205 protein-coding genes, 1 tRNA gene, 1 pseudogene and 3 riboswitches (2 of these 210 only partly in view) are annotated in these 230,008 nt (G+C 74.4%); of the genes and pseudogenes, 136 read left to right on the forward strand and 71 right to left on the reverse strand.

Annotated elements, in window-relative coordinates; genetic code table 11:
• From MT994_RS08415 to MT994_RS08615, 41 genes are all read left to right on the forward strand, one after another.
• Window positions 1-479 carry the 3' portion of a S8 family serine peptidase gene (locus MT994_RS08415; RefSeq protein WP_354805889.1) on the forward strand. 1,309 nt of this gene lie to the left of the window's left edge, so 479 of the gene's 1,788 nt are visible here — the last part of the coding sequence; its start codon lies beyond the left edge, outside the window; the stop codon is at window positions 477-479.
• A gap of 11 nt (window positions 480-490) precedes the next feature.
• Window positions 491-3,061, forward strand: a complete 2,571-nt coding sequence (locus MT994_RS08420; RefSeq protein ID WP_354805890.1) for a CHAT domain-containing protein — start codon at window positions 491-493, stop codon at window positions 3,059-3,061.
• 268 nt (window positions 3,062-3,329) lie between these two features.
• Complete coding sequence (gene rplJ, locus MT994_RS08425) at window positions 3,330-3,860, forward strand: 50S ribosomal protein L10 (RefSeq protein ID WP_021483443.1); 531 nt, start codon at window positions 3,330-3,332, stop codon at window positions 3,858-3,860.
• Window positions 3,861-3,974: 114 nt separating this feature from the next.
• A complete protein-coding gene (rplL, locus tag MT994_RS08430; RefSeq protein ID WP_021483444.1) occupies window positions 3,975-4,364 on the forward strand; it encodes a 50S ribosomal protein L7/L12 in 390 nt (129 codons plus the stop codon).
• 547 nt (window positions 4,365-4,911) lie between these two features.
• Window positions 4,912-8,424, forward strand: coding sequence for a DNA-directed RNA polymerase subunit beta (gene rpoB / locus MT994_RS08435; RefSeq protein ID WP_021479867.1), 3,513 nt, complete (start codon window positions 4,912-4,914; stop codon window positions 8,422-8,424).
• A 116-nt stretch (window positions 8,425-8,540) separates the two neighbouring features.
• Window positions 8,541-12,422, forward strand: coding sequence for a DNA-directed RNA polymerase subunit beta' (locus MT994_RS08440; protein ID WP_021479868.1), 3,882 nt, complete (start codon window positions 8,541-8,543; stop codon window positions 12,420-12,422).
• Window positions 12,423-12,878: 456 nt separating this feature from the next.
• A complete protein-coding gene (rpsL, locus tag MT994_RS08445; RefSeq protein WP_021479869.1) occupies window positions 12,879-13,253 on the forward strand; it encodes a 30S ribosomal protein S12 in 375 nt (124 codons plus the stop codon).
• Window positions 13,253-13,723, forward strand: a complete 471-nt coding sequence (rpsG, locus tag MT994_RS08450; protein WP_021479870.1) for a 30S ribosomal protein S7 — start codon at window positions 13,253-13,255, stop codon at window positions 13,721-13,723. Before rpsL ends, rpsG begins: the two co-directional genes overlap by 1 nt.
• A gap of 120 nt (window positions 13,724-13,843) precedes the next feature.
• Window positions 13,844-15,946 (forward strand): elongation factor G, encoded by a 2,103-nt coding sequence (gene fusA / locus MT994_RS08455; RefSeq protein ID WP_021479871.1) that lies wholly within the window; start codon window positions 13,844-13,846, stop codon window positions 15,944-15,946.
• A 127-nt stretch (window positions 15,947-16,073) separates the two neighbouring features.
• Window positions 16,074-17,270, forward strand: a complete 1,197-nt coding sequence (gene tuf / locus MT994_RS08460) for an elongation factor Tu (RefSeq protein WP_021479872.1) — start codon at window positions 16,074-16,076, stop codon at window positions 17,268-17,270.
• Between the two features lie 479 nt (window positions 17,271-17,749).
• Window positions 17,750-18,058 (forward strand): 30S ribosomal protein S10, encoded by a 309-nt coding sequence (rpsJ, locus tag MT994_RS08465; RefSeq protein WP_012867945.1) that lies wholly within the window; start codon window positions 17,750-17,752, stop codon window positions 18,056-18,058.
• Between the two features lie 14 nt (window positions 18,059-18,072).
• The gene (gene rplC, locus MT994_RS08470; protein ID WP_021479874.1) at window positions 18,073-18,735 is read left to right on the forward strand and encodes a 50S ribosomal protein L3; all 663 of its coding nucleotides are present in this window, start codon (window positions 18,073-18,075) and stop codon (window positions 18,733-18,735) included.
• Window positions 18,736-18,740: 5 nt separating this feature from the next.
• Window positions 18,741-19,445 (forward strand): 50S ribosomal protein L4, encoded by a 705-nt coding sequence (gene rplD, locus MT994_RS08475; RefSeq protein WP_021479875.1) that lies wholly within the window; start codon window positions 18,741-18,743, stop codon window positions 19,443-19,445.
• Complete coding sequence (gene rplW / locus MT994_RS08480) at window positions 19,442-19,732, forward strand: 50S ribosomal protein L23 (protein WP_021479876.1); 291 nt, start codon at window positions 19,442-19,444, stop codon at window positions 19,730-19,732. Before rplD ends, rplW begins: the two co-directional genes overlap by 4 nt.
• A 31-nt stretch (window positions 19,733-19,763) precedes the next feature.
• On the forward strand, window positions 19,764-20,600 hold the full coding sequence (rplB, locus tag MT994_RS08485; RefSeq protein ID WP_354805892.1) for a 50S ribosomal protein L2: 837 nt from the start codon (window positions 19,764-19,766) through the stop codon (window positions 20,598-20,600).
• Between the two features lie 15 nt (window positions 20,601-20,615).
• Window positions 20,616-20,897, forward strand: coding sequence for a 30S ribosomal protein S19 (rpsS, locus tag MT994_RS08490; RefSeq protein ID WP_021479878.1), 282 nt, complete (start codon window positions 20,616-20,618; stop codon window positions 20,895-20,897).
• 58 nt (window positions 20,898-20,955) lie between these two features.
• On the forward strand, window positions 20,956-21,327 hold the full coding sequence (gene rplV, locus MT994_RS08495) for a 50S ribosomal protein L22 (RefSeq protein ID WP_021479879.1): 372 nt from the start codon (window positions 20,956-20,958) through the stop codon (window positions 21,325-21,327).
• Window positions 21,327-22,172: a 30S ribosomal protein S3 gene (rpsC, locus tag MT994_RS08500; protein ID WP_034654910.1), complete on the forward strand. Its 846-nt coding sequence runs from the start codon at window positions 21,327-21,329 to the stop codon at window positions 22,170-22,172. Before rplV ends, rpsC begins: the two co-directional genes overlap by 1 nt.
• Before the next feature lie 3 nt (window positions 22,173-22,175).
• Window positions 22,176-22,595 carry a 50S ribosomal protein L16 gene (gene rplP / locus MT994_RS08505; RefSeq protein ID WP_021480428.1) on the forward strand — a complete coding sequence of 140 codons (420 nt, stop codon included), beginning with the start codon at window positions 22,176-22,178 and terminating at the stop codon, window positions 22,593-22,595.
• Window positions 22,595-22,831 carry a 50S ribosomal protein L29 gene (gene rpmC, locus MT994_RS08510; RefSeq protein ID WP_021480429.1) on the forward strand — a complete coding sequence of 79 codons (237 nt, stop codon included), beginning with the start codon at window positions 22,595-22,597 and terminating at the stop codon, window positions 22,829-22,831. The genes rplP and rpmC overlap by 1 nt, the downstream gene beginning before the upstream one ends.
• Before the next feature lie 11 nt (window positions 22,832-22,842).
• The gene (gene rpsQ, locus MT994_RS08515) at window positions 22,843-23,133 is read left to right on the forward strand and encodes a 30S ribosomal protein S17 (RefSeq protein ID WP_021480430.1); all 291 of its coding nucleotides are present in this window, start codon (window positions 22,843-22,845) and stop codon (window positions 23,131-23,133) included.
• Window positions 23,134-23,339: 206 nt separating this feature from the next.
• On the forward strand, window positions 23,340-23,708 hold the full coding sequence (rplN, locus tag MT994_RS08520) for a 50S ribosomal protein L14 (RefSeq protein ID WP_021480431.1): 369 nt from the start codon (window positions 23,340-23,342) through the stop codon (window positions 23,706-23,708).
• Between the two features lie 2 nt (window positions 23,709-23,710).
• The gene (gene rplX / locus MT994_RS08525; RefSeq protein WP_021480432.1) at window positions 23,711-24,052 is read left to right on the forward strand and encodes a 50S ribosomal protein L24; all 342 of its coding nucleotides are present in this window, start codon (window positions 23,711-23,713) and stop codon (window positions 24,050-24,052) included.
• Window positions 24,052-24,621 (forward strand): 50S ribosomal protein L5, encoded by a 570-nt coding sequence (rplE, locus tag MT994_RS08530; protein WP_021480433.1) that lies wholly within the window; start codon window positions 24,052-24,054, stop codon window positions 24,619-24,621. Before rplX ends, rplE begins: the two co-directional genes overlap by 1 nt.
• Window position 24,622: 1 nt before the next feature.
• Window positions 24,623-24,808: a type Z 30S ribosomal protein S14 gene (locus MT994_RS08535; protein ID WP_021480434.1), complete on the forward strand. Its 186-nt coding sequence runs from the start codon at window positions 24,623-24,625 to the stop codon at window positions 24,806-24,808.
• Between the two features lie 81 nt (window positions 24,809-24,889).
• Window positions 24,890-25,288 carry a 30S ribosomal protein S8 gene (gene rpsH, locus MT994_RS08540; RefSeq protein ID WP_021480435.1) on the forward strand — a complete coding sequence of 133 codons (399 nt, stop codon included), beginning with the start codon at window positions 24,890-24,892 and terminating at the stop codon, window positions 25,286-25,288.
• Window positions 25,289-25,307: 19 nt separating this feature from the next.
• Window positions 25,308-25,844 carry a 50S ribosomal protein L6 gene (rplF, locus tag MT994_RS08545; RefSeq protein WP_021480436.1) on the forward strand — a complete coding sequence of 179 codons (537 nt, stop codon included), beginning with the start codon at window positions 25,308-25,310 and terminating at the stop codon, window positions 25,842-25,844.
• A 2-nt stretch (window positions 25,845-25,846) separates the two neighbouring features.
• The gene (rplR, locus tag MT994_RS08550) at window positions 25,847-26,218 is read left to right on the forward strand and encodes a 50S ribosomal protein L18 (protein WP_021480437.1); all 372 of its coding nucleotides are present in this window, start codon (window positions 25,847-25,849) and stop codon (window positions 26,216-26,218) included.
• A gap of 40 nt (window positions 26,219-26,258) precedes the next feature.
• Window positions 26,259-26,915: a 30S ribosomal protein S5 gene (rpsE, locus tag MT994_RS08555; protein WP_021480438.1), complete on the forward strand. Its 657-nt coding sequence runs from the start codon at window positions 26,259-26,261 to the stop codon at window positions 26,913-26,915.
• On the forward strand, window positions 26,915-27,097 hold the full coding sequence (gene rpmD / locus MT994_RS08560) for a 50S ribosomal protein L30 (RefSeq protein WP_021480439.1): 183 nt from the start codon (window positions 26,915-26,917) through the stop codon (window positions 27,095-27,097). Before rpsE ends, rpmD begins: the two co-directional genes overlap by 1 nt.
• 2 nt (window positions 27,098-27,099) lie before the next feature.
• A complete protein-coding gene (gene rplO, locus MT994_RS08565; RefSeq protein ID WP_074808895.1) occupies window positions 27,100-27,654 on the forward strand; it encodes a 50S ribosomal protein L15 in 555 nt (184 codons plus the stop codon).
• Between the two features lie 309 nt (window positions 27,655-27,963).
• Window positions 27,964-29,262 carry a preprotein translocase subunit SecY gene (gene secY, locus MT994_RS08570; protein WP_194522169.1) on the forward strand — a complete coding sequence of 433 codons (1,299 nt, stop codon included), beginning with the start codon at window positions 27,964-27,966 and terminating at the stop codon, window positions 29,260-29,262.
• Window positions 29,263-29,312: 50 nt separating this feature from the next.
• A complete protein-coding gene (locus MT994_RS08575; protein ID WP_031315308.1) occupies window positions 29,313-29,870 on the forward strand; it encodes an adenylate kinase in 558 nt (185 codons plus the stop codon).
• 40 nt (window positions 29,871-29,910) lie between these two features.
• Window positions 29,911-30,747: a type I methionyl aminopeptidase gene (gene map / locus MT994_RS08580; RefSeq protein WP_043651996.1), complete on the forward strand. Its 837-nt coding sequence runs from the start codon at window positions 29,911-29,913 to the stop codon at window positions 30,745-30,747.
• Between the two features lie 302 nt (window positions 30,748-31,049).
• Complete coding sequence (infA, locus tag MT994_RS08585) at window positions 31,050-31,271, forward strand: translation initiation factor IF-1 (RefSeq protein ID WP_012867920.1); 222 nt, start codon at window positions 31,050-31,052, stop codon at window positions 31,269-31,271.
• Between the two features lie 96 nt (window positions 31,272-31,367).
• Entirely contained in the window at window positions 31,368-31,481 is a 114-nt protein-coding gene (gene rpmJ / locus MT994_RS08590) for a 50S ribosomal protein L36 (RefSeq protein WP_009740505.1), read from the forward strand.
• A gap of 237 nt (window positions 31,482-31,718) precedes the next feature.
• Window positions 31,719-32,093 (forward strand): 30S ribosomal protein S13, encoded by a 375-nt coding sequence (rpsM, locus tag MT994_RS08595; RefSeq protein WP_021479758.1) that lies wholly within the window; start codon window positions 31,719-31,721, stop codon window positions 32,091-32,093.
• 113 nt (window positions 32,094-32,206) lie between these two features.
• Entirely contained in the window at window positions 32,207-32,611 is a 405-nt protein-coding gene (rpsK, locus tag MT994_RS08600) for a 30S ribosomal protein S11 (protein WP_021479759.1), read from the forward strand.
• A 217-nt stretch (window positions 32,612-32,828) separates the two neighbouring features.
• Complete coding sequence (locus MT994_RS08605) at window positions 32,829-33,848, forward strand: DNA-directed RNA polymerase subunit alpha (RefSeq protein ID WP_021479760.1); 1,020 nt, start codon at window positions 32,829-32,831, stop codon at window positions 33,846-33,848.
• A gap of 74 nt (window positions 33,849-33,922) precedes the next feature.
• Window positions 33,923-34,480: a 50S ribosomal protein L17 gene (gene rplQ, locus MT994_RS08610; RefSeq protein WP_021479761.1), complete on the forward strand. Its 558-nt coding sequence runs from the start codon at window positions 33,923-33,925 to the stop codon at window positions 34,478-34,480.
• Between the two features lie 155 nt (window positions 34,481-34,635).
• Window positions 34,636-35,511, forward strand: a complete 876-nt coding sequence (locus MT994_RS08615) for an alpha/beta hydrolase (RefSeq protein ID WP_354805895.1) — start codon at window positions 34,636-34,638, stop codon at window positions 35,509-35,511.
• Window positions 35,512-35,515: 4 nt separating this feature from the next.
• On the opposite strand, the gene MT994_RS08620 is transcribed toward MT994_RS08615, so the two are convergent.
• Window positions 35,516-36,286, reverse strand: a complete 771-nt coding sequence (locus MT994_RS08620; protein WP_354805897.1) for an ROK family protein — start codon at window positions 36,284-36,286, stop codon at window positions 35,516-35,518.
• An 89-nt stretch (window positions 36,287-36,375) separates the two neighbouring features.
• On the opposite strand from MT994_RS08620, the gene truA reads away from it, so the two are divergent.
• A complete protein-coding gene (gene truA / locus MT994_RS08625) occupies window positions 36,376-37,296 on the forward strand; it encodes a tRNA pseudouridine(38-40) synthase TruA (protein WP_354806124.1) in 921 nt (306 codons plus the stop codon).
• 46 nt (window positions 37,297-37,342) lie between these two features.
• Here the strand turns inward: truA and MT994_RS08630 are convergent, their stop codons facing one another.
• Window positions 37,343-37,744 (reverse strand): DUF5709 domain-containing protein, encoded by a 402-nt coding sequence (locus tag MT994_RS08630; protein WP_043652004.1) that lies wholly within the window; start codon window positions 37,742-37,744, stop codon window positions 37,343-37,345.
• Window positions 37,745-37,886: 142 nt separating this feature from the next.
• On the opposite strand from MT994_RS08630, the gene MT994_RS08635 reads away from it, so the two are divergent.
• The 8 genes from MT994_RS08635 to MT994_RS08670 all read left to right on the forward strand — a co-directional run bounded on the left by MT994_RS08635 (window position 37,887) and on the right by MT994_RS08670 (window position 45,789).
• Window positions 37,887-38,528 (forward strand): DUF937 domain-containing protein, encoded by a 642-nt coding sequence (locus MT994_RS08635; RefSeq protein ID WP_354805899.1) that lies wholly within the window; start codon window positions 37,887-37,889, stop codon window positions 38,526-38,528.
• A gap of 189 nt (window positions 38,529-38,717) precedes the next feature.
• The gene (locus tag MT994_RS08640; RefSeq protein WP_074808910.1) at window positions 38,718-40,412 is read left to right on the forward strand and encodes an ATP-binding cassette domain-containing protein; all 1,695 of its coding nucleotides are present in this window, start codon (window positions 38,718-38,720) and stop codon (window positions 40,410-40,412) included.
• A 20-nt stretch (window positions 40,413-40,432) separates the two neighbouring features.
• Window positions 40,433-41,353, forward strand: a complete 921-nt coding sequence (locus MT994_RS08645) for a rhodanese-related sulfurtransferase (RefSeq protein ID WP_021479848.1) — start codon at window positions 40,433-40,435, stop codon at window positions 41,351-41,353.
• Window positions 41,354-41,523: 170 nt separating this feature from the next.
• Window positions 41,524-41,967, forward strand: coding sequence for a 50S ribosomal protein L13 (gene rplM, locus MT994_RS08650; RefSeq protein ID WP_021479847.1), 444 nt, complete (start codon window positions 41,524-41,526; stop codon window positions 41,965-41,967).
• Between the two features lie 45 nt (window positions 41,968-42,012).
• A complete protein-coding gene (gene rpsI / locus MT994_RS08655; protein ID WP_021479846.1) occupies window positions 42,013-42,501 on the forward strand; it encodes a 30S ribosomal protein S9 in 489 nt (162 codons plus the stop codon).
• 149 nt (window positions 42,502-42,650) lie between these two features.
• Window positions 42,651-44,012, forward strand: a complete 1,362-nt coding sequence (glmM, locus tag MT994_RS08660) for a phosphoglucosamine mutase (protein WP_144680630.1) — start codon at window positions 42,651-42,653, stop codon at window positions 44,010-44,012.
• 41 nt (window positions 44,013-44,053) lie between these two features.
• Window positions 44,054-44,653, forward strand: a complete 600-nt coding sequence (locus tag MT994_RS08665; RefSeq protein ID WP_354805902.1) for a peptide deformylase — start codon at window positions 44,054-44,056, stop codon at window positions 44,651-44,653.
• A 266-nt stretch (window positions 44,654-44,919) separates the two neighbouring features.
• Window positions 44,920-45,789, forward strand: coding sequence for a DedA family protein (locus MT994_RS08670; RefSeq protein ID WP_354805904.1), 870 nt, complete (start codon window positions 44,920-44,922; stop codon window positions 45,787-45,789).
• Window positions 45,790-45,818: 29 nt separating this feature from the next.
• Here the strand turns inward: MT994_RS08670 and coaA are convergent, their stop codons facing one another.
• Together coaA and MT994_RS08680 are read right to left on the reverse strand one after the other, a co-directional pair.
• The gene (gene coaA, locus MT994_RS08675) at window positions 45,819-46,808 is read right to left on the reverse strand and encodes a type I pantothenate kinase (RefSeq protein WP_044144243.1); all 990 of its coding nucleotides are present in this window, start codon (window positions 46,806-46,808) and stop codon (window positions 45,819-45,821) included.
• A gap of 94 nt (window positions 46,809-46,902) precedes the next feature.
• Window positions 46,903-47,799, reverse strand: a complete 897-nt coding sequence (locus tag MT994_RS08680; protein WP_354805905.1) for a DUF72 domain-containing protein — start codon at window positions 47,797-47,799, stop codon at window positions 46,903-46,905.
• A gap of 187 nt (window positions 47,800-47,986) precedes the next feature.
• Here MT994_RS08680 and glmS point away from each other — a divergent pair, with 187 nt between their 5' ends.
• The 3 genes from glmS to MT994_RS08695 all read left to right on the forward strand — a co-directional run bounded on the left by glmS (window position 47,987) and on the right by MT994_RS08695 (window position 51,499).
• Window positions 47,987-49,864, forward strand: coding sequence for a glutamine--fructose-6-phosphate transaminase (isomerizing) (gene glmS, locus MT994_RS08685; RefSeq protein WP_061268657.1), 1,878 nt, complete (start codon window positions 47,987-47,989; stop codon window positions 49,862-49,864).
• A 125-nt stretch (window positions 49,865-49,989) separates the two neighbouring features.
• Entirely contained in the window at window positions 49,990-50,340 is a 351-nt protein-coding gene (locus tag MT994_RS08690) for a holo-ACP synthase (protein WP_021482029.1), read from the forward strand.
• Window positions 50,341-50,623: 283 nt separating this feature from the next.
• A complete protein-coding gene (locus MT994_RS08695; RefSeq protein ID WP_354805907.1) occupies window positions 50,624-51,499 on the forward strand; it encodes a hypothetical protein in 876 nt (291 codons plus the stop codon).
• A 54-nt stretch (window positions 51,500-51,553) separates the two neighbouring features.
• Here MT994_RS08695 and MT994_RS08700 read toward each other — a convergent pair whose 3' ends face one another.
• Window positions 51,554-52,603, reverse strand: coding sequence for a TIGR03560 family F420-dependent LLM class oxidoreductase (locus MT994_RS08700; protein WP_163184469.1), 1,050 nt, complete (start codon window positions 52,601-52,603; stop codon window positions 51,554-51,556).
• Window positions 52,604-52,750: 147 nt separating this feature from the next.
• On the opposite strand from MT994_RS08700, the gene MT994_RS08705 reads away from it, so the two are divergent.
• The 7 genes from MT994_RS08705 to MT994_RS08735 all read left to right on the forward strand — a co-directional run bounded on the left by MT994_RS08705 (window position 52,751) and on the right by MT994_RS08735 (window position 59,820).
• A complete protein-coding gene (locus MT994_RS08705) occupies window positions 52,751-54,559 on the forward strand; it encodes an NAD(P)H-hydrate epimerase (protein WP_354805908.1) in 1,809 nt (602 codons plus the stop codon).
• Between the two features lie 135 nt (window positions 54,560-54,694).
• Window positions 54,695-55,603: a pseudouridine synthase gene (locus MT994_RS08710; RefSeq protein ID WP_043660468.1), complete on the forward strand. Its 909-nt coding sequence runs from the start codon at window positions 54,695-54,697 to the stop codon at window positions 55,601-55,603.
• Window positions 55,604-55,808: 205 nt separating this feature from the next.
• Window positions 55,809-57,053, forward strand: a complete 1,245-nt coding sequence (gene alr, locus MT994_RS08715) for an alanine racemase (RefSeq protein WP_228485393.1) — start codon at window positions 55,809-55,811, stop codon at window positions 57,051-57,053.
• A 77-nt stretch (window positions 57,054-57,130) separates the two neighbouring features.
• Window positions 57,131-57,628 (forward strand): tRNA (adenosine(37)-N6)-threonylcarbamoyltransferase complex ATPase subunit type 1 TsaE, encoded by a 498-nt coding sequence (gene tsaE, locus MT994_RS08720; protein ID WP_354806125.1) that lies wholly within the window; start codon window positions 57,131-57,133, stop codon window positions 57,626-57,628.
• Window positions 57,629-57,674: 46 nt separating this feature from the next.
• Window positions 57,675-58,394, forward strand: coding sequence for a tRNA (adenosine(37)-N6)-threonylcarbamoyltransferase complex dimerization subunit type 1 TsaB (gene tsaB / locus MT994_RS08725; protein WP_043660420.1), 720 nt, complete (start codon window positions 57,675-57,677; stop codon window positions 58,392-58,394).
• Complete coding sequence (rimI, locus tag MT994_RS08730) at window positions 58,391-58,930, forward strand: ribosomal protein S18-alanine N-acetyltransferase (protein ID WP_163184472.1); 540 nt, start codon at window positions 58,391-58,393, stop codon at window positions 58,928-58,930. Before tsaB ends, rimI begins: the two co-directional genes overlap by 4 nt.
• A complete protein-coding gene (locus tag MT994_RS08735) occupies window positions 58,927-59,820 on the forward strand; it encodes a sulfurtransferase (protein WP_354805910.1) in 894 nt (297 codons plus the stop codon). Before rimI ends, MT994_RS08735 begins: the two co-directional genes overlap by 4 nt.
• A 103-nt stretch (window positions 59,821-59,923) precedes the next feature.
• Here the strand turns inward: MT994_RS08735 and MT994_RS08740 are convergent, their stop codons facing one another.
• Complete coding sequence (locus MT994_RS08740) at window positions 59,924-60,571, reverse strand: malonic semialdehyde reductase (protein ID WP_168944699.1); 648 nt, start codon at window positions 60,569-60,571, stop codon at window positions 59,924-59,926.
• Window positions 60,572-60,672: 101 nt separating this feature from the next.
• On the opposite strand from MT994_RS08740, the gene tsaD reads away from it, so the two are divergent.
• On the forward strand, window positions 60,673-61,740 hold the full coding sequence (tsaD, locus tag MT994_RS08745; RefSeq protein ID WP_076405092.1) for a tRNA (adenosine(37)-N6)-threonylcarbamoyltransferase complex transferase subunit TsaD: 1,068 nt from the start codon (window positions 60,673-60,675) through the stop codon (window positions 61,738-61,740).
• Window positions 61,741-61,753: 13 nt separating this feature from the next.
• On the opposite strand, the gene MT994_RS08750 is transcribed toward tsaD, so the two are convergent.
• Together MT994_RS08750 and MT994_RS08755 are read right to left on the reverse strand one after the other, a co-directional pair.
• Complete coding sequence (locus tag MT994_RS08750) at window positions 61,754-62,911, reverse strand: glutamate--cysteine ligase (RefSeq protein WP_021482303.1); 1,158 nt, start codon at window positions 62,909-62,911, stop codon at window positions 61,754-61,756.
• Window positions 62,908-64,185: an SAM-dependent methyltransferase gene (locus tag MT994_RS08755; RefSeq protein ID WP_354805912.1), complete on the reverse strand. Its 1,278-nt coding sequence runs from the start codon at window positions 64,183-64,185 to the stop codon at window positions 62,908-62,910. Before MT994_RS08755 ends, MT994_RS08750 begins: the two co-directional genes overlap by 4 nt.
• 238 nt (window positions 64,186-64,423) lie before the next feature.
• Here MT994_RS08755 and groES point away from each other — a divergent pair, with 238 nt between their 5' ends.
• Window positions 64,424-64,720, forward strand: coding sequence for a co-chaperone GroES (gene groES, locus MT994_RS08760; RefSeq protein WP_021482870.1), 297 nt, complete (start codon window positions 64,424-64,426; stop codon window positions 64,718-64,720).
• 191 nt (window positions 64,721-64,911) lie between these two features.
• On the opposite strand, the gene MT994_RS08765 is transcribed toward groES, so the two are convergent.
• Window positions 64,912-65,202: a WhiB family transcriptional regulator gene (locus MT994_RS08765; RefSeq protein ID WP_031316449.1), complete on the reverse strand. Its 291-nt coding sequence runs from the start codon at window positions 65,200-65,202 to the stop codon at window positions 64,912-64,914.
• A gap of 257 nt (window positions 65,203-65,459) precedes the next feature.
• Between MT994_RS08765 and MT994_RS08770 the strand changes: the two genes are divergently transcribed.
• Both MT994_RS08770 and guaB read left to right on the forward strand, forming a co-directional pair.
• Window positions 65,460-66,593, forward strand: a complete 1,134-nt coding sequence (locus MT994_RS08770) for a MerR family transcriptional regulator (protein ID WP_354805913.1) — start codon at window positions 65,460-65,462, stop codon at window positions 66,591-66,593.
• Window positions 66,594-66,731: 138 nt separating this feature from the next.
• Entirely contained in the window at window positions 66,732-68,261 is a 1,530-nt protein-coding gene (gene guaB, locus MT994_RS08775; protein WP_021479849.1) for an IMP dehydrogenase, read from the forward strand.
• Window positions 68,262-68,352: 91 nt separating this feature from the next.
• Here guaB and MT994_RS08780 read toward each other — a convergent pair whose 3' ends face one another.
• Entirely contained in the window at window positions 68,353-69,966 is a 1,614-nt protein-coding gene (locus MT994_RS08780; protein WP_114553186.1) for an FAD-dependent oxidoreductase, read from the reverse strand.
• Between the two features lie 357 nt (window positions 69,967-70,323).
• On the opposite strand from MT994_RS08780, the gene MT994_RS08785 reads away from it, so the two are divergent.
• Window positions 70,324-70,962, forward strand: a complete 639-nt coding sequence (locus MT994_RS08785) for a Rid family hydrolase (protein WP_031316315.1) — start codon at window positions 70,324-70,326, stop codon at window positions 70,960-70,962.
• Window positions 70,963-71,055: 93 nt separating this feature from the next.
• Here the strand turns inward: MT994_RS08785 and MT994_RS08790 are convergent, their stop codons facing one another.
• Window positions 71,056-72,591: a UDP-N-acetylglucosamine 1-carboxyvinyltransferase gene (locus MT994_RS08790; protein WP_021482704.1), complete on the reverse strand. Its 1,536-nt coding sequence runs from the start codon at window positions 72,589-72,591 to the stop codon at window positions 71,056-71,058.
• A gap of 137 nt (window positions 72,592-72,728) precedes the next feature.
• Window positions 72,729-73,430, reverse strand: a complete 702-nt coding sequence (locus tag MT994_RS08795; protein WP_144680615.1) for an exonuclease domain-containing protein — start codon at window positions 73,428-73,430, stop codon at window positions 72,729-72,731.
• Between the two features lie 149 nt (window positions 73,431-73,579).
• Here MT994_RS08795 and MT994_RS08800 point away from each other — a divergent pair, with 149 nt between their 5' ends.
• Genes MT994_RS08800 through MT994_RS08815 form a run of 4 tightly spaced genes read left to right on the forward strand, consistent with a single transcriptional unit; the run spans window position 73,580 to window position 78,042 of the window.
• Window positions 73,580-74,704, forward strand: coding sequence for a GuaB3 family IMP dehydrogenase-related protein (locus tag MT994_RS08800; RefSeq protein ID WP_034653983.1), 1,125 nt, complete (start codon window positions 73,580-73,582; stop codon window positions 74,702-74,704).
• 7 nt (window positions 74,705-74,711) lie between these two features.
• The gene (locus MT994_RS08805; protein ID WP_354805914.1) at window positions 74,712-75,350 is read left to right on the forward strand and encodes a GNAT family N-acetyltransferase; all 639 of its coding nucleotides are present in this window, start codon (window positions 74,712-74,714) and stop codon (window positions 75,348-75,350) included.
• Entirely contained in the window at window positions 75,347-76,402 is a 1,056-nt protein-coding gene (locus tag MT994_RS08810; protein WP_354805915.1) for a GNAT family N-acetyltransferase, read from the forward strand. The genes MT994_RS08805 and MT994_RS08810 overlap by 4 nt, the downstream gene beginning before the upstream one ends.
• Window positions 76,399-78,042, forward strand: coding sequence for a succinic semialdehyde dehydrogenase (locus MT994_RS08815; RefSeq protein WP_354805917.1), 1,644 nt, complete (start codon window positions 76,399-76,401; stop codon window positions 78,040-78,042). The genes MT994_RS08810 and MT994_RS08815 overlap by 4 nt, the downstream gene beginning before the upstream one ends.
• A 10-nt stretch (window positions 78,043-78,052) precedes the next feature.
• On the opposite strand, the gene MT994_RS08820 is transcribed toward MT994_RS08815, so the two are convergent.
• From MT994_RS08820 to MT994_RS08840, 5 genes are all read right to left on the reverse strand, one after another.
• Window positions 78,053-78,739 (reverse strand): ElyC/SanA/YdcF family protein, encoded by a 687-nt coding sequence (locus tag MT994_RS08820; protein ID WP_354805918.1) that lies wholly within the window; start codon window positions 78,737-78,739, stop codon window positions 78,053-78,055.
• 169 nt (window positions 78,740-78,908) lie between these two features.
• Window positions 78,909-79,970: a DUF4031 domain-containing protein gene (locus tag MT994_RS08825; RefSeq protein WP_354805920.1), complete on the reverse strand. Its 1,062-nt coding sequence runs from the start codon at window positions 79,968-79,970 to the stop codon at window positions 78,909-78,911.
• A 110-nt stretch (window positions 79,971-80,080) separates the two neighbouring features.
• A complete protein-coding gene (locus MT994_RS08830; RefSeq protein WP_043656335.1) occupies window positions 80,081-81,340 on the reverse strand; it encodes an acetate kinase in 1,260 nt (419 codons plus the stop codon).
• Window positions 81,337-83,526 (reverse strand): phosphate acetyltransferase, encoded by a 2,190-nt coding sequence (pta, locus tag MT994_RS08835; protein ID WP_354805922.1) that lies wholly within the window; start codon window positions 83,524-83,526, stop codon window positions 81,337-81,339. The genes MT994_RS08830 and pta overlap by 4 nt, the downstream gene beginning before the upstream one ends.
• The gene (locus MT994_RS08840) at window positions 83,523-86,024 is read right to left on the reverse strand and encodes a phosphoketolase family protein (protein ID WP_085388382.1); all 2,502 of its coding nucleotides are present in this window, start codon (window positions 86,022-86,024) and stop codon (window positions 83,523-83,525) included. The genes pta and MT994_RS08840 overlap by 4 nt, the downstream gene beginning before the upstream one ends.
• Window positions 86,025-86,284: 260 nt before the next feature.
• Between MT994_RS08840 and MT994_RS08845 the strand changes: the two genes are divergently transcribed.
• Entirely contained in the window at window positions 86,285-87,178 is an 894-nt protein-coding gene (locus MT994_RS08845; protein WP_354805924.1) for an SURF1 family protein, read from the forward strand.
• A gap of 182 nt (window positions 87,179-87,360) precedes the next feature.
• A complete protein-coding gene (locus tag MT994_RS08850; protein WP_034654148.1) occupies window positions 87,361-87,654 on the forward strand; it encodes a hypothetical protein in 294 nt (97 codons plus the stop codon).
• A 143-nt stretch (window positions 87,655-87,797) separates the two neighbouring features.
• Here MT994_RS08850 and MT994_RS08855 read toward each other — a convergent pair whose 3' ends face one another.
• The 3 genes from MT994_RS08855 to MT994_RS08865 are packed head-to-tail and all read right to left on the reverse strand — an operon-like array spanning window position 87,798 to window position 92,388.
• Window positions 87,798-88,835 (reverse strand): GNAT family N-acetyltransferase, encoded by a 1,038-nt coding sequence (locus MT994_RS08855; RefSeq protein ID WP_354805925.1) that lies wholly within the window; start codon window positions 88,833-88,835, stop codon window positions 87,798-87,800.
• A gap of 26 nt (window positions 88,836-88,861) precedes the next feature.
• A complete protein-coding gene (locus MT994_RS08860; RefSeq protein WP_354805926.1) occupies window positions 88,862-90,595 on the reverse strand; it encodes an ABC transporter ATP-binding protein in 1,734 nt (577 codons plus the stop codon).
• Window positions 90,592-92,388 carry an ABC transporter ATP-binding protein gene (locus MT994_RS08865; protein WP_194522193.1) on the reverse strand — a complete coding sequence of 599 codons (1,797 nt, stop codon included), beginning with the start codon at window positions 92,386-92,388 and terminating at the stop codon, window positions 90,592-90,594. The genes MT994_RS08860 and MT994_RS08865 overlap by 4 nt, the downstream gene beginning before the upstream one ends.
• Before the next feature lie 121 nt (window positions 92,389-92,509).
• Between MT994_RS08865 and MT994_RS08870 the strand changes: the two genes are divergently transcribed.
• Together MT994_RS08870 and MT994_RS08875 are read left to right on the forward strand one after the other, a co-directional pair.
• Entirely contained in the window at window positions 92,510-92,956 is a 447-nt protein-coding gene (locus MT994_RS08870) for a DUF3817 domain-containing protein (protein WP_354805928.1), read from the forward strand.
• Window positions 92,953-94,266, forward strand: coding sequence for a ThiF family adenylyltransferase (locus MT994_RS08875; RefSeq protein ID WP_354805929.1), 1,314 nt, complete (start codon window positions 92,953-92,955; stop codon window positions 94,264-94,266). Before MT994_RS08870 ends, MT994_RS08875 begins: the two co-directional genes overlap by 4 nt.
• A gap of 99 nt (window positions 94,267-94,365) precedes the next feature.
• On the opposite strand, the gene MT994_RS08880 is transcribed toward MT994_RS08875, so the two are convergent.
• The 3 genes from MT994_RS08880 to thiO all read right to left on the reverse strand — a co-directional run bounded on the left by MT994_RS08880 (window position 94,366) and on the right by thiO (window position 96,731).
• Window positions 94,366-95,208: a thiazole synthase gene (locus MT994_RS08880; RefSeq protein ID WP_354805930.1), complete on the reverse strand. Its 843-nt coding sequence runs from the start codon at window positions 95,206-95,208 to the stop codon at window positions 94,366-94,368.
• A gap of 9 nt (window positions 95,209-95,217) precedes the next feature.
• A complete protein-coding gene (gene thiS / locus MT994_RS08885; RefSeq protein ID WP_076405108.1) occupies window positions 95,218-95,451 on the reverse strand; it encodes a sulfur carrier protein ThiS in 234 nt (77 codons plus the stop codon).
• 5 nt (window positions 95,452-95,456) lie between these two features.
• On the reverse strand, window positions 95,457-96,731 hold the full coding sequence (thiO, locus tag MT994_RS08890; protein WP_354805931.1) for a glycine oxidase ThiO: 1,275 nt from the start codon (window positions 96,729-96,731) through the stop codon (window positions 95,457-95,459).
• Window positions 96,721-96,823, reverse strand: a riboswitch (TPP riboswitch). Its footprint overlaps the gene before it by 11 nt.
• A gap of 44 nt (window positions 96,824-96,867) precedes the next feature.
• On the opposite strand from thiO, the gene thiE reads away from it, so the two are divergent.
• Window positions 96,868-97,581: a thiamine phosphate synthase gene (thiE, locus tag MT994_RS08895; protein ID WP_354805932.1), complete on the forward strand. Its 714-nt coding sequence runs from the start codon at window positions 96,868-96,870 to the stop codon at window positions 97,579-97,581.
• Window positions 97,582-97,623: 42 nt separating this feature from the next.
• A complete protein-coding gene (gene guaA / locus MT994_RS08900) occupies window positions 97,624-99,237 on the forward strand; it encodes a glutamine-hydrolyzing GMP synthase (protein ID WP_044144565.1) in 1,614 nt (537 codons plus the stop codon).
• 4 nt (window positions 99,238-99,241) lie between these two features.
• Here guaA and MT994_RS08905 read toward each other — a convergent pair whose 3' ends face one another.
• Window positions 99,242-100,402 (reverse strand): glycosyltransferase family 4 protein, encoded by a 1,161-nt coding sequence (locus MT994_RS08905; RefSeq protein ID WP_340698626.1) that lies wholly within the window; start codon window positions 100,400-100,402, stop codon window positions 99,242-99,244.
• Between the two features lie 207 nt (window positions 100,403-100,609).
• Between MT994_RS08905 and MT994_RS08910 the strand changes: the two genes are divergently transcribed.
• Window positions 100,610-101,416, forward strand: coding sequence for a hypothetical protein (locus tag MT994_RS08910; RefSeq protein WP_308820719.1), 807 nt, complete (start codon window positions 100,610-100,612; stop codon window positions 101,414-101,416).
• A 147-nt stretch (window positions 101,417-101,563) separates the two neighbouring features.
• On the opposite strand, the gene MT994_RS08915 is transcribed toward MT994_RS08910, so the two are convergent.
• Together MT994_RS08915 and MT994_RS08920 are read right to left on the reverse strand one after the other, a co-directional pair.
• Entirely contained in the window at window positions 101,564-102,175 is a 612-nt protein-coding gene (locus MT994_RS08915; protein WP_354805934.1) for a hypothetical protein, read from the reverse strand.
• Window positions 102,175-103,947, reverse strand: coding sequence for a PspC domain-containing protein (locus MT994_RS08920; RefSeq protein ID WP_354805935.1), 1,773 nt, complete (start codon window positions 103,945-103,947; stop codon window positions 102,175-102,177). Before MT994_RS08920 ends, MT994_RS08915 begins: the two co-directional genes overlap by 1 nt.
• Before the next feature lie 136 nt (window positions 103,948-104,083).
• Here MT994_RS08920 and MT994_RS08925 point away from each other — a divergent pair, with 136 nt between their 5' ends.
• Window positions 104,084-105,445, forward strand: coding sequence for an ATP-binding protein (locus MT994_RS08925; protein ID WP_061266871.1), 1,362 nt, complete (start codon window positions 104,084-104,086; stop codon window positions 105,443-105,445).
• Window positions 105,442-106,140: a response regulator transcription factor gene (locus MT994_RS08930; RefSeq protein ID WP_021483838.1), complete on the forward strand. Its 699-nt coding sequence runs from the start codon at window positions 105,442-105,444 to the stop codon at window positions 106,138-106,140. The genes MT994_RS08925 and MT994_RS08930 overlap by 4 nt, the downstream gene beginning before the upstream one ends.
• Window positions 106,141-106,156: 16 nt before the next feature.
• Here the strand turns inward: MT994_RS08930 and cobA are convergent, their stop codons facing one another.
• From cobA to MT994_RS08955, 5 genes are read right to left on the reverse strand one after another with little or no spacing between them, the layout of a single operon-like run.
• A complete protein-coding gene (gene cobA, locus MT994_RS08935; RefSeq protein WP_354805937.1) occupies window positions 106,157-107,554 on the reverse strand; it encodes a uroporphyrinogen-III C-methyltransferase in 1,398 nt (465 codons plus the stop codon).
• Window positions 107,555-107,574: 20 nt separating this feature from the next.
• Window positions 107,575-108,957, reverse strand: a complete 1,383-nt coding sequence (locus tag MT994_RS08940; protein WP_354805939.1) for a GTP-binding protein — start codon at window positions 108,955-108,957, stop codon at window positions 107,575-107,577.
• Complete coding sequence (gene cysD / locus MT994_RS08945; RefSeq protein WP_085388368.1) at window positions 108,957-109,952, reverse strand: sulfate adenylyltransferase subunit CysD; 996 nt, start codon at window positions 109,950-109,952, stop codon at window positions 108,957-108,959. The genes MT994_RS08940 and cysD overlap by 1 nt, the downstream gene beginning before the upstream one ends.
• An 8-nt stretch (window positions 109,953-109,960) precedes the next feature.
• Window positions 109,961-110,848, reverse strand: a complete 888-nt coding sequence (locus tag MT994_RS08950; protein WP_354805941.1) for a phosphoadenylyl-sulfate reductase — start codon at window positions 110,846-110,848, stop codon at window positions 109,961-109,963.
• Window positions 110,845-112,614, reverse strand: coding sequence for a nitrite/sulfite reductase (locus tag MT994_RS08955; RefSeq protein ID WP_354805942.1), 1,770 nt, complete (start codon window positions 112,612-112,614; stop codon window positions 110,845-110,847). The genes MT994_RS08950 and MT994_RS08955 overlap by 4 nt, the downstream gene beginning before the upstream one ends.
• Window positions 112,615-113,025: 411 nt before the next feature.
• Here MT994_RS08955 and MT994_RS08960 point away from each other — a divergent pair, with 411 nt between their 5' ends.
• The 4 genes from MT994_RS08960 (at window position 113,026) to MT994_RS08975 (ending at window position 115,374) form a co-directional block, all read left to right on the forward strand.
• Window positions 113,026-113,400, forward strand: a complete 375-nt coding sequence (locus MT994_RS08960) for a hypothetical protein (RefSeq protein WP_354805944.1) — start codon at window positions 113,026-113,028, stop codon at window positions 113,398-113,400.
• Between the two features lie 100 nt (window positions 113,401-113,500).
• Window positions 113,501-114,061 (forward strand): PadR family transcriptional regulator, encoded by a 561-nt coding sequence (locus tag MT994_RS08965; RefSeq protein WP_211931928.1) that lies wholly within the window; start codon window positions 113,501-113,503, stop codon window positions 114,059-114,061.
• On the forward strand, window positions 114,058-114,864 hold the full coding sequence (locus tag MT994_RS08970) for an alpha/beta hydrolase (RefSeq protein WP_354805945.1): 807 nt from the start codon (window positions 114,058-114,060) through the stop codon (window positions 114,862-114,864). Before MT994_RS08965 ends, MT994_RS08970 begins: the two co-directional genes overlap by 4 nt.
• Before the next feature lie 27 nt (window positions 114,865-114,891).
• Window positions 114,892-115,374 (forward strand): DUF456 domain-containing protein, encoded by a 483-nt coding sequence (locus MT994_RS08975; protein WP_076405117.1) that lies wholly within the window; start codon window positions 114,892-114,894, stop codon window positions 115,372-115,374.
• A 17-nt stretch (window positions 115,375-115,391) separates the two neighbouring features.
• On the opposite strand, the gene MT994_RS08980 is transcribed toward MT994_RS08975, so the two are convergent.
• On the reverse strand, window positions 115,392-115,772 hold the full coding sequence (locus MT994_RS08980) for a VOC family protein (protein ID WP_308820710.1): 381 nt from the start codon (window positions 115,770-115,772) through the stop codon (window positions 115,392-115,394).
• A 168-nt stretch (window positions 115,773-115,940) separates the two neighbouring features.
• Here MT994_RS08980 and pcrA point away from each other — a divergent pair, with 168 nt between their 5' ends.
• A complete protein-coding gene (gene pcrA, locus MT994_RS08985; protein WP_354805948.1) occupies window positions 115,941-118,694 on the forward strand; it encodes a DNA helicase PcrA in 2,754 nt (917 codons plus the stop codon).
• A 75-nt stretch (window positions 118,695-118,769) separates the two neighbouring features.
• Here pcrA and MT994_RS08990 read toward each other — a convergent pair whose 3' ends face one another.
• Window positions 118,770-119,483 (reverse strand): DUF6518 family protein, encoded by a 714-nt coding sequence (locus MT994_RS08990; protein WP_354805949.1) that lies wholly within the window; start codon window positions 119,481-119,483, stop codon window positions 118,770-118,772.
• Between the two features lie 106 nt (window positions 119,484-119,589).
• On the opposite strand from MT994_RS08990, the gene MT994_RS08995 reads away from it, so the two are divergent.
• Window positions 119,590-120,507 (forward strand): DUF5996 family protein, encoded by a 918-nt coding sequence (locus MT994_RS08995; protein ID WP_354805950.1) that lies wholly within the window; start codon window positions 119,590-119,592, stop codon window positions 120,505-120,507.
• 49 nt (window positions 120,508-120,556) lie between these two features.
• Here the strand turns inward: MT994_RS08995 and MT994_RS09000 are convergent, their stop codons facing one another.
• Together MT994_RS09000 and MT994_RS09005 are read right to left on the reverse strand one after the other, a co-directional pair.
• Window positions 120,557-121,132 (reverse strand): Clp protease N-terminal domain-containing protein, encoded by a 576-nt coding sequence (locus tag MT994_RS09000; protein ID WP_354805951.1) that lies wholly within the window; start codon window positions 121,130-121,132, stop codon window positions 120,557-120,559.
• 1 nt (window position 121,133) lies between these two features.
• Entirely contained in the window at window positions 121,134-121,355 is a 222-nt protein-coding gene (locus tag MT994_RS09005; protein ID WP_031316040.1) for a helix-turn-helix domain-containing protein, read from the reverse strand.
• Between the two features lie 209 nt (window positions 121,356-121,564).
• Between MT994_RS09005 and sucC the strand changes: the two genes are divergently transcribed.
• From sucC to MT994_RS09020, 3 genes are all read left to right on the forward strand, one after another.
• Entirely contained in the window at window positions 121,565-122,734 is a 1,170-nt protein-coding gene (gene sucC, locus MT994_RS09010) for an ADP-forming succinate--CoA ligase subunit beta (RefSeq protein ID WP_021482339.1), read from the forward strand.
• 37 nt (window positions 122,735-122,771) lie between these two features.
• Window positions 122,772-123,662, forward strand: a complete 891-nt coding sequence (gene sucD, locus MT994_RS09015) for a succinate--CoA ligase subunit alpha (protein ID WP_021482340.1) — start codon at window positions 122,772-122,774, stop codon at window positions 123,660-123,662.
• A gap of 165 nt (window positions 123,663-123,827) precedes the next feature.
• Window positions 123,828-125,078, forward strand: a complete 1,251-nt coding sequence (locus MT994_RS09020) for a DUF6350 family protein (RefSeq protein ID WP_354805953.1) — start codon at window positions 123,828-123,830, stop codon at window positions 125,076-125,078.
• 65 nt (window positions 125,079-125,143) lie between these two features.
• Here the strand turns inward: MT994_RS09020 and MT994_RS09025 are convergent, their stop codons facing one another.
• Both MT994_RS09025 and MT994_RS09030 read right to left on the reverse strand, forming a co-directional pair.
• Window positions 125,144-125,734, reverse strand: a complete 591-nt coding sequence (locus MT994_RS09025; protein WP_354805954.1) for a hypothetical protein — start codon at window positions 125,732-125,734, stop codon at window positions 125,144-125,146.
• Window positions 125,735-125,786: 52 nt separating this feature from the next.
• Window positions 125,787-126,398 (reverse strand): hypothetical protein, encoded by a 612-nt coding sequence (locus MT994_RS09030; protein ID WP_061266880.1) that lies wholly within the window; start codon window positions 126,396-126,398, stop codon window positions 125,787-125,789.
• A gap of 138 nt (window positions 126,399-126,536) precedes the next feature.
• Between MT994_RS09030 and purN the strand changes: the two genes are divergently transcribed.
• Window positions 126,537-127,178, forward strand: a complete 642-nt coding sequence (gene purN / locus MT994_RS09035) for a phosphoribosylglycinamide formyltransferase (protein ID WP_354805955.1) — start codon at window positions 126,537-126,539, stop codon at window positions 127,176-127,178.
• Here the strand turns inward: purN and MT994_RS09040 are convergent.
• Complete coding sequence (locus tag MT994_RS09040) at window positions 127,175-127,795, reverse strand: helix-turn-helix domain-containing protein (RefSeq protein WP_241005612.1); 621 nt, start codon at window positions 127,793-127,795, stop codon at window positions 127,175-127,177. The two genes, purN and MT994_RS09040, sit on opposite strands and share 4 nt — an antisense overlap.
• A gap of 104 nt (window positions 127,796-127,899) precedes the next feature.
• Here MT994_RS09040 and MT994_RS09045 point away from each other — a divergent pair, with 104 nt between their 5' ends.
• Both MT994_RS09045 and purH read left to right on the forward strand, forming a co-directional pair.
• Window positions 127,900-129,282 carry an MFS transporter gene (locus MT994_RS09045; RefSeq protein WP_354805956.1) on the forward strand — a complete coding sequence of 461 codons (1,383 nt, stop codon included), beginning with the start codon at window positions 127,900-127,902 and terminating at the stop codon, window positions 129,280-129,282.
• Window positions 129,283-129,286: 4 nt separating this feature from the next.
• Window positions 129,287-129,375, forward strand: a riboswitch (ZMP/ZTP riboswitch).
• A gap of 60 nt (window positions 129,376-129,435) precedes the next feature.
• Window positions 129,436-131,130, forward strand: a complete 1,695-nt coding sequence (gene purH / locus MT994_RS09050; RefSeq protein WP_354805957.1) for a bifunctional phosphoribosylaminoimidazolecarboxamide formyltransferase/IMP cyclohydrolase — start codon at window positions 129,436-129,438, stop codon at window positions 131,128-131,130.
• Window positions 131,131-131,214: 84 nt separating this feature from the next.
• On the opposite strand, the gene MT994_RS09055 is transcribed toward purH, so the two are convergent.
• Window positions 131,215-132,609 (reverse strand): FAD-dependent oxidoreductase, encoded by a 1,395-nt coding sequence (locus tag MT994_RS09055; protein WP_354805958.1) that lies wholly within the window; start codon window positions 132,607-132,609, stop codon window positions 131,215-131,217.
• A 54-nt stretch (window positions 132,610-132,663) separates the two neighbouring features.
• On the opposite strand from MT994_RS09055, the gene MT994_RS09060 reads away from it, so the two are divergent.
• A complete protein-coding gene (locus MT994_RS09060; RefSeq protein ID WP_061266885.1) occupies window positions 132,664-133,095 on the forward strand; it encodes a DUF3017 domain-containing protein in 432 nt (143 codons plus the stop codon).
• A 157-nt stretch (window positions 133,096-133,252) separates the two neighbouring features.
• Here MT994_RS09060 and MT994_RS09065 read toward each other — a convergent pair whose 3' ends face one another.
• Window positions 133,253-134,323, reverse strand: coding sequence for an aquaporin (locus tag MT994_RS09065; protein ID WP_354805959.1), 1,071 nt, complete (start codon window positions 134,321-134,323; stop codon window positions 133,253-133,255).
• Between the two features lie 373 nt (window positions 134,324-134,696).
• On the opposite strand from MT994_RS09065, the gene MT994_RS09070 reads away from it, so the two are divergent.
• The 5 genes from MT994_RS09070 to MT994_RS09090 all read left to right on the forward strand — a co-directional run bounded on the left by MT994_RS09070 (window position 134,697) and on the right by MT994_RS09090 (window position 147,934).
• Window positions 134,697-135,914 carry an NADP-dependent isocitrate dehydrogenase gene (locus MT994_RS09070; protein ID WP_251177648.1) on the forward strand — a complete coding sequence of 406 codons (1,218 nt, stop codon included), beginning with the start codon at window positions 134,697-134,699 and terminating at the stop codon, window positions 135,912-135,914.
• Window positions 135,915-136,065: 151 nt separating this feature from the next.
• Window positions 136,066-137,052, forward strand: coding sequence for a malate dehydrogenase (locus MT994_RS09075; protein WP_076405127.1), 987 nt, complete (start codon window positions 136,066-136,068; stop codon window positions 137,050-137,052).
• A gap of 174 nt (window positions 137,053-137,226) precedes the next feature.
• Window positions 137,227-140,844, forward strand: coding sequence for an ABC transporter ATP-binding protein (locus tag MT994_RS09080; RefSeq protein WP_354805962.1), 3,618 nt, complete (start codon window positions 137,227-137,229; stop codon window positions 140,842-140,844).
• 278 nt (window positions 140,845-141,122) lie between these two features.
• Window positions 141,123-147,314 carry a pullulanase-type alpha-1,6-glucosidase gene (gene pulA / locus MT994_RS09085; RefSeq protein ID WP_354805963.1) on the forward strand — a complete coding sequence of 2,064 codons (6,192 nt, stop codon included), beginning with the start codon at window positions 141,123-141,125 and terminating at the stop codon, window positions 147,312-147,314.
• Between the two features lie 137 nt (window positions 147,315-147,451).
• Window positions 147,452-147,934 carry a GNAT family N-acetyltransferase gene (locus MT994_RS09090; protein WP_354805965.1) on the forward strand — a complete coding sequence of 161 codons (483 nt, stop codon included), beginning with the start codon at window positions 147,452-147,454 and terminating at the stop codon, window positions 147,932-147,934.
• Window positions 147,935-147,964: 30 nt separating this feature from the next.
• On the opposite strand, the gene purU is transcribed toward MT994_RS09090, so the two are convergent.
• Window positions 147,965-148,879 (reverse strand): formyltetrahydrofolate deformylase, encoded by a 915-nt coding sequence (gene purU, locus MT994_RS09095; protein ID WP_076405130.1) that lies wholly within the window; start codon window positions 148,877-148,879, stop codon window positions 147,965-147,967.
• A 120-nt stretch (window positions 148,880-148,999) separates the two neighbouring features.
• Here purU and MT994_RS09100 point away from each other — a divergent pair, with 120 nt between their 5' ends.
• Window positions 149,000-149,506, forward strand: coding sequence for a GNAT family N-acetyltransferase (locus tag MT994_RS09100; protein ID WP_021481782.1), 507 nt, complete (start codon window positions 149,000-149,002; stop codon window positions 149,504-149,506).
• Between the two features lie 17 nt (window positions 149,507-149,523).
• On the opposite strand, the gene MT994_RS09105 is transcribed toward MT994_RS09100, so the two are convergent.
• Window positions 149,524-150,321, reverse strand: coding sequence for an ATP-binding cassette domain-containing protein (locus tag MT994_RS09105; RefSeq protein WP_194522219.1), 798 nt, complete (start codon window positions 150,319-150,321; stop codon window positions 149,524-149,526).
• Complete coding sequence (locus MT994_RS09110) at window positions 150,318-151,532, reverse strand: ROK family transcriptional regulator (RefSeq protein WP_251177644.1); 1,215 nt, start codon at window positions 151,530-151,532, stop codon at window positions 150,318-150,320. Before MT994_RS09110 ends, MT994_RS09105 begins: the two co-directional genes overlap by 4 nt.
• A gap of 252 nt (window positions 151,533-151,784) precedes the next feature.
• Here MT994_RS09110 and chvE point away from each other — a divergent pair, with 252 nt between their 5' ends.
• The 5 genes from chvE to MT994_RS09135 all read left to right on the forward strand — a co-directional run bounded on the left by chvE (window position 151,785) and on the right by MT994_RS09135 (window position 158,253).
• Window positions 151,785-152,909: a multiple monosaccharide ABC transporter substrate-binding protein gene (gene chvE, locus MT994_RS09115; RefSeq protein WP_021482826.1), complete on the forward strand. Its 1,125-nt coding sequence runs from the start codon at window positions 151,785-151,787 to the stop codon at window positions 152,907-152,909.
• Window positions 152,910-153,037: 128 nt separating this feature from the next.
• A complete protein-coding gene (gene mmsA / locus MT994_RS09120; RefSeq protein WP_021482571.1) occupies window positions 153,038-154,603 on the forward strand; it encodes a multiple monosaccharide ABC transporter ATP-binding protein in 1,566 nt (521 codons plus the stop codon).
• The gene (gene mmsB / locus MT994_RS09125) at window positions 154,600-155,772 is read left to right on the forward strand and encodes a multiple monosaccharide ABC transporter permease (RefSeq protein WP_021482570.1); all 1,173 of its coding nucleotides are present in this window, start codon (window positions 154,600-154,602) and stop codon (window positions 155,770-155,772) included. The genes mmsA and mmsB overlap by 4 nt, the downstream gene beginning before the upstream one ends.
• A 100-nt stretch (window positions 155,773-155,872) precedes the next feature.
• Window positions 155,873-156,005, forward strand: a riboswitch (ZMP/ZTP riboswitch).
• Window positions 156,006-156,085: 80 nt separating this feature from the next.
• The gene (glyA, locus tag MT994_RS09130) at window positions 156,086-157,375 is read left to right on the forward strand and encodes a serine hydroxymethyltransferase (RefSeq protein WP_021482754.1); all 1,290 of its coding nucleotides are present in this window, start codon (window positions 156,086-156,088) and stop codon (window positions 157,373-157,375) included.
• On the forward strand, window positions 157,372-158,253 hold the full coding sequence (locus MT994_RS09135) for a bifunctional methylenetetrahydrofolate dehydrogenase/methenyltetrahydrofolate cyclohydrolase (protein WP_354805969.1): 882 nt from the start codon (window positions 157,372-157,374) through the stop codon (window positions 158,251-158,253). Before glyA ends, MT994_RS09135 begins: the two co-directional genes overlap by 4 nt.
• 99 nt (window positions 158,254-158,352) lie before the next feature.
• On the opposite strand, the gene MT994_RS09140 is transcribed toward MT994_RS09135, so the two are convergent.
• Genes MT994_RS09140 through MT994_RS09150 form a run of 3 tightly spaced genes read right to left on the reverse strand, consistent with a single transcriptional unit; the run spans window position 158,353 to window position 161,110 of the window.
• On the reverse strand, window positions 158,353-159,216 hold the full coding sequence (locus MT994_RS09140) for an ABC transporter ATP-binding protein (RefSeq protein ID WP_354805970.1): 864 nt from the start codon (window positions 159,214-159,216) through the stop codon (window positions 158,353-158,355).
• Window positions 159,213-160,040, reverse strand: a complete 828-nt coding sequence (locus MT994_RS09145; RefSeq protein WP_194522914.1) for an ABC transporter ATP-binding protein — start codon at window positions 160,038-160,040, stop codon at window positions 159,213-159,215. The genes MT994_RS09140 and MT994_RS09145 overlap by 4 nt, the downstream gene beginning before the upstream one ends.
• Complete coding sequence (locus tag MT994_RS09150; RefSeq protein ID WP_354805972.1) at window positions 160,037-161,110, reverse strand: ABC transporter permease; 1,074 nt, start codon at window positions 161,108-161,110, stop codon at window positions 160,037-160,039. The genes MT994_RS09145 and MT994_RS09150 overlap by 4 nt, the downstream gene beginning before the upstream one ends.
• Window positions 161,111-161,175: 65 nt before the next feature.
• Here MT994_RS09150 and MT994_RS09155 point away from each other — a divergent pair, with 65 nt between their 5' ends.
• Together MT994_RS09155 and MT994_RS09160 are read left to right on the forward strand one after the other, a co-directional pair.
• On the forward strand, window positions 161,176-162,504 hold the full coding sequence (locus MT994_RS09155; protein WP_354805974.1) for an MFS transporter: 1,329 nt from the start codon (window positions 161,176-161,178) through the stop codon (window positions 162,502-162,504).
• Between the two features lie 45 nt (window positions 162,505-162,549).
• Window positions 162,550-163,362 (forward strand): exodeoxyribonuclease III, encoded by an 813-nt coding sequence (locus MT994_RS09160; protein WP_354805975.1) that lies wholly within the window; start codon window positions 162,550-162,552, stop codon window positions 163,360-163,362.
• Window positions 163,363-163,372: 10 nt separating this feature from the next.
• Here MT994_RS09160 and galK read toward each other — a convergent pair whose 3' ends face one another.
• The 7 genes and pseudogenes from galK to MT994_RS09195 form a co-directional block, all read right to left on the reverse strand.
• Window positions 163,373-164,590: a galactokinase gene (gene galK / locus MT994_RS09165; RefSeq protein WP_354806127.1), complete on the reverse strand. Its 1,218-nt coding sequence runs from the start codon at window positions 164,588-164,590 to the stop codon at window positions 163,373-163,375.
• Between the two features lie 69 nt (window positions 164,591-164,659).
• Window positions 164,660-165,862, reverse strand: a pseudogene (galT, locus tag MT994_RS09170) (galactose-1-phosphate uridylyltransferase); the annotation flags it as partial.
• A 61-nt stretch (window positions 165,863-165,923) separates the two neighbouring features.
• The gene (locus MT994_RS09175) at window positions 165,924-166,697 is read right to left on the reverse strand and encodes a DeoR/GlpR family DNA-binding transcription regulator (RefSeq protein ID WP_031315539.1); all 774 of its coding nucleotides are present in this window, start codon (window positions 166,695-166,697) and stop codon (window positions 165,924-165,926) included.
• Between the two features lie 92 nt (window positions 166,698-166,789).
• A complete protein-coding gene (locus MT994_RS09180; protein WP_021481351.1) occupies window positions 166,790-168,001 on the reverse strand; it encodes an ABC transporter permease in 1,212 nt (403 codons plus the stop codon).
• Complete coding sequence (locus tag MT994_RS09185; protein ID WP_354805976.1) at window positions 167,998-168,909, reverse strand: ABC transporter ATP-binding protein; 912 nt, start codon at window positions 168,907-168,909, stop codon at window positions 167,998-168,000. The genes MT994_RS09180 and MT994_RS09185 overlap by 4 nt, the downstream gene beginning before the upstream one ends.
• Complete coding sequence (locus MT994_RS09190) at window positions 168,909-169,937, reverse strand: secretion protein HlyD (RefSeq protein ID WP_354805977.1); 1,029 nt, start codon at window positions 169,935-169,937, stop codon at window positions 168,909-168,911. The genes MT994_RS09185 and MT994_RS09190 overlap by 1 nt, the downstream gene beginning before the upstream one ends.
• 423 nt (window positions 169,938-170,360) lie before the next feature.
• Window positions 170,361-171,509, reverse strand: a complete 1,149-nt coding sequence (locus tag MT994_RS09195) for a P-loop NTPase (RefSeq protein ID WP_137280154.1) — start codon at window positions 171,507-171,509, stop codon at window positions 170,361-170,363.
• A 109-nt stretch (window positions 171,510-171,618) separates the two neighbouring features.
• Between MT994_RS09195 and MT994_RS09200 the strand changes: the two genes are divergently transcribed.
• Window positions 171,619-172,416, forward strand: a complete 798-nt coding sequence (locus MT994_RS09200; protein ID WP_194522228.1) for a maleylpyruvate isomerase N-terminal domain-containing protein — start codon at window positions 171,619-171,621, stop codon at window positions 172,414-172,416.
• 10 nt (window positions 172,417-172,426) lie between these two features.
• On the opposite strand, the gene MT994_RS09205 is transcribed toward MT994_RS09200, so the two are convergent.
• Together MT994_RS09205 and MT994_RS09210 are read right to left on the reverse strand one after the other, a co-directional pair.
• Complete coding sequence (locus tag MT994_RS09205) at window positions 172,427-172,936, reverse strand: DUF1003 domain-containing protein (RefSeq protein ID WP_034655412.1); 510 nt, start codon at window positions 172,934-172,936, stop codon at window positions 172,427-172,429.
• Window positions 172,929-174,272: a CBS domain-containing protein gene (locus MT994_RS09210; protein ID WP_051027750.1), complete on the reverse strand. Its 1,344-nt coding sequence runs from the start codon at window positions 174,270-174,272 to the stop codon at window positions 172,929-172,931. The genes MT994_RS09205 and MT994_RS09210 overlap by 8 nt, the downstream gene beginning before the upstream one ends.
• A 144-nt stretch (window positions 174,273-174,416) precedes the next feature.
• Here MT994_RS09210 and MT994_RS09215 point away from each other — a divergent pair, with 144 nt between their 5' ends.
• Window positions 174,417-175,199 (forward strand): general stress protein, encoded by a 783-nt coding sequence (locus tag MT994_RS09215; protein WP_163184521.1) that lies wholly within the window; start codon window positions 174,417-174,419, stop codon window positions 175,197-175,199.
• 280 nt (window positions 175,200-175,479) lie between these two features.
• Here the strand turns inward: MT994_RS09215 and MT994_RS09220 are convergent, their stop codons facing one another.
• Window positions 175,480-177,132, reverse strand: coding sequence for an aminopeptidase P family protein (locus MT994_RS09220; RefSeq protein ID WP_354805979.1), 1,653 nt, complete (start codon window positions 177,130-177,132; stop codon window positions 175,480-175,482).
• Entirely contained in the window at window positions 177,129-178,025 is an 897-nt protein-coding gene (locus tag MT994_RS09225) for an alpha/beta hydrolase (protein WP_354805981.1), read from the reverse strand. Before MT994_RS09225 ends, MT994_RS09220 begins: the two co-directional genes overlap by 4 nt.
• Before the next feature lie 118 nt (window positions 178,026-178,143).
• Here MT994_RS09225 and MT994_RS09230 point away from each other — a divergent pair, with 118 nt between their 5' ends.
• Window positions 178,144-178,983, forward strand: a complete 840-nt coding sequence (locus MT994_RS09230) for a PHP domain-containing protein (RefSeq protein ID WP_076405145.1) — start codon at window positions 178,144-178,146, stop codon at window positions 178,981-178,983.
• Window positions 178,984-178,990: 7 nt separating this feature from the next.
• Window positions 178,991-179,623, forward strand: coding sequence for a MarC family protein (locus MT994_RS09235; protein ID WP_021482981.1), 633 nt, complete (start codon window positions 178,991-178,993; stop codon window positions 179,621-179,623).
• Window positions 179,624-179,707: 84 nt separating this feature from the next.
• On the opposite strand, the gene MT994_RS09240 is transcribed toward MT994_RS09235, so the two are convergent.
• The gene (locus MT994_RS09240; protein WP_354805982.1) at window positions 179,708-181,534 is read right to left on the reverse strand and encodes a glycosyl hydrolase family 18 protein; all 1,827 of its coding nucleotides are present in this window, start codon (window positions 181,532-181,534) and stop codon (window positions 179,708-179,710) included.
• Between the two features lie 138 nt (window positions 181,535-181,672).
• Here MT994_RS09240 and MT994_RS09245 point away from each other — a divergent pair, with 138 nt between their 5' ends.
• Together MT994_RS09245 and MT994_RS09250 are read left to right on the forward strand one after the other, a co-directional pair.
• On the forward strand, window positions 181,673-182,398 hold the full coding sequence (locus tag MT994_RS09245; protein ID WP_354805983.1) for an FCD domain-containing protein: 726 nt from the start codon (window positions 181,673-181,675) through the stop codon (window positions 182,396-182,398).
• Window positions 182,395-183,585, forward strand: a complete 1,191-nt coding sequence (locus MT994_RS09250; protein WP_354805985.1) for an MFS transporter — start codon at window positions 182,395-182,397, stop codon at window positions 183,583-183,585. Before MT994_RS09245 ends, MT994_RS09250 begins: the two co-directional genes overlap by 4 nt.
• 90 nt (window positions 183,586-183,675) lie before the next feature.
• Here the strand turns inward: MT994_RS09250 and MT994_RS09255 are convergent, their stop codons facing one another.
• Entirely contained in the window at window positions 183,676-185,301 is a 1,626-nt protein-coding gene (locus tag MT994_RS09255; protein ID WP_244550463.1) for a DEAD/DEAH box helicase, read from the reverse strand.
• A gap of 283 nt (window positions 185,302-185,584) precedes the next feature.
• Here MT994_RS09255 and MT994_RS09260 point away from each other — a divergent pair, with 283 nt between their 5' ends.
• Window positions 185,585-186,298, forward strand: a complete 714-nt coding sequence (locus MT994_RS09260) for a ferritin-like fold-containing protein (protein ID WP_061266904.1) — start codon at window positions 185,585-185,587, stop codon at window positions 186,296-186,298.
• Window positions 186,299-186,383: 85 nt separating this feature from the next.
• On the opposite strand, the gene MT994_RS09265 is transcribed toward MT994_RS09260, so the two are convergent.
• Both MT994_RS09265 and MT994_RS09270 read right to left on the reverse strand, forming a co-directional pair.
• Window positions 186,384-186,608 carry a DUF3107 domain-containing protein gene (locus MT994_RS09265; protein WP_034654117.1) on the reverse strand — a complete coding sequence of 75 codons (225 nt, stop codon included), beginning with the start codon at window positions 186,606-186,608 and terminating at the stop codon, window positions 186,384-186,386.
• A gap of 94 nt (window positions 186,609-186,702) precedes the next feature.
• Window positions 186,703-187,440: a TetR/AcrR family transcriptional regulator gene (locus MT994_RS09270; RefSeq protein ID WP_086148870.1), complete on the reverse strand. Its 738-nt coding sequence runs from the start codon at window positions 187,438-187,440 to the stop codon at window positions 186,703-186,705.
• A gap of 66 nt (window positions 187,441-187,506) precedes the next feature.
• Between MT994_RS09270 and MT994_RS09275 the strand changes: the two genes are divergently transcribed.
• The 3 genes from MT994_RS09275 to MT994_RS09285 all read left to right on the forward strand — a co-directional run bounded on the left by MT994_RS09275 (window position 187,507) and on the right by MT994_RS09285 (window position 195,576).
• Window positions 187,507-188,472, forward strand: a complete 966-nt coding sequence (locus tag MT994_RS09275; RefSeq protein WP_308820686.1) for a DUF3152 domain-containing protein — start codon at window positions 187,507-187,509, stop codon at window positions 188,470-188,472.
• A 64-nt stretch (window positions 188,473-188,536) separates the two neighbouring features.
• Window positions 188,537-191,992 carry a PD-(D/E)XK nuclease family protein gene (locus MT994_RS09280; protein ID WP_354805987.1) on the forward strand — a complete coding sequence of 1,152 codons (3,456 nt, stop codon included), beginning with the start codon at window positions 188,537-188,539 and terminating at the stop codon, window positions 191,990-191,992.
• Entirely contained in the window at window positions 191,989-195,576 is a 3,588-nt protein-coding gene (locus MT994_RS09285; RefSeq protein WP_354805988.1) for an ATP-dependent DNA helicase, read from the forward strand. Before MT994_RS09280 ends, MT994_RS09285 begins: the two co-directional genes overlap by 4 nt.
• Window positions 195,577-195,588: 12 nt before the next feature.
• Here MT994_RS09285 and MT994_RS09290 read toward each other — a convergent pair whose 3' ends face one another.
• Entirely contained in the window at window positions 195,589-196,509 is a 921-nt protein-coding gene (locus tag MT994_RS09290) for a phosphotransferase (RefSeq protein WP_076405353.1), read from the reverse strand.
• 121 nt (window positions 196,510-196,630) lie between these two features.
• On the opposite strand from MT994_RS09290, the gene nudC reads away from it, so the two are divergent.
• Window positions 196,631-197,758, forward strand: coding sequence for an NAD(+) diphosphatase (gene nudC, locus MT994_RS09295; protein WP_354805990.1), 1,128 nt, complete (start codon window positions 196,631-196,633; stop codon window positions 197,756-197,758).
• A gap of 129 nt (window positions 197,759-197,887) precedes the next feature.
• Here nudC and MT994_RS09300 read toward each other — a convergent pair whose 3' ends face one another.
• Window positions 197,888-198,154: a mycoredoxin gene (locus MT994_RS09300; protein ID WP_354805991.1), complete on the reverse strand. Its 267-nt coding sequence runs from the start codon at window positions 198,152-198,154 to the stop codon at window positions 197,888-197,890.
• Between the two features lie 126 nt (window positions 198,155-198,280).
• On the opposite strand from MT994_RS09300, the gene MT994_RS09305 reads away from it, so the two are divergent.
• The 3 genes from MT994_RS09305 (at window position 198,281) to MT994_RS09315 (ending at window position 201,267) form a co-directional block, all read left to right on the forward strand.
• Complete coding sequence (locus MT994_RS09305) at window positions 198,281-200,335, forward strand: ATP-dependent DNA helicase UvrD2 (RefSeq protein WP_194522237.1); 2,055 nt, start codon at window positions 198,281-198,283, stop codon at window positions 200,333-200,335.
• Window positions 200,336-200,501: 166 nt separating this feature from the next.
• Entirely contained in the window at window positions 200,502-200,657 is a 156-nt protein-coding gene (locus MT994_RS09310; protein ID WP_157464294.1) for a hypothetical protein, read from the forward strand.
• A 250-nt stretch (window positions 200,658-200,907) separates the two neighbouring features.
• A complete protein-coding gene (locus MT994_RS09315) occupies window positions 200,908-201,267 on the forward strand; it encodes a WhiB family transcriptional regulator (RefSeq protein WP_206153811.1) in 360 nt (119 codons plus the stop codon).
• Here MT994_RS09315 and MT994_RS09320 read toward each other — a convergent pair.
• Window positions 201,241-202,341 carry a ThiF family adenylyltransferase gene (locus tag MT994_RS09320; protein ID WP_354805992.1) on the reverse strand — a complete coding sequence of 367 codons (1,101 nt, stop codon included), beginning with the start codon at window positions 202,339-202,341 and terminating at the stop codon, window positions 201,241-201,243. The genes MT994_RS09315 and MT994_RS09320 overlap by 27 nt on opposite strands.
• Window positions 202,342-202,577: 236 nt before the next feature.
• On the opposite strand from MT994_RS09320, the gene MT994_RS09325 reads away from it, so the two are divergent.
• Window positions 202,578-203,177, forward strand: a complete 600-nt coding sequence (locus tag MT994_RS09325) for a YgjP-like metallopeptidase domain-containing protein (RefSeq protein ID WP_232322607.1) — start codon at window positions 202,578-202,580, stop codon at window positions 203,175-203,177.
• A gap of 13 nt (window positions 203,178-203,190) precedes the next feature.
• Here the strand turns inward: MT994_RS09325 and MT994_RS09330 are convergent, their stop codons facing one another.
• Window positions 203,191-204,783 carry a zinc-dependent metalloprotease gene (locus MT994_RS09330; RefSeq protein WP_354805993.1) on the reverse strand — a complete coding sequence of 531 codons (1,593 nt, stop codon included), beginning with the start codon at window positions 204,781-204,783 and terminating at the stop codon, window positions 203,191-203,193.
• A 171-nt stretch (window positions 204,784-204,954) separates the two neighbouring features.
• Here MT994_RS09330 and MT994_RS09335 point away from each other — a divergent pair, with 171 nt between their 5' ends.
• Together MT994_RS09335 and MT994_RS09340 are read left to right on the forward strand one after the other, a co-directional pair.
• The gene (locus MT994_RS09335) at window positions 204,955-205,965 is read left to right on the forward strand and encodes an NAD-dependent epimerase/dehydratase family protein (RefSeq protein WP_228485398.1); all 1,011 of its coding nucleotides are present in this window, start codon (window positions 204,955-204,957) and stop codon (window positions 205,963-205,965) included.
• A 68-nt stretch (window positions 205,966-206,033) separates the two neighbouring features.
• On the forward strand, window positions 206,034-207,143 hold the full coding sequence (locus tag MT994_RS09340; RefSeq protein WP_354805995.1) for a PDZ domain-containing protein: 1,110 nt from the start codon (window positions 206,034-206,036) through the stop codon (window positions 207,141-207,143).
• A gap of 15 nt (window positions 207,144-207,158) precedes the next feature.
• Here MT994_RS09340 and MT994_RS09345 read toward each other — a convergent pair whose 3' ends face one another.
• A complete protein-coding gene (locus MT994_RS09345) occupies window positions 207,159-207,788 on the reverse strand; it encodes a PPA1309 family protein (protein ID WP_354805996.1) in 630 nt (209 codons plus the stop codon).
• Window positions 207,789-207,950: 162 nt separating this feature from the next.
• On the opposite strand from MT994_RS09345, the gene MT994_RS09350 reads away from it, so the two are divergent.
• The 6 genes from MT994_RS09350 (at window position 207,951) to MT994_RS09375 (ending at window position 215,137) form a co-directional block, all read left to right on the forward strand.
• Complete coding sequence (locus MT994_RS09350; RefSeq protein WP_354805997.1) at window positions 207,951-211,010, forward strand: UPF0182 family protein; 3,060 nt, start codon at window positions 207,951-207,953, stop codon at window positions 211,008-211,010.
• A 132-nt stretch (window positions 211,011-211,142) separates the two neighbouring features.
• Entirely contained in the window at window positions 211,143-212,195 is a 1,053-nt protein-coding gene (locus MT994_RS09355) for an aldose 1-epimerase (RefSeq protein ID WP_354805998.1), read from the forward strand.
• Window positions 212,196-212,257: 62 nt separating this feature from the next.
• Window positions 212,258-212,331 (forward strand) — tRNA-Met (locus MT994_RS09360).
• Between the two features lie 199 nt (window positions 212,332-212,530).
• On the forward strand, window positions 212,531-213,409 hold the full coding sequence (locus MT994_RS09365; protein ID WP_076405159.1) for an ABC transporter substrate-binding protein: 879 nt from the start codon (window positions 212,531-212,533) through the stop codon (window positions 213,407-213,409).
• Between the two features lie 7 nt (window positions 213,410-213,416).
• Window positions 213,417-214,346 (forward strand): amino acid ABC transporter permease, encoded by a 930-nt coding sequence (locus tag MT994_RS09370; protein WP_051876628.1) that lies wholly within the window; start codon window positions 213,417-213,419, stop codon window positions 214,344-214,346.
• Window positions 214,343-215,137 carry an amino acid ABC transporter ATP-binding protein gene (locus tag MT994_RS09375; protein WP_354805999.1) on the forward strand — a complete coding sequence of 265 codons (795 nt, stop codon included), beginning with the start codon at window positions 214,343-214,345 and terminating at the stop codon, window positions 215,135-215,137. Before MT994_RS09370 ends, MT994_RS09375 begins: the two co-directional genes overlap by 4 nt.
• 156 nt (window positions 215,138-215,293) lie before the next feature.
• Here MT994_RS09375 and MT994_RS09380 read toward each other — a convergent pair whose 3' ends face one another.
• Window positions 215,294-217,495 carry a protein kinase gene (locus tag MT994_RS09380; RefSeq protein ID WP_354806000.1) on the reverse strand — a complete coding sequence of 734 codons (2,202 nt, stop codon included), beginning with the start codon at window positions 217,493-217,495 and terminating at the stop codon, window positions 215,294-215,296.
• A 95-nt stretch (window positions 217,496-217,590) separates the two neighbouring features.
• On the opposite strand from MT994_RS09380, the gene MT994_RS09385 reads away from it, so the two are divergent.
• The 3 genes from MT994_RS09385 (at window position 217,591) to MT994_RS09395 (ending at window position 220,415) form a co-directional block, all read left to right on the forward strand.
• Entirely contained in the window at window positions 217,591-219,594 is a 2,004-nt protein-coding gene (locus tag MT994_RS09385) for a DUF255 domain-containing protein (protein ID WP_354806001.1), read from the forward strand.
• 66 nt (window positions 219,595-219,660) lie between these two features.
• A complete protein-coding gene (locus tag MT994_RS09390) occupies window positions 219,661-220,137 on the forward strand; it encodes a dsRBD fold-containing protein (RefSeq protein ID WP_194228702.1) in 477 nt (158 codons plus the stop codon).
• Window positions 220,134-220,415, forward strand: a complete 282-nt coding sequence (locus tag MT994_RS09395) for an acylphosphatase (RefSeq protein WP_354806002.1) — start codon at window positions 220,134-220,136, stop codon at window positions 220,413-220,415. The genes MT994_RS09390 and MT994_RS09395 overlap by 4 nt, the downstream gene beginning before the upstream one ends.
• A 30-nt stretch (window positions 220,416-220,445) precedes the next feature.
• Here the strand turns inward: MT994_RS09395 and MT994_RS09400 are convergent, their stop codons facing one another.
• Window positions 220,446-221,567, reverse strand: a complete 1,122-nt coding sequence (locus MT994_RS09400; RefSeq protein WP_354806004.1) for a M15 family metallopeptidase — start codon at window positions 221,565-221,567, stop codon at window positions 220,446-220,448.
• A 193-nt stretch (window positions 221,568-221,760) separates the two neighbouring features.
• Here MT994_RS09400 and MT994_RS09405 point away from each other — a divergent pair, with 193 nt between their 5' ends.
• The gene (locus tag MT994_RS09405; RefSeq protein ID WP_009865588.1) at window positions 221,761-222,891 is read left to right on the forward strand and encodes a DUF2235 domain-containing protein; all 1,131 of its coding nucleotides are present in this window, start codon (window positions 221,761-221,763) and stop codon (window positions 222,889-222,891) included.
• A gap of 34 nt (window positions 222,892-222,925) precedes the next feature.
• Window positions 222,926-223,471: a DsbA family protein gene (locus MT994_RS09410; RefSeq protein WP_043658284.1), complete on the forward strand. Its 546-nt coding sequence runs from the start codon at window positions 222,926-222,928 to the stop codon at window positions 223,469-223,471.
• A gap of 90 nt (window positions 223,472-223,561) precedes the next feature.
• On the opposite strand, the gene nhaA is transcribed toward MT994_RS09410, so the two are convergent.
• Window positions 223,562-224,977, reverse strand: a complete 1,416-nt coding sequence (nhaA, locus tag MT994_RS09415; protein ID WP_354806005.1) for a Na+/H+ antiporter NhaA — start codon at window positions 224,975-224,977, stop codon at window positions 223,562-223,564.
• Between the two features lie 395 nt (window positions 224,978-225,372).
• Between nhaA and MT994_RS09420 the strand changes: the two genes are divergently transcribed.
• The 4 genes from MT994_RS09420 to MT994_RS09435 all read left to right on the forward strand — a co-directional run bounded on the left by MT994_RS09420 (window position 225,373) and on the right by MT994_RS09435 (window position 229,236).
• Window positions 225,373-225,852, forward strand: a complete 480-nt coding sequence (locus tag MT994_RS09420; RefSeq protein ID WP_021482997.1) for a nucleoside deaminase — start codon at window positions 225,373-225,375, stop codon at window positions 225,850-225,852.
• A 59-nt stretch (window positions 225,853-225,911) separates the two neighbouring features.
• On the forward strand, window positions 225,912-227,387 hold the full coding sequence (locus MT994_RS09425; RefSeq protein ID WP_255180755.1) for an NCS2 family permease: 1,476 nt from the start codon (window positions 225,912-225,914) through the stop codon (window positions 227,385-227,387).
• An 83-nt stretch (window positions 227,388-227,470) separates the two neighbouring features.
• Complete coding sequence (gene glp, locus MT994_RS09430) at window positions 227,471-228,790, forward strand: gephyrin-like molybdotransferase Glp (protein ID WP_354806006.1); 1,320 nt, start codon at window positions 227,471-227,473, stop codon at window positions 228,788-228,790.
• On the forward strand, window positions 228,787-229,236 hold the full coding sequence (locus tag MT994_RS09435) for a molybdenum cofactor biosynthesis protein MoaE (RefSeq protein WP_114553936.1): 450 nt from the start codon (window positions 228,787-228,789) through the stop codon (window positions 229,234-229,236). The genes glp and MT994_RS09435 overlap by 4 nt, the downstream gene beginning before the upstream one ends.
• Before the next feature lie 168 nt (window positions 229,237-229,404).
• On the opposite strand, the gene MT994_RS09440 is transcribed toward MT994_RS09435, so the two are convergent.
• The gene (locus tag MT994_RS09440; protein WP_194522251.1) at window positions 229,405-229,677 is read right to left on the reverse strand and encodes a hypothetical protein; all 273 of its coding nucleotides are present in this window, start codon (window positions 229,675-229,677) and stop codon (window positions 229,405-229,407) included.
• A gap of 98 nt (window positions 229,678-229,775) precedes the next feature.
• Window positions 229,776-230,008, reverse strand: the 3' portion of a protein-coding gene (gene moaA, locus MT994_RS09445) for a GTP 3',8-cyclase MoaA (RefSeq protein ID WP_354806007.1). Its footprint extends 874 nt past the window's final position; only the last 233 of its 1,107 coding nucleotides appear in the window; its start codon lies off the right edge, out of view — the gene reads right to left on this strand; it ends in the stop codon at window positions 229,776-229,778.

Consider the following 230,008-nt stretch of genomic DNA (forward strand, 5'->3'; position numbering starts at 1 on the left):
TCAACCGGAAGGCGGAGCCGCCCGTGCCGCTCGAGGGGGTGACGCTGCTCCTCGACGAGCCGCCGGTCCTCACGGTCGGTGCGGAGAACCCCGACGGGACGGTGTCGCTCTTCAGCAACGACGGCCCCTGGATCACGTGCACCCGCCCGGGCGCGGCCCTCGTGTCCACGATCCCGCGCACGATCGACGGCGCCGTCGCGCCGTCGCGCCACGTCCAGGAGCTGTGGGGCCCGGGATACCGCGCGACGATCGACCCCGAGGGGTTCCAGGGCGGGTTCGCGACGTGGAGCGGGACGTCGTTCGCGGCGCCCGTCCTCGCGGGCGAGCTCGCGGCGTCGCTGCTCGAGCGGATCGCCGACGACCCGACGGACCCGGGCGTCCTGCAGCCCGGCCAGGGCGCGCCGGACCGCTGCGCCTGGCTGTGGCCGTCCATTACCCTGGCGACGGGTCTGGTCCCGACCCCGGGTGACGACGCATGAGGTGATGAGCGGTGGTGCGCAGCGGCCGGGAGGTGCTCGAGGCCCGACTGGCTGCTGCGCAGGCCGTGAACGCGCGCGGCCAGCACCGGCGCGCGAGCCGTGCGTTCGCGCAGATCGTCCAGGACGTCGACGCCGCGGGCGAGGACGCGAGCCGGGACGACGCCTACCTGGCCGCGCGCGCCCTGCTGGGGCTCGCGCTCGCCGAGTTCGAGCTGACGGGCGACGTCGACGGCGCCTACGAACGGCTCGCCGAGGTCGAGGCGCGTGGTGCCGCGCTAGCCATGCGCGACCTGGCCCTCGTCGTGCGGTCGCAGCGCGGGCTCCTGCGGCTGCGGACCGGCGACGTCTCCGCCGCGCTGGACGAGCTGGAGACGGCGGCCGAGGTCATCGACGACGCGCGCCCCCTCGACGCGGCCGTCCTGCTGCTCAACCTCGGCTCCCTGCGCCTCGAGCTGGGCGACGCCGAGGGGGCGAGCCGCGACCTCGACGACGCCGTCCACCGGGCCACCGCGCTCGGGGACGAGCTCCTGGTGTCCAAGGCCCGGCACAACCTCGGGTACGCGGAGTACCTGCGCGGCGACCTGCCGGTCGCCCTGCGCGCCATGGACGAGGCCGCGGCGCAGGCGCCGGACCGGCACGCCGCCGTCGGGCTCATCGACCGCGCGCAGGTGCTGCTCGACGCCGGCCTGCTCACGGAGGCGGACGAGGCGCTGAGCGAGGCGCGCGAGCACCTCTCCCGCTACCGCATGCTGCGCGACCTCGCGGAGGTCGAGCTGGTCCGGTCGCGCGTCGTGCTCGGCCTGCGGCGGTACGCCGAGGCGCGGCGCCTCGCCCGCTCGGCGTCGCGCCGGTTCGACCGCCTCAGCAACAGGCCGTGGGTGCTGCGCGCCCGCGTCGCGGAGCTCCAGGCGGCGCTCACGGAGCACCGCGCGACACCCGTGAGCCCGGCGCGCGCCCGTCGGCACGCGACCTGGGCGCTCGACCTCGCGCACGACGGCGAGACCCTGGGCAGCGTCTCGGGTCTCGGGATCACGGTCCCCGCGCGACTCCTCGCCGTCGAGTGGCTCGTGTCCGCGGGCGACGTGCGCGGGGCGCAGGAGGTCCTGCGGGCCGTGCCCCCGCGGCTCGGCCGCGCTCCGCTCCCCGTCCGGCTCCAGCACGAGGCGGTCCTCGCGCAGCTCGCGTTCGTGGCCGGCGACCGGCGCGCCGGCGTCCGCGCCGTGCGGCGCGGCCAGGCGGCGCTCGCGGACCACCGCGCGCGGCTGGGGTCCGTGGACGCGGTGACGGCGTCCGCGGTGCACGGCGTGCGGCTCGGCAACGTCGACGTCGAGGCGGCGCTGCGCACCCGGCGCCCCGGGACGATCTTCGACGCCGTCGAGCGTGGCCGGGCGGCGTTCGCCGGGACGGGCCGCGTGCGCCCGCCCGCGGACCCGGTCCTCGCGGACCTCCTCGCCGCCGCCCGGCGCGAGGTCGAGGCGGCCCGCGCGCTGGGGGCGCCCTCGGACGCGGCCAGCCTCGCGCGCCGGCAGGACCACCTCCAGGCGGCGCGGCGCCTCCAGGACGACGCACGACGGCGCTCCTGGCAGCACGGGGGAGGGGCCGCCGCCCCGGTCCCCGCGTCGGAGCGGCGGCTGCGCGCCACGCTGGCCGATGTCGGGTCCGACGCGGTCGTGGCCGACCTCATGCTGGACGGCGACGACGTGCTCGCCGTCCGCGTCAGCGCCCGGGGTTCTCGGCTCGTGCGCCTCGCGTCGCGCGCAGCGGTCGCCGAGCAGGTGCGCCGTGCGCGCGCGGACTTCGCGGTCCTGTCGAACGTGCTCATCCCGGTCCCCATGCGCGAGGCCGCCGTCGGCTCGCTGTCCCGGACGCTGGCCGCGCTCGACGACGCGCTCGTCGTCCCGCTCGAGGCGGACGGCGACCTCCACGTCGCCGCCCGCGACCTGCTGCTCGCGCTGCCGTGGGCCTCGCTGCCCTCGCGGCGCGGGCTGCGCACGTGGGCGAACTCGTGGGTGGACCTGCGCGACGGCGAGCCGGTGCGTCGGACGGACGAGGCGCTCGTCGTCGCCGGGCCGGGCCTGCGCTTCTCCGGCGCCGAGGCGAAGCTCGTCGCGTCCGTCTGGGAGGGGGCCGAGGCGCTCGCGGGGGAGGAGGCGACGTGCGAGGTCGTCGTCGACGGGCTGCGCACCGCGGGGGTCGTGCACCTCGCCGCGCACGGCACGCACGAGACCGACAACCCGTTGTTCTCGTCGCTGCGGCTCGCCGACGGCCCGCTGTTCGCGCACGAGCTCGACGGCACCGACCTGCACGGTGTGGTCGTCGTGCTGTCGGCGTGCGAGGTGGGGCTCTCGACGCCGCGCATCGGCGGCGAGTCGCTCGGCCTGACGAGCGTCCTGCTGCGGCTCGGCGCCCGCGCGGTGATCGCGAGCGTGGCCCCGCTGCGCGACGACGTCGCGGCGCGCGTCATGCCGTCGCTCCACGCCGAGCTGCGCGACGGCGCCATGCCGGGGACGGCGCTCGCCCGGGCCGTGGCCGACGAGCCCGAGCCGGTACCGCTGGTCTGCTTCGGCCCGCTGGTGCTCTGACGGCACGGGCCGTGGTTTGGAGCACGCGCCGTCGTCCCGTACGATGAGCGTGTACCCAAGACCGCCGGTCGTCCGACGCTGCCCGCAGACTCCGTCTGCAGGACGTGACGGACCGAAGTCCCGCCCACGAGGTGGAGGCCAGCGCAGGTAGCGAATCGACGACGTCCGCCCGGCCCCGCCGCGCGTGCGACTGCGAGCCCCGCGCCTGCGCGGGGCTCTTTCTCGTTCCGGGACGGACGCCGGTGGTACCACCACCGGAAGGATTGCCATGGCGAGGCCGGACAAGGCAGCCGCAGTCGCCGAGATCTCGGACAAGTTCCGCGACTCGAACGCTGCCGTGCTGACCGAGTACCGCGGGCTCACCGTCGCGCAGCTCAAGCAGCTGCGTCGGTCGCTCAGCGGCAACGCAACCTACGCCGTGGTGAAGAACACGCTGACCGCTATCGCGGCCAAGGAGGCCGGTGTCGAGGGACTCGACGCCGACCTGCAGGGCCCGTCGGCAATCGCCTTCGTCACCGGGGACCCGGTCGAGGCTGCCAAGGGTCTGCGTGACTTCGCCAAGGCGAACCCCGCGCTGGTCATCAAGGGCGGTGTCCTCGACGGGCGCCCCCTGACCGCCGCGGAGGTCACGAAGCTCGCGGACCTCGAGTCCCGCGAGGTCCTGCTGGCCAAGGCGGCCGGCGCGATGAAGGCCAAGCTCTTCCAGGCTGCCTACGTCTTCACCGCGAACACCGCCCAGGCCGCCCGCGTCATCGATGCCCTGCGTCAGAAGCAGGAATCGGAGGGCGCTGCCGCCTGATCCCGCGCCCGGGGCACGCCCCGGTCTCGTGATCCACGCAGCGCAAGCACACACCCCGCTTCTGGCAGGCCCGCACCGGGCCGCTGCCGAGCACCGACCGAAAGGAACGCCATCATGGCGAAGCTCAGCACCGACGAGCTCATCGAGCAGTTCAAGGAGCTCACCCTCATCGAGCTCAACGAGTTCGTGAAGGCCTTCGAGGAGACCTTCGAGGTCACCGCCGCCGCACCCGCCGCCGTCGCGGTCGCCGCCCCCGCGGGTGGCTCGGGCGACGCCCCGGCCGAGGAGGAGAAGGACGAGTTCGACGTCATCCTCGAGGCTGCCGGCGACAAGAAGATCCAGGTCATCAAGGAGGTGCGCGCGCTCACGTCCCTCGGCCTGAAGGAGGCCAAGGACCTCGTGGACGGTGCCCCGAAGCCGGTCCTGGAGGGCGCGAACAAGGAGACGGCCGAGAAGGCCAAGGCTGCCCTCGAGGGCGCCGGCGCCACGGTCACCCTCAAGTGATCTCACCGGTCCCGTCCTGACGGGACCGGTCGCACGCCGCACGAGGCCCGCACCCCGCCCGGGGTGCGGGCCTCGTCGTTTCCCGGGGGCGGCGCCGGGCGGCCAGGAGGGCCCGGAGGGCGAGCCCGCGGCGTCGCGCGGCGTCGCGCGGCGTCCTGGGGCGACCGGGATCCGACGGCGTCGGCGCACCGGCTTCACGGAACGGCCACGAGTGTGCCACCATGTGCGGGTCGACGACGCAGGACAGCGAGGTCGACAGCAGCAGGTTCAGGGCCCGCACGGCGGGCCGGAGGACGGGCGACGAGGCTCGTGCGAGTACCGGCGAGGCGCGCAGCGCCCGGGGCCGGACGGGGGAGTGTGCCCCGAGGTTGTGTGGCGACGCCTTCTTGGGGTATGCTCACGCTTTGCGCTGTCCTGTGCCCCCGATCTCATATACCCCCGACCCCCTCGACGACGTACGTGCGCGTCCGCGAGGTGTCGTGGCGGCGGTGATCGTGTCCAGCCCGGCCGGTGCAGCGTTCTTTCGATCTGCAGGGAAGGACCCCTCTTGGCTGCCTCGCGCACCCCTTCTGCTCCGTCCGCCGACGCCATCGCGAACCGCACCGCATCGCGTCGCCTCTCCTTCGCCAAGATCTTCGAGCCGCTCGAGGTCCCCGACCTGCTGGGCCTCCAGACCGAGAGCTTCGACTGGCTGCTCGGCAACGAGGCGTGGCAGGCGCGCGTCGCCGCCGCGGCCGAGGCCGGGCGCCAGGACGTGCCCTCGACGTCGGGTCTCGAGGAGATCTTCGAGGAGATCTCCCCGATCGAGGACTTCGGGTCCTCGATGTCGCTGTCGTTCTCCAACCACCGCTTCGAGCCGCCGAAGTACACGGCCGACGAGTGCAAGGAGAAGGACTTCACGTACGCCGCGCCGCTGTTCGTCACCGCGGAGTTCGTCAACTACAACACCGGTGAGATCAAGAGCCAGACGGTCTTCATGGGCGACTTCCCGCTCATGACCGAGCGCGGCACGTTCATCATCAACGGCACCGAGCGCGTCGTCGTCTCGCAGCTCGTCCGCTCGCCCGGCGTCTACTTCGAGCGCGCCGCCGACAAGACGAGCGACAAGGACATCTTCTCCGCGAAGATCATCCCGTCGCGCGGTGCCTGGCTCGAGTTCGAGATCGACAAGCGCGACGCCGTCGGCGTGCGCGTCGACCGCAAGCGCAAGCAGTCCGTGACCGTGCTGCTCAAGGCGCTCGGCCTCACGGAGTCCGAGATCCGCGAGCAGTTCGCGGACTTCCCGTCGGTGCTCGACACGCTCGAGAAGGACCACGTCCACACGCAGGACGAGGCGCTCGTCGACCTCTACCGCAAGATCCGCCCGGGCGAGCCGCCGACGGTCGAGGCCGGCCGCGCGCTCCTCGAGAACTTCTACTTCAACCCGAAGCGCTACGACCTCGCGAAGGTCGGTCGCTACAAGGCGAACAAGAAGCTCGGCATCGACGCGCCGCTCAGCGACTCCACGCTGTCGGTCTCGGACGTCGTCGCGACGATCAAGTACCTCGCGGCGCTGCACGCGGACCACGCGAGCATCCCGGGCACCCGCAACGGCGAGGCCGTCGAGGTGCGCGTCGAGACGGACGACATCGACCACTTCGGCAACCGCCGCATCCGCGCCGTCGGCGAGCTCATCCAGAACCAGGTCCGCACGGGCCTGTCGCGGATGGAGCGCGTCGTGCGCGAGCGCATGACGACGCAGGACGTCGAGGCGATCACGCCGCAGACGCTCATCAACATCCGCCCGGTCGTGGCGTCCATCCGCGAGTTCTTCGGCACGTCGCAGCTCTCGCAGTTCATGGACCAGAACAACCCGCTCGCGGGCCTGACGCACAAGCGTCGTCTCTCGGCCCTCGGACCGGGTGGTCTGTCGCGCGACCGCGCCGGCATGGAGGTCCGTGACGTCCACCCGTCGCACTACGGCCGCATGTGCCCGATCGAGACCCCTGAGGGTCCGAACATCGGTCTGATCGGCTCGCTCGCGTCGTACGGGCGCATCAACCCGTTCGGCTTCATCGAGACGCCGTACCGCAAGGTGACGGCGGGCAAGGTGACCGACGAGGTCGTCTACCTCACGGCCGACGACGAGGACCGCCACGTCATCGCGCAGGCGAACCAGACGCTCAACGCCGACGGCTCCTTCGCGGACGAGCGCGTGCTCGTGCGCACCAAGGGCGGCGAGGTCGAGATCGTCCCCGGCGCGCAGGTCGACTACATGGACGTCTCGCCGCGCCAGATGGTCTCGGTCGCGACGGCGCTCATCCCGTTCCTCGAGCACGACGACGCGAACCGCGCCCTCATGGGCGCGAACATGCAGCGCCAGGCCGTGCCGCTGGTCCGCTCCGAGGCCCCGCTCGTCGGGACCGGCATGGAGTGGCGCGCGGCCGTCGACGCGGGCGACGTCGTCGTCGCGACGAAGCCCGGTGTCGTCACCGAGGTCTCGGCCGACCTCGTGCTCGTCGCGAACGACGACGGCACGACCGGCAGCTACCGGATCGCGAAGTTCCGCCGCTCGAACCAGGGCACGAGCTACAACCAGCGCGTGCTCGTCGACGAGGGCCAGCGCGTCGAGCCCGGCTCCGTCCTCGCGGACGGCCCGGCGACCGACGAGGGCGAGCTCGCCCTCGGCCGCAACCTCCTCGTGGCGTTCATGTCGTGGGAGGGCCACAACTACGAGGACGCGATCATCCTCAGCCAGCGTCTCGTGCAGGACGACGTGCTCTCCTCGATCCACATCGAGGAGCACGAGGTCGACGCGCGCGACACCAAGCTCGGCCCCGAGGAGATCACGCGGGACATCCCGAACGTCTCCGAGGACGTCCTGGCGGACCTCGACGAGCGCGGCATCATCCGCATCGGTGCCGAGGTCGGCGCGGGCGACGTCCTGGTCGGCAAGGTCACGCCGAAGGGCGAGACCGAGCTGACCCCGGAGGAGCGCCTCCTGCGCGCGATCTTCGGCGAGAAGGCGCGCGAGGTGCGCGACACGTCGCTCAAGGTGCCTCACGGCGAGTCCGGCACGGTCATCGGCGTGCGCGAGTTCAACCGCGAGGACGGCGACGAGCTGCCCGCGGGCGTGAACCAGCTCGTGCGCGTCTACATCGCGCAGCGCCGCAAGATCACGGACGGCGACAAGCTCGCCGGCCGTCACGGCAACAAGGGCGTCATCTCCAAGATCCTGCCCGTCGAGGACATGCCGTTCCTCGAGGACGGGACGCCGGTCGACGTCGTCCTCAACCCGCTGGGCGTCCCCGGTCGTATGAACGTGGGCCAGGTTCTCGAGACGCACCTCGGGTGGGTCGCGAAGCAGGGCTGGGACATCTCGCTCGCCGACGGCAAGGACCTCTCCTGGCGGGAGAACGTCCCGGAGATCGCCGCGACGTCCGAGCCGGGCCGTCCCGTCGCCACCCCGGTGTTCGACGGCGTCCACGAGGACGCGCTCACGGGCCTGCTCTCGACGACCATCCCGAACCGCGACGGCGACCGCATGGTCGGCGCCGACGGCAAGGCGCGCCTCTTCGACGGCCGCTCCGGCGAGCCGTTCCCCGAGGCCGTGTCGGTGGGCTACATGTACATCCTCAAGCTCCACCACCTGGTCGACGACAAGATCCACGCGCGCTCGACCGGCCCGTACTCGATGATCACCCAGCAGCCGCTCGGTGGTAAGGCGCAGTTCGGCGGTCAGCGCTTCGGCGAGATGGAGGTGTGGGCCCTCGAGGCGTACGGCGCGGCCTACACGCTCCAGGAGCTCCTCACGATCAAGTCGGACGACGTGCCCGGTCGCGTCAAGGTCTACGAGGCGATCGTCAAGGGCGAGAACATCCCCGACTCGGGCATCCCGGAGTCCTTCAAGGTCCTCCTCAAGGAGATGCAGTCGCTGTGCCTGAACGTCGAGGTGCTCTCGAGCGACGGCGTGTCCATCGAGATGCGGGAGTCGGACGACGACGTGTACCGCGCAGCCGAAGAGCTCGGCATCGACCTGTCGCGCCGCCCCAACGCGGCGTCCAGCGTCGACGAGATCTGATCTCGGGCAGGTGGGAGCGGGTCACCCCGCTCCCACCGACGACCCCCACACCAACCGTCTTTTTGGCGTCGGGGCCGGCCACGGCCGGTCCCGGCAGGCGAAGGAAGTAGGACAACTTGCTCGACGTCAACGTCTTCGACGAGCTGCGTATCGGCCTGGCCACGGCCGACGACATCCGTGCGTGGTCGCACGGTGAGGTGAAGAAGCCCGAGACCATCAACTACCGCACCCTCAAGCCCGAGAAGGACGGACTCTTCTGCGAGAAGATCTTCGGCCCCACCCGGGACTGGGAGTGCTACTGCGGCAAGTACAAGCGCGTGCGCTTCAAGGGCATCATCTGCGAGCGCTGCGGCGTCGAGGTGACGCGCTCGAAGGTGCGTCGTGAGCGCATGGGCCACATCGAGCTCGCCGCGCCGGTCACGCACATCTGGTTCTTCAAGGGCGTGCCCTCGCGCCTCGGCTACCTGCTCGACCTCGCCCCGAAGGACCTCGAGAAGGTCATCTACTTCGCGGCGTACATGATCACCTCGGTCGACGAGGAGGGTCGCCAGGAGGACCTCCCGAACCTCCAGAACGAGATCGACCTGGAGAAGAAGGAGATCGCGGACGCCCGCGACAACGACATCAACTCCCGCGCCCAGAAGCTCGAGGCCGACCTGGCCGAGCTCGAGGCCGAGGGTGCCAAGGCCGACGCGCGCCGCAAGGTCCGCGACTCGGCCGAGCGCGAGATGGCGCAGATCCGCAAGCGCGCCGACGCCCAGCTCGACCGTCTCGAGCAGGTGTGGGACCGCTTCAAGAACCTCAAGGTCGCCGACCTCGAGGGCGACGAGATGCTGTACCGCGCCCTCCAGGACCGCTACGGCACCTACTTCGAGGGCTCGATGGGCGCCGCGGCGATCCAGAAGCGTCTCCAGGACTTCGACCTGGAGGCGGAGGCCGAGTCCCTGCGCGAGACCATCCGCTCGGGCAAGGGCCAGCGCAAGACGCGTGCCCTCAAGCGACTCAAGGTCGTCAACGCGTTCCTCACCACGACGAACTCGCCCACGGGCATGGTGCTCGACGCCGTCCCGGTCATCCCGCCGGACCTGCGCCCGATGGTGCAGCTCGACGGTGGCCGCTTCGCGACGAGCGACCTCAACGACCTGTACCGCCGCGTGATCAACCGGAACAACCGCCTCAAGCGTCTCCTCGACCTGGGTGCGCCGGAGATCATCGTCAACAACGAGAAGCGGATGCTCCAGGAGGCCGTGGACTCGCTGTTCGACAACGGCCGCCGTGGTCGTCCGGTCACCGGCCCGGGCAACCGCCCGCTCAAGTCCATCTCGGACATGCTCAAGGGCAAGCAGGGTCGTTTCCGTCAGAACCTGCTCGGCAAGCGCGTCGACTACTCGGGCCGTTCGGTCATCGTCGTCGGCCCGCAGCTCAAGCTGCACCAGTGCGGCCTGCCGAAGCAGATGGCGCTCGAGCTGTTCAAGCCGTTCGTCATGAAGCGCCTCGTGGACCTCAACCACGCGCAGAACATCAAGAGCGCGAAGCGCATGGTCGAGCGTGCCCGCCCGGTCGTGTGGGACGTGCTCGAAGAGGTCATCACCGAGCACCCCGTGCTGCTCAACCGTGCACCGACGCTGCACCGCCTGGGCATCCAGGCGTTCGAGCCGCAGCTCGTCGAGGGCAAGGCGATCCACCTGCACCCGCTCGTCTGCGCCGCGTTCAACGCGGACTTCGACGGTGACCAGATGGCCGTCCACCTGCCCCTGAGCGCCGAGGCGCAGGCCGAGGCCCGCATCCTCATGCTCTCGAGCAACAACATCCTCAAGCCGTCGGACGGCCGTCCGGTGACCATGCCCTCGCAGGACATGATCATCGGTCTGTACCACCTGACGAGCGACCGCGAGGGTGCCGAGGGCGAGGGTCGTGCGTTCGGCTCCGTGGCCGAGGCGATCATGGCGTTCGACCAGGGCACCCTGGACCTCAACGCCCGGGTGAAGATCCGCACGACGGACCTCGTCCCGCCGGTCTCCGGCTTCGAGGCTCCCGAGGGCTGGGAGGAGGGTCAGCCGATCCTCTTCGACACCACGCTCGGTCGCGCGCTGTTCAACGAGACGCTCCCCGTCGACTACCCGTACGTGAACTCGGTCGTCGACAAGAAGCGCCTCTCGGCGATCGTCAACGAGCTCGCGGAGCGCTACCCGAAGGTCGAGGTCGCGGCGTCGCTCGACGCGCTGAAGGCCGCCGGCTTCCGCTGGGCGACCCGCTCGGGCGTCACGATCGCGATCTCCGACGTGGCGACGCCCAAGGAGAAGGCCGTCATCCTCGAGCAGCACGAGGAGCGCGCGCTCAAGGTCCAGCAGCAGTACGACCGTGGTCTCATCACGGACGACGAGCGCCGTCAGGAGCTCATCGAGATCTGGACCCAGGCGACGGACAAGGTCGCGTCGGTCATGCGCGAGAACCTCGAGGCGAACGACCGCAACACCGTGTACCGCATGGTCGGTTCGGGTGCGCGTGGTAACTGGATGCAGGTCCGTCAGATCGCCGGTATGCGCGGTCTCGTGGCGAACCCGAAGGGCGAGATCATCCCGCGCCCGATCAAGTCCAACTACCGCGAGGGCCTGTCCGTCCTCGAGTACTTCATCGCGACGCACGGTGCCCGCAAGGGTCTGGCGGACACCGCGCTGCGGACCGCCGACTCGGGCTACCTCACGCGTCGTCTCGTGGACGTGTCGCAGGACGTCATCGTCCGCGAGGAGGACTGCGGCACCGAGCGTGGCCTGACCCTGCCGATCGCCGAGGAGCTCGCGGGCAAGCTCGTGCGCCACCCGAAGGTGGAGACGAGCGTCTACTCGCGCACCCTCGCGGCCGACCTGGTCGACCCCGACGGGAACGTCGTCGGCAAGGCCGGCGACGACGCGGGCGACGTCCTCATCGACGCCGCGGTCACCGCGGGCGTCCGCGAGGCCAAGGTCCGCTCGGTCCTCACGTGCGAGTCGCGCGTCGGGACGTGCGCCAAGTGCTACGGGCGCTCGCTCGCCACGGGCAAGCTCGTCGACATCGGCGAGGCGGTCGGCATCATCGCCGCCCAGTCGATCGGTGAGCCGGGCACGCAGCTGACGATGCGTACCTTCCACACCGGTGGTGTCGCCTCCGCGGACGACATCACGCAGGGTCTGCCGCGTGTCACGGAGCTCTTCGAGGCCCGCACCCCCAAGGGTGAGGCGCCCATCGCGGAGTTCTCGGGCCGCATCGCGATCGACGACTCGGAGCGCTCGCGCCGTCTGGTGCTCACGCCGGACGACGGCTCGGAGGAGATCGCCTACCCGGTGACGAAGCGTGCCCGCCTGCTCGTGCAGGACGGCGACCACGTCAACGTCGGCACGCAGCTCGTCCAGGGTGCGGTGGACCCGAAGAAGGTCCTGCGCATCCTCGGCCCGCGCGCCACGCAGAAGCACCTGGTGGACGAGGTCCAGGAGGTCTACCGCTCGCAGGGCGTGGACATCCACGACAAGCACATCGAGGTCATCGTGCGGCAGATGCTGCGTCGCGTGACCGTGCTCGACTCGGGCGACTCGCACCTCCTGCCGGGCGAGCTCGCCGAGCGCGGCCGCTTCGAGGACGCGAACCGTCGCGCGGTGGCGGAGGGTGGCCAGCCGGCCTCCGGTCGTCCCGAGCTGATGGGCATCACGAAGGCGTCGCTCGCGACGGACTCGTGGCTCTCGGCCGCGTCGTTCCAGGAGACGACGCGCGTGCTCACCGAGGCGTCGATGAGCGGTCGTCGTGACCCGCTCCTCGGCCTCAAGGAGAACGTCATCATCGGTAAGCTCATCCCGGCCGGTACCGGTCTTCCCCGGTACACCAAGGTCCAGGTCGAGCCGACCGAGCAGGCCAAGACGGAGCTCTACCCGAGCTTCGGCTACGACGAGATCGACTTCCCGGCGCTCGGCATGGGCTCTGGCGAGGCGATCCCGCTCGAGGACCTGGACTTCGGCGACTACCGCTGACGTCCCACGACGGGTGCCCGTCGGCTGCCGCGCCTCGTGCGCGGTGGCCGGCGGGCACCCGTCGTCGTCCCTCCTGCGGGACGACGACGAGCCCGGGGGAGCGGCCGTGCTCGCGACCTGCTCCTTTGACTCCTTGCCGGGTGGCAGGTAACCTGGTAAACCGTGCCCGCGCCGTCGGGCCCTCCGTGATGTCCCTGGCGGGACGGTGCGGGCGAGCGATCGTCGCACACCGCCGCGTGGCGGTCTCCGGACGGGCCGATGTGAGTGCCCGGGCACTCCGGATCCCGGTCCTGGTGGCGCGCTCGCGCCCACGGCCCGGAGCCGGACCATCGAGCCGGTGGTAGGTGGCTGCTGCAGCGTCTCTCGCGCTGCGGGTGCCTCGTGCGATCGGCTCCAGCAGCCAGCACGACCACCATCGGGGATAGCCCCGGTAGCTCGAGAAGACACGGAGACGTAGTGCCTACGATCCAGCAGCTCGTCCGCAAGGGGCGGACCTCGAAGGTGGGGAAGTCCAAGACTCCCGCCCTCAAGGGCTCCCCGCAGCGGCGCGGTGTGTGCACGCGCGTGTACACCACCACCCCGAAGAAGCCGAACTCCGCGCTGCGCAAGGTCGCTCGCGTGAAGCTCTCCTCCCAGGTCGAGGTCACGGCCTACATCCCCGGCGTCGGCCACAACCTCCAGGAGCACTCCATCGTGCTCGTGCGCGGCGGTCGTGTGAAGGACCTCCCGGGTGTGCGCTACAAGATCGTGCGCGGCGCGCTCGACACGCAGGGCGTGAAGAACCGCAAGCAGGCCCGCAGCCGCTACGGCGCCAAGAAGGAGAAGAGCTGATGCCTCGCAAGGGCCCGGCCCCGAAGCGGCCGCTCATCGTCGACCCGGTCTACGGGTCTCCCGTCGTCACGCAGCTCATCAACAAGGTGCTGCTCGACGGCAAGAAGTCCACCGCCGAGTCGATCGTCTACGGCGCCCTCGAGGGCGTCCGGGCGAAGACGGACGGCGACCCGGTCGTCGTGCTCAAGCGCGCGCTCGAGAACGTCCGCCCGGCGCTCGAGGTCCGCTCGCGCCGCGTCGGTGGTGCGACCTACCAGGTCCCGGTCGAGGTGCGCCCGGCGCGTGCGACGACCCTCGCGCTGCGCTGGCTCACGGACTACTCGCGCGCCCGTCGCGAGAAGACCATGACGGAGCGCCTCATGAACGAGATCCTCGACGCGAGCAACGGCCTCGGCGCCGCGGTCAAGCGCCGTGAGGACATGCACAAGATGGCGGAGTCCAACAAGGCCTTCGCCCACTACCGCTGGTAGTCCGCACGACGGGCCCCGGGGACCGGAGCGGTCCCCGGGGCCGCCGTCGGCGGGTCGAGGCCGGTCACCCCGGTCCGAGCAGCGCCCCCGACTCAACCCATCTAACGAGGGAAGCAGACCGTGGCACTTGACGTGCTGACCGACCTGAGCAAGGTCCGCAACATCGGCATCATGGCCCACATCGATGCCGGGAAGACCACGACCACCGAGCGCATCCTGTTCTACACGGGTGTGAACTACAAGCTCGGCGAGACGCACGACGGCGCGTCCACGACCGACTGGATGGAGCAGGAGAAGGAGCGCGGCATCACGATCACGTCCGCCGCCGTCTCGTGCTACTGGAACAAGAACCAGATCAACATCATCGACACGCCCGGCCACGTCGACTTCACGGTCGAGGTCGAGCGCTCCCTGCGCGTGCTCGACGGCGCCGTCGCCGTCTTCGACGGCAAGGAAGGTGTCGAGCCGCAGTCGGAGACGGTGTGGCGCCAGGCGGACAAGTACAACGTCCCGCGCATCTGCTTCGTCAACAAGATGGACAAGCTCGGCGCGGACTTCTACTTCACCGTCGACACGATCATCAACCGCCTCAAGGCGAAGCCGCTGGTCATCCAGCTCCCGATCGGGGCCGAGAGCGACTTCACCGGTGTCGTGGACCTGCTCGAGATGAAGGCGCTCGTCTGGCACGGGGAGACCCAGCTCGGCGAGGCGTACGACACCGAGGAGATCCCCGCGGACCTGGTCGAGAAGGCCCAGCAGTACCGCAGCGAGCTCGTCGAGGCCGTCGCTGAGGCCGACGAGGAGCTGCTCGAGAAGTACCTCGGTGGCGAGGAGCTGACGATCGCCGAGCTCAAGGCCGGCATCCGCAAGCTCGTCATCGCGGGCGAGGCGTTCCCGGTCCTGTGCGGCTCCGCGTTCAAGAACAAGGGCGTCCAGCCCATGCTCGACGCGGTCATCGACTACCTGCCGTCGCCCCTCGACGTGCCGGCCATCGACGGTCACGACCCGAAGGACGAGGAGAAGGTCATCCAGCGTCACCCCGACGCCTCGGAGCCGTTCTCCGCGCTCGCCTTCAAGGTCGCGGCGCACCCGTTCTTCGGCAAGCTCACCTACGTGCGCGTGTACTCCGGTCGCGTCGAGCCCGGCCAGCAGGTCGCGAACTCGACCAAGGGCAAGAAGGAGCGCGTCGGCAAGATCTTCCAGATGCACTCCAACAAGGAGAACCCGGTCGACGAGGCGAGCGCCGGTCACATCTACGCGGTCATCGGCCTCAAGGACACCACGACCGGTGACACGCTGAGCGACATGGCGAACCCGGTCATCCTCGAGTCGATGAGCTTCCCCGAGCCCGTCATCGACGTGGCGATCGAGCCGAAGACGAAGGCCGACCAGGAGAAGCTCTCCACGGCGATCCAGAAGCTCGCCGAGGAGGACCCGACCTTCCGCGTCAAGCTGGACGACGAGACCGGCCAGACCGTCATCGGCGGCATGGGCGAGCTCCACCTCGACATCCTCGTCGACCGCATGCGTCGCGAGTTCAAGGTCGAGGCGAACGTCGGCAAGCCGCAGGTCGCGTACCGCGAGACGATCCGCCGCAAGGCCGAGAAGATCGAGTACACGCACAAGAAGCAGACCGGTGGGTCCGGGCAGTTCGCGAAGGTCCAGGTGACCTTCGAGCCGCTCGACACGTCCGAGGGCGAGCTCTACGAGTTCTCCAACGCGGTCACCGGTGGTCGCATCCCGCGCGAGTACATCCCCAGCGTCGACGCCGGCATCCAGTCCGCGATGGAGCTCGGCGTGCTCGCCGGCTTCCCGCTGGTCGGGGTGAAGGCGATCCTGCTCGACGGCGCCTACCACGAGGTCGACTCCTCGGAGATGGCGTTCAAGATCGCCGGCTCGATGGTCCTCAAGGAGGGCGTCAAGCGGGCGGACCCGGTTCTGCTGGAGCCGGTGATGGCGGTCGAGGTGCGTACGCCCGAGGAGTACATGGGCGACGTCATCGGCGACCTGAACTCACGTCGTGGAATGATCCAGTCCATGGAGGACGCGACGGGTGTGAAGGTCGTCCGGGCCCACGTACCGTTGTCAGAGATGTTCGGGTACATCGGTGACCTCCGGTCCAAGACCCAGGGTCGTGCGGTGTACTCGATGCAGTTCGACAACTACGCCGAGGTTCCTCGGAACGTTGCCGAAGAGATCATCAAGAAGACCCGGGGCGAGTGAGTCCCCACAGGTCGAAGACCCGCACAACCATCAACCTGTAGGAAACCGCAACGCCCCGCGGATGTAGGATCTCTCGGTCGACATTCGCAACGTTCGGCACATCTACCCAAGTCCCAGGAGGACCCCAGTGGCTAAGGCCAAGTTCGAGCGGACCAAGCCGCACGTCAACGTCGGCACCATCGGTCACGTCGACCACGGTAAGACGACGCTCACGGCGGCGATCTCGAAGACGCTCGCGGACACGTACCCGGACCTGCCGGCGAACACGCAGCGCAACTTCGACGAGATCGACGCGGCTCCCGAGGAGAAGCAGCGCGGTATCACGATCAACATCGCGCACATCGAGTACGAGACGCCGAAGCGCCACTACGCGCACGTCGACGCCCCGGGTCACGCCGACTACATCAAGAACATGATCACCGGTGCCGCCCAGATGGACGGCGCGATCCTGGTGGTCGCCGCGACCGACGGCCCGATGGCCCAGACGCGCGAGCACGTCCTGCTCGCCCGCCAGGTCGGCGTGCCGTACCTGCTCGTGGCGCTCAACAAGTCCGACATGGTCGACGACGAGGAGATCCTCGAGCTCGTCGAGATGGAGGTGCGCGAGCTCCTCTCCTCGCAGGAGTTCGACGGTGACAACGCGCCGGTCGTGCGCGTCTCCGGTCTCAAGGCGCTCGAGGGCGACCCCGAGTGGACCGCGAAGATCCTCGAGCTCATGGAGGCCGTGGACGAGAACGTGCCCGAGCCGGTCCGCGAGCTCGACAAGCCGTTCCTCATGCCCGTCGAGGACGTCTTCACGATCACCGGTCGTGGCACCGTCGTCACCGGCAAGGTGGAGCGTGGCACGCTCGACCTCAACTCGGACGTCGAGATCGTCGGCATCCGCTCGCCCCAGAAGACCACGGTCACGGGCATCGAGACGTTCCACAAGCAGATGGACCAGGCTCAGGCCGGCGACAACACCGGTCTGCTCCTGCGCGGCATCAAGCGCGAGGACGTCGAGCGCGGCCAGGTCGTCGTGAAGCCGGGCTCGATCACCCCGCACACGCAGTTCGAGGCGCAGGTCTACATCCTGGGCAAGGACGAGGGCGGCCGTCACAACCCGTTCTACTCGAACTACCGTCCGCAGTTCTACTTCCGCACGACGGACGTCACCGGCGTCATCACGCTGCCCGAGGGCACCGAGATGGTCATGCCCGGCGACAACACCGAGATGACGGTCGAGCTGATCCAGCCGATCGCCATGGAGGAGGGCCTCGGCTTCGCCATCCGTGAGGGTGGCCGCACCGTCGGCTCGGGCCGCGTCACCAAGATCCTCAAGTGATCTGACGCTGCCTCCGCAGCACCTCGTCGAAGGCCCGGTCCCGTCCGCGGGGCCGGGCCTTCGGCCTGCGGTCACCGTCACACCGGCGTCGCGTCGTCCCGACTTGGACGACGGCGGCTTCGTGTGGCAGACTGTTCAGGTTGCCTGTTACGGGTGCGCTCTTTCACGTGTCGAACAGTGTGTTGAACCGGTCCTCTCGCCGAGGGCCAGGACCCCGGGACTTCTCCCGGGTCTGCGGGTTGAGCTCTCTGTGTCGCCATGGATCGAGTACCCCGCGGAACACACGTTCCGACAGGCTCGCACAAACGTTGTGGTCCGGTTCGCGGAGCCGTGCGTCAGCACGGAGCCCGGCGGGAGTCCACATATCCAACGGCCCTGCGCCTCTCGGCGTGTGCGCCCAGGTGCGTCGCGACTACGCGACACGCCCGAGCGCGGGGGTCGGACAGCTAGCGGTTCGAGAGAGAGAGTCAGACGACGCCATGGCGGGACAGAAGATCCGCATCCGGCTCAAGTCCTACGACCACGAGGTCATCGACAGCTCGGCGCGCAAGATCGTCGACACGGTGACGCGCGCTGGTGCAACGGTCGTGGGTCCGGTGCCGCTGCCGACGGAGAAGAACGTCTTCTGCGTCATCCGGTCGCCTCACAAGTACAAGGACAGCCGCGAGCACTTCGAGATGCGCACGCACAAGCGGCTGATCGACATCATCGATCCCACGCCGAAGGCGGTCGACTCGCTCATGCGTCTCGACCTGCCGGCTGACGTGAACATCGAGATCAAGCTCTGAGGCTGGAGGACATCATGACTACCCCCCAGCAGAACGCGCGCCCGGTCACCGCGGTGCTCGGCACGAAGCTCGGGATGACGCAGCTCTGGGACGAGGCCGGGCGCCTCGTGCCCGTCACCGTCGTCGCGGTCGGCACGAACGTCGTGACGCAGGTGCGCACGTCGGACGCCGACGGCTACGCCGCCGTGCAGCTCGCCTACGGCCAGATCGACCCGCGCAAGGTCACGAAGCCGCTCAAGGGCCACTTCGAGAAGGCCGGCGTCACGCCGCGTCGTCACGTCGCCGAGGTCCGCACCACCGACGCCACCGAGTACTCGCTCGGCCAGGAGATCACCGCGGAGGCCTTCGAGGCCGGCGCCGTGGTCGACGTCGTGGGCACGACCAAGGGCAAGGGCACCGCCGGTGTCATGAAGCGTCACGGCTTCTCCGGCGTGGGTGCCTCCCACGGCTCGCACCGCAACCACCGCAAGCCCGGCTCGATCGGTGGGGCCTCGACCCCGTCGCGAGTCTTCAAGGGCCTGCGCATGGCCGGTCGGATGGGCAACGTCCGTCAGACCACCCAGAACCTGACCGTCCACGCGGTCGACGCCGAGAAGGGTCTGCTGCTCGTCAAGGGCGCGGTTCCCGGCCCCAAGGGCGGCGTCGTCCTCGTGCGCAGCGCCGCGAAGGGAGCGTGAACCCCATGTCCGCTCTGACCGTTGACGTGCTGGACCCCAAGGGCAAGAAGGCCGGCACCGCCGAGCTCCCCGCCGAGGTGTTCGACGTCGAGCTCAACGTCCCGCTGATCCACCAGGTCGTCGTCGCCCAGCGTGCTGCCGCACGCCAGGGCACCCACGACACCAAGTCCCGCGGCGAGGTCCGCGGTGGTGGTCGCAAGCCGTACAAGCAGAAGGGCACCGGCCGCGCCCGCCAGGGTTCGACCCGTGCGCCGCAGTTCGCCGGCGGTGGCGTCGTCCACGGCCCGACGCCGCGCTCGTACGACCAGCGGACGCCCAAGAAGATGAAGGCCGCCGCGCTCCGCGGTGCCCTCTCGGACCGCGCCCGCAACGGCCGCGTCCACGTGGTGACCGGCTTCGGCGTCGACGGCCTGCCGTCGACCAAGACCGCCGTCACGACGCTCGCCAAGCTCTCCGGGCGCAAGCACGTCCTCGTCGTCACCGAGCGTGGCGACGAGCTGACGATCAAGTCGCTGCGGAACGTCGAGCAGGTCCACCTCCTGGTGGCCGACCAGCTCAACACCTACGACGTGCTCGTCTCCGACGACGTCGTCTTCACGCAGGGCGCGCTCGACGCGTTCCTGACGGGCCCGGCCACGGGTCGCTCCGCGAAGGCCGTCGCCACCTCCACCGAGGCGGACGAGACTGCTGCCGAGGAGGCCGCGAAGTGACCACCGTGACCAAGGACCCCCGTGACGTGATCCTCGCGCCGGTCGTCTCCGAGAAGAGCTACGGCCTGCTCGACGAGGGCAAGTACACGTTCGTCGTCGACCCGCGGGCCAACAAGACCGAGATCAAGATCGCCGTCGAGCAGATCTTCTCGGTCAAGGTCGCCTCGGTGAACACGATCAACCGCAAGGGCAAGACGCGTCGCACGCGTTTCGGCCTGGGCAAGCGCAAGGACACCAAGCGTGCGATCGTCACCCTCCGCGAGGGCACGATCGACATCTTCGGCTGAGCCGACGAGAGCAGATTGAGGACAGATCCCCATGGGAATCCGTAAGTACAAGCCGACGACGCCCGGCCGCCGCGGCTCGAGCGTCGCCGACTTCGCCGAGATCACGCGCTCGCAGCCGGAGAAGTCTCTGGTCCGCCCGCTCTCCAAGAGCGGCGGCCGCAACAGCTCCGGTCGTATCACCACCCGTCACAAGGGTGGTGGCCACAAGCGTGCGTACCGCGTGATCGACTTCCGTCGTCACGACAAGGACGGCGTGCCGGCGAAGGTCGCGCACATCGAGTACGACCCCAACCGCACCGCGCGCATCGCGCTCCTGCACTACGCGGACGGCGAGAAGCGCTACATCGTCGCGCCGGCCAAGCTCAAGCAGGGCGACGTCGTCGAGGCGGGCGCGGGCGCGGACATCAAGCCCGGCAACAACCTGCCGCTGCGCAACATCCCGACCGGTACGGTCATCCACGCCATCGAGCTCAAGCCCGGTGGCGGCGCGAAGATCGCCCGCTCGGCCGGTGCGTCCGTGCAGCTCGTCGCCAAGGACGGGCCGTACGCGCAGCTGCGCATGCCCTCCGGCGAGATCCGCAACGTCGACCTGCGCTGCCGCGCGACGGTCGGCGAGGTCGGCAACGCCGAGCAGTCGAACATCAACTGGGGCAAGGCCGGCCGCATGCGCTGGAAGGGCAAGCGCCCGACCGTCCGCGGTGTCGCCATGAACCCGATCGACCACCCGCACGGTGGTGGTGAGGGCAAGACCTCCGGTGGTCGCCACCCGGTGAGCCCGTGGGGCCAGCCGGAGGGTCGTACCCGCCGTCCCAACAAGCCGAGCGACAAGCTGATCGTGCGTCGTCGCCGTGCCGGCAAGAAGCGCTGATAGGAGCCTGGAGACATGCCTCGTAGCCTGAAGAAGGGCCCCTTCGTCGACGACCACCTGCAGAAGAAGGTGGACGCTCAGAACGAGAAGGGGACCAAGAACGTCATCAAGACCTGGTCCCGTCGGTCGGTCATCACGCCCGACTTCCTCGGTCACACGTTCGCCGTGCACGACGGTCGCAAGCACACGCCGGTGTTCGTCACCGAGTCGATGGTCGGCCACAAGCTCGGCGAGTTCGCTCCCACGCGGACCTTCCGCGGCCACGTGAAGGACGACAAGAAGGGTCGTCGCCGCTGACCCCCGGGTCAGTCTGGTGACGACCTGGACGGTCAAGAGACAAGAAGGCAGGACAGCAATGGAAGCCAAGGCGCAGGCGCGGTTCGTCCGTGTCACGCCCCAGAAGGCCCGGCGCGTCGTGGACCTCATCCGTGGCAAGCAGGCCTCCGAGGCCGTCGCGGTGCTGAAGTTCGCACCGCAGGCGGCGAGCGAGCCCGTCCGCAAGGTCGTGGAGAGCGCCATCGCCAACGCCCGGGTGAAGGCGGATCGCGCGAGCGAAGCGTTCGAGGAGCAGGAGCTCGTCGTGCGTGAGGCGTTCGTCGACGAGGGCCCGACCCTCAAGCGTTTCCGCCCCCGGGCCCAGGGCCGTGCGAACCGCATCCTCAAGCGCACCAGCCACATCACCGTGGTCGTCGCTCCGCGTGAGAACACGAAGGGAAGTGCCCGATAGTGGGACAGAAGGTTCACCCGCACGGGTACCGCCTCGGCATCACCACCGACCACCGGTCGCGCTGGTTCGCCGACAGCACCAAGCCCGGCCAGCGGTACCGCGACTACGTCCGCGAGGACGTCCAGATCCGTAAGCTCATGAGCACGGGTCTCGAGCGCGCCGGCATCTCCAAGGTCGAGATCGAGCGCACCCGTGACCGCGTCCGCGTGGACATCCACACGGCGCGCCCGGGCATCGTCATCGGCCGCCGCGGCGCCGAGGCCGACCGCATCCGCGGCGAGCTCGAGAAGCTCACCGGCAAGCAGGTGCAGCTCAACATCCTCGAGGTGAAGAACGCCGAGACGGACGCGCAGCTCGTCGCGCAGGGCATCGCCGAGCAGCTCGCGAGCCGCGTCTCGTTCCGTCGTGCCATGCGCAAGGGCATCCAGTCCGCGCAGCGCGCCGGCGCGAAGGGCATCCGCGTGCAGGTCTCCGGCCGCCTCGGTGGCGCGGAGATGAGCCGGTCGGAGTTCTACCGCGAGGGTCGTGTGCCGCTGCACACGCTGCGCGCGTACATCGACTACGGCTTCTTCGAGGCCCGCACCACGTTCGGCCGCATCGGCGTGAAGGTGTGGATCTACAAGGGCGACGTCACCGAGAAGGAGTTCGCCGCGCAGCAGGCCACGGCCGCTCCGCGCCAGGGCCGTGGCGGCCCGCGCGGTGAGCGCGGCGGCGACCGTCGTGGTGGCGGCCGTCGTCCCGAGCGTTCGGCCGAGCGGACCCCCGCGTCCGAGTCGCCGGCGGCGCCCGAGCAGGCTGCTCCCGCCGCAGAGGCGAAGGCCCCTGAGACCGGAACGGAGGCCTGAGTCATGCTGATCCCGCGCAGGCTCAAGCACCGCAAGCAGCACCACCCGTCGCGCTCCGGCGCGGCGAAGGGTGGCACCCAGATCTCGTTCGGCGAGTACGGCATCCAGGCTCTCGAGCCGGCGTACGTGACGAACCGCCAGATCGAGGCTGCTCGTATCGCGATGACCCGCCACATCAAGCGTGGCGGCAAGGTCTGGATCAACATCTACCCGGACCGTCCCCTGACCAAGAAGCCTGCCGAGACCCGCATGGGTTCCGGTAAGGGTTCGCCCGAGTGGTGGGTCGCCAATGTCAAGCCCGGCCGGATCGTCTTCGAGCTGGCGGGTGTCCCGGAGGACCTGGCTCGCGAGGCCATGCGCCGCGCGATCCACAAGCTCCCGATGAAGTGCCGTTTCGTGGTGCGCGAGGGTGGTGGCAACTGATGGCAATCGGAACGAAGGGGCTCGCCCCCGTCGACCTCGACGCCATGGACGACGAGACGCTCGTCGCCGAGCTCAAGAAGGTCAAGGAGGAGCTCTTCAACCTCCGCTTCCAGTCGGCCACCGGCCAGCTGGAGAGCCACGGGCGCCTCAAGGCCGTCCGCCGCGACATCGCGCGGATCTACACGATCCTGCGTGAGCGCGAGCTCGGCATCCGAACCGCGCCGAGCGCCGAGTGAGTGAGGCTGGAATGAGCGAGAACGCAACGAACGCGCCCGAGGCGGCCGAGGAGCGCGCGCACCGCAAGACGCGCCGCGGCTACGTCGTGAGCGACAAGATGGACAAGACCGTGGTGGTCGAGGTCGAGGACCGGGTCAAGCACCCGCTCTACGGCAAGGTCATCCGCCGCACGAGCAAGGTCAAGGCGCACGACGAGCAGAACTCTGCCGGCGTGGGCGACCTGGTGCTCATCATGGAGACCCGCCCGCTGTCCGCGACCAAGCGGTGGCGCCTCGCGGAGATCCTCGAGAAGGCCAAGTGATCCACCGGTCGTGACGGGCGGGCCCCGGCTCGCTCGTCACGACCGCTCTCGTGCCGCACCGCGGTGCGGCAACCAGTGAGGACAGGTCGGGCGGGTCCACCGCCCGGTCCTGGCCGGTTCACCCGCGAGGGACCCGGCACTGACAGCTATCCGTTCGGCAAGGCTCGCCCACGGCGAGAACCGGCTCGACGACAGGAGTTCATTACATGATCCAGCAGGAGTCGCGACTTCGTGTCGCCGACAACACGGGTGCCAAGGAGATTCTCTGCATCCGTGTTCTCGGTGGCTCGGGCCGTCGCTACGCCGGAATCGGCGACGTCATCGTCGCAACCGTCAAGGACGCGATCCCGGGCGGCAACGTGAAGAAGGGCGACGTGGTCAAGGCCGTCGTCGTCCGCACCGCCAAGGAGCGCCGTCGTCCGGACGGTTCCTACATCAAGTTCGACGAGAACGCCGCCGTGATCCTCAAGAACGACGGCGAGCCGCGCGGCACGCGCATCTTCGGCCCGGTCGGGCGCGAGCTGCGCGACAAGCGGTTCATGAAGATCATCTCGCTGGCTCCGGAGGTGCTCTGACCATGGCCAAGATCAAGAAGGGCGACCTCGTCGTCGTCATCGCGGGCAAGGACAAGGGCAAGCAGGGGCGCGTCCTCGAGGTGCTCACCGACCGTGACCGCGTCATCGTCGAGGGCGTCCAGCGCGTCACCAAGCACACCAAGGTCGGCCAGTCGCAGCGCGGCACGCGGACCGGTGGGATCGAGACCGTCGAGGCCCCGATCCACATCAGCAACGTGATGGTCGTCGACCCGGAGACCAAGAAGGGCACCCGCGTCGGGTACCGCACCGAAGAGGTCGAGCGTGACGGCCGCAAGCGCACCGTGCGCGTGCGTGTCGCCAAGCGCTCCGGGAAGGACATCTGATGAGCACCGAGATCGTCGCCCCCGAGGTGCCCCGCCTGAAGCAGCGCTACCGCGAGGAGATCGTCGCCGGTCTGCGCGAGGAGTTCGGGCACGAGAACGTCAACCAGGTCGCCCGCGTCACGAAGATCGTCGTGAACATGGGTGTCGGTGACGCCGCCAAGGACTCGAAGCTCATCGAGGGCGCCATCCGCGACCTGTCCGCGATCACCGGCCAGAAGCCGCAGGTGACCAAGGCCCGCAAGTCCATCGCGCAGTTCAAGCTGCGCGAGGGCATGCCGATCGGCGCGCACGTCACGCTGCGCGGCGACCGCATGTGGGAGTTCCTGGACCGCCTGCTGTCGATCGCCCTGCCGCGCATCCGCGACTTCCGCGGCCTGTCGCCCAAGCAGTTCGACGGGAACGGCAACTACACGTTCGGTCTCACGGAGCAGTCGATGTTCCACGAGATCGACCAGGACAAGATCGACCGTGTCCGCGGTATGGACATCACGATCGTGACCACGGCGACGACCGATGACGAGGGCCGCTCCCTGCTGCGCCGTCTCGGCTTCCCCTTCAAGGAGAACTGACATGGCGAAGAAGGCCCTGATCAACAAGGCGGCCGCCAAGCCGAAGTTCGCGGTCCGCGCCTACACCCGGTGCCAGAAGTGCGGTCGCCCGCACTCGGTGTACCGCAAGTTCGGCCTGTGCCGCATCTGCGTGCGCGAGATGGCCCACCGTGGTGAGCTTCCGGGCGTCACCAAGAGCAGCTGGTAACAACTACGTCGTAGGTCCTGGCGGAGCGCGTCGCTCGACGCGCCCCGCCCGGATACCACGTCGAGGAAGGGCTAGAGCCCGATGACGATGACCGACCCGATCGCAGACATGCTGACGCGTCTGCGGAACGCGAACTCGGCTTACCACGAGACGGTGACCATGCCGTACTCGAAGCTGAAGTCGCACATTGCCGAGATCCTCCAGGCCGAGGGCTACATCTCCGGCTGGAGCGTCGAGGACGCGACGGTGGGCAAGAACCTCACCATCCAGCTCAAGTTCGGCCCGAACCGTGAGCGCAGCCTCGCCGGCGTGCGCCGCGTGTCGAAGCCCGGCCTGCGCAAGTACGTCAAGTCCACCGAGCTGCCGAAGGTTCTCGGCGGCCTGGGCGTGGCGATCCTGTCCACGTCCTCCGGTCTGCTCACCGACAAGCAGGCCGCCACGAAGGGCGTGGGCGGCGAAGTCCTCGCCTACGTCTGGTAACCCGGAAAGGAGATACGCCATGTCTCGAATCGGCAAGATCCCCGTTCCGGTTCCCGCCGGAGTGGACGTCACCATCAGCGGCGCGCTCGTGACCGTGAAGGGCCCCAAGGGCTCGCTCGAGCACCACGTGCCCGCCCCCATCCAGGTCGCTCAGGAGGACGGCACCCTCGTGGTGTCGCGCCCGAACGACGAGCGCGAGTCCCGCGCGCTGCACGGCCTGACCCGCACCCTCCTGGCGAACCTCGTCCAGGGCGTGACGCAGGGCTACGAGAAGAAGCTCGAGATCGTCGGCACCGGTTACCGCGTGACGGCCAAGGGCTCGGACCTCGAGTTCGCCCTCGGCTTCAGCCACCCGGTCGTCGTGACCCCGCCCGCGGGCATCACGTTCGCGGTCGAGAGCCCGACGAAGTTCTCGGTCTCCGGCATCGACAAGCAGCAGGTCGGCGAGATCGCAGCGAACATCCGCAAGATCCGCAAGCCCGAGCCGTACAAGGGCAAGGGTGTGCGTTACGCCGGCGAGGTCGTCCGCCGCAAGGCTGGAAAGGCTGGTAAGTAACGATGGCTCTGAAGGTTCTCGGCAAGGGCAAGGCCGTCGCGCGTCAGCGCCGGCACCTGCGCCTGCGCAAGAAGATCAAGGGGACCGCCGGTCGTCCGCGCCTCGTGGTGACGCGTTCCACGCGTCACATCACGGCTCAGGTCGTGGACGACACGATCGGTCAGACGCTCGCGTCGGCCTCGTCGCTCGAGGCGGACCTGCGTGCGCTCGACGGCGACAAGAGCGCCAAGGCCCGCAAGGTCGGCGAGCTCGTCGCCGAGCGTGCGAAGGCCAAGGGCGTCGACTCCGTCGTCTTCGACCGTGGTGGCAACAAGTACCACGGTCGGGTCGCTGCGGTCGCCGACGGCGCTCGCGAGGGCGGTCTGTCCCTGTGACGACGCCGACCATCCCCACACGGAAGCAAAGGATTCTCTGATGGCTGCAGGGCAGCGCAGCAACACCGGCGCCCCCACGGGTGCCGCCAACGAGTCGAGCGACCAGAACGCGCGCGGGGGGCGCCGCGACGACCGTCGCGGTGACCGTCGCGACGGTCGCCGTGGCGACGCAGCCGAGAAGAACGCCTTCGTCGAGCGCGTCGTCACCATCAACCGCGTCTCCAAGGTCGTCAAGGGCGGCCGCCGCTTCAGCTTCACCGCGCTCGTCGTGGTGGGCGACGGCGACGGCACCGTCGGCGTCGGCTACGGCAAGGCGAAGGAGGTGCCCGCGGCGATCGCCAAGGGTGTCGAGGAGGCCAAGAAGAACTTCTTCAAGGTCCCGCGCATCCAGGGCACCATCCCGCACCCCATCCAGGGTGAGGCCGCCGCCGGCGTCGTGTTCCTCCGTCCGGCCGCTCCGGGTACCGGTGTGATCGCCGGTGGTCCGGTGCGCGCCGTGCTGGAGTGCGCGGGCATCCACGACGTGCTGAGCAAGTCGCTCGGCTCGTCCAACGCGATCAACATCGTGCACGCGACCGTCGAGGCCCTGCGCAACCTGGAGCAGCCTGAGGCTGTCGCCGCGCGCCGTGGTCTCCCGCTCGAGGACGTGGCCCCGGCCGCGCTCCTGCGTGCCCGTGCTGCGGGGGTGAACGCCTGATGGCCAGGCTCAAGGTGACCCAGACGAAGTCCGCCATCGGCGGCAAGCAGAACCAGCGCGACACGCTGCGCACTCTGGGCCTCAAGCGGATCGGCGACACCGCCGTGAAGGAGGACCGCCCGGAGATCCGCGGCATGGTCGCGACGGTGGCGCACCTCGTCACCGTTGAGGAGGTCGAGTGACCATGGCTGAGAAGGCCACCAAGGAGACCGCCGAGGCTCCGAAGAAGAAGACCGCTGCGAAGGCGTCTGCTCCGGCGAAGGCCGAGCAGACCCCCGCGCAGACCGAGGGTGCCGGCGGCACGCTCAAGGTCCACCACCTGCGTCCGGCTCCCGGCGCCAAGAAGGCCAAGACCCGCGTGGGTCGTGGTGAGGCGTCGAAGGGTAAGACGGCGGGCCGTGGTACCAAGGGTACGAAGGCTCGTTACCAGGTTCCCGAGCGCTTCGAGGGTGGGCAGATGCCTCTGCACATGCGCCTCCCGAAGCTGCGCGGCTTCAAGAACCCGTTCCGCACCGAGTACCAGGTCGTGAACCTGGACAAGCTCGCGGCGCTGTACCCCGAGGGTGGCCAGGTCACCGTCGAGGACCTCGTCGCGAAGGGCGCGGTCCGCAAGGGCCAGCTCGTCAAGGTGCTCGGCACGGGTGAGATCACCGTCAAGCTCGAGGTCGCGGTCGACGCCCTCTCGGGCGCGGCTCGCGAGAAGATCCTCGCGGCCGGCGGTTCGGTCTCGGAGGACTGACACACCTGGACAGGGCCGGTGGCGTGTACGCGCCGTCGGCCCTGTCCGCGTCTGAGGGCGCCTCCCTGCACGACCCGTGGTCCGTCCGGCAGCGGACCACGGTCTAGACTCTCCGACGGCTGTCTCCCCGCACCCCGGGGTGACCGCCGTCACTCCCAGGTCCACGGCCGGCCCGTCCGGTGATCGGGACCGACTTGCCGTTCGACGCGGCGCTACGGCTAGGGTGCCTCTTGGCGCCCGTGCCGTGCGTCACACCTCGCCGGGCCTCCCGGCGACACGACATCCCGCCTCGGCGGGCCAGGAGGATAGGTGCTCAGCGCATTCGCCCGGGCTTTCCGGACGCCCGACCTGCGGCGCAAGCTGCTGTTCACGATCGCGATCATGGCGATCTTCCGGGTGGGGTCGTTCATCCCCACGCCCGGCGTGGACTACCCCAACGTGCAGCAGTGCATCGCGGAGACCGCCGACGGCAACGACCTGCTCAGCCTGGTCAACCTCTTCAGCGGCGGCGCGCTGCTCCAGCTGTCGATCTTCGCGCTCGGCATCATGCCGTACATCACCGCGAGCATCATCGTCCAGCTGCTGCGCGTCGTGATCCCTCGCTTCGAGGCGCTCCACAAGGAGGGCCAGTCGGGCCAGGCGAAGCTCACGCAGTACACGCGCTACCTGACGATCGCGCTCGCCATCCTCCAGTCGACGACCGTCATCACGACGGCGCGCAACGGCCTGCTCTTCCAGGGCTGCTCCGTCGACGTCATCCCGGACGCCAGCTTCGTCACGATGGCCCTCATGGTCATCACGATGACCGCGGGTACCGGCCTCATCATGTGGCTCGGTGAGCTCATCACGGAGCGCGGCGTCGGCAACGGCATGTCGCTGCTCATCTTCACGTCCATCGCCGCGAGCTTCCCGACCGCCCTGTGGTCGATCGCCGGCGGCGCGAACGGCGCGACGAACTTCATCATCATGATCGCGGTCATCGTGCTCGTCATCGGGCTGGTCGTGTTCGTCGAGCAGTCGCAGCGCCGCGTGCCGGTGCAGTACGCCAAGCGCATGGTCGGTCGCCGCATGTACGGCGGCTCGAGCACCTACATCCCGATCAAGATCAACATGGCGGGCGTCATCCCGGTGATCTTCGCGGCCTCGCTGCTCGCGGTCCCGGGCCTCATCGCGCAGTTCGGCGACCAGAGCGCCGACTGGGTGATCTGGATCAGCACGAACCTGGCCGACCCGTCCGCGCCGCTGCACATCCTGCTGTACGTGGTGATGATCCTGTTCTTCTGCTTCTTCTACACGTCGATCACGTTCAACCCGGACGAGGTCGCGGACAACATGAAGAAGTACGGCGGCTTCATCCCGGGCATCCGCGCCGGCCGGCCCACCGCCGAGTACCTCGACTACGTCATCACCCGCATCACCTCCGCGGGTGCCATCTACCTCGCGCTCGTCGCACTGCTGCCGACGCTGGTCCTCATCGGGCTCGGCGTGAGCACGAACATCCCGTTCGGTGGCTCCTCGATCATCATCGTCGTCGGCGTCGGCCTGGAGACGGTCAAGCAGATCAACTCCCAGCTGCAGCAGCGCCACTACGAAGGGTTCCTCCGTTGAGCAACGCCACCGACGGCCAGTCCGCCGCGCGCCCCGCGCGCCTCGTCATCATGGGCCCGCAGGGCGCGGGCAAGGGGACGCAGGCCGCCCGGCTCGCCGAGCAGCTGTCCATCCCGGCGATCTCGACCGGCGACATCTTCCGGGCGAACATCAAGGGCGGCACGGAGCTCGGCCGCCTCGCGCAGGAGTACACCGCGAAGGGCGACCTCGTCCCCGACTCGGTGACGAACGCGATGGTCCGCGACCGTCTCGCGCAGGACGACGCCGCGCAGGGGTTCATCCTCGACGGCTACCCGCGCAACGCGGCCCAGGTCGTCGAGCTCGACGCGATCCTCGCCGACCTGGGGGTCGCGCTGGACGGCGTCGTGGAGCTCACCGCCGACCGCGACGAGCTGCTCGCGCGCCTCGCGAAGCGCGCGGAGATCGAGGGCCGCGAGGACGACACGGAGGAGGCCATCGCGCGCCGCCTCGACATCTACGCGGAGCAGACGGCGCCGCTCACCTCCGCCTACGCGGACCGCGGCCTGCTGGTGCGCGTCGACGGGATCGGCGACATCGACGAGGTCACCGGCCGCATCGTGTCGGCGCTGACCGCGCTCGTCGGCTGAGCGCCCGCACGTCTTTCCGTCGGTTCTGAGGAGCAGCAGGGTGTTCGGTCGCGAGCGCATCGAGTACAAGACGCACGACCAGGTCCGGTCCATGCGCAGCGCCGGCCTCGTCGTGGCGCGCGCGCTCGGGACGGTGCGCGACGCGGTCCGCCCGGGCATGACGACCGCCGACCTCGACGCGCTCGCCGCCGCGGTCATCGCGGACGCCGGGGCGACGCCGTCGTTCCTCGGGTACGAGGGCTACCCGGCGTCGCTCTGCGTGTCGGTGAACGACGAGGTCGTCCACGGCATCCCCGGGCCGCGCGAGCTGCGCCCGGGGGACGTCGTCTCCGTCGACTGCGGGGCCGTCGTCGACGGCTGGCACGGCGACTCGGCGGTCTCGTTCGTGCTCGGCGAGGGCGACCCCCAGGACGAGGCGCTCGTCGAGGCGACGCGCCGCGCCATGTGGGCCGGGATCGCCGCCCTCGCGACGAGCGAGCGGCTGTGCGACGTCGGGGCCGCCATCGAGGACTCGGTGCGTGTCTCGGGGGAGTCGGACGGCGTGACCTACGGCATCGTCGAGGACTACGTCGGCCACGGGATCGGGTCCGCCATGCACCAGCCCCCGGACGTCCCGAACTACCGCACGCGCGAGAAGGGCCCGCGGCTGCGCCCGGGCATGTGCCTCGCGATCGAGCCGATGCTCACACGGGGCGAGCGGTTCACCGAGGTGTGCGAGGACGACTGGACGGTCGTGACCGACGACGGCACCCGTGCCGCGCACTGGGAGCACAGCGTCGCGATCCTCGACGAGGGCATCTGGGTCCTCACCGCGCCCGACGGCGGCGCCGCGGAGCTCGCGGAGCTCGGCGTCCGCGTCGCACCGCTCGCGGCCTGACCCCGCACCGGCCCGTCGCGGTCTCCTCGCTCCCGTCCGGCAGCGCGCGACGGCACCCGGCGCGACGGGGGAGTGACGCGTCGCACCGCGCGCACGACCCGCCACGGTTTCCCGTCCCTTGCCGGATGCCGTAGGATGGTCCGTCGGGTGTAGTCCGTGCACGTCGTTCATCCGGCCCCCGTCCCTCGGGACCCGGGCGACCGACCACCGCACGCGGCTCCACGCACCTCCCACGATCGGACGACCCTCGGGTCGGGCGTGCGCGGGAGTCCTAGCAGTTCAGACGAGAGTTAGCGGAGGACATGGCAAAGAAGGACGGTGTCATCGAGATCGAGGGCAGCGTGGTCGAGGCCCTGCCGAACGCGATGTTCCGCGTGGAGCTGGCCAACGGGCACAAGGTTCTCGCGCACATCTCGGGCAAGATGCGCCAGCACTACATCCGGATCCTCCCCGAGGACCGGGTCGTGGTCGAGCTGAGCCCGTACGACCTGTCCCGCGGCCGGATCGTCTACCGCTACAAGTAGTCGTCACGCGTCCACCCACTCACCCGCCTCGCACCCGGGACCACCGGGGCCGCTCGTCGGTCGCGCCCGGAGCGGGGCACCACTGAGGGAACGAAGATGAAGGTCAAGCCCAGCGTCAAGAAGATCTGCGACAAGTGCAAGGTGATCCGCCGGCACGGTCGCGTCATGGTGATCTGCGAGAACCTGCGGCACAAGCAGCGCCAGGGCTGAGCCCTCACCTGCGCCACGGGTGACGGTCCTCCGGGACCGCGGTCACCAGGCCGCCCGTCACGACGACGGCCGGCCACCAGCGCACCACCACGAACCTGCTCGGCACCCCGGACGCGAGTCCGGGAGGAGAACGCCACAGGCAGGGGAACCCCCGGCTCGGAGGCCGGGGCCCACGGAGCTCCCCGTGGGAGGGCGGTGCGACAGACCTCCGACGAAGCACGAGGAGCCGAAAGGCACATGGCACGTCTCATCGGCGTCGACCTCCCCCGCGACAAGCGGCTCGAGGTCGCGCTCACCTACATCTACGGCGTCGGCCGTACCCGCGCCCAGCAGACGCTGGCCGCCACCGGCATCAGCCCGGACGCCCGCGTGAAGGACCTCGGCGACGCCGAGCTCGTCGCGCTCCGCGACTACCTCGAGGGCAACTACAAGCTCGAGGGTGACCTCCGTCGTGAGGTGGCCGCCGACATCCGCCGCAAGGTCGAGATCGGCACCTACCAGGGCCTGCGTCACCGCCGCGGCCTGCCTGTGCGCGGCCAGCGCACGAAGACCAACGCGCGTACGCGCAAGGGACCGAAGCGCACCGTGGCCGGCAAGAAGAAGGCCCGCTGAGCCAGTCCGCAGGGCGGGCCCTGCTCGCGCACTGACGCGGACCTCACGGTCCGTCCCGTGCCGGGTGGAGATCCCCGCGGTCAGACCACCTCAGACCAGGAGAGAAGAAGGACATGCCTCCCAAGACTCGCGCCGCCGCTGGGCGCAAGCCTCGTCGCAAGGACAAGAAGAACGTCCCCGCCGGCCAGGCGCACATCAAGAGCACGTTCAACAACACGATCGTGTCGATCACGGACCCGTCGGGCGCCGTGATCGCGTGGGCCTCCGGCGGCGACGTCGGCTTCAAGGGCTCCCGCAAGTCGACCCCCTTCGCCGCCGGCCTCGCGGCCGAGGCCGCTGCCCGCAAGGCGCAGGAGCACGGCATGAAGAAGGTCGACGTCTTCGTCAAGGGCCCGGGCTCGGGTCGCGAGACGGCGATCCGCTCGCTGCAGTCGGCCGGCCTCGAGGTCGGCTCGATCCAGGACGTGACGCCGCAGGCGCACAACGGGTGCCGGCCGCCCAAGCGTCGTCGCGTCTGACCCTCGTCGTCGGCGTGCCGTCGACGGGCCGCCCGGTCACCGACCGGCCGAGCCCGTCGACGGCGCCCGTCACGGGGCAGCCGCCTCCTGACGGGGTCGACGCACCCTTCCCGGCCGGGTGGACAGAGTCCCGGCCGGGGCCGCGTGCCGCAGGCACGCACCTCGCCTTGAACCGTGCAGCGTCATATGGCGGACGCTCACCGAAAGGAAACCACCAGTGCTGATCGCACAGCGCCCCACCTTGACCGAAGAGGTCATCTCGGAGAACCGTTCGCGCTTCTCCATCGAGCCGCTGGAGCCCGGCTTCGGCTACACGCTCGGCAACTCGCTGCGTCGCACGCTGCTGTCGTCCATCCCGGGCGCGGCGGTCACCTCCATCCGCATCGACGGTGTGCTCCACGAGTTCACCACCGTGCCGGGTGTGAAGGAGGACGTGACCGAGGTCATCCTCAACATCAAGAACCTCGTCGTCTCCTCGGAGAACGACGAGCCCGTCGTGATGTACCTGCGCAAGCAGGGTGCTGGTGCGGTCACCGCGGCGGACATCGTCCCGCCCGCGGGTGTGGAGGTCCACAACCCCGAGCTGCACATCGCCACGCTCAACGACAAGGGCAAGCTCGAGATCGAGCTGACCGTCGAGCGCGGCCGTGGCTACGTCTCGGCCTCGCAGAACAAGTCGTTCGACGCCGAGATCGGCCGGATCCCGGTCGACTCGATCTACTCGCCGGTCCTCAAGGTGACCTACAAGGTCGAGGCGACGCGTGTCGAGCAGCGCACGGACTTCGACAAGCTGGTCGTGGACGTCGAGACGAAGCCGGCGATCTCGCCGCGCGACGCGCTCGCGTCGGCCGGCAAGACGCTGGTGGAGCTCTTCGGCCTCGCCCGCGAGCTCAACGTCGAGGCCGAAGGCATCGAGATCGGTCCGTCGCCGACGGACGCGGCCCTGGCCGCGGACCTGGCGCTGCCGATCGAGGAGCTCAACCTCACGATCCGCTCGTACAACTGCCTCAAGCGCGAGGGCATCCACCAGGTGGGCGAGCTCGTCGCACGCAGCGAGGCGGACCTGCTGGACATCCGCAACTTCGGTGCGAAGTCCATCAACGAGGTGAAGGAGAAGCTCGCCGAGCTCGGCCTGTCCCTCAAGGACTCGCCGCTCGACTTCGACCCGTCGGCCGCCGCGTACTACGACGGCGACGACGACGAGGCGACGTTCTCGGACACCGAGCAGCAGTACTGAGCCTGCGGCTCTAGACACCTCAGCGCGTCCGGGTCCGCACCTGCGGCGCGATCACTTCCCAAGGAGCACATCCCATGCCTACCCCCGCCAAGGGCCCCCGGCTCGGCAGCGGACCGGCTCACGAGCGCCTGATGCTCGCGAACCTGTCCACCCAGCTCTTCGAGCACGGCCGCATCACGACCACCGAGACCAAGGCGAAGCGCCTGCGCCCGGTGGCCGAGCGCCTCATCACGTTCGCCAAGCGCGGCGACCTGCACGCGCGCCGTCGCGTCCTGCGCGTCGTCCGCGACAAGTCCGTGGTGCACACGCTGTTCACCGAGATCGCCCCGCAGATGGCGGAGCGTGAGGGTGGCTACACGCGCATCACGAAGGTCGGCACGCGCAAGGGCGACAACGCGCCCCTCGCGGTGATCGAGCTCGTGACCGAGCCCGTCAGCCCGAAGCAGGCCGTCGTCCGCGAGGCGGAGAAGGCTGCCGAGAAGGCGAGCAAGAAGAAGGCCGACAAGCCGTCCAAGAAGGCCGACAAGGTCGAGGACGCGCCCGTCGAGGACGCCGCCGTCGAGGACGCTCCCGCCGAGGACGTCCAGGACGCGCCCGTCGAGGACGCCACGGAGGAGAAGAAGGAGGCCTGAGCCTCCTCTTCCCGCCTGAGCCCTCCGGGGCTCGTCGCGCAGGGCCCGGGACCGTACGGTCCCGGGCCCTGCGGCGTCCCCGGCTCTGGCGAGCCTCCGGCCCTGTCGCGTTCCCCCGGGTCGATCTCGCGTGGAGCAGGGCCTACGGTCGAGACGTGACCCCCACCGACGCGTCGCCCGGGACCGGGACCGGGACGTGGCCGCCCGTCGTCCTCGTGCACGGGTCGCGCACGTCGCGCTCGATGTGGCGCGACCAGCTCGCGGCGCTGCGTCGTGCCGGCGTGCGGGCCGTCGCGGTCGACCTGCCGGGCCACGGGGTGCGGCGCGGCGAGGCGTTCACGCTCGACGGCGCGGTCGAGGCGGTCGCGGCCGGGATCGACGACGTCGGTGGCCGCGCGCTCGTCGTCGGGCTGTCGCTCGGGGGCTACGTCGCGATCGAGACGCGCGCGCGGCACCCGGAGCGCGTCGTGGGGCTCGTCGCCGCCGCGTGCTCGACGCCGCCGTCGACGCGCCTGCGCGGCGGCTGGCTCGTCCTCGCGCGCGGCATCGAGCGGCTCCCGGACGGGGGAGCCGGGCTGAACCAGGCGCTCGTCGACCGGGCGATGACGGCCCAGGCCGCCGCCGACCTCGCGGCCGGCGGGTTCGCCCTCGACGTCATGAGCGCGATCCTGCGCGAGGTGGGGTCGGTCGACCCGGTCCGGGCCCTCGCGGCCGCGGGCTCGCCGGTCTGGCTCGTCAACGGGCGCTGGGACCACTTCCGGCTCGGGGAGCGCGGGTTCCTCGCCGCGGCGCGCGCGGGCGGGGCCCCCGCCCGGCTCGTCGTCGTCCCGGGCGCGCGGCACCTGGTGAGCCTGGACGCGCCCGTGGCGTTCAACCGCGTCCTGCTCGACGCGCACGGCGCCCTCGCCGCGGGCGCGCCGCCGGGCGACGGGGACGAGGGCACGACGGCGGGCCTCCTCGAGCCCGCCGCGGCCGCGTCCAGGCAGCGCACCGCGGACGGGGCGCCGGGCGACGGCACGGCCGGTCGCTGAGGCGTCAGGCCGGCGGGAGGTCCCACGCGCGGGCGCCCCCGACGAGGGCCGCCGAGTTCGGCACCACGACGACGTCGTCGCCGAGCCGGTCGAGGACGCTCGGGGTGATGCGCCGCGAGTTGCCCCCGCCCAGGTAGAGGCGGTCCCACCAGAACACGGGCCGCAGACCCTCGACGACCGCGAGGACCCGGCGCGACCAGAGCCCGTCGCCCAGACGGCGGCGCTCAGGCTCGCCGACGTACTCGTCGTACGTGGTGCCGCGCCGGACCGGGGCGCGCGACCACTCGAGGTGCGGCGCGAGCCGGCCCCCGTGGAACAGCGCCGAGCCGAGCCCCGTCCCCAGCGTCAGCACGAGCTCGAGCCCGGACGCCGCGACGACGCCCGCGCCGTGCACCTCGGCGTCGTTGAGCACGAGCGCCGGGACGCCGAGCCGGCGCTCGACCGCCGCGCGGACGTCGAAGCTCGTCCAGGCCTCGACGAGCGCGGGGTCCACGCGCGACCGGGGCCCGCTGCGCGTCACGTAGTGGGGCGTGTGCACGACGACGCCGCGCCGGATCATCCCGGGCATGCCCACCGTGACGCGGTCGGCGGGAGGCAGCGTGGCCGCGATGCCCGCGACCGTCTCGACGAGGAGGTCGGGCGGGAGGGGGTAGGGCGTGGGGACGCGCACCGCCGCGGCGTGCGCGGTGCCCGACGCGTCGAGCACGTTCGCCTTGATGCCGCCCCCGCCGCAGTCGACGGCGAGGATGCGGACGTCGTGCGGGTCGCCGGTCATGGGCGGCAGCGTAGGCACGGCGGCGCGCGCGGCGCACGGGCGGGCGACTACGGTGAACTCCCGTGACCGCCGTCCCGCCCCCCGCCCTCCTGGACCCCGACGCCCCGCGACCCGACGTGCCGGACGACGTCGTGCGCGTGCGCCTGGACCTCGCCTACCAGGGGACGGCGTTCGCCGGCTGGGCCCGGCAGCCGACGCTGCGCACGGTGCAGGGAACGCTCGAGGACGGGCTCGCGACGATCCTGCGGGGCGCGGCGCCGCGGCTCACGGTGGCGGGGCGCACGGACGCGGGCGTGCACGCGCGGGGGCAGGTCGCGCACGTCGACCTCACGCGGGCGCAGTGGGAGGCGCTGCCCGGCCGGTCCGACCGCGCGCCGGGGGACGCGCTCGTCGCGCGGCTGGGGGGCGTGCTGCCGGGGGACGTCGTCGTGCACCGTGCCGCGCCGGCCCCGGCCGGGTTCGACGCCCGATTCTCCGCGCTGCACCGCGCGTACACGTACCGCGTCGCGGACGACCCGGCGCAGCGCGACCCGCTGCGCCGGGACTGGGTGCTGTGGAGCCGGCGACCGCTCGACGTCGCGGCGATGGACGCCGCCGTGCGGCCCCTGCTCGGGGTGCGGGACTTCGCGGCGTTCTGCAAGCCGCGACCCGGCGCGACGACGATCCGCGAGCTGCAGCACCTGTCGTGGTCGCGCCCGGCGGACGGCCCCGACGCGGGGCTCGTCGTCGCGCACGTCCGCGCGGACGCGTTCTGCCACAACATGGTGCGCGCGCTCGTCGGCGCGTCGCTCGCCGTGGGGGAGAGGCGGCGCGACGTCGGGTGGCCGGCGGAGCTCCTCGCAAGCCGGCGCCGGGACGCGGGGGCGGGCGTCGTGCCGGCGCACGGGCTCGTGCTCGAGGAGGTCACCTACCCGCCCGACGCGGAGCTCGCGGCGCGTGCCGACCGCATCCGCGCCGTGCGGAACGAGGAGGACGTCTGGGAGGACGCGCCGCCCCGCGAGCCGGCCTGAGCCGGCCGCGGGCGGGCGCTCGTCCTCAGGGCTTCCTCAGGGCTTCTCAGGGCTCCTCGACGACGTGGACGGCGGCCTCCTCGGCGCCCGCGGCGCCCCCGGAGATCCCCTCGTCGTCGGCGTACGTGTCGTTCTGGCGCCCGTCGAGGGCGTCGGGGTCCGCGACGAGGCGGCCCGCGCGGGTCTCGTCGGGCCGCTCGGCCGGGTCGCGCTCCCACTCCTCCGGCTCCTCCTCGGCGAGGCGCTGGTCGAGCGTCTCGCCGTGCACCTCTTCCCACGGCGTCTCGCCGAAGTGGTTCGAGCGGGGGCGCTCGGGCGGGGAGTAGCCCTCGTCGAGCACGTCGTCCACGCCGCGGTCGAGGAGCGTCTCCTCGGGCTGGAGCTGGTCGGTGTCGCCCTCGGCGCCCGTCTCCGGGTCGGGGCTCGTGGCGGTGGTGTCTTCGCTCATGCGTCCCACCCTGGCACCTCACGGGGACGGACGCAGCCCCGGACGCGAGTGCCTGCGAGGGCGCCCGGCCGGGACTACGGTGGGGCCGCACCGCGCCCCGGTGCGCACCCGCTGGAGCACCCCTGAACCGGAGGACGACCCCATGGCCGGCATCGACGACATCCTGTCCACCGTCCCGCTCGACCAGCTCGCCGGTCGGCTCGGCGTCGACGAGGCGACGGCGCAGCGCGCGGTGGGCGCGGCGCTGCCCGCGCTGCTGGGCGGGCTGCGCGCCAACGCGCAGGACCCGGCGGGCGCGGCGTCGCTCGGCGAGGCCCTCGCGCAGCACGACCCGGCGCTCGTGGAGGGTGGTGTCGACCTCGACGACGTCGACACCGACGACGGCCGCAAGATCGTCGGGCACGTGTTCGGGCAGAACGAGCAGGCGGTCGTCGCGCAGCTCGCCCGGTCGACGGGCACCGGCAAGGACCTGCTCGCGAAGGTGCTTCCCGCGCTCGCGCCGATCGCGCTGGCCTTCCTCGCGAAGCAGCTCGGCGGCGCCGGGTCGTCGGGCGGCGTCCCGACCGGCACCTCGGGCGGCACGGCGGGCGGCACGGCGGGCGGCACTTCGGGCGGCACCGCGGCGGGGAAGGGCGCGGGCGAGCGGCCGGGCGCGCCGCAGACCGGTGGGGGCGGCCTGGGCGACGTCCTCGGCGGGCTCCTGGGCGGCGGGTCGGGCGCCGGCGGCGGTCTCGGCGACCTCCTGGGCGGGCTGGGCGGCCTCCTCGGGGGCGGCCGGCGCTGAGCCGTCCCGCCATCCCGGCGTCCCGCCACCCGCCATCCCGCCACCCGCCATCCCGCCACCCGGCGTCCCGCGTCCGGCGCCCGCCGGCCGTGGTGCCGGGCGGCGGGTGGCGCCGACCCGGCCGAGGTGCCGGACGCCCGGGTCCGCAAAGCGCGTGACCGCACGGCCGACGTCGGGGACCATGACGGGGTGGGACACCTCGACCTCAGCGACGTCACGTATCACCTGCCCGACGGGCGCACCCTGCTCGACGGCGTCGACCTGCGGGTCGCGGACGGCGCGCGCGTCGCGCTCGTGGGGCCCAACGGCGTCGGGAAGTCGACGCTGCTGCGCATCGTCACCGGTGAGGTCGCCCCGCACGGCGGTGCCGTCGTGCGCAGCGGCGGGCTCGGGGTGATGCGCCAGGACGTCGGCCGCATCGACGACGACCGCACGGTGCGCGACCTGCTCGTCGGGCTCGCGCCGACCGCGGTCCGCGAGGCGGCGCTCGAGCTCGCGGCCGCCGAGCACGACATCATGACGGTCGACGACGAGCCCGCCCAGCTCCGCTACGCCCAGGCCCTCGTGGACTGGGCGGACGTGGGCGGCTACGACGCCGAGGCCGGCTGGGACGAGGTGACCGACGAGGTGCTGTCGGTCCCGTTCGAGAAGGCGCAGTGGCGCGACGTGCGGTCGCTGTCCGGGGGCGAGCAAAAGCGGCTCGCGCTCACGGCCCTGCTCCGCGGGCCGGAGGAGGTCCTGCTGCTCGACGAGCCGGACAACCACCTCGACGTGCCGACGAAGCGCTGGCTCGAGGAGCGGCTCGTCGCGTCGTCCAAGACGGTCCTCTTCGTGTCCCACGACCGCGAGCTGCTGTCGCGTACCGCGACCCAGGTCGCGACGCTCGAGCCGACGCCGGGCGGCGGCACGGTGTGGGTGCACGGCGGCGGCTTCGCGACGTACGCCCAGGCCCGTGCGGACCGGCGCGACCGGCTCGCCGAGCTCGCGCGCCGCTGGGACGAGGAGCACGCCAAGCTCCAGGAGCTCGTGCGGACGCTCAAGACGAAGGCCGCGTTCAACGACGGCCTCGCGAGCCGGTACCAGGCCGCGCGCACGCGCCTGCGCAAGTTCGAGGAGGCGGGGCGTCCCGAGGTGGTCGCGCGCGACCAGAACGTGACCGTGCGGCTCACGGGCGGGCGGACGGCCAAGCGCGCGGTGACGTGCGAGCGGCTCGAGCTCACGGGGCTCATGAAGCCGTTCGACGTCGAGGTGTTCTTCGGCGAGCGCGTCGCGGTGCTCGGCTCGAACGGCTCCGGGAAGTCGCACTTCCTGCGCCTCCTCGCCGCGGGCGGGAGCGACCCCGAGCCGGGCACCGTGCCCGACGACGTGGCCGGCGGCCCGGCGGCGCCCGCTCCCGTGGCGCACACGGGCCGGGCCGTGCTCGGGTCGCGGGTGCGGCCGGGGTGGTTCGCGCAGAATCACGACCACCCGGAGCTGCGGGGGCGCACGCTGCTGGAGATCCTCCACCGCGGCGAGGGGCACCGGGCGGGCATGGGGCGCGAGGGCGCGAGCCGGGCGCTCGACCGGTACGAGCTCGTGGGCCAGGCCGAGCAGCGCTTCGAGACGCTCTCGGGCGGCCAGCAGGCGCGCTTCCAGATCCTGCTCCTCGAGCTCGACGGCGCGACGCTGCTCCTGCTCGACGAGCCGACGGACAACCTCGACCTGCACTCGGCGGAGGCGCTCGAGGCGGGGCTCGCGGCCTTCCAGGGCACCGTGCTCGCGGTGACGCACGACCGGTGGTTCGCGCGCGGCTTCGACCGGTTCCTCGTGTTCCGCGAGGACGGCGAGGTCGTCGAGGCGCCGGAGCCGGTCTGGGACGTCGAACGCGTCCGTCGGGCGCGCTAGCCGTCCCTATCCTGGTGGGCATGGCCGTCCACAAGATCGTGCTCTTCTACGCCTTCACGCCGCTGCGGGACCCGCGTGCCGTGCAGCTCTGGCAGCAGGCGCTGGGGGAGCGGTGGCACCTCACGGGTCGCGTGATCGTGTCGGAGCACGGGATCAACGCGACCCTCGGCGGGACGGTCGAGGACCTCAAGCAGTACGTGAAGACGACGCGCCGGTACCCGGGCTTCGAGGGCGTCGACGTCAAGTGGTCCGACGGCACGGGCCGGGACTTCCCGCGCCTGTCCGTCAAGGTGCGCCCCGAGCTCGTCGCGTTCGGCGTGCCGGACGAGGTCCGGGTCGACGAGCACGGCGTCGTCGGCGGCGGGGAGCGGCTGAGCCCGCAGGCCCTGCACGACCTCGTCGAGGAGCGCGGCGACGACGTCGTGATGCTCGACGGCCGCAACGCGTTCGAGGCGGCCATCGGCCGCTTCCGCGGGGCCGTCGTGCCCGACGTCGCGACCACGCGGGACTTCGTCGCCGAGATCGACTCGGGCCGCTATGACGACCTCAAGGGGCGGCCCGTCGTCACGTACTGCACGGGGGGCGTGCGGTGCGAGGTGCTGTCGGCCCTGCTGCGCGCCCGCGGGTTCGAGGAGGTGTACCAGCTCGACGGCGGCGTCGTGCGCTACGGCGAGGTGTTCGGCTCGCAGGGGCTGTGGGAGGGGTCGCTCTACGTGTTCGACGAGCGCATGCACGTCGAGCTCGGCCCGGGGTCGACGCCGCTCGGCGCGTGCACGGCGTGCGGGGCGCCGACGGCGAAGTACGAGAACTGCGCCGACCCGAGCTGCCGGACCCTGCGCCTGTACTGCCCCGGCTGCGTCCACGAGGCCCGCTCGACGCGCTGCGAGACGTGCGTCCGGGAGCGTCCGGCCGCTTTGACCGGCGGCCTGCCTCGCGGGTAGTCTGGTGAGTCGTTGTGCTCATCTCACGACACCCGTGTCGCTAGCGCGCCCACTCGCTGCCGGCCAAGGAGCGGGTGTCGACCGAGCCCGCCGCGCAACGACCTGCCCTCTCGGCCGCACGCTTCAGCGGTCGAAGAAGACATCCTGAGACAGAAACGAAGGCTACGACCGTGCGTACGTACACCCCGAAGCCCGGCGACGTCCAGCGCGACTGGTACGTCATCGACGCGACCGACGTCGTCCTGGGCCGCCTGGCCACCCACGTGGCCACCCTGCTGCGCGGCAAGCACAAGCCGACCTTCGCTCCGCACGTCGACGGCGGTGACTTCGTCATCGTCATCAACGCCGGCAAGGTCGCCCTGAGCGGCAACAAGCGCGAGCAGAAGATGGCCTACAACCACTCCGGTTACCCGGGTGGTCTGCGTGCCGTCGCCTACGGCGACCTGCTCGACAAGCACCCCGAGCGTGCCGTCGAGAAGGCCGTCCGGGGCATGCTCCCCAAGACGACCCTCGGTCGCGCCCAGTTCGGCAAGCTGAAGGTCTACGCGGGTGCCGAGCACCCGCACGCCGCTCAGCAGCCGAAGCCGTTCGAGATCACCCAGGTCGCGCAGTAATCGCCGCCCAGGCGTAGCGCACAGAGAGACGCGAGGACACCACCCGTGGCCGAGACCACCGTCGACACCGACACCCTGGGCGACGAGACGCCCAGCACCTACACCTCCGAGTCCGCCGCCCCCACGGGCCGCGGCCAGAGCATCACCGCCCCCGGCCAGGCCCTGGGCCGCCGCAAGGAGGCCGTGGCGCGCGTGCGCCTCGTCCCCGGCACCGGCACCTGGAAGGTCAACGGGCGCACGCTCGAGGACTACTTCCCGAACAAGGTCCACCAGCAGCTCGTCAACTCCCCGCTGAAGCTGGTCGACGTCGAGGGTCGCTTCGACGTCGTCGCCCGCATCACTGGCGGCGGCTCCTCGGGCCAGGCCGGCGCGCTGCGCCTGGCGATCGCGCGCGCGCTCAACGCGATCGACGCCGAGCACAACCGCCCCGCGCTGAAGAAGGCCGGCTTCCTCACTCGCGACGCCCGCGTCGTCGAGCGCAAGAAGGCCGGTCTCAAGAAGGCCCGCAAGGCACCGCAGTACTCCAAGCGCTGATCCTGCGCTGTGCGCTCGTCGGCCCCGGTGGACCTCGTCCACCGGGGCCGACGGCGTTTGTGAGGAGCGGTGACCAAGACCCGTCGACGGCGGGCAGCGGCTGACGGTCGTACGGTCGGCGTACGGCCGGTACGAGGGGAAGGACTTCCATGGGACGGCTTTTCGGCACCGACGGGGTGCGCGGTCTCGCGAACGGCAACGTGACGGCGGAGCTCGCGCTGGACCTCGGCGTCGCCGCGGCCCGCGTGCTCGCGAGCGGTCAGGAGGAAGGGCACCGCCCGCGCGCGGTCGTCGGGCGCGACACGCGCGTGTCCGGGGAGTTCCTCGGCGCGGCGCTCATCGCGGGGCTCGCGAGCGCGGGCGTCGACGTGAAGGACGTCGGAGTCCTGCCGACCCCGGCGGTCGCCTACCTGACGAGCACCATGGACGTCGACTTCGGCGTCGTCATCTCGGCGTCGCACAACCCCATGCAGGACAACGGGATCAAGTTCCTCGCGCGCGGCGGCGTGAAGCTCGACGACGCGGTCGAGGACCGCATCGAGAGCCTGCTGGGCCAGGAGTGGGAGCGCCCGACGCACGGCGTCGTCGGCCGCATCTCCCCGGACTCGGGCCGCGCGGGCGGCGCGTACGTCGAGCACCTCATGTCGAGCATCGGCGCCGACGAGGACCACAAGCCGCTGGCCGGGCTGCGGATCGCGGTCGACTGCGCGAACGGCGCGGCGAGCGACGTCGGGCCCGCGGCGCTGCGTGCTGCCGGGGCGGACGTCGTCGTCATCAACGCGAGCCCCGACGGCCGCAACATCAACGCGGCGTGCGGCTCGAACCACCCGGAGCAGCTCCAGGCCGTCGTCGTCGCGTCCGAGGCCGACTTCGGCGTCGCGTTCGACGGCGACGCGGACCGCTGCATCGCGGTCGACCACGGCGGCACCGTCGTCGACGGCGACCAGATCATGGGCGTCCTCGCCCTCGCGCTCAAGGACGAGGGCGCGCTCCCGCACGACACGCTCGTCGTCACGGTGATGAGCAACCTCGGGCTGCTGCTCGCGATGCGCGCGGCGGGGATCAGCACCGTCCAGACGGCGGTCGGCGACCGGTACGTGCTCGAGGAGATGCGCGCCCACGGCTACGGCCTGGGCGGCGAGCAGTCCGGCCACATCGTCATGTCGCGCTACGCGACGACGGGCGACGGCGTGCTCACGGCCCTCCAGCTCGCGGCGCGGGTGCGCGCGACGGGCCAGAAGCTCGCGGACCTCGCGGGCGTCGTGCAGCGGCTCCCGCAGACCCTCCTCAACGTCCCGGGCGTGGACAAGGCGCGCGCGTCGACCGACGAGGCGCTGCTGGCCGCGGTCGCCGGTGCGGAGCGCTCGCTCGGCGAGACGGGGCGGGTGCTCCTGCGGCCGTCGGGCACCGAGCCGCTCGTCCGGGTCATGGTCGAGGCGGCGACGCAGCAGCAGGCCGACGCGGTCGCCGCGCAGCTCGCGGGCGTCGTGCGCGAGCGGCTCGCCCTGTGAGCGCGTCCGGACGGCCGACGGGACGCGAGGCGGGAACGAGCGTGCGGCAGGGGGTCGACGAGGCGCTGCGCGAGCACGTGCTCGCGCTCCTCGCCGCGTACCCGGACGGCGTCCTGCCGATCGTGCAGGCCGGCCACCCCGTGCTGCGCACGCCGGCCGTGCCGTACGCGGGCCAGCTCGGCGACGCGCTGCCGCGCTTCCTCGACGCGATGCGCGTGACCATGCGCGCGGCGCCCGGGGTGGGGCTCGCCGCGCCGCAGGTCGGCATCGGCCTCGCGGTGGCCGTGGTCGAGGACCCGGGGGCACCGGACGTCGACGACGACCGGGAGCGAAGCCTCCTGGAGTACCGGGTGCTCGTGAACCCGCGCTACGAGGTCGTCGGCGAGGAGACGCGCACGTTCTTCGAGGGCTGCCTCTCCGTGCACGGCTGGCAGGCCGAGCGGACGCGCGCCCACGCCGTCCGGCTCACGGGCCAGGACGAGGCCGGCGAGCCGTTCGACGACGTGCTGACCGGGTGGCCCGCGCGCATCGTCCAGCACGAGACGGACCACCTGCGGGGCGAGCTCTACCTCGACGCCGCCGACCTGCGCACGCTGTCCTCGACCCTCGGGGTGGCGCGGCTCCCGGGCGCCGGGAGCTAGCTCACCGGGCGTCCGCGGGCCCCTGGTCCTCACGACGTACGGGCCCGCCGCGGGAAGTCGTCCGTCGGGATGACGACCCTGCCGCGGCTGGCGCGGCAGAATCGTCACGGGCGCGGCGCCGTCGCGCCCGGGGTCCTCAGGGGTGAACCGGGGGTCTCCCTGATGGTCGTCGTCCTCGCGCTCCGTAGGCTTGTCCTGGTGCAGGACGACCGACCTGCCGCCACCGCCCGCCTGGCCTCCCCGCCAGCAGACGAACGAGGACGCCGTTGCCCGACGCCGTGTCGATCTTCCTGGAGAATCTCGAGCACTGGATTCTCGCCCTCGCGGCGTCCGCGTGGATCTATCCCGCCCTGTTCGGCTTCGCGACCATCGACGGGTTCTTCCCGCCGGTCCCCAGCGAGTCGGTCGTCATCACGCTCGCGGTCTCCGCGCACGCGACCGGCGAGCCGAACCTCGTCCTCGTGCTCCTCGTCGCGGCCCTGGGCGCCTGGACCGGGGACCAGATCGCGTTCGCGATCGGTCGCGCCGTCGGCACGGAGCGTCTGCGCATCCTGCGCACGCCCCGCGGGCGGCGCGCCGTGGGATGGGCCGAGCGCGCCCTCGCGCACCGCGGGGCGTCGTTCATCCTCGCGGCGCGCTACATCCCCGTGGGCCGCGTCGCGGTGAACATGACGGCCGGCGCCGTCCGGTACCCGCGGCGTCGGTTCATGGCGTTCTCCGGTATCGCGGCGGTGACGTGGGCCGTCTACTCGGTGCTCATCGGGCTCGTCGCCGCCCGCTGGCTGGGCCACGAGCCGCTGCTCGCGATGGTCGTGGGCATCGTGCTGGGCGTCGGGAGCGGGTTCGTGATCGACCGCGTGCTCATGATGCGCGCGCGGCAGCGCGGCGAGCTGCCGCCGACGGCGCGGGTGCCTGCGGGGGAGGACGCGACCGACCCGGCCGGGACCGCGCCGACGACCGGCGGGACGCCGGCCGCGACCGCGCCCGGCGGGGGCGCGACGGCCGGCGGGAACCCAGCGACCGGGCCGGTGACCGGCGCGCCCGCGCCCGGTCCGCGCACGGCGGACGCCTCCGGGACGGTGCCGCCCGGGCCGTCGGGGGCGACGTCGTCGGGCACGCCGCCCCGCGCGACCTGACCTTCCGCCCGTGGCCTGAGCGGGTCGCCTCAGAGCTTGCGCAGGCGGACGCGCTGGACCGAGTGGTCCGAGCCCTTCGTGAGGACGAGGGTCGCGCGGCCGCGCGTCGGCAGGATGTTCTGCTCGAGGTTCGGCGCGTTGATCGCGTCCCAGATCGACTTCGCTCGCTCCACCGCCTGCTCGTCCGTGAGGTCGGCGTAGCGGCGGAAGTACGACTCGGGGCGCGCGAACGCCGTGCGGCGCAGCGCGAGGAACCGGTCGACGTACCACTGGCGGATGTTGCGCGTGCGGGCGTCCACGTAGATCGAGAAGTCGAAGAAGTCCGACACGGCGACGGTCGACTCGTCGTGCGCGCTCGGACGCGCGGGCTGGAGCACGTTGAGGCCCTCGACGACGAGGACGTCGGGCTTGCGGACGACGGCCTCGGCCCCCGGCACGATGTCGTACGTGAGGTGGTCGTAGACGGGGGCCCGCACCTCGGCGTGCCCCGCCTTGACCTTGGACAGGAACCGGATGAGCGCGCGACGGTCGTAGGACTCGGGGAAGCCCTTGCGGTCCATGAGGCCCCGGCGCGCGAGCTCCGCGTTGGGGTAGAGGAAGCCGTCGGTCGTGATGAGCTCGACGCGCGGGGTCTCCGGCCAGCGGGCCAGCATCTCGCGCAGCACGCGCGCCGTCGTCGACTTCCCGACGGCCACGGAGCCGGCCACGCCGATGACGTACGGCGTGTTGCCGGTCTCCTCGCGCAGGAACGTCGACGTCGCCTCGTGCAGGCCGGACGTCGCGGTGACGTAGAGGTTGAGCAGGCGCGAGAGCGGCCGGTAGACGGCGTCGACCTCGGCGAGGTCGATCGGGTCACCGAGGCCGCGCAGGCGCGCGACGTCGTCGTCGGTCAGCGGCAGCGGCGTCGACTCCGACAGCCGGCTCCACACGGCCCGGTCGAGATCGACGTACGGCGAGGACGACGGCGCGGCCAGGTGGGCCCGCAGGAGGTCGGACGGGTCGTCGGCGGGGGAGGACACCCGCCCGATTCTGCCGGATGCGCGCCCGTGCCGGTGCACGGGGCCGCCCCGCGCCCCGACGAGGGCACCGCGGGGCCGCCCTCCGCGGGTCGTCTCAGCGGGCGTCGTCGGCCCCGCGCGCGGCCTGACGACGGCGCGGCGCCGGCTCGACGGCGGGCCCCGGGCCGGGGAGCGCGAGGTCGGGCAGGCGGGCCATGAGGGCGAGCGCGTCGGCCGGGGCGTGGGCGTCCACGTCGTTGTCGAAGTAGACCTCGACGTCGTGGCCCGCGGCGTGCCAGGCGCGCACGCGCTCGGCCCACGCGTCGAGCACGTGCGGCCGGTAGCCGCTGCGGTAGAGCTCCTGGTCCCCGTGCAGGCGCACGTACACGAGCGGGCTCGTGACCGCCTCGACGAGCGGCCACCGGCCCGCGCCGTCCGACACGGCGAACGCCACGCCGTGCCGGCGCAGGAGGTCGAGCGCCTCCGGCGTGGCGAACGACGCGTGCCGCGGCTCGAGCGCGTGCACGAGCGGGCGGTCCGCATCGGTCTCCGTCCAGGCGGGCGCGCGCAGGCGGTCGTCGTGCTCGTGCGCGAGCCGCGCCGCCTCGCGGGTGGTGCGCGGCAGGAGCGTGAGGAACGCGTCGAGCAGGTCGTGGTCTAAGGCGGTCCGCGCCGGGAGCTGCCACAGGACGGGCCCGAGCCTGCTGCCGAGCGCGAGGACGCCGCTCGCGACGAAGTTGGCGACCGGCGTCCGCACGTCCCGCAGCCGCTTCATGTGGGTGACGAAGCGCGGTCCCTTGACCGCGAACGTGAAGCCCTCGGGGGTCTGGTCGCGCCACGCGACGAACGACGACGGCCGCTGCAACGAGTAGAACGACCCGTTGAGCTCGACGGCGGGGAAGAGCGAGGCGACGTGCTCGAGCTCGCGGCGCTGGGGGAGCCCCGCGGGGTAGAACGGTCCGCGCCAGTCCGCGTACCGCCACCCCGAGAGACCGATCCGGACGGTGGGCACGAGCACCAGCCTCGCGGTGCCGCGAGTCCCACGCCCGGCGAACGCGCCACGGACCGGAACACGACGAGGCCGCGGGCGCGAGGACGGCCCGCGCGCCGCGGGCCCCGATTAGGCAGCGGACCTCACGAAGAACCGCGGGATCACGCGGCCCCGAAGGGGCGCGGGTCCGTGGCTAGACTCGATCACCATGTGCGGAATCGTGGGCTACGTGGGCCCTGGAACCATGGTCGGAGAGGCCTCGGGGCGACCCCTCGACGTCGCTCTCGAAGGACTCGGACGGCTCGAGTACCGCGGCTACGACTCGGCCGGGGTCGCGCTCGTCGCGCCCGGCGTCGACGCCGTCGCGTTCGCGAAGAAGTCGGGCAAGCTCGCGAACCTCGTGCAGGAGATCGAGACGCACCCGCTGCCCGCGGCGACCGCGTCGATCGGGCACACGCGGTGGGCGACGCACGGCGGCCCGACGGACACCAACGCGCACCCCCACCTCGCGGACGACGACCGCCTCGCCGTGATCCACAACGGCATCGTCGAGAACTTCGCGACCCTCAAGGCCGAGCTCCTCGCCGAGGGCGTGACGTTCCGGTCCGAGACCGACACCGAGGTCGCCGCGCAGCTCCTCGCGCGGGCGTACCGCGACACGAAGGACCTCACGCTCGCGATGGGGCAGGTGGCGCGGCGGCTCGAGGGCACCTTCACGCTCCTCGCCGTGCACGCCGACGCCCCCGACACGGTCGTGGGCGCGCGGCACGACTCGCCGCTCGTCGTCGGGCTGGGCGAGGGCGAGAACTTCCTCGGGTCCGACGTCGCGGCGTTCATCTCCCACACCAAGGAGGCGCTCGAGCTCGGGCAGGACCAGATCGTCACGATCACGCCGACGTCGGTCGAGGTGACCGACTTCGACGGCAACCCCGCCGAGGCGAAGCGCTACACGGTCGACTGGGACGCGGCCGCCGCGGAGAAGGGCGGCTTCTCGTCCTTCATGGACAAGGAGATCCACGACCAGCCGCACGCCGTCGCCGACACGCTGCTCGGCCGCACGGACCCGTCGGGCAAGCTCGTGCTCGACGACCTGCGCATCGACGAGGCCGTGCTGCGCTCGGTCGACAAGATCATCGTCGTCGCGTGCGGCACGGCGGCCTACTCGGGCCACGTCGCGAAGTACGCGATCGAGCACTGGTGCCGCATCCCGGTCGAGGTCGAGCTCGCGCACGAGTTCCGCTACCGCGACCCGATCGTCGACGAGAAGACGCTCGTCGTCGCCGTGACGCAGTCCGGCGAGACCATGGACACGCTCATGGCCGTGCGCCACGCGCGCGAGCAGGGCGCGAAGGTCATCTCGATCGTCAACACGCACGGCTCGACGATCCCGCGTGAGTCCGACGCCGTGCTCTACACGCACGCCGGCCCGGAGATCGCGGTCGCCTCGACGAAGGCGTTCCTGTCGCAGATCACCGCCGCGTACCTCCTGGGCCTCTACCTCGCGCAGCTGCGCGGGAACAAGTTCCCCGACGAGATCGCGGCGATCCTCGAGGACCTGCGCGAGATGCCGCGCAAGATCCAGACGGTCATCGAGCGCGGCGAGTACGTGCGCGCGACCGCGCGGTCGATGAAGGACGCCTCGTCCGTGCTGTTCCTCGGGCGCCACGTCGGGTTCCCCGTCGCGCTCGAGGGCGCGCTCAAGCTCAAGGAGCTCGCGTACATCCACGCGGAGGGCTTCGCGGCCGGCGAGCTCAAGCACGGGCCGATCGCGCTGATCGACGAGGGCCAGCCGGTGTTCGTCGTCGTGCCGTCGCCGAAGGGCCGCGAGGGCCTGCACTCCAAGGTCATCTCGAACATCCAGGAGATCCGGGCGCGCGGCGCACGCACGCTCGTCATCGCCGAGGACGGGGACGACGCCGTGCGTCCCTACGCGGACGAGATCTTCTGGATCCCCGAGTCCCCGACGCTGCTCTCGCCGCTGCTGGCCGTCGTGCCGCTGCAGATCTTCGCGATGGCGCTCGCGACGGCGAAGGGCCTCGACGTCGACCAGCCGCGCAACCTCGCGAAGTCGGTCACGGTCGAGTAGCCCTCCCGGCCCCGCCCCCGCCCACGCGCCGACCAGGTGGTCCTGGCTCGTCCGGTCTCCCGGACGAACCAGGACCACCTGCTCGTGGAGGCGGGGAGGCCTGGTCGCCACCGTAGGGTGGACGCATGATCAAGGGCGTGGGGATCGACGTCGTGGACGTCGCGCGGTTCATGGAGACCCTGGAGCGCACGCCCCGGCTCCGCGAGAAGCTGTTCACCGAGGCCGAGCGTGACCTGCCTCCCGCGTCGCTCGCCGCGCGGTTCGCGGCGAAGGAAGCCATCGCCAAGGCGCTGGGTGCCCCCGCGGGCATGCGCTGGCACGACGCGACGGTGCACCGCGTCGTCGGCGGCCCGCCGGAGGTCGAGATCACCGGCACGGTCGCGGCACGTGCGGACGCGCTCGGCATCACGGCCTGGCACCTGAGCATCTCGCACGACGCCGGCATCGCCTCGGCGATGGTCGTCGCAGAGGGCTGACCCCATCCCGCCGAACATGCCGTTGCCGCCCGTCAACGAAGCCGGACGGGCTCCCACCGCATGGTGAACGGCGGCCGTGGGGTCTCGGCGTCGTCCACAGGACGCGACGTCGGGTCGTTGTCCACAGGTCAGTCGCCGGCCCGACGACGACGGGTCCTCGTGCGGTGGGGTGGCACCCGTGCGTCGTGCTCAGATTCCCCCGTCACTGCTCTCCGTCGCCGCGGTCCAGGGCGGTCTCGTCTCCATCGTCCAGTGCCGAGGGCACGGCCTGAGCGACAAGGACGTGGCCGGCCTGACGCGCCGGGCGACCCTCGTGCGCGTGACGCGCGGCGTCTACGACGTCAGTACCGCGCCGCTCGCCGACCGGTCGTGGGACGAGCGCCGAGCCCGGGCCGCGTGGACGGGCCTGCTCGCCTTCGGCGAGGACGCGGTGGCGGTCGGGCCCTGTGCGCTCGTCCTCCACGGCGTCCGTGGGCTGCCGCCGACCCTCCGGCCCGAGGCAGCCGTCCCTCGTGGGCGCAACCGGCTCGACCGCGACGGCATCGCGCTACGGCAGTTCGACGCCGGCATGACGGCCGTCGAGATTCGGGGCAGGCGGGTCGTGACGCTCGACTGGGCGCTCGCGCAGGCTGTCCCCGAGCTCCCGCGCGCGAACGGCCTCGCCGTGCTCGACTCCGCCCTCCACCAGGACCTCATCGACGCGGACGGGCTGCGCCGCGCGCACGAGCACGCGCGCGGGAGACGCGGTGTCGCCAGTCGACACACGCTGTGGGAGATGGCCGACGCGCGGGCCGAGTCACCCCTCGAGTCCTTCGCCCGGCTCGACTGCATCGACGAGGGCGTGCCGCCGCACACGCTGCAGCTTCCCGTCCACGACCACGGCGGGAGGGTCGTCGCACGGGGCGACCTGGCCTGGCGCTACCGCGACGGTCGGTGGCTCGTCGCCGAGCTGGACGGTCAGGATGTCCACAGCACTCCGCATGCGGTGTTCTCAGACCGAACCCGGCAGAACACTCTGGTCGCGACGGGAAGGATCGACGTCCTGCGCTTCACAGGTCGCGACGTCGGGACGATCGGCCGTACTGTCCGGGCGGCTCTGCACAGAAACGGCGGAAGGCCCCCGCCGAGCATGGGGTCGTGGCCCGTCGGGTCGCTCTGACAGGCCACGACCCCATGCTCGGCGGACTGCCCGAGGAGGGGGAAGGGGAGAGAGTCAGCGCTGGAGGGCCGGGATCACCTGGCGCTGGAAGAGCTCGAGCTGGTCGCGGTCGGTCGCGGCGAAGGGGAAGTAGCCGATCGCGTAGCCGAGGCCCTGGGCGCGCAGCGCCGTGAGGGTCTCGACGATCTGCTCCGGCGTCCCGACGAGGGGGCCGTTGCGCCACGACGCGATGCTGTCGTCCGCCTTCTCGGGGAAGTACCGGCGGGCGTGCTCCTCGACGCGGGCGAGGCGGTCCGCGACGTCCTGCTCGGTCTCGCCGATGACGACGTTGTAGTTGGCCGACCGCGTGATCTCCCCGAAGTCGCGGCCCAGGTCGCGGCAGTGCTGCTCGAGCACGGCGGACTTGTGGGCGAAGCCCTCCGGCGACCCGTCGAAGTTCGTGTACTGGGCGTGCTGAGCCGCGATGCGCAGCGTCTTCTTCTCGCCGCCGCCCGCGATCCACAGGGGGATGCTCGGCACGGCACCCTCGCCGTCGACCGCCACGCGCTGCAGCGGCTGCGGGTAGCACAGCGCGCCGTCCACCTGGTAGCGCCGGCCCTCGAACGTGCCCGACGACCCCGTGCGCCACATGCGCGCCATGATCTGCACGCCCTCGTCGAGCGCGCGCAGGCGCTCGCCCGCGCTGGGGAAGCCGTACCCGTAGGCGCGCCACTCGTGCTCGTACCAGCCCGCGCCGATGCCCATCTCGAGGCGGCCGCCCGAGACGTGGTCGACCGTCGCGGCGACCTTCGCGAGGTACGTCGGCTCGCGGTACGCCATGCACGTGCACATCTGGCCGAGGCGCACGCGCTGCGACGCCGCGGCGAACGCCGCCATGAGCGTCCACGCCTCGTGGGTCGCCTCGGTGCTCGGGGTCGGGGTCGTGTGGAAGTGGTCGTAGACCCACACGCCGTCCCACGCGAACTCGCCGCCGGGCAGGGGCTCGCCCGCCGCCGCGTTGTCGGCGTAGTGGAGCAGGGAGAGCATGGTCTTCCAGTGGTCCTCGGGCGCGACGTCGACGAGGTCGTAGCGCCAGCCCTGCGGGATGAAGAGTCCGAATCGCATGCTCGTCACCCTATGCGGGTCCGCGGGGCCCGCAGCGCGCCCGTGGGGACCGTCTCAGCCCTCGGCCGTCCCGGCGGTCGTCGCCCCGGCCAGCTCGGCGCGGGCGCCGCGCAGGCGGCCCCGGCGCCCGGTGGGCAGGATGAGGTCATGATCGAAGCCTGGTCCGTCGCCGACGTCCGCGCCGCCGAGGAGCCCCTGCTCGTCGCGGGCGTCCCGCTCATGGAGCGGGCGTCGTTCGCGCTCGCCACCGTCGTCGCGCGCGACCTCGCCCGACGCCGGTCGGTCGCCCTGCCCGACGGCGGCCGTCGCGACGGGCGCGTCACCGGCGCCCGGGCGGTCCTGCTCGTCGGCTCGGGCAACAACGGCGGGGACACGCTGTACGCGGGCGCGTACCTCGCGCGCCGCGGCGTCGAGGTGCTGGCGGTGCTCACGGGCGAGCACGCGCATGCCGGCGGTCTCGCGGCGCTCCGGGACGCGGGCGGGCGCGTCGAGGTGCTCGTGGGCAGCCCGGACAGCGCGGCGCACGGCGACGGTCACGACGACCGCCACCGCGACCACCTCGACCCGCACGTCGCCGACCGGGTCGCTGGCCAAGCGGCGCGCGCTGACGTCGTGCTCGACGGCCTCGTCGGGATCGGCGCCCGCGGGGCGCTGCGCGGGGTCGCGGCGGACCTCGTGGAGCGCCTGGCCGCGGTGCTCGACGGCGGCCCCGCGCACGGTCCCGACGGCCCCGGTCGGCCGTGGGTCGTCGCGGTGGACGCGCCGAGCGGCATCGGCGTCGACGACGGCACGGTGCCGGGCCCGGTGCTGCGCGCCGACCGCACGGTGACGTTCGGCGCCGCCAAGCCGGGGCTGCTCCTGCCGCCCGCGACGCACCTCGCGGGGCACGGCGCGGTCGTCGACATCGGGCTGCGCCTCGGCGCACCCGTCCCTGACGCACCCGTCCCTGACGCACCCGGCCTCGGCGCACCGGGCCCCGGCGTCGCCGGCCCTGACGCGCCCGCCCCGGACCGGGGGAAGACGACACCGGTCGTGCGTCGGCTCGAGCCGGCGGACGTCGCGGCCCTCTGGTCCGTGCCCGGCGCGACCGACCACAAGTACACGCGCGGCGTCGTCGGCGTCGTGGCGGGCACGCCGACCTTCCCGGGCGCAGCGGTGCTCGTCACGACCGCGGCCGTCCGCACGGGTCCGGGCATGGTGCGCTACGGCGGGCCCGACGACGCCACGCGCGCCGTCCTCGCGGCCCGCCCCGAGGTGGTGCCCGCCGCGGGCCGCGTCCAGTCCTGGGTGCTGGGCCCGGGCGTCCCGGCGGTCCCCGGCCCGGGCGACAACCCGGTCGACGACGGCGGCCAGCACGAGCGCGTGCGGACCGCGCTCGCCGCCGCGACGGCGACCGACGCGACGACCACCGACGCCACGACCACCGACGCGACGACCACCGGCGCGACGCCGGAGCGCGTGCCCGCGGTCGTCGACGCGGGCGCTCTGTCCCTGCTGCCCGAGCGCTGCCCGCCGTCGGTCGTGCTGACCCCGCACGCCGGGGAGCTCGCGACGCTCCTGCGGGCGCGCGGCGACGACGTGGCGCGGACCGACGTCGAGGCCGAGCCGCTGCGCTGGGCGCGCCGCGCGCACGACGCCACCGGCGCGACGGTGCTGCTCAAGGGGTCGGCGACGGTCGTCGTCGGGCCGGAGGGCGCGTGGTCGCAGGCGGACGCGCCTGCGTGGCTCGCGACCGCCGGGGCGGGCGACGTCCTCGCCGGCATCCTCGGCACGCTGCTCGCGGCGCACGCGGAGCGCGTCATGCGGGAGCCGGGCCTCGCCGCGCGGCTTGCTGCGGCGGCCGCCGTCGTGCACGGTCTCGCCGCCGAGCGCGCGAACCCGGGCGGTCCCGTCGCGGCGCTCGACGTCGCGGACGCGGTCCCGGGCGTCGTCGCGGAGCTGCTCGCCGCGCGCTGACCGCGCCCACGGCGTGCCGCACCACGCGCCGACCGCGCCGGTTGCGCCCGCGTGCCGACCGCGCCGCCGCGCACCCCACCGCACCCACGCGCGACCCGCACCGACCGCGGGGACGCCGCCGGTACCGTGGAGGGCGTGGTCCCCCTCCCCGTGCGCGACGGCCTCAACCCGACGCGCCTCGTGCTGCCGCACGACGCCGAGAGCGTCGCGCGGTACCCGCGCACCCTCGACTACGTGCGCCACCGCTTCCCCGACGACGCCGCGCGCCTCGCGGAGAAGGTCGCGGCGGGGGAGGTCGTCGACGGCCGCGGGCGCCCGGTGGACGCACGCACGCCGTACGAGCCGCGCGGGTTCGTGTTCCTCTACCGCGACCCGCCCGTCGAGCCGGACGTGCCGTTCGAGGTCCGCGTGCTGCACCGCGACCGGGACCTGCTGGTCGTCGACAAGCCGCACTTCCTCGCGACCATCCCGCGCGGGGCGTACGTCGCGCGGTCGGTGCTGGTGCGGCTGCGCCGCGACCTCGACCTGCCCGAGCTCAGTCCGGCGCACCGCCTCGACCGCGTGACCGCGGGCGTCCTGCTGCTCACGCTGCGCCCGCAGGTGCGCGGGGCCTACCAGGAGCTCTTCGCGCGGCGCGAGGTGCGCAAGACGTACGAGGCGGTCGCGCCGTGGGACCCGTCGCTCGACCTCCCCGCGACCGTGCGCAGCCGTATCGTCAAGCGCCGCGGCGTCATGCGGGCCGAGGAGGTGGACGGCGAGCCCAACGCGGAGAGCCGCGTCGACGTCGTCGAGACCGACCCGGCGCGCGGGCTCGCGCGGTACCGGCTCGAGCCGCACAGCGGCAGGACGCACCAGCTCCGCCTGCACATGGCGCGGCTCGGCGTGCCGATCGTGCACGACAACTTCTACCCCGAGCCGTACGACGTCTCGCCCGAGGACTACTCGCGCCCGCTCCAGCTCGTGTCGCGGTCGCTCGCGTTCACGGACCCGTTCACGGGCCGCGAGCGCCGCTTCGCGACGGACCGCGCGCTCTCCGCGTGGTGACGCGCGGGTGAGAGAATCGACGACCGTGAGCGACACCCAGCGCACGACCTCTCCCGGCACACCCCCCGGCACACCCGCCGGCACCCCCGGCACCGTCCCGACCGGCGCGCGGGCGGGCTCCCTCGCGGGCCCCGCCCCGACGTCCCGCGCGAGCGGCTCCGACGGCCCGGACCCCCGTGCCTACCCGGCCCGCGCCGTCGTCGACCTGGCGGCGGTCCGTGACAACGTGCGCGCGCTCGCGGACCTCGCGCCGTCGTCCCAGGTGATGGCCGTGGTCAAGGCGGACGCGTACGGGCACGGGCTCCTCGCGAGCGCGCTCGGGGCGCTCGCGGGCGGTGCGACGTGGCTCGGGACGGCGCAGCCGGGCGAGGCGCTCGCGCTGCGGGCGGCGGGCGTCGGCCCGGACCGGGCGCGCGTGCTCACGTGGCTCTACCCGCCGGGCGCGCCGCTGCGCGACCTCGTGGAGGCGGACGTCGACGTGTCGCTCGCCGCGCGCTGGGCCGTGGACGAGGTGGTCGCGGCGGCGCGGGCCGCGGGCCGGACCGCGCGGGTGCACCTCGCGGTCGACACGGGCCTGGGCCGCAACGGGATCATGCCGGCGGACCTGCCGGACGTGCTCGACGCCGTGGCGCGCGCCGAGGCGGAGGGTGCCGTGCGCGTCGTCGGCATGTGGTCGCACCTGGCGTTCGCGGACGAGCCCGGCCACCCGACCGTCGTCGCGCAGGCCGACGTCTTCGACGAGGCCGTGCGCGAGGCCGCGCGGGCGGGCGTCGTGCCGGAGCTGCGCCACCTCGCGAACTCCGCCGCGACGCTCACCGCCCCCCGCACGCACTACGACCTCGTGCGACCGGGCCTGGCCGCGTACGGGATGACGCCCGTGCCGCAGCTCGGGCCGCCGACGCGGTTCGGCCTGCGCCCCGCGATGACGCTCGAGGCGCGCCTCGCGACGGTCAAGCGCGTGCCCGGCGGTCACGGCGTCTCCTACTCGCACCACTACACGACGCCGCAGGACACGACGCTCGGCGTCGTGCCGCTCGGCTACGGCGACGGGATCCCACGCCACGCGTCGGGCGGCGGGCCCGCGGGTGCGCCGGGCGGGCCGGTGCTCGTCGGCGCCCGTCCGGGAGAGCCCGGCGGGCGCGTCGTGCGCGTCGCGGGCCGGGTCTGCATGGACCAGCTCGTGCTCGACCTCGGCCCGGACGCGACCGAGCGCGCGGGCGACGTCGTCACGCTGTTCGGCGCGGGCGACGGCGTGGCGCGCGGCGGGGTCCCCACGGCCGAGGACTGGGCGCAGGCCGCGGGCACCATCAGCTACGAGATCACGACGCGCCTCGGTGCGCGCGTGCCGCGCGAGCACGTGGGGACGCACGTGCTCGACGACGGCGCGCGGGCGCTCCTGGCGCGCGACCCGAGCCCGCACGACAGCACGGAAAGGACGGTCCGCGCGTGAGCGACGACCCGAACCACTCGACCCCGGCGCCCGCCGCCGGGGGGACTGCGTCCGACGACGCGCCGGGCGGCGTCGTCGTGCTGCCCGACGCCGAGGCGACCCGCGCGTTCGGCCGCGCCCTCGCCGCGGTGCTGCGCGCGGGGGACCTGGTGATCCTCACGGGCGACCTCGGGGCGGGGAAGACGACGCTCACGCAGGGGATCGGGGCGGGGCTCGGCGTGCGCGGCCAGGTCGCGTCCCCGACGTTCATCGTCGCGCGCGAGCACCCGTCCGTCGTCGGGGGACCGGCCCTGGTGCACGTGGACGCGTACCGCCTCGGGTCGCTCGACGAGGTCGACGCGCTCGACCTCGACTCGAGCCTGGACGAGTCGGTGACGGTCGTCGAGTGGGGCAGCGGCCTCGTCGAGGCGCTCGCGGGCGACCGCCTGGAGATCGTGCTCGAGCGCCCGCGCGGCGGGGTCGGCGCGGAGCAGGGCTCGGACGACGACGCCCCCGAGGCGGGGGAGCGGCGCGTGACCGTGCGCGGCGTGGGGGCACGCTGGGCCGGTCTCGACGTCGCCGTACTCACCCGGTAGCGCCCGGCGACGAGGACGGCCCCGTTCCCGGCCGTAGGCTGGAGCCGTGGCTGTTCTCGCGCTCGACACCTCCGCCTCCGTCACCGTCGCCGTCGTCTCCGACGACGGCGCTCGTCTCGCCCGCCGCGACGCGCCCGAGCGTCGCCGGCACGCCGAGGCGCTCGCCCCGCTCGTCGAGGCGGCGCTCGCCGAGGCCGGCGTCGACCGCCGCGACCTCACGGCGGTCGCCGTCGGGACGGGCCCGGCGCCGTTCACCGGCCTGCGGGTCGGGCTCGTCACGGCCCGTGCCCTGGGCTTCGCGCTCGGCGTGCCCGTGCTGGGCGTCCCGAGCCTCGACGCCGTCGCCGCGCAGGCCGTGAGCGACCTCGGCCTCGCGCCCGACGACGAGCTCCTCGTCGCGACCGACGCCCGCCGTCGCGAGGTCTACTGGGCGCGGTACCGCGTCGTCGCGCACGAGGGGCCGCACGCGGTCCCCGTGCTCGAGACCGTCGCGGGGCCCGACGTCGGCCCCGCCGCCGACGTCGCGACGCACGCCGCGGGCGCCGTCGTGGTCGGGGAGGGCGCCGAGCTCTACCCCGACGCGCTCGACGTCGCGCAGGACGCCCCGCAGGTCCCCGACGCCGCCGTGCTCGCGCGCCTCGCGATCGCGCGCCGGGCGGCCGGGCTCGAGCAGCCGACCGAGCCGCTGTACCTGCGCCGCCCCGACGTCCAGGAGGCCGCGGCGCGCAAGCGCGTGAGCGACGCGTCGCCGGAGCGGTCGCGATGAGCACGCGGTCGTACGAGATCCGGCTGCGGCCCCTCAAGGCCGCGGACCTCGACCGCGTCGTCGAGCTCGAGCGCGAGCTGTTCGGGCGCGGCGCGTGGACCTACGGGATGCTCGCCGACGAGCTCGCCGGGTTCGGGCGGTGGTACGTCGCCGCCGAGCCCGTACGGCTCTACGCCGCGGGGCCCCAGCCGCTCGTCGGGTACGCGGGCCTGTGGTTCGACGGCGACGTCACCCAGGTCATGACCATCGGCGTCGACCCGGCGTTCCAGCACCAGGGCGTGGGCTCGGTGCTCCTGGAGGCGCTGGTCGAGCGGTCGCGCGAGCTCGGGGCGAGCGCCGTCCTGCTCGAGGTGCGCGTCGACAACGACCCGGCGCTCGCCCTCTACGCGAAGCACGGGTTCGAGCAGCTCGGCATCCGCAAGCGGTACTACCAGCCCGAGGACGTGGACGCGTACACGATGCGGCTCGAGCTGGGCCCCCCGCCGCCGCGCGACGAGCCGGACTACGGGACGGCGTCCGCCGACGTGGTCGCGTGACGAACGACCTCGCGCGGCGCGACCGGGTGCTCGTCGACGCGCGCGGCCTCGCCGCGGCGCTCGCGGGCGACCGCCCGCCCGTCGTGCTCGACGTGCGGTGGGCGCTGGGCGTCACCGACGGGCGCGAGCAGCACCGCGCCGCGCACGTGCCGGGCGCGGTGTACGTGGACCTGGAGACCGAGCTCGCGGCGCCGCCGTCGCCCGCCGCCGGCCGCCACCCGCTGCCGGAGCCGGGCGGCCTCCAGGCGGCGGCCCGGCGCTGGGGCGTCCGCGCCGACCGGGGCGTCGTCGTGTACGACGCCGTGGGCGGCACGTCGGCCGCGCGCGCCTGGTGGCTGCTGCGGTGGGCGGGCCACGACGACGTCCGCCTCCTCGACGGCGGCCTGCCCGCGTGGCGCGCGGCGGGGTACCCGACCGAGGAGGGCGACGTGCGGCCCGAGCCGGGCGACGTCGTCGTCTCCCCGGGCGGGATGCCGGTGCTCGACGCCGACGGCGCGGCCCGGCTCGCGGCGTCGGGCGTGCTGCTCGACGCGCGCGCGGGCGAGCGGTACCGCGGGGAGGTCGAGCCCGTCGACCCGCGGGCCGGTCACGTCCCGGGCGCGGTGAGCGCCCCGACGACGGGCAACCTCGCCGCCGACGGGACGTTCCTCGACCCGGACGCGCTCCGCGCGCGCTTCGTCGCGCTCGGGGTGGCCGCGCAGCCCGGGAGCACGACCGAGGGCGCCGCCGGGGAGGAGCCGGCGTCGCGCCCGGTCGGGGTGTACTGCGGCTCGGGCGTCACCGCCGCGCACGAGGTCGCCGCGCTCGCGACGCTCGGCGTCGACGCGGCGCTCTACGCGGGGTCGTGGTCGCAGTGGTCGAACGACCCCGACCGCCCCGTCGCGACCTGACGCACGCCGCGTCTCCCGCACCGCGGAGCGCGCGCAGCCCCCGGACGCGACGAGGCGGCACCCCGGTGGGGTGCCGCCTCGGCTCGGACGGTGCGGGACGGGCTCAGAGGACCTCGGCGACCTGGTGGAAGTCGAGGCGCGCCTGGCGCGGGAAGTGCGCGCCCTCGTCGGCCGGGTAGCCCACGTTGATCGCGACGAGCGTGCGCCAGCCCGACTCGCCGAAGAACTCGGCGTCGATCCCGGCGGCGTCGAAGCCCGTCATAGGGCCGACGGACAGGCCCGCGGCGCGCAGCCCGACGATGAGGTAGCCGATCTGGATGAGGGCGTTGGTGCGGGCCATGCCCTCGCGCAGGTCGGCCTGCGGGTCGAGCTGCTCGGCGATGCCCTCGCGGAACGGCGCGAGCGTGCCGAGGTGCTGGTGGAACGACGGGTCGGCGGCGGCGACGATCGTCACGGGCGCGGCGAGCGTCTTGTCGCGGTTGAAGTCCGCCATGTGCGCGCCGAGGCGCTGCTTCGCCTCGGGCGTGCGCACGACGAGCAGCCGCAGCGGGAGGGTGTTCATCGCGGTGGGCGCCCAGCGGACGAGGTCCCAGGCGGCCTGGATCTGCGCGTCGCTGACGGGCTCGTCCGAGAACGCGTGCGTGGTGTGCGCCGCGCGGAACAGGCGGTCCGCGGCCTGCGCGTCGATCGCGAGCTGGTCGGCCTGCTCGCTCGGCGAGGCAGAGGACTCGATGAGGGTGTCGGTGCTCATGACTGGGACAAACAGTTGAACCCTTGATCATCTTCCGAGCAGACGGTGTGACGTGCGCGACACGGACGGTCCGGCCCCCGCGCGCGACTACCCTGGAGGCCATGGTCCCCACTGCTCCCGCGAGCTCCGGCGAGCCCCTGGTGCTCGGCATCGAGACGTCCTGCGACGAGACGGGCGTGGCGCTCGTCCGCGGTCGCGAGCTGCTCGTCGACACGGTCGCGAGCTCCATGGACGAGCACGCGCGCTACGGCGGGATCATCCCCGAGGTCGCGTCGCGCGCCCACCTCGAGGCGATGATCCCCACGCTCGAGCGCACGCTCGGCACGGCCGACGTCGACCTCTCCGAGGTCGACGCGATCGCCGTCACCGCCGGGCCGGGCCTCGTCGGCCCGCTGACGATCGGCGCCTCGGCCGCGAAGGCCCTCGCGCTCGCGCTCGGCAAGCCGCTCTACGGCGTGAACCACGTCATCGGCCACGCGGCCGTCGACGAGCTCGTGCACGGCGCGTTCCCCGAGCGCGTCATGGCGCTCGTCGTGTCCGGCGGGCACAGCTCGCTCCTGCTCGTGGACGACGTCGCGACGGCCGTCACCGAGCTCGGCTCGACGCTCGACGACGCCGCGGGCGAGGCGTTCGACAAGGTCGGGCGCCTGCTCGGCCTGCCGTACCCCGGCGGCCCGCACATCGACCGCCTCGCGCGCGAGGGCGACCCCACGGCGATCCGGTTCCCGCGGGGCCTCACCGCGCGCAAGGACCAGGAGAAGCACGCGTACGACTTCTCGTTCTCGGGCCTCAAGACGGCCGTCGCGCGCTGGGTCGAGGCCCGCCAGGACGCGGGGGAGGAGATCCCCGTGCACGACGTCGCCGCCTCCTTCGCGGAGTCCGTCGCCGACGTGCTCACCGCGAAGACCATCGCCGCGTGCGAGCGGCACGGCGTCTCGACGCTCGTCGTCGGCGGCGGGTTCAGCGCGAACTCCCAGCTGCGCGACATGGCCGCGGAGCGCTGCGCGGAGGCGGGCATCGAGCTGCGCATCCCGCCGATCCGCTACTGCACCGACAACGGGGCGATGATCGCCGCGCTCGGCTCGGCCGTCGTGCGGGCGGGCGTCGCGCCGTCGAGCCTGGACATCGGCGTCGACTCGTCGATGCCGCTCACCGTCACGCACGTGTGACGGCCCGGCCGGGTCACAGGGGCCGGCCGGCCCGCATCTCGGCGACGAGCGAGCGCACGACGGCGTCCAGCTCGCCCCCGTGGCGCCGCGCCACCGCGCGCTGCCGCTGGTAGGACGCGCCGCGCCGCACGATGGTGCGCACGCCGTCGAGCTCGTCGAGGCAGCCGAGGCGCGCCGCGACGGGCTCGAGCTCGACGAGCAGCCGCCCCACGGCGTCGGTCACGAGCTCCTCGTTGCCCTCGCGGTCGAGGATGATGATCGCGTCCATGCCGTAGCGCGCCGAGCGCCACTTGTTCTCCTGCGCGTACCACGGCGGGATGCTCGGCAGCTCGCGCCCCTCGTCGAGCATCGTCGAGAAGTGCTCGACGAGGCAGTGCGTGAGGGCGGCCAGCGCCAGGAGCTCGGAGATGTTCGTGACGCCGTCGCAGATGCGTGTCTCGAGCGTGCCGAACTGCGGCGCGGGCCGCAGGTCCCACCGGACCTCGTCGAACGCGTCGATGACGCCGGTGTGCAGCATGTCGGCGACGTAGCCCTCGAGCTCCTCCCACGTCCCGAACTGGAACGGCAGGCCCGCGGTCGGCAGCTGCTGGAACATGAGCGCGCGGTTCGACGCGTAGCCGGTGTCCTTGCCGCCCCAGAACGGCGAGCTCGCCGAGAGCGACTGGAGGTGGGCGAACGTCGTGAGCATCGCGCGCTGGATCGGCAGCACCTTGGCGCGGTCCTCGATGCCGACGTGCACGTGCACGCCGTAGATGAGCATCTGCCGCCCCCACCACTGGGTGCGGTCGATGAGCGTGGTGTAGCGCTGCTTGTCGGTGACCTTCTGCTGCGCCCAGCGCGCGAACGGGTGCGTGCCCGCGCTCATGAGCTCGACGCGCAGCGGGTCCGTCACGGCGCGCAGCTCCTCGACCGAGCGCTGCAGGTCGCGGCCGGCCTCGCCCACCGTGCGGCACACGCCGCTCACGACCTCGACCGTGTTGAGCAGGAGCTCCTGCTTGATCGACGGGTGCGGGCCGCCGTCGGCCGGGCGCACGGCGTCGAGCACGGTCTGCGCGACCTGCCGCAGGTCGCCGGAGTCGGCGTCGACGAGCGCGAGCTCCCACTCGAGCCCGACGGTCGAGCGCTCCGAGCGGGCGAAGGGGATCGCCGTGCGGCGCGGCAGGGCGCTCACCGGTGCCCGTCCTGCCCGGCGGCGGCCGGGGGAGCGGAGAGCGGCTCGACGACGAGCACCTGCTGGGAGCCGCCGACGCGCGTGAGGACGATCGTCGCGGTCGCGTCGCCCGTGAGGGCGAGCTGTCGGCGGAGCTGCTCCGGCGTGACGGCCGTGCCCCGCTTCTTGATCGTCAGACGCCCGACGCCGCGCTCGCGCAGGTAGGAGCGCAGCCGCTTGAGGCCGAACGGCATGGTGTCGAGCACGCGGTAGCCGCGCGCGAGCCCGTCCGCGAGCCCCGTCGCGTCGAGCGGCGCGGGGGAGTCGGTCGTCACGTACGCGATGGTCCGGTCGAGCAGGCGGCCGCCCAGCCCGCGCGCGGCGTGCGCGACGAGCCCCGCCCGGATCACGGCGCCGTCGGGCTCGTAGAGGTACTGCCCGACGGCGCCCACCTCGGGCACCACGTCTGCGTCGCCCGGGCGGTGGGCGATCCGGCGCGTGGTGGTGCGCGCGGTCCCGTCGGGCCCGGTCCACGACGACAGGACGAGCGCCGACCGGCCCGGTCCCTCGGGCGCCAGCGGGCCGAACCAGAGCCCGGCCTCCACGACGTCCCCGTCGACCGACACCCACTCGGTCTCGGCGTCCTCGGGCAGGCCGGCGTGCGGGATGCCCGGGCCCACCTTGATCCCGACCGCGGGCACACGCTCGCGCAGCGCCCACACCGCGTCGAGCGGCGGGGCGTAGGCCTTCGGGTCGAACACGCGCGTGCCGGCGCGGGTGCGGCGTGCCGGGTCGGCGTACACGCCCTCGATACGCTCGCCCTCCAGGTCGAGCGCGAGCCCGTCGCCGTGGCGCACCTCGGCCTCGGGGAAGTGGCGCAGATTGACGGTCGCGATCGCCGCGGTGAGCTCGTCGACGTCGGTCGCGAGCACCTCGAGCTCCGCGGCGGCGAACGCGAGCGCGTCGACGCCGATCCCGCTCGTGAGGTCCGCGACGCGCCGGATCCCCGCCTCCTGGTACCGCCGGGCGTGCAGGGCCGCGACGACGAGCCGGCTCGCCTGCTCCAGCCCCGCCTGCGTGAAGAGCATGCCGTCGGCGAACGCGCCGAGCTTGCCGTGCGCCGCGGCGCGCAGCCGGGACTGGGTGAGGGCCGCGGCGGCCAGGTCCGGGTCGACGCCCTTCGCGCGCAGCCCTGCCGCGAGCACGAGCGCCTGCTGCTCGTCGTACGGCGGGAGCGCGCCGAGCAGGGCCCAGCCCTCGGGGCTGAGCAGCTTGGTGAGCGTGGCGGCGTCCATGGCGTCGATCCTTCCACGGGGGCCGGGGACCACGCGCAGCCGGAGCCCGGTCGTCCGCAGGGCGGACGTTGGCACTCGCCTTGACCGAGTGCTAACCGGGACCTAGATTTGAGACGTGCCGCCACCGCTCGCGGAGGCGGCACCACGTGCGACCAGGCTGTCCGGCACCCGCGACGACGGCCAGCCGGTGCGCTCGACCCATCCGTTGCAGTTCTCACCGCGAAAGGGGAGGTCCGACGTGTCGGTCCCCATCAAGCCGCTCGAGGACCGGATCGTCGTGAAGGCCCTCGAGGCCGAGACCACGACCGCATCCGGCCTGGTCATCCCGGACACCGCCAAGGAGAAGCCCCAGGAGGGCGAGGTCCTGGCCGTCGGTCCGGGCCGTGTCGACGACAACGGCAACCGCGTCCCGCTCGACGTGACCGTCGGCGACAAGGTCATCTACAGCAAGTACGGCGGCACCGAGGTCAAGTACGGCGGCGAGGACTACCTCGTCCTGTCCGCGCGCGACATCCTCGCCGTGGTGGTCGGCTGACGCCGACCCGGTTCAGCAGCAGGGCCCCGCGACCGACGGTCGCGGGGCCCTGCTGCGTTCCGTGGCCGGTCGCCCCACCGGTGGTCCCACGGGTCGTGCGCACGTGCGCCCGGTACGACGTCGGACCGGGGCCGTGCAGGTCTGCTGGCGGCGCGGAGGCACCGAGGACGGTGCTCGGAGGGAGGGGTGCGTCAGCCGGTGCGGCGGGCGCCGCCCGCGAGGATGGCGGCGCGCTCGTCCTCGCTCAGGCCGCCCCACACCCCGTACGGCTCGCGCACGCGGAGCGACTGCTCGCGGCACTGCATCATCACGGGGCACGAGTGGCAGATCGCCTTCGCGGCCTCCGCTCGCCGTCGTCGCGTCGAGCCGCGCTCACCCTCGGGGTGGAAGAACAACGTGTCGTCCGCGTCGCGGCACGAACCCTGGTACTGCCATTCCCACAGCTCCATGACGGGCCCGGGGAGCCTCGAGATCTCTGCCATGCCGAACAACCTACAAGCGTTGCAAGACTTGTTCAAGTCCCCTGTGAGGAAAAAGTGAACGAGCAGGTTGAACCGCTCGTGGAGCGGTGCGAGGGGGGTCAACCGCGTCGGCCGCTCCGGGCGCGCTGACGCGATCCGGGGCGCCCGGCGCGTTTGCGCGTGCAGCGAACAAATACGCCACCGGTCTGGCGCGAAGGGTGCACGACTGTGACCTCTACGAGGTGGCGAGACGGGTGCCCGCTCGGCAGAATCGATCCATGACCTCAGTCCGGTCCGCCCCCGACCCCGAGGGAGCCCGACCGAGCATGACCTCGTCTCCCGGCCTCGCCGTCGCCGCCGTCGCGCGCCGGCTCGGCGTCGCGCCCGCGACCCTGCGCACCTGGGACCGTCGCTACGGCCTCGGCCCCTCGCAGCACCGGGCCGGCTCCCACCGGCGCTACACCGACGACGACGTCGCTCGCCTCGTCGTGATGCGCCGCCTCACGCTCGACGGCGTCGCGCCCGCCGACGCGGCCCGCGCCGCGCTCGCCGCGGACGAGGAGGAGCTCGCCGCGAACCGTGGCGCGATCTCCTTCGACGACCGCGGCGGCGACGGCGCGGGCGACCTCGACGCCGACGAGCCCGAGGCCGAGGACGAGGCGCCCGAGCCGCCGCCGTCGCGCCCGTTCCTGCGCGCCGTCCCGGGGGGCGAGCCCGCACGGGGCGCCGGCCCCCGTCCTCTCGGCGTCCGGGAGGGACCGCGGCCCACGCGCGTCTCCGACGTCGTCGACGCCGCGATCGCCTACGACCAGCGCGCGTGCGACCGGCTGCTGCGCATCCCGACGGGCGGCGACCCGGCCGCGTGGTGGTCCGACCTCGTCGAGCCCGCGCTCGAGCGGCTGGCCGAGCGCACCGTGCTCGCCGGCCCGGGCGAGGTGCCCGAGGTCGTGCTCGCCAACGCGACGCTCGTCGCGCTGCGCGAGTACACGCAGGCGAGCGAGGACGCGATCGTGGCCGCCGGGGGACCGCCCCGGAACCACCCGAGCCGCATGCGGCGGATCGTGCTCGTGTTCGCGGCGCCCGACGAGCCGCTCCCGCTGGCCGCGCACGCGCTCGCCGCGTCGCTCGCCTCGCACGGCGCGATGGCGCGCATCGTCACCGGCCCCGCGAACGTGCACCGCACGCTCGAGATCGTGACGATGGTGCGGCCGTCCGCCGTCGCCATGGTGACCACGCAGGCGCGCCCCGACCTGGGCATCGTGCACGCCGCGCACGACGCGAACCCGAGCCTGCCGTTCTTCGTCGGTCTCCCGAGCGACCAGGCCGCGGAGGAGCTCCCGCTCGCCGCGACCGTCCACCGGGTGCGCAGCTTCACGGGCCTCCTGCACGAGCTCCTCGCCGTCGTGCGCTGAGCCGTCCGGGGACCGGTCGGACGGGCGCGGCGCGCGCCCACGCGTCCACGTGCCTCCCGCCCGTCCGTGCCTTCCAGGCGCGGGCGGGCGGGGGACCGGGCGGGAATACGGCGAGGGCCCCCGGCGTAGAATCCTGGTGTGACCGCCTCGCCCGTCCCCGCCGCCGTCCCCGACCGTGACCCCTTCGGATTCCTGGGTCTCACCTACGACGACGTCCTGCTGCAGCCCGGCTACTCGGACCTGGCGCCGTCGGACATCGACACCACGACGCGCCTGACGCGTGAGATCTCGATCCGCGTGCCGCTCGTCTCGGCGGCCATGGACACCGTCACCGAGTCGCGCATGGCCATCGCGATGGCGCGCCAGGGCGGCATCGGCGTGCTGCACCGCAACCTCTCGATCGAGGACCAGGCGCTCCAGGTGGACCTGGTGAAGCGCACGCAGACGGGCATCATCGACAACCCGGTGACCATCGGCCCCGACGCGACGCTCGAGGAGCTCGACAAGACCGCGGGCGAGTACCGGATCTCCGGCTTCCCGGTCCTCGACGCCGAGCGCCGCCTCATCGGCATGGTGACCAACCGCGACCTGCGCTTCACGCCCGTCGCCGAGTGGGCGACGACGAAGGTCGACGAGGTCATGACGCCCCAGCCGCTCATCACGGGCCCGGCGGGCATCTCCCGCGAGGAGGCGACCGCGCTCCTGCGCAAGCACAAGCTCGAGCGCCTGCCGCTCGTCGACGCGGACGGCCGCCTCACCGGGCTCATCACGGTCAAGGACTTCGTCAAGTCGGAGCAGTTCCCCAACGCGTCGAAGGACGGCCAGGGCCGCCTGCTCGTCGGCGCCGCGATCGGCTACTTCGGCGACGCGTGGCAGCGCGCCACGACGCTCATCGACGCGGGCGTCGACGTGCTGGTCGCGGACACGGCGCACGGCAACGTTCGGATGCTCATCGAGATGGTCGCGCGCCTCAAGTCCGACCCGGCGACGCGCGACGTCCAGGTGATCGGCGGCAACGTCGCGACGCGCGAGGGCGCGCAGGCGTTCGTCGACGCCGGCGCGGACGCGGTCAAGGTGGGCGTCGGGCCGGGCTCGATCTGCACCACGCGCATCGTCACGGGCGTCGGCGTCCCGCAGGTGACAGCCGTCTACGAGGCGTCGCTCGCCGCGCGCCCGGCCGGGGTCCCGGTCATCGCCGACGGCGGCATGCGCCACTCGGGCGAGATCGGGAAGGCGATCGTCGCGGGCGCGGAGACGGTGATGCTCGGCTCGATGCTCGCGGGCACCGAGGAGTCCCCGGGCGAGACGATCCTCGTCAAGGGCAAGCAGTACAAGGCGTACCGCGGCATGGGTTCCATGGGCGCCATGTCCTCGCGCGGCAAGAAGTCGTACTCGAAGGACCGCTACTTCCAGGCCGAGGTCACGAGCGACGACATGATCGTCCCCGAGGGCGTCGAGGGTCAGGTGCCCTACAAGGGGTCGCTCGGCACCGTGGCGCACCAGCTCGTCGGCGGCCTGCACCAGACGATGTTCTACGTCGGTGCCCGCACCGTGCCGGAGCTCCAGGAGAAGGGGCGCTTCATCCGCATCACGTCGGCGTCGCTCAAGGAGAGCCACCCGCACGACGTGCAGATGACGGTCGAGGCCCCCAACTACACGGGCTTCTGAGCGCGCAGCACCACGACCGACGGCCCGGCACCATCCTCACGGGGTGGCGCCGGGCCGTCGTCGTCCCGTCAGCGCTGCGTGCGGTCGGCGGTCACGACGCCATGACGCGCGCGTGCAGCGCCTGGACGGCGTAGCGCGCGGCCCAGAACGCCCCGTGCTGCCAGGCCGAGATCTCGGACATCCAGTCGCCCGCGAAGTACACGTTCCCGGCGCCCTGCTGCAGGAGCTTGAACCGGGACGACTGCGTGTTCGGGTACGCCCACGCGCCCTCGATGTAGGGCACCTTGTGCCACGCGATGGAGAACGAGCTCTCGAGCTCCGTCCGGTACTTCTCGCCGTGGATCTTCACGCCCTGCTCGACGGCGCGCATCTCCCGCTGCCGCGGCGTCATGTCCGCGTAGGCGCGCGCGTTCGCGCCGGTGTTGTAGTAGCCCACGACGAGCCCCCGGCGCTCCCCGTAGCCGTAGGACGGGTACCAGACGTGGGCGAGGTCCATGTCGGTCTCGGTGATGCCGCCGTAGATCCGGTGGTCGTCCTCCCAGAACCGCGACCGGTACTGCAGCCCGATCTTGCCCGCGGGCGACCCGACGGCGAACTCGCCGAGCGCGGCGTCGACGTCGGGCCCCCAGTTGGTGTCCCAGCGGCGCATGAGCCCCGCGGGCGCCGAGACGACGGCGAAGTCGGCGTCGATCTGCCGCGCCTTGCCGTTGTGGGCGGTGTACGTGACCGAGACGCCGCGCGGCGTGTTCTTCACCGCGGTGACGGGCGAGCTGAGCTGGACGTTCTGCTTGCCGATCGCCCTGACGAAGTAGTCGTAGGTCGTGTCCATGCCGCCCTTGGGCTGGAACATGAGCATCGACTGCTCCCAGTTGATCTCGAACGGGAAGTACTGCCCGACCTTCGAGGCGAGCACCTCCGACACCGAGCCCGGGCCGGGCAGCGGCGTGCCGTGCTCGTTCCACGCGGACGGGTAGACCGCGTACCCGCGGTTGTTCCCGCCCCGGTAGCTCCCGTCGGCCTGGAGCGAGCCCCACGACCGGAGGAACGCGCGCAGGTTCTCCTTGTCCGCGGCGGTGAGCTTCTGGTCCAGCGCGCCCTGGTCGGTCGCATAGCTGAGCAGCTCGGACGTGTAGCCGAACACGTCGGCCTTCGCGGTGCGGTACCGGACCGGGTTGCCGGGGGTCGCGCCGGAGCGCTCGTTGTAGAGGTAGGCGTCCGCGTTGGCGTTGGTGAACACCTCGTAGGGGACGCCGAGCTCGCGCAGGTAGTCCATGGTGACCATCCACTGGGCGATGCGCCCCGCGCCCGCGTTCATGTAGACGCCGTCGGCGAACCGCGCCTTCTGCGTGACGCCGTTGACGTCCGTCTCCGCGTCGCCGCCGCGTATCGTCAGCGTCCGGCCGCCGACGCGGTGCCGCGCCTCGAGGACCGTGACGCGGTAGCCGGCCTTCTGCAGCTCGTACGCCGTGGCGAGGCCCGCCGGCCCGGCGCCGACGACGACGACCTTCTTCGCGGAGCGGCCGGTGAGGCTGAAGTCGCTGCCCCGCGGCGGTGTCCACGACTCGTTCCGCGGCTGGGCGGCGGCCGTCGGGGCGAGGCCCACCGCGCCCATCGTCGCGAACATCACGCCGGCGCTGGAGCCGACCCCGACGGCCTGGAGGAAGTTGCGGCGCGAGACGCCGGTCGTCTTCTCGTCAGTGACCATGTGGCTGGAGCCCTCTCGTCCACGGCCTGACGGGCGGCGAGCCCGGCCCACGATGCCGGGTGCCGCCGTCAGCACCGGGCCCGACGCTAGGGACGTGTCGTCGCGAGCACGGGTCCGGCGCGTTTCGCGTCGGTCAACGGTTCGCGGCTCTCGTAAACGTCTCGTGTCGCGGCCCTCGGCGACGCCCGCGGGGCGGCGCGCCGCAGCGTCGGGCACGCGGCGGGACCGGCGACGACCCGACACGTCGCCGTCACGGCGCGGAAACGGAGGCTGGCTAGCGTCGCGGCCCCGGCGGTCCTCGCGACCGGCCGGAGCCCGGGCGCCAGGGTGGCGCCCGTCGTCCCCTGGGAGGCCTGCATGAAGAACCGCACCAAGGTCGTCGTCGCCGTCGCCCTCACCGCCGCCGTCGCCGTCCCCGGCACCGCCGTCGCCGCCGGGAAGCTCTTCGAGCCGAGGCCCACCGAGGCCCACTCCTTCGTCACCGGCGACACCCCGTCCATCGCCGACGGCGTCGCGATCGGGAAGAACGTCGCCTGGTACAAGTCGTCCGGCCTCGGTCCCGCCGCGATGAACACGACGCCCGGCGCGACGGCCGAGCAGCGCTACGTCCCGACCGACGTCTTCCCCGGCGGCGTCCTGCCGGCCGGCGTGACGATCACGGAGGCGCAGGGCATCAACGTCCTCATGCGGATCGGGGAGAACCTCGAGCGGGCCGGGCTCTCCTACGACGACGTCGTCTCCATGCGGGTGTTCCTCCAGAACCCCGCCGGCCAGGAGAAGATGGACTTTGCCGGCTGGAACCGCGCCTACCGCCAGTTCTTCGCGAACACGAACCTCGCGACCGGCGCGACGCTCGAGGTCCAGCTCGGCTCGGCCCGGACGGCGCCCATGGTGGTCAACGCGGCCCGGCCGTCGCGCTTCGCGCTCGAGATCGAGAACCTGCCGGTCGACGGCTGGCTCGTCGAGGTGGAGGTCGACGCCGTCTACCCGAAGTGACGACGACGGGCCGCCCTCCCGCAGGAGGGCGGCCCGTCGTGGTCGTGCCGGCGCGGTCCCGAGGGAGCTGACGACGCCGAGGGCGGCGAGGGGTCAGTCGCGGAACGTCTCGATGTTCGCGCCGAGCTCGCGCAGGCGCTCGGTGAGGCCCTCGTAGCCGCGCGCGATGATGTCGACGCCGCGCAGGACGGAGGTGCCCTTCGCGGCGAGCATCGCGAGCAGGATGACGACGGCGGGGCGCAGGGCGGGCGGGCAGCTCACCTCGGCGCCCGACCAGCGCGTCGGGCCCGTCACCTGGAGCCGGTGGGCGTCCAGGAGCCGCACGTCGGCGCCGAGCCGCGTGAGGTCGGTGAGGTGGATCGCGCGGCCCTCGTAGACCCAGTCGTGGATGAGCGTCGTGCCCTGCGCGTTCGCGGCGATGACCGCGAAGAACGGCAGGTTGTCGATGTTGAGGCCGGGGAACGGCATGGGGTGGATCTTGTCGATCGGCGCGTGCAGCTCGCTGGGGTGCACCGTGACGTCGACCAGGCGCGAACGGCCGTTGCGCGCCACGTACTCGGCGCTCTGCGTGTACCGCAGGCCCATCTCGGCGAGCGTCGCGAGCTCGATCTCCATGAACTCGATCGGGACGCGGGCCACGGTGATCTCCGAGCCCGTGACGATGCCCGCCGTGAGCAGGCTCATCGCCTCGACCGGGTCCTCCGAGACGGCGTACTCCACGTCCACGTCGATGTCGGTGCGGCCGTGCACGCGCAGGGTCGTCGTGCCGATGCCCTCCACCTGCACGCCGAGCAGCTCGAGGTAGAAGCAGAGGTCCTGCACCATGTAGTTGGAGCTGGCGTTGCGGATCGTCGTCACGCCGTCGCGGCGGGCCGCGGCCATGAGCGCGTTCTCGGTGACGGTGTCGCCGCGCTCGGTGAGCACGACCGACAGGTCCGTGCCCGACGCCGGGGCGACGGTCGCGTGGTAGTTCCCGCCCGTCGCGGTGACGGCCAGGCCGAAGGGCCGCAGGGCGATCATGTGCGGCTCGACGGTGCGGGTCCCGAGGTCGCAGCCGCCCGCGTACGGGAGCTCGAAGGTGTCCCGCAGCCCGAGCAGCGGCCCGAGGAACATGATGATCGAGCGCGTGCGGCGCGCGGCGTCCACGTCGATCGCGGCCAGGTCGAGGCGCTCCGGCACGACGATCTCGAGGTCCCTGCCGCCCGTCGTCCACGTGGCCCGCACGCCGATGGAGCGCAGCACGTCGACGATGCGGTCGACCTCGACGATGCGGGCCACGCCGCGCAGGGTGGTGCGGCCGCGGTTGAGGAGCGAGGCGCACAGCAGCGCGACCGCGCCGTTCTTGGAGGAGTTCACCTCGATGCGGCCGGAGAGGGTGTGGCCGCCCTGGACGCGCAGGTGCGCGTGCTTGGGGCCGCCGAGGCTGATGATCTCGGAGTCGAGCGCGAGCCCGATGCGGTTGAGCATCTCCAGGCTGAGGTTCTGCGAGCCCTGCTCGATGCGGTGCACGGCGCTCTGGCTCGTGCCGAGCCGCTCCGCGAGCTGGGTCTGGGTGAGACCCCGGTTCTGGCGGGCGCCGCGGATGAGCGCGCCGACCTGCGTGAGAGGTGCGTCGTCGATCGCTGTCATGAGAGCGACGATAACTCATGGATGAGATATCGACGCGGCGACGGGTGTCCTCAGGCCCGCCACCATGCCTTCACCACAGGACCTTCACCCGCATCATGAGATATACCCGCAGCTGGCGCCGCGGGCGTGTGCCCGGGTCAGCCCGGCCAGCGCCCGTCCGCGCCGGCGCCGACGTAGGGCTGGTCGCGGTCCGGGTCCAGGGCGTCGACCCACCGCCGGTGCGCGACGACCTGCAGGTCGTGCAGCGCGACCGGCCCGAGCCCGGCCAGGTCCGGGTACGCGCGGGCGAGCGCGTCGAGCAGGTCGAGCGTCGCGAGCACGTCCCCGTCCGCCGTGTGCAGGGGCCCGACGTCGAGCACCTCGTAGCGCGCGCACAGGTCGACGAGCCGGCGCTTGCCCTCGCGGGCCGGGTCCCACGCCCGGTCGAGCACGAGCGGGTCGAGCACCGGCCGCACGGGCCGCCCGAGGCGCGCAGCGAGCGTCGGCAGGCCGTGCCGCACGAGCTCGGTGTCGAGGATCGCGAGGTCGAACGCGGCGTTGTAGGCGACGAGGGGGACGCCGTCGCGCTGGGCGTCGACGACGAGCGTCGCGATCTCGTCGAGCGCGACGGCGGGGGCCGACCCGTGCGCCGTGGCGTGCGCGGTCGTGATGCCGTGGATCCCCGTGGCCTCCGCCGGGATCTCGACGCCCGGGTCCAGGAGCCACGTACGGACGTGCGTGGCGCCCGGCTCGCGGAGCACGAGCGCGGCGGTGACGACGCGGTCGACGTCGACGTCGAGGCCCGTGGTCTCGGTGTCGAGACCGAGCAGCGGTCCCGCCGTCCAGGGCGTCGTCGTCACGGTCCACCTCTGCCGTCCGGTCGGGGCCCCGGGGCGCCCGGCGCTCCCGTCGTCGCCGGACGTCCCGGCGACGAGCGTCACCCTGCCAGCGCCCACCCACACGGTGGTCGGTGCAGGTGACGGGCACGGCCCGCCGGTAGGCTGACCCGGTGAGCAACGAGATCGAGATCGGACGTGGCAAGCGCGGTCGGCGCGCGTTCTCCTTCGACGACGTCGCCGTCGTGCCCTCGCGGCGCACGCGCGACCCGGAGGAGGTGTCGGTCGGGTGGCAGATCGACGCCTACCACTTCGACCTGCCGATCCTCGCGGCACCCATGGACTCGGTCATGAGCCCGGCGACCGCCGTCGCGCTCGGCAACCACGGCGGCCTCGGCGTCCTCGACCTCGAGGGCCTGTGGACGCGCTACGACGACCCGACCGCGCTCCTCGAGGAGATCGCCGGGCTCGAGCCGCTCGAGGCGACGCGCCGCATGCAGGAGATCTACGCCGAGCCCATCAAGGCCGACCTCATCACGCAGCGCCTCAAGGAGATCCGCGCGGCGGGCGTCACCGTCGCCGCGGCCCTGTCGCCGCAGCGCACCCAGGAGCACTACCAGACGGTGGTCGACGCGGGCGTCGACCTGTTCGTCATCCGCGGCACGACGGTCTCCGCCGAGCACGTCTCCGGCGTCGCGGAGCCGCTCAACCTCAAGCGCTTCATCTACGAGCTCGACGTCCCGGTCGTCGTGGGCGGCGCGTCCACGTACACCGCGGCGCTGCACCTCATGCGCACGGGCGCCGCGGGCGTCCTCGTCGGCTTCGGCGGCGGCGCCGCCCACACCACGCGCGTCTCGCTCGGCATCCACGCGCCCATGGCGACCGCGGTCGCGGACGTCGCGGCCGCGCGCCGCGACTACCTCGACGAGTCGGGCGGCCGCTACGTGCACGTCATCGCGGACGGCGGCGTCGGCCGCTCGGGTGACCTCGTCAAGGCGGTCGCGTGCGGCGCCGACGCGGTGATGCTCGGCGCGGCGCTCGCGCGGGCCGAGGAGGCACCGGGCAAGGGCTGGCACTGGGGCTCGGAGGCCCACCACGCCCAGCTCCCGCGCGGCGAGCGCGTGCGCGTCGGCACGGCCGGCACCCTCGAGGAGATCCTCTTCGGGCCGGGCCGCCAGGCGGACGGCACGCTCAACCTCGTCGGCGCGCTCCGCCGGGCCATGGCGACGACCGGGTACTCGGACCTCAAGGAGTTCCAGCGCGTCGAGGTCGTCGTCTCTCCGTACCAGCCCCGCTGAGCCCGCCGTGGCCGGACGCATCGCCGACGGTCCGCGCCTGACGCACGCCGGCGACGGCGCGCCGGGCGGCAACGGCTCCGTGCCCGCCGCGGGCGCGGGCCGCCCGGAGACTGACGTCGCGGACGCGGTCTCGACGGAGGCCTCCACCGACCTGGTCTTCACCGAGGTCGAGGACGCCGACGTCGAGGCGGTGGTCGCGCTGTGGCGGGAGTGCGGGCTCACCCGGCCCTGGAACGACCCGTACCGCGACCTCGCCGACGCCCGCCTGGGCGAGACCTCGACGGTGCTCGTGGGTCGCGCGACGCGCGACCTGCCCACGGTGGCCCCGGGCGGTGCTCCCGAGGCGCCCGGGGTCGCGGCCGGGGAGCTCGTCGCGACGGCGATGGCCGGCGTGGACGGGCACCGTGGCTGGCTCTACTACGTGGCAGTCGACCCGCGCGTCCAGGGGCGCGGCGCGGGCCGTGCGACGGTCGTCGCGGCGGAGGCGTGGCTCGCCGCGCAGGGTGCGCGGGCCGTGCGCCTCATGGTGCGCTCCACGAACGACGTGGTGCGCGGCTTCTACGAGCGCCTGGGGTACGCGGACCAGGAGTGCGTCGTGCTCGGCCGCCCGCTCGGAGCCCCGGACGCCCGCGACGCCCGACGATGACCCCCGCCGCGTGGCGGCCGGACGACGACGAGCTCGCCGCCCTCGAGACCGAGCACCGCGCGCGCGTCGCCGCGCTCGACCCGCTCGTGGCGGTCCCCGCTCTCGGTGCCACCGCGGGCGACGAGCGTCTCCTCGCCGTGCGGCTCCCGGACGGCTCCCGGGCCGCGGGGCTCCTCGGCGTCGGGGACGTCGGACCCGGCTCCGCGGCGGCAGGGTTCCGCGCGCTGCGCGAGCACCGGCTGCGGGCGCGCGCGGCGGGACCGGACGTGGGCGGCGCGGTCCGCGCGCTCGTCGCGGCCTGGACGGCGCGCGTCGCGCGCGACCCGGGCAGCGCACCGGCGGGCGACGGGCTGCCCGAGCGGGGCCCCGCACCCCGCGACCACGGCCTGGCGCTCCTGTGGCCGAGCCGCGACGTCGAGGCCGTGGGCGCCCTCGCGGCGAGCGGCCTGCGCCCGACCGTGCACCTCGCCGCGCGCCGCGGCACCCGGCCTGCCCGGCCCCGCACCGACCTCCCCGGGATCGTGCTGGCCGACGCCGGCCCGGACGACGTGGCCGCCGTCGTCGAGCACCAGCGCGCCGAGCTCGCGTACGACGAGCTCGTGGGCGCGGCCCGCGTCCGGCCGCTCGCGGCCGAGCACCTCGCCGCCCAGGTCGCCGCCGCCGTCGAGAACCCGCGCACCACGGTCCTCGTGGCGCGCCACCAGGGGCCGGGGGAGCGGAGTGGTGAGGTCGTGGGCGTCGTCGCGGTCGAGCCGCCGGAGCGCTCCGGGGCCGTGGCCGGGACCGTCACGGCGGGGCCGGTCGCCTACCTCGTCCTGCTGCACGTTAGGGGCGGCGCGCGCGGGACCGGGGTCGGCGGGGCCCTCGTCGACGCGGCGCTCGCGCGCGTGCACGAGCAGGCGGGGCCGGGCGCCGTCGTCGTACTGCACCACGGCGTGCTCAACCCGCTGTCCGCGCCTTTCTGGGCGCGGCAGGGCTTCCGGCCCGTGCTCACCACGTGGGAGCAGCCCGTCGACGCGCTGTCAGCGCCACGACGTAGCCTGTCCCCATGACGAGCTCATCCGGCACACCCGGCTCCGGGCGCGGCGACGGCGCCGCGCTGGACGGCCTGATCGACCCCGAGAACCCGGCCGCGACCTACGTCCTCGAGCCGGAGGTCGTGGCCCCCCTCGCGCAGCGCGTCGTCACGAGCAACGAGGCGGGCATGCACCGCTCCGTCCTGCCGTCCACGGGAGCCCCGCTCGCCGCGGTCCCCGTCTCGTCCGTCGAGGACGTCGCCCGTGCCGTGGCACGCGCGCGGGCCGCGCAGCCGGCCTGGGCAGCCCGCTCGGTGCGCGAGCGCGCGGCGGTGCTGCGGCGCTTCGGCGAGCTCGTGCTCGCGCGCCAGTCGGACGGCCTCGACCTCATCCAGATGGAGTCCGGCAAGTCGCGGCGCAGCGCGTTCGAGGAGGTCGCGGACGTCGCGATCCTCACGCGCCACTACGCCCAGCGCGGCCCGCTCTACCTCGCCGACCGGCGGGCGCCGGGGATGCTGCCCGTGCTCACCGGCACGCGCGTGCACCGTCGTCCTGTGGGCGTGGTCGGCGTCATCGCGCCGTGGAACTACCCGCTGACGCTCGCGTTCGCCGAGGCCGTGCCCGCGCTCGTGGCGGGGAACGCCGTCGTGCTCAAGCCGGACCCGCAGACGACGCTCACCGCGCTGTGGGGTTCCGAGCTGCTCGAGGAGGCGGGGCTGCCCGCCGACCTGTTCCTCGTCGTCGCGGGCGGGGGAGACGTCGGCGCTGCGGTGACCGACCACGTGGACCACATCGCGTTCACGGGCTCGACGGCCACCGGCCGCAAGGTCGCGGCGCGGGCGGGGGAGCGCCTCATCGGCGCGACGCTCGAGCTGGGCGGCAAGAACCCGCTCTACGTCGCGGCCGACGCCGACGTGCGCGCCGCCGCGCGTGGCGCCGTGCGCGCGTGCTTCTCCAACTCCGGCCAGCTCTGCGTGTCGATCGAGCGGCTCGTGCTGCACGAGGACGTGGCGGACGCGTTCCTCGACGAGTTCGTGCCCCTCGTGCGTGAGATGCGTCTCGGCGCCGGGCTCGACTACTCGGCGGACATGGGGTCGCTCACGTCGCAGGCGCAGCTCGACCGCGTGGTCGCCCACGTCGAGGACGCCATCGCGCGCGGCGCGCGCGTCCTCGCGGGCGGCGTGCACCGGGCGGACATCGGCCCGTGGTTCTACGCGCCCACCGTCCTCGACGACGTGCCCGACGACGCGGCGTGCGCGCGCGAGGAGACGTTCGGCCCGGTCGTCTCCGTGCGCAGGGTCGCGAGCGACGACGAGGCCGTCGAGGTCATGAACGACACCGAGTACGGGCTCAACGCGAGCGTGTGGACGCGCGACGCCGCCCGGGGCCGCCGGATCGCGGCGCGCGTCGAGGCCGGGACGGTCAACGTCAACGACGGCTACTCCGCGACGTGGGGCTCCGTCGGGGCGCCGATGGGCGGGTTCAAGGCGTCGGGCCTCGGGCGCCGCCACGGGCGCGAGGGGATCGAGGCGCTCACCGAGGCGCAGACGATCTCCGTGCAGCGCGGCGCGAACCAGGGCCTCACGCTCGACACGCTCTACCAGCTCGGCGGGGAGCTGCCGAGCAAGGTCCTCACGTCGGCGCTCGACGTCATGCGCCGCCTGCGGCTGCCCTGACGGAGCCCGCTCAGCGGAGCACGGCGTCGAGCACGGCCTTCGTCGCCGCGGGAACCTCGCGGGCGCGGTAGAGCACGACCTTCCACGGCTCCACGCTCGCCGCGCTCACGCCGACCCCCACGGCGTCGAGACCCGCGACGCGGCACGAGAACAGCGTGCGCGGCAGGTGGTACCCCTGCGTGACGACCACCGCCGTGCCGACGCCGAACTCCGACGCCGCGCGCGTGCACGTCGCGTGGGTGTCGAAGCCCTCGCGGTCGAGCAGGATCGCGTCGTCGGGCACGCCGCGGCCCAGCAGCCATGCGCGCATCGAGCCGGGCTCGTCGTAGTCGTCGTGCGCGTCGCCGCTCACGAGCACGACGGGCGCGACGCCCCGGTCGTAGAGCTCGGCCGCCGCGTCGAGCCGACGGCGCAGGTACGTGGACGGCGTCCCGTCCGGCCGCAGCCCCGCACCCGGCACGACGATCGCGTCGCTCGGCGGCACGTGCGCGGGGTCGGCGACGTGCGAGCGCCCCACGGCCTGCACCACGACGAACGGCGCCAGGACGAGCACCACGAGCCCGGCGGCCGTCCCGAGGGTCAGGCGCCGCCGTCGGGACCGGCGCGGACGCCCCGACGAGGACCTGTCGGACGACGGTGCTGTCGGGGCTGCTGCTGACGGCGTGGTGGTGGGCGGCGACGCCGGATCGTCGGTCACGTCCCGACCCTAACGTCGCCGCCGCGTCGACCAGGCGCTCCTGGCCGGCCGAGCAGGTGGTCCTGGTCCGTCCGCCGTCCGGGACGGACCAAGACCGCCTGTTCGGCGGGTGGGGGTGGGGCCGGGGCCGGGGCCGGGGCCGGGGGCGGGGGAGGGAGCGAGGGTCAGGTCAGGTGGGGGAGGTGAGGGTCGTGAGCTCGGCGGTGAGGTTGGCGCGGGCGCGGTCCTCCCAGAGCGCGGCGGCCTGCGGGGTGCGGAACAGCGTGCCGCCTCCGAGCAGCGCGCGCAGGACGGCGGCCCGCCCGGTGCGGAAGGCGTCGTCGGGCACGTGGGCGTACTCGGCGCGCACCTGGCGGGCGTAGCGCGCGTACCGGTCCGGCGCGGACCCGAGGACGGCGAGGTCGGCGTCCGAGACGAGCGCCCCGGGCCCGTCGCCCGGCGCCGGGGCGTGGTCGGTCGTCACGAGCACGAGCCGCACGACCTCCTCGACCTCGCGGGCACCGAGGTGGCCCGCCAGCCGGGCGTCCGCGAGCTCGGCCGACCGCTCCTCGTCGCGGCCCGCCTCGCCGTCGTGCACCGCGTCGTGGAACCACAGCGCGAGCTGCGTCACCGCCGGCATCACGCCCGTGACCGACGCCGCGCCGCTCGGTGCGCCGCCCAACAGCGCGCCGCTCGGCGCGCCGCCCGACACCGCGCCGCCCGACACCGCGCCGCCGGACGTTCCGCCCGACGCCGTGCTGCCCGACGCGGCGGCGGTACCTGCGCGGGCGGGTGGCCGGGCGGCGTCGGGCACGCCGGGCGGGCGTCCTTCCAGGAGCGCGAGGGAGTCGAGCGCGTGCACGAGGTGCTCGGGCCCGTGGTAGACGCGGTGCGGCTCGTGCCAGCGCTCGACGAGCTCGACGCCGACGTCGCGCGCGCCCGGGAGGAGCGCGGCCCAGCGCGCGAGGAGCGCGTCGGCCTTCGCCGCGCGCCGCGCCCGGCCGGGGACGCGCAGGCCGGAGGCGCCGAGGCGCCGCGCGAGCTCGCGACCCCCGACGGGCACCGCGCCCGCGGCGACCGCGACGTCGTACCGCTCGGCGGCGACGTCGTAGTGGTCGAGGTCGAACGCCCGCGGGCTCACGCCGATCGACGCCGCGAACGCGTGCAGCTCCGCGAGCGACGCGTCGGACACGAGATGGCTGAACAGCGTCCCGTGGGCGGGCCACGCGGGCGGGTCGATGAGAACGGTCACCGCCCGAGCATGCCACCGACCGGCGAGCCGACGCGCGGGCGTCGGCTCACCGGCCGGGGAGCGGCCTGAGCCGCGTAGGTGTCACCCGGAGGAGCCCGGGCGTGCGGGGATCAGCCGGCGCGCGAGGCCGCCTCGACGACCTCGACCGACTGGCGCGCGATGGCGAGCTCCTCCATCGTCGGGACCACCATGACGAGCGTGCTCGTCCAGTCCGGCGAGATGACGCGCGGCTCGCCGGAGTCGACGGCGTTGCGGTCCGGGTCGACGGCGAGGCCGAGCGGCTCGAGCCCCTCGACGACGGCGGCGCGCACCTCGGCGTCGTGCTCGCCGACGCCTGCGGTGAAGGCGACGACGTCCACGCGGCCGAGCACGGCGGCGTACGCGCCGACGTACTTGCGCAGCCGGTGGATGTAGACGTCGAACGCGAGGCGGGCACCCTCGTGGCCGGCCTCCATGAGCCGGTGCAGCTCGCGGAAGTCGTTCACGCCGGACAGCCCCTTGACGCCCGAGCGCTTGTTGAACAGGTCGTCGATCTCGTCGATGCTCATGCCCGCGTTGCGCGCGAGGTGGAACACGACCGCAGGGTCGATGTCGCCCGTGCGCGTGCCCATGACGAGGCCCTCGAGCGGGGTCAGGCCCATCGAGGTCTCGACCGGCACGCCGCCCTTGACGGCCGACGCCGAGGCGCCGTTGCCGAGGTGCAGGACGATCGTGTTGAGACCCTCGATCCGGCGCCCGAGGACGCGCGCGACCTTCCCGGACACGTACTGGTGGCTCGTGCCGTGGGCGCCGTAGCGGCGGATCGCGTACTTCTCGGCGACCTCGGCGTCCAGGGCGTACGTCGCGACGTGCTGCGGCAGCCGCTGGAAGAACGCGGTGTCGAACACCGCGACGTGCGGCACGTCGCCGAGCAGCGACCGCGCGACCTCGATGCCCTTGACGTTCGCCGGGTTGTGCAGCGGCGCGAGCGGGGACAGCGAGCGGATACGCTCGAGCACGCCGTCGTCGACGAGGACCGGGTCGGCGAACAGCGAGCCGCCCTGCACGACGCGGTGCCCCACCGCGTACACGTCGGCGTCCGAGAGGGTCGGGCCGACCTCGTCGAACATGCTCAGCGCGATGCGCAGCGCGTGCCCGTGGTCCGCGACGGGCTCCTCGCGCGTCGTCGTGTTCCCGGCGAACCGGTGCTTGATGATCCCGGACTCCTCGCCGATGCGCTCGATCGTGCCCGCGGCGATCGCCTCGCCGCCGACGGGGTTGACGAGCTGGTACTTGAGCGAGGACGACCCCGAGTTCATGACGAGCACGGACCCGTGCGCGCCGTACGCGCTGTAGGGGTTGGGGCGCTCGCCCTCGGGCAGGATCGTCATGACGTGGCTCCCTGGGAGTCAGAGGTGGGGTCGACGGCGTCGGCCGGGGCCTGCGCCTGGATCGCGGTGATCGCGACGGTGTTGACGATGTCCTGCACGAGCGCGCCGCGCGAGAGGTCGTTCACCGGCTTGTTGAGGCCCTGGAGGACCGGGCCCACCGCGACGGCGCCCGCCGAGCGCTGGACCGCCTTGTAGGTGTTGTTGCCCGTGTTGAGGTCCGGGAAGATGAACACGGTCGCGCGCCCCGCGACGTCCGAGCCTGGCATCTTCGACGCCGCGACGGACGCGTCCACGGCCGCGTCGTACTGGATCGGGCCCTCGACGAACAGGTCGGGGCGCCGCTCGCGCACGAGCGCGGTGCCCCGGCGCACCTTGTCCACGTCGGCCCCCGAGCCGGACTCGCCGGTCGAGTACGACAGCATCGCGACCCGCTGGTCGACGCCGAACTGCTGCGCCGTCGCCGCCGAGGAGATCGCGATGTCCGCGAGCTGCTCGGCCGTCGGGTCGGGGATGACCGCGCAGTCGCCGTAGACGAGCACACGGTCCTGCAGGCACATGAGGAACACGGACGAGACGACGGACACGCCCGGCTGGGTCTTGATGATCTCGAACGACGGCTTGATGGTGTGCGCCGTCGTGTGCTTCGCACCCGACACCATGCCGTCCGCGAGCCCGAGGTGGACCATCATCGTGCCGAAGTAGGACACGTCCTGGACGCGCTCGCGCGCCTCCTCGAGCGTCATGCCCTTGTGCGCGCGCAGCCGCTGGTACTCCGCGGCGAACCGCTCGACGAGCTCCGGGTCGTGCGGGCTGACGACGTGCGCGGCGTCGATGTCGAGGCCGAGCTCCGCCGCGCGGGCGCGGACCTTCTGCTCCTCGCCGAGGATCGTCAGCTCCGCGACCTGGCGGCCGAGCAGCGTGGACGCGGCGCGCAGGATGCGGTCGTCGTCGCCCTCGGGCAGCACGACGTGCTTGCGGTCCGCGCGGGCGCGCGACAGCAGCTCGTACTCGAACATCAGCGGCGTGACGACCTCGGGCCGGGGCACGTCGAGCCCCGCGAGGAGCGCCGCGCCGTCGACGCTCTGCTCGAACAGCGCGAGCGCCGTGTCGACCTTGCGCTGCGACTCCTTGGTCACGCGGCCCCGGGCGCTCGCGGCGGCGCTCGCCGAGCGGAACGTCCCGAGGTCGGTGCGGATGATCGGCAGGCTCGGGTCGAGGTCCGCGACGAGGCGCGCCGTCGACTCGGGCGGGAAGAAACCGCCGTTGAGGATGACGCCCGCGAGCGACGGGAAGCCCGACGCCGAGTGGGCCGCGAGCAGCCCGATGAGGATGTCCACCCGGTCGCCGGGCGTGATGACGACGGCGCCGTCGGTGAGCCGGTCGAGCAGGTGCTCGAACGACATCGCACCGACGAGCAGGTCGGTCGCCTCGCGCGCGAGGAGCTCCTCCTCGCCGAACGCGAGCGTCCCGCCCACGGCCTCCATGAGGATCCGCACGGTCGGCGCGTCGAGGAACGGGTCCTCGGGCACCGCCCAGCCCGGCAGCCGCGTGCCCGGGGCGGGCTGCGCCGTCGGGCCCGACGACGCCCCGCCCGCGAGCGGCTCGCCGTCCGGTCCCAGCGACCCGAGCAGCGCGCGCACCGCGTCGAGGTCGTCCGGCTGCACGCGGTTCGCGACGACGCCGATGGGCTGCGCGTGCTGCGAGCGCAGCTCGGCGACGCTCACCTCGATGAGGTTGCCCACGGCGTCGGGCGTGCGGCCCTTGCCGGAGACGACGAGGAGGACCGGCGCGCCGAGGTTCGCCGCGACGCGCGCGTTGAACGACAGCTCGGTCGGCCCGGCGACGTCGGTGTAGTCCGTGCCCACGACGACCACGAAGTCGCACTGGCTCGCGACCTCGTGGTACCGGGCCACGATCCGCGAGAGCGCGGCCTCCTGGTCGGCGTGGACGTCCTCGTACGTGACGCCGATCGCCTGCTCGGCGGTGACGTCCACGCCGTCGTGCGCGAGCAGCAGCTCGAGCACGTAGTCCTGCACGTCCGGGCCGGCGGCCCGGGTGACCGGCCGGAAGACCCCGACCCGCTGGACCTTGCGGACCAGCAGGTCGAGGACCCCCAGCGCGATCGTGGACTTGCCCGTCTCGCCCTCGGGCGAGGTGATGTAGATGCTGCGAGCGGTGTCGCTCACTCGTTGTCTCCTCCGGTGTCCTGCACGGCGGCGCTCGCGCCGTTGTACTGCGGGCCACCCTCCTCGGTCGCCGTCTCGCCGACGTCCGGCCACACCCAGTCGCGCACCTCGGGGATGTCCTCCCCGTGCTCGCGGGTGTACTGGCGGGCCGCCAGCCGCGCGTCGACCATCTCCTGGCGCAGGCCCGCGTAGGTCGAGCGCAGGGACGGCACACGGTCGATGACGTCGATCACCAGGTGGTAGCGGTCGATGTCGTTGAGCATGGCCATGTCGAACGGGGTGGTGGTGGTGCCCTCCTCCTTGTAGCCGCGCACGTGGATGTTCGCGTGGTTCGTGCGGCGGTACGTGAGGCGGTGGATGAGCCACGGGTAGCCGTGGTAGTTGAAGATGACCGGCCGGTCCGTCGTGAAGAGCGTGTCGAAGTCCTTGTCCGACAGGCCGTGCGGGTGCTCCTTCTCGTCCTGGAGCCGCATGAGGTCCACGACGTTGACGACCCGGACCTTGAGGTCGGGGATGCGCCGGCGCAGGATGTCCGCCGCGGCGAGCACCTCGAGCGTGGGCACGTCGCCCGCGGCGCCGAGCACGACGTCCGGGTCCTCGCCCTCGACCTCGGTGCCGGCCCAGTCCCAGATGCCGAGGCCGCGCGAGCAGTGCGCGATCGCCTGGTCCATCGACAGGAACTGCGGCGCGGGCTGCTTGCCCGCCACGACGACGTTCACGTACTGGCGCGAGCGCAGGCAGTGGTCGTACGTCGAGAGCAGCGTGTTCGCGTCCGGCGGCAGGTAGACGCGGACGATCTCGGCCTTCTTGTTCACGACGTGGTCGATGAAGCCCGGGTCCTGGTGGCTGAAGCCGTTGTGGTCCTGGCGCCACACGTGGCTCGACAGCAGGTAGTTGAGGCTCGCGACCGGGCGCCGCCACGGGATGTGGTTCGTGACCTTGAGCCACTTCGCGTGCTGGTTGAACATCGAGTCGACGATGTGGATGAAGGCCTCGTAGCTCGTGAACAGGCCGTGCCGCCCGGTGAGCAGGTAGCCCTCCAGCCAGCCCTGGCACTGGTGCTCCGACAGCATCTCCATGACGCGGCCGGCGCGCGCGAGGTGCTCGTCGACGTCGGGCCCGAAGAAGTCGGCGTTCCACTGCTTGTCCGTGACCTCGTACACGGCCTGGAGGCGGTTCGACGCCGTCTCGTCGGGGCCGAAGATCCGGAAGTTGTCCGGGTTCTTCCGCACGACGTCGGTGAGCCACTGCCCGAGGACGCGCGTCGACTCGGCGATGCTGCTGCCCGGCCCGGTGACGTCCACGGCGTAGTCGCGGAAGTCCGGCAGACGCAGGTCCTTGAGCAGGAGGCCGCCGTTCGCGTGCGGGTTGTCGCTCATCCGGAGCGTGCCCTCGGGGGCGAGCGCCGCGACGTCGTCGACCAGGCGGCCGTCCTCGTCGAACAGCTCGTCGGCCCGGTAGGACTCGAGCCAGCCGCGCAGCACCTCGAGGTGCTCCGGGGTGTCCCGGGCGCTCGCGAGCGGCACCTGGTGCGCGCGCCACGAGTCCTCGGTCTTCTTGCCGTCGATGACCGGCGGGCACGTCCAGCCCTTCGGCGTGCGGAACACGATCATCGGCCACGCGGGACGCTCGTCGTTCCCCGCCGCGGCGTCGGCCTTGATCTGTGCGATGTGGTTGAGCACCTCGTCGAGGAGCTGTGCGAAGCGGCGGTGCACCTCGAAGTGGTCCTCGCCGTCGAACCCGCCCGTGAAGAAGTACGGCGTGTGGCCGTAGCCGATCATGAGGTCGCGCAGCTCGTCGTCGCTGATGCGCGCGAGCACCGTCGGGTTCGCGATCTTGTAGCCGTTGAGGTGCAGGATCGGCAGGACGACGCCGTCGTTGCGTGCGTTGACGAACTTGTTCGAGTGCCAGCTCGTCGCGAGCGGGCCCGTCTCCGCCTCGCCGTCGCCGACGACCGCGGCGACGAGCAGGTCGGGGTTGTCGAACGCCGCGCCGTACGCGTGGGAGAGCGCGTAGCCCAGCTCACCGCCCTCGTGGATCGACCCGGGCGTCTCCGGCGCGACGTGGCTCGGGATGCCGCCCGGGAAGGAGAACTGGCGGAACAGCCGGCGCAGGCCCTCGGTGTCCTGGGTGACGTCCGAGTAGGTCTCGGAGTACGTGCCCTCCAGGTACGCGTTCGCGACGAGGCCGGGGCCGCCGTGGCCGGGGCCGGCGACGTAGATCGTCGACTGGCGGCGCTGCGCGATCGCGCGGTTGAGGTGCGCGTAGAGGAAGTTGAGGCCCGGCGTGGTGCCCCAGTGGCCCAGGAGGCGCGGCTTGACGTCCTCGCGGTCCAGCGGCGTGCGCAGCAGCGGGTTGTCGAGGAGGTAGATCTGGCCGACCGAGAGGTAGTTCGCCGCGCGCCACCAGGCGTCGACCCGACGCAGGGTGTCGTCGTCGAGCGGTGCGATCTCGGTGGGCTGCCAGGCGGTGGACTCGGTGACGGTGGTCGTGCTCATCTCACGCTCCTGCGGGGGAAGGGTCCGTGAACGACTACGGCTTCATACAACCCCATCGACCGGGGGCCTGCACTATTCCTCCTGGCGCCGGACGGTGTGACCTGCGCCCACGACGGCACAAAAGGTCCAAGGTCCCGCGCCCGGGAACCACGGCCGAGGACGTTGTCCCCGACGCCGGGGGCCGCTGGGCGGCGTGTGACGTTCGCCCGCCAGTCGGTCCGGATGCGGGGACCCGCCCGCGCCCCGGATACCGTGGGGTCGTGCCCGAGCCCACCGCGCCCCGCTCGTTCTGGGCGGTCGCCCGCCAGCCCCGGGTCGTCGGGCTGCTCGTGCTCCTCCTCGTCGCCGCGGCGGTGTGCGCGCGGCTCGGCGTCTGGCAGCTCGACCGCGCCCAGCAGCGCGCCGAGCTCGCGGCGCAGCACGAGGCCGCCGAGCTCGAGGCCGCCGGACCCGAGGGCGTCGGCGTGCTGCTCCCGCCGCAGTCCACGTTCCCCGGCGAGCTCGTCGGCCGGCAGGCCTGGGTCGAGGGCGAGTACGACGCGGAGGGGCAGCTCCTCGTCGAGGGTCGCGCGCTCGACGGCCGTGTCGGCTACCTCGTGCTCACCCCGCTCCACGTGACCGATGACGGCACCCAGGGCGCGTCGTGGGCCGACCTCTCGGGCGCCCCGGTCCTGCCTGTCGTGCGGGGCTGGGTCGAGTCGCCCGAGGAGAGCGCCGCGCTCGACCCGCCGGACGGCGTCGTGCGCCTCACCGGCTACCTCCAGGCCTCCGAGGCCGCCGGGCAGGGCGGCTCCGCCCCCGGCCGCACCGACGCGATCTCCACGGGCGAGCTCGTCAACGCGTGGGGCGGGCCGATGTACTCGGGCTACCTCGTGCTGCTGTCCTCGGACCCGGCGCAGCCGTCGGCGGCCGACGGCGGCCCGGCCCAGCTCCCGCGCCCGACGATCGAGGGCGGCACGGGGCTCAACCTGCAGAACCTGTTCTACGCGCTCCAGTGGTGGGTGTTCGGCGGGTTCGCCGTGCTGCTGTGGGTCCGGCTCGTGCGCGACGAGGCGGCGGGCGGCAAGCGCCGCGCGCGCGGGGAGGACGCCGGGATCGCCGGCCTCCCCGGCCCGGCCGACGCCGACGCGACCGGCCCGCGAACGACCTCCTGAGAGCGGATCGGGAGCGCACGCGCCGCGTCCCGGGGCGGGAGCGGACGGACCACCGTCTCACCACGTGACACACCGCTTGCCGGACATATGTACGGACCTCAGTCTTATCCCGCCCGGACAGAGCGTCCGGGCGGTCCGCCGGTCGACGTCGCCCGGCGGTCGGAGAGACACGGGGGTACTCCATGAAGAAGCGTCTTGCACCGTTCGCGGTGGCAGCGGTCACGATCGGACTGGTCCTCGCGCCGGCGGCGAGCGCGAGCGCGGCGAGCAGGACCACGCCGTACAACTGCGGCACCCGCGACGCGAAGATCACGGCGAGCGCGCCGACGAACGTGTCGCTCCGGGTCAACGGGACGACCAACAGCGCGCGCAACAGCGCGGGCGCGGCGGTGACGATGTACGACTACGACGGCCAGGGCACCGCCTACGCGACGTCGACCGACGCGTCGGTGGCGATCCACGTCTCGTGCTTCTGACGCGCTCGTCCCGTCGGGTCGTCTGACTCCGTCAGGTCGCCCTTCGCTGCGTCACCCGGTGCCCGGTCGTCGTCCGCGACGGCCGGGCACCGGCGCGTCCGGGCCCGGCCCCGCGACCGGAGGTGCGTCCCGGCCGCCCGCGGTCAGCCGTCGAGGTCGAGGTCCTTGAACCACGACTCGGTGACGTAGTCCGTCTCCCAGCCGAGCGAGCGGTAGAGCTGGTCGGCCTTGGTGGGGGAGTCGGCGTCGACCTCGAGCGCCACGCGGTCGCGACCGTCCCGGGCGGCGTCGGCGATCACCGTCGCGAGCAGCGACTTCGCCACGCCGCGGCCGCGGGCGGCGCGCGTCACCCCGATGTACTCGACGTAGGTGCCCGGCGCGCCGCTCTCGCCCGCGGCGATCGACGAGCACACGACCGTGCCCGCGGGGACGCGGTGGCCGTCGGCGGTGTCCACGTACGCGAGCCACCAGTGGTCCCAGCTGTGGCCCGGGTCCTCGCGGAGCCGCTGCACGAACTCCGAGAAGCTCTCGCGGTAGGAGTTGAAGTGGTCCTGGAAGGACGTCTCCAGCATCTGGTGCACGACCTGGAGGTCGGCCGCGACGGGCATCCCGTTCTCGTGCCGCTCGACCGGGCGGACCGTGACCCCGGCGCGCGGGGCGAGCGCGGCCTCGTCGGGGACGACGGGGCGCGTCATGTGCAGCCAGCTCCGCCGCCGCGCGTACCCGGCCCGGGCCAGCCACTGCGCCTGGCGCGCGTCGTCGGCGAACGGGCTCTCGTCGAGGCGCGTCGCCGTCACGCCGCGCAGGCGCGCCATCGCGACCGCGGTGCGCTCCGCCCAGCGGTAGAACGCGTCCGCGATCGCGTCGACCTCGGCCACGTCGCGGTCGAAGTAGCCCCAGACGGTGGCCCGCCCGGCGGCGCGGTCGTGCACGGTCACCCAGGCGCGCGGGACGTCGTCGGGCCCGACGGCGACCAGCTGGCGCCGCGTCCAGGAGGCCAGCCCCGCGACCTCGGACTCGATCCCGGCGGGGTCGACGTGCGTCGAGCCCGTCCCCTGGAGCTCGTCGAGGCGTCGCAGCCGGACGAGCGCGTCGATGTCGGCGTAGCCGGGGACCCGGGCCCGCCAGGGGCTCGGGAGGGTCGGGAGGTCGTGCGGGGTGGCGCTCGTGGTTCCAGGCATCGGCACCATCTTGGCACCGACCGGCGCTACTCCTGCTGCCAGGAGTGCCAGAGCCGCGCGTAGTCGCCGCCTGCGGCGACGAGCTCGTCGTGCGGGCCGATCTCGCTGATGCGGCCTCCGTCGACCACGGCGACGCGGTCGGCGTCGTGCGCGGTGTGCAGGCGGTGCGCGATCGCGACGACCGTCCGGCCGGCCAGCACGGCGTCGAGCGAGCGCTCGAGGTGGCGGGCCGCCCGGGGGTCGAGGAGCGACGTCGCCTCGTCGAGCACGAGCGTGTGCGGGTCGAGCAGCACGAGGCGCGCGAGCGCGAGCTGCTGCGCCTGCGCCGGGGTGAGCACGTGCCCGCCCGACCCCACGGTCGTGGCGAGCCCCTCGGGCAGCGACTCGGCCCACCCGCGCGCGTCGACGGCGTCGAGCGCGTCGAGCAGCTCGGCCTCGCTCGCGTCGACCTTCGCGAGGCGCAGGTTGTCCGCGAGCGTGCCGACGAACACGTGGTGCTCCTGCGTGACGAGCGCGACCTCGCGCCGCAGGTCCTCGAGCGGCAGGTCGACGAGCCGCACGCCGCCGGAGCGGACGGACCCCGCCGTCGGGGGGTGGATGCCCGCGAGCATGCGGCCCAGGGTCGACTTGCCCGCGCCCGACGGCCCGACGACGGCGAGCCGCTCACCCGGCTCGAGGTCGAGCGAGACGCCGTGCAGCACGGGGTGGCCCTCGCGGTAGGCGTACTCGACGTCGCGTGCGACGAGGCGGTCGCCGTCGGGCACGTCGCCCGTCGGGGTGCGGTCGCCGGGCACCTGCGCGACGCCGACGATGCGCGCGTACGACGCCGCGGCCACCTGGATCTCGTCGAGCCAGAAGATGAGGTTCCACACCGGCCCGGCGAGCTGGAACGCGTAGGTCGTCACCGTGGCCACGGCGCCGAGCGTCGTCTGGCCCTGCGAGAGCAGCCACGCGCCCCACACGAGCGCCGCGACGGGCGCGATCGCGATGGCCAGGTCGATGCCCGGGAACAGCACGGTGCGCAGCCCGAGGGTGTACCGCTCCGCCTCGAACGCCTCGGTGAGGTCGGCGCGCACGCGCGCCTGGCGGCGCTCGGTGAGCGCGAGCGCGTCGACCGTGCGCGCGCCCTCGACGCTCTCGGTGATGGTGCCGTTGAGCGTCGCGTAGGCGGCGGCCTCGCGCTGGTAGCCGGCCGACGCGCGCTTGAGGTACCACCGCGACACGACGACGAGCAGCGGCACGCCCACGAACAGCGCGAGCGCGACGAGCGGCGCGACGACGACGGCCGCGACCGCCGTGAGCACGAGCGTGACGACCGCGACGAGGAGCTGCGGCACGCCGAACCGCACGGCGTGCTGGATGCGGTCGACGTCGTTCGTCGTGCGCGCCACGAGGTCGCCCGTGCCCGCGCGCTCGACCGTGGACAGCGGCAGCGACGTCACCGTCTCGACGAGGTCCTCGCGGAGCTCGGCGAACACGGTCTCGCCGAAGACCATGGACAGCCGCTGCGCGTACCGGCGCAGGACGGCCTGCGCGACGACCGCGCCCGCGCCCACGGCGACGACGGTCGTCACGTACGACGACGTGGTGCCCTCGGTGACGGCGTCGACGAGCCGGCCGAGGAGCCACGGCCCCACGAGACCCGCGACCGCGGCCAGGGTGTGGAGGACGGCGATGAGCACGAACGTGCCGCGGTGCCGGGCGAACAGGCGTCCGGCGGCGGCGCGGACGGCGGGGCCGTCGGCGACGGGGAGCCTCATGCCTGGCCTCCTTCGGGTGCGGTGCGGGCGAGGGCGGGGGTGTCGTCGAGCGAGCGCCCGACGACGCGCAGGTACCGGGCCGCGTCGTCGTCCGGTGCTGTCGCGGGGGAGTGGGCGCGGTCGACGAGGTCGCGGTGCGTGCCGCGCGCCGTGACCCGGCCGTCCTCGAGGAGCAGCACCTCGTCGACGTGCTCGAGCACGAGCGGCGACGCCGTGACGACGAGGGTCGTGCGCCCGCGACGGGCCTGCGCGAGGCTCGCGGCGATCCGCGCCTCGGTGTGCGCGTCGACGGCGCTCGTCGGCTCGACGAGGACGAGGATCTCCGGGTCCGTGAGGAGCGCCCGGGCGAGCGCGACGCGCTGGCGCTGGCCGCCCGAGAGCGACCGCCCCTTCTCGGGCAGCTCGCCCGCGAGGCCGTCGGGCACGGAGTCGAGCACGTCGTGCGCGTCGGCCGTGCTCACCGCGGCGAGCACCTCGGCCTCCGTGGCGGTGCCGCGCGCGTCGAGCTCGTCGCGCAGCGCGCCCGAGAAGAGCTGCGGCGTCGCCTCGGCGACGACGACGCGGCGCCGGAGCGCGTGCTTGTCGAGCGCGGCGAGCGGTGTGCCGCCGAGCCGCACGGGCGTGGCCGCCTCCGCGGCGTCGTCGAACCGGCCCAGCCGGGTCGCGACGGCCGCCGACGCGTCCGGGTCCGCCGAGACGAGCGCGACGACGCGTCCCGGCTCGAGCACCAGGCCGCTCGTCTCGTCGACGAGGGGGCTGCCCTCGGGCGGCATGGGCGCGGTGGCCGGGCTCGCGCCCGCGGCCGGCTCGACGGCGAGGACGCGCACGATCTTGCGCGCGGCGACGTGGGCGCGCGTCGCGATGTTGAGCATCTGCGTCGCGACCTGCAGCGGCCAGCCGAGGAACGCCGCGTACCCGTAGAACGCGACGAGCTGCCCGGGCGTGATCTCGCCGCGCAGGGCCGCCGTCGCGCCGAGGTAGACGACGAGCACGACGAGCAGGCCGGGCAGGAGCACCTGGAGCGCGTCGAGCGTGGCCTGGGTGTGCGCGACCTTCACGCCGGCCTCGCGGACCTTCTGCGACTGCCGGGCGTAGCGGCCCACGAACACGCCCTCGCCGCCGATCCCGCGCAGGATGCGCAGGCCCGACACCGTGTCCGCCCCGAGCGTCGTCAGACGGCCCTGCGCCTCGCGCTGCGCGGCCTGGCGCTGCTGGAGCGGCTTGACGAGCAGCGCGAGCACCGCGGCGACGACCGGCAGGCCCAGCACGACGACGAGCCCGAGTTGGAGCGACGTCGAGAGCATGATGACCGCCACGACGACGTACGCGCCGAGCGCGCCGAGGAACTGGCCCATCATCGAGAAGAGCTGGCCGACGCGCATCGCGTCGCTCGCGACGGTGGACACGACCTCGCCCGTCGGGAGCTCCTCGGTGATCGCGTCGCCCGAGCGGGCCGTGACGTCGCCCACGAGCTGCGACGTCGTGAGCGCCGAGCGCAGCCAGTTCGCGATGTCGAACCGGTGCTGCGTCACGCCCGTGACGACGATGCCCAGGCCCAGCGCGAGCAGGAGGCCCGCCCAGCGCCACAGCTCGGCACCGAACCCGGCGGTGAGCCCCTCGTCGAGCGCGCGGCCGAGCATGTACGGCTGGAACGCCTGGCACGCGAAGTTCACGAGGCCGAGCAGCACGGACACCGTGAGCACCGTCCACTGGCGCCGGGCGATCCAGAGGAGGTAGCGGGACGGGCCGCGCAGGTCGGGGGTCCCCGGGTCGGGGAGAGGGAGGGGTCGCACGGTGTTCTACCCTAGGTTCGGCGTCCGACACGCGGCGACGGTTTAACGCGGCGACCGCGTCACGCCACCGCACGCGGCGGAGACCGCCGCGGCCGTCTCGCCCGGAACGAGGACCTCTCCCATGACCACGCAGGACCCGGCCACCCCCACCGACGCGCCCGTCGTCGCCCCCGCCGACGCGGCGGCCCCCAGCGCGGAGGCCGCGCGCACCGCGATCCGCAAGGCGCGCGGCGCGCTCGCGCGCTACCGGGTCCTCGCGATCGTCACCGGTGTGATGCTGCTCATCCTGTGCGTCGAGATGATCGTCAAGTACGGCGTGGGCCAGTTCGTCGACGTCGACGGGATCATGCGGTACGTGTCCTGGATCCCCTTCGCGCATGGCTGGATCTACGTCGTGTACCTCGTCACCGTGCTCGACCTGTGGACCAAGATGCGCTGGGGCTGGGGCCGCCTCGCGACGATGGTGTTCGCCGGCGTCGTCCCGGTCATGTCGTTCATCCTCGAGAAGAAGGTGCACGCCGAGGCCGACGCGAAGCTCGTCGCGCTGGAGGAGCAGTACGCGGCATGACGACGCCGCTCGCCCCCCTCGTCGCGCCCGGTCCCGAGCTCTCGACGCCGGAGCTCGAGCGCTACGCGCGCCACCTCGCGCTGCCGGGCGTCGGCACCGAGGGCCAGCGGCGGCTCGCGGCCGCGCGCGTGCTCGTCGTCGGCGCGGGCGGCCTCGGCAGCCCCGCGCTGCTCTACCTCGCGGCCGCGGGCGTCGGCACGATCGGCATCGTCGACGACGACGCCGTCGACACGTCCAACCTCCAGCGCCAGGTCATCCACGGCGGGTCGGACGTCGGGCGCCGCAAGGTCGACTCCGCGCGCGAGAGCATCGCGGACGTCAACCCGCACGTCCACGTCGTCGAGCACGCGCTGCGGCTCGACGCGGACAACGCGCTCGACGTGCTGCGCGGCTACGACGTCGTGCTCGACGGCGCCGACAACTTCCCGACCCGCTACCTCGTCTCCGACGCGGCCGAGGTCCTCGGCCTGCCCGTCGTCTGGGGCTCGATCTACCGCTTCCAGGGACAGGTCAGCGTCTTCTGGGCCGCGCCCCGCTTCGCCGTGCCCGACGACGCCCCGCACCCGGACGCCGCGGGTCCGGATCCCGTGGGGTCGGGAGAGCAGACTCCGCGTGGGGTCACCTACCGCGACGTGTTCCCCGTCCCGCCGCCCCCGGGCGCGGCACCCGACTGCGCGACCGGCGGTGTGTTCGGCGCGATGTGCGGCACCGTCGGCTCGGTCATGGCGACCGAGGCGATCAAGCTCGTCACCGGCGCCGGCACGACGCTGCTGGGCCGCCTCGCCGTCTACGACGCCCTCGACCTCTCGTGGCGCCAGCTCACCGTGCGCGCCGACCCGACGCGCGAGCCCGTCACCGCGCTCCTTCCGGGCGACGACGCCTACGCCGCGTTCTGCGGGCTCCGGCCGGTGGCGCCGGCCATGGCGGTGCCCGGCGCCGGGGCGGGGCCGACCGGAGCCCCGGGGCCCGCGCCGCGCGACGTGTCCGCCCCCGACGCGGCCGCCCTGCTGCGGGCCGACGACGCCGCACCCTTCCTCCTCGACGTCCGCGAGGACTGGGAGGCGCAGGTGCGCCCGCTCCCCGGGGCGACGCTCGTCCCGAGCGGCGCGTTCCTCGGCGGCGCGCAGGACCCCGGTGCCGCCGCGGCGCTCGCGGACCTGCCCGCCGACCGCCCGGTGCTCGTGGTGTGCGCGGTCGGCGGCCGGTCGGCCCGCGTCGCGGACGTCGCTCGCGCCGCGGGCCTCGACGCGCGCTCCGTCGTCGGCGGCGTCCCCGCCCTCCTCACCGCCCTGGAACCTCCTGCCCCCTAACGCCCCCCTGCACGTCGACCAGGTGGTCGTGGTGCGTCCTGGTCGGCGGACGAGCCCGGATGGCCTGCTCGGCCCGCCGGGACGGCCTGGTCGACGGCGTCAGAGGGCCAGGTCGAGGCGGCCCTGCGGGGACGAGCTCGCCAGGGCGCCCTCGCGGCGGGGGATGCGCCCGGCGCCCGCGGCGAGCCGGCCCGACTCGACGGCGAGGCGCATCGCGCGGGCCATGCGGACCGGGTCGGCGGCGCGCGTGACGGCAGTCGCGAGGAGCACGCCGTCGCAGCCGAGCTCCATCGCGAGCGCGGCGTCGGACGCCGTGCCGATCCCCGCGTCGAGGATCACGGGCACCCGGGCCGCGGCGGCGATCGCCTCGATGTTGCGCGGGTTGAGGATGCCGAGCCCCGTGCCGATCGGTGCCCCGAGGGGCATGACGGCGGCGCAGCCGACGTCCTCCAGCCGGCGCGCGAGGATCGGGTCGTCGTTCGTGTAGGGCAGCACGACGAACCCGTCGCGCACGAGCTGGTCCGCCGCCTCGACGAGGCCGACCGGGTCGGGCAGGAGGGTCACGTCGTCGGCGATCACCTCGAGCTTGACCCACTCGGTACCGCACGCCTCGCGCGCGAGGTGCGCGGTGAGCACGGCCTCCCGCACCGAGAAGCACCCGGCGGTGTTGGGCAGCGCGCGGATACCGAGGCGGGCGAGCAGCGCCCAGATCCCCGCGTCGGGGCTCGCGTCCCCGCCGGCGCGGACGGCGACGCGTCGCATCGCGACGGTCGTGAGGGCGGTGCCCGACGCGACGAGCGCGTCCTCGAGCGTGAGCAGGTTCGCGGCCCCGCCGGTGCCCATGACGAGGCGCGACCCGATCAGGGTGCCGGCGACGACGAGCGGGTCGTCGGCGCCGGTCGGCCCGCTCGCGGTGGCGGGGGAGACGTCGGTCGTGGTCATGGGTCCTCCTCAGCCGCCCTGGACGGCGGTGACGATCTCGATGCGGTCCCCGGGCGCGACGACGGTCGTCGCCCAGGCGCCGCGCGGCACGACGGCGTCCCCGACGGCCACCGCGACGCCCTGCGGCGTGCCGTCGGCGACGTAGGCGGGGACGAGCGCGGCGACGAGCCGCTCCAGGTCGACGTCGCCGTCGAGCGGGTACGGCTCGCCGTTGACGAGCGCGGTGGGTGCGGGTGCGGTCACGGGTCTCACCTCGGTGTCGTGGCGGTGCGGGCGAAGCGGTCGGTCCGGGCGGTGGCGAGGGCGGTCGCGACGTCGTCGCCGGGCTCGGTCCCGCCGAGCGCGAAGAGCCTGCCGAGCCCGGCGACGACGGCGTCGGCCGTGAGCGGGGCGAGCAGGATGCCGTTGCGGCCGTGCCCCGTCGCGAGGTGCAGCCCCGGGACGTCCGTCGGCCCGACGAGCGGGAGGTTGTCCGGGGTCGCGGGGCGGCCCCGCGGCGTCACCTCGACCAGCGCGGCCCCGTCGATCCCCGGCAGGAGGGCGCGCGCGTCCCGCAGGAGCGCGAAGACGCCGCCGGCGGTGGCGCGACGGTCGTCGGGGTTCTCCTCGGTGGTCGCCCCGACGACGACCTCCCGGTGCCCGGCGCGCGGCCCCGTCGGCTCGGCGTCGCGCGGCACGACGTACACCGGCCGACCCTGCACGAGCCCGCGCACGACGTGCTCGAGCGCGAGGTCCGGGCCCGCGTCGAGCCGCAGCGTCTGACCCTTCACCGGGCGCGTGGGCACGACGACGCCCGGCACGCCCGCGAGCAGGGCGCCCGACTGCCAGCCCGCCGCGACGACGACCGCACCCGCGCGGTGGAGCCGGCCCGCGTCGTCGTGCACGCCGACCACGCGCCCGGCATCGAGCGCGAGCCGGGTCGCGGCCGCGCGGACGACGCGGGTCCCGGCGGCCGAGCCCGCGCCCGCGGTGTCGCGTCCGACGACCGCCGCGAGCAGCGCGGCGTGCGTCGCGCGCGGGTCGACGGCGTGGTCCGCGGGGGCCCACGCCGCCCCGGCGACGCGCGGGCCCAGGTACGGCTCGCGTCGGCGCGCGTCGGCGACGGTGAGCTCGTGCGACGCGAGACCGTGCGCGGCGTGCAGCGCGAGGACGCGGCGGAGCAGCGCGAGGTCGTCCGCGTCGTAGGCGAGGGTGAGCGTCCCGGCGGTCCGCAGCCCGACGTCCGCCCCCGTCGCCGCGCGCAGGTCCGCGGCGAACGCCGGCCACGCCGCGGCGGCCGCGAGGTGGAGCCGCAGGGCGGCCTCCTCCCCGAAGTCGGCCTCGGTCACCGGCGCGAGCATCCCCGCGGCGGCATGCGTCGCGCCCGCGCCCGGCGTCGGGTCGAGCACCGTGACGGTCAGGCCCGCGCGCGCCGCGCGCCACGCGACGGCGAGACCCACGATCCCGCCCCCCACGACGACGACGTCACGCGCGCCGTCGGGCACGACGGAGCCACCCGCGGACGGGTGGACGGACAGGCTCATGTGCGCTCCCTTCGCTGGCATGACCCAGATCAGGTTCGACGGTCGGCGGCGACGCCCTCTCAGCCCCGTGCGGGGCTCCCGTGCTGTCGGCCACAGTACCTCCTGCCGTGGGCCCGCCGAGGCTAGGCTCCCGCGGGTGAGCTCCGAGACCTCCACCACCCCGGCCACTCCCACCCCGTCGGCGGGGGACGCCGCACGCGCCCGGCTCGCCGACGCGCGGCTCTACCTCTGCACGGACGCGCGCGAGGAGCGCGGCGACTTCGAGGACTTCCTGCGGGCGGCGCTCGCGGGCGGGGTGGACGTCGTGCAGCTCCGCGACAAGACGCTCGACGTCGCGCGCGAGCTCGAGCTCCAGGAGGTCGTCGCGCGGGTCGCGACGGAGCACGGCGCGCTGTGGGCCGTGAACGACCGGGCGGACGTGGCGTCGGTCACGGGGGCGCCGGTCGTGCACATGGGCCAGGGCGACCTGCCGGTCCCGGCGGTGCGGGCGCTGCTGGGCGCGGGGCCCGTGCTCGGCCGGTCCACGCACTCGGCCGCGCAGGCGGCCGCGGCGGAGGCCGACCCGGCGGTGGACTACTTCTGCGTGGGCCCGCTGTGGGCGACCCCGACGAAGCCGGGGCGGGCCGCCGTCGGCCTCGACCTGCTGCGCGACGTCGCGGCGACCCGGCCCGCGACGCCCTGGTTCGCGATCGGCGGGATCGACGCGGACCGGCTCGACGCGGTCCTCGACGCGGGCGCGACCCGGATCGTGGTGGTGCGCGCGATCACGGCGGCGAGCGACCCGGAGGCGGCCGCCCGCGCCCTGCGCGAGCGGGTCGCGGCGCGCGCCGAGGCGCGCACCGACGCCTGAGACGCGGGACGAGCCCCGCCGCACGGCGACTATCCTGGACGGGTGACGTCACCCGCCACCGCTCCCGACACCCCCACCACCGCCGAGGTGGCCTCGACCCCGCGGCCCGTGCTCGTCGTCGACTTCGGCGCCCAGTACGCGCAGCTCATCGCGCGCCGCGTGCGCGAGGCCAAGGTCTACTCCGAGATCGTGCCGCACACCTTCACGGTCGAGCAGATGCTCGCGAAGGACCCGGCCGCGATCATCCTCTCGGGCGGCCCCTCGTCCGTGTACGCGACGGGTGCCCCGTTCGTCGACCCGGCGCTGTTCGAGGCCGGCGTGCCCGTCATGGGCATCTGCTACGGCTTCCAGGCCATGGCGAAGGCGCTCGGCGGCGAGGTCGCCCAGACGGGCCTGCGCGAGTACGGCGGCACCGAGGTCGAGGTGTGCGCCGCGGGCGTGCTGCTCGACGGCACGCCGCAGAACCAGACCACGTGGATGAGCCACGGCGACGCCGTGCACCGCGCGCCCGAGGGCTTCGAGGTCCTCGCGACGTCGTCGGGCTCGCCGGTCGCCGCGTTCGAGGACCGCGAGCGTCGCCTCTACGGCGTGCAGTGGCACCCGGAGGTCAAGCACTCCGCGCACGGCCAGACGGTGCTGGAGCACTTCCTGTACGACGGCGCGGGCCTCGCCCCGGACTGGACGCCCGGCAACGTCATCGCGGACCAGGTCGCGGCGATCCGCGCCCAGGTCGGCGACGCGCGCGTCATCTGCGCGCTCTCGGGCGGCGTGGACTCCGCCGTCGCCGCGGCGCTCGTGCAGCGCGCGGTGGGCGACCAGCTCACGTGCGTGCACGTGGACCACGGGCTGATGCGCGCGGGCGAGGTGGAGCAGATCGAGCGCGACTTCGTCGCGGCGACGGGCGTCAACCTCGTGATCCGTGACGAGAAGGAGCGGTTCCTCACCGCGCTCGCCGGGCACAGCGACCCGGAGACGAAGCGCAAGATCATCGGCCGCGAGTTCATCCGCGTGTTCGAGGACGCGGCGCGCCAGATCGTCGAGGACGCGGGCGAGCACGGGGCCGAGGTGAAGTTCCTCGTGCAGGGCACGCTCTACCCGGACGTCGTCGAGTCCGGCGGCGGCGAGGGCGCGGCGAACATCAAGAGCCACCACAACGTCGGCGGCCTGCCCGACGACCTGCAGTTCTCGCTCGTCGAGCCGCTGCGCACCCTGTTCAAGGACGAGGTCCGCGCGGTCGGCCGCGAGCTCGGCGTGCCCGAGGAGATCGTCGCGCGCCAGCCGTTCCCGGGCCCCGGGCTCGGCATCCGCATCGTCGGCGAGGTCACGGCGGACCGCCTCGAGACGCTGCGCGCCGCCGACGCGATCGCGCGCGAGGAGCTGACGAAGGCGGGTCTGGACGACGAGATCTGGCAGTGCCCGGTCGTGCTGCTCGCCGACGTCCGCTCGGTCGGCGTCCAGGGCGACGGCCGCACCTACGGCCACCCGATCGTGCTGCGCCCCGTCTCGTCCGAGGACGCGATGACGGCCGACTGGACGCGCCTGCCCTACGACGTGCTGTCCGTCATCTCGACGCGCATCACCAACGAGGTCTCCGAGGTCAACCGCGTCGTGCTCGACGTGACGAGCAAGCCCCCGGGCACCATCGAGTGGGAGTGACCCCCTAGCGGGACGGACGGGCCCGACGATCCACGGCGATCGTCGCGGCCCGTTCGTATGCCCGCTCCACGTCGGCGAGCACGCGCGGCCAGCCCGCCGACGACGGCACGTCCCGGTTGTGGGCGACGATCCGGTCGAGCAGGCCGTCCTCGGTCGCGAGGCGCACGAGCGCGTCGGCGAGGCCGGCGTCGTCGTCCGCCACGAGCGCGTCGACGCCGTCGGTGAGGCGCTCCGCCACGCCCGACTGCGAGCGCGTGAGCACCGCCAGCCCGGCGGCCTGGCCCTCGAGCGCCGCGATGCCGAACGCCTCCTCGACGGCGGGCGCGGCGAACACGTCGGCGCGCGCGTAGAGCCGCTGGAGGCCCGTCGCGTCGAGGCGGCCGGGGAGCGACACGACCGACCCCAGCCCGTGCTCGGTGACGAAGCGCCGCGCGTCGGCCAGCTCGGGTCCGTCCCCGGCGAGCGTCACGTGCAGCGCCCCCTCGGGGAGGCGCGCGACGGCGTCGCGCACGACCTCGAGGAACGGCAGCACGCGCTTGCGGGGCGCGAACCGCGTCGCGGCCACGACGTGGACGGCCGAGCCCTCCATGCGGTCGGCGCGCTCGGTGCGCGGGACGCGCCACGCGTCGAGGTCGAGGCCGTTGTGCAGCACCACGACCTCGCCGTGGTCGCCGACGATGCGGCGCAGGGGAGCGGCGGTCAGCTCGCTCACGGCCGACCACAGCACGGGCCAGCGGGACCAGCGGACCACGCGGTCGAGCCCGGCGAACGCGCGCTCCGCGCCGCCCCAGACGCTGTGCACGGTGAGCACCGCGGGCAGCCCCGCGCGCACGACCGTCCGCAGCGACGCCTGGGTGGAGGGCGTCAGCACGCCCATGTGCAGGTGCACGACGTCGGGCCGGTCGGCGCGCAGGACCCGCGCCACGTGGTGCGGCGCGCGCGGGTGCACGGGGTAGCCGCCCGGGACGCGCGCGGCGAGCCGGTGCACCGTGACGGCACCGTCCCGCTCGGTCGACACGCCGTGCGCGCCGGGGCGCGCGGGCGTCGTGCAGACGACCGCGACGTCGTGACCGGCGGCCGCCTGCTGCTGCGCGAGCCGCGCGACCTGGGTCTCGATGCCGCCGAGCAGCGGCAGGTAGCAGTCGGTCAGGTGGGTGATGCGCACGGACCGCATCCTCCCATCCCGACCCTGGCGGGCCGCGCGGTCGTCGCCGCGCCCGCCCTGAGGTGCGCGTTCGCCGCGCGGTGGGCGTCTCCCGTCGCTACCGTGGGCCCCGTATGGGTGGTTCGACCGTCCCGTGACCGGCCCGCACCCGCGGGCGGTCTCGCGCGGGCGGCTGCAGGTGGGTCCTGACGAAGGGGAGAACGCGCCATGTCGAGCACCGTCACCGTCACACCGACGAAGGGGGCACGGGGCATCGGCCTCGTGTCGATCATCGCGGGCATCATCCTTCTCCTCGCGGGCATCGGCACATGGATCGTCGTGTCGAACCAGCTGTCCGCCGAGGAGATCACCGTCTCCGACGACGCGTCGTTCCTCGCGGGGCGCCACGTCAACGGGCCGCTCACCGCGTACGCGCAGGCCGAGGTCATCAACAAGCACGCCCTCGAGGCGAGCGACGGCAAGACCTACGCCGAGCTCGACCAGGACGACCCCACGCGCCAGACCGTCATGACGGCCTCGTTCCTGCGCGCGTCGCTGTTCACGTCCGTCGTCGCGTTCGGGGTGTGCGCGCTCGTCATCGGGCTGGGCATCCTGTTCATCCTCGTCGGCATCGCGCTCCGGCGGCTCGCGGGCGGGCCGAGCGTCGCCGTCGAGACCCCGGGCGGCTACTCGTCGTCGGGCGACCTGTCGGACGCCGGTCGGCACGCCGCACCCGCGCACGCCGCGCCGGGGCATGTCGAGCCGTCGCCGACGGCGCCTCCGGTGCGTCCCGAGCCGACGTCCCCGGGCCGCCCCTCCGCGCTCTCGACCCCCGGCGCCGAGGCCCGCGCGGCCGCTCCCGGCACGACGGCGACGCCCGTCGAGCCGACCGGTGCCGCCGGTACGGGCACGCCGAGCGCACCGGGCTCCTCGCCCGCGGCCTCGCCCGACACCCCGACGACGACGACCGGGCCGACCACGCCCGAGCACCGGGCCGACGGCCCGACGCGGCGGGGCGACGAGCCGACCCCCTGACCGTCCCGGCAGCCCGTCCGGGCGCCGAGGACCCGCTCCCACCGGGTCGCACCGGGGAGAGCGTGCGGGGCGGCGTCGCTCGGGCACACCGAGGGCCGTGGCACGACGTGCCGCGGCCCTCGGCGTACCCGGAGGTCCCGGTGCGGCTCAGCCTCGACGGCGTCGTGCCCCGGAGACGATCGACCCGACGACGAGCGTGACGCCCGCCGCGGCGAGCACGACGATCGTCGCGAGCCCTAGGTCGACCCGGGCACCGAGCGCGGCCGCGAGCACCACGACGGCGAAGGCGACGATGACGAAGCCCCACACGATCGTGGCGACGCGCGGGCCGCGCCGCGGGAGCGGGCCGGGGTCCGCGCCCGCGCCGGGCGCCCCGCCCGTGGACGACGGGTCGGCGCCCGACGCCGTCGGGGCCGCGCCGTAGAGCGGCGCACCAGTCGACGGGGCACCGACGGGCGGCGCACCGACGGGCGGCGCGTCGGCGGACGGACCGTCGACCGACAGCGGGTCGGCCGGCGGCATGGCGGGCAGCGGCGTCGTGGCGCCGACGTCGGTCAGCGGTGCCGCGGCCGGGAGCGGGGTCGTCGCGCGGGCGTCGGCCGCGGGCGTCACGGCGGGGAGCGGGACCGTCGCGTCCGTCCCGGACGCCTCCCGGCGTTCCTGCTGCTGAGCCGGCTCGGGGCCCTGCGTGGGTGCGGGGTCGAACAGCTCGTCCCCGAGCGGCCGCGTGTCGTCGTCGCGGCGGTTCTCGTCGTTCATCAGTCCTCCTCGATCGTGACCTGGCCGGCGCCGACCTCGACCTGCAGCACGAGCAGCGGGTCGTCGCCCGCCTGAACCTCGTCGTTGTCGAACGTCACCGGCTGCGTGCTGACCCCGCCGATCTCCTGACGGTCGCCGTCCACGTGCCAGCGCGCGTTGCCCGCGAGCACCTGGACCTCGGCGCGGACGGGGACGCCGTCGGGCACGACGACCGTCGCGTCGCCCGCGCCGAGCCGGACGGGGACCTCGACGGGCGAGCCGGCGGTCGCGTCGGACAGGTCCAGGTCGGACAGGTCGATGCGCGGGTCGCCGAACGATACGCCGAACCCCTGCTCGGCGACCTCGGGGTCGGTGATGCGGTGCGTGCCGTCGGTGACGGTCCGCACGGAGTCGTCGACGAACACGGTGAACGGGGTCGTGCGCCACGCCGAGGCGGGGAGCGCGACGACGAGCAGGACCACCGCGAGCCAGCCGAGGCCGCCGCTCGTCCGGCCCCGCAGCCCGCTGACCACGATCGCGAGGCCCGCGAGGATCCCGCTGAGGCCCGCCCAGGTCAGGAACACCGGCCAGGGCAGCGCGCCCTGGCGGTCGAGCACGAGGAGCAGCGCCCCCAGGAGGAGGCTCAGCCCGACGACGACGCCGGTCGTCGTCGCACCCGGGCCGCGCGGGCGCGGGGGCTTCGGCGGGCGCGGGGCGCGCGACGGCTGCGGCGGGAGCGGCGGCTGCGGCGCGCCGCCCTGCGGGGAGGGAGCGTACGGCGCGTGCGGGGGGAGGGGCGCGGTCACGCCGGGCGCGGAGGCGGCGTACGGGCTCGCCTCCGCCGACCAGACCGCGTCGTCCTGCGTCCCCGTCGGCGCACCGCCCACGGGCGACCCGCCGGGGGTGCCGGACGTCGTCGGGCCGCCCGGGTACGCCGGGCCGCCCGGGTACGCGGGGCCGCTCGGGTACGCCGGGCCGGCGCTGCCCCACGGGGCGTCCGAGGGCGCGCCGCCCGCGGGGGCGCCGGGGGTCGCCGTCGGGCCGTGGCCCGGGGCGTAAGGGCCCTGCGCCGGACCGGCACCCGGGCCGTGACCCGGACCCCCCAGGCCGTGGCCCGGACCGCCCGGCCACGGCGGAGCCTGCGGAGGCGTGCCCTGGCCACCGCGGGGGCCGCGCTGCGTGAGCGCCGAGACCGCGACGACCGCCACGGTGACGAAGGCCGCGACCCAGAACAGGCCGGTCAGCCAGCCGAGGTGGAGCGCGTCCCACCACGACCACCAGCCGCCGCCCCACGAGAACCCGACCACGACGAACGCCGCAGCGCCGAGCAGCGCGACGTCGACGTTGCCGCGGAACGCCTCCTGGAGGTGGATGCGGCCGTCGCGACGCTCGGGCAGGAGCGCCCACGCCGCGCCGTACAGGACGAGCCCGGCGCCGGAGAGGAAGAACGTCACGAACAGCAGCCCGCGCACGACCAGCGGGTCGATCCCGAACCGCTCCGCCACGCCGGACGCGACGCCGCCGATCCAGCGGTCGTCCGAGCGGTAGATGCCGACGCGGCGCACCGCGTCGAAGAAGCCGTCGGCGCCGCTCGGACGCCGGGGCGCCTCGCCCGGCGCCGCGCCCGGTGCACCCGGGGGCGGGCCGGCGGGGCCGGTCCAGCCCGGTCCGCCGCCGTGGTCGGGGCCGCTCGGCCCCGGGGGGACGGTGCCCGGCTGCGCGCCGGGCGTCTCGGTGTCGCCGCCGGAGCTCCCGGGCTGGGCGCCGGGTCCGGGGAGGTCGGGAGTGCTCATGACCACCATGCTGGTGCGCGGGGCGCGCCGCCGGTATCGGGTGCCACCCTGACCCGACCCTGAACCGCCCGGGGCCCGACCCTGGTTTCCCCGCCCGGGGGCGCTCGGGGCGTCCGCGCCGTGTGACGATCGGGGGGTGACGACAGCAGCCCGGCCCGGCGCCCGACCGCGCGACCTGCCGCTGCGCCGCCCCGAGCGCGGCCGGTGGGTGGGTGGCGTGTGCGCGGGCCTCGCGGCGCACCTCGGCGTCGGCGTCGGGGTCGTGCGCCTCGTCATGGCGCTCCTCGCGCTCGCGGGCGGCGCGGGCGTCGCGCTGTACGTGTTCTGGTGGCTCACCGTCCCGTCGGGCGACCCGCTGGCCGCGCGCGACGAGCAGCGCCCCGCCTCGCTGTCCCGGCTCGCGCCGCGCCTTCAGGGGAGCGTGCGGCGCCTGCCCGTGCGCGACGTCGCGATCGGCGTCGTCCTCCTGGGCGGCGCCGCGCTGCTCGTGGCGCTGCGCACGGGCGTCGACGTCGAGGTCTCGTGGGTCATCCCCGTGCTCATCGCGCTCGCGGGCGCGGCGCTCGCGTGGAGCCAGCTCGACGCCGTCGAGCGGGGCCGGCTGCTCACGCGGGCGGGCGGGCGCACGCCCGCCGGGGTCGTGCGCATCGCGGGCGGCGTCGTGCTCGTGCTCGTCGGCATCGTGCTGCTCGTGGGGCAGGACGCGCGGCCCACCCAGGTCGTGCGCGCCGCGGTGGCCGCGGTCGCGGTGCTCGCCGGCGTCGCGATCGTGCTCGCTCCGTGGTGGCTGCGGCTCGTGCGCGAGCTCGGCGACGAGCGCGCCGCCCGGGCGCGCGAGGCCGAGCGGGCCGACATCGCCGCGCACCTGCACGACTCCGTGCTCCAGACGCTCGCCCTCATCCGCGCCCGGTCCTCCGACGCCGACACCGTCGCGCGCCTCGCGCGCGCCCAGGAGCGCGAGCTGCGCGAGTGGCTCTACGACGACCGCCCCTCGCCCGGGACGTCGCTCGCCGCCGAGCTGCGCGCGCTCGTGGCGGAGGTCGAGGACGGGCGCGTGGGCCGCCGCGCCGAGCCGATCGGCGCGGCGCCCGGTGCGCCCGAGCCGGGGCCGGTCGTCGTGGACGTCGTCGTGGTGGGGGACTGCACCCCGACGCAGGAGACGGCGGCGCTCCTCCAGGCGACGCGCGAGGCGCTCGTCAACGCCGTCGCGCACGGCGGGCCGCCGTACTCCGTCTACCTCGAGGTGAGCGACGCCGCGGTCGAGGTGTTCGTCCGCGACCGGGGCGAGGGCTTCGACATGGACGACGTCGCCCCCGACCGGTTCGGGGTGCGCGAGTCGATCCTCGGGCGCGTGCAGCGCCGCGGGGGCAAGGCCGAGATCATCAGCCGGCCGGGGTGGGGCACCGAGGTACGGTTGCGCGTGCCGCGGGCCGTGTCGACGGACGTGCCGACGGACCCCGGCCCGGCGCGGACCGCACCGAGCGAGGAGACCCCGTGACGACCATCCCCAGCGCGACGCCCGACGGCGCACCCGCCACCGGGCCGGTGCCCGTGGTGCTCGTCGACGACCACCACATGTTCCGGGCCGGCGTGCGCGCGAGCCTCGACCCGGCGCTCGTCACGGTCGTGGGCGAGGCGGACGACGTGGGGTCGGCGGTCGCGCGCGTGCACGAGCTGCGGCCCCCGGTCGTGCTGCTCGACGTGCACCTGCCCGGCGGGAACGGCGGCGGGGGCGCGGAGGTCATCCAGCGCTGCGCCGACGTGCTGGGCGACGTGCGGTTCCTCGCGCTGTCCGTGTCCGACGCCGCGGAGGACGTCGTCGCGGTCATCCGCGCCGGCGCGCGCGGGTACGTGACGAAGGCGATCTCGGGGCCGGACCTGTCGGCCGCCGTCGGGCAGGTCGCGGGCGGCGACGCGGTGTTCTCGCCGCGGCTCGCGGGCTTCGTGCTCGACGCGTTCGGCACGGGCGCGGGCGACGTCGCCGTGCACGACGACGAGCTCGACCGGCTCTCCGCGCGCGAGCAGGAGGTCATGCGCCTCATCGCGCGCGGGTACACGTACCGCGAGGTCGCGTCGGAGCTGTTCATCTCGATCAAGACCGTCGAGACCCACGTCTCCGCGGTCCTGCGCAAGCTCCAGCTGTCGTCCCGTCACGAGCTCACCCGCTGGGCGGCCCAGCGTCGCCTCCTCTGAGCCGCGGCCCCCGCACTCAGCGCGGGGCGGGCGGGGTGCGGGGCGGCCAGGCGGGGGAGAGGGTCACCACGTCCCCGACGACGGTCACGGCCGGGGGCCGCACTCCGGCCTCGCGGGCCCGTTCGGCGATGGTCGCGAGCGTCCCGACCGTCGTCCGCTGGCGGGGGCCGTAGCCGTCCTCGACGACCGCGACCGGCGTCTCGGGCGAGCGGCCCTGCGCGACGAGCGCCGCGGCCGTCTCCGCGAGGCGCGAGACACCCATGAGCAGGACGACCGTGTGGTCGCTCGCGGCGGGGACCTTCCCGACGTCCTCGTGACCCGTGAGCACGGTGAACCCGCGCGACAGGCCCCGGTGCGTCACCGGGATGCCCGCGGCGGCGGGCACGGAGACGGCGCTCGTGACGCCGGGCACGACCTCCACCGGGACGCCGTGGGCGCGGCACGCGTCGAGCTCCTCGCCACCCCGCCCGAACACGTACGGGTCGCCGCCCTTGAGCCGGACGACCCGCTTCCCCACGAGCGCGTGGTGCACGAGGATCCGGTTGATCTCGTCCTGCGGCACGGGGTGGTTGCCCGACGTCTTGCCGACGTCCACCACCACGACGTCGTCGCCGAGCTCGGCGAGCAGCGCGCGCGGCGCGAGCCGGTCGACCACGACGACGTCGGCCTCCGCGAGCACGCGTCGCCCGCGCACGGAGATCAGGCCCGCGTCGCCCGGCCCCCCGCCGACGAGGGCGACGGAGCCCACGGGCCGCACGAGCGGCGCGGTGACGGATCCCGCCCCCGTCGCCTCGTGCCCGGCGTCGCCCGACGCCGCGGCGACGGCGCGGGTCGGCCGCACCGCCCGCAGCGGCAGCTCGCCCGTCTCGAGGAGCACCGCGACGGCGTCGCGCACGCGCTGGGCGCGCCGTGGGTCCCGGCCGGCGTTGATGGCCACCGTGACCTCGGCCTCCCCGGCTCCGGAGGCGCCCGGCGCGAGCGTGCGCGCGACGGCCGGGACCCACGCGGTCGCGCGCTCGGCGTCGCCCGCGGTGACGCAGAAGACGCGGTCCGCCTCGGCGTCGGCCGCGACCTCGGCGTCGACGCGGGCGTCGCCCGTCGCGGTGTGGACGAGCCACGCGCCGTCGAGGTCGCCCGTGAGGTAGTCGCGCCGCACCCAGGAGAGCCGGGCGTCCCGCGCCGGGCCGGCCGCGGGGCCGTGCGCGGCCGCGTGACCGGCGGTCCCTGGGCCGTGCGCCGTGAGGAGCTCGGCGAGGTCCTCGCACACGTACGGCGCGACGACGGCCACGATCGCGCCCGCGTCGAGGAGGCCCCGCGTGCGGCGTGCGGCGACGGGGCCGCCGCCGACGACGACGACGCGGCGGCCGTCGAGACGCAGGCCGAGGGGGTACGTCTCGTGGATGGGTGCGGTCACGGTGCCAGCCTAGGTGTCGTCTAGATCGCGTAGGAGCCGGGGCGTTCCGCCGGGCGGCGGGCGGCGGCGAGCGCGTCGCCGACCATGCCGGCGGCGAGCGTGCCGCCGTCCTGCGCGTCGACGAGCAGGAACGCGCCAGTGCGGCGCGCCACGACGTACTCCTCCGCCGCGACGGGCGACGCGAGCCGCAGCGTCACGCGGCCGATGTCGTTGAGCTCCAGGCGCTCGGCGGGCTCGAGCTCGGCCGTGTCCAGGTCGAGGCGCCCGACGACGTCGCGCACCACGGCCTGCACGGTGCGGGTCGTGTGCTTGAGCAGCACGCGCGCGCCGGGCAGGAGCGGACGGTCGCCCAGCCACGCGACCGTGCCCTCGACGTCCTGCGTGACGTCGGGGGCCTCGGCCGCGGACGCGAGGAGGTCGCCGCGCGCGACGTCCACGTCGTCGGCGAGGCGGATCGTCACCGACTGCGGGGCGAACGCCTCGGTGAGCTCCGTGCCGCTCGCGAGGGAGTCGGCGGTGTCGATCCCGACGACCGTCGTGCGGCGCCCGGAGGGCAGCACCACGACCTCGTCGCCGACCGTCACGACGCCCGACGCGACCTGCCCGGCGTACCCGCGGTAGTCGCGGTAGCGCTCGTCGGCCGCGGCCTGCGGGCGGATGACGACCTGGACGGGGAAGCGGAACGCCTCGGTCTCCGGGTCGTCGCCCGTCGGGAGCTCCTCGAGCAGCTCGAGCAGGCTCGGGCCGTCGTACCAGGGCGTGCGCGCGCTGGCCCGGTCCACGACGTTGTCGCCGACGAGCGCCGAGACGGGGATCGTGTGCACGTCGCCGACGCCGAGCGACGTCGCCGCCGCCCGGATGTCCGCGGCGAGCTCGGCGTAGCGCGCCTCGCTGTAGTCGACGAGGTCGATCTTGTTCACCGCGACGACGACGTGCGGCACGCGCAGCAGGCTCGCGACCGCGAGGTGGCGGCGCGTCTGCTCCAGCAGGCCCTTGCGCGCGTCGATGAGCAGCACGACGACGTCCGCCGTCGACGCCCCCGTCACGGTGTTGCGCGTGTACTGCACGTGCCCGGGGCAGTCGGCGAGGATGAACGACCGGCGCGCGGTCGCGAAGTACCGGTACGCGACGTCGATCGTGATGCCCTGCTCGCGCTCGGCCCGCAGGCCGTCGGTGAGCAGCGCGAGGTCGGCGGTCTCCAGCCCGCGGTCGCGCGAGACGCGCTCGACCGCGTCGAGCTGGTCGGCGAGCACGGACTTCGAGTCGAACAGCAGGCGGCCCACGAGCGTGGACTTGCCGTCGTCGACGGACCCCGCCGTCGCGAGGCGAAGCAGCGTGCCGCGGCGCGCGTCGTCGAGCGGCGGTGCCGCGTCCGCGGTGACGGTGCTGGTCTGGGTGCCCATCAGAAGTACCCCTCCTTCTTGCGGTCCTCCATGGCGGCCTCGGAGAGGCGGTCGTCGGCGCGGGTCGCGCCACGCTCGGTGATGCGCGTCGCGGCGACCTCGGCGATGACGTCCTCGACACCCGCCGCGTCCGAGCGCACGGCGCCGGTGCACGACATGTCGCCGACCGTCCGGTAGCGCACGGTCTCCGTCCGCAGCGAGGCGGTCTCGGCGTCCGTGCGGGGCGCGGAGTACGGCCCGACGGCGAGGAGCATCCCGTCGCGGTCGAACACCTCGCGCTCGTGCGCGTAGTAGAGCCCGGGCAGCTCGATCCGCTCGCGCGCGATGTAGCGCCACACGTCGAGCTCGGTCCAGTTCGACAGTGGGAACACGCGCACGTGCTCGCCCGGGCGGTGCCGCCCGTTGTAGAGGTTCCACAGCTCGGGGCGCTGGTTGCGCGGGTCCCACTGGCCGAACTCGTCGCGCAGGGAGAACACGCGCTCCTTGGCGCGCGCCTTCTCCTCGTCGCGACGCCCCCCGCCGAACACGGCGTCGAACCGGTGCCCCGAGATCGCGTCGAGGAGCGGCTGCGTCTGGAGCGGGTTGCGCGTGCCGTCGGCGCGCTCACGCAGCCGGCCGTCGTCGATGTAGTCCTGCACGCGCGCCACCTCGAGGCGCAGGCCGAGGCGCTCGGCCGTGGCGTCGCGGTAGGCCAGGACCTCGGGGAAGTTGTGGCCCGTGTCGACGTGCAGCACGGGGAACGGCACCGGGCCGGGCGCGAACGCCTTGACCGCGAGGTGCAGCATCACCACGGAGTCCTTGCCGCCGCTGAACAGCAGGACCGGTCGCTCGAACTCGGCGACGACCTCCCGCACGATGTGGATGCCCTCGCTCTCGAGCGCGTCGAGCTGGGCAAGGCGGCGCCCGCCGGGGAGCGCCGCGGCCGGGGTCGTGCCCGCGGCGGCGGAGGCGCCGGGGGAGCCCGGCGCGTCGGTCGTCAGGTCGATGGTCGTCATGCCCGTCCTCATACGTGGAGTCCGCACTCTGTCTTGTCGAGCCCCGCCCAGCGGCCGGCCCTCGGGTCCTCGCCCGGCGCGACGCGCCGGGTGCACGGCTGGCAGCCGATCGACGGGTAGCCGTCGTGGAGCAGGGGGTTGAGCACCACCTGGTGCCGCGCGGCGTACGCGAGCAGGTCGTCGAACGACCACGCCGCGAGCGGGTTGATCTTCACGAGCCCGTTCTTCTCGTCGAAGGTGACGAGCGGCGTGCCGGTCCGGGTCGGCGCCTCGTCGCGGCGCACGCCCGTGACCCACACCTCGTAGCCCGCGAGCGTGCGGTGCAGCGGCTCGACCTTGCGCAGCTGGCAGCACAGCGCCGGGTCGCGACCGAACAGGTCCTTGCCGTGCGCCGCGTCCTGCTGGGCGACCGTGAGCTCGGGCCTGACGTCGACGATCGTCACGTCCAGCTGCTGCTCGACGGCGTCCCGCGTCCCGACGGTCTCGGCGAAGTGGTAGCCCGTGTCGAGGAAGAGCACGTCGACCCACGGGATCTGCGCCGCGACGACGTGGGGGAGCACCGCGTCGGCCATGGAGCACGCGACCGCGACGGACGTCCCGAACTCGCGTGCGGCCCAGGCGACGACCTCGTCGGCGGTCGCCTCCGGGCGCGTGGCGCCCGCGACGCCGGGCGTGCCCACGCCGTGCAGCAGCTCGGCGCCGCGCCGCGCGATCTCGCGCAGCTCGTCGGTCGAGCGCTTCTCCCGGCCCTGGGCGGCCTGCCGCGCACGCTCCGCGTGGTGCGCGGCCTTCGCCTCCTCGCGCTGCTCCGTCCGGGCCCGCGCCGCGGCACGCAGCGCCGCGAGCGGGTCGGTGCCCGCAGGAGCACCGGGCACTCCGGTCAGGTCCGCGGTCATCGGAGCGCCTCCTCGTCCGCGCGGTGCGCCCACTCGGCGAACGTCTCGGAGCCGTCCTTGTCGCTCTCGTAGCGCCGGACGACGCGCTCGACGTAGTCGGTGAGGTCGTCCGCGGTCACCTTGAGCCCGCGGACGGTCCGGCCCAGCCCCGCGAGCTCGCGGTCGTCGGAGGCCAGCCCACCGCCCAGGTGGACCTGGAAGCCCGGGACCTGCTGGCCGTCGTCGTCCATGACGAGCTGGCCCTTGAGGCCGATGTCCGCCGTCTGGATGCGCGCGCACGAGTTGGGGCAGCCGTTGACGTGCAGGGAGAGCGGCTTCATCTGGGACAGGTCCCCGAGCCGCTGCTCGAGCTCGTCGATCGTCGCGGTCGCGGTGTCCTTCGTGTCGACGATCGCGAGCTTGCAGTACTCGATGCCGGTGCACGCGATCGTGCTGCGCCGGAACGGGCTCGGCCGGGCGTCGAGGCCGTTCTCCTTGAGCGTCGACACGACGTGCTCGACGTGCTCGTCCGGGACGTCGAGCACCAGGAGCTTCTGGTGCGGGGTGAGGCGCACGCGGTGCGACCCGACCGACTCCGCGAGGTCGGCGACGTTCGCGAGGATCGTGCCGGACACGCGCCCGACGTACGGCGCCGCCCCGACGTAGTTGAGCCCGTCCTTCTGCTTGTGCACGCCCACGTGGTCGCCGGGGACGGACGGCTTGGGCGCCGGGGGGCCGTCGGGCAGCGCGTACCCGAGGTACTCGGTCTCGAGGATCTCGCGGAACTTCTCCGGACCCCAGTCGGCGAGCAGGAACTTCAGGCGTGCCTTGTTACGCAGCCGGCGGTAGCCGTAGTCGCGGAAGATCTGCACGACGCCGTGCCACACGTCGGGCACCTGCTCCTCGGTGACGAACGCCCCGAGGCGCTCCCCGAGACGCGGGTTCGCGGACAGGCCGCCGCCGACCCACAGGTCGAACCCGACGCCCAGCTCGGGGTGGCGGTGCGCGACGAACGCGACGTCGTTGATCTCGTGGACGACGTCCTGGCTCGGGTGGCCGGTGAGCGCCGTCTTGAACTTGCGGGGCAGGTTCGCGAGCTCGGGGACGCCGATGTACTTCTCGGTGATCCCCGCGACGGCCGGGCCGATGTCGACGAGCTCGTCGGCGGCGATGCCCGCGACCGGGCTGCCGAGCACGACGCGCGGGACGTCGCCGCACGCCTCGGTCGTCTGCAGCCCGACCGACTCCAGGCGGCGCCAGATCTCGGGGACGTCCTCGACCTCGACCCAGTGGAGCTGGATGTTCTGGCGGTCGGTGATGTCCGCGCTGTCGCGGGCGAACTCCGTCGAGATGCCCGCGACGACGCGCAGCTGCTCCGTCGTGAGCGCCCCGCCGTCGATGCGGACCCGGAGCATGAAGTACCGGTCCTCGAGCTCGTGCGGCTCGAGCGTCGCGGTCCGGCCGCCGTCGATCCCGGGCTTGCGCTGCGTGTACAGGCCCCACCAGCGGAAGCGTCCGTGGAGGTCGTCGCCGGGGATGGAGTCGAAGCCGTCGCGCGCGTAGATCGTCTCGATGCGCTCGCGGACGGACAGGCCGCCGTCCTCCTGCTTCCACTTCTCGTTCGCGTTGAGCGGCTCGGTGCCGTCGACCTTCCACTGCCCGTTCGGTCGAGCGGCGCGCGCGGGGCGGTCTCCCGGCGTCCGGGCTGGGCGCTCGGCGGTCCGTGGCGGACGGGCGGGAGGAGCGCTGCCGTCCGTGGCCTCGGGCGCAGTCGGTGCCTGCGTCATCGGGGTTCCTCGTGTCCTCGTCGGGGGCGGGGACGCGCGACGGCGAGCGCTCAGCGAGGGTGCTGCGAGTGGCTGAGGACCGACGGCGCGCGCCGGTTCTCAGGGGTTCTCGGGAAGAGAGGCGAGCGATGGCTCGCGCTGAGTCGGGCGCGGTTCAGCGACAACAGCTCAGACACGTGTGCGCGCACGCCGGCGTCCCGTGACCGGAGGTCACGAGGAGGGTGCGGGCAGCCGTGGTCATGCCGAGAACAGTAGCCGCGGTCCGGACGCGTGGACAGCCCCGGTCCGCATGGTGGGAAACTGGAAATAGTAGACCGATTCAGTCTGCTTTGTCGAGGGCCGTGGGTCACCGGACGCATCTCACCTTGTGCAAAGTTTCACGACAGGGTCGTCAGCAAATACCATGGGGCCATGGAGTTCCTCTACAACGTCTTCGTCGCGCTGCACTTCATCGGGTGGGCCATCGTGCTCGGTGGCTACCTCGCGTCCCTGCGCTCGCCGGGCCTGTACAAGGGCGTCTTCCACGGGGCGCTCACCGCGCTCGTCGCGGGGATCGCGATGGTCGGGATCGGCGAGGCCTCGGTCTGGGAGACCTGGACGAATGGCGGGCCGGACATGGCCAAGATCGGCGTCAAGCTGGTAGTCGCCCTCGTCATCGCCGTCCTCGCGTTCGTCGCCAAGCGCCAGGGGGCCAAGTCCTCCGACGGCGCCGTGGCGCCGGGCCTCAAGCACGCCATCGGCGGCCTGACCCTCGTCAACATCCTCGTCGCCGTGTTCTGGAACTGACCGCACCACCGGTACCCGGCCCGTCGACGCTCCGCGTCGGCGGGCCGTCGTCGTCCCGGGAAGCGTTGACCTGGATCTAGGTGCATGGTCCACTAGTCGTATGGTCCTTCGATACCTCGTGCTCGGGCTCCTCACAGTCCGGCCCATGACCGGCTACGACCTCAAGCGCGCGTTCGACACCTCCGTGCACCATTTCTGGGCCGCGGACCGCTCGCAGCTCTACCGCACGCTCGCGGCCCTCGTCGACGCGGGCCTCGCGGAGGTGGAGGTCGTGCCGCAGGAGAGCTACCCCGACCGCAAGGTCCACACGATCACCGCCGCGGGCCGCGCGGCGCTCCGCGACTGGCTCGCCGCGCCGATCGAGCCGGAGGACGCGCGTGAGCCCTTCCTCGGGCGGCTGTTCTTCGCCGACCAGCTCGACGACGCAGGCGTCGGAAAGCTCCTCGCGTCCCGCCGCGCGCAGGCGGAGGAGGCGGTCGCGGCGCTCACCGCCGAGCACGAGCGCGTCGCCGCCGTCCTCGCCGACGGCGGTCCCGACGCCGACCGCGTCCGCGGCACCCGCGGGCTCGCCCTGCGTCTCGCCACGCTCCGCCACGGCCTCGCGCACGCCCGGACCGAGCTCGCGTGGCTCGACGAGACCGAGCGGGAGGTGCTCCCGTGACCACGCCGGACGCCGTCGGACGCCACCCCGCGACGCCGCCCGACGGGTCCGGGGCGGACGAGGTCTCCGTCGTCCTGCTGCACGGCGGCAACGTCGCGTCGTGGATGTGGGAGCCGCAGGTCGAGCACCTCGCCGACCTCGACGTCCGGACGCCGGACCTGCCCGGCTTCGGGTCCCGGGCGGCCGAGGACGTCGTGTCGCTGGACGCCACCGCCGACGACGTGGCCGCCCTCGTCGCGGCGCTGCCCGCGGGCCGGGCCGTGCACCTCGTCGGGCTGTCGTACGGCGGGATCGTCGCCCTCCGGGTCGCGGCACGGCACCCCGGGCTCGTGCACTCCGTCCTCGCGTCCGGCGCGGCGGTCGACGGCGTGCCCGGGCTCGCCGGCGCCGTCGGGCGCGCGCAGCTCAGGGTGTGGGACCGGCGCTGGTACTGGGAGGCGCAGGCGCGAGCCTTCCGCCTCCCCGCCGACGCGCGCGACCTCTTCGTCCGGTCCGGCCTCGCGATCCGCCGCGACAACATGGCCCGCACCCTGCGCGACGTCTACGGCGGCTGCTGGCCGACCGGCCTCGAGGCGTCGGGTACGCGCATCCTCGCCGTCGCGGGCTCGCGCGACCTGCGCGCCGCGCGCTCCGCGCTCGGGACGATCGCCCGCCGGGTGCCGGACGCCGTCGTCCGCCTCGCGCCCGGCATGCACCACCAGTGGAGCGCGGAGGACCCCGACCTGTTCAGCGCGATGATCCGCTCGTGGGTGGTCGACGGCGTCGCACACCCCCGGCTGGTCCCGCCCGCGGGGCGTGCGTAGCGCGCCGGACGTGCGAGGGTTTCCCCCGTGAGCGTCGGTGGAGAGGTCCTCGTCGGGCTGGCGATCCTGGTCGGGCTGATCGGGATCGTCGTGCAGATCCTGCCCGGGAACGTGCTCGTGCTCGGGGCGATCCTCGTGTGGGCGATCGTCACGGGCGGCACGGCGGCCTGGGTCGTCTTCGCGGTCGCGGCCGTGCTCGTCGTCGCCGCCGAGGTGTCGCAGTACGTCCTCGCGGGTCGGCACATGCGCCGGGCGGACGTCCCGTGGTCGACCCTCGTGTGGGGCGGTATCGCGGGCGTCGTCGGGTTCTTCGTCATCCCGGTGGTCGGGCTCTTCATCGGGTTCGTGCTCGCCGTGTTCCTCGCCGAGCTCGTGCGCCGCCGCGACCGGCGCGCCGCCTGGCGCGCGACGGTCGCCGCGATGCAGGCGACCGGCATCACGATCCTCGTCCAGCTCCTCGGCGGGCTGCTCGCCGCCGCGACGTGGGGCGTCGGGCTCGCGATCACCTGACCCGGGGGTGTCCCCGGTCAGCCGGGGCGCTCCATCACGTAGAGGGTGTTGCCGTCGGCGTCGCGCAGCGCGAACATCGGCGGGACCCCCTCCCAGCGCAGGAGCTCGCCTGTGTCCGCGCCCGCCGCGGTGAGCGTCGCGTGGTCGCCCGCGGCGTCCGTCGTCGTGAGGCGGATGCCGGTGTCGACGCCCGCGCCGCGGCCGCCGTCGGCCGGGACGAGCGCGACGGACGTCCCGGCGCCCGGGGGCGCGACCTCGATCCAGCGGAAGCCCTCCTGGAGCTCGCCGTCCATGCGGAGCTCGAAGCCGAGCGTCCCGGTGTAGTAGGCGAGCGCGCGGTCCTGGTCGGTGACCGGGATCGCGACGGTGTGCACGCCCGTGAGGTGCGTCGTCGTCATGGGGACTCCTTCGTGGTGCGGGCCGTGCTGCGCGCACGTGCGGCGGACGAAGGAGAGACCGGGCCGGGCGGCAGGACTCATCGGCACGACCCGCCGGTGAGGACCGTCGGCGGACGCGCCGGCCGGGCGGTGCCGGGTGTGGGTGCGGGCGCCTAGGCTGGAGGGGCTATGGCTTCGCTCTTCGAGAACCTCCCGCTGCCCGGCCTCGACACGCTGTTCGACGGCCCGCGCGTCGACCACGGCGGCGAGTCCCGCCTCCCGCGGACCGCCCCGCGCTGGACCGACGACCCGGCCGTGCCCGACGGCGCGGGGTCGCCCGCCGGGGACGGCGCGCCGGGCACGACCGGCGGTGCGCCGTCGGGCGAGCGCCGCGGCCGGTACGCGCACCTCGACCCCGACGCGCTGCTCGACGGGCTCAACCCGCAGCAGCGCGAGGCCGTCGTGCACGCGGGCGGACCGCTGCTCATCGTCGCGGGCGCCGGGTCGGGCAAGACGCGCGTGCTGACGCACCGCATCGCGCACCTGCTCGCCACGGGCCGGGCGCGCGCGGGCCAGATCCTCGCGATCACGTTCACCAACAAGGCCGCGGCCGAGATGCGCGAGCGCGTCGAGGCGCTCGTCGGGCCGTCGGCGCGGAACATGTGGGTCTCCACGTTCCACTCGGCGTGCGTGCGCATCCTGCGGCGCGAGGCGAAGACGCTCGGCCTGCGGTCGAGCTTCTCGATCTACGACGCCGCGGACTCCCAGCGGCTCATCACCCTCGTCACGCGCGAGCTCGACCTGGACCCGAAGAAGTACCCGGCCCGGTCGCTCGCCAACAAGATCTCAGACCTCAAGAACGAGCTCATCGATCCCGAGACCTACGCCCGCGACTCCGGCGCCCACGCGACGGACGACGGCCTCGCAGCGCGGGCCGGCCAGCACGGCGCGAACGTGCCCGAGTTCGACCAGGTGCTCGCCGACGTCTACACGCGTTACCAGGCCCGTCTCGTCGCGGCCAGCGCGCTCGACTTCGACGACATCATCATGACCACGGTGAACCTGCTCCAGGCGTTCCCCGCGGTCGCCGAGCACTACCGCCGCCGGTTCCGCCACGTGCTCGTCGACGAGTACCAGGACACCAACCACGCGCAGTACGTGCTCGTGCGCGAGCTCGCGGGCGTGGGGGAGGACTCCGCGGCGACCGACGCGGCGACGAGCGGCACGGGCGAGGCGCAGGTCCCCGCGCTCGACCCTGCCGAGCTCACGGTCGTCGGCGATGCCGACCAGTCGATCTACGCGTTCCGCGGCGCGACGATCCGCAACATCCTCGAGTTCGAGGCCGACTACCCGGACGCCCGGACCATCCTGCTCGAGCAGAACTACCGCTCGACCCAGAACATCCTCTCGGCCGCCAACGCCGTCATCTCGCGCAACCCCGACCGCAAGCCCAAGCGCCTGTGGACGGACTCCGGCGCGGGCGCGAAGGTCATCGGCTACGTCGCGGACAACGAGCACGAGGAGGCGCGGTTCGTCGCGGAGGAGATCGACCGCCTCGGCGACACCGAGGGCGTGCGCCCCGGCGACGTCGCGGTCTTCTACCGCACGAACGCGCAGTCCCGCGCGCTGGAGGAGGTACTCATCCGCGTCGGCCTGCCGTACAAGGTCGTCGGGGGCACGCGCTTCTACGAGCGGCGCGAGGTCAAGGACGCCGTGGCGTATCTGCGCGCGATCGACAACCTCGACGACGACGTCAACCTGCGCCGCGTCCTCAACGTGCCCAAGCGCGGTCTCGGCGACCGCGCCGAGGGCGCCGTCGCGGCGCTCGCGGACCGCGAGCGCATCTCGTTCGGCGCGGCGCTGGCCCGCATCGACGAGATCCCCGGCCTGACGAACCGCACGCTCAACCCGCTGCGCGCCTTCGCGGAGCTGATGACCGGGCTGCGCGAGCTCGCCGACTCCGGCGCGAGCCCGTCCGAGATCCTCGGCGCCGTCCTCGACCGCACGGGCTACCTCGCCGAGCTGCGCGCGAGCGACGACCCGCAGGACGCGACGCGCGTCGAGAACCTCGCCGAGCTGCACGCCGTCGCGACGGAGTTCAGCGAGCTCGACCCCGAGGGCACGCTGTCCGACTTCCTCGAGCGCGTCTCGCTCGTCGCCGACGCGGACCAGATCCCCGCGGACGACGGCGCCGACGAGGAGGACGAGGGCGAGGAGAAGGAGGACCCGGGCGTCGTCACGCTCATGACCCTGCACACCGCGAAGGGTCTCGAGTTCCCCGTCGTCTTCCTCACCGGCATGGAGGACGGCACGTTCCCGCACATGCGGTCCCTGCACGACGACGCCGAGCTCGCCGAGGAGCGCCGCCTCGCCTACGTGGGCATCACCCGCGCGCGCGAGCGGCTCTACGTGTCGCGGTCCGCGGTGCGCTCCGCGTGGGGCATGGCGAACGAGTTCCCGCCGAGCCGGTTCCTCGAGGAGATCCCCGAGGAGCTGTGGGACTGGCGGCGGCGCGAGTCGTCGATGGCGACGCTGCGCGCGGGCGGGTCCGTCTGGGGCCGCGGCTCGGGCTCGTGGTCCGGTTCGCGTTCCGGATTCGGGTCGGGGGCGCGGACAGGCGCCGACGACGACGGGTCTACCATCCGCGGCCCTCGTTCCTCGGGCCGCTCCCGCCAGACCCGCCACGACCCGTCGTCGTCGGCCCCTGCCCGCGCCGCGTTCGGCTCGCCTTCCGGCGGGGCGAAGTTCGGGTCGGCGACGCCGCGGGCCGACGGGGACGTGCCGAGCCTCGCCGTCGGCGACAAGGTCACGCACGACGCGTACGGGCTCGGGACGGTCGTCTCGCTCGAGGGCGCGGGGCCGAACGCCGTCGCGAAGATCGACTTCGGCGCGGACGGCACCAAGCGGCTGCTGCTGCGGTACTCGCCCGTCACCAAGCTCTGACGCACCACGCGCCGCCACGCAGGGCGCTCGACCGGCCGGTCGAGCGCCCTGCGTGCGCGGGGGACGTCTGCCGCGTCAGCCGATCGTGCCGAGCGCGCGGTAGGCGAGGACGAACGCCGTCGCGACGACGGCGGTGCCTCCCGCGGCGACGGCCACCGGGACGGGCCCGCGCAGACGTCGGGTCAGCATCGCGGCGAGCAGGACGAGCGACGCGAGCCCGATCACCACCCAGTACGTGGCACCCGTCGTCTCGACGACCGTGGTGAGCCCGTACACCGACTCGCCGAGACCGATGCCCGCGAGCACCGCCGTGCCGAGAGCCGCGCGCACCCCCGCCCGCCACAGCCACGCCGCCGCGACCCCGACGAACGGGCCGACGACGAGACCGACCACCCCGAACAGCGTCGGGTCGTAGAAGAACCCGCGCAGGTCGGCGGCGACCGTGTACCCGAGGGTGAGCAGCACGAAGCTCGCGGCACCGAGCACGGCGGCGTGCCAGGTCCGCGTCCGCGCGTCGCGGGCGGCCCAGGCGACGAGGAGCGCCGTGACCAGCGTCCAGCCGCTCGCCGAGTTCGCGAAGGGGGCTGCGGCGTCGGGCAGGAAGCCCTGGGCGAAGGACGTGAGGCCGCCGAGCAGGAAGCTCGCGGCGAGCACGACGGCGCCCCGCGCCCACGGCTGTCCACCGGGCGCCGGGGCGCCGGCGTGGCGACCCGGCGCGGAGCGCGTGCGGAGGGCGGGGGCGTCGGAGCGGGAGTCCGAGCGGCGGGGGAGCGCAGTCTGGTCGGGCACACCCCGACGGTAGGCGCGGCTCCGCGGCGGGGCGTCAGCCCGTCGTCGGGCACGAGCGCGTGCCCGGTCCTACCGTGGCAGGACGACCGAGCCCGAGGAGCCTGCCGTGACCCAGCCGTCGGCCGCCCGTCCCGCCCCCTGGCCCGACCTCGACGTGCGCCGCTGGGAGCCGACGCGCCGGCCGCTGCACCTGTTCACGCAGGTCGTCGGCAAGGTCGTGCTCGACCTCACCCCGTTCGTCAACCACTGGTGGAACGTCGCGTTCCACGTGACGTCGCGAGGGTTCGTGACCCCCGTCATGCAGGTGGGCGACCGTGCCCTCGACGTCGAGATCGACCTCGTGGGGGAGTGGGTCGCGTTCCGCACGTCCGACGGGCGCACCGAGACGATCGGGCTGGGGCCGATGTCGGTGGCCGACTTCTACGCCCGCACCCTCGCGTGCCTCGACCGGCTCGACGTCTCCGTGCGCGTCTGGTCGACGCCGCGCGAGATCCCCGACCCTGTGCCGTTCGAGCAGGACACCGCGGTCGGGGAGTGGGACGGCGAGCTCACCCGCACCTGGCTCGCGACCGTGCAGCGCGTCGTCGCGGTCATGGAGCGGTTCCGCTCCGGGTTCTACGGCAAGTCCAGCGGGCCGCGCTTCTACTGGGGCGCGTTCGACCTGGGGCTCACGCTGTTCAACGGGAAGCCGCACCCGCAGCCGGACGACCTCGAGCCCATCAACCGCTACGCGGAGAACGCGGAGAACGTCGCCGTCGGCTACTGGCCGGGGGACCCGACGACGCACGCCGACCAGGTGTACGCCTACGCCTACCCGGAGCCGCCCGGCGCCGCTGGCCTCGACCTGGCGCCCGGGTACTGGGACCCCGGCCTGCGCGAGGCGGTGCTCCCGTGCGGCGTGCTGCGCGACGCCGCCGACCCCGACGCCGTGCTGCTCGCGTTCTTCGAGCGCTCGTACCGCGGGCTGGCCAGGGCGGCCGGGTGGGACCTGGACGCGTTCACCGGGCCGGTCCCGCCGGACTGACCGCGGGCACGCCGAGCCCGCGCGTTCGACGTGCCCCGGTGCGCGCCGGTCAGGACGCGGCGCGGCGCCGGGTCGCGAGCGCGGCGCGCAGGCCGGTGTCGTCGGACCCGGCGGCCGTGAGCGCGCCGGTGAGCGCCCGGTGCGCCGTCGAGCCCGTGCTGCGCGCGACGGCCGCGAGGACGTGGCCCGAGTCGATCACGCGCGACGCGTCGTGCACCGCCTCGCGGAGCGAGAGCTCGAGCACCTTCTTCGCCTCGGGAGTGAACGGGATGTGCGAGCGGCTTCGACGGCGCCCGCGGCCCCGTGCCTCGTCCCCCGCCCGGTCGAGCGCGCCGGGGCCGAACGCGGCGTCCGTGCGGGCCCGGACCTGGTCCAGGTCGATCCCGAGCGCCGCGAGCGCGGGGCCGTCGAGCGGGTCGAGCCCGCCGGCCGCGTCGACCTCGCGCTCGAGGTCGGCCGGACTCACGCCGACCGCACCGAGCGCGGCCGCCCCGGCGCCGCCCTCCTGCCGGGCGAGCGACAGGAGCAGGTGCACCCCGTCGATGGTGTCGTCGCCGCGCTCCCGCGCGACCTCCTGGGCGCCGACCACGGTCTCCCGGGCGTCGGCGGCGAAGCGTTCGAACATGTCACGACCTCCTCGTGGTGCGGGACGCGCCGTACTTCTTGTGCACGGCCTGACGCGTGACGCCGAGCCGGTCGGCGATCTCCTGCCAGGACCAGCCGAGCGACCGGGCGTGCTCGACCTGGAGCGCCTCGAGGCGCTCGGCCAGCACGCGCAGCGACCGCACGGCCCGCAGCCCGACGTCCGGGTCGGTGCTGCTCGCGGCGTCCATGTCGACGGGTTCCATGCGTGTCAATCTAGGTTGACGCTCGGCATGATGTCAACAGTGGTTGACGCCCGTCGTGCGGGGTGACGAAGGGAACACCGGTCCGCGAGCCGCCGCAGCGGCCCCGGATAGGCGCGCCCCGGAGCGGGGGCTACCCTGTACGGGGATGTCTTGATGTCGAGACATCGGTCATGCCGCACACGGCGCATCAGACGGAAGGACGCAGCAGGGTGGACCTGTTCGAATACCAGGCGCGTGACATCTTCGAGAAGCACGGCGTGCCCGTGCTGGGCGGGGTCGTCGCGACGACGCCCGAGGAGGCCCGCGCGGGAGCCGAGAAGCTCGGCGGGGGCACCGTGGTCGTCAAGGCCCAGGTGAAGACCGGCGGCCGCGGCAAGGCCGGCGGCGTCAAGCTCGCCCACTCGCCCGAGGAGGCCGCCGAGAAGGCGTCCGAGATCCTCGGCATGGACATCAAGGGCCACACCGTCCACCGCGTGATGGTGGCGCAGGGTGCCAAGATCGCCGAGGAGTTCTACTTCTCGGTGCTGCTGGACCGCTCGAACCGCAACTACCTCGCCATGTGCTCCGTCGAGGGCGGCATGGAGATCGAGCAGCTCGCCGTCGAGCGCCCCGAGGCGCTCGCCAAGGTCGCCGTCGACCCGATCGTGGGCATCGACGAGGCGAAGGCGCGCGAGATCGTCGACGCCGCGGGCTTCGCCGAGGAGCTCAAGGCGCCGGTCGCCGACGTCATCCGCTCGCTGTGGACCGTGTTCACGGCCGAGGACGCGACGCTCGTCGAGGTGAACCCGCTCGTCCGTACCGAGGACGGCTCGATCATCGCGCTCGACGGCAAGGTCACGCTGGACGACAACGCGTCGGAGGTCCGTCACCCGGACCACGAGGCGCTGGAGGACAAGGAGTCGACCGACCCGCTCGAGGCCAAGGCCAAGGAGAACGGCCTCAACTACGTCAAGCTCGACGGCGAGGTCGGCATCATCGGCAACGGCGCCGGGCTCGTCATGAGCACGCTCGACGTCGTCGCGTACGCGGGCGAGGAGCACGGCGGCGTCAAGCCGGCCAACTTCCTCGACATCGGCGGCGGCGCGAACGCGCAGGTGATGGCGAACGGTCTCGACGTCATCCTCAACGACCCGCAGGTCAAGTCGGTCTTCGTCAACGTCTTCGGTGGCATCACCGCGTGCGACGAGGTCGCGAAGGGCATCGTCGGCGCGCTCGAGATCCTCGGCGACGAGGCGACCAAGCCGCTCGTCGTGCGCCTCGACGGCAACAACGTGGAGCTCGGCCGCGCGATCCTGCGCGAGGCGAACCACCCGCTCGTGACCCTCGCCGAGACCATGGACGGCGGTGCCGCCAAGGCGGCCGAGCTGGCCAACGCCTGATCGCCCGTAGACGCGGAAAGCTGAGACAGAGAACACCATGTCGATCTACCTGAACTCCGACTCCAAGATCATCGTCCAGGGCATCACCGGCGGGATGGGTGCCAAGCACACCGCCCTCATGCTCGACTCGGGCGCGCAGATCGTCGGCGGCGTCAACGCCCGCAAGGCCGGCACGACCGTCACGCACAAGGACCACGAGGGCAACGACGTCACGCTGCCGGTGTTCGGCACCGTCGCCGAGGCGATGGCCGAGACGGGCGCGAACGTGTCCGTCCTGTTCGTCCCGCCGGCGTTCACCAAGGACGCCGCGATCGAGGCGATCGACGCCGAGATGCCGCTCATCGTCGTCATCACCGAGGGCGTGCCCGTCCAGGACACGGCCGAGGTCTGGGCCTACCTGCAGGGCAAGGGCACGCGCATGATCGGCCCGAACTGCCCCGGCATCATCACCCCGGGCGAGTCGCTCGCCGGCATCACCCCGCACACCATCACGGGCAAGGGCCCGGTCGGTCTCGTGTCGAAGTCGGGCACGCTGACCTACCAGATGATGTACGAGCTCAAGGACCTCGGCTTCTCGACCGCCATCGGCATCGGCGGCGACCCGATCGTCGGCACCACGCACATCGACGCGCTCGAGGCGTTCGAGAACGACCCCGAGACCAAGGCGATCGTCATGATCGGCGAGATCGGCGGCGACGCCGAGGAGCGCGCCGCGGCGTACATCAAGGAGCACGTGACGAAGCCGGTCGTCGGCTACGTCGCAGGCTTCACGGCTCCTGAGGGCAAGACGATGGGCCACGCCGGCGCCATCGTCTCCGGCTCCGCGGGCACCGCCCAGGCGAAGAAGGAGGCCCTGGAGGCCGTCGGCGTCAAGGTCGGCAAGACGCCGTCCGAGACCGCCGCGCTCCTGCGCGAGGTCCTCGCCTGACCCCTGGCTCCGTCGGCCGCACGGCCCGCTGCCACGCCGTACGACGCCCCGCGACCGGTCCGCCGGCCGCGGGGCGTCGTCGTCCCCGGGGCCGGGGGCGCCGGTAGTCTGGCGCGCCGGGGCGAATGCCCCGAACCGACCTCTCGATCGACGACGATGGGCACCATGAGCACCACCAGCACGACTCGCGGTGCGCGCACGCGCACCGTGGAAGGCAGCCCGGCACCCGCACCCGTCGGGGTGCGTCGTGCACCGTCCGGCGTGCTGGCCGCGCTCCAGGCGCTCACCCTGTCGCTCGCCGTCGTCGTGCTCCCGGGCGTCGTCGCCTTCCTGGCGTCCTCGACCGGGGCGTCCGAGGGGACGGGCTGGGGGCAGTCGGTCACCGTCGCGGCGGGCTTCTGGCTCCTCGGCCACGGCGTCCCGCTCGTCGCGAGCGGCACGACGGTCACGCTCGTCCCGCTCGGTCTCACTGCCCTCGCGCTCTTCTGCTGCTTCGCGTCGGCACGCCGCTCGGCGCACACCGCAGTCTCCGCCTGGGTGGCCGGCACCGTCACGTACGCGCTCGCGACGCTCGGCGTCGCCCTGCTCGCCGGCTCGACGCCGCCCTGGGGGCTCGGGGTCGCCGTCGTCGGGGGAGCCGTCGTCGGAGGGCTCGGGCTCGGCGGCGGGATCCTCGCGCGCCCGGACGCGCCGTTCGTCGCCGACCTCGCCGGGCGTCTCGACCGGGTCGTGCCACCGACGGTGCGCCTCGGGCTGCGGGGCGGTCTGCTCGGCACGAGCCTGCTCGCCGGGGCGTCCGCCGTGGTCGTCGGCGCGTGGCTCGTCGCGGGCCGCGCGACGTCGGGCGACATCGTCGCCGGGCTCGTCCCCGGAACCGTCGGGGGGATCGTCCTCGCACTCGGCCAGCTCGCCGTGCTGCCCAACCTCGTGGCGTGGGCCGGGGCGTGGCTCGTCGGCCCCGGGTTCGCCGTGGGCGAGGGGAGCACGTTCGCGCCCGGCGGGTCGGAGCCGGGCGCGTTGCCCGCGATCCCGCTCCTCGGGGCGCTGCCCGGCGACGACTGGACCAACGCCCTCACGCCCTGGGTGCCGGCCGGCGTCGTCGCGCTCGGCGTCGTCGCGGGCGTGTTCGTCTGGCGGCGCCTGCGCGACGTGACGGGCACCCACCCCGACGACGTCGTCCCCTGGTCCGCCGTCGTCCTCGCGCTCGCCGGCGTCGCGCTCGCGTCCGGCCTGCTCGTCGGGCTCGTGAGCTGGCTCGCCGGGGGAGCGGTGGGCCCCGGCCGGCTCGAGGTCGTGGGCGCGGAGGCGCTCGTCGTCGGTGCGCTCGCCGCGGCCGAGATCGGCGGCGGCGCCGCGCTCGCCGTCCTGTGGTCACGGCTCGAGGTCCTGGGCCGGCGCCACCGCGACGCCGGCTGAGCCGCGGAGGCGACACGGCGGGTCGGCCGGGGCCGGGTCCGGCCGGACGGCGGCCTCTGCGGCGGTCAGCTCGCGGGCGGGGTGCGCGGCGGGGTCGCGTCGAGGCTCACGACGGACGCCGGGACCGCGCACCCGGGAGACGCGGCGAGGTCCATCCTCGTCACCGCCGACCAGCCGTCCTCGGTGAGCGGGAGCTCGAACGGGGCGTCCTCGCCGGCCGCGGTGCTCGCCGCCCAGGCCTCGAGCCCGTCCGCGAGGGCGGACCAGTCCTCGGCCCAGGACCGTGCCGACCGGTCGGCGTCGAGGACGTCCGCGGGCAGCGCGCCGACGGCGGCGGCGAGCGCACGGGCACCCTGGGCGACGTCGAGCGCGGCGGCGGCGCGTCCCTCGGGAGACGTCGCTGCGGCGAGCGTCGCGCCGGCCTCCTGGACGCGCGCGCAGGGATCCGCCGCCACGGTCAGGACCCGGTCGTCCTCGACGAGCTCGGGCGCGTCGTGAGCCGCGAACGGCACGACCACCGCGACGACGCTCGCCACCAGGGCGGCCGCGACGGGGACGGCGAGCCACCACCAGCGCGACCCCGCGCGACGCAGCCCTTCCCGCGGCACGGGCGGGAGCGGCGGGGGAGCCTCGGGCGGCGTCGTCGGCGCGGTCACGCGCTCACCCTAGGGGCGCGACGTCACGAACCCGTGACGGAGCCTCGACGCGTCAGGAGGACGCGGGGGCGGGGGTGGGGAACCAGCGGGCGAACTTCTCCTCGAGCGCGTGCGTGCGCTCGACGTCGCAGCGCTTCTCGGCCGAGACGGTGATCGCGCCGTCGAGGCACTGCTGGTGCGCGAGCGCGACGTCCCACGTGACGAGCGTCGAGACCATCTGGAGCGCGAGCATGGCCGAGAGCCCGACGCCGATCCCGAGGGCCGGGACGAGCGCGCCGCGCACGCGGGCGCGCCAGACGGCCAGCAGCGCCCGGATGCCCACGACGATCGCGCCGAGCGCGAGCGCGAGGCTCACGGCCTGCCACGGGAACGGCATGGTGCTCACGACGATGACGGCGAGCAGGAGCAGGCCGAAGTGCAGGGTGCGCCGCGTCGCCTGCCGGGCGAGCTCCGGGTCGGGCTCCGCGGGCTCGGGCGGCGCGGGGCGCCGGTGGCCCGGCCCGGCCTGCTGGTCCGGGCGCGCGGGGGCCGGGGGGATCGGCGCGGGGGCGGGGCCCGGTGCAGGCGCCGGCGCGTCCGGACGCGCTCCGTCCTCCGGCTGCGCGGGCTCGGGTCGAGGCTGCTGCGGCGCGTCGGGACGGGGCGGTGCGTACGGGTTGCCCACGGGCAGCTCCTCGGTCGGTCGGGCGGCTCGCGGTACATTCTCCCATCGGAGGCTGCGTGCCCCGACGGTCGTCCCACCGGCCCGCCGCCGCGGTCGCGCTCCGTGACCCGCGACCCCTCGAAACCCCGCAGGAGCACCGTGCAGACGCCGTCCGGCCACCCCGTCGAGTCCACCTCCGCCGCCCGCGTCGTCGTGCTGCTGTCGGGGGCGGGCAGCAACCTCGCGGCGCTCCTCGCCGCGCACGACGACGCCGCGTACGGCGCGCGCGTCGTGGGCGTCGTCTCCGACAAGGCGGACGCCGGCGGCCTGGACCTCGCCCGCGAGGCGGGCGTCGCCGCCGTGGTCGTGGCCCCCGGGGACTTCGCGGACCGGGCCGCGTGGAACGAGGCCGTCGCGCAGGCGGTGGACGTGTTCCGGCCCGACCTCGTGGTCCTCGCCGGGTTCATGCGCATCCTCGGCCCCGCGTTCGTGGGCCGCTTCGCGGGCCGCACGCTCAACACCCACCCCGCGCTCCTGCCGTCCTTCCCCGGCGCGCACGGCGTGCGCGACGCGCTCGCCTACGGCGTGCGCGTCACGGGCTGCACGGTCCACGTGGTCGACGACGGCGTGGACACCGGCCCGATCGTCGCCCAGGTCGCGGTGCCGGTCGAGGACGGCGACGACGAGTCGTCGCTGCACGAGCGCATCAAGGTGGCCGAGCGCGCGCTGCTCGTCGAGACCGTGGGGCGCGTGGCGCGCGAGGGCCTGCGCGTCGACGGACGCCGGGTCGTGCTGGGCTAGTCGGCGGGCGTCTCGGCCCGTCGGCCGGAGGCGTCCTCTCCCGGCGGGGGCGCGGGGTCGTCGTCGTCCGCCGGGGGCAGGTCGCGCGGGGCGAGCACCGCGAGCACCTGGTAGGTCTCGCGGCGCGCCTCGGGGTCCGCGCGCCCCTCCTCGAGCGCGCGCGTGTTCCAGCGCCCGACGAGCTCCTGGAGCTCGCGCGACATCGTCGTCGCCTGCTCGGGGCTGAGCACGAGCGTGCTCAGCGCGAGGATCCGGTCCTCGCGCGCACCCATCGCGCTCCCGCGGCGGAACGTCTCCTCGGCCCAGGCGAGCGCCGGGCGGACGACGTGGCGCACCGCGTCCGGCGTCCCGGGCTCCACCGCGTAGGTCTCCGCGACGTTCTTCCAGACGCGGTCCCGCCGGTCCCGGGCGTGCTCGGGCGCCTCGACGATCATGCCCGCCCGGGCGAGGACCCGCAGGTGGAAGCTCACGGAGTTGGCGGGCTCCCCGGTGGCCCGGGCGAGGTCGGCCGCGCGCGCGTGCCCGAGGACGGCGAGCTCCATGAGGATCCGTTGGCGCAGCGGGTGCGCGATCGCGCGCAGCGCCGCGGGGTCCTGGACGTGGAAGGTCTCGAGCACAGGCCGAGGCTAGCAACGCCCAAGTGTTCCGCACGGGGGAGTGCTCACCACAAAGTGCGCAACGACTATTGCGCAACTCTCGTTGCGCACGTAGGTTCTCCTCCATGTCGAACCCACCCCCCGCGCCCCCGGGACCCCGCACCGCTCCGTCGTCCGACCCCGGTGCCACGGTCGGCCTCGCGCCGGACGCGCCGCCGTCGCTCCTGCGCAACCGGTCCTACCTGCTGCTCATGACCGGGCTGACCGCGGAGTCGCTCGGTGCCGGGGTGGCGCTCTTCGCGGTGCCGCTCGTGGCGTACGGGCTCACCGGGTCCGTCGTGCAGGCGGGGGTGGTGGCCGCCGTCGGGCAGGTGGGGGCGCTCCTGGCGACGCTGCCCGCGGGTGTCGTCGCCGACCGCGTGGACCGCCGCCGCCTCGTCGTGGCCGCGGCGACCGTCGGGGCGCTGCTCTGGACGACCGTCGCGGTGGCCGCCGGCGCCGGGTCGCTCTCCGCGTGGCACCTCGCCGCCGTCCTGTTCGGGGCCTCGGTCGTCGGTGCGCTCGTGGACCCGGCGACGAGCGGCGCGTTCCGCTCGGTCGTGCCGGTGCCGCAGCTCCCGACGGCGCTCGCGGCCGCCCAGGGCCGGGACGCCGTGGCGAGCCTGCTCGCCGGCCCGCTCGGCGGGGCGCTCTACGCCGTCGCGCACGCCGTGCCGCTCGCCGGGGCCGCGATCGGGCACGCGGCGACCGCGGTGTGCACGTGGCTCGTGCGCGAGCCGCTCAACGGCGACGTCGCGGCCGCGCGCGCCACCCGGCCCCTCGCGGCGCTGCGCGAGGGCCTGCGCTTCGTGTGGTCCGTGCCGCTGTTCCGCGCGCTGCTCGGCCTGTTCGTCGTCATCAACGTCGCGTTCGGCAGCCTCATGGTCGGCATCAACCTCGAGCTCGTGCGGACGGGCACCGCGCCGCTCCTCATCGGCCTGGTCGACCTCGCGGTCGGCGTGGGCGTGCTCGTCGGGGCAGTGCTCGCACCCCGGCTCGTCGCGAGGGTCCGCGCGGGGGCGCTCGTCGTCGCGGCGCTCGGGGTGCTCGCCGCGGGGTCCGTCGTCATGGCCGTGCTGGAGTCGTACGCGGTCTACCTCGCGGTGCTGCCGTTCGCCCTCCTGCTCGTCCCGGCCGTGAACGCGGGCCTGTCGGGGTACGCCGCGGCCGTCACCCCGCCGCAGCTCCAGGGCCGGCTCGCGTCCGTGCTCGGGCTCACCGGCCTCGCGGCGGGCCCGCTCGTCCCGCTCGTCGGCAGCGGGCTCCTCGACCGGTTCGGGCTCGGGGCCGCGCTCGCGGTGCTCGCGGGGCTCCTCGTCGTCACGGTCGCGGTCCTCAGCGCGGTCCGCCCGCTCTGGCGGGTCGGCACGCCCGACACCTGGGCCGACGACGCGGCCGCCCTCGCGGCGTCGGGGGTCGTGCCGGGTGCGGTCCCGGCCGAGCCGGGGGCGCCGCCGTCGGGCCGCTAGACTGGACGACGGCCGCGACTGGCGAGGGTGGGAACGACCACCGGGGAGCGGCCGGATCTACCTGCTGGAGCGTCGACCGCCTGGGCGCCTGGGTTCTGCCACTCGCGTCGGCTCCGTCGGCGCGGCGACCGCGACCCAGAGGAGCCCCTCGTCATGTCCCACCCGGCCCCGCACGTGCCCTCCGCCCCCGACGTCCAGCTCACCGACGACTCGCGGCGCCCCGTGCGCCGCGCGCTCCTGAGCGTCTACGACAAGACGGGCCTCGTCGAGCTCGCGACGGCGCTGCACGCCGCGGGTGTCGAGCTCGTCTCCACCGGCTCGACGGCGTCGACCGTCGCGGCCGCGGGCGTCCCGGTGACGAAGGTCGAGGACCTCACCGGGTTCCCCGAGTGCCTCGAGGGGCGGGTCAAGACGCTCCACCCGCGCGTGCACGCCGGCATCCTCGCGGACTCGCGCAAGGCCGACCACCTCGCGCAGCTCGACGAGCTCGGCATCGCGCCGTTCGAGCTCGTCGTCGTCAACCTCTACCCGTTCGCCGCGACCGTGGCGTCGGGCGCGGGGCCGGACGAGGTCGTCGAGCAGATCGACATCGGCGGCCCGTCGATGGTCCGCGCGGCGGCGAAGAACCACCCGAGCGTCGCGGTCGTCGTGGACCCGGCCCGGTACGACGACGTCGTCGCGGCCGTGCAGGCGGGCGGCTTCACCTACGCGCAGCGCAAGGCGCTCGCCGCCGCGGCGTTCGTGCACACCGCGACCTACGACGTCGCCGTCGCGTCCTGGATGGGCAACGTCGTCGCGCCGACGGACGCGGTCCCGGTCGAGGGCGGCGCCGAGGGCGAGACGGTGAGCACGGGCGTCCCGGCCTGGATCGGCGCCACGTGGGACCGCGCCGACGTGCTGCGGTACGGGGAGAACCCGCACCAGCGCGCCGCGCTCTACACGGTCGGCCACGGCGCGACGGGGCTCGCCCAGGCGACGCAGCTCCACGGCAAGGCGATGAGCTACAACAACTACGTCGACGCCGACGCCGCGTGGCGCGCCGCGCACGACCACGACGAGCCGGCCGTGGCGATCATCAAGCACGCGAACCCGTGCGGCATCGCGGTCGGCACGGACGTCGCCGAGGCGCACGCGCGCGCCCACGCGACCGACCCCGTGTCGGCCTACGGCGGCGTCATCGCCGCGAACCGCGTGGTGACGAAGGCAGCCGCCGAGCAGATCGCGCCCGTCTTCACCGAGGTGGTCGTGGCGCCCGGGTTCGAGCCGGACGCGCTCGAGGTGCTCCGGGCGAAGAAGAACCTGCGTCTCCTCGTCGTCGACGCCCCGCCGACGACGACCGTCGAGACCCGCCCGGTCAGCGGCGGGCTGCTCGTGCAGAGCACGGACCGGGTCGACGCGGTCGTGACCGACGCCGAGGGGAACGTCACCGGCGGCGACGCGCCCGAGCACTGGACGCTCGTCACGGGGGACGCCGCCGACGACGCGACGCTCGCCGACCTCGCTTTCGCGTGGCGCGCGATCCGCGCGGCGAAGTCGAACGCGATCCTCCTCGCGCGCGACGGGGCCGCCGTCGGGGTCGGGATGGGGCAGGTCAACCGCGTCGACTCGTGCCGCCTCGCGGTCGAGCGCGCCAACACGCTCGCGGACGGCGAGGAGCGGGCCCGGGGCGCCGTCGCGGCGTCCGACGCGTTCTTCCCGTTCGCGGACGGCCTGCAGATCCTGCTCGACGCCGGCGTGCGCGCCGTCGTCGCGCCGGGTGGGTCCATCCGCGACGCCGAGGTGATCGAGGCCGCCCGGGCCGCGGGCGTGACGATGTACTTCACGGGGACGCGTCACTTCGCGCACTGACCCGTCCCGCTCGACGGCCCGCCGGTCCTCGGACCGGCGGGCCGTCGCGCTCGCGGTCGCGGGCGAGGGGGCGAGGCGAGGGCGTCAGGCGAGGGCGTCGCGCAGGCGCCGGGCCGGGTCGAGCCCGACGTCGAGGTCGACGCGCAGGCGGCCCGTCCGGTTCATCGCCTTGCGCACGGGGCCGACGTCGCGCGGCGAGTCGACCAGGAGCACGGCCCGGACGTCGGTGCCCCGGGCGGTCGGGTCGTCGGCGGCGGGGCCGCCGGGCTCGGAGCGTGCCGCGGGCGCGAGGTAGAACGCGGCCCAGCCCTCGTGGCCGGTGGCGCCGCCCGCGGGGTCGCCGCGCAGCACGACCTCGTCGCCCTCGGCGGGCACGCCGAACAGCGCGAGGTCGTGCCCGAGCTGCTGGGAGAACACGTACGGCGCGTGCGCGGCCCGGTCGCCGCCGTCGCCGAGCAGCGCCGCGACGGTCGCGTCCGGGTCGTGGAGCGCCGCCGACCAGTGCCCGCCCGGGACAGGACCGAGCACGGGGTGGTCGCGGTTCGCGCAGTCGCCGACCGCCCAGAGGCCGGGCAGCCCCGGCACGGCGCCGTCCGCGTCCACGGTGACGCCGCCGCGCGCGTCGCGGGGCACGACGCCGTCGAGCCAGTCGGTGGCGGGGCGGGCGCCCACGGCGGCGAGCACGACGTCGGCCGGCAGCTCGCGGCCGTCGGCGAGCCGGACGCCGTCGGGCCGGACCTCCGCGACGGTGGCGCCGGTGACGAGCTCGGCACCCGCGGCCGCGTACCAGGGCGCGAGGTGCACCCCGACGTCCGGGCCGAGCTGGCGGTGCAGCGGCGCACCCGCGGCCTCGACGACGGTGACGTGCGCACCGGCGCCCGCCGCGACGCCGGCGAGCTCCGCGCCGATCCACCCGGCCCCGACGAGGACGAGGCGCAGGCCCGGCCGGAGCGCGGCGCGCAGGGCGTCGGCGTCGGCCGCGGTGTGGAGCACGCGCGCGTGCTCCCAGCCGCGCGGCCGCACGGGCACGGAGCCGACCGCGAGCACGACGGCGTCGGCGACGAGGCGGTCGCCCGACCGCGTCTCGACGGACCAGCCGGAAGCGTCGGCGGTCCCGACCCGCTCGAGGCGCACGGCCGGGTCGGCGAGGCGGACGTCGTCGGCGAGCGCGTCGACGTCCACCCCGAGGTCGTCGGCGAGCCACGCGGGGGAGGGCCGGCTGAGGAGCTCCTTCGACAGGGGCGGGCGGTCGTACGGCGGCACGCCCTCCGCGCCGAGCAGCGTGACGCGCCCGGTGTAGCCGCGGCGGCGGAGCGCGGCGAGGGTCTGGGCGCCCGCGAGCCCGGCGCCGACGACGACCACGGACGACGGCGGCCCGCCGTCGTGCCGGGTGGTCGCCGGGCCGGCCGCAGGGCCGGTCGCGGGATCGGTCGAGGTGGCGGGGGGAGCGGACGGGACCGGCGGCACGACGGACGGCATGCACGTCACGCTAGGGCACGACGGTAGGCTTCCGGGCGTGGAAGGTGCAGCAGCGTGAGCGACGTCACCGCGGACGGGGGGACGCGGCACCGGCCACGCGCGACGCTCGTGCCGGTGTGGCACCACGTCGACGACGAGACCGGCGACGGGACGGCTCCCGAGGGCGCCCCGGTGCCCGACGACGCGACCCCGCCCCCGGTGCCCGAGCCGCCCGCGAGCCTCGCGCCGTCCCGCCAGCCCGCGATGTGGCTGGTCCTCGCGGGCGTCGCCGTCGCCACGGTCGTGGCCGTCCTCGCCGGTGCGCGGGCGGGCTGCTTCGCGCTCTCCGGGCTGCTCGCCGTCGCGGGCGTGTGCCGCGCGGCGATCCCGGGCCCCGGCCCGGTCGGCATCACCGTCCGGTCGCGCGGGCTCGACGTCTTCTTCTTCCTCGCGCCCGCAGCGGTCATGGCGTTCCTCGCGCTGAGCCTGGACCAGGGCGAGCTCTGACGTCCCCGCGCGGAGCGCGGCCGACGTGCGGCCCGCGCGACGTGCGAACCCGCGCGACGAGCGACCCGCACGAGGTGCGGCCTGCACGAGGTGCGGCCTGCACGACGACGGGCCCGGACCGCGTGCGCGGTCCGGGCCCGTCGGGCGTGCGAGAGGGTCAGGCCCGCGGGGCCGTGCCCTCGCCGGGGGCCGGGGCGTCGGGGTCGTCGGTCTCGACCTCCGTCTCGACGACCTCCTCGACCGCGACCACGTCACCGTTCTCGTCCGTGACGACGACGGCCTCCTCGACGACGGTGCCCGCACCGGCGCCGACGACGGCCGCGCCCGCACCGGCGGCGGAGCCACCGGCGACCTCGGCCTCGGTCAGCGTGACGACGTGGTCCTCGCCGAGCAGGTCGTCCTGCTTCGGGGCGAACGCGAACGCCCGGTAGAAGAGGCCCGCGATCGCGGCGCCGAGGAGCGGCGCGACCCAGAAGACCCACTGCTGCTTCCACAGGTCCCCGTCGCCCGCGAAGACGGCCGACGCCATGGAGCGGGCCGGGTTGAGCGAGGCGTTCGTGACGGGCACCGCGACGAGGATCAGGGCGGTGAGGGTGAGGCCGATGACGACCGGCGCGTACTGCACGGTCGCGCGCTTGTCGGTCACGCCGAGGATCACGCCGACGAACACCGCGGTCGCGATGGTCTCGATGAGCAGCGCGGCGAGCAGCCCGAACTCGGTGCCGCCCTGCGACGCCGTGGAGAGGGACGAGAAGTCGCCGTAGCCGTTCGCGGTCGAGACGAACAGGCCGCCGCGGTCCTCCTGCCCGACGAGCGCGGGCAGCGAGCTCGGGACGGTGGCGAGCAGGACGAGGCCCGCGAGGAGCGCGCCGACGAGCTGCGCGACCCAGTAGGGCAGCACGTCGCGCCACGCGGTGCGGCCGCCGATGGCGGCGCCGAGCGTCACCGCCGGGTTGAAGTGGCCGCCGGAGACGTTGCCGACGGCGGCGGCGCCGGCGAGCAGCGCGAGGCCGCCCGCGAGAGCGACCGCGAGGGCGTTCTGCTGGCTGACGAACGTGTACAGCGCCACACCGATGATCGCGAGGACGAGGAAGAACGTGCCGAAGACCTCGGCGCCGAGGCGCGCGAGGAGGCTGGGCTGGACGACAGCGACGGCCTCGGTCTGCGCGGGGCGCGCGTCGTCGACGTAGCCCTCCGGTGCGCCGGGAGCGGTGGTGTCCTGGGACATGATGATCCTGTCTGGTTCGGTGGGAACTTCGGGCAGTCCCGGCCCGGTGTGCCGCGGTGCGGCACCGGCGGGCCGTCGGGACGACGGCACGATGCCTGACCGAGTGCCCGGCCATTCCGGCATCTGGGGGCATCTTGCCACCACCACCCGGGAGATGCGTGGAAATCTGCGGTGCTGCACCTGAGAACGGACGCCGGGTCTCACGATCCGAACGGTCCGCCGGGCGTCGCCAAAGTATCTTGACGTCGAGAAGTCGAGTACCCTGGACCGCGGTCAGCAACGCCCTCGTGTGCGACGGACCGGGCCCACGGGCCGCACGGTCGCCGTCCGACACCCGGGGGCTCCAGTCCCCGACAGTTGGAGCGATCTGCGCATGGGCAAGATCAAGGTCGTCAACCCGGTCGTCGAGCTCGACGGCGACGAGATGACGCGCATCATCTGGCAGTTCATCAAGGACCGCCTCATCCACCCGTACCTCGACGTGGACCTCAAGTACTACGACCTGTCGATCCAGAACCGCGACGCGACCGACGACCAGGTCACGATCGACGCCGCGCACGCGATCAAGCAGTACAACGTCGGCGTCAAGTGCGCGACGATCACGCCCGACGAGGCGCGCGTCGAGGAGTTCGGCCTGAAGAAGATGTGGGTCTCGCCGAACGGCACGATCCGCAACATCCTCGGTGGCGTCGTCTTCCGCGAGCCGATCATCATCTCCAACATCCCGCGCCTCGTGCCGGGCTGGAACAAGCCGATCATCATCGGCCGTCACGCCCACGGCGACCAGTACAAGTCGACGAACTTCAAGGTCCCCGGCCCGGGCAAGATCACGATGACCTTCGAGCCGGCCGACGGCTCCGAGGCGCAGAAGTTCGAGGTCGTGACCATGCCCGAGGAGGGCGGCGTCGCGATGGGCATGTACAACTTCAACGAGTCGATCCGCGACTTCGCGCGCGCCTCGTTCGCGTACGGCCTCCAGCGCGAGTACCCCGTGTACCTCTCGACGAAGAACACGATCCTCAAGGCCTACGACGGCGCCTTCAAGGACATCTTCCAGGAGGTGTTCGACGCCGAGTTCGCCGAGGCGTTCGCGGCCAAGGGCCTCACCTACGAGCACCGCCTCATCGACGACATGGTCGCCTCGGCCATGAAGTGGGAGGGCGGCTACGTCTGGGCCTGCAAGAACTACGACGGCGACGTCCAGTCCGACACCGTCGCGCAGGGCTTCGGCTCGCTCGGCCTCATGACGTCGGTCCTCATGACCCCGGACGGCCGGACCGTCGAGGCCGAGGCCGCGCACGGCACGGTGACGCGCCACTACCGCCAGCACCAGCAGGGCAAGCCGACGTCGACGAACCCGATCGCGTCGATCTTCGCCTGGACGCGTGGCCTCATGCACCGCGGCAAGCTCGACGGCACGCCGGAGGTCACCGAGTTCGCGCAGACGCTCGAGGACGTCGTCATCAAGACGGTCGAGTCCGGCAAGATGACGAAGGACCTCGCGCTCCTCATCGGCCCGGACCAGGAGTGGCTGACGACGGAGGAGTTCCTCGCCGCGCTCGACGAGAACCTCAAGGCGCGCCTGGGCTGACCCGGCCCGCACCGCACGCCCGACGGCGGCGTCCCCTGCGCAGGGGGCGCCGCCGTCGTCGTGCCCGGGTGTGCTCGGGGAGCGAGAGTCGGCGCCGGCGGGCGCGCCGCCCCGCGCGTCCGGGCGCGTCGCGTTGTGGGAGAGTGAGCGCATGACTTCCCCCGTGAACGTGACGGTGACCGGCGCGGCCGGTCAGATCGGTTACGCGCTGCTGTTCCGCATCGCGTCGGGCCAGATGCTCGGCCCCGACACCCCCGTGCGCCTGCGCCTCCTCGAGATCCCGCAGGGCGTGAAGGCCGCCGAGGGCACGGCCATGGAGCTGGACGACTGCGCGTTCCCGCTGCTCGCCGGCATCGACATCTTCGACGACCCGACGCCCGCGTTCGAGGGCACGAACGTCGCGCTCCTCGTGGGCGCCCGCCCGCGCGGCCCGGGCATGGAGCGCGGCGACCTGCTCGAGGCGAACGGCGGCATCTTCAAGCCGCAGGGCCAGGCGATCAACGCGGGTGCGGCGGACGACGTCCGCGTCCTCGTCGTCGGCAACCCCGCGAACACGAACGCGCTCATCGCGGCGTCGAACGCGCCCGACGTCCCGAAGGACCGGTTCACCGCGATGACGCGCCTGGACCACAACCGCGCGCTCACGCAGGTCGCGAAGCGTGCGGGCGTCCCGGTGTCCGAGGTGCGCAAGGTGACCATCTGGGGCAACCACTCGGCCACGCAGTACCCCGACCTCTTCCACGCGGACGTCGCGGGCACGCCGGGCGCGCGGCTCGCCGAGGACCGCGAGTGGCTGGAGAGCACGTTCATCCCGACGGTCGCGAAGCGCGGCGCGGCGATCATCGACGCGCGCGGCGCCTCGTCGGCGGCGTCGGCGGCGAACGCGGCGATCGACCACGTGCACGACTGGGTCCTCGGCACGCCCGAGGGCGACTGGACGAGCGCGGGCGTCGTGTCGGACGGGTCGTACGGCGTCCCGACCGGCCTCATCTCGTCGTTCCCGGTGGTCTCGCGCGGCGGGTCGTGGGAGATCGTCCAGGGCCTGGAGCTCTCGGAGTTCTCGCGCGGGCGCGTCGACGCGTCGGTCGCGGAGCTCCAGGAGGAGCGTCAGGCCGTCGAGGAGCTCGGCCTGGTCTGAGCCGTACCGCCGCGGCCCGGGTCCTTCGGGACCCGGGCCGCGCTGCGTCCGGGGCCGACCCGAGCCGACGCTGGCCGGCCCGGGTCGTCCCCGCGCCGACCGGGCCGGGCAGGGGCTGCGGGCGGCGAAAATCCCTGCGTCGGCGGGGGTGGGTCGCCGTAGGGTCGTGGGGCCATGATCGACGCCTCCCTGCCGACCGAGCAGCCCACGAACCCCCCGTCCGACCCGCACGCCGCGCCGTCGGCCGGCGCCCCGCGCTCGCCCGACCCGGCCCGGCGCCTGGACTGGCGCCGCCTGCGCGGGCCGCAGGCCGTCCTTGCGCTGCTCGCGCTCACCGTGGGCGCGGTCGGCGCCGCGCTGGGCACCGTCATCGCCGGGTGGCTCGCCGAGGACCCGACGACGGCGACGCTCCAGCTCCTCGCCGCGTGCGTCGTCGGAGCGGCGCTGCTCGACACCGTCGGCCAGGTCGTGTGGGCGGGCGTCGTCGACCGCGCCGAGGGCCGCCTGCGCGGCGACCTCCTCACCGCGGCGCTGCACCAGCCGCTCGCCACGCTCACGGAGCAGGCGGTCGGCGAGGTGCTCGACCGCGTCGACGACGACACGCACGCCGTCGGCACGCTCGTGCGCCGTCAGCTCTGGGGCGCGGGCCGCACCGTCGTCGGCGTGCTGCCGATGTGGGTCGTCGCCGGCCTCACCTGGTGGCCGGCGTGGGTCCTCTTCCCGGTGCTGGGGGCGGTCGCGTGGTTCATCGTGCGCCCGATGCTGGGCGAGATCGCGCGCCGCAAGGTCATCGAGGAGATGGCGTGGACGGACCACGCCGCGGCGTTCGAGGAGTCCGTCGCCGCGCGGGACGACCTGCGCACGAGCCTCGGGCAGTCGTTCGCGATCCGGCGCCTCGCCGAGCGCTCTGCCCGGGTGCACCGGAAGTTCGAGGCCGTGCTCGTCGTCGAGGCGCGCATGCTCCGCCGTGCCGGCCTCGTGCTCGCCTCGCTGCTCGCGGGCGTGGCCGTGGCGGGCGCCGCGCTCGCCGCGGACGGCGACCTGGGCGTCGACCGGCTCGTCACCCTGTTCCTCGTGACCGCGCTCTTCGTCGGGCAGGTGGACAACCTGGTCCACCACCTCCCGGACATCCAGGAGGGCCTGGGTGCGCTCACGCGCATCCGGCAGATGCTCGCCGTCGAGCCCGAGCCGACGGGCGGGCGCACGCTGCCCGCCGGGCCGGTCGGGATCGAGGTGCGCGACCTGCACTTCTCCTACGCCGAGGGCACGTTCGCGCTCGACGGGGTGGACCTGCACGTGCCCGCGGGGGAGACGGTCGCGCTCGTCGGGCGCACCGGCTCGGGCAAGTCGACCCTCGCGTCGCTGCTCTCGCGCGCGGTCGAGCCGCCGCGCGGTGCCGTGCTCGTCGGCGGCGTGGACGTGCGCGACCTCGACCTCCAGGCGCTGCGCGCGGCGGTCGGCGTCGTCACGCAGCGCACCGAGATCCTCGCGGGCACGCTCGCGGAGAACGTCGCGATGTTCGCGGACGTCCCGCGCTCCGACGTCGAGGCCGCCGTGCGCGAGCTGCGGCTCGACGACTGGGTCGCGGGCCTGCCCGACGGCCTGGACACCCTGCTCGGTCCCGGCGGGACGTCGCTCTCGGCGGGGGAGGAGCAGCTCGTCGCGTTCGCGCGCCTGCTGGTCCGCGACGTGCAGGTCGTCGTGCTCGACGAGGCGACGGCGCGCATGGACCCGCTCACGGAGGCGCGCGTCGTCGCCGCGTCGGAGCGGCTGCTCGCGGGGCGCACGGGCGTGCTCGTGGCGCACCGGCTCACGACGATCGAGCGGGCCGGGCTGCTGGCCGTCCTCGACCACGGCCGGGTCGTGCAGCAGGGCGAGCGCGCCGCGCTCGCCCACGCCCCCGGTCCCTACCGCGACCTGCTCGTCGCGAGCGTCGCGCAGGACGGCGGACCGCGCGGCGACGACGTCGACGACCTCGCGCCCGGCGACCCGGCGCCCGCGGCCGCGCAGGACCATGCGGGCGCCGAGGGCGAGACGCCCGCGGCCCGCGCCTCCGACGCGGTCGGCGGACGCCGACGGCGCGGCGAGCCGCCGGTCCTCGACGACCCGGGCGACGGGCCGAGCCTCGCGCGCGGCGTCGCGCACGCCCTGTTCGTCCGCCCGGCATGGGGCGTGGTGGGCGCGGTCCTGTTCCTCGTCACGAGCCTCGTCTCGGCCCAGGGCGCCGTCACCGGCTTCCTCTGGGGCCAGGCGGTCCAGGACCTCGGCTCCGGCTTCCCGGCGCGTCAGCTCGTGCCGCTCGCCGTGCTGCTCGTGGTCGCGCCGCTGTGCCTCGCGTGGGCGCTGTACGTCTACCCGCGCTGGTGGGTCGAGGTGCTGCTGCGCGTGCGCATGGCGGTCATGGCGGGCCAGACCCGCCAGCACCGGCTCACGGCCACGCCGCCCGGCGAGGTCGTCGCCCGCGCCATGGACGCCGACCGGTTCGTCCGGTACGCCGACCGCTGGGTCGACTTCGTCAACGGCCTCGTCATCGCGGGCGTCACCGCGCTGCTCAGCCGGTCGTGGCTCGCCGGCGCGGTGCTCCTCGCCGTCATGGTGGTGTCCGCGGCGGCGTCGGCGCTCGGGCGGCCGATCGCCGGGCGGTCGGCGACCCGCTCGTCGGCCGCGCGCGCCCGGTTCGGCCGCGCGCTCGTCTCGGCGCTCGACTCCGCGCGGACGGTGAAGCTCGCCGCCCGCACGCCGCAGGTGCACGCGCACCTGCGCGAGGTGGACGCCGGGCGCGTGCGCGCCGCCGTCTTCGAGCACCGCGTGCAGGCCGCGCTCGACGGCGTCCCGCTCGTCATGATCCAGCTCGGCGTCGTCGCGGCGTGGGCCGGGCTGCTCACCGGGACGTGGGACCTCGCGACGGCGCTCCTCGTCGCCAACGCCGTGACCGGCTTCGGCTGGTTCGGCGTCGTCGCGGGCGCCGTCGTGACCGAGGCGCCCGGCACGCGCTCGTGGCAGCGCGCGACGAGCCGGTTCGCCGCCGGGACGGACCTCATGGACCTGCCGCCCGGCGTCGACCTGCTCACGGGCGCCGCCCCCACGCCCGACCCGGGCCCCCGGCGGCCGCTCGAGCGGATCGACCTGGACGGCGTGACCGCGCTGCACGACGACGGCACGATCGGCGTCCAGGACGTCGACCTGTCCGTCGGCCGCGGCGAGCTCGTGCTGCTGCTCGGGCAGGTCGGCGCGGGCAAGTCGAGCCTGCTCTCGGCGCTCGCGGGCCTCATGGAGCACACGGGCCGCATCCGCTGGAACGGCACGGACGTCGTCGACGCCCAGACGTTCCTGCGGCCGGGCCAGGTCGCGCACGTCGCGCAGGTGCCGCGCGTGCTGTCGGGGACGTTCGCGGACAACGTGCGGCTCGGCCACGAGCGCGACGTCCACGGGCCCGTCGCGGCCGCGCGGCTCGAGCGGGACGTCGTCGAGGCGGGCGGGCACGAGGCGCTCGTCGGGCACCGTGGCGTCCGGCTCTCGGGCGGCCAGGTCCAGCGGCTCGCCCTGGCCCGGGCGCTCGCGACCGACGCCGAGCTGCTGCTGGCCGACGACGTCTCCAGCGCGCTCGACGCGGCGACGGAGATCGAGCTGTGGGAGTCGCTGCGCGAGCGGGGGACCACGGTCGTGGGCGCGACGTCCAAGCGCGCGGCGCTCGCCCGGGCGGACCGCGTGGTCGTGCTCGACGAGGGCCGGGTCGCCGCCGTCGGGCCGTGGTCCGAGCTCGCCCCGCGCTGGGGCCATCTCGCGGGCTGACCACCGCGACCTCCCGGACCCGGGGCCGCCCCCGTCAGGACCTCCTGAGCGGGGCGACCCCGGGTTCGTCGTGCCCGGGCAACGGCGTTGCACGGCGCGGGCGCGTCGTTTGCCGAACCTTGCTGCAACTTTCTGCAACCAGTACAGTTCGGCTCAGCCGTACGCTGAGAAAGCCGCGGTCGACGTCGCCCGCTGCTGGTCCCGTCGTCCGCGTCCTTGCCGGCACCTGCCTGCTCACGCCTGCGGTCCCGCACCAGCCACCGGACGAGGGAGTCCTCATGACCTCCACGCCGCGACGTCGCCGCGTCCCGCGCACACCGTCGCCCCACCCATCCGACACCACGCCCCGCCGCACGCGCGGGGCCCGCACGACGGCGTCGGTCACCGCCGTCGCGCTCGCCACCTCGGGCCTGGCGGGCGTCACGCTCGCCGCGTTCGCCGCCCCCGCCGCGGGGGCCGACGAGCGCACGCTCGCCCTCGTGGGCGACCTCCAGTCCGAGCTCGGCTGCCCCGCCGACTGGGACCCCGCGTGCGCGGCGACCGAGCTCGCGCCCACCGACGCCGCCGGCATCTGGTCCGCCGACTTCGAGGTGCCCGCGGGCACCTACGAGTACAAGGTCGCCTACGACGACGCGTGGGACGAGGCGTACGGGCGCGAGGGCGGCCAGGACAACGCGCCCCTCGTGCTCGGCGGCGACGCGACCGTGCGCGTCACGTTCGACGAGTCGACCCACCGCATCGCGCTCACGCCGCTCGGGCTCGCGGGCGGCTACGACGAGGCGCAGGACGCCGACCTCGTGGTGCCCCCCGTGCGCCAGCCCGGGTCGGACGAACGCTTCTACTTCGTCATGACCGACCGGTTCGCGAACGGCGACCCGTCGAACGACACGGCGGGGCTCGGCGACGACCCGCTCGTCTCCGGGTTCGACCCGACGAACAAGGGCTTCTACCAGGGCGGCGACATCGCGGGCCTGCGGCAGAACCTCGACTACGTCGAGGGCCTCGGCACGACGGCGATCTGGCTCACGCCGTCGTTCAAGAACCAGCCGGTCCAGGGCACGGGCGCCGACGCGTCGGCGGGCTACCACGGCTACTGGATCACCGACTTCACGCAGATCGACCCGCACCTCGGCACCAACGCCGAGCTCGAGGCGCTCATCGACGAGGCGCACGACCGCGGCATCAAGGTCTACTTCGACATCATCACGAACCACACGGCCGACGTGATCGACTACGAGGAGAAGCAGTACTCGTACGTCGACCAGGCCACGTCGCCGTACCGCGACGCCGAGGGCACCGTGTTCGACCCGGCGGACCACGCGGGCACCGGCGACTTCCCGGCGCTGGACGCCGCGACGTCGTTCCCGTACACGCCGGTCGTCCCCGCGGGCAAGGAGGACCTCAAGGTCCCGGCCTGGCTCAACGACCCGACGCTGTACCACAACCGCGGCAACTCGACGTGGACCGGGGAGTCCGTGACGTACGGGGACTTCGACGGCCTCGACGACCTCATGACCGAGCACCCGACGGTCGTCGACGGGTTCGTCGACGTCTACCAGGACTGGATCGACCTCGGCATCGACGGCTTCCGCATCGACACCGTCAAGCACGTGAACTTCGAGTTCTGGGAGACGTGGACCACCGAGGTCCTCGACTACGCGCACGCGCAGGGCAAGGACGACTTCTTCATGTTCGGCGAGGTGTACGACGCCGACGCGGCGAAGCTCTCGCCCTACGTGCGCAAGACGGACATGAGCTCGACGCTGGACTTCACGTTCCAGTCCGCCGCGACGAGCTTCGCGAGCGGGAACAGCGCCAAGGGCCTCGCGTCGCTCTTCGCGAGCGACGACATGTACACGACGCCGACGACGAACGCGCAGGCGCTGCCGACGTTCCTCGGCAACCACGACATGGGCCGCGTCGGGTACATGCTCGCGAGCACCGACGACCCGCTCGCGCGCGACGAGCTCGCGCACGACCTCATGTACCTGACCCGCGGGCAGCCGGTCGTGTACTACGGCGACGAGCAGGGCTTCGCGGGGAAGGGCGGCGACAAGGACGCGCGCCAGACCCTGTTCGCGACCCAGGTCGACGAGTACGCCGACCAGCCGCTCGTCACCGGCGAGCAGGCGGGCAGCGTCGACCGCTTCGGTACCGACGCGCCGCTCTACGCGCACATCGCCGAGCTCGCCGCGCTGCGCGAGGCGCACCCGGCGCTGGCCGACGGCGCCCAGGTGGAGCGCTACGTCGAGAACGGCGCGGGCGTGTACGCGTTCAGCCGCGTCGACCGAGAGGAGAAGGTCGAGCACCTGGTCGCACTGAACAACGCGGCGCAGGAGCGGACGGCGACGTTCACGACCCTCACGCCCGGCGCCTCGTACGAGGTGCTCTACGGCGAGCAGGCCGCCCCCGTCACCGCCGACGCCGACGGCGTCGTCACGCTGACCGTCCCGGCGACGGGCACGGTCGTGCTGCGGGCCGACCGCGAGGTCGGCGCGGACTCGTCGGGCGACATCGCCCTCACCGTGCCGCAGGCCGGGGGAGCGGTCACGGGCGTCGCGCCGGTGACCGCCACCGTCGACCCGGACGCGTGGGCCGAGACGTCGTTCGCGTGGCGCGAGGTCGGGAGCGCCGAGTGGCACCCGCTCGGCACCGCGGAGGACACGGCGCCGCGCGTCTTCCACGACGTCGCGGGCCTCGCCGACGGCACGCTCGTCGAGTACCGCGCGGTGACGACCGACGCCGACGGCGACCGTGCCGCCGCGTCCACGTTCGCGAGCGTCGGGGTCGACGTCAGCGGGATCGTGGGCGAGGAGCCCGAGCCCGAGATCGACCTCGTGACCGTGCCCGGCAGCCACAACGCGGCCATGGGCTGCGCGGGCGACTGGGCCCCGGGCTGCGAGGCCGCGAAGCTCACGAAGCGCGCGGACGGCGTCTACGCGGGCACGTTCGACGTCCCCGCCGGGACGTACGAGTACAAGGTCGCGATCAACGGGTCGTGGACCGTGAACTACGGCGTCGGCGGTGTGCAGGACGGCACCAACGCGACGTACACGACGGCCGGCGGACCGGTGACGTTCTACTGGGACCCGGTGAGCAAGGACTTCTCGAGCACCGCGCAGGGGCCGATCGTCACGCTCGCGGGCTCGTTCCAGGACCAGGTCGGCTGCCCCGGCTCGTGGGCCCCCGACTGCCTGGCGTCCTGGCTCAAGGACCCGGACGGCGACGGCGTCTACACCTGGTCGACCGACCGCCTCGCGGCCGGCGCGTACGAGGGCAAGGTCGCGCACGGCCTGAGCTGGGCCGAGAACTACGGCGTCGGCGGCGCGCGCGACGGGGCGAACTACCAGTTCTCCGTCGGCGACGGCGAGCTGGTCACGTTCTCCTACGACCTCGCGTCCCACGTCCTGACGATCGACGTCGCGAACCCGCCGCTCCCCGGCACCGGCCAGCAGGCCGCGCACTGGGTGCGCGAGGGCGTCGTCGCCTGGCCGGGCGACCTCGGCACGGGCGACGAGTGGACCCTGTGGTCCGCCCCGCAGGGCGGGCTCTCGGTCACCCCGGGCGGCGCCGACGGCGAGGTGCAGGCCCCGGAGGGCACGGCGTCGTACACGCTCCAGGTCGACCCGTCGGGCCTGCCCGACGACGTCGCGGCCGAGTTCCCCGCGCTCGCCGGGCACACCGCGCTGCGCGTGCTCGACGACGGCGAGCCGCTCGACCGCGCGGAGGTCGAGGCGGCGCTCACGGGCCAGCTGCTCGTCACCCGGGCCGACGACGGCGCGCTCACGGCCGCGACCGGGGTCCAGGTGCCGGGCGTCGTCGACGACCTGTTCGCCGAGGACGCCGCCGAGCGCGAGCTCGGCGTCTCGTGGCACGCCAACGGCAAGTGGGCGTCGTTCGCGCTGTGGGCGCCGACGGCGAAGGCCGTCTCGGTGCTCGCGTGGCCCGCGGGGGCGTCGCTCGACGACGACCCGCGCCGGTTCGAGGCAGCCCGCCAGGCCGACGGCACGTGGACCCTCGACGGCAAGGCGGCCGACAAGAAGCTCGGCGGCGCGGCCGTCGGCTGGAAGGGCGCGCGCTACCTCTACGAGGTGCAGGTCTACGTCCCGAGCACGGGGAAGGTCGAGACGAACGTCGTCACCGACCCGTACTCGGTGGGCCTGACGCTCGACTCCACGCACTCGGTGGCCGTCGACCTCGACGACCCCGCGTTCCGCCCGAGCGCCTGGGAGGGCACGCCCGCCCCGGTCGTCGAGCGGTCGGTCGACCAGACGATCTACGAGCTCCACGTCCGGGACTTCTCGATCGCCGACGAGACGGTCCCGGCGGAGCGGCGCGGCACGTACCTCGCGTTCGCGGAGAAGGACTCGGCCGGCATGACGCACCTGCGCGAGCTCGCGGACGCGGGCGTCACCACGGTGCACCTGCTCCCGACGTTCGACATCGCGTCCATCCCCGAGGACCGCGCGGCCCAGGCCACGACCGGCGACCTCACCGGGTTCGCGCCCGACTCGCCCGAGCAGCAGGCCGCCGTCGCGGCGGTGCAGGCGCAGGACGGCTTCAACTGGGGCTACGACCCGTGGCACTTCAGCACGCCGGAGGGGTCGTACGCGGTCGACGCGGACGGCGGCGCGCGCGTGGCCGAGTTCCGCACCATGGTCGGCTCGCTCCACGGTGCCGGGCTGCAGGTCGTGCTCGACCAGGTGTTCAACCACACCGCCGCGAGCGGGCAGGACGCGAAGTCCGTCCTCGACAAGGTCGTGCCGGGCTACTACCACCGGCAGAACCCGACCACCGGTTCCGTCGAGACGAGCACGTGCTGCCAGAACGTCGCGACCGAGCATGCGATGGCGGGCAAGCTCATGGTCGACTCGGTCGTCACGTGGGCGAAGGACTACCGCGTCGACGGGTTCCGCTTCGACCTCATGGGCCACCACTCGAAGCAGAACATGCTCGACGTCCGGGCCGCGCTCGACGAGCTCACGCTCGCCGAGGACGGTGTCGACGGGAAGTCCGTCTACCTGTACGGCGAGGGCTGGGACTTCGGCGAGGTCGCGGGCAACGCGCTGTTCGAGCAGGCCACGCAGGGCCAGCTCGGCGGCACGGGCATCGGGACCTTCTCCGACCGGCTGCGCGACGCGGTGCACGGCGGCTCGCCCGTCGACGGCGCCACGACGTTCACGCAGGGCTTCGGCACGGGCCTGGCGACCGACCCGAACGGGCAGCCCGCCCGGGCGGGGGAGCCGGGGACCGTGAACGACGGGTCCGCGGACGAGCTCGCCGACCTCGGCCACCAGACCGACCTCGTGCGTCTCGGCCTCGCGGGCAACCTGCGCGACTACACGCTCGTCACGTCGACGGGCGAGGAGAAGCGCGGCGACGAGATCGACTACCGCGGGGCGCCGGCCGGCTACGCCGACTCGCCCGAGGAGGTCGTGACCTACGTCGACGCGCACGACAACGAGACGCTGTTCGACCTGCTCGCGCTCAAGCTCCCGGCCGACACGCCGATGGACGAGCGCGTGCGCATGAACACGGTCTCGCTCGCGACCGCGGCGCTCTCCCAGACGCCGTCGTTCTGGCACGCGGGCACCGACCTGTTGCGGTCGAAGTCGCTCGACCGCAACAGCTACGACTCGGGCGACTGGTTCAACGCGATCGACTGGACCGGTCAGGACAACGGGTTCGGCAAGGGCCTGCCGATGGCGGCCGACAACGAGGACAAGTGGCCGCTCATGGCCCCGCTCCTCGCGGACCCGGCGCTGAAGCCGTCGCCCGACGACATCGCCACCGCGTCGGCGCAGGCGCAGGACCTCCTGCGGCTGCGGCACTCGACCGAGCTGTTCCGGCTCGGCGACCCGGAGCTCATCCGGGAGAAGGTCACCTTCCCGGGTGCGGGGCCGGACCAGGTTCCGGGCGTCGTCGCGATGGCGGTGGACGACACCGTCGGCACCGACGTCGACCCCGCGCTCGACGGTCTGCTCGCCGTCTTCAACGCCTCCCCGGACGAGGTCACCGTCCCGCTGTCCGCGCTCGCGGGCCGCGAGTACGTGCTCTCGCCCGTGCAGCAGGAGGGGAGCGACGACGTCGTGCGCAGCACCGCGTGGGACGCGGCCACCGGCACGGTGACCGTCCCCGGGCGGTCCGTCGCCGTCCTGGTGCAGCCGCAGGCCGGGGCGGAGCTGCCCGTGTCCGTCGACGTGCAGACGCGCTGCCTCGCGGGCAAGGCGTACGTCGCGGTCCGGGCGACGAACGACGGCGCCGTGCCGGTCGACGTCCGGCTCGCCACGCCGTTCGGCGAGAAGCGGGTCGCGGACGTCGCGCCCGGCAAGAACGCCTACCAGTCGTTCGCGACCCGCCAGAAGGCGGTCGCGGCCGGCGAGGCCACGGTGACCGCCACCGCGGTGGTCGACGGCGAGGAGGTCACCTCGACCTTCACCGTCGAGCACGAGGCGGTCACCTGCTCCTGAGCCGAACGCCGAGGTAGAGCCCTGGTCCTCACCAGGGCTCTACCTCGGCGGACCGTGGCTCTCCCTCGGGAGACCTCGGCTCTCCCTCGGGAGCTCCCTGTGCTCTGTTCGCGGGGCGGGTGCTACGGTCGCGAGCCGTGACCACCTCGCCCCGGCCCGCCGTCCGCCCGACGGCGGGTCTCGCCTTCCGCGCGGCCGTCGCCGCCGACCTGCCCCGCGTGGTCGGGCTCATCGCCGACGACGCGATCGCCCGCGACCGCACCGGCGACGTCGGCCCGGAGCACGAGGCGGCGTTCGCCGCGATCGACGCGGACCCGAACAACGCCCTGGTCGTCGTGGAGCGTGACGGCGAGGTCGTGGGCACCATGCAGCTCACCGTGGTCCCGGGCATCTCCCGCCGCGGAGCCTCCCGGCTGCTGGTGGAGGCGGTCCGCGTGGACCGCCGGCTGCGGGGCCAGGGCGTCGGCCGGGCCATGATGGCGTGGGCCCACGCGTGGGGGCGGGACCATGGCTGCGCCCTCGCGCAGCTCACGTCCGACAAGCGGCGCGACGACGCCCACCGCTTCTACCGGTCGCTCGGCTACGAGCAGTCCCACGAGGGATTCAAGCTGCCGCTCTGACGGCGGCCGCGCGCGGCCGCCGCCCGGGCGTCAGCGGAAGACGACCGTACGGTGCCCGTCGAGCAGCACCCGGTGCTCGGCGTGCCACCGCACGGCGCGCGCGAGCGTCTGGCGCTCGACGTCCTCGCCGATCGCGACCAGGTCCTCGACGCGGCGGGAGTGGTCCACGCGCTCGACGTCCTGCTCGATGATCGGGCCCTCGTCGAGGTCGCCGGTCACGTAGTGCGACGTCGCGCCGATGAGCTTGACGCCGCGGTCGTGCGCCTGGGCGTAGGGCCGCGCGCCCTTGAAGCTCGGCAGGAACGAGTGGTGGATGTTGATGATGCGGCCGGGCATCTCGCGGCACAGGTCGTCGGAGAGGATCTGCATGTAGCGCGCGAGGACGACGAGCTCCACGTCGAGCTCGTCGACGAGCGCGCGCAGCCGGGCCTCCGCCTCGGCCTTGGTGTCGCGGGTCACGGGCACGTGGTGGAACGGCTTGCCGTAGAAGGTCGCGATGTCCTCGAGGTCCCGGTGGTTGCCGACGACGCCGACGACGTCGATCGGCATGCCCTGCGAGCGCTCGCGGTAGAGCAGGTCGACGAGGCAGTGCGGCGCCTTCGAGACCATGAGCAGGGTGCGCACCCGGCGCCCCACGACGTCGAGCTGCCACGTCATCGCGAAGCGCGCCGCGACCTCGCCGACGGCGTGCTCGATCGCGTCGCGCGACGCGGCCGCCGTGACCTGGACGCGCATGAAGAACAGGCCCGAGAGCGGGTCGCCGAACTGCTGCGACTCGGTGATGTTGCCGCCGAGGCGCGCGAGGGCCCCCGCGACCGCGTGCACGATCCCCGGACCGTCGGGGCACGAGAGCGTGAGGACCCAGTGCGTGGGGTCGTCGGTCGGGGGCTGCGCAGCGGGGGCGTCGGTCGCGCGGGGCGCGACGCCCGGGTCAGTCGTGGACACCCCTCAGAGGGTAGTCGCGCACCCCGGCGGGTGCGGCCGTCGTCCCGCCCGCGGACGGGGGCGCCCGACATCACCCGGGACGCCGCGGTACCGCGCGCGGATGTCTGACACCATGAGCCCATGAGCGACGCGCAGATCACGACCCGCCTCGTCACCGACGCCGAGGCAGGTGAGCTCCTGACCCTGCGCCGGGCGGCGTTCGTCACCGAGGCGCAGCTGTACCAGGACCCGAACATCCCCCCGCTGACCCAGACCCTCCACGAGCTGCGCGAGGACCTCGCGCGCGAGGACGTCGTGACGATCGGCGCCTGGCTCGGCCCGCGCCTCGTCGGCTCCGTCCGCGTCGAGATCGAGGAGACCAAGGCGACCCTCGGACGGCTCGCCGTGGCGCCCGACATGCAGGGACGCGGCATCGGCACGCAGATGCTCTTCGAGGTGCTGCCGTACCTGCCGGAGCAGACCACCGAGATCTGGGTCTTCACGGGCAAGGACTCCAAGCAGAACCTCGCCATGTACACGAAGCACGGCTACGAGGAGCAGTACGACAAGGCGGCCGGCGACCTCACCTACACCTACCTGCGCCGCATCCTCGGCGCCGCCGAGGTGGGCGACGAGCCCCGCGCCTGACGGGCGTCGCGGGGCCCTCAGCCCCGCGGGCCGAAGGGTCCGGCGCTCACCCGGTCGCGCGAGCCGCCGACGCCGGTCGTCGCCCCGGTGATCGCGGCGATGATCTCCTCGTAGCTCGCGCCGGGACCGGAGAAGCTGCCGTTGTTGCGTCCGTGGCGCAGCACCTCGACGCGGTCGGCGACGGCGCGCACGTCGGTCATGTTGTGGCTGATGAGGATGACCGCGTGCCCCATGTCGCGCAGCCGCTGGATGTGCGTGAGGACCTCCGCGGACTGCGCGACAGAGAGCGCCGCGGTCGGCTCGTCGAGCACGACGATCCGGGGCTCGCCGAGCAGCGTGCGCGCGATCGCGACGCTCTGGCGCTGCCCGCCGGAGAGCGTCGAGACCGGCACCCGCACCGACGGCACGCGGGCGTTGAGGTCGGCGAGCACGCGGCGCGCGGTCTCCTCCATGGTGACCTCGTCGAGCCCGCGACCGCGGCGCAGCTCGCGCCCCAGGTAGAGGTTCGACACGACGTCGAGGTTGTCGCACAGCGCGAGGTCCTGGAAGACGGTGGCGATCCCGAGGGCGTGCGCGGCCACGGGGCTCGGGATGGTGACGGGCACGCCGTCGGACTCGATCATGCCGGCGTCAGGGGTGAGCACGCCCGCGACGATCTTCGCGAGCGTCGACTTCCCGGCGCCGTTGTCGCCGACGAGCGCCACGACCTCGTGGCGGTGGATCTCGAGCTCGACGCCGCTGAGCGCCTGGACGGCGCCGAAGGACTTGTCGATGCCGTGCAGCGCGAGCGCCGGCGGGGCGGGGGTGGAGGTCACGACGGGTCACCTTCGGTGGAGGGGGAGGGCGCGACCGCGAGGCCGTCGTTGGCCAGGTCGGTCGCGGCGAGCGCGAGGGCGAGCGCGCCGAGGATCTCGGCGCGGGCGCCCAGGTCGGAGGCGAGGACCTCGACCGGGGCGATGGTGTTGGGCACGAGGTGGCGGCGCATCGACTCGCGCAGCGGGTCGAGGAGCACGTCACCGGTCGCGGCGAGCTCGCCGCCCACGACGACGGCCCGGGGGTTGAGCGCGGTCGCGAGGGCGGCGACCACGGCGCCGATGCGGTCTCCCGCGTCGGCGACGACGCGCCGGCAGCCGGGGTCGCCGTCGAGCGCCTCCTGGACGAGGTCGTTCAGGGTGAGCTCCCCGTGGCTCGTGCGGACGAGCGCGAGCAGGGCGTCGGAGCCGACGACGGTCTCCAGGCACCCCCGGTTGCCGCACCGGCAGATGGGCCCGGACGGGTCCACCTGGACGTGGCCGATCTCGCCCGCGGTGCCGGCGTAGCCGCGGTGGAGCCGGCCCCCGAGGACGATGCCGGCGCCCGTGCCGTACGACGCGCGCACGAAGATCGAGTCGCGGTATCCCCGGGTCGCGCCGAGCTGGTGCTCGGCGAGCGCCGCGAGGTTGGCGTCGTTGTCGACCAGCACGGGCCGGGCCAGGCGCTTGGCGAGCACCTGGCCTACGTGGACGTCGTCCCACCCGCGCAGGACGCCGCGCACCGAGATCATCCCGGTGTCCTCGTCGACGGGGGCGGGCAGGGCGACGCCGACGGTCAGCAGCTCGTCCATGGAGGCCCCGACGCGCTCGAGCAGCTCGACGACGAGCAGCGCGGCACGGTCCAGGCCCGTGTCGAGGCGGTGGTCGACGGGCAGCGGCATGTGCTGCTCGGCGAGGATCTCGCGGTTCGGGTCCCCGAGTGCCACGGTGAGGCGACGCCGCCCGAACTGGACGGCGGCCACCACGCCGAGCCGCCGGGCCAGCGTGACCATCTGCGCGCGGCGCCCGGAGCGAGACGTGGGGCGTGTGTCGACGACCCCGGCGCCCGTGAGCTCCTTGACGATCGTCGACACGGTCGCCGTCGAGAGCCCCGTCGCCTCCGCGAGCTCGACCTGGGTCAGCCCTCCGTAGCGACGGATCGCGTCGACGATCCGGAGTCGGTTCGCTTCTCGGAGGGAGGTCTGCGATCCGGGGGTGGACCGGTCGCTGTTCACAGGCCGCAGATTACACGCTCGGCCCGTTCTCGGACGGGTCGGAACGCGGCTCACCCGATGAGTTAGAGCCTCGAACACAATTCGGTAAAGGTGGCCACCTAGCGCTTGACTGTCGAACTCAACCCTGACTACGTTCCCTGCCGTGCCCGTGGAAGCGGTCCCGTCCGACGTCGGACGCCCGCACGAGAGCCACGGCCCGTCGTGCCGCCCGGGAACGGGGGGCACGGCCTTCGACGACGAGAGGGAACGACGATGACGTCCTTGCGCAGAAGGGTCGCCGCGCTCGCGGGGACCGCACTCCTGGCCGGTTCGCTCGCCGCGTGCAGCGCGGAGCGGGCGAGCGAGTCGGGTGACGGCGAGACGACCGCCGACGCGGGGGAGACCCTCGTCGGCATCGCGATGCCGACCCGCAGCCTCGAGCGCTGGAACAACGACGGCGAGCACCTCGAGGGCCTGCTCCAGGAGGCCGGTTTCGAGACGACGCTGCAGTACGCCGACAACAAGGTCGACCAGCAGATCACGCAGCTCCAGAACATGATCAACCAGGGCGCCGACGTGCTCGTCATCGCCTCGATCGACGGCACCGCGCTCGGCCCGGTGCTCGACCAGGCGGCCGAGAACGACGTCCCGGTCATCGCGTACGACCGCCTCATCAACGGCTCCGAGCACGTCGACTACTACGCGACGTTCGACAACGAGCTCGTCGGGACGCTCCAGGGCCAGTTCATCGTCGACCAGCTGGGCCTCGAGGGCGGCGCCGGGCCGTTCAACCTCGAGCCGTTCTCCGGCTCGCCCGACGACAACAACGCGAAGTTCTTCTTCAAGGGCGCGTGGGACGTGCTGAGCCCCTACGTCGAGTCGGGCCAGCTCGTCGTCCCGTCCGGCAAGGCGCCCGCGACGGCCGACGACTGGGCGTCGATCGGCATCCAGGGCTGGGAGTCCGCGAAGGCGCAGTCGGAGATGGAGAACCGGCTCAACTCGTTCTACACGGACAAGAAGGTCGACGTCGTCCTGTCGCCGAACGACTCGCTCGCGCTCGGCGTCGAGCAGGCGCTCGAGGGCGCGGCCTACACGCCGGAGGACTGGCCGATCGTCACGGGGCAGGACGCCGACGAGGCGAACGTGAAGAACATGCTCGCGGGCAAGCAGTCCATGACGGTGTGGAAGGACACGCGCACGCTCGGCGACCAGGTCGCCACGATGGTCCAGCAGATCGTCGAGGGCGGCGAGGTCGAGGTCAACGACACCGAGACGTACGACAACGGCGCCAAGGTCGTGCCCTCGTACCTGCTCCCGCCGGAGGTCGTCACGGCCGACACGGTCGAGGACCGGCTCGTCGGGTCGGGCTTCTACACCGCCGAGCAGCTCGGTCTGTGACCGGGGCGGGGCTGCCGCGCGCCGCCCCGCCCGCCCGCCCGGCCCCACGGCCATCCGTGGGGCCGGGCGGGACCACCCGAACGCCGGGCGGCGTCGTCGACCCGCCCGTGGACCAGACAGGAGCTGGGATGGTTCTCGAGAACGTGCTCGAGACGGGGAACATCCTCGAGATGCACGCCATCAGCAAGGAGTTCCCCGGGGTCAAGGCGCTGCAGGACGTGACGCTCGAGGTGCGTCGCGGCGAGGTGCACGCGATCTGCGGGGAGAACGGGGCCGGCAAGTCGACCCTGATGAAGATCCTGTCCGGGGTGTACCCGCACGGCTCGTACACGGGCGACGTCCTCCTGGACGGCCGGCCCTGCGAGTTCCGGGGGATCCGCGACAGCGAGGCGCGCGGCGTCGTCATCATCCACCAGGAGCTCGCGCTCGTCCCGTTCCTCTCGATCGCCGAGAACATCTTCCTCGGCAACGAGAAGGCGAGCGGCGGCGTCGTCGACTGGAACCGGACGGCCGCGGAGGCGGCCCTCCTGCTCGAGCGGGTGGGGCTCGCCGAGAGCCCCGCGACGCTCGCGGCGGACATCGGGGTCGGCAAGCAGCAGCTCGTCGAGATCGCCAAGGCGCTGTCCAAGCGCGTCGACCTGCTCATCCTCGACGAGCCGACGGCAGCGCTCAACGACGAGGACAGCGCGCACCTGCTCGGCCTCATCGACCAGTTCCGCGAGGCCGGCATCACCTCGATCATCATCTCCCACAAGCTCAACGAGATCGCCGCGATCGCGGACCGCGTGACGATCCTGCGCGACGGGCGCACGATCGAGACGCTCGACCTGCACGGCGACGAGCCCGTGAGCGAGGACCGGATCATCCGCGGGATGGTCGGGCGCGCGCTCGAGAGCCGGTTCCCGGCGCGCGAGCCGTCGGTCGGGGCCGAGGTCCTGCGGATCGAGGACTGGACGGCGCACCACCCCGTCGACACCGAGCGCGTCGTCGTCGACCACGCGAACCTCACGGTGCACGCGGGCGAGATCGTCGGGCTCGCCGGCCTCATGGGCGCGGGCCGCACCGAGCTCGCCATGAGCGTGTTCGGGCACGCGTACGGCACGCGCATCTCGGGGACCGTCTACAAGGACGGCGTCCCCGTGCGCACCCGCACGGTCGCCGAGGCGATCTCGCACGGGCTCGCGTACGCGACCGAGGACCGCAAGCGCTACGGCCTCAACCTCATCCAGACGATCCGCGAGAACATCTCCGCGTCCGCGCTCGGCAAGGTCGCGCGCTGGGGCGTCGTGCAGCGCGAGGAGGAGGTCACGGTCGCGGAGCGCTACCGCCGCGACTTCGGGATCAAGTCGCCCACGGTGGAGTCGCTCGTGGGCAAGCTCTCCGGCGGGAACCAGCAGAAGGTCGTGCTCGGCAAGTGGGTCTTCTCCGACCCCGACGTCCTCATCCTCGACGAGCCGACGCGCGGGATCGACGTCGGCGCCAAGTACGAGATCTACTCGATCGTCAACGCGCTCGCCGACGCGGGCAAGGCCGTCCTCGTGATCTCGTCCGAGCTGCCCGAGCTCCTCGGGATCTGCGACCGCATCTACGCGATGAGCCAGGGGCGGATCACGGGCGAGGTCGCCCGCGCCGAGGCGACGCAGGAGACCCTCATGCACTACATGACCATGGACAAGGGAGTCACCGTCCGATGAACGCCGTCAGGGAGTACCTCGGCCGCAACGTCCGCCAGTACGGCATCGTCGCGGCTCTGCTCGTCATCGTCCTGCTCTTCCAGGTGCTCACCGACGGGCGCCTGCTCTACCCCAACAACGTCGCGAGCCTCGTGCAGCAGAACGCCTACGTCATGGTGCTCGCGATCGGCATGGTCATGGTGATCGTGGCCGGGCACATCGACCTGTCCGTCGGGTCCGTCGTGGCCTTCGTCGGCGGGCTGTGCGCCATCATGATGACGCAGTGGGAGCTGCCCTGGCTCGTCGCCGTGCTGCTCTCGCTCGTCGTGGGGGCGCTCGTCGGCGTCTGGCAGGGCTTCTGGGTCGCCTACGTCGGCATCCCCGCGTTCATCGTGACGCTCGCCGGGATGCTCGTCTTCCGCGGGCTCGCGATCGTCCTCGTCGGCACGACCGTCGCGGGGCTGCCCGGCGGCTTCAAGGCGATCAGCAACGGTTCCCTGCCCAACTGGTTCGGGTTCGTCGGCGACCTCGACGTCGTCACGCTGTGCGTCGGGGCGATCGGCATCGTCGCGTTCGCCGTCGCGCAGTGGCGCTCGCGGACCGCGCTGCGCAAGCACGGGCTCTCCGTCGAGCCGATGTCGGCCTACGTCGTCAAGGTCGTCGTCGCGGCCCTGCTCATCGGGGTCGTCACGTACTGGCTCGCGCTGAGCGCGGGCGGCACGCCGATCGTGCTCCTCATCGTCGGCGCGCTGATCATCGCGTACTCGTTCGTCCTCAACCGCAGCGTGTTCGGCCGCCACGTCTACGCGATCGGCGGCAACCGGCACGCCGCCGTCCTGTCGGGGGTCAGCGCCAAGCGCGTCGACTTCGGCATCTTCGTCAACATGGGCGTGCTCGCCGCGGTCGCCGCGGTCATCACGACGTCGCGCGCCGGGGCCGGCGTCGCGGGCGCTGGCGTCAACTACGAGCTCGACGCGATCGCCGCGTGCTTCATCGGCGGGACCGCGGTCACGGGCGGCGTCGGTCGCATCTCGGGCGCCATGATCGGTGCGCTCATCATGGGCGTGCTCAACATGGGCCTGTCGATCATGGCCGTCGACGCCGCGTGGCAGCAGGCGATCAAGGGCCTGGTCCTGCTCGCCGCCGTCGCGTTCGACATCGTCAGCAAGCGCCGCGCGGCGCTGCGCTGACCGCCCGCGCGGGCGGCGCGCCGTCGGGCACCTCCGCACGGGGGTGCCCGACGGCGCGCGTCCCGGAGGGCTCCCGCGGCCCGGGGGCGTGGGTTAGGATCGATCGCGTCGCGACTGGCGCAACCCGCCCCGACGCCTCGTGCCCCGCACGAGCCGTGGGCCGGGGGATGGTGGATCACCACCGGGGAGCGGCACGCTGTGCAGACGACGGGTCGTTCGCCTGGGCCCCGGGTCACCCCCTGGTGGGGCGTACCCGGCGAGCCGGGAACGTGACCACCGACGACGACTGCCAGACACCCGCGGAGGAGACGCCATGAGCGCCCAGCCAGCCGACAACGTCCTCGACACCCCGCTCGCCGAGCTCGACCCCGAGATCGCGGCCGTCCTCGACGGGGAGCTCGCGCGCCAGCGCGACACCCTCGAGATGATCGCGTCCGAGAACTTCGTCCCGCGCGCCGTCCTGCAGGCACAGGGCTCCGTGCTCACCAACAAGTACGCCGAGGGCTACCCGGGCCGCCGCTACTACGGCGGCTGCGAGCAGGTCGACATCGCGGAGAACCTCGCGATCGCCCGCGCCAAGTCGCTGTTCGGCGCGGAGCACGTCAACGTCCAGCCGCACTCGGGCGCCCAGGCGAACGCCGCCGTCCTGCACGCGCTCATCAACAAGGGCGACCGGATCCTCGGCCTCGAGCTGGCGCACGGCGGCCACCTCACGCACGGCATGAAGATCAACTTCTCCGGCAAGCTCTACGACGTCTCCGCCTACGGCGTGGACCCGCAGTCGTACCGCGTCGAGATGGACGAGGTCCGCAAGCAGGCCCTCGAGACCCGCCCCGACGTCATCATCGCCGGCTGGTCCGCGTACCCGCGCCACCTCGACTTCGCGGCGTTCCGCGAGATCGCGGACGAGGCCGGCGCGAAGCTGTGGGTGGACATGGCGCACTTCGCGGGCCTCGTGGCCGCGGGCCTGCACCCGTCCCCGGTGCCGTACGCGGACGTCGTGTCCTCCACGGTCCACAAGACGATCGGCGGTCCCCGCTCCGGCTTCATCCTCAGCAAGGAGGAGTACGCCAAGAAGATCGACTCGGCCGTGTTCCCGGGCCAGCAGGGCGGCCCGCTCATGCACGTCGTCGCAGCCAAGGCCGTGTCGTTCAAGGTCGCAGCCACCGACGGCTTCCGCGACCGCCAGGAGCGCACCCTGCGCGGCGCGAGCATCATCGCGGACCGCCTGACCCAGGCCGACGTCGCCGAGGCCGGCGTCTCGGTCCTCACGGGCGGCACCGACGTGCACCTCGTCCTCGTCGACCTGCGCCACTCGGCGCTCGACGGCCAGCAGGCCGAGGACCTCCTGCACGAGGTCGGCATCACCGTGAACCGGAACGCCGTGCCGTTCGACCCGCGCCCGCCGCGCGTCACGTCCGGCCTGCGCATCGGCACGCCGGCGCTCGCGACCCGCGGCTTCGGCGACGCCGAGTTCACCGAGGTCGCCGAGATCATCGCGACCGCGCTGCGCGAGGGTGCCGCGACCGACGCCGACGCGCTGCGCGCCCGCGTGCAGAAGCTCACGGCCGACTTCCCGCTGTACCCGGGCCTCCAGCAGTGACCGCGCGGATCCTCGACGGCAAGGCCACCGCCGCCACGATCAAGGCGGAGCTCAAGGACCGCCTCGCGGTCCTCGCGGAGAAGGGCGTCGTGCCCGGGCTGGGCACGCTCCTCGTCGGCGACGACCCGGGGTCGCAGTGGTACGTCGCGGGCAAGCACCGCGACTGCGCGGAGGTCGGGCTCGCGTCGATCCGGGAGGACCTGCCGGGCGACGCGACGCAGGAGGACATCGAGGCCGCCGTCCGACGCCTCAACGAGGACCCGGCCTGCACGGGGTACATCGTGCAGCTCCCGCTCCCGCGGGGCATCGACACGAACCGCGTGCTCGAGCTCATCGACCCGGCCAAGGACGCGGACGGGCTGCACCCGACCAACCTCGGCCGGCTCGTGCTGCGCGTCAACGAGGAGGTCACGTCGCCGCTCCCGTGCACGCCGCGCGGGATCATCGAGCTCGTCGAGCGGCACGGCATCTCCCTCGCGGGCAAGGAGGTCGTGGTCGTGGGGCGCGGCGTCACCGTCGGCCGCTCGATCGGCCTGCTGCTCACGCGGCGCGCGGTCAACGCGACCGTGACGCTGACGCACACCGGCACGACGGACCTCCCCGCGCTCGTGCGCCGCGCCGACGTCGTCGTCGCGGCCGCGGGCGTCCGCGGGATCGTCACGCGCGACATGGTGAAGCCCGGCGCCGTCGTGATCGACGTCGGCGTCTCGCGCGAGGTCGACCCGGAGACCGGCAAGAGCCGCGTCGTGGGGGACGCCGCGCCCGACGTCGCCGAGGTCGCCGGCTGGATCTCGCCGAACCCCGGCGGGGTCGGCCCGATGACGCGCGCGATGCTCCTCGCGAACGTCGTCGACGCGGCGGAGCGCGCCTCCGCCTGACGTCCCGAGCGGCCCGGCCCGGCGCCCCGTGCGCCGGGCCGGGCTCCGGACGCGGTGCGGCCACGACCGTCGGCCGGACGTGGCGGCGACCGTCCGGCCTCAGGTCCCCCCACGGGCCAGGACGAGCATGCGCTCCTCGATCGTCGCGGGCACGGGCTCGACGCGCGCGTCGGTCCCCGTGCCCGCGAGAGCGGTGCGGACGCTCTCGACGCTCGAGTCCGCGACACGCACCGACCGGCCGTCGAGGGTCACCGGGAGCCCCGCGCGGTCGAGCGCGGAGAACGCGGTCGCCCAGTCGTCGGTCCGCACGGCGAGCGCGCGCGTGTCACCGATGATGTCGCGCTCGCTGCCCTGTGCGACGAGCCGTCCCTGCGACATCAGCAGGAGCCGGTCGCACTGCTGCGCCTCCTGCATGTAGTGCGTGGTGACGAGGACACCCACGCCGTGGTCGGACTGCTCCCGGATCGTGTCCCACAGGCGGGCGCGGGCGAGCGCGTCGACGCCGGACGTCGGCTCGTCGAGCAGGACGGCCTCCGGGCGGTGGGACAGGGCCGCCACGAACGCCGCCCGGCGTTGCGTGCCGAGGGGCAGAGCGCCGACGAGGACGTCGGAGTCGCCCGCGAGATCGTCCGGGATCCGCGCGGCACCGGTGCCGTACGTGGCGCCGACGAAGTCGAGGTTCTCCCGCAGCGTCATGTCCGTGTACAGGCCGAGGTTCTGCGGCAGGTAGCCGATGCGACGACGGCGGCCGCGGTTCGGCGGACCGCCGAGCATCTGCACGCTCCCCGCCGTCACCGGCAGGAGCCCGAGCAGCATCCGCATGAGGGTCGTCTTGCCAGCACCGTTCGCCCCGAGCAGTCCCACGACCTCGCCCGCCCCGACCCGCATCGAGACGTCGTCGACGGCGGGGAACGACCCGAACCGGCGCGTCACGCGCCGGGCCACGAGGACGGGGTCGGTCATCCGAGGACCTCCTGGGGTGAGCGCCGCGCGAGGGAGAGTGCGATGACGATGTCCTCCAGGTCGGGCTCCACGACCGGCAGGTCCGGCGGGGCGGCCGCGCCGGGCCAGTACTCGTGCCGCTCCCTGCCGCGACGCCACGACCAGGCCGGGCGCCGCGCGACGCGGCCCCGGGTGACGGTGCCGCGGAAGCCGGCACGGACGTCGTCGTACGAGCCCTGGACGAGCACCCGGCCCTCGTCGAGGACGACGAGGTGCCCCGCCCGCTCCGCCTCGTCGAGGTACGTCGTGGACAGGACGACGGCCGCCCCTGAGGCCGCGGCCTGCGAGACGAGCCGCCACAGGTCGACGCGGCTGACGGGGTCGACGCCCGTGCTCGGCTCGTCGAGGACGACGAGCCTCGGCTCGTGCACGACGGCCAGGCAGAACCCGAGCTTGCGGCGCATCCCTCCCGAGAGCCGGGAGGCGAGCCGGTCGGACGCCCCGGTCAGGCCCGCACCGGCCAGCAGGGTGGCGCGCCGGGTCTCCAGCGCCGCCCCGGTGAGCCCGTAGACCCCGCCCACGAAGTCGATGTTCTGCGCCACGGTGAGGGCCGCCCAGCTCCCGGACGAGGCAGGGAGGAACCCCAGCTGCGCCTTCTCCGGGGAGCTGACGTGCCCGGAGTCGGGGACGACCTGCCGCACGAGCGTCCGCAGCAGCGTCGTCTTGCCGGCGCCGTCGCCGCCGACGACCGCGACGACCTGGCCGGCGGGCACCTCCACCGTGACGTCCTGGAGCGCGCGCCGCTCGCCGAAGGACACGCTGACGGACGTGACGCCGTAGCTCATGCCGCGCCCCGCCCGGACTCGGCGGACCTGTCGGGGGCGTCCCGGACGCGCCGCTCGGGGGCGAGGTCCCGACGGAACCGCAGGGTCGCGGCCGAGAAGACGACGACGGCCATGACGGCGAGCACGGCGAACGCCCACCACAGGGACCCGAACGTGGCGCCGCGCAGCATGACCCCCTGGGAGATGATCGTGAAGTAGGTGAGGGGCAGGAGATAGCCGATCCACCGCACGCCGGCGGCCATGGCGTCCAGGGGGAAGATCATGCCCGACAGCAGGATCTGGGGCATGAGGACGAAGAACGCGCTCTGGATCGCCTGCCCGGCGGTCTGCGAGATCGTGGAGATGAACACCCCGATGCCCAGGACGACGAAGAGGAAGATCGCGGCCCCGAGCGCGAACGTGAGGACGTTGCCGTTGAACGGCACGTCGAACAGCAGCACCCCGAGCACGGTCACGACGATCATGTCCGCGGCGGCGAGGAGGAAGTACGGCGCGATCTTGCCGAGGATCACGGTGCTCGGCGCGATGGGCATTACGGCGAGCTGTTCCAAGGTGCCCGCCTCGCGCTCGCGCACCAGGCCGATGCTCGTGATGATCGTGCCGATGAAGGTGAGGATCAAGCCGATGATCGCGGGCACCATGACCCACGACGTCTCCAGGTCGGGGTTGTAGAGGACCTCGGTCGTGACGGGCGTCCCGGAGCCGGCGCCCACGCGCGCGAGCTCCGCGAGCGCGGACTGCGCGGAGAACAGGTTGGAGCCGTCCACCAGCGCCTTCGGCGTGCCGGCGCCGGTGACGATCGCGACGTCCACGGCGTTGTCCCGGAGCATGTCGCGCGCGTCGGCCTCGTCGTCGGGCGGCGCGGTCGTCGTGACGTCGAAGAAGTCCGGGAGGGTGCCGGCCACCTGCTCGGCCTGCGGGCCGACCACCGCGGTCTCGACCGTCGAGACGTAGAAGTTCGCGGCGTACCCGAAGATCACGAGCAGGAGCAGGGGCAGCGCGATCAGCAGACCCAGGGTGCGCCGGTCACGGACGAGCTCCCGGAGCTCCTTGACGATCATCGCCCTCATACCGCCGACGGTACGGCGCGAGCGGTGCACGCTCCAGCGCGCCGTCGAGACGCTACTCTGCGCGGGTGACGGAGCGCATCGCGACGACGGCGGCGTACGCCGTGCAGGGCTTCGGGTTCGCGGTGGTGCTCACGAGCATCCCCGGATACAAGGACCGGCTCGGCATGGGCGACGACGTCGTCACGCTCGTCGTGCTGGGCGTGTGCGTCCTCGCCGGCCTGGGCAGCGCGCTGTCGGGCGTCGTGGCGGCCGTCCGCGGCGCGCGTGCCGTGGTCGTCGGCGGCCTGCTGCTCGCCGCGGCGGCGGTGGCGGGGATCGGTCTCGCGCCGTCGTGGCCCCTCTTCTTCGGGTCGATCGGACTCTACGGGCTCGCGCTCGGCGCCGTCGACGCCGCGATGAACATGCTCGGGATCGACGTCGAGCGCGCCCACGGCCGCAGCCTGCTCGCGTCGTTCTACGCCGCGAACGCGGCCGGGGGAGTGCTCGGCGCGCTCGCGGTGTCGGGCGGCGCGCTGGCCGGTCTCGGCCAGCCGCTCGCGCTCCCGCTCGCGGCGCTGCTCGTCGCCGTCGGCGCGGTCTGGCTCGCGCTGCACCTGCCCGACGGCGGCCGTGCCGTCCCGGGTGCCGTCGCCCCGGACGCCGTGGTCCGGGATGCCGTGGTCAGCGATGCCGTGGTCCGGGACGCCGTCGTGCGGGACGCCTCGGCCGGCCCGGGCGCCATGGCGACGCCCGGACCGGTGACGTGGGTCGCGGCGGGCACGATCGCGCTGCTCGGCGCGGGGATGCTCGCGTTCCCCGTCGCCGACTCCGCGGTGTCGAGCTGGAGCGCGACGTTCCTGCGCGACGTCCTCGCGGCGAGCGCGGCCGCCGCCCCGCTCGGGTACGCGGCGTACCAGGCGGCGCTCATCGTGTCGCGGCTCGTCGGGGACGGTCTCGTCGAGCGCCTCGGCCGGGTCCGGGTCGTGCGGCTGGGCGGCACGCTCGGCGCCCTGGGGTTCGTCGCGGTGGCGGCCGCCCCGGCCTGGCCCGTCGCCGTGCTCGGCCTCGCGGTGACCGGCCTCGGGCTCGGCGTCGTCGCGCCGCTCGCGTTCTCGGCGGTCGGGGACCGGGCCCGGGAGGCGGTCGCGTCGGGCCGGGCGGGAGCGGCGGGGGAGCCCGCCGCCGGGGTCGTGGCGACGGTCACCGACCGTGCGGTCGCGCGGCTCAACGTCTTCACCTACGCGGGCGCCGTGCTCGGCGGCGTCCTCACCGGCGTCTTCGCGACCGCCCACCACCTCCGGGTCGGCTTCGTCGTGCTGGCCGTCCTCGCCGCCGTCTCGGCAGTCCTCGCGAGCGCGTTCCGGCCCGCCCGCGTCGTCGCGGCGCCCGTGAGCGAGGCCACGCCGCCCGCCTGACGCCGGGGCCCGGCGTTGTCGGTGGCGTGTGATGGGATGGCCCGCGTGCTGACCCTCGCCACCGCCAACGTCAACGGAATCCGCGCCGCCTACCGCCGGGGGATGGACGCCTGGATCGCGTCCCGGACGCCCGACGTCCTGCTGCTCCAGGAGGTGCGCGCCCCCGACTCGGTCGTCAACGACCTGCTGGAGGGCTGGCACGTCGCCCACCAGGCGTGCGACATCAAGGGCCGCGCCGGGGTCGCGGTCGCGTCGCGCCTGCCGGTGTCCGCGGTCCGCGTCGGCCTCGGGGCCGGCTGGGCCGGCGAGCCCGAGCCGCCGGTCGACACCGGTCGCTGGGTCGAGGCCGACCTGGAGCTGCCCGACGGCGGCCGTCTCACCGTGGTCTCGGCGTACATCCACTCGGGCACCGTGAGCCAGCCGGAGACGATGGTCGCGAAGTACGCCTACCTGGAGAAGGTGACGGCGCGGCTGCGCGAGCTCGCCGCCACGGGCGAGAAGGTCGTCCTGGCGGGCGACCTCAACATCGCGCACCGCAACGTCGACATCAAGAACTGGAAGGGCAACCTCAAGAGCGCCGGCTTCCTCCCGGGGGAGCGCGCCTACGTCGACGTGTGGCTGGACCAGGTCGGGCTCGTGGACCTGGGCCGCGTCCACGGTGGCGAGGGCCCGGGCCCGTTCACCTGGTGGTCCTGGCGCGGGCGCGCGTTCGACAACGACTCGGGCTGGCGCATCGACTACCAGCTCGCGACGCCCTCCCTCGCGGAGCGCGCGGTCAAGGTCGAGGTCGACCGCGCGCCGTCGCACGAGGAGCGCTGGAGCGACCACGCGCCCCTCGTCGTCACCTACGACGTCTGAGCGGGACCGCTCAGGCGACCCGCTCGGCGGGCGCGGACGGCGTCGCGAGCAGGAAGCCCGGGGCACCGAGCCCTTCGCGCTCGAACGCGGCGCGCACGGCGTCGGCGACGGCCTCGACCTGGTCCGCGCGCACGAGCGCGATCGCTGAGCCGCCGAACCCGCCGCCCGTCATCCGCGCACCGAGGGCGCCCGCGACGCGCGCCGCGTCGACCGCGACGTCGAGCTCGACGCTCGACACCTCGTAGTCGTCGCGCAGCGACGCGTGCGACGCGTTCAGCAGCGGCCCGACGGCGTCCGGCCGGCCCTCGCGCAGGAGCGCCACGAACGCGCGGACGCGGCCGATCTCGGTGACGACGTGGCGCACGCGGCGGCGCGCGACGTCGTCGGGCAGCGCGTCGAGCGCGCGGGCCAGCGCGGCCGCCGGGTCGTCGCTCGCATCCACCGCGTCGGCGAGCTCGCGCAGCGAGCCGATCCCGAGCGTGCGGGCGGCGTCCTCGCACGTGGCGCGGCGCTGCGCGTACTGGCCGTCGACGAGCCGGTGCTCCGCCCGGGTGTCCACGACGAGCAGGGCGAGACCCGCGGCGTCGAGGTCGAACGGCACCTGCGTGGCGGACTCGACCGGGTCGAGCCCGGGACGGCAGTCGAGGAGGAGCGCGTGACCGGCCTGCGCGCGCAGCGCCGCAGACTGGTCCATGCCGCCCGTGGGCGCGCCCGCGATCTCGTTCTCGGCGCGGACGCTCGCGGTGGCGAGGACGGCGCGCCCCGCGTCGGTCGCCGCGAGGCCGAGCCCGGCGACGTCGTCGAGCGCGACGGCGACCGCGCACTCGAGGGCCGCGGACGACGAGAGCCCGGCGCCGAACGGGACGCTCGAGTCGACGGCCGCGTCGAACCCGGGGACGGCGGCGGGGTCTGCGCCCTGGGCGACGAGGTGCTCGCGCAGCGCCCACGCCACGCCCGCGACGTACGAGCCCCAGCCGGCGACCTCGCCCGGGCCGACGTCCTCGAGGCGGGCCGTCCACGTCTCGCCGGGCGCCTGCGCGGACGCGAGGCGGACGAGCGAGTCGGTGCGCGGCCGCAGCGCCACGTAGGTGCGGTGGGGCAGCGCGACCGGCAGGCACAGGCCCGCGTTGTAGTCGGTGTGCTCCCCGATGAGGTTGACGCGCCCGGGCGCGGCCCACACGCGGACCTCCTCGCCGGTCTCGTCCGCGCCGAACGCCTCGGCGAGCACGGCACGGGCGCGCGCGGCGCCGTCGTCGTCCGACAGCGCGGGCACCCAGCCCCGGGCGGCGCTCGTCGGGGCGAGCTCCTGGAGGCGTGCGGCGATGCGCTCGGGCGTCGTGTCGCTGATCCACGCGCCCATGCCGGACTCCGAGCCCGCGAGGTACTTGAGCTTGCCGGGCGCGCGCAGCACGGAGAACACCTGCAGGTGCAGCCGCGCGAGGGTGACGTCGTCGGTGCCGCCGTCGGCGACCGAGCGGCCCTCGCGGGCCGGGGCCTGGTGCCACGCGGCGATGTACGGCAGGGGGATGGGCTCGCCGTCGGCCGTCTCGAAGAACCGGTCCAGGCGGCGCAGCAGCTCGAGGTAGGCGGTGGCCAGGTCGTCGCGCTCGGCGTCCGTGAGCGCGGGCAGGTCGGGCACGTCGCGCCGCGGCGCGAGGTGGACCTCGACGGGCCAGCGCGCCGCGTAGGGCACGTACGCGACCCAGTGCTCCGTCTCGAGGACCACGCGGCGGCCGTCCGCGAGCTCGGACTCGAGCACGTCGCGCAGCAGGCTGCGGCCGGTGCGGCGGTGGTGCTCGCGCGCCTGGTCGAGCAGCGTGCGCGTGCGCGGCGTGACGTACGGGTAGCCGTAGATCTGGCCGTGCGGGTGGTGCAGGGTGACGCCGATCTCCTGGCCGCGGTTCTCGAAGCAGAAGACCTGCTCGACCCCGGGCTCGGCGCCGAGCGCGGCGGTGCGGTCCGCCCACGCGTCGATGATCGTGCGCACCCGCTGCGGCGGGAGGGCACCGAAGGACGTGCGGTGGTCGCTCGAGAAGCACACGACCTCGCACCGGCCCGCCGCCGGGGCGTGGTGCTGGAGCGGCGCGTCCTCGACCACCGCGTCCGGGACGCCCGGCACGCGCTGGAGCGACGGGAAGCGGTTCTCGAAGACGACGACGTCGTAGTCCGTGTCGGGCACCTCGCCGTCCGAGTACGCGCTGCCGGGCCGCGCGGGGCACAGCGGGCACGAGTCCGCGGCGGGCAGGAACGTCCGGTTCATCCGGTGCGCGGCGAGCGGGACCCAGTCGCCGGTGAGCGGGTCCCGGCGCATCTCCGGGCCGACGTACGGGTGCGGGGTCCCGTCGGGGCCCGGCACCGGGGCGAAGCGGTCCGGCAGCGGGCGCGGGTCGTCGAGCCGTCGCGTGCGCTCGCCCGAGACGTACGCGGGGGAGTCGTCGAAGTAGACGAGCTCGCGGCCGTCGGCGAGCCGGGTCGAGGTGCGGCGCAGGTGCGGGTTCATGCGTGGGGTGTTCCGATCGCGGTGCGTGGGGAGTGCGGGGAGCGGGGGCCGAGGTCGCCGGTCAGGCGACGACGAGCTGCTCGACGAGGTCCTGGACGCGGGCGCGCTCGTCCTCGGCGAGCCCGGCGTCGGTGACGAGGACGTCCACGTCGGCGAACGTCGCGAAGACGCGCAGGCCCGTGGTGTGCCACTTCGTGTGGTCGGCGAGGACGACGGTGCGCCCGGCGGACTCGATGAGCGCGCGGTTCGTCGCGGCCTCGTCGAGGTTCGGCGTCGTGAGCCCGATCTCCGGGTCGACGCCGTGCGCACCGACGAACGCGAGGTCGACGCGCAGCCCCGACAGCGCGGCCTCGGCGAGCGGGCCGACGAGCGCGTCCGACGGCGTGCGGCTGCCACCGGTGAGGATCGTCTCCAGGCGCGGGTCGTTCGCCCGGTGCAGGATCTCGGCGACCGGGAGGGAGTTCGTCACGACCGTCAGGGGGCGCAGCGCGGGATCCGCGGCGATGCGGGCGGCGAGCAGGTGGGTCGTCGTGCCGGCGCTCAGCGCGACCGACGCGTTCGCGGTGATGAGGCGGGCGGCGGCCGTCGCGATGGCCTCCTTCTCGGCGGCCTCGCGCGAGCTCTTCGCGGCGAACCCTGGCTCGTGGGCGGTCGTGTGCGGCGCGACGGCGCCGCCGTGCACCTTGCGGACCAGGCCCTGGTCGGCGAGCTCGACGAGGTCCCGCCGGATCGTCATGTCCGACACCCCGAGCTCCCGGGTCAGGTCGCCGATGCGGACCGCGCCGTGGTCCCGGATCTCCGCGAGGATGCGCTCCTGGCGCTGTGAGGCGAGCATGCGGACAGTATTGTCCACATCGTCAAGAAATCCAACACGATCGAACACGACCGAACATCGCTCGGCCCGGCGACGAGGCCGGGCCGAGCGGGTCAGTAGCGGATCGCGTCGATCACCTTGACGCGCACGGCGACGAGCGCGGGAAGGATCCCCGCCAGCGCCCCGACCCCGACGGCCGCGAGCATCCCGGTCACCGCAGCCGAGAACGGGAAACCGGGCGCGTCCTGGACGGCCGAGCCCATGAGCACGTCGAGCGGGACGTTGTGCAGCACGACGACCGCGACCGTCACGCCCAGCACGCCCGCGACGGTCGTCGCGACGACGCTCTCCATCATCACGGAGAAGAAGACGCGCCCCGAGCTCGCGCCGAAGCTGCGGCGGATCCCGATCTCGCGGATCCGGTACCGCACCGTGACGAGCGCGATGTTCACGAGGCCGAGCCCGCCGAGCAGCAGCGCGATCGCGCTCACGCCGAGCACGACCCACCGGATCGCGCCGTCGACGACCGTCGCCGACGGCGAGTCGGATCGGTAGACGTCGGCCTGGACGCCCTCGAGCGCTCCCGCCACGTCGCGGCGCACCGTCTCGACGAGTGCGTCGGACATGTCGTCGGGCACCCACAGCTCGAGCCGGGGCGGCCCCATCATCTCCAGCGACTCGGGCGTGACCCACGTCGACTGGGCGTCGACCAGCGCGTACGCGACCGGGTCCATGTCCGGCCAGTCGTCGGGGAAGGCCCCGACCACGGTCGCGACGACCGGGTTGTCCCCGCCGATCGTCACCGTCGGGTGCTCGGCCACCGTCGTTCCCCCGAGCGCGTCGAGGAACGCCTGGTTGACGACGAGCGCGGGCGCGAGACGGTCCGCGTCCGCCTCGGTGAACCAGCGACCCGACGTCACCTGGAAGCGGTGCATCGTGGCCCAGTCGGGCTCCACCCCCGTCGTGGTGATCTCGCGCGTGCCGCCGGGGAACCGCACCGGTGCGGGCGCGTCGCGCAGCATCGAGGAGTAGCCGATGCCGTAGCGGTCGACGATCTCGTCGAACACCTGCTCGTACTCCTCCGCCGCGGGCATGACGCTCCCGCCGTCGCCCGTGGGCCATGCCGAGACCTGGAGCGTCGCGGGGCGACCGCCCCAGCGTTCGTTCTGCTCGGCCGAGACCTGGCGCAGCATCTCCCCGGCGGCCGAGATCGTGGTGATCGCGCAGACCGCGACGGCGACGCCGACGAGCGCGAGCAGCACCCGGACCTTGTGGACGCGCAGCTCGTCCCACGCCTCGAGGAGGGCGCCGACGACGCCGGTCATGCCGTCTCTCCCGTGCCGCGCGCGGTGCGGGCGGAGTCGCTGGACGAGCTGCCGGCCGGAGCGCCGACCGGTGTCCGGGCGGCGAGCACCGGCCCGGTCCCGACGAGCGGGCGGGCCACGTGCTCGGCCTGGTGGTCGTGGCTCGTCCCGGGGTCGGTCCCGGGATCGTGGTCGGTGCTCGGCGCGGTGCCGAGCGCCCCGAGGGACCCGGCGCTGCGCGCGCTGATGGAGATCGGGGTGAGCACGCCGTCCGCGAGCCGGAACTGGCGGGCGGCGCGCGACGCGACGGCGAGGTCGTGGGTGATCGCGATGAGCGCGGACCCGTTCTCGCCGGCGATGGTGTCGAGCAGGTCCATGACCTCGCTGCCCGTGTCGACGTCGAGCGCTCCCGTGGGCTCGTCCGCGAGGATGACGCGCGGGACCCGCACGAGCGCACGCGCGATGGCGACGCGCTGCTGCTCGCCGCCGGAGAGCTTCTCCGGGGTCGTGTCGAGCCGGTCGCCGAGGCCGACCCGCTCGAGCATCTGGGCGGCCAGCGTGCGCCGCTGCCAGAACTGCCGTCCGCGCGCGTAGAGCAGCGGGGCGACGACGTTCTCGAGCGCGGTACGGCCCTGCAGCAGGTTGAACTGCTGGAACACGAACCCGAAGTCCGTGCCGCGGCGCCGCGCCCGGGCGCGTCCCGAGAGCCGGCCGATCGGGACGCCGTCGAGCAGGTAGTCCCCGCTCGTCGGGCTGTCGAGGAGGCCGAGGATGTTGAGCAGGGTCGACTTGCCCGTCCCCGAGCGCCCCACGATCGAGACGTGCTCGCCCGCGCCGACCGTGAGGTCGATGCCGCGCAGGATCTCGAGCTCGCGGTCGTCGGGGAGCAGCACCGAGCGGGTGACCCCGCTGAGCTCCAGGAGGCTCATCAGTACGAGGCCTCGCTGTCGTCCGTCATCATCATGTCGTCCATGACCGGCATGACGTCCTGGCCGGGCACGAACTCGAGGACCTCGTCGCCCTCGGCGAGTCCCTCGGTCACCTGGACGACCGCGCCGTCGGTGAGACCGAGCGTCACGGTGCGCTCCTCGGGCTCGCCCTCCGCGCCGACGACCCACACCTTGCCCTGCTCGACGCGACCGAGGACCGCCGTCACGGGCACCACGAGGGCTCCCTCGACGGATCCCGCGGTGATCTCGAGCTCGGCGGCGAGCCCGGCGAAGACGGTGACGTCGCCCGGGACGGCGCACGTCACGCTCGCGGACGACGCACCGCCGGCCGGGTCGGGTGCGCCCTCCTCGGGCGCGTTCTCGGGGGCGGCGGCGGCGCCCATGCGGAGGTTCGTGCACACGAACGGCGCGGGGCCGCCGGTGACCGTGACGGTCGCCTCCCCGGGGATCTGGAGGAGCCGGAACTGCTGCTCCGCGACCATGCTGGCCGTGACCGAGAGCGTGCCGGGCGAGACGGTCGCGAAGTCCTCGCCGACCGCCACCTCCTGGTCCTTGAGCGCGGTGAACGTGGCGACCGTCCCGCCGATGGTGGCCTCGACGGTCTCCCGCGTGACCTTCGGTCGGCGCTCGGTGACCGTGACCTCGCCCGTCTCGGGGTCGGTCTCGGTGAGGGGCTCGCGGGGCTCCTCGAGGGTGACCTCGAGGAGGGGCGCGCCCGCCTCGACCACGTCGCCGGGCTTCGCGAGCACCGCCGTGACCACCCCGCGCTGCGTCACCTTCTGCGGAGCGGCCGGGTCGGCGACGACCTGCCCGGTCAGCTTCACGGTGTTGGTGACGTCTCCTGTGGAGACGGCCACGCGGGGTTCCACGAGCTCGGCCGTGGGGAACGCGGGGTCGGTCGCGGGCTCGGGTGCCGAGCGGAACGCGATCACGGCGAGCAGGGCGGCGATCGCCGCCCAGATGACGATGCGGAGGGCGGGGAAGACGATCCGGCGGGTGATACCCACGTGCGGGCTCCTGGGACGACGGTGGCGGGACGGCGAGCGGGCGCTCCTGGCGGGGCCGACGACGGCCCGGCCCGAGGCTAGGGCGGCGACACGGACGGCGTCGTCATCCCTGGGGAGGAGTTCTGTCGCGGCTTCGTCACTGACGGGTCACCGACCGGTCAGGTCGACGTGACCACGTGAGGTGGGCGTGCGAGCCCGGGGGACAGCAGCACTCTCCCTGGGCAGCCGGAGCGGCGTCGCAGGTCAGGGGGATCGCGAGCGAGACGAGGGCAGGGCGGAGCGGCGGCGATGCCACGACACGATCCCCCTCACCGGCCCGACGGCCGTCCCCCCGGACGAGATGCGGGCGAGACTATACCGTGACGCGCGGAAAAGACAGGAAAAGGACGGTGAAAGACCGGCCGACGTCCGGAGGCCGTCGCGTCAGACGACCGTGACCCCGAGCGACCGCCCCGCGAGCCCGCGGGGCCGGCGCGCGAGACCCGCGGCGACGTCGCGCAGCGCGGCCGCGGCGGGGGAGCCCGGGTCGGAGAGCACGACCGGGGTGCCGCCGTCGCCCGCCTCGCGCAGCGACACGTCGAGCGGCACCTGGCCGAGGAGAGGGACGGCGGTCCCCGTGGCGCGCGACAGGTTCGCCGCGACGCGCTCGCCGCCGCCCGCGCCGAACACCTCGAGGCGCGACCCGTCGGGCTGCTCGAGCCACGACATGTTCTCGACGACGCCGACGACGCCCTGCTGGGTCTGCGTCGCGACCGACCCCGCCCGCTCGGCGACCTCCGCGGCAGCGACCTGCGGCGTCGTGACGACGACGATCTCGCTGCCGGGCAGGAGCTGCGCGACCGAGATCGCGATGTCGCCCGTGCCGGGCGGGAGGTCGAGGAGCAGCACGTCGAGGTCGCCCCAGAACACGTCCGCGAGGAACTGCTGGAGCGCACGGTGCAGCATCGGTCCGCGCCACACGACGGGCTGGCCCGGGGGCACGAACATGCCGATCGAGACGACCTTCACGCCGTGCGCGATCGGCGGCAGGAGCATGTTGTCCACGCGCGTGGGCTGCCGGTCGACGCCGAGCATGCGCGGGATGGAGAACCCGTAGATGTCGGCGTCGACGACCCCGACCTCGAGGCCCTGCGCGGCGAGCGCGACCGCGAGGTTCGCCGTGACCGACGACTTGCCCACCCCGCCCTTGCCCGACGCGATCGCGTACACCTTCGTCAGCGACCCGGGCTTGGCGAAGGGGATCTCGGGCTCGCCCACGCCGCCGCGCAGCATCGTGCGCAGCTCGGCGCGCTGCTCCGCGGTCATGACGCCGAGGTCGACTCGGACGTCCGCCACGCCCTCGACAGCGCGCACCGCGGCGTCGACGTCGCGCGCGAGCGTGTCGCGCATCGGGCACGTGGCGACCGTGAGGTCGACGCCCACCGTCACGACGGCGCCCGGCGCGCCGGGCTCGACGGCGACCGAGCGGATCATGCCGAGGTCCGTGACGGGGCGGCGGATCTCGGGGTCCAGGACCGTGGTGAGGGCCTGCCGGACGGCGTGCTCGAGCGGGTCTGCGGCGGGGTCGGGCATGCCCCCATCGTAGGCGCGGCCGGAGCCCGGTCGGCCGGGTCGGAGGTCCCGGACCGGACGTGAGCCCCGTCGCACGACGAGCGCCGCGGATCGGCGCTACCGTGCACGGATGGACGCCCTGGCCTCCCTCGCGCGGGACAGCGAGCTGTTCGGCGACGCCGTGCGCAGCGCCCCGCCCGACGCGCGCGTGCCCGCGTGCCCCGAGTGGACGGGCGCCGACCTGCTCTACCACCTCGCCGAGGTGCAGGACTTCTGGGCGCGCGTCGTCGGCCCGGCTCCCGGGGAGGGGGTCGACGGCGACGAGGTCGAGCCGCTCGCACGGCCCGCGTCCGACGCCGAGCTGCCCGCGCTGCTCCAGCGCTCGACGAGCCGGCTCGTCGCGGCGCTCACCGGTCGCGACCCCGACGAGCCGTGCTGGTCGTGGCACGACGACGGCCGGCACGTCGGCTGGGTGCTGCGGCGCCAGGCGCACGAGGCGCTCGTCCACCGCGCCGACGCGGAGCTCACGGCCGGGCGTGACGTCACGCCCGCCGACCCGGGTGTCGCGGCGGACGGCGTCGACGAGGTGCTGTCCGTCATGGTGGACGGGGTGCCCGGGTGGGGCGTCTTCACGCCCGACGGCGCGACGGTCTCCGTCGTCGTCGACGGGCCGGGGGAGCGGCCGCGGAGCTGGGAGCTCGCGTTCGGCCGCTTCACGGGGACCGGTCCGGAGTCGGGGACGGCGTACGACCTCGACGTCGCCCAGCTCGTCGACCTGCCCGGCTCGACGACCACGCAGGTGGCCGGCCCGGCCTGGGCGCTCGACCTGTGGCTCTGGGGCCGCGGCCCGGCGGACGGGCTCGTCGTCACGGGCGACCCCGCCCTCGCCGCGCGCCTGCGCCGGGTCGCGGCGGAGGGCACGCAGTAGGGCCCCGGGGTCAGCGGTCGGCGACCTCGTCGTCGGGCTGACGCGCCGCCTTCTCCTCCAGCTCCTCGAGCAGGTTGCGGATCTCGGACCGCACGAAGTCGCGCGTGGCGACCTCGCTCAGCGCGATGCGCAGCGCGGCCATCTCGCGCGCGAGGTACTCGGTGTCCGCGAGGTTGCGCTCCGCGCGCTGGCGGTCCTGCTCGGCGGTGACGCGATCGCGGTCGTCCTGCCGGTTCTGCGCGAGCAGGATGAGCGGCGCGGCGTACGACGCCTGGAGCGAGAGCATGAGCGTGAGCGCGGTGAACCCGAACTCGGCCGAGTCGAACCGCAGCCCCTCCGGGCCCCACGAGTTCCACGCGATCCACAGCGCGCAGAAGACGGTGAGGTAGACGAGGAACCGCGGGGTGCCGAGGAAGCGCGCGATGCCCTCGGTCGAGCGGCCGACGGCGTCCTGGTCGACCCTGACCCGCGGGAAGAACGTGCGGCGCGCGGTCTTCGGGGTGTCGAGACGGTCAGCCACGGGCCACCCCCGCGGTGCCCGGACGGCCGGGGGTGCCCGCGGTGGGCGTGCGCCCGCTCGCGACGGCCCGGCGCGCGGCCTCGGTGTCCTCGTCGTCGGTCTCGCGCCAGTCGTCGGGCAGCATGTGGTCGAGCACGTCGTCCACGCTGATCGCGCCGAGCAGGCGTTTCTCCGCGTCGAGCACGGGCACGCACAGCAGGTCGTAGGTCGCGAGGATGCGGGTCACGCGCCCGAGCGGCGCGTCGGGCGTGACGCCCTCGACGTCGGAGTCGAGCACCGAGCCGACGGCCGCGTGCGGGGGCTCGCGCAGCAGGCGCTGGAAGTGCGCGACGCCGAGGAACCGGCCCGTGGGCGTCTCGAGCGGCGGGCGCGCGACGAACACCATCGACGCGAGCGCGGGCGCGAGGTCCTTGCGGCGGATCTGCGCGAGCGCGGTCGCGATGGTGGTCTCCGGGCCGAGCACGACCGGGTCGGACGTCATGAGCCCGCCCGCGGTGTCCTCGGCGTACGACAGGAGACGGCGCACGTCGCGCGCCTCGTCGGGCTCCATGAGCTCGAGGAGCTGGGCGGCCTGGGCCTCGGGCAGCTCGTGCAGCAGGTCGGCCGCGTCGTCGGGCTGCATCGCCTCGAGGACGTCGGCGGCGCGGTCCGTGTCGAGCCCGGAGAGGATCGCGACCTGGTCGTCCTCGGGCAGCTCCTCCAGGACGTCGGCGAGCCGCTCGTTGTCGAGCGCGCCCGCGACCTCGAGCCGGCGCGTGTCGCCGAGGTCGTGGATGACGTCGGCGAGGTCGGCGGGCTTGAGGTCGTCGTAGGCGGCGAGGAGCATCGCGGCGCCCTGCGCCTCGGTGCTCCCGGCGAGCCCGGTCACGGCGTCGACGTCGACGACGAGCGCGTCGCCCCGTCGGCGCAGCCCCAGCGTCCCCTTGTGCTGCGCCTGCCGGCGCACGTACAGCTTGGTGACGAGCCAGTCGCCCGTGCGCTGGCGCTCGATCGCGAGGTCCTCGACCGTCGCCGAGCCCGACCCGTCGACGAACTGCACCGTGCGCTCCAGCAGCTCGCTGACGGCGAGCGTCTCCATCGCGCGCTGCTCGAACCGGCGCATGTTGACGAGCCCGGTGGAGATGACCTGGCCCGCGTCGATGCTCGTCACGCGTGTCAGGGGCAGGAAGACCCGACGCCGGCCGGGCACCTCGACGACCAGGCCCACCGCGCGCGGGGCTCCCTTGGGCCGGATGAGCACGACGACGTCCCGCACCCGCCCGACCTGGTCGCCGATGGGGTCGAACACGCTGGTCCCGGCCAGGCGCGCGACGAAGACGGTGGTGGCTGCACTCACGCCGCCAGCCTACGCACGCGCCCCCGTCGCCGCGCTCCGTCCCGGCAGGTGGCGGGCGTCACCGGTCGCCTGCCGGCCGTCCGTCGCGGGCCGGGGACGGGGACGGCCCTCGCGCGCTCCGCCCGGGTAGGACAGACTGGGCGAATGAGCATGTCACGCCCGGGCGCCGTCCCCCGTGTCCCCACCCCGCCGCGCGGCGAGGAGGTGGCGTCGTACGCGACCTACCTCGAGGCGCAGAAGGCGGTCGACTTCCTCTCGGACAACAAGTTCGCGGTCGAGCTCGTGACGATCGTCGGCACCGACCTCAAGATGGTCGAGCGCGTGACGGGCCGTCTCACCTACGGTCGCGTCGCGATCGCGGGTGCCGCGTCCGGCGCGTGGTTCGGCCTCTTCGTCGGCCTGCTGCTCTTCATGTTCTCCGGCCAGGGCGGGTTCGTGCTCACCGCCGTCGGGATCGGCGCCGGGTTCGGCCTGCTCTTCTCGGTGCTGTCGTACGCGCTGACGCAGGGCAAGCGCGACTTCACGTCGCAGAGCCAGATCGTCGCCTCGTCCTACGGCATCCTCTGCGCGCCCGAGCGGGCGGGCGAGGCGCGCCAGCTCCTGGGCCGCATGCCCGAGGGCGCGGGCGGTGTCCGCGGGCCCGCCGCCCCGGCCAACCCCGGCTGGGGCACCCCCGGCACCCCACCCCCCGCCGCTCCGCACGCGCCGGCCCCGGAGCCCTCGGCGGGCGTCCCCGCGCCGACCCCTCCGGCGGCGCCCCCGACCCGCACGCCCGACCCGCGCTGGACGACGCCGTCGGGCGAGCCGCGCTACGGCGCGATGCGCCCGACGTCGGACCAGCCGACCGACGCGCCCGCGCCCGACGCCGCACCCGGGCAGGCACCCGCACCCGGCGCGCACCCCGACCAGCCCGAGCGCCCGGCCTGACGCACCGCTCCCGGGGCGTCCGGGACGTCTCTCGGAGGAGACGACGAGGGCCGGCCGTCGGACGTCGTCGTCCGTCGGCCGGCCCTCGGCGGAAGCGCCGCTAGCGCTTCCGCGACTTCACTGCGGTCTCGGCAGCCCTCTCGCGCTTCTGGGCGCGCTTCTCCTTGATGGACATCGACGCTTCCTTCTTGATGCTCTTCGCCACGTGAGTTCACCTCCCCTCACCGGTGGATGAACGGGCCACCATAGCCCAGTTCCTCCGCCGGTGAGCCGGGCCCGCTCAGCCGCGCAGCCGCGCCATCCAGGCCTCGACGTCCTCGGGCCGACGGGGGAGCGCGGCCGACAGGTTCTCGTTGCCGTCGGCGGTGACGAGGACGTCGTCCTCGATGCGGACGCCGATCCCGCGGTACTCCGCCGGGACGGCCAGGTCGTCCGCCTTGAAGTACAGGCCCGGCTCGATCGTGAAGACCATGCCCGGCTCGAGCACCCCGTCGAGGTAGAGCTCGCGGCGCGCCTGCGCGCAGTCGTGCACGTCGAGGCCGAGGTGGTGGCTCGTGCCGTGCACCATCCAGCGGCGGTGCTGCTGGCCCTCGGGCGAGAGCGACTCGGCGGCGTTCACCGGGAGCAGGCCCCACTCCTCCAGGCGCGCGGCGATGACCTCCATCGCGGCGGCGTGCACGTCGCGGAAGCGCGCGCCCGGCACCGCGACCGCGAACGCGGCGTCCGCGGCGTCGAGCACGGCCTGGTACACGCGGCGCTGGACGTCGGTGAACTCGCCGTCGACGGGCAGCGTGCGCGTCACGTCGGCCGTGTAGAGCGAGTCGACCTCGACGCCCGCGTCGAGCAGCACGAGCTCGCCGGTCCGCACGACGCCGTCGTTGCGGATCCAGTGCAGCGTCGTCGCGTGCTCGCCGGCTGCGGCGATCGTCTCGTAGCCGACGGTGTTGCCCTCGAGGCGCGCGTGGGCGTCGAACGTCGTCTCGATGACGCGCTCGCCGCGACGGTGCCCGACGGCGCGCGGCAGGCTCCGCACGACCTCCTCGAAGCCCGCGATCGTCGCCGCGACGGCCTCGCGCACCTGCTCGACCTCGTGCGCGTCCTTGACCAGGCGCAGCTCGGAGACCGCCTCGACCAGCGCGGCGTCCGTGCGGCGGTACGCGGCCTCGGCGCGCGCGAGCCACTCCGACTCGGAGAGCTGCTGGTCCTCGGCGGACGCGGCCGCCTCGACGTCGTCGACGCCCGCCTCCGCGCGGATCGCCTCGACGAGCGCCTCCACGGCCTCGTCCGCGCCCGCGACGACGAGGAGCGTGACCCCGCCGGCGCCGACGTCCTTCGCGAGCGCGTCGCGCAGCTCGTCGACGTGCCGGGCCTCCACGCCGGTCGCGGTCGTGACGTCGTCGAGCGACGGGCGGGCGCCGACCCAGAACTCGCCGTACCGTGCGTCGGCGTAGAACTCTTCCGTGTCGCGTGCGGCGAGCGGGCGGACGTACAGCACGGCGTGGTGGTCGGACCCGGCGTCCCCGGTGCCCGGCTCCACGGGGTGCAGCACGAGCACGGCGTCGGGCTCCTGGTCCGTGCCGTAGCCGGTGAGGTGCGCGAACGCCGAGTGCGGGCGGAAGCGGTAGTCCGTGTCGTTCGAGCGCGTCTTCAGCGGGCCGGCGGGCACGACGAGGCGCGCGCCCGGGAACCGGGCCGACAGCGCGGCGCGGCGTGCGACGGTGAACGGCGCGGCCGGCAGGGGCTCGACGTCGAGCGCGGCGCGCGGCGCCCAGCCGCTCGTGATGAAGGCCTTGAACGCGTCGGAGTCCGGGCGCTGGGAGCGGTTGCTGCCGCGCGCGGCCAGGTCCTGGGTCTCGCCGGGGCCGGCGTGCTCGGCGGCCTGGTCGGGCGTCTCGGACAGGGGCGCGGGCGTGACGGGGGTGGCGTCGGTCATGCCCCCAGTCTCGCACCGCGCACGCGGCCGAAGTCCGCGAGCGCGCGCCCGAGCACGCGGTTGAAGGCCTCGGGGGCCTCGCTGTTGACGTCGTGGCCGGCGCGCGGCACGACGACGAGCGCCGCGTCCGCGGCCGCGGCCAGGTAGCGCTGCTCGTCGAGGCGCATGTGGTCGCGCGCGCCGTTGACGAGCCACACCGGGACGTCGACGTCGCGCACGTGGGCGAGCCACGAGCGGCCCGCGAGCTGGGTGAGCGCGTCGGTGACGACGTGCCAGCCCGGCGCGACCGGCGTCGGCGGCCCGGCGTCGGCCGGCCCGGCCAGCGCGTACGACGACGCGGCACCGCCCGGCAGGCCGCGCCCGCCGCGGGCGATCGTGCCCCACGCGGTCGCGGTCGTGCGCGCGGCCCAGCGCGCGCCGCGGCCGACGGCGCCGCCCCCGGCGACGACGAGGCGCGCGACGTCGCGGTACAGCGCGACGGGCTTGCCCTTGGGGTCGGACGTGCAGGCCGCGGCCACCACGCCCGCGAGGTTCGCGGGGCGTCGGGCCGCCCAGGCGAGCGACGTGTAGCCGCCGAGCGAGAGGCCGACGAGCGCGACCCGGCGGTCGGGGCCGAACGACGCGGCCGCCTCGTCGAGCACCTCGAAGGAGCGGTCGAGCGTGAAGCGCTCGTGCGCGCGGGCGCCGTGCGCGGGCAGGTCGACCGCGACGGCCTCGTGGCCGAGGGCGCGCACGTGCTCGACCTGGTGGTCCCAGATCGCGCTCGAGGTGCGCATGCCGTGGACGAAGACCACCGCGGGCGGGGCCTGCGCGGGGTCGGGCGACGCCGGCATCGAGGGGGTCGAGGGGGAGGTCGTCGCGAGGGCTGCCGTGGGGGGCGTCGTGAGGGTCATCGCTCCCGACTCTGGCACCCCAGCCTGGGACGACCGTGGGGAGGGGCCGCGCCCCGTGTGGACATCGTGTGGGGGTCCCGTGCCGCCGCCTCGGTGCGTCGTCACTATCCTGGTCCCCGTGCGCATCGACCTCCACACCCACTCGACGGCGTCCGACGGCACGGACGCCCCGGGGGCGGTCGTCGAGGCCGCCGCCGCGGCCGGGCTCGACGTCGTCGCGCTGACCGACCACGACACGACGGCGGGCTGGGCGCAGGCGACGGACGCGGCGCTCGCGCACGGGGTCGCGCTCGTGCGCGGCGCGGAGATCTCGGCCCGCTCCGGCGGCATCAGCGTGCACGTGCTGTCCTACCTGCACGACCCGGCGCACGCCGCCCTCCTCGCGGAGCTGGACCGCACGCGCGACGCGCGCACGAGCCGGGCCCGGCGGATGGTCGACCTCATCGCCGAGGACTACCCGATCACGTGGGAGGATGTGCTCGCCCAGACCGTCGTGGGGACGACGATCGGGCGACCGCACATCGCCGACGCGCTCGTCGCGGCCGGGCTCGCGCCCGACCGCTCCGCCGCGTTCGCGACCATCCTCGCCACGGACACCCCGTACTACGTGCCCCACTACGCGCCCGACGCCGTCGTGGCCGTGCGCGGGATCCGCGCCGCGGGCGGCGTGCCCGTCTTCGCCCACCCGGGCGCGGACGGTCGCGGCCGCGTCGTGGCCGACGCCGTGATCGAGGAGATGGCCGAGGCGGGGCTCGCCGGGCTCGAGGTGTTCCACCGCGACCACGACGAGCGTCAGCGCGCACGGCTCGAGGACCTGGCCCGGACCCTGGGCCTGTTCGTCACCGGGTCGAGCGACTACCACGGGGCCGGCAAACCGAACCGGCTCGGGGAGAACACGACAGCACCGACCGTGCTGGAGCAGATCGAGGAGCTGGGACAGTTGGACGTGATCCGATGATCGGACGATGAGCGAGTTCTTCGACGTCCGGCTCTTCACGGAGGTCTTCGTCACCCTGTTCGTCATCATGGACCCGCCCGGCACGGTGCCGGTGTTCCTGGGCCTGACGAGCGCGATGGGCGCCAAGCAGCGCAACCAGGCGGCGCGCACCGCGATCCTCGTGGCGTTCGGCGTGATCGTCGCGTTCGCGGTGTTCGGCCAGCAGATCCTCAGCTACATGCACATCTCGCTGCCCGCGCTCCAGACGGCGGGCGGCCTGCTGCTGCTCCTCGTGGCGATGGAGCTCCTCACCGGCAAGATGGAGGAGCCGCAGCCGTCGGGCAACAAGGGCGTCAACGTCGCGCTCGTGCCGCTCGGGACGCCGCTGCTCGCCGGCCCGGGCGCGATCGTCGCGACGATGGTCTTCGTGCAGCGCGCGGGGGAGCGCGGCGGGGGCGTCGCCGAGTGGGTCGCCATCGCGGCGGGCGTCGTCGCGGTGCACGTGTGCCTGTGGCTCTCGATGCGCTTCGCGAACGTCATCAACCGCGTCCTCGGCGACTCGGGCACGATCCTCGTGACCCGCATCGCCGGTCTGCTGCTCGCAGCCATCGCCGTGCAGCTCGTCGCCGACGCCGTGATCGAGTTCGTCCAGACCGCCTGACCTCGCGTCCCGCCGTCCGGGGCGACCGGCGTCCGAGGGCGAGGCCCCCGGACGCCGGTCGCGTGCGCGGTGGCGACCCGCTCGTCAGGGCCAGTACGCGTCGAAGCTCCGGGAGAACTCGCCGCCGTTGAAGCGGTCCCAGTTGATCGACCACGTCATGAGGCCGCGCAGCCCCGGCCAGCGCCCGTGGGTCCGGTACGACCCGCAGCCCGTGCCCTTCGTGAGGCAGTCCAGGGCCTGGGCGACCTGCGCGGGCGGGGTGTGGCCGTTGCCCGCCTGCGCGCTGGCCGGCAGGCCGATCGCGACCTGGTCGGGGCGCAGCGGGGGGAACATCTTCGTCGTGTCGCGCGCGACCGGGAAGCCGGTGAGCAGCATGTCCGTCAGCGCGACGTGGAAGTCCGCGCCGCCCATCGAGTGGTACTGGTCGTCGAGCCCCATGATCGGCCCCGAGTTGTAGTGCTGGACGTGGAGCAGCGTCAGGTCGTCGCGCAGGGCGTGGATGACCGGCAGATAGGCGCCGCAGCGCGGGTCCTGGCCGCCCCACGGGCCCGAGCCGTAGAACTGGTAGCCGTTCTGGACGAAGAAGGTCTCCGGCGCCATCGTCAGCACGAAGTCGTCGCCGTACCGCGCCGTGAGCGACTTGAGCGCGGAGATGAGGTTGACGATCACGGGGGTGGTCGGGGAGCGGAAGTCCGTGTCTCCCGGGTTCAGGTACAGGGAGTGCCCCTCGAAGTCGATGTCGACCCCGTCCAGCCCGTAGGTGTCGATGATCGAGCTCACGGAGGCGACGAACGCGTCCCGCGCGGCGGTCGTCGTGAGCTGGACCTGGCCGTTCTGCCCGCCGATCGACAGGAGCACCTTCTTCCCGGCCGCGCGCTTGGCGGCGACGGCGGCCTTGAACTCCGCGACCGACTCCACGTTCGGGCACTCGGTCCGCGGGCAGAGGCTGAACCGGATGTCGCCGGACGTGACGCTCGTCGGCTCGCCGAACGCGAGGTTGATGACGTCCCACGAGTCCGGGACGTCCGCCATCCGGACGTAGCCCGAGCCGTTGGCGAACGACGTGTGCAGGTAGCCGACGAGCGCGTGCGCCGGCAGCCCGGCGCCGGGTCCGCCCCCGGTGCCGCCGGTCGCCGTGGTGACGGCGACGGCGGCGGAGCGGGGCGACTCGCCCGCGCCGTTGGTCGCGGTGACCTGGAAGGAGTAGGCGGTGGCGGCGGTGAGCCCGGAGACGGTGGTGGACGGGGCCGTGGTCGTGGCGACGCGCGTGCCGTCGCGGTAGACGGCGTAGCCGGTGGCGCCGGCGACGGCGCCCCAGGTGAGGGGCACGCTGGTGGCGGTGGGCGTCCCGGCGGTGAGGCCGATCGGGGTCGCGGGCGGCTGCGCCGCGCCGCCGCCCGGGCCCACGAGGCTGACGTCGTCGACGACGTAGGCCGGCTGGCCGTACCAGCCGTGCACGAAGACGGTCGCGGACGTCGCCGTCGCGGTCGTCGTGAAGGTCACGCTGAGCCGCTGCCAGGTCGCGGCCGAGGGCGTCCAGGTGGTGACGTCCTGCGCCGTCGCGCCGCTCGCCCCGAGGTACGCGTAGGAGCCCTGGACCCACGCGCTGAGCGTGTAGGTCGAGGAGGGCCGGACGGCGACGGTCTGCGAGCAGCGCGCGGTGTCGGTCCCGGCGGGCGTGGCCCGGAGCGCCCCGCTGCCGGTGCGGACCGGGCTCGTGACCTGCTGCCCCGTGGAGCCGGAGCAGGTCCACCCGGACAGTCCGGACTCGAACCCGCCGTTGACGGCGAGCTCGGTGTCCGTGGCCGCGGCGGTCGTGGTGCCGCTGAGGAGCGTCCCGACGAGCGTGGCGGAGGCGACCAGGGCGAGGAGGCTGCGCAGTCGTGGGCGTCGTGACGGGGTGGGGTCCATGGTGGTCTCGCTTTCGTCGTCGAAGGAGCGGTCCTGTCGCAAGGTCCTCGCGGTGCCGCGCGCTGGTCAACCCCCGTACGCGAGACCACGTACGCCCCGTCTCGTCACCGGCCAAACAGGGGATGTTAGGTTCTTTCGGTGGACCAGCCGATCATCCCTCCCCGCAAGGTGTCGGAGCTCGTCGTCGAACGGCTCATGCAGCGCGTCGAGCGCGGGGAGTGGCCCGTCGGCACCCGCATCCCGGCCGAGCCGGAGCTCGTCGCCGAGCTCGGCGTCGGGCGCAACACCGTGCGCGAGGCCGTGCGCGCGCTCGAGCACGCCGGGATCCTCGAGCCGCGGCGCGGCGACGGCACCTACGTGCGCGCGGCCGACGGGCTCGACGCCGCCCTGACCCGGCGGGCCCGCACCACGGACGCGCTCCACGTGCTCGAGGTGCGCGAGATCCTCGAGCGCGGCGCGGCGCGCGGCGCCGCGGGGCGGGCCGACGCCGACGCGCTCCACCGCCTCGACGCGGCGCTCGCCGCCCAGGTCGCGGCGCGCGACGGGGACGAGCAGGCCTTCCAGGCCGCCGACGTCGCCTTCCACGGCGAGGTCGTGCGCGCCGCGGGCAACCCGCTGCTCGCCGACCTCTACGACGGGCTCGACCACGCGCTCGTCCGCACGCTCCCGGCCGGCGGGCAGCGTCGGCACCACCGCGACGTCCCCGGTCACGCGGAGGTCGTCGCGGCGGTCCGGGCGGGTGACGCCGAGGCGGCCGAGGCCGCCGTCGTCGCGACGATCGACGCCGTGCGGGCGCAGCTCGTCGAGGCCGCCGCGGACGGTCCCGGCCGCGCCGACGCCGACGCCGGCGAGGTCGAGGCGTGAGCGGGCTGCGCCGTCCGCTGGGGCTGGCCGCCGTCGTCGCGATCGTCCTCGCGGCGCTCAACCTGCGGCCCGCCGTCGTCGCGATCTCGCCCGTGCTCGGCGAGATCCGCACGGACCTGGGCCTCAGCGCGACGGCGGCGGGCGTGCTCACGACGCTCCCCGTCCTGTGCTTCGGGCTCCTCGCGCCGCTCGCGCCCGTGCTCGCGCGGCGCTGGGGGCTCGAGCGCGCGCTCTTCGTGAGCCTCGTGCTGCTGTGCGTCGGCTTCGCGCTGCGCCTCGTGCCCTCGACCGCGGGGCTGTTCGCCGGGACGGTCGTCGCGGGGTGCGCGATCGGGCTCGGGAACGTGCTGCTGCCCGCGCTCATCAAGCGCGACTTCGCCGACCGCATCGGTCTCATGACCGGCCTCTACTCGATGGCGCTCTCCGGCGGGGCGGCGCTCGCGGCGGGCCTGACCCTGCCCGTCGCGTCCGCGGCCGGCCTCGACTGGCGCGGCGCGCTCGCGACCTGGGGCGTCCTCGCCGTGCTCGGGGCGATCGTCTGGGTGCCGCGGGCGCTGCGGCCCGACCCCGCCGGCACGGTGGCGTTCGGACCCGGCACGGGACCGGCCGCCGCGCGGTCGGCGGTGTGGCGTTCCCCGCTCGCCTGGGCGGTCACCGTCGTCATGGGCATGCAGTCGCTGTCGTTCTACGCGATCAACGCCTGGCTGCCCGAGATCATGGTCGCGCTCGGACGGACGCCGGAGGCGGGCGGCTGGCTCCTCGCGCTGTGCAACCTCGCGGGGATCGTCGGCTCGTTCGTGACCCCGGTCCTCGCCGGGCGCATGCCGCGCCAGCGCGGCATCGGCCTCGTGCTCGTGGTCCTCGTCGGCTCGGGGCTGCTCGGGCTCGCCGTCGCGCCCGGCGCAGCGGCGCTCTGGGTCGTGCTCGTCGGCCTCGGGCAGGGCGGCGGGATCAGCCTCGCGCTCACCCTCATGGCGCTGCGGGCGCGCGACGCCGCGCACACGTCCGAGCTCTCCGGCATGGCGCAGAGCGCCGGCTACCTGCTCGCCGCGACCGGCCCGCTCGGCCTCGGGCTCGCGCACGACGTCACCGGCGAGTGGACCCTCCCGCTCCTGCTCCTCGTCGCCGCGGCGGCCGTCCAGGGCGCCGCGGTGTGGTTCGCCGGGCGCGACGCGCACGTGCACTGACCCCGGACGCGACGGACCCCGGGTCGCGTCCCCCACGGTCTGGTGACCGTGAGGGCGCGACCCGGGGTCCGGCGTCGGGCCGTGGAGCGACTACTCGGCGGGCTGGGCGGTCGCCTCGGCGCCGCCGCCCTGCTGCTCGACCGGGCGGCCGCCGCGCGTGCGGCGACGGCTGCGGGACCGACGGCGGCGCTCCCCGCCCTCGGTCGCCGGGGCGCCCTCGGCCGCCTCGGTGCGCTCGCCCTCGGCGCGAGCGCCCGTGCGCTCTGTCTCGCCGCGACGCCCGCCCGAGCGGCCCTGGCCCCCGGACCGGCCCCGCTCGCCCTCGGAGCGGCCACGGCCGCCGTCGGACCGGCCGCCCTGGCGACCGCGCGACCCGCCCGCGGGCGTGTGCCGCTTGCCGGTCTCGCCGAGGTCCTCGATCTCCTCCGCCTCGAGCCCCGCGAGCGTGCGGCGCTCCTTCGGGAGGCGGCCCTTCGTGCCCTCGGGGATGTGCAGGTCGGTGTACAGGTGCGGCGAGCTCGAGTACGTCTCGACCGGCTCGGGGATGCCGAGGTCGAGCGCCTTGTCGATGAGCGACCAGCGGGGGATGTCGTCCCAGTCGACGAACGTCACCGCGGTGCCCTTGTTGCCCGCACGACCGGTGCGGCCGGTGCGGTGCAGGTACGTCTTCTCGTCCTCGGGGCACTGGTAGTTCACGACGTGCGTGACGTCCTCGACGTCGATGCCGCGCGCCGCGACGTCGGTCGCGACGAGCACGTCGATCTTGCCGTTGCGGAACGCGCGCAGCGCCTGCTCGCGCGCGCCCTGGCCCAGGTCGCCGTGGATCGAGCCGGCCGCGAAGCCGCGGTCGACGAGCTCGTCCGCGACCTTCGCCGCGGTCCGCTTGGTCCGCGCGAACACGATCGTGCGCCCGCGACCCTCGGCCTGGAGGATGCGCGCGAGCATCTCGACCTTGTCCAGCGCGTGCGCGCGGTAGACGACCTGCTCGATGTTCTTGACCGTCTGGCCGCCGTCGTCCGGGTCGTTCGCGCGGATGTGCGTCGGCTGCTTCATGTAGCGGCGCGCCATCGAGACGACGGCGCCCGGCATGGTCGCCGAGAAGAGCATCGTGTGCCGCTGCGCGGGCGTGCGCGCCAGGATCTTCTCGACGTCCGGGAGGAACCCGAGGTCGAGCATCTCGTCCGCCTCGTCGAGGACGACGGTCGCGGCGCGCGTGAGGTTGAGGTGGCCCTGGTTCATCAGGTCGATCATGCGGCCGGGCGTCCCGACGACGACCTCGACGCCGCGCGTCAGCGCCTCGACCTGCGGCTCGTAGGCGCGACCGCCGTAGAGCTGGACGATGCGCACCGAGCGGCGCTTCGAGGCCGTGGTGAGGTCGTTCGCGACCTGGACGGCGAGCTCGCGCGTCGGGACGACGACGAGCGCCTGCGGCTTGCCGGGGGAGGGCAGCTCGTCGAAGCCGGGCTCGCCCGGGGCGACGACGCGGTGCAGGAGCGGCACGCCGAAGCCGAGGGTCTTGCCGGTGCCGGTCTTGGCCTGGCCGATGATGTCGTGGCCGGACATGGCGACGGGGAGCGTCATCGCCTGGATGGGGAAGGGCTGGACGATGCCCGCGTCGGAGAGCGCGTCGACGATCTCCTGGCGCACGCCGAAGTCCGCGAAGGTCGTGTTGTCCGCGTGGACGCTGGCGGCGACGGACGTCGCGTCCGCGCTCACGTCCGGCGTCGCGTCGGTGGTGGTGGCGTCTGTGGTGGTCACTGGTGCCTCTGTCTCGTTCGGGCACGCGCGACCGTCGGCGGGCCGTCGGGGCCCGGAGCCGGGGAGGTTCCCGGTCGCGGTCGTGCGCACCTCGTGGCCGGCAGCCGATCGTGGGATGTCGTGGCCAGGCCCGCGCTGCGGACCGTGCCGTGCCGTCGTCGTACGCGTGACGAGCGTGAGGTCTGGACGACCGGGCAACCGATGTACGTCGGCCATGATATCGGAGAACTATCCTGGCCCGATGAGCGACGCCGAGCACGCGAGCCCCACGACCCTGCCCCCGGCGGACCACACCGACGCGGTGGAGCTGCTCGGCCTCGTCGCGTACACCGAGCTCGCGAGCTTCGGGCGCCTCGCGGGCGACGCCGCGCACGCGCCCACGCTGCGCCAGCGCCAGGCCCTGTCCCGCCTCGCGGCCGCGATGCTCGACCGGCAGGAGCGCGTGCTCGTGCGCGTCGAGGAGCTGGGCGGCGACCCGGCGGACTGCATGAGCCCGTTCGACGGCCTGTTCGACGACTTCGACGCGCGCACGAAGCCGAGCACGTGGTGGGAGGGCATCCTCAAGGGCTACGTGGGCCAGGGCGTCGCGGACGACTTCTGCCTCCTCGCGGCACAGGGTCTCGACGAGCGCTCGCGCGACGTCGTCGTGGAGGCGCTCACGCACGACACCCCGTCGCAGCGCTACGCCCCGGTCATCGCCGAGGTCGCCGCCGAGGATCCGGTGCTCGCGTCGCGCCTCGCGCTGTGGGGTCGGCGCCTCGTCGGGGAGGCGCTCGGCGTCGTCGGCGACGTGCTGTCCAGGCGTCCCGCGCTCGCCCGGCTCGTGGCGGCGGGGGCCGAGCCGGTCGCCGCCGGCGGCGGGAGCGGGCCCGCCCCCGCGACGCAGTCCTGGGTGTTCGCGCGCCTCACGGCGGAGCACTCCCGGCGGATGGACCGCCTGGGCCTCGCGGCATGACGAAGCCGCCGCCGCGCCCGGGGGCGCGACGGCGGCACGTGACGGTCGGGGCCCCGAGGGTCGCCCGACGCTCGGACCTGCAGGCTCAGAGCGAGCCGAAGCCGACCCGGCGCTGCTCCTCGGTGCCGATCTCGACGTAGCCGAGCGACGCCGTCGGGACGATCACGCGGCGACCGCGCGAGTCGGTGAGCTCGAGGGCGGGGGCGCCGCCGAGCGCGTCGGCGACCGCCGTGGCCACGGCCTCGGCGGTCAGGTCCGTGTCGACGACGATCTCACGGGCCAGGTTCTGCACACCGATCGTGACTTCCACTCAGCTCTCCTCACAGCGGCTGCGCCAGGCGCAGCGACGACGGGCCTCGGGCCGCCGGCGGGCGTCCCACCGGCGACAACGCGATCGATAGTAGTCAGATTCCCGTCGCCGACCCGCCGGGCGCGCTGGGGGCGCCCGACAGCGGCCGCCGCAGCATGCCGCGCACCCCGCGCCACACGAGGCGCGGCACGAGCCGGGTGACGTCGTCGGCCGTCGCGCCGCCGTCCGGGCGCACGACCTCCGTCGCGGCGGCCCGCCCGACGGCGGTGCACGTCCGGGCGACGACGAGCGCCTCGTCGGCGTCGAGGTCCGTGATGCGCACGAGCACGTCGGCGAACGCGCCGGCGATCGTCGTGTCCGGCGCGAGCACGCGCGCCCGGACGACCGGGTCCCGCATGACGTCGGACTCGAAGAGCAGCGCGGCCGAGCGGCCCGCCGCGCGCGCGTAGGCGACGTAGGCCCGCACGATGCCCTCGATCACGGCGAGCCCGTCGACCGCGAGGGCGTCGAGGTCGCCCGCGCGGTTCCCCGGCGCGGGCTCGCGGAACGGGTCCAGCGTCGCGTGCACGGCTCCCACGAGGCGTTCGCCCTGGTCGTCGACGATCGCGAGGTAGAGGTCGAGCTTCGACGGGAAGTGCCGGTACAGCACGGGCTTGCCGACCCCGGCACGGTCGGCGATGTCGTCCATCGAGATGTGGTGGTAGCCGTGGGAGGCGAAGAGCTCCTCGGCGATCGTGAGGAGCTGCGCGCGGCGCTCGTCGCGCGGCATCCGGGTGCGCAGTCCCGGGGGAGCGGCGGCCGCGCCGCGCGTGCGTCCCTCGGTGGCTCCCATGGGGGGAGGATACGGAAACCGCGGTTCGTGTCGACCTCGCGTCGCGAGGAGTGGGACGATGGGCGGGTGCCCGACAGACATACCCCCCCGAACCGCCTCTCGACCGCCCGTGCCGGGGGTCGCGCGACGGGTCTGCGGCACGGGGCCGCGGTCGCCGCGTGCCTCGTCGTCGGCCTCGGCGGCGGTGCGGCGACGGCGGAGGTCTGGGACCTGGGCGGGGCGGCGGGCACCGCGGCCGCTCCCGCCGCAGACGTCCGCGTGGAGCCGCCGGCCCCGGAGCGCGACGAGTCGGCGGCCGTGAGCCGGTCGTCCGTCGAGCGCGCGGGCGCCGTCGAGCGGGGCCCGGGCCTCCTCGGCCCGATCGCGCCGCGCCCGGACGCGGTCACCGCGCCCGAGCCCGTCCCGACGACGGCGCCCGAGCCCCTCGCTGAGCCGGCACCCGTCGAGACGCCCGAGGCCCCGGTCGCGGAGCCGGGCTCCGGCCTGCTCGGGACGGTCGTCGTCGCGCCGGACCTCGGCGGCTCGCTCGTCGTCGTGCCGGGGGAGAGCCCCGCGCCCGGGACGGGCACCGTCCGTTCCGTCCGGGTCGAGGTCGAGGCCGGGCTCCCCGTCGACGGCGACGTGTTCGCCGCCGCGGTGCTCACGACGCTCAACGACCCGCGCGGCTGGTCGGTCCCCGACGGCGTGACGTTCTCGCGGACGGCGGCCGAGGACGCGTCGATCCGGGTCGTGCTCGCGAGCCCCGCGACGACCGACCGCCTGTGCGCCCCGCTGGCGACCGAGAGCCGCTACTCGTGCGGGAACTCGGTCACGGGTGCTGCCGTGCTGAACTTCGAGCGCTGGGTCCTCGGGGCGCCCGACTTCGGCGACGACCTCGCCACGTACCGGCAGTACCTCGTCAACCACGAGGTCGGGCACGTGCTCGGCCACGGCCACGAGGACTGCCCCGCGCCGGGCGCCGTCGCCCCGGTGATGGTCCAGCAGTCCATCTCGGCCCAGGGCTGCCTGACGAACGGCTGGCCCGTCCCGTAACCGCCCGGCGCCACGCCACGCCGGGCGCACGACGGTGTGGGTGGCGCGTGATGGGATCGGGTCCGTGCCCCGGACGACGACCGCCCCCCGCCTCGTCGCGCGGCCTCGCGAGCTCGAGGCCGACGCGGTGCTCGACGACTCCCAGCGCGCGGCGCTCGCCGCCGCGGCCGGCCCCGGGGCCACCCTCGTGGTGGGCGCACCCGGGACGGGCAAGACCCTCGTCGCGCAGGAGGTCGTGCTCGCGGCCCTGCGCGACGGCGTCGCGCCCGAGCGCGTGCTCCTCCTCGCCGCGTCGCGCCGCGCCGCCGCCGCGCTCCGTGACCGCCTGTCGGCCCGCGCGCGCCGCACGGTCGGCGCGCCTCTGGTGCGCACCGCCGCGTCCGCGGCCTTCGCCGTCCTGCGCGAGCGCGCGGCCGCGCTGGGCGAGCCCGCCCCCACGCTGATCTCCGGCCCGGAGCAGGACCTCGTGCTCGCCGAGCTCCTGGAGGGCCACCTCGACGGCGGCCTCGCGCACCTCGGCACCCCGCTCGCGCTGCCCGCGGGCCTGCCCGAGGAGGCGCTCGGTCTCCGGGGGCTGCGCCAGGAGCTCCGCGACCTCCTCATGCGCGCGGCGGAGCGCGGCCTGACCCCGGCCGACCTCGCCGCCCTCGGCGAGCGCTACGACCGCCCGGAGTGGTCGCTCGGCGCCCAGCTCTTCGCGGAGTACCTCGACGTCACCGCCCTGCGCACGGGCACGCCCGACGCCGGGTCGCGGTTCGACCCGGCGATCGTCGTCGACGAGGCCGCGGAGGCCCTGCTCGCCTGGGACGACGAGGTGCCCGACGCCGCCCGGCCGCGCTGGGACCTCGTGGTCGTCGACGACTACCAGGAGGCGACGGTCGCGACCGCGCGCCTCCTGCACGTGCTGCACGACGACGGCGCGCGCCTCGTGCTGCTCGGCGACCCCGACGCCGCGGTGCAGACGTTCCGCGGCGCGAGCCCGGGGCTCGTGGGCCGGGCGTCCGCCCCGGCACGGCGGGACGGCGCGCGCCGGGGCGAGCTGGGCGCGCGCGTCGCCGTGCTGGGCACCGCCTGGCGCCAGAGCGCGCCGCTGCGCGAGGTGACCCGCCGCGTGACCGCGCAGGTCGGCACCGTCGCCGGGGCGGTGCACCGTGGCGCCGCGCCGCGCGCCGCCGACGGGCGTCCGGGCGAGGCGGCCGACGTCGGCCCCGGCGCCCCGCCCGTGCAGGTCGCGGTGCTCTCGGCCGTCGCGCAGGAGGCCGCGTTCGTCGCCCGGGAGCTGCGTGCGGAGCACCTGCTGCACGGCACCCCCTGGCACCGGATGGCCGTCGTCGCGCGCACGGGGACGCGGCTCGCGGCGCTGCGCCGCGAGCTCGTCGCCGCCTCGGTCCCCGTGACGCTGCTCGGCTCCGACGTCCCGCTGCGCGACGAGCCGGCGGTCGCGCCGCTCCTCGCGGCCGTGCGCGTGTGCGTCGCCGACGCGGAGGACCCCGAGGCCCTCGACCCGTTCACCGCGGCGGCGCTGCTCACGTCGCCCGTGGGCGCGCTCGACGTCGTCGCGCTGCGCCGTCTGCGCCGCGCGCTGCGGGCCGAGGAGCTCGAGGGCGGGGGCGGGCGCTCGTCCGACGCGCTGCTCGTCGAGCTGCTCCTCGACCCGGCGCGCGCCGCGACGCTCCCGCCCACGGTGCGCCGCGGGCCGGTCGCGGTCGCCCGGGCGCTCGCGGCGGGGCGGGCTGCGGCGGCCGAGCCCGGCGCGACGGCGCAGACGGTCCTGTGGGCGGTGTGGGCCGCGACCGGTCTCGCGGAGCGCTGGCGCTCGGCGGCGCTCGACGGCGGCCCCGCCGGGGCGCGCGCGGACCGTGACCTCGACGCGGTGCTCGCGCTGTTCCGCGCCGCGGAGACGTTCGTCGACCGCATGCCGGGCGCGCCCGCCGGGGCGTTCGTCGAGTACCTCGCCTCGCAGGACCTGCCCGCCGACTCGCTCGCGGCGAGCGCGAGCGGGGCCGACGCCGTCGCGGCGCTCACCCCGGCCGGTGCGGCCGGGCGCGAGTGGGACGTCGTCGTGGTGGCGGGCGTCCAGGACGGCGTGTGGCCCGACCTCCGGCTGCGCGACTCGCTGCTCGGCTCGCAGGCGCTCGTCGAGCTCCTCGCCGGCCGCGCCCAGGACGCGCACGGGGTCGGTTCGCAGGCGCGCGCCCAGGTGCTCGCCGACGAGCTGCGGGCCTTCGTCGTCGCGACGTCGCGTGCGACGCGTCGCCTCGTCGTGACGGCCGTGCAGGACGCCGAGGAGGCGCCGTCGGTGTTCTGCGACCTCGTCGTGCCGCCGTCGGCGCCCGAGGGCCCCGACGGCACGGACGGTCCCGACGGGCGTGGTCCCCAGGACGGCCCGGGCGCACCCGCGGCGGGCGCCGGCCCGGTACCCGCCGGTCCCGCGGCGAGTTCCGGTCCGGCGCCGGTCGGACGCGCACCCGTCGGCCCGGGGCTCGCGGACGTCGGGGGCGGGCAGGTCGAGCCCGCCGAGCGGAGGCACGTGCGCGTCGGGGCGCCGCTCGACCTGCGCGGGCTGGTCGCCGCGGCCCGCGGCGTCCTCGTCGAGGCCGCGGCGCGCGAGGCCGGCGGCGCCGGAGCGTCGGGGCCGGACGAGCGCGCCGTCGCGGCGGCGACGCTCCTGGCGGACCTCGGTGCGCTCGGCGTCGCGGAGGCCCGCCCGGAGACGTGGTACGGCGTGGCGGGCGTGTCGAGCACGGCGCCGCTGCGCGGTGCGGAGGAGACCGTCACGGTGTCGCCCTCGAAGGTCGAGACGGTCTCGACGTGCCCGCTGCGGTGGTCGCTCGAGGCGGCCGGCGGGACGGCGCCCGACGCGACGCACCAGAGCCTCGGCACGCTCGTCCACTCGATCGCCGAGACCCACCCGTCCGGGTCGCTCGCCGAGCTGCGCGCGGAGCTCGACCGCCGGTGGGCGGAGCTCGCGCTGCCCGACGGCTGGCCTGCGCGCCAGCTCCGGCGCCGGGCCGAGCGCATGGTGGAGAAGCTCGCGGCCTACGTCGCGCAGGCGGGCGAGCCGCTCCTCGTCGAGCCGTCGTTCGACGTCACCGTCGGCCGCGCCCGGCTGCGCGGCACGATCGACCGGGTCGAGGCAGCGGGGGAGGGCAAGGTCCGCGTCGTCGACCTCAAGACCGGTCGGCGCACCGCCACGAAGGCGGAGGGCGCGGAGCACCCCCAGCTCGGTGCCTACCAGCTCGCGGTCGAGGCGGGCGCGCTCGACGTGCCGGAGGGCACGCGCAGCGCGGGCGCGCAGCTCGTCTACGTCGGGAGCACCCACGTGGGCCCTGCCGTCGTGGCCCAGCCCGCGCTGGAGCCGGAGCCCGACGGATCGAGCTGGGCGCGCGACCTCGTGGAGGAGGCCGCCGGCACCATGTCGGCGGCGACGTTCACCGCCCGCCAGAACGGGCTGTGCGAGATGTGCCCCGTGCGCCGGGCGTGCCCGGTGCAGCCCGAGGGCAGGAGGGTGGTGGCGTGAGCAGCGAGCTGTTCGAGCTCCCGGAGGCGGGCGCGAGCGGGCCGACGGTGCGTCTCGTCGCGGCCGACGGCCTCCCGGTCGAGAGCGCCGACGCCCCGGGCGACGGGCACCGGGCGGCGGAGCCGCCGAAGCCGACGCTCTCCGCGACGCGGATCGCCGACCTCCTCGGACGTCCCCGCCCGACCCCGGAGCAGGTCGAGGTGATCGAGGCGCCGCTCGAGCCGACGCTCGTCGTCGCCGGGGCCGGCTCGGGCAAGACGGAGACGATGGCGGCGCGCGTCGTCTGGCTCATCGCGAACGAGCTCGTCCCTCCGGACGCGGTGCTGGGCCTCACGTTCACGCGCAAGGCGGCGGGGGAGCTCGCGGAGCGCGTCCAGGTGCGGCTCGCCCAGCTCGCGCGCGCCCGGGGCGGGGCGGCGTCGGCGCTCTCGCTGCTCGACCGGCCGACCGTCGCGACGTACAACGCGTACGCCGCGTCGCTCGTCGGCGACCACGGGCTGCGCGTCGGCGTCGAGCCGGGGGCCCGCCTCCTCGGCGAGGCGCAGCAGTGGCAGCTCGCGTCCGAGGTCGTGGAGTCCTGGGACGACGACCTGGGCACCGACCGCGCGCTGAGCACGGTCGTCGCGGCGGTGCTCGGCCTCTCCGGCGCGCTCGGCGAGCACCTCCTCGACCCCGCCGAGGCGCGGGACCGCCTGGCCGAGATCGTCGAGCAGCTCGACGCGCTCCCGCTCGGTCCGCGGCAGAAGGCCCGGACCAAGGAGGTCGAGAAGCTCGTCGGCGACGTCGCGGAACGGGTCCGGCTGCTCGACGTCGTCGCGGAGTACCGCCGCCGCAAGCGCGCGACCGACTCCCTCGACTTCGGCGACCAGGTGGCGCTCGCGGCGCGGCTCGCGCGCGAGGTGCCCGTGGTGGGGGAGACCGAGCGCGCCCGCTTCCGCGTCGTCCTCCTGGACGAGTACCAGGACACGTCGCACGCGCAGGTCGAGCTCCTCGCGGGGTTGTTCGGCGGCGGGCACCCCGTGACGGCCGTGGGCGACCCGCACCAGTCGATCTACGGGTGGCGCGGCGCGAGCGCGGGCGGCCTCGCGCGGTTCCCCGACCGCTTCCCGCGCGCGGGCGGCGACCGCTCGGCCGTGCGCTTCCTCTCGACGTCGTGGCGCAACGACGCCGCCGTCCTCGCGACGGCGAACGTCACGGCCGGTCCGCTGCGCGGTGCCGTCGCCGGCGGCCGGGGCGACCGGGTCGAGGTGCCGCCGCTCGCGCTGCGCCCCGGCGCGGGCCCGGGCGCGGTCGCCGCGCACGTGGCGGCGACCGCCGAGGAGGAGGCCGCGGCCGTGGCCGAGCGCGTCGCCGCGCGCTGGCGCCCGGCGAGCGCGCCCGGGGGGCGCGTCACCGCGGCCGTGCTGTGCCGCAAGCGCAGCCAGTTCGCCGCGGTCGAGGTCGCGCTGCGGCGGCGTGGGCTCCCCGTGGAGGTCGTCGGACTCGGCGGGCTGCTCACGACGCCCGAGGTCGTCGACGTCGTCGCGCTGCTCGAGGCCGTGCACGACCCCTCGCGCGGCGACGCGCTCGTGCGTCTCCTCACCGGGCCACGGCTCAACCTCGGCGCCGCCGACCTGCACGCGCTCGGGAGCCGCGCGGCGGATCTCGCGCGGCTCGAGGGCGCGCTCGGCGCGCGCCGTCGCGCCCCCGCTGCGGAGGACGCCGAGTCGGGGCTCGTGGTCGTCGAGGGCGACGTGGCCGACCACCGCTCGATCGTCGACGCGCTCGACGACCTCCCGGACCCGGGCGAGCCCGCGGCGGACGGGCGCACGCTCTCCGCGGAGGGCCACGCGCGGCTCTCGGCGCTCTCCCGGACCCTGCGCGCGCTGCGCGGCCTCACCTACCTGTCGCTCCCGGAGCTCGTCGTCGAGGCGGAGCGCGCCCTGGGCCTCGACGTCGAGGCCGTGACGAACGAGGCGCTGCTCGCGTCGCGGCGGCTCGTCGACCCGGAGGCGGTGAGCGACCGGGCCCGCGAGCACCTCGACGCGTTCCGCGACGTCGCCGCGACGTTCACGCAGACGGCGGACGTCGTGACGCTCGGGGCGTTCCTCGCCTGGCTCGGGGTCGCCTCGACCCGGGAGAACGGGCTCGACCTGCCCGTGCGCGAGCCCGACCCGGACGCGGTGCAGGTCATCACCGCGCACGCCGCGAAGGGCCTCGAGTGGGACGTCGTCGTCGTGCCCGGGCTCGTGGACGGCGTGTTCCCGACCACTGCGCAGTCGTCGTCGGGGGTGCGCGCGGACAGCGGCTGGCTCACCGACGTGAGCCAGCTCCCGTACCCGCTGCGCGGCGACGCCGCCGACCTGCCGGAGTTCCGCTTCGACCTCGCCGCGGACACGAAGGAGCTCGTGGCGCGGCGCGACGAGTTCCGCGCGGCGAGCGGGGAGCACCAGCTCGCCGAGGAGCGACGGCTCGCCTACGTGGCCTTCACGCGCGCGCGGCGCGAGCTGTACCTCACGGCGTCCTGGTGGCAGACGGGATCGCGGCCGCGCGCGCTGTCTCCGTTCCTCGTCGAGCTCGTCGAGGCGGGGGTCGTGACGGCCGACGGGTGGTCGGCACCTCCCGGCCCCGACGACTCCAACCCGCTCGAGGACGTCGAGGTGACCGGGACGTGGCCTGTGCCCGACGACGCTCCCGGCGGGTCGGCGCGGTCCGTCCTGCGGGACACCGCGGCGGCCGTCGAGCGTGCGGCGGCCGAGCGTGCGGCAGCCGAGCGTGACGCGGCAAGGCGTGGCGCGGCGGACCGTGCCGCGCACGCCGGGGCCGGGGCGGTCGACGCCGTGCCCGGGCAGGGGGGCGTGGACGGCACGGGCGGCCCCGCCGGGCTCACGGCGCCCTCCGGAGTCCTCGTCGACGCCGAGGGCCGTGACCTCGTCGCGCTCGCGCGCGTCCTGCTCGCGGAGCGCGCCGAGCGCTCGGGCCGGGAGGTCGAGCTGCCGGCGCACGTCTCGGCGTCGAGCCTCGTGCGGCTCGCGGCGGACCGCGACGAGTACGCGCTCCACCTGCGCCGCCCGGTCCCGGTCGAGCCCACGGTCCACGCGCGCCGGGGCACCCGGTTCCACCTGTGGGCCGAGCGCTACTTCACGACGTCGTCCCTGCTCGACGTCGAGGACCTCCCCGGGGCGGACGACGACGACCTCGACCCCGACGCCGACCTCGAGACGCTCCAGCGGACGTTCCTGGCCTCGGCGTGGGCCACGCGCACGCCGGTCGCGGTCGAGGTCGACGTCGAGACGCCCGTCGGGTCGACGGTCCTGCGGTCGCGCATCGACGCGGTGTTCCCCGAGCTCCCGGAGCACGCGGGCGGGGCGCGCGACGCCGTCGTGGTCGTCGACTGGAAGACGGGGCGTGCGCCGTCCGACCCGGAGGCGCGCAGCGTGCGCGAGGTGCAGCTCGCGGTCTACCGGCTCGCGTGGTCGCGCTGGACGGGGGTGCCCCTCGAGAAGGTGAACGCCGCGTTCTACTACGTCGCGTCCGACGAGACCGTGCGTCCGCGCCGCCTGCTGGGCGAGGCCGAGATCGAGGCGCTGCTGGTCGCCGACTGAGCCGGCGACGCCTCAGTCGTCGGCGTCCTGCGTCGCCTCGTCGAGGTCGGCCAGCATGTCGAGGGCGTCGGCGACCACGTCGTCGAGCCCGTTGCGCACGCCGTGCAGGAGCCAGCGCGCGAGCGCGAGCTCGCCGACGAGGAGCGCGCGGTCGAGCAGGTGCTTGTCGGTGAGCTCGGTACGGCGCAGCTGGTACGCCTCCATGATCGAGTCGACGGCCTCGGGCGGTGCCGAGACGAGCAGCCACGCGAGGTCGTCGGCGGGGTCCGCGACGCGCGCGCTCGCCCAGTCCGTCACCGCGACGACGCGTCCGCGGGCGACGAGCACCTGCTCCGGGCCCAGGTCGCCGTGCACGACGACCGGCTGGAACCGCCACAGCGAGACGTCCTCGAGCGCGGTCTCCCAGCGGCGCAGGAGCGTCGGGGGGACCTTGCCCGTGGCCGCGGCCTCGTCGAGCTCCGCCATGCGGCGCGCGCGGTACTCCTCGACCTCGTAGCCCGGCAGGCCGGCGTCGTCGACGATCGCGCGCGGCAGCTCGTGGACCGACGCGAGCACGCGGCCCAGGTCGGCCGCGAGCCCCGGTCCGGGCCGCAGGCTGTCGACGTCGAGCGGCTCGCCCTCGAGCGCGGGGTGCACGACGGCCCGCCCGCCCTCGGGCAGGAGCGCGGTGCCGCTGACGCGCGGCACGGCGAACGACAGCACCCCCGACTCGGCGTAGTGCTGCAGCGAGCCCAGCAGCTCCGCCTCGGCCTCGAGCGCGGCGCCGGCCTGGAGGCTGCGGGGTGCGCGCACGGTCCAGCGGGCGCCGTCGGCGTCGGTGACGACGGCGGTGTCGTAGTCGCCCGGGTCCTCGACGGGCCGCGCGCTGCGGGCGTCCAGGCCGGGCACGGCGGCGGTCGCGAGCGCGGCGAGGGTCAACGGAGAGCGAGGCACGCGACCACGGTAGTCGGTCCCCGCGCGCGCCCGGTCGACCCACGCCGTCCGACGCCGCACCCCGCCCCGCGGCGCCGCGCGCAGGCGGGTGGCTCGGCCGGGGGTGGCCTACGGTCGGGGGGTGAGCACCTCTGCCGCCCGGCCGTCGTCGGGCACGAGCGACCCCGCCGCGGCCCCGGACCGACCGACGACCGCGCCGCCCGGCACCCCGGCCGACGCCGGGACCGGCACGGCCCCCGGGCCGGGCGCCCTGCCGCGCACCCCGCTGGACCACCTCCCGCTGCCGCTCGACGGCGCGTTCGTCGACCGCGCGGAGCACCGCCGCGCGGAGCCGGACCTCGTGCGCACGCTGCGGTCGCAGCCCACGACGCGCGTCCTGCTGGTCCACCGCGGCCGGCTCGCGCTCGGCGGCCCGGGCGCGGCGGACGGTGTCGCCCTCCTGGATCCGGCCGAGCTGCGCGACGTCGACCCGGCGACCGACGACGACCAGGGCCGCTGGCTCTTCCTCGGCGAGGGCGACGGCACGGCGTACCTCGCGCTCGTCCTGCCCGACGACGCTGACGCCGAGGAGGTCGACATCGAGGGCGTGGACGCCTCCGAGCCGTTCGCCGTGCTCGCGCGCGAGCGGACGTGGTCGGGGCTGCGGGACCTCGTCGGCGAGGTCGGGGCGCCCGTCGCGGGGCTCGCGACGGAGGCGGTCGCGCTCGCGGCGTGGCACGCGAACCACCCGCGGTGCCCGCGCTGCGGCGGTCGGACGACCGTCGAGAAGGGCGGCTGGACGCGCCGCTGCGTGGCCCAGGGCGTCGAGCTGTACCCGCGCACGGACCCGGCGGTCATCATGACGGTCGTGCACGGCGAGGGGGCCGACGAGCGCCTGCTCCTGGGGCACGCGGCGCACTGGCCGGAGCGGCGGTTCTCGACCCTCGCGGGCTACGTCGAGCCCGGGGAGTCGCTCGAGAACGCGGTGCGGCGGGAGGTCGCGGAGGAGGCGGGCGTCGTCGTCGGCGACGTGGCCTACCGGGGGAGCCAGCCCTGGCCGTTCCCCGCCTCGCTCATGCTCGGGTTCTCGGCGCGCGCGCTGACGACCGAGCTGCACGTGGACGGCGTCGAGCTCACCGACGCGCGCTGGTTCACGCGGGCCGAGCTGGCCGACGCCGTCCGGTCGGGCGAGGTGCTGCTGCCGGGCCGGTCGTCGATCGCGCGGGCGCTCGTCGAGGACTGGTTCGGCGCGCGCCTCGCCGACGACTGAGGGTGGCCCAGGTGGCCCAGAGCGGCGGGCGGCGAGGGGCGGCGCGGCGCACCGCCGTCGGGCCGTCCGTGCTCGGGGACGCGGAAGGGCCCGGTCCGGACGTCCGGACCGGGCCCTCCTGCGGCCGCGTCAGGCGGCGAGGCGCTTCTTGACCTCCGCGAGGGACGGGTTCGTCGCGGCGGAGCCGTCCGGGAAGACGACGGTCGGCACGGTGCGGTTGCCGTCGTTGACGGACTCCACGAACTCGGCGGTGCCGGGCGTCTCCTCGATGTTGACCTCGGTGTAGCCGATGCCCGCGGAGTCGAGCTGCGTCTTGAGGCGGCGGCAGTACCCGCACCAGGTCGTCGAGTACATGACGATCGAGCCGGCGTCGGGAAGGGTCGGGGCGGTGCTCATCGAGGGCTCTCCTGCTGCGGTTCCGGGCGGCGCGTGCCGCGGGCGGTCGGGTCGTGACGGTAACACCGGGGGAGCGCGGGCTGTTCCCCGCCCGCGTGTCACCGGGGGCTGCGAGAATCGCGGGTGATGTCCACGCCACCGGTCTCACGCCCGCTCGCCCACCGCTCCGCCGACGAGATCCTCGACGCGCTCGACCCCGACCAGCGCGACGTCGCGGTCGCGCTGCGCGGGCCCGTGTGCGTGCTCGCCGGCGCGGGGACGGGCAAGACGCGCGCGATCACGCACCGCATCGCGTACGGGGTCCGCACGGGCGTGTACGTGCCGACGAGCGTGCTCGCCGTGACGTTCACGGCGCGCGCGGCGGGCGAGATGCGCACACGCCTGCGCGAGCTCGGCGCGACGGGCGTCCAGGCGCGCACGTTCCACGCGGCCGCGCTGCGCCAGCTCGGCTACTTCTGGCCCAAGGTCGTCGGCGGGGCGCCGCCGCGCATCCTCGAGCACAAGGCGCCCGTCGTCGCGGAGTCGGCGCGGCGGCTCGGCGTTGGGGTGGACCGCGTCGCGGTGCGGGACCTGTCGTCCGAGATCGAGTGGGCCAAGGTCTCGCTCGTCACCGCCGACGACTACGTCCGCGCGTGCGAGGCGATCGACCGCGAGCCCCCGGCCGGCTACGACCACCAGACCGTCGCGCGCCTCCTCACGGCCTACGAGGACGTGAAGACGGAGCGGTCGGTCATCGACTTCGAGGACGTGCTCCTCATGCTCGGCGACATGCTCGCGACGCAGGGCACGGTGGCCGACGAGGTGCGGCGCCAGTACCGCCACTTCGTCGTCGACGAGTACCAGGACGTGTCGCCCCTGCAGCAGTTCGTGCTCGACCAGTGGCTCGGGGGGCGCGACGAGCTGTGCGTCGTCGGGGACCCGTCGCAGACCATCTACTCGTTCACCGGCGCGACGCCGCACCACCTCCTCACGTTCTCGCGCACGCACCCCAAGGCCCAGGTGATCCGCCTGGTGCGCGACTACCGCTCCACGCCGCAGGTGGTGAACCTCGCGAACCAGCTCCTCGCGCGCGCGGGCCGCGCGGGCGGCGCCCACCAGGCGCTCGAGCTCGTCGCCCAGCGGCCGGCCGGGCCGCCCGTCGCCTTCACCGCGTACGACGACGACGAGGCCGAGGCGAGCGGGATCGCGCAGCGCATCGGGCGGCTCCTCGCCGCGGGCACGCGCGCGAGCGAGATCGCCGTGCTCTACCGGACCAACGCGCAGTCCGAGGCCTTCGAGTCGGCGCTCGCCGACGCGGGCATCGGCTACCTGGTACGGGGAGGGGAGCGCTTCTTCCAGCGCAAGGAGGTGCGCGACGCGATCGTCCTCCTGCGCGGCGCGGCGCGCTCCGCCGACCCGGACGTCCCCATGCCCGAGACGGTGCGCGACGTTCTGGCCGCCGCGGGCTGGGCCCCGGCGCCGCCTGCCGCGCGCGGCGCGGCGCGCGAGCGCTGGGAGTCCACGCAGGCGCTCGTCGCGCTGGCCGACGACGTCGCGGGGCTCGCCGCCGCGTCCGACGCCCCGGCCCCGACCGTCGCGGCCTTCGTCGCCGAGCTCGACGAGCGCGCCGCCGCGCAGCACGCCCCGACGGTCGAGGGCGTCACCCTGGCGTCGCTGCACGCGGCCAAGGGGCTCGAGTGGGACGCCGTCTTCCTCGCGGGGATGAGCGAGGGGCTCATGCCGATCTCCCTCGCCGAGACGGACGAGGCGGTCGCGGAGGAGCGCCGGCTGCTCTACGTCGGCATCACGCGGGCGCGCGAGCACCTCGAGCTCTCGTTCGCGCGCTCGCGCAACCCGGGCGGCCGGGCGACGCGCCGGCGCACGCGCTTCCTCGACGGGCTCTGGCCCGACGAGCCCGGCGCGCGCGGGCCGCGGCGTGCTCGCGCCGGGCAGGCGAAGGTCCGGCTCACGGGGGAGTACGACCAGGCGCTGTTCGAGGAGCTGCGCGAGTGGCGTCGCCAGGTCGCGCAGGAGACGGACAAGCCGGCGTTCACCGTGCTCGTGGACTCGGCGCTCGCCGCCATCGCCGAGACGCGCCCCACGAGCCCGGCCGGGCTGGCGCGCATCAACGGTCTGGGGCCCGCGAAGATCGAGCGGTACGGGGCCACGATCCTCGAGATCGTGCGCCGTGCGGAGGGCTGACGAGGCGCTCTGCCCGGCCCTCGACGAGGGCCGGGTGAACTCGTCGAAGAAATTCCCGTAAATAAGTTGTGCCTCCTGCGAAGGGCGGCATATGGTCGACGAGTCCTGTTGGGAAGGGGCGCGCCGAGAGGCGGGCGCCTGATGGAGAGAGGGGGTGGGAGAGCTGATGAACAACCAGATCGCCATGGCGAACCTGCTGGATCACGCGTCCGTGTACACGGGCACGCCAGGAGAGCTCCGTCCGCGTGCCATCGCGCACCGCGGCGGCACCTTCATCGCCCGCCCCGCTCCCGACTCCGCCCCCAGGACGAACCCGGTCTGACCGACCGGACCCTTCCAGGCCGCGGAGTCCCTCTAGGACCCGCGGCCTTCGTGTTCTCCGAGCACGTCCGCCGATGAGGATCACCGGCACCACCCGTCTCCACGAGACGGGGCCGCTGTCCTCAGGGTCCTGTGACGACGACGTTCACACCCACGACAGGACATCACTGGAGGACATCGTGCGGCTCACCGCGCTGCTCGACAACATCACCGCTCAGGGGGGATCCGGCCCCTGGGTCCCCCACCAACCGCTGGCCACGCCGCTCGGCGAGAACGACTCCGCGGAGTTCGACCGCCTGCTCGCGGGCCTGCTGCCCTGCCGCACCAACGACCCGGAGCTCTGGTTCGCCGAGCGCACCGCCGAGGTCGAGGAGGCCAAGGCCCTGTGCCGCACCTGCCCGCTTGTCGAGGGCTGCCTCGCCGGTGCGGTCGAGCGCCGCGAGCCCTGGGGCGTCTGGGGCGGCGAGGTCTTCGTGGACGGCGTCGTGGTCGCGCGCAAGCGCGGCCGCGGCCGTCCGAGCAAGGCCGAGGTGCTCGCCCGCGAGGCCGAGCGCCAGGCCCACGAGGCCGCGCGGACCGAGGCGTCAGTCGGCGCCTCGACGGCGGCCTGACATGGGCAGCGGCGCCCCGTCCGGGGGCGTGCGCGCCAGCTCGCCGCACCCGCAGCGCGGGTGGCGGCTCGACCCGCGCAGCCGCGGCACGGCATCGGGAGCAGGAATCTCGATGCCGGCCGTGGCTGCGCGGGGCACAAGCCCGTCCAGGGCTGCCAGGACCTGACCGAGCGCGACGGCCGCCGCCGACGCCGCGAGGAGCGTCTCCTCGCCCCGGTGCACCGACGCCTCGCGCAGCTGTCGCGCGACCTGCGGCCAGCAGGGGTCCACGTCCGCGCGGTGCAGGTCCGCGCACGTCAGGCACGGGTCGAGCCCCGGCCGGACGAACGGCCCGACCACGACGTCGGCCTCGCGCACCACGACCGACAGGTGCGCGACCCCTGCACCCACCAACCTCCGGACCCGGACCGGGTCCGCGGCTCCGTGCTCGACCACGACGACGACGTCGGGCGCGGGTGCCCGTGCCTCCTCCGGCGTGACCGGGGTCGAGGCCGTCACGACGCCCGGGGCGACCTCCTCGACGATCCGCCGCACTGCGCCCTCGCGCGGCGACCCGACGTCCCGCAGCCGGTACGCCCCGCCTCCGACGTCCGTGGCGAGCACGGTGCCCGGGTCGTCGAGCACGAGCACGCCCACCCCCGCGGTCGCGAGGTGGACGGCGAGCGCGGCACCCACCCGGCCGAGCCCGACGACCCCGACCGTCGCCCGGGCGCGCGCCGCGAGGACGCGGTGCCCCGCGCCGTCGGGCAGCAGGGACGACAGCACCGCGAGATCCGCCGCGCCGTGACCCGGGGCGGGCGACGCCGGCCGGCGCCGACGCGCCGCCACGAGGAGGTGCGCCTCGTCGAGCAGGCGGACGAGCGCGGCGCGGCGCGTGCGCTGCGCCGGGGAGCCCGGGACGTCGGGTGCGTCGCCGCGCCGCGCGGGCCCGGCGAGCGCGCGGAGCCAGCGCTCCTCGTCGGCGTCGAGCCCGGTGAGCCGCACCGACCACCGGGGGTCGGAGCCGACCTGCACCTCGCCGGGGCCCCGCCGCAGGAGCGGCGCCTCGGGTCGCAGCACGCGTCGTCGCTGCACGGCTCCTCCGTCCGTTCGTCGTCCGGGCGCCCGACCGGCCGCCCGCCGTCAGCCTGGCACGGCCCCGAGGCGCGCCGACGGTTGTCCACAGGCTCCTCGCGATGGTCCCGCGGGGAGGATTTCTTTGCCGTCGCCACAGGTCTCCACGTCGTCCGCTCGACCGAACGTCGCGGGAGAGCGCGCCACTCCGGGCGTGCCCCTGCCATTTCGTGGCGAGAACCACTACGGTCTGAGGCGTGGTCCGGGAGACGATCGTGGAGGTTCGCCGCAGCCGCCGACGCAAGAGCACGGTGAGCGCCTACCGCGACGGCGAGCGCACGATCGTCGCGATCCCGGCGCGGTTCACGCGCGCGCAGGAGCGCGAGTGGGTCCAGCGCATGCTCGACCGCCTCGCCGACTCCGAGCGTCGGCGGCGGCCGTCGGACGCCGAGCTGGCGCGCCGCGCCGTCGAGCTGTCCGACAAGTACCTGGACGGCCGCGCCCGCCCCACGAGCGTGCGGTGGGCGGGGAACCAGGACCGCCGCTGGGGCTCGTGCACGCTCATCGACGGCACGATCCGCATCTCGACGCGCGTCCGGGGGATGCCGTCCTGGGTGCTCGACTACGTGCTGCTGCACGAGCTCGCGCACCTGCTCCACGCCGGCCACGGCCCGGGGTTCTGGAAGCTCCTCGAGGCCTACCCGCGTACCGAGCGGGCACGAGGATTCCTGGAGGGCGTGTCGTTCTCGCGCGACGCGGACCTCGAGCCGGACGACGCGGACCTCGAGCCGGGCGACGTCGAGGCGGGGGACGGCGCCGCGGAAACCGCGGCACCGCCCGCGGACGCCGGGAACTGACGCCCAGGTCAGGTCAGCGCGGCGCGCCGCCCTGGCCGGTCGCCTCGCCCGTCCCGCCGTCGTCCGTCGGTCCGGCCGCGTCCGGGTCGTCCGCGGACCCGTCGGCGACCGGGGCGTCGTCGTCCGAGCCGTCGGCCGTCGCCTGCGCCGACTCAGTGGTGGGTGACCCCTCCGCGGCGCGGAAGATCTCCTCGAGCGCGCGGTCGACGTCGGCCTCCTCCGCGCGGGTCGCGGCGCGCCGGCCCTCGTAGCCGGACGGGTCGTCGAGGTCGGTCCCGTCGGGGAGCAGGTCGGGGTGGTCCCACACAGCGTCGCGCGCACCCGCGCCGGACTGCGCCGCGATGAGCGCCCACAGGGCGGCCGCGTCGCGCGAGCGCCGCGGGCGCAGCTCGAGGCCGACGAGCGTCGCGAACGTGTGCTCCGCGGGCCCGCCCGCCGCCCGACGACGGCGCAGCATCTCCCGCAGCGGGACCGCGTGGGGCAGGTGGGGGAGCGCGGCGACGGCGGTCACCTCGTCCACCCAGCCCTCGACGAGCGCGAGCGTCGTCTCGAGGCGCAGCAGGGTCGCCTGCTGCTCGGGCGTGTTCTGCAGGCCGAAGACGCCGCCCGACAGCGCGCGCTGGAGCGCGTCGGTGTCCGCGAGGTCGACGTCGGCGAGCTGCGACTCGAGCGCGGAGAGGTCGATGGTGATGCCGCGCGCGTAGGCGTCGACGAGCCCGCGCAGGTGCCCGCGCAGCCACGACACGTGCGTGAACAGGCGCGCGTGGGCGGCCTCGCGCAGGGCGAGGAAGAGGCGGACCTCCTCGGCGGGGGCGTCGAGGCCCTCGGCGAACGCCGCGACGTTCGTCGGCAGGAGGACCGTCGCGGGGCGGTCCAGCAGCGGCAGCCCGACGTCGGTCGCGCCGAAGACCTCGCGCGAGAGCGTCCCGGCGGCCTGGCCCACCTGCATGCCGAACACCGCGGAGCCGAGGCGCCGCATGAGCGCGGCCGGGTCGCCCGCGGGCAGCCCGAGCGCACCGGCCGGCAGGCCGGGCAGGGTGAACCCGACGCCCGGCAGGGCGGAGGTGTCGTCCGCCATGCCCTCGGGGAGCTGGTCGCGCAGGACCGTGGCGAGCGCGTCCGCGACGGACGCGGCGACCGGGGCGACGAGCTCGTTCCACGCGGGGAGCGTGTGCTCGACCCACTCGGACCGGCTCCACGCCTGGCTCTTCCCGCCCGACGGCGGCAGGTCGGTGACCGCGTCGAGCCAGAGCTCGGCGACGGACAGCGCCTCGGTGACCGCGCGCTGCTGCGCCGGCGAGATCGACGGGTCGCCCTCGGCGACGGCGACCTGGCGCGCGACGTCGTGCGAGACGTCGGTGTTGACCGGGCCGTCGCTCGGCGTCGCGAGCATGCGCTGCACCTGCGCGAGGACGTGCTGGAAGAGCTGCGGGTCGGCCGCGCCGCCCGCGGCGAGCGCCTGCGGGTCGAGCCCGCGGGCGCGCAGCTCGCGCAGCGCCTCGTCGGCGTCGGGCCCGAGCATCGAGCGGAGCAGCTCCTCGAACCGCGGGTCGAAGGGCGTGTCGTCGTCCGGTCCGGGCGTGCGGTCGGGGGGAAGGCTGCTCATGGCGACTCCTCACGGTAGCGTCGGTGATCACCGTAACCACGATCGAGCGCCGAGAACGGGGGCTGGGCCATGTCCGAGGGCCGGGTTCGCTCACGGCGCAGCGAGGCGCTCCCCGCGGCGGGCGAGCCCCCGGCCGGTCCGGGGGAGGACCCCACGGCGAGCGCGGTGACCATGCCCGCGGACGAGGTCGCCGACCCCGACCCGGTGGTGGTCGTCGGCGTCGGGCAGGTCGCGGACGCGGTGCGCGCGGGCCTGGGCGCCGCCGAGGCGTCGCCCGTGGACGCGCTCGTCTGGCCCGCCGGGGCGCGCCGTCTCGTCGTGGTCGCGCCCGCGGGGGAGTTCGGGACGCCGCGCGCCCGGACGGACGCGGAGCAGCGCGCGCGCCTCGCGCTCCTGGGCCGGCGTGCGGGGGAGGCGGCGGTCGCGGCGGGGATCGAGCACGTCGTCGCCGTGTCGTCGGCCGCGGTGCACGGCGCGTCGCCCGAGCGGGGCGTCATCGACGACGACGACCCCGTGGCCGCCGACGACGGGCCCGGCTTCGCGGGCGACCTCGTCGCGTTCGAGGACGCGCTGCGCGACGCGCTCGACGGCGTGCCGCTCGCGCTCGTGCGGCCGGCGGTCGTCGTCGGGCCGGGCGTGGACACCGTGCTCACGCGGCACTTCGAGGCCCCGCGCCTGCTCACGGTGCGTGGCGGTGGCCGCACGTGGCAGCTCGTGCACGTCGACGACGTGGTGGGCGCGGTGCGCGTCGCGCTGGACCAGGGTCTCGTCGGCGGTCTGACGGCCGGGCCGGTGCGCGACGGCGAGCCCGACGCGCTCGACTCGGAGACGGTGGCCGCGGCGGCCGGGATGCGCACGGTGCAGCTCCCGCCCGCGACGGCGTTCGGCGCCGCCGAGCGGCTGCACCGGGTCGGCGCGCTCCCGTCCCCGGCGAACGACCTCGCGTTCGTCGTGCACCCGTGGTCGGTCTCGGCGCGGCGCCTGCACGACGCCGGGTGGCGCCCGGAGTGGTCGGGCGCCGCGGCGCTCGAGGTGCTCCTGGCCGAGGTGCGCGGCCGCACGGGCGTCGGGGGTCGCCGGTTCGGGGGCCGGGACGCCGCGGCGCTCGGCGCGGCCGGGGCGGCCGTCGCGGTCCTGGGCACGGCCGCCGTCTGGCGGCAGGCCCGCTCGCGCCGCCCGTAGGGGCGGCTCCCGGGCGGCGTCCACGCCGTCGGCAGGGAGATCCCAGCAACCTCGGGGATGATGTCCCGGTGAGCGACGCCCCCTCCTTCGACGCCCTCCTCACCGAGGACGAGCACGACCCGCCGCCCGTGACCCGGCGGTCGTTGACGTTCGGCATCTCCCTGCTCGCGACGACGCTGCTCGTCGCGGGCCTCGCGATCCTTCCCGCGCCGTACGCGGTGCGGTCGCCGGGCCCGACGGAGGACACGCTCGGCCAGCAGGACGGCACACCCCTCATCTCGATCACGGGCGCCGAGACGTACGACTCGACGGGCGAGCTGCTCCTGACGACCGTGTCCGTCGCCGGCGGCCCGGGCTACCCGGTGAACCTCGGCCAGGTGGTGCAGGGGTGGTTCGACCGGTCGCGCAGCGTGCGCCCCGTCGAGGAGGTCTTCCCGACGGGCCGCACCAAGGAGGAGACCGAGCAGCAGGGCCAGGCCGAGATGATCAGCTCGCAGGAGAACGCGACGGTCGCCGCGCTCACCGAGCTGGGGTACGACGTGCCCGCCACGCTCACGGTCGAGGGGACGGTGCCGGACAGCGGGTCCGACGGCGTCGTCGAGCCGGGGGACGTCATCGTCGCGCTCGACGGCACGCCCGTGCGGACGTACCAGGACCTCATCGACGGTCTGGCGGCGGTCGACCCGGGCGACGACGTGACGCTGCGCGTGCAGCGCGACAGCGCGGAGACGGACCTCACGGTCGCGACGACCGACGGCGGCGACACCGCGCTGCTCGGCGTGTTCATCGACCCCGCGTTCGACTTCCCGGTCGACGTCGAGATCCAGATCGAGGACATCGGCGGCCCGAGCGCGGGCACGATGTTCGCGCTGGGGATCGTCGACCAGCTCACGCCCGAGGACGAGGCGAACGGCGTCGTCATCGCGGGCACGGGCACCATGAGCGTCGAGGGCGACGTGGGGCCGATCGGCGGCATCCAGCAGAAGCTCTACGGCGCGCTGCGCGACGGCGCGACGTGGTTCCTCGCCCCGCAGGCCAACTGCCCCGAGGTCGTGGGGAACGTGCCCGACGGCCTGCACGTGGCGGCGGTCTCCACGCTCGCCGACGCGCGCGCGGCGATGGAGGCGATCGGCGCGGGCGAGGGCGACTCGCTGCCCACGTGCGAGGCGCGCGGCTGACGACGCCGCGGGCCGTCAGTCCTCGAGCGTCGCGCGCAGCGCCTCGACCAGCCCCGGCACGAGGTCCGGTCCGCCCGCGACGTCCGTCGCCGAGTCGTGGGCGCGCGAGCGGACGGCGCACCACGTGGGGCCGTCGCGCAGCACGCCGACGGCGAGGCGCACGTCCTGCCGGTCAGGGTGGTTCGTGAGGTAGTCGAGCGCGGCGTCCGGGTCGTCGGGGACGCCCTCCTCGGCGGCCGGCGGCAGCACGATCCGCTCGACGACGAGCGCGGCGCCGTCGACCGTCGCCGGCCACGCGACGCGGGCGAGCCCGTCCTCGAGGTCGCCGTCCACGGCGAAGCCCTCCTGCTCGATCGACAGCAGGTGGTACGGGTCCGCCTCGGCCGCGGCCACGACGTCGGGCGGGAGCCGGTCGGCGAGCGTCGGGTCGGCGCCGAGGGCGCCCGCCGTCCCGACGAGCGCGAAGAGCCGGGGCGGGACGTCCCAGCCCGCGTCGGCCGCGTGCGACTCGATCTCGTGCACCGCGAGCGCGAGCGCGTGCTGCGGGGCGGGGCCGCCGGGCGCGACCGGGTCGGGACCGGCGTCGGGTCCGGGCACGGGGGTGGTGGCGTCGGGACCGGGGGCGGCGTCGTCAGGCTGGGGCATGACCCCATCGTCCCTCATCGGCGCCGCCCCGCGCCGCCCCGCACCGCCGTGGGCCGGGTGCCGGCCGTCCCCCACGAGGCGCCGGACCGTGGGAACCTTGGGGGAGGACCGGGCGTTGACCCCGGTGCACGCCCGAGCCACGACCGAAGAGGTATACCCACCGTGTCATTCGCCGCAGCGCCCCGCCGGCCGTCCTCCGGGGGGCGGCCCGCCCGGCGCCGGAGCCCGATCGGGATCGCGATCGCCGTCGTCGGCGCCCTCGTCGTCCTCCTGCTCCTGCTCGCCCAGTTCTGGACCGAGGTGCTGTGGTTCCAGCAGCTCGACTTCGCGAACGTCCTGTGGACCCAGTGGGGCACGCGCATCGCCCTGTTCGTCGCGGGCTTCCTCGTCATGGGCGGGCTCGTCTTCCTGTCGTTCTCGCTCGCGTACCGGTCGCGGCCCATCTACGCGCCGTCCACACCCGAGCAGGCGACCCTCGACCAGTACCGCGAGGCGATCGAGCCGCTGCGCAAGGTCGTCATGATCGTGGCCCCGGCGCTCGTTGGCTTCTTCGCCGGAGCGGCGGCGTCCTCGCAGTGGCAGACGGTCCTCCTCGCGCTGAACTCGGTCCCGTTCGGCACGACGGACCCGCAGTGGGGCATCGACCTGTCCTTCTACGTCTTCACGCTGCCCGCCCTCCGGTTCGTCGTGAGCTTCCTCATGGCGGTCGTCATCATCGCGGGCATCGCCGCGGTCGCGACGCACTACCTCTACGGCGGCCTGCGGATCGGCGGCGGCTCCGACGCGGGTCCCCGCACGACGACCGCCGCGCGCGTCCAGCTCTCGGTGATCGCGGCGCTGCTGCTCGTCCTCATCGGCGCGAACTACTGGCTCGACCGGTACTCGATCCTCACGTCGGGCGGCGCGAAGTTCGACGGCGCGTCGTACGCGGACGTGCACGCGGTGATCCCGTCCAAGGCGATCCTCACGGTCGTCGCGCTCTTCGTCGCGGCCCTGTTCGTGGTGACCGCGGTGCGCGGCAACTGGCGCCTGCCCGCCATCGGCGTGGGCCTCATGGTGGTCTCGGCCATCGCGATCGGCGGGATCTACCCGGCCGTCGTCCAGCGCTTCCAGGTCACGCCGAACGCGCAGGACTTCGAGGAGGAGTACATCCAGCGCAACATCGACGCGACGAAGGCCGCCTACGGCATCGACGACGTCGAGACCGAGCAGTACAACGCCAAGACCGAGGCCGAGGCCGGCGCGCTGCGCGAGGACGCGGACACGACGGCGTCGATCCGCCTCCTGGACCCGGAGATCGTCAGCCCGTCGTTCAGCCAGCTCCAGCAGAACAAGCAGTACTACCAGTTCTCGAGCTCGCTGTCGGTGGACCGCTACACGATCGACGACGAGAGCCGCGACACCGTCATCGCCGTGCGCGAGCTCAACCAGGACGGCCTCGGCGCCGACCAGCGCAACTGGGTCAACGACCACACGGTCTACACGCACGGCTTCGGCGTCGTGGCGGCGTACGGCAACCAGATCGGCCCCGACGGCCGCCCGGCGTTCTACGAGGGCTCGATCCCGTCGACGGGTGCCTTCACGGACGCGGGCGGCTACGAGCCGCGCATCTACTTCTCGCCCGAGGCGCCCGAGTACTCGATCGTCGGCGCGCCCGAGGGGCGTGAGCCGTGGGAGCTCGACTACCCGGTGGACGACGCGGGCGGCCAGGTCAACAACACGTTCCCCACGGACGAGGTCGCGGCCGGGCCGAGCGTCGGGTCGTTCGTCAACAAGGTGCTCTACGCCCTGAAGTTCGGGTCCGAGCAGATCCTGTTCTCCGACCGCGTGACGGACGAGTCGCAGATCCTCTACGACCGCAGCCCGCGCGACCGCGTCGCGAAGGTCGCGCCGTACCTCACGCTCGACGGGCGCGTGTACCCGGCGGTCGTCGACGGCCGCGTGAAGTGGATCGTGGACGGCTACACCACGTCGAACGCCTACCCGTACTCCACGTCGGAGTCGCTCGAGGACTCGACGCGCGACTCGCTCGTCGCGGCCAACTCGGTCGAGGCGCTCGCCCCGCAGCAGGTGAACTACATCCGCAACTCGGTGAAGGCGACGGTCGACGCGTACGACGGCTCCGTCGACCTCTACGCGTGGGACACGGAGGACCCGGTCCTCCAGGCGTGGTCGAACGTCTTCCCGAGCTCCGTGCAGCCGCTGTCCGAGATCTCGGGCGACCTCATGAGCCACCTGCGCTACCCCGAGGACCTGTTCAAGGTGCAGCGCACGCTCCTCGCGAGCTACCACGTGGACGACGCGAACGAGTTCTTCTCTGGCCAGGACTTCTGGCGCAGCCCCGAGGACCCGACGGCGAGCGGGAACGTCAAGCCGCTCCAGCCGCCGTACTACCTCACGCTGCAGATGCCGAGCCAGGAGGCGCCGACCTTCTCGCTCATGTCGACGTACATCCCGGGAGGTGGCTCGGACCGCAACATCCTCACCGGCTTCCTCGCGGTGGACGCGGAACCGGGCAGCGAGGCGGGCGTGCGGTCGGAGGACTACGGCACGCTGCGGCTCCTCGAGCTGCCGCGCAACGCGACGGTGCCCGGACCAGGTCAGGTGCAGAACAACTTCAACACCGACCCGACGGCGGCCGACGGCCTGCTGGCGCTGCGCCGCGGTGACTCGACCGTCATCAACGGCAACCTGCTGACGCTGCCGGTCGGTGGCGGCCTGCTCTACGTCCAGCCGGTGTACGTGCAGTCGACCGAGGGCACGCGGTTCCCGCTGCTGCGCAAGGTGCTCGTCTCCTTCGGTGACGAGATCGGCTTCGCCGACACGCTCGACGAGGCGCTGGACCAGGTGTTCGGCGGCGACTCGGGCGCGAACGCCGGTGACGCGGACGGCGGCGTCGAGACCGAGGTCCCGGACCAGCCGGCCGACGGCGAGTCGCCGGACGCGGGCACGACCGACCCGGGCACGACCGACCCCGGCACCGAGCCGCCGGCCACCGAGGAGCCGGCCCCGCCGGCCGACGGCGGCACGGTCGACGGCGGCGCGCGCGCCGAGCTCGACCAGGCGCTGCGCCAGGCGCAGCAGGCCATCGAGGACGGCCAGGCGGCGCTCGCCGAGGGCGACTTCGCGGCCTACGGCGAGGCGCAGGACCGCCTGCAGCAGGCGCTCGAGTCGGCCCTCGCGGCCGAGCAGGCGCTCGACACCGAGTCGTCGGCAGGCTGACGCACGGGTCGCGCGAGCGACGCAGCGCCACGGTCGGGCGGGGACACCAGCGGGTGTCCCCGCCCGACCGTCGTCTGCGGCCGTTCGGGACGGAGTTGTCATTTCCCGCCCCGGGCGGGAGGATCGCTCCTCGTGACTTCTGCAACGGTTTGCAGCAACGCTTTCAGCGCGGCGGGCGACGACACCACGACCGTGCCGGCGGTGCGGCTGCACCACACGTCGGGCGCCGAGCTCGTGGTCGCGCTGCGTGGCGCGGCCGTCCTCGCGTGGCGCGCCCCCTGGCGCGGCGCCGACGGCGTCGAGCGCGTCGAGGACCTCGTCGACGGGTATGCCGACGAGGCGGAGGTCGCCGCGCACGACGCCGCGCGGTCGGCGCTCATGGCGCCGTTCGTCAACCGCCTCGCGGGCGGCGAGTACGTGTTCGACGGCGTCCGGCACCACGTGCCCCCGGTGCTGCCCTGGGAGCCGCTCACCATGCACGGGTTCGCGCGCACGCTCGACTGGACGGTCGTCGAGGGCGCGGGGGAGGACGGGGTCGCCGCGCGCGACACGGTGGCCGTCGACGGGGCGGAGCGAGAGTCCGTGACGCTCCGGACGGTCGTCCACGCCGACGCGCACGCCGGCTACCCGTTCGCGCTCGTCCTGGAGGTCCGGTACGTCCTCGGCTCCGGCTGCCTCGACGTCACGCTGCGCGCCCGCAACGTCGGGACGACCGCGGCCCCCGTCTCGCTCGGCTGGCACCCCTACCTCCGGGTCCCCGGGCACGGCACGGTCGACGCGCTGGAGCTCACCGTGCCCGCTCGTCGCGCCGTCGTCACCGACGCCGGGATGTTCCCGCTCGCGGGCGAGGCCGCGTTCGGGGCGATCGACGGCGTCGGCCCGCTGCCGCTCGCGGGCGTGCGCCTCGACCACGCGTTCGCCGACCTCCGGGCCGACGCCGACGGCCGCGCGCGCACGGTCGTATGCGACCCCGCCACGGGGCAGGGGCTCGCCGTCTGGCAGGAGCGCGGCCTCGTGCACGTCTACACGGGCGACGGTCTGGCGCGGCGCGGCCGCGCGGCGATCGCGGTCGAGCCGGTGGAGACGCTGACCGACGCGTTCAACCGTCCCGACTGCGCCGCCGACGTGCGGCTCGAGCCGGGGGCCGTCCGGGAGTTCGCCTTCGGGGTCGAGGTCCTGGCGTGACCCACGTCTCGTCCACCCGATTTGGCCTGGTCCGGAACCTCACGTAGAGTAGTGATCACCGACGCGGGGTGGAGCAGCTCGGTAGCTCGCTGGGCTCATAACCCAGAGGTCGCAGGTTCAAATCCTGCCCCCGCTACTCCTGAGAGGCCCTCGGTCAGCAGACATGCTGACCGAGGGCCTTTCGCTTTCCCCCGTGCACGGTCGGCGTCCTCGTGCTGTGACGCGCCCCACCCGGCCGAGGCGCGGGCGGGGGAAGCCACGGCCCACGGCCCGGCGTTATCGTCAGTGGCCGGCGCCCACCACTCCCGCGGGCGCCCGACACCCGGAAGGTCACCATGCGCCGTCTGCGTCCCCGTCCCGCCGTCCTGACCGCCGTCACGGCGGTCGCCGCGCTCACGCTGGCGGCCTGTTCGTCGGGTGCCGACGACGGCGGCGACGCCGCGAGCCCGAGCGAGAGCGCGTCGGGAGACGCGCAGTGCGAGCCCGGTGCGCTCCCGACGCTCACCGACGGCGTGCTGACCGTCGGTGCGGGCGAGCCGTACTCCCCGTGGTACGTGGGGGAGCAGGACTCGGGCGAGGGCTTCGAGTCGGCCCTGATCTACGCCGTCGCGGACCGCCTGGGCTACGCGGCGGACGACGTCGTGTGGGAGACCGTGACGTTCGAGCAGATCATCAGCCCGGCCGTGAAGCCGTTCGACGTGGCGGCGTACCAGACGTCGATCACGGACGAGCGGAAGCAGGCCGTCGACTTCTCGAGCCCGTACCTCACGACGCGCCAGGGCGTCATCGTCATGGAGGACGGCCCGTACGCGGGCGCGACGACGCTGGCCGAGCTCGACGGCGCGCGCATCGGGGTCACCGCCGCCCAGACCAGCCTCACGCTCGCGGAGGCCGCATGGGGCGAGGACGCCGACATCTCGCCGTACAGCGCCGCGGGCGACGGCATGCAGGCGCTGCAGTCCGGCACGATCGACGCGATGGTCATGGACGTCGACCAGGGCGTCGCCGCCTCGACCGAGTACTTCCCGGACTCCGTCGTCATCGGCACCCTGCCCGACGAGGGCGTGGTCGAGCAGTACGGCCTCGTGCTGGACCTCGGCTCGGAGCTCACGGACTGCGTGTCGCAGGCCGTCGACGACCTTGAGGCGGACGGCACGCTCGCCGAGCTGCGCACGACGTGGCTCAAGTCGGACGACATCCCCGTCCTCCAGTGACCCGGCCATGACCGTGCCCGACGACGCGCGCCCGCCCGGGCGCGTCGGGTCGCCCGACGCCGTCCCGGCCGCCGCGTGGTCGCCGTCGCCGCTCGCGCTCGACCGGGCGGCGTTCCGGCGTGCGCAGCGGCGGCGGTCGCTCCTCGTCGCGCTCGTGAGCACGGTGCTCGTCGTCGCGGCGGTCGTGCTCGTCGTCGTCAACGCGCCGGGCTGGGAGCGGGCGCGCACCGCGTTCTTCGACCCGGCGATGGCGTGGGAGTCGCTGCCCGCGATCCTCGAGGGCCTGTGGCTCAACCTGCGCGTGTGGGTCGTCGCGGGTGTCGTCGGCACGGTGCTCGGGCTCGGCCTCGCGGTCGCGCGCACGAGCCGTATCCCGGCGCTGTTCCCGCTGCGGGCGTTCGCGACGGTGTACGTCGACCTGTTCCGCGGCGTGCCGCTCCTGCTCGTGCTGCTGCTCGTCGGGTTCGGGCTGCCGGCGCTGCGGCTGGAGTGGCTGCCGACGTCGGGCGCGTTCCTCGGCGCGCTCGCGATCGTCCTGACGTACACCGCGTACCTCGCGGAGGTGTTCCGCGCGGGCATCGAGTCGGTGCACCCGTCGCAGGTCGCGGCGGCGCGCTCGCTCGGCCTCACGCGCGCGCAGACGACGCGGCGCGTCGTCCTGCCGCAGGCGGTGCGCAACGTCACCGCACCGCTCGCGAACAACCTCGTGTCGCTGCAGAAGGACTCGGGCCTCATCTCCGTCCTCGGCGCCGTCGACGCGATCCGCGCCGCGCAGATCGCGACGACCGGCAGCTACAACTTCACGCCCTACGTCGTCGCGGGGATCCTGTTCTTCCTCGTGTCGTTCCCGCTGACGCGCGCGGTCGACGCGTACCAGGCGCGTCGCGGCTGGGGCCGGTCGCTCGCGACGGTGAGCGGGGCGGGGGACATCCGATGAGCGCGTCCGCGACGTCCGGCGCAAGCCCCCAGGACGCGCGTCACCTGTTGTCCCTGCGGGGCGTGCGCAAGACGTACCCGGCCGCGGGCGCCCCGGGCGGGCGGCGGGTCGTGCTCGACGGCATCGACCTCGACGTCGACGCCCACCGGTGCGTCGTGCTCGTCGGGTCGTCCGGCTCGGGCAAGTCGACGCTGCTGCGCGTCGTCAACCTGCTCGACGAGGTCGACGACGGCCAGATCCTGCTCGACGGCGAGGACGTCGCCGACCCGCGCCTCGACGCGAACCGCGTGCGGGCGCGCATGGGCATGGTCTTCCAGGCGTACAACCTGTTCCCGCACCTCACGGTGCTCGACAACGTGACCCTCGCGCCCCGGCTCGTGCACCGGCGCTCGCGCGAGGAGGCCGAGGCGGCGGCGGTCGAGATGCTGGGTCGCGTCGGGCTCGGGCACAAGGTGACGTCCTATCCCGACCAGCTCTCGGGCGGCGAGCAGCAGCGCGCGGCGATCGCGCGCGCCCTCGTCAACGGTCCCGAGCTGCTCCTGCTCGACGAGGTGACGTCCGCGCTCGACCCCGAGCTCGTGGGCGAGGTGCTCGACCTGCTCGCCGAGCTGCGCGCGGAGGGCCGCACGATGCTCGTCGCGACGCACGAGATGGGGTTCGCTCGCCGCGTCGCCGACGAGGTGTGCTTCCTCCACGAGGGCCGCGTCCACGAGCGCGGCACGCCCGAGCAGGTGCTCGGCGACCCGCAGCGCGAGCGGACCCGCGCGTTCCTCCGCCGCCTGCACGCCTGACCCCGCCCGCCGCATCGCGCCGAGCACGAGGTTGCCGTCGTCCTGACGCCCGGGACGACAGCGACGTCGTGCTCGACGGCGCGTGGGGTCGTTCTCGTCCGACGGTGCCCGCGCTCGGGGGCGTCTTCGCGCCGCCCGACCCGGCCCGACCCCCGGTCAGCCGCGCAGCACGAGCACGACCGTCGCAGCGACCGACGCGCAGGCGACGAGGACGTACGGCCACGTCCACGTGCGCTGCCCGGTGACGCGCAGCACCACGGCCACCGCGAGCGCGGCCAGGGCGAGCACGGGACCGTCGACGAGCGGGGCCAGGTCGACCGAGACGCGCAGGGTCTCCAGGAGCTGTGGCGGCAGGGGGACGAACGGCTGGCTCTGGCGGGCCGCGCCGTCGGGCACGAGCCACAGCGTGCGCAGCACCGCCAGGACCGCGAGGACGCGCGGAAGGGCCCGCAGGAGCGCGCCCCCGACCCGGGCGCGGTCCCAGGACGACGACGCGGCAGGTCCGACGGGACGTGCGGACCGTGCGGCGGACGCCGGGGCCGCCTCCTGGCGCGGCGCCGTTGTGGCCGCGGGCGTGCCGGCGGCGCGCGGGGCCGGGGTGCTCGCGACCGCCGCACCGGTGATGCGCGGCCGGACGGACCCCGGACGCACGGCGGGCGACGGCGGCGTCGGGCCCAGGTGCCGGACGGGGCTTCGGCGCGGCGGGACCGACGGCGGGACCGGCCGGCCGACCTGCGTGGCGACGAGGTCGGGGGAGTCCATGACGCGGGTCCGTGCGACCGCAGGCGGGACCGGCTCCGGCCGGGGCAGCGCCGACGGACCGCGGCCCAGCGTGGAGACGCGCTGCACGGGCACCGGCCAGGGACGCGGGTCCGGGGAGCCGGACTCCGGCACCGGGACGGGGCCGGCCGTCCGCGACCGCGCGGCCCGGGCCACGGGCTCGGCGCCGGAGCCCGGCACGGGGAGCATCGGGTGCGTCGGGCGACGGTACTCGCGCCATCCGCGGAGGGTGTCGGCGTGCCCCGCGGGCGGTGCTGCGGCCTGCCACCGCATCGCCTGCCAGAGCCAGTCCTTGAGCTCCGCCGGGGTCCGGCCGTCGGCCACGTCCGCGCCGATGCTCGCGACGTGGTCCGCGATCACCTCGGCGGCCGCGCCGTCGAACCCGTCGCCGTGCACCTCGGCCAGCACGCTCATCAGCGTCGCGTCGTAGACCAGAGCGTGCCATGGCTCCCGGACGCGGGCCGCGTCGGCCGCCCTGCCGACCGGCGTGACCTCCGCCGCCCGCTCGGCCCGGACGGGTGCGCCGGTGGCGGCGGCCAGCCCGGCGACGGGGCCCAGCGCGCGCTCGGCCGCGGTGGCGCCGTCGGCCACGATCCGTGACGTGAGGAGCAGGGTGTCGTCGGGGGTCTGGCCGGCGAGCCGGGCCCGCAGCACCGCGACGACGCTCTCGAGCGCGGGGCGGTGGTTCGGCTGGTAGCGGGTCGCCGACAGGATCAGGTCCTGCAGGTGGGGGTCGATCTCGGGCAGCTCGGCGGGGGACGGGGCCGGCTCCGTCCCGGCCGGCACCCCGACCAGGTCGTCCGGGACCTCCCGCACGAGGTCGGCGGCCTCGAGGTCGCGGCCGAGGAAGTTGAGGTCCGCCGGCACGACCCCCGTGGTGGCGAAGATCAGGAGCAGGCCGAGCGCGTACACGTCCGAGCGGGGGTGCACGCGGCGGGCGAACAGCTCCGGCGCCATGTACGCGAGCGTCCCGACGGGCTGGGTGGACGTCGCCGTGTCGAACAGCTTGGCGATGCCGAGGTCGATGAGGACCGCCCGGTCGCCGTCGACCATGATGTTGGCGGGCTTCAGGTCGCGGTGCACGCAGTGCTGCTCCTGCAGCACGAGCAGGGCCTCCGCGACGTGCGACGCCAGCCGCAGCGCCTGCCGTCCGTCCAGCGGGCCCGACGCGCGGACCTGCTCGCGCAGCGTGGTGCCGGGGACCAGCTCCATGGCGAACCACGGCTGGTCGTCGTCCAGGCCCGAGCGCACGAACGCGGGGAAGCCGCGCCCGCCCACGGCCTCCAGCAGCCTCGCCTCCTGCGCGAAGCGCTCGCGGGAACCCTCCTGGAGACCCGTGAGCGCCTTCACGGCGACCTCCGCGCCGTCGGCGTCCGTCGCGCGGTAGACGTGCGCGAACCCGCCGTGCCCGAGCACGTCGGCGAGGGTGAACGGGCCCTTGCGGTCACCGCTCGCGGGCACCTGGCGGACGGGCCGGCGGGGCAGCGGCGCGGGGCCCGGCCCGGCGTCCGGATCGGCGGCAGGTCGGACGGAGACGTCGGTCGCCACCGCGAGGGCGGGCTGCTCGGGGCCGGGCATGGGCGCAACGTTACAAGCGCGCCGCTCCGGGACGGAGCAGACAACTCCGACGGCCCGGGCCGCGAGCGGCGCGTCGACCTGGGAGGCTGGACGTCATGGTCAACCGTCTCGCCGCCGCCGTGAGCCCGTACCTGCGCCAGCACGCCGGCAACCCGGTCGACTGGTACCCGTGGGGCGCCGAGGCGTTCGCGGAGGCGCGCCGCCGGGACGTGCCGGTCATGGTCTCGGTCGGGTACGCCACGTGCCACTGGTGCCACGTCATGGCGCGCGAGAGCTTCTCGGACCCGGACATCGGTGCGCTGCTCGCGCGCGGGTTCGTCGCGGTGAAGGTCGACCGCGAGGAGCACCCCGACGTCGACGCGAGCCTCCTCGCCGCGGCGAGCGCGTTCACCCCGGACCTGGGGTGGCCGCTCACGGTGTTCACGACGCCCGACGGCGCTCCCTTCTATGCGGGCACGTACTGGCCGCCCGTCCCCGTCGCCGGGCGACCCGCGTTCCGGGACGTGCTCGACGCCGTCGCGCAGGCCTGGGAGCAGCGGCGCGACCAGGCGGTCGAGACGGGGGAGGCGATCCGCGCGGCGCTGCGCGACGCGGCGGCGGGCCGCCGGACGGGCGTGCCGCGCGCGGCCGCGACGGCGGTCGACGGCTCGGGAGCGTCCGCCGGCGCGGGCGCCGGGCCGGTCGCCGACCTGGCCGAGCACGCCCGACGGGTCGTCGAGCGGCTGGAGGCGGCGGAGGACCGCGTGCACGGCGGCTTCGGGGGCGCCCCCAAGTTCCCCGTCGCCCCGACGCTCGAGCTCCTGCTCGACGTCGCGGCGTCGTCCGTCGTCGACCCGGAGGTCGCGCGGCGCGCGCTCGTCCTGGCGGGACGCACGGTCGACGCGATGGCGGCGAGCCCGCTGCGCGACGTCGACGGCGGCTTCTTCCGGTACGCGACCCGGCCGGACTGGTCGGAGCCGCACTACGAGCGGATGCTCTACGACAACGCGCAGCTGCTCTCGGCCGCGACGACGCTCGCCGTGCTGCGCCGGACGGGGCCCCTGGACGGACCGCTGCGCACGCCCGCCGAGGCGCCCGGCACGCCCGACCCGGGCGAGGCCACCGCCGAGGTGGCGGGCGACGTCGGGCGCTTCCTCCTGCGCGTGCTGCGCCTGGCCGACGGCGCGTTCGCGAGCGCGCAGGACTCGGAGTCCGTCGTGGACGGCGAGCGCGTCGAGGGCGGGTACTACCTGCTCCCGCCGGGCGAGCGCGCGCACCACGAGCCGCCGCCGCTGGACGCGAAGGTGCTCACCGGGTGGAACGGGCTCGCGATCGAGGCGCTCGCCCGCGCCGGGCACCACCTGGCCCTGCCCGACCTCACCGACGCCGCGCGGGCGGCCGCCGACCGGCTGCTCGCGACCCACGTCCGGGCCGACGGGTCGCTCGTGCGCGCGTCGGAGGGCGGGGTCGCCTCGGCCGCCGTCGCGACGCTGGAGGACCACGGCGCGCTCGCCACGGCGCTCCTCGTGCTCGGAGGCCTGACCGGGGATGCTAGGTACGTGCGCGAGGGCCTGCGCCTCGTCGACGCGACGGTCGGCCCGGACGGCGACCTCACGCCCCCGCAGGGCACGGACCCGGTGCTCACCGACCTGGGGTTGGCCGCCGGTGCGGCGGCCGACCCGTCGGAGGGCGCGGTGCCGTCGGGCACGACGGCGGCCGCCCGGGCCGCGCTGCTCGCCCACCTCGCGACGGGCGAGCCGCGGTACCGGGACGCGGCGCTCGCGCACGCCGCCGCGTCCGCCGCGGCGAGCGAGCACCCGCTCGGCGCGGCGGGGGTGCTGCGCGTCGCCGTCGGGCTCGCGGAGCCGCCCCACCAGCTCGTGGTCGTCGCCGACGCCGACCGGCACGCGGGGTTCCTCGCCGCCGCGCGCGACTGGTACCACCCGGGTGCGCTGCTGCTCGCCGCGACGCCCGACGACGCCGCGACCCTCGCCGCCGACGGCGTCGCCCTGCTCGCCGACCGCGGGCCGGGCGCCTACCTCTGCGCGGACTTCGTGTGCCGGCTCCCGGTGCACGACCCCGCGGCGCTGCGGGACCAGCTCGGCGCCCGGACACCCTGAGACCGGGGGTGCAGCGCACTCCCGGCGGTCGCATGATGGAAGGACGGTGCGGCACGAGGAGGAGCCATGAGGGCATCGGTCGGGGACAGGATCGTGACCGCCTCGGGCGTCGTGGGCGGGGCGGTGCGCGACGGGGTCGTGGTCGAGCTGCGGCACGAGGACGGCTCGCCGCCGTACCTCGTCGAGTGGACCGACACGGGCGAGCGGACGCTCGTCTACCCGGGGTCGGACAGCTACGTCGAGCACGTCCCGGGAGCGGAGACGGGCGACGGCACGGACACCACGAAGGTGTGGCGCGTGCAGGTGAGCGTCGTCGAGTCGGAGGGCCGGACGACGGCGGAGGCGGTCCTCGTCGCGGAGACGCCCGAGCACGTGCGGACCGTCGGTCGGGCGCGGCGCGACCCGCACGACCGCGACGTCCCGCTCATCGGCGACGAGATCGCCGTCGGGCGGGCGCTGCGCCGGCTCGCGGACCGGCTGCTGGACGACGCCGAGTCGGACATCGCGTCGTCGACGGGCGCCCCGGCGCACGTGCACCAGTGACGCGCCCGGGGGAGGGCGCGGCGCCCGGTGCCGCGGACGCCGCCGTGCGGGCGCGCGTGCACGGGCGCGTGCAGGGCGTCGGCTTCCGCTGGGCGACGCGCGAGCGGCTCGCCGCGCTCGGCCTCGACGGCACCGCGACCAACCGGCCCGACGGCACCGTCGAGGTCGTCGCGTCCGGAGCGCCGGACGCCGTCGACCGCCTCGTCGCCTGGCTGCGCGACGGCCCGACGCCGGGCGACGTCACGCACGTCGACGTCGAGAGGGCGCACGCCTCCTGAGGGCGCGCCTCCGGCGCCCCGGCGGCGGGCTCAGCCGTCCGCGCGGGCCTCCACGGACTCCCAGTGCCACGGCTCGGGCACGCGCCCGTCGGGCTCGGCGAAGTCGGGGTGCGTCCAGCCGTAGGTCTCGGCGTGCTGCTTGAGCCACTCGTACTGCGGGGTGCCGAACGCCTGGACGCCGCCGCCCAGGTCGACGGCGAACCCCAGCCCGTGGTTCGAGCACCCGGGCGGCGCCGCGATGGGCGACGACGGGTCGTACAGGCCCTGCTGCTCCTCGAAGGTCCGATAGGAGGAGTTGATCGTCAGGTGCACGCCGAACCGCTCGACGTACGCGGCGTCGAGGGCGACGAGCCCGTCCAGCACGTCCGCGCGCACCCGGTCGGTGGGGGACCACGGGATCGGCGCGAGAGCGGCGTCGGGCACGCGGCCGCTGTCGGGGTCCCACACCTGGTCCGGTGCCGGGCACGAGACGGCGTCCTGCGCGACCGACGTCTCCTCCGTCGACGTGCTCACGACCCCGAGGCCTGCGCCCAGGTCGAGCACCGCCTGCTCGAGCGTCGCGAGGTCGTCGCCCGCGAGCCCCGCGTCGGCAGCGGCGTCGGTCGCGGCCGCGGTGTCCAGCGCGTCGCGCAGCCGGGCGCGGACCGCCTCGTCGGCGCCGAGCCCCTCCGTCGCGGCGTAGATCTTCTCGCCCAGCTCGCTGGCGGTCGCGAGGCTCGCGCGCGCCGCGGTCACCTCGCTCCGCGCGTGGTCGAGCATCGAGGCGTGCACGGCGTCCGAGGCCGACACGAGCGACCGGTCCGCCGCCTCGGTCCCGGTCGTCATCCGGTCGAGGAACGGCGCGGTGAGCAGGGCACGCGCGCCGTCCACCTCGGTCGTCAGCGCGGTCCGCACCGTCGGGTCCGCGACCTTCCCGTCCGACGCCGTGAGCAGGTCCTCGGCGGTCGCGGCCCGGTCGGCCAGCGAGTCGTACTCGGTGTCCCGGTACCAGGCGAACGCCCCGCCGCCCCCGCCCAGCACGAGCACGAGCGCCACGACGGCCGCGATCCACGCGGCCCGGTGCCGACGCTGCTCGCGTGCGTGCCGACGCTCCCGGCCGCCCGGCGGGTGGTCCGCGGGGCCGGCGGGCGGGGCGGTGCTCGTGGCGGTCACACCGCCAGAACCTACGGCACGACGGCGGCCCTCCCGGACGGATCCGGGGGTGCGCACGGACACGCTCACGGCTTGCTCACGAACCCCGACCGGTCCGTGCGTCGGCGGGCGCCGTCGTGCATCAGCCGGGGCGAGGCGACCCTCCCCAGATGGTGTCCCCGACGCGCCGCCGGGGGCGGATCGAGGAGGGACCATGAAGCGGCTGGTGCTGTGCTGCGACGGCACGTGGAACTCGCCCGTGAACGCGAGCGTGTCGAACATCGAGAAGATCGCGCGCTCCGTCCGCACCGGGATCGGACCGGACGGCGTCCAGCAGATGGTGTTCTCCGTCGAGGGCGTCGGGGCGCAGGGCTACCTCGTCGACCGGCTCCTCGGCGGGGCGTTCGGCTACGGCCTGACGCGCAACGTCGTCGCGGGGTACCGCCACCTCGCGCTCAACTACGAGCCCGGCGACGAGATCTACGTGTTCGGGTTCAGCCGCGGGGCGTACACCGCGCGCAGCGTGGTCGGGATGGTCGCGACCGTCGGCCTGCTCACCCAGGACGCGCTGGCGCGCGACCACCTGTGCGAGGCGGAGGAGGTGTACCGCGACCGCGACCCCGCCCGCCGCGCCGAGCGTGCCCGCACGTTCCGCGCCGCGTACTGCCACGACCACGTGCCGGTCGCGTTCCTCGGGGTGTTCGACACGGTCGGCGCGCTCGGCGTGCCCGGCCTGTCGCGCCGCCGGAGCCGGTTCCACGACCTGCGCCTGTCGACCGACGTCCGGTGCGCCCGCCAGGCGCTCGCCATCGACGACCGCCGCATCACCTTCGAGCCATGCCTGTGGGACGTGCCCGTGGCCATGGCGCCCCGGGTCAAGCAGGTCTGGTTCCCCGGCGGGCACAGCGACGTCGGCGGCGGCGCGCGGGCACGCGCCCTCTCGGACACCGCGCTGCTGTGGATGCTCGGCGAAGCCGTCGCGCGCGGTCTCGTCGTCGACGAGGAGCGCCTGCGCGCGCAGCTCCACCGGGACGACGAGCTCGTCTGCCGCGTCCGCCCCGGGCTGCTGTTCGGCGCGCTCAACCTCGTCAAGCGCCTGCACCACCGCCCGCGCTTCCGCGGCGCGCTGCGCGTCCTCGCGGGCGTCCCCACCCCGCCCGAGACCGTCGACGCCGTCTACCTCGCCGAGACGGCGGTGACGCTCAGCGCCGACCCCGCGTCGGTCTACGCGCGCCACGCGCGGAACCTCGCCTGGTGGCGCGACAGCGCGGGCCCGGACCTCGCGCGTCTCGTGGAGCACGTGCCGGGCGCGGCCCAGGAGACCCGGCCGCTCGTGCTCGCCTGACCACGGGCACCGCACCCGTGCCATGCTGGGCGGCGTGAGCGAGCAGACCCCCGACCGCGTCCCGGCCGAGCAGCTCGTCCCCGCCGACGCGCACGTCCTCGGGGACCCGGCCGCGCCCGTCACCATCGTCGAGTTCGGCGACCTCGAGTGCCCGTACTGCGCCGCCGCCGCCCCGGTGCTGCGGCAGGTCGTCGAGTCCTCCGGCGGCCGGGTACGACTCGTGTTCCGCCACTTCCCGCTGTTCGAGATCCACCCGCACGCGCTGTCGGCCGCGCTCGCCGTCGAGGCGGCCGCCGCGCAGGGCCGGTTCTGGGAGATGCAGGCCGCGCTGTTCGCGCACCAGGACCAGCTCGGCGAGGCCGGGCTCGCCGAGCGTGCCGAGGAGCTCGGGCTCGACGGCGCGTCGGTCGTCGGGGACGCGGCCCAGCGGTACGCCGCGCCGGTGCAGCGCGACTACGCCGACGCGCTCGCGGTCGGCGTGCAGGGCACGCCGACGCTCTTCGTCGACGGCGTCCGCTACCGCGGGCGCGTCACCGCGGAGGGCCTGCGGGCCGCCATCGCCGCCGCCGCGCGGCCGTAGGGCGCTCGCGGGGTCGGGGCTCCCGGGCGGCGACCACACTCGTACCCGTGGGGTGCCGTGCCGTGCCGTGCCGTGCGCTCGGGCGCGCGGTCACGTGGTCGCGGGCGGGTGCCAGGGGAGCGGCGGGAGCTCGGGCGGCGGGCCGTCCGCGCCGGGCGAGCACAGGGGCCAGCGCTCGCCGAAGAGCCGGAGCGCCACGGACCCGAGCACGGCGGCGACGAGCGAGCCCGCGAGGATGCCGATCTTGGCCTGCTCGACGAGCGCCTCGTCGTCGAACGCGAGCTCGGCGATGAAGAGCGAGATGGTGAACCCGATGCCGGCGAGGATCGCCCCGCCGAGCAGGTGGGAGTACCGCACCCGCCCCGGGAGGTCGCCGAGGCCGAGGCGCAGGGCGAGCGTCGCGGCCCCGAAGATGCCGACGGCGTTGCCCACGACGAGCGCGACGGCGACGCCGATCGTCACGGGCGACGTGGCCGCCGCGCGCAGCGACTCGCCGTCGAGCTGCACGCCCGCGTTCGCGAGGCCGAAGACGGGCACGACGACGTACGCGCTCCACGGGTGCAGCACGCGCTGGAGGCGCTCGCTCGTGGGCACGGCCGCGCGCGCCGCGAGCTCGGTGAGGTGCTCGCGCTCCGCCGTCGTCTCCTGCGCGAGCCGCTTCGCGTACTTCGGCACGACGGCGACGTCCACGGGCCGCGACGAGCGCGACGGCACGAGCAGGCCCACGAGCACGCCCGCGAGCGTCGCGTGCACGCCCGACGCGTAGACGGCGCCCCACAGCGCGATCCCGGCGAGCGCGTACGGCGCGAGGCGCCAGACGCCGAGCCAGCGCAGCACGAGGATCACGACGACGAGCACGGCCGCGACGAGAAGGCCCGGGAGCCAGAGGTCGTCGGTGTAGAAGAGCGCCATGACGGTGATGGCGCCGATGTCGTCGACGACGGCGAGCGTGAGGAGGAACAGCCGGAGCTGGTCGGGGCAGCGCGGCCCGAACAGGGCGAGGATGCCCACGAGGAACGCGGTGTCCGTCGACATGACGATGCCCCACCCGTGCTCCGCGGGAGACCCGGCGTTGAACGCGACGTAGATGAGCGCGGGGACCGCGAGGCCGCCCAGCGCGCCCAGCGCCGGGACGGCGACGGTGCGGCGGTTGCGGAGCTCGCCGCTCGTGACCTCGCGGTTGATCTCGAGGCCGATGACGAGGAAGAACACGGCCATCGCGGCGTCGTTGACCCAGTGGTGCAGGTCCATCTCGAACGCCCACGGCCCGACGCGCCAGCCCGCCTCCGTGGACCAGAGCGCGTCGTAGGCGCCCGACCACGCGGAGTTCGCCCACACGAGCGCGACGACCGTCGCGGCGAGGAGCAGGACGGCGCCGCCCGCCTCGGTCGCGAGGAACGAGCGCAGCGACGGCGCCAGGGGGCGGAGCTGGAAGCGCAGCGGCGGGCCCGGCCGGGCGGGGACGCGGACGACGGGGAGGGACGACGGCGGAGCGGGCTCGGTCACTGGGCCTCCGGGTGGGTCGGGACGGGGCGACGCCCCGGGCGTCGGACCTGCGCTGGGACAACTCTTCCGGGCGGCAGATCCTTCCGCAACAGACCTCTCGGGAGCATCGAGCGTGGGGCTCTGTTCGTCGGCAAATCCGCATATCGGAAAAGTTCTTCCGAAACCCTTGTGGCGTCCGTCACGCGCTGCTAGCGTCGTGCGTGCCAACGGCGGGCCCGGGCCGAGCGACACGCTCGGTGGTCGACACGTTCGATCCGACACCGGCAGCTACCCACCAGGCGGACGTGACAACTCGCCTGCAGCGGCCCGCCGGCCGCCTCCTCCCGGCTCACCGACGAGCCCGGACGCCGGAGGCGGAGCACCCGGCGTCGCTGCCCGAACCGTGGAGACTCACCATGGACACTCTTGTCGTGGACACCGCACACCTGGACCGAGCCGTCGCCCTCGCGGTCGACAGCGTCGCGCACGCCGGAGGACCCTTCGGCGCCGTCGTCGTCACCGCCGACGGGCAGGTGTTCGAGGGCAACAACCGGGTCACGCAGGACAACGACCCGACCGCGCACGCCGAGGTCACCGCGATCCGGCGCGCGTGCGCCGCGCTCGGCACCTTCGACCTCACGGGCGCGACGCTCTACTCGAGCTGCGAGCCGTGCCCCATGTGCCTCGCGTCCGCCCTCTGGGCGCGCGTGCACGCCGTGCACTACGCCGCCGACCGGTACGACGCCGCGCGCGCCGGCTTCGACGACGCCGCCTTCTACGACTTCTTCGACGCCGACCCGGCCGACCGGGTCATGCAGGTCGTGCACGAGCGCACGGCCACCGCCACCGCGCCGTTCGACGCCTGGCGCGCCCTCGAGTCCCGGGTCGAGTACTGACCGGCCGCGCGGCCGGTCAGCACCTCAGGAAAGGGCACAAGGACGTGACTCTCCTCGGCATGCGGCGGGAGACCGCCGGGAACGACGACGCACGCGGCACCGGACCGGCCACCGGCCGGCTCGACCGCTTCTTCAGGATCACCGAGCGCGGCTCGACCACCGGGCGCGAGCTCCGCGGCGGGCTGGTGACCTTCTTCGCGATGGCGTACATCGTCATCCTCAACCCCCTCATCCTCGGCGGGACGAGCGCCGAGAACGCGCCCGTCGACGTCGCGGGCGGGTGGCTCCAGACGGCGCAGGTCGGCGCGATGACCGGCCTCGCCGCCGGCGGTCTGACCATCCTGTTCGGGCTCGTCGCGAACCTCCCGTTCGCGCTCGCGGCCGGGCTGGGCATCAACTCGTTCCTCGCCGTCGCCGTCATCGGCGACGTCACGTGGCCCGAGGCGATGGGGCTCGTGCTCGTCAACGGCCTGCTCATCGTGCTGCTCGCCGTGACGGGCGCGCGGTCGGCGATCTTCAACGCCGTCCCGCGCCAGCTCAAGGCCGCGATCACGGTCGGCATCGGCCTGTTCATCGCGTTCATCGGGTTCGTCGACGCGGGGTTCGTCACGCGCACCCCGGGCGGGCCGCCGGTGCAGCTCGGCGACGGCGGGTCCATCACCTCGGTCCCGACGCTCGTGTTCGTCGTCGGGCTGCTCACCATGGGCGTCCTCGTGGCGCGCAAGGTCAAGGGCGGGCTGCTCATCGGGCTCGTCGCGACGACCGTCGTGGCGATCGTCGCCGAGTCCGTGCTGCACCTCGGCCCGGCGTCGGAGACGAACCCCGGCGGCTGGCACCTCACCGTGCCGGCGATGCCGAGCTCGCTCGTCTCGGTGCCCGACCTCAGCCTGTTCGGGCAGCTCTCGTTCGGCGCGTTCGACCGGATCGGGGCGCTCGCGGCGACGATGCTCGTGTTCACGCTGTTCTTCACGAACTTCTTCGACGCGATGGGCACGATGACGGGGCTCGCCAAGCAGGGCGGCCTCGCCGACGCGGACGGCAACTTCCCGCGCATCAAGTCGGCGCTCGTCGTCGAGGGCGTGGGGGCGGTCGTGGGCGGCGCGACGTCGTCGTCGTCGAACACGGTGTTCGTCGACTCGGCGGCGGGCGTGGGCGAGGGGGCGCGGACGGGCCTCGCCTCGGTCGTCACGGGCGGGCTCTTCCTCGTCGCGATGTTCCTCACGCCGCTCACGGCGGTGGTGCCGATCGAGGTCGCGAGCGCGGTGCTCGTCGTCGTGGGCGCGATGATGATGGGCCAGATCAAGGAGATCGACCTCACCGACTTCACGGTGACGCTGCCGGTGTTCCTCACGATCGTGACGATGCCGCTCACGTACTCGATCGCGAACGGCATCGGCATCGGGTTCGTCACGTGGGTCCTGCTGCGGACCGCGTGCGGGAGGGCGCGCGACGTCCACCCGCTGCTGTGGGTGGTCGCGGCCGGGTTCGTCGTGTACTTCGTGCGCGGTCCGCTCACCGCGGCCGTGGGAGGCTGAGCCTCGACATCGACCGCACGGCCGACGGGTCGCCCGCTCCTGGGGGTGGCCCGTCGGCGTGCGGGGAGCGGGAAGGGCGAGGCATGGCAAGAACAGCACGGGTGAGCGTCGACGAGCACCGCGCGGACGTCGCGACCCTCCTCGCACCCCTCGTGGACGCGGCCCGACGCCGCGCCCGCACCGAGGACGTCGACCTCGCCGACGCGCTCGGCCGGGTCCTCGCGGGAGACCTCGTCGCGCCCGTCGCCGTCCCGCTGTTCCGCAACGCGCAGATGGACGGGTACGCCGTCCGCGCCGCGGACGTCGCCGACGCGCGGGCGGACGCGCCCGTCCGGCTGGCCGTGGTCGCCGAGATCGCGGCGGCGCCGGGCGTCCCGCCCCGGCTCGCGCCGGGCACGGCTGCCCGCATCATGACGGGCGCGCCCGTGCCCGAGGGGGCGGACGCCGTCGTGCCCGTCGAGGACACCGCGACCGGGACGTTCGCCCGCACGCCCGCGGGCACGGCGCGGGAGAGTGCCACCGACCCGGCGACCGGACAGGCCTCCACGACGCCTGCCGACCCGGGGGCCGTCGAGGTCCGGGTGCCGCGGGCGGCGGGCGACTTCGTGCGCGAGGCGGGCTCCGACGTCCGCCCGGGCGACGTCCTGCTGACCGACGGGACCGTCCTCGCGCCGCACCACCTCGCGGCCGCCGCGGCGTGCGGGGTCGGGCGCGTCCGGGTCGTCGCACGGCCGCGGGTCGCGGTCCTGTCGACCGGGTCGGAGCTCGTCGGCCCGGGGGAGGCCCCGGCGCTCGGGCAGGTCTTCGACGCCAACGCCGACGCGCTCGGCGCCGCCGTGCGGCGCGCGGGGGGCGACGTGGCGCTCACGGCCCGCTGTGGCGACGACGCCGAGCGGTTCGCCGCCGTGCTCACCGAGGCCGCGGCGGTCGCGGACCTCGTCGTGACGTCGGGGGGCGTGTCGCAAGGCGCGTACGAGGTGGTCAAGGACGTCCTCGGCGGTGGTGCGTCGTCGGACGTGACGTTCCGCTCCGTCGCGATGCAGCCGGGCGGGCCGCAAGGGTTCGGCACCGTGGACGGGACGCCCGTGCTCACGTTCCCGGGCAACCCGGTGAGCGCGCAGGTGTCGTTCGCGATGTTCCTGCGCGAGCCGCTCGAGCGGGCCGCGGGGCTGCCCGGCGCCGAGCGCGTGCGCTCGGCGGTGCTCGCCGAGCCGCTGACGTCGCCCGCGGGCAAGCGGCAGCTCCTGCGAGGCGTGACCGGCCCCGGGGGCACGGTCCGCGTCGTCGGGGGAGCGGGCTCCCACCTCGTCGCGTCGATGGCGCGCGCGGACGTGCTCGTGGACGTCCCGGCCGACGTGACAGAGTGGGCCGCCGGGACCGAGGTGGAGGTGCGGGAGCTGTGACGCAGACGACGGACGGCGGCGCGCCGCCCACCGACCCGAGCCGCGTGACGACGGACGTCCTCGACGACGCCGTGTCGCGCGCGGTCGAGGAGGCCGTCGGGGGCCCCGAGTGCGGGGCCGTCGTGACGTTCCGCGGCGTGGTCCGGGACGTCGACGGCGGCCGGGGCGTGACGCGGCTCGACTACGAGGCGCACCCCGACGCCACGGCCGTGATCCGGCGCTGCGTCGCCGACGTGGCGGCCGAGACGGGGCTGCGGGTCGCCGCGGTCCACCGGTACGGCAGCCTGGGGATCGGCGACGTCGCGCTCGTCGCGGCGGCTGCCGCGGGCCACCGTCGGGAGGCGTTCGAGGCCTGCTCGCTGCTCGTCGAGCGCATCAAGGCCGAGGTGCCGATCTGGAAGCGCCAGCACTTCGACGACGGCGTCTCGGAGTGGGTCGGTCTGTAGGACGCGACCCTGGACCGCCTGCGAGACGACGAGAGGCGAGAAGTGGCCCCCGGCCGGAGCCGGGGAGGGGCCACTTCTCGCCTCTCGTGAGTTCCTTCTGATCCGCCGGGCGACGACGACGTCGGGCGGGACCGCCCCGGCCGTGCGGGCCGGGAGGGGAGGGTCGGGTCAGCGCTCGGCGGGGCGGTTGTCGAGCAGCATGCCGATGCCGAGGCCGACGGCGGTGCCGAGGACGAGGCCGAACCAGCTGAGCACGACGACCCCGACGACGGCGCCGACGGCCGCGCCCAGGACGCTCTTGGTGCCGGCCTTCCAGGCGGCGGACCGCTCGTCGGTGCGGTAGATCGGGAGCGCGGACGCGGTGTTGTCCGGGGTCGTCGAGGACGCGCCGGAGATCGAGGAGGAGGGGCGGTTGGTGGGTGCAGGAGAGATCGTCGTCACGACGTCCATGGTAGGAAGAGACGGCGGCTCTGACCTGGGCTGATGCCTCGAGGTGACCGGCTTCACCCTATGATCTGCGCCACCGCCGGGCGCCCGCCTCAGCCGCCGATCGCGCCCATGCTGCGGGCCGTCGCCGCGAAGGCGTCGGCGGCGAGCGTCGGGGCGTCGCTGCCGTGCGCGAGCGGCTTGCGCCACGTCGCGCCCTGCCACGCGCGGGCGAGGGCGTCGTCGCGCTCGTCCTCGTCGAGGTCCGCCGAGCGCAGGATCGCGCGCAGGTCGGTCTCGTCGTCGCCGAACAGGCACGAGCGCACGGTGCCCTCGGCGGTGAGCC

Origin of the sequence: Cellulosimicrobium sp. MI9406 (genome assembly GCF_040595865.1) — a bacterium.
In the GTDB taxonomy this organism is placed as follows: domain Bacteria; phylum Actinomycetota; class Actinomycetes; order Actinomycetales; family Cellulomonadaceae; genus Cellulosimicrobium; species Cellulosimicrobium funkei.

Bases quoted from the DNA above. Each gene is read 5' to 3' on its own strand.
- chvE (WP_021482826.1), top strand. From the start codon at position 151,785: ATGACGTCCTTGCGCAGAAGGGTCGCCGCGCTCGCGGGGACCGCACTC.
- rplF (WP_021480436.1), top strand. From the start codon at position 25,308: ATGTCTCGAATCGGCAAGATCCCCGTTCCGGTTCCCGCCGGAGTGGAC.
- MT994_RS09070 (WP_251177648.1), top strand. From the start codon at position 134,697: ATGGGCAAGATCAAGGTCGTCAACCCGGTCGTCGAGCTCGACGGCGAC.
- rplX (WP_021480432.1), top strand. From the start codon at position 23,711: ATGGCCAAGATCAAGAAGGGCGACCTCGTCGTCGTCATCGCGGGCAAG.
- rplN (WP_021480431.1), top strand. From the start codon at position 23,340: ATGATCCAGCAGGAGTCGCGACTTCGTGTCGCCGACAACACGGGTGCC.
- MT994_RS09100 (WP_021481782.1), top strand. From the start codon at position 149,000: ATGAGCGACGCGCAGATCACGACCCGCCTCGTCACCGACGCCGAGGCA.
- MT994_RS08880 (WP_354805930.1), bottom strand. From the start codon at position 95,208: ATGACCACGACCGACGTCTCCCCCGCCACCGCGAGCGGGCCGACCGGC.
- rplE (WP_021480433.1), top strand. From the start codon at position 24,052: ATGAGCACCGAGATCGTCGCCCCCGAGGTGCCCCGCCTGAAGCAGCGC.
- MT994_RS09150 (WP_354805972.1), bottom strand. From the start codon at position 161,110: ATGAGGGCGATGATCGTCAAGGAGCTCCGGGAGCTCGTCCGTGACCGG.
- rpmD (WP_021480439.1), top strand. From the start codon at position 26,915: ATGGCCAGGCTCAAGGTGACCCAGACGAAGTCCGCCATCGGCGGCAAG.
- rplQ (WP_021479761.1), top strand. From the start codon at position 33,923: ATGCCTACCCCCGCCAAGGGCCCCCGGCTCGGCAGCGGACCGGCTCAC.
- rpsK (WP_021479759.1), top strand. From the start codon at position 32,207: ATGCCTCCCAAGACTCGCGCCGCCGCTGGGCGCAAGCCTCGTCGCAAG.
- MT994_RS09140 (WP_354805970.1), bottom strand. From the start codon at position 159,216: ATGACCGACCCCGTCCTCGTGGCCCGGCGCGTGACGCGCCGGTTCGGG.
- rpmC (WP_021480429.1), top strand. From the start codon at position 22,595: ATGGCAATCGGAACGAAGGGGCTCGCCCCCGTCGACCTCGACGCCATG.
- rplP (WP_021480428.1), top strand. From the start codon at position 22,176: ATGCTGATCCCGCGCAGGCTCAAGCACCGCAAGCAGCACCACCCGTCG.
- MT994_RS08645 (WP_021479848.1), top strand. From the start codon at position 40,433: ATGGCCGTCCACAAGATCGTGCTCTTCTACGCCTTCACGCCGCTGCGG.
- MT994_RS09405 (WP_009865588.1), top strand. From the start codon at position 221,761: ATGAAGCGGCTGGTGCTGTGCTGCGACGGCACGTGGAACTCGCCCGTG.
- MT994_RS09220 (WP_354805979.1), bottom strand. From the start codon at position 177,132: ATGACCGACGCCACCCCCGTCACGCCCGCGCCCCTGTCCGAGACGCCC.
- MT994_RS09000 (WP_354805951.1), bottom strand. From the start codon at position 121,132: ATGTTCGAACGCTTCGCCGCCGACGCCCGGGAGACCGTGGTCGGCGCC.
- MT994_RS08910 (WP_308820719.1), top strand. From the start codon at position 100,610: ATGTCGAGCACCGTCACCGTCACACCGACGAAGGGGGCACGGGGCATC.
- MT994_RS09260 (WP_061266904.1), top strand. From the start codon at position 185,585: ATGAGCGACGCCGAGCACGCGAGCCCCACGACCCTGCCCCCGGCGGAC.
- MT994_RS09225 (WP_354805981.1), bottom strand. From the start codon at position 178,025: ATGACCCTCACGACGCCCCCCACGGCAGCCCTCGCGACGACCTCCCCC.
- MT994_RS08790 (WP_021482704.1), bottom strand. From the start codon at position 72,591: ATGACAGCGATCGACGACGCACCTCTCACGCAGGTCGGCGCGCTCATC.
- MT994_RS08700 (WP_163184469.1), bottom strand. From the start codon at position 52,603: ATGCGATTCGGACTCTTCATCCCGCAGGGCTGGCGCTACGACCTCGTC.
- cysD (WP_085388368.1), bottom strand. From the start codon at position 109,952: ATGACGACCATCGACCTGACGACCGACGCGCCGGGCTCCCCCGGCGCC.
- rpsG (WP_021479870.1), top strand. From the start codon at position 13,253: ATGCCTCGCAAGGGCCCGGCCCCGAAGCGGCCGCTCATCGTCGACCCG.
- MT994_RS08960 (WP_354805944.1), top strand. From the start codon at position 113,026: ATGGAGTTCCTCTACAACGTCTTCGTCGCGCTGCACTTCATCGGGTGG.
- MT994_RS08920 (WP_354805935.1), bottom strand. From the start codon at position 103,947: ATGAGCACTCCCGACCTCCCCGGACCCGGCGCCCAGCCCGGGAGCTCC.
- glp (WP_354806006.1), top strand. From the start codon at position 227,471: ATGGCAAGAACAGCACGGGTGAGCGTCGACGAGCACCGCGCGGACGTC.
- MT994_RS09195 (WP_137280154.1), bottom strand. From the start codon at position 171,509: ATGCCCGACCCCGCCGCAGACCCGCTCGAGCACGCCGTCCGGCAGGCC.
- MT994_RS09185 (WP_354805976.1), bottom strand. From the start codon at position 168,909: ATGAGCCTCCTGGAGCTCAGCGGGGTCACCCGCTCGGTGCTGCTCCCC.
- thiO (WP_354805931.1), bottom strand. From the start codon at position 96,731: ATGAGCCTGTCCGTCCACCCGTCCGCGGGTGGCTCCGTCGTGCCCGAC.
- rplO (WP_074808895.1), top strand. From the start codon at position 27,100: ATGGCTGAGAAGGCCACCAAGGAGACCGCCGAGGCTCCGAAGAAGAAG.
- MT994_RS09310 (WP_157464294.1), top strand. From the start codon at position 200,502: ATGAACAACCAGATCGCCATGGCGAACCTGCTGGATCACGCGTCCGTG.
- MT994_RS09240 (WP_354805982.1), bottom strand. From the start codon at position 181,534: ATGGACCCCACCCCGTCACGACGCCCACGACTGCGCAGCCTCCTCGCC.
- MT994_RS09235 (WP_021482981.1), top strand. From the start codon at position 178,991: ATGAGCGAGTTCTTCGACGTCCGGCTCTTCACGGAGGTCTTCGTCACC.
- MT994_RS08915 (WP_354805934.1), bottom strand. From the start codon at position 102,175: ATGAACGACGAGAACCGCCGCGACGACGACACGCGGCCGCTCGGGGAC.
- MT994_RS09385 (WP_354806001.1), top strand. From the start codon at position 217,591: ATGGTCAACCGTCTCGCCGCCGCCGTGAGCCCGTACCTGCGCCAGCAC.
- MT994_RS08810 (WP_354805915.1), top strand. From the start codon at position 75,347: ATGACCCCCGCCGCGTGGCGGCCGGACGACGACGAGCTCGCCGCCCTC.
- MT994_RS09300 (WP_354805991.1), bottom strand. From the start codon at position 198,154: ATGAGCACCGCCCCGACCCTTCCCGACGCCGGCTCGATCGTCATGTAC.
- rpsQ (WP_021480430.1), top strand. From the start codon at position 22,843: ATGAGCGAGAACGCAACGAACGCGCCCGAGGCGGCCGAGGAGCGCGCG.
- glmS (WP_061268657.1), top strand. From the start codon at position 47,987: ATGTGCGGAATCGTGGGCTACGTGGGCCCTGGAACCATGGTCGGAGAG.
- MT994_RS09335 (WP_228485398.1), top strand. From the start codon at position 204,955: ATGCCCGCGGACGAGGTCGCCGACCCCGACCCGGTGGTGGTCGTCGGC.
- MT994_RS08535 (WP_021480434.1), top strand. From the start codon at position 24,623: ATGGCGAAGAAGGCCCTGATCAACAAGGCGGCCGCCAAGCCGAAGTTC.
- glyA (WP_021482754.1), top strand. From the start codon at position 156,086: ATGAGCGCCCAGCCAGCCGACAACGTCCTCGACACCCCGCTCGCCGAG.
- rpsH (WP_021480435.1), top strand. From the start codon at position 24,890: ATGACGATGACCGACCCGATCGCAGACATGCTGACGCGTCTGCGGAAC.
- MT994_RS09390 (WP_194228702.1), top strand. From the start codon at position 219,661: ATGAGGGCATCGGTCGGGGACAGGATCGTGACCGCCTCGGGCGTCGTG.
- MT994_RS09305 (WP_194522237.1), top strand. From the start codon at position 198,281: ATGTCCACGCCACCGGTCTCACGCCCGCTCGCCCACCGCTCCGCCGAC.
- MT994_RS09425 (WP_255180755.1), top strand. From the start codon at position 225,912: ATGCGGCGGGAGACCGCCGGGAACGACGACGCACGCGGCACCGGACCG.
- MT994_RS09080 (WP_354805962.1), top strand. From the start codon at position 137,227: ATGATCGACGCCTCCCTGCCGACCGAGCAGCCCACGAACCCCCCGTCC.
- MT994_RS09380 (WP_354806000.1), bottom strand. From the start codon at position 217,495: ATGCCCGGCCCCGAGCAGCCCGCCCTCGCGGTGGCGACCGACGTCTCC.
- MT994_RS08870 (WP_354805928.1), top strand. From the start codon at position 92,510: ATGACCACGCAGGACCCGGCCACCCCCACCGACGCGCCCGTCGTCGCC.
- MT994_RS08740 (WP_168944699.1), bottom strand. From the start codon at position 60,571: ATGAGCACCGACACCCTCATCGAGTCCTCTGCCTCGCCGAGCGAGCAG.
- MT994_RS09330 (WP_354805993.1), bottom strand. From the start codon at position 204,783: ATGAGCAGCCTTCCCCCCGACCGCACGCCCGGACCGGACGACGACACG.
- MT994_RS08635 (WP_354805899.1), top strand. From the start codon at position 37,887: ATGGCCGGCATCGACGACATCCTGTCCACCGTCCCGCTCGACCAGCTC.
- MT994_RS08620 (WP_354805897.1), bottom strand. From the start codon at position 36,286: ATGACCGGCGACCCGCACGACGTCCGCATCCTCGCCGTCGACTGCGGC.
- MT994_RS08860 (WP_354805926.1), bottom strand. From the start codon at position 90,595: ATGAGGCTCCCCGTCGCCGACGGCCCCGCCGTCCGCGCCGCCGCCGGA.
- rplB (WP_354805892.1), top strand. From the start codon at position 19,764: ATGGGAATCCGTAAGTACAAGCCGACGACGCCCGGCCGCCGCGGCTCG.
- MT994_RS08950 (WP_354805941.1), bottom strand. From the start codon at position 110,848: ATGACCGCGGACCTGACCGGAGTGCCCGGTGCTCCTGCGGGCACCGAC.
- rplJ (WP_021483443.1), top strand. From the start codon at position 3,330: ATGGCGAGGCCGGACAAGGCAGCCGCAGTCGCCGAGATCTCGGACAAG.
- rpsJ (WP_012867945.1), top strand. From the start codon at position 17,750: ATGGCGGGACAGAAGATCCGCATCCGGCTCAAGTCCTACGACCACGAG.
- rpsM (WP_021479758.1), top strand. From the start codon at position 31,719: ATGGCACGTCTCATCGGCGTCGACCTCCCCCGCGACAAGCGGCTCGAG.
- pcrA (WP_354805948.1), top strand. From the start codon at position 115,941: ATGGCTTCGCTCTTCGAGAACCTCCCGCTGCCCGGCCTCGACACGCTG.
- MT994_RS09055 (WP_354805958.1), bottom strand. From the start codon at position 132,609: ATGCCGTCCGTCGTGCCGCCGGTCCCGTCCGCTCCCCCCGCCACCTCG.
- mmsB (WP_021482570.1), top strand. From the start codon at position 154,600: ATGAACGCCGTCAGGGAGTACCTCGGCCGCAACGTCCGCCAGTACGGC.
- rplV (WP_021479879.1), top strand. From the start codon at position 20,956: ATGGAAGCCAAGGCGCAGGCGCGGTTCGTCCGTGTCACGCCCCAGAAG.
- MT994_RS09375 (WP_354805999.1), top strand. From the start codon at position 214,343: ATGAGCGCGTCCGCGACGTCCGGCGCAAGCCCCCAGGACGCGCGTCAC.
- MT994_RS09175 (WP_031315539.1), bottom strand. From the start codon at position 166,697: ATGCTCGCCTCACAGCGCCAGGAGCGCATCCTCGCGGAGATCCGGGAC.
- MT994_RS09370 (WP_051876628.1), top strand. From the start codon at position 213,417: ATGACCGTGCCCGACGACGCGCGCCCGCCCGGGCGCGTCGGGTCGCCC.
- MT994_RS08780 (WP_114553186.1), bottom strand. From the start codon at position 69,966: ATGGTCACTGACGAGAAGACGACCGGCGTCTCGCGCCGCAACTTCCTC.
- MT994_RS09020 (WP_354805953.1), top strand. From the start codon at position 123,828: ATGAGCACCACCAGCACGACTCGCGGTGCGCGCACGCGCACCGTGGAA.
- MT994_RS09215 (WP_163184521.1), top strand. From the start codon at position 174,417: ATGAGCATGTCACGCCCGGGCGCCGTCCCCCGTGTCCCCACCCCGCCG.
- MT994_RS09145 (WP_194522914.1), bottom strand. From the start codon at position 160,040: ATGAGCTACGGCGTCACGTCCGTCAGCGTGTCCTTCGGCGAGCGGCGC.
- MT994_RS09270 (WP_086148870.1), bottom strand. From the start codon at position 187,440: ATGGGAGCCACCGAGGGACGCACGCGCGGCGCGGCCGCCGCTCCCCCG.
- rpmJ (WP_009740505.1), top strand. From the start codon at position 31,368: ATGAAGGTCAAGCCCAGCGTCAAGAAGATCTGCGACAAGTGCAAGGTG.
- MT994_RS09345 (WP_354805996.1), bottom strand. From the start codon at position 207,788: ATGCCCCAGCCTGACGACGCCGCCCCCGGTCCCGACGCCACCACCCCC.
- rplR (WP_021480437.1), top strand. From the start codon at position 25,847: ATGGCTCTGAAGGTTCTCGGCAAGGGCAAGGCCGTCGCGCGTCAGCGC.
- MT994_RS09200 (WP_194522228.1), top strand. From the start codon at position 171,619: ATGGACGCCCTGGCCTCCCTCGCGCGGGACAGCGAGCTGTTCGGCGAC.
- tsaD (WP_076405092.1), top strand. From the start codon at position 60,673: ATGGTCCCCACTGCTCCCGCGAGCTCCGGCGAGCCCCTGGTGCTCGGC.
- MT994_RS08840 (WP_085388382.1), bottom strand. From the start codon at position 86,024: ATGAGCACGACCACCGTCACCGAGTCCACCGCCTGGCAGCCCACCGAG.
- rpsS (WP_021479878.1), top strand. From the start codon at position 20,616: ATGCCTCGTAGCCTGAAGAAGGGCCCCTTCGTCGACGACCACCTGCAG.
- MT994_RS08770 (WP_354805913.1), top strand. From the start codon at position 65,460: ATGACCTCAGTCCGGTCCGCCCCCGACCCCGAGGGAGCCCGACCGAGC.
- purH (WP_354805957.1), top strand. From the start codon at position 129,436: ATGTCCCACCCGGCCCCGCACGTGCCCTCCGCCCCCGACGTCCAGCTC.
- MT994_RS09045 (WP_354805956.1), top strand. From the start codon at position 127,900: ATGTCGAACCCACCCCCCGCGCCCCCGGGACCCCGCACCGCTCCGTCG.
- MT994_RS08980 (WP_308820710.1), bottom strand. From the start codon at position 115,772: ATGACGACGACGCACCTCACGGGCGTGCACACCGTCGCGATCCCGGTC.
- infA (WP_012867920.1), top strand. From the start codon at position 31,050: ATGGCAAAGAAGGACGGTGTCATCGAGATCGAGGGCAGCGTGGTCGAG.
- rimI (WP_163184472.1), top strand. From the start codon at position 58,391: ATGAGCACGCGGTCGTACGAGATCCGGCTGCGGCCCCTCAAGGCCGCG.
- MT994_RS09365 (WP_076405159.1), top strand. From the start codon at position 212,531: ATGCGCCGTCTGCGTCCCCGTCCCGCCGTCCTGACCGCCGTCACGGCG.
- MT994_RS08830 (WP_043656335.1), bottom strand. From the start codon at position 81,340: ATGACGATCCTGCCCGAGGGCGAGCGCCCCAACCCCTACAGCGCGTAC.
- pulA (WP_354805963.1), top strand. From the start codon at position 141,123: ATGACCTCCACGCCGCGACGTCGCCGCGTCCCGCGCACACCGTCGCCC.
- MT994_RS08815 (WP_354805917.1), top strand. From the start codon at position 76,399: ATGACGAGCTCATCCGGCACACCCGGCTCCGGGCGCGGCGACGGCGCC.
- MT994_RS09065 (WP_354805959.1), bottom strand. From the start codon at position 134,323: ATGTCCCAGGACACCACCGCTCCCGGCGCACCGGAGGGCTACGTCGAC.
- MT994_RS08690 (WP_021482029.1), top strand. From the start codon at position 49,990: ATGATCAAGGGCGTGGGGATCGACGTCGTGGACGTCGCGCGGTTCATG.
- mmsA (WP_021482571.1), top strand. From the start codon at position 153,038: ATGGTTCTCGAGAACGTGCTCGAGACGGGGAACATCCTCGAGATGCAC.
- MT994_RS08940 (WP_354805939.1), bottom strand. From the start codon at position 108,957: ATGGGCACCCAGACCAGCACCGTCACCGCGGACGCGGCACCGCCGCTC.
- MT994_RS08855 (WP_354805925.1), bottom strand. From the start codon at position 88,835: ATGCCTGGAACCACGAGCGCCACCCCGCACGACCTCCCGACCCTCCCG.
- MT994_RS08955 (WP_354805942.1), bottom strand. From the start codon at position 112,614: ATGACGCAGGCACCGACTGCGCCCGAGGCCACGGACGGCAGCGCTCCT.
- MT994_RS08965 (WP_211931928.1), top strand. From the start codon at position 113,501: ATGGTCCTTCGATACCTCGTGCTCGGGCTCCTCACAGTCCGGCCCATG.
- MT994_RS08755 (WP_354805912.1), bottom strand. From the start codon at position 64,185: ATGGACGCCGCCACGCTCACCAAGCTGCTCAGCCCCGAGGGCTGGGCC.
- sucD (WP_021482340.1), top strand. From the start codon at position 122,772: ATGTCGATCTACCTGAACTCCGACTCCAAGATCATCGTCCAGGGCATC.
- MT994_RS09420 (WP_021482997.1), top strand. From the start codon at position 225,373: ATGGACACTCTTGTCGTGGACACCGCACACCTGGACCGAGCCGTCGCC.
- MT994_RS09075 (WP_076405127.1), top strand. From the start codon at position 136,066: ATGACTTCCCCCGTGAACGTGACGGTGACCGGCGCGGCCGGTCAGATC.
- rplC (WP_021479874.1), top strand. From the start codon at position 18,073: ATGACTACCCCCCAGCAGAACGCGCGCCCGGTCACCGCGGTGCTCGGC.
- MT994_RS08705 (WP_354805908.1), top strand. From the start codon at position 52,751: ATGATCGAAGCCTGGTCCGTCGCCGACGTCCGCGCCGCCGAGGAGCCC.
- rplL (WP_021483444.1), top strand. From the start codon at position 3,975: ATGGCGAAGCTCAGCACCGACGAGCTCATCGAGCAGTTCAAGGAGCTC.
- rpsE (WP_021480438.1), top strand. From the start codon at position 26,259: ATGGCTGCAGGGCAGCGCAGCAACACCGGCGCCCCCACGGGTGCCGCC.
- MT994_RS08765 (WP_031316449.1), bottom strand. From the start codon at position 65,202: ATGGCAGAGATCTCGAGGCTCCCCGGGCCCGTCATGGAGCTGTGGGAA.
- MT994_RS08630 (WP_043652004.1), bottom strand. From the start codon at position 37,744: ATGAGCGAAGACACCACCGCCACGAGCCCCGACCCGGAGACGGGCGCC.
- MT994_RS08785 (WP_031316315.1), top strand. From the start codon at position 70,324: ATGAAGAACCGCACCAAGGTCGTCGTCGCCGTCGCCCTCACCGCCGCC.
- MT994_RS08575 (WP_031315308.1), top strand. From the start codon at position 29,313: ATGGGCCCGCAGGGCGCGGGCAAGGGGACGCAGGCCGCCCGGCTCGCC.
- MT994_RS09180 (WP_021481351.1), bottom strand. From the start codon at position 168,001: ATGACCGGCGTCGTCGGCGCCCTCCTCGAGGCGTGGGACGAGCTGCGC.
- MT994_RS09005 (WP_031316040.1), bottom strand. From the start codon at position 121,355: ATGGAACCCGTCGACATGGACGCCGCGAGCAGCACCGACCCGGACGTC.
- glmM (WP_144680630.1), top strand. From the start codon at position 42,651: ATGGGACGGCTTTTCGGCACCGACGGGGTGCGCGGTCTCGCGAACGGC.
- MT994_RS08875 (WP_354805929.1), top strand. From the start codon at position 92,953: ATGACGACGCCGCTCGCCCCCCTCGTCGCGCCCGGTCCCGAGCTCTCG.
- rplD (WP_021479875.1), top strand. From the start codon at position 18,741: ATGTCCGCTCTGACCGTTGACGTGCTGGACCCCAAGGGCAAGAAGGCC.
- MT994_RS08850 (WP_034654148.1), top strand. From the start codon at position 87,361: ATGAAGAAGCGTCTTGCACCGTTCGCGGTGGCAGCGGTCACGATCGGA.